Origin of the sequence: Kribbella pittospori (assembly GCF_004331465.1) — a bacterium.
In the GTDB taxonomy this organism is placed as follows: domain Bacteria; phylum Actinomycetota; class Actinomycetes; order Propionibacteriales; family Kribbellaceae; genus Kribbella; species Kribbella pittospori.
This window is the reverse complement of sequence record NZ_SJKB01000009.1, coordinates 168,578-397,397: the sequence shown is the minus strand read 5'-3', so window position 1 is coordinate 397,397 and position 228,820 is coordinate 168,578. Positions and strand designations below refer to the sequence as shown.

Below are 228,820 nucleotides of genomic sequence, written 5' to 3'. Positions count from 1 at the left end.
GCGGAAAGCCGGTCCGGCCGGCTGAACCGCCGCAGCCTTCGGATCCAGACCGCTGCCCAGCGGGATCCGCGCGACCAGCCCAGAAGGCATCCGGACCGGCTGGACACCGTCGTACCCGAGGGTCTTCTGGACCTCCGGGCCGGCAAGCGGGTACGCGATCCCCTGGTCGCTGATCAGCATCACGGTTCCGGCCGGCGCCTGGCTCGACGGCATGGCTTCGACCAGAGCCGCGTGTCCGGGAGGTACGACGACGCGGTGGGCCAGCGGCGTACCCCGTCCGGTCCGTGCGGCGGTCGTCCGCAGCGCGTCCCTCGGCGGCATGACGACGTCCACGGACAGCGACGGAACCGTGGCCCCCGGGGCGAACGTTGCGCACAGGGTCGATCCGTTCGTCCGCGGGCCGACGAACTCGGGCCGCTGTGCAGGCAGCTGATCCGGTGCCGTCGACGGCGCCGCGGCCTGCTTCGCCTGCCCCGCTGCGACGAGGCCGACCGGCAACGCGACCGGTTGCTTGCCGTTGTACGCCGTGGCTGTCGGCGCGTACGCACGCTGGATGTCGTACTGCAACGGGGTGATCGGGCGCAGCCGGTCCGCCTCGACGAGGTAGTACTGCCGCACACCGTCGGAGGTCTGGGCCACCAGCAGATGCCCGTTGCGCAGTGACCTGTTGCCGGGAACCGCCTTGGACGGCAGCCCGAGGCCCGTCACCTGGATCGGCCGCAGCGGCGCCCCGGCCGGCAGACCGTCGACGAGCTCGACCCCGACCGTTGCCCAGGGCTCCGATCTGAGCGCGAGCCCGACCGTGACGATGTCCGCCCCGCGGATCTGGTGCTTGTAGCCGTTCCACAGCAGGTACTGGTCGCCGGTCTCGCCGACCGCGACGAGGACTGCCTGATCGTCGGCCTCGTGGCCCGCGGCGGGTACCTGGTCCACGAGCAGCACCGACTCATCGACGGCCGTACCGCTGCTGTCCCGGCCCGGCTCCGAGCACAGCGACCACGGCCCACCGAGCAATCCTTTGGCCGACGGCAACGAGTCCGGCGCGTCCGGAATACCGATCCGCGGTCCACGCGGTACGCCGGCCAGCGACGCTGCCGACACGCTCATCAGCTTGGCGAAGGAGCCCTTGGCCAGCAGCGCGGACACATAGTTGGTGACCGGGTGCAGACGCCCGTCCACGTAGACGAAACGCGTGCCGGTCTCCTTCTCGACGATGATCGACTCGCCGCTGCGCCAGGCGTTCTTCCCGCCCGGCACGATCACTCCGAACACGGTGAACCCGGCCAGCACCAGCAGGGCCAGGCCGATGCTTGCAAACGCGGCACCGAGCGGCCGGCGGAACGGCGGCTGCTCCGGATCGGACTCCCGGAGAATGAGTGCGGAGACGACGCGCTGGACCAGGAACTGGTGCGACTGCAGTTGTTCGCGTCTGGTCGCCATCGTCAGCCTCCGATCCCGCGCACGACGGCGTACAGGTCGAGGACTGCGCAACAGGTCGGGATGACGGCCAGGATCACACCGATCTCGAGGAGTTCGCCGTACCGGCCGAGGTAGGGGCTGAGCGGCTTGACGCTGGCCAGCTTCCCGATCGTGACGAATGCCGCGGCCGCGGCGAGCAGGATCAGACCGGCACCGGCGACCTGTGTCAGTGGGCCGACAGTCAGCGCGGCCAGTCCGCCGCAGCCGGCCGCGAGCATCGCGATCCGATGCCGGAACGCCGGGTACAGCCGTGCCCTGAGGAGAAACCCGGCGCTGAGCAGCGCGACGTACACGATTGCCGCCGTGCCGCCGTGGCGGACCAGCAGGACCTGGCACCAGATCACGGTGATCGCGGTCGCCAGCAGCAAGCCGGTGAGGAAGGCGTCGGCGCGAATGACGGCCAAGTGGACCACGCGTCGCGGCGTCTGCGGATCGTCACGGACCAGGTCGGCCGTGCTCCTCGGCAACACCGGCATCGGCACCCGCCCCAGCCGGATCGACAGCACTCCGAAGACGGGTGAGAAGGCGAGGAGCCCTGCAGCCAGCAGGGCGGCGGCCTCGAAGGGATCGAGCGAGTCCCGCGTGGCGAGCCATCCGCCGACCAGGCCGAGGACACCCGCGACCACTGCCGCGGCGAAGACCGCCGGCCGATCCGCGATGCCCGCGAACCCCAGCAGACCGGCCAGCAGCAGTACGGCGGACGCCAGCAGCAGGTCTGGTGTACCGAGGGACGTGAGACCACGGTCGCCGGCCTGGAGCAGACCCGCACCTGCGACCGCGAACAGCAAGGCGACGTCGCCGAGCATGCTGCCGGCCGACGCGTCGCCGAACGCACGCGACAGTAGGGTTCCCGCAACCAACAGGACCGCTGCCACACCGAGGAACCAGCCGGACGCCGCCGAGACCGGTGACCACCGCAGTCCGTCGACGAGGATCAGCAGGAGTGCCGTCGCGCCGAGGACCAGGCCGGCCTGGCGGGTGTTGCGCGGTGACCACAGCCGACCGGTCCGGCCCGCACCGGCCGCGATCGCGTCGACCACGTCGTCGTACTCGAGCTCCGGCCAGTCGGCCGTCCGCTCTACCAGATGCAGGACCTCGCCGTCGCGGACCCGGTGGTGCCCGAGGGTTCGGCCGAGCTCCAGCGGCGTTCCGTCGGCCCGGCGCAGTACCCATCCGCCCGCCTCGACGCCGTCGTCGGCCAGCCGCTCGCCGGCACTGCGGAGCAGTCCGGGCACCAGCTCGGCGACCGCCGAGTGTTCGGGAAGAGCCACGTCGATGCGGCGGCCGGGTGCCGCGACGGTGACCCTGACCAAGCCGGTCATCATCATCTGCCAGCTCCTGTTCGCTGAGTCGTTGCGTCCAGCCTGGCGCCGCACCGGCGGTCCGGACGGGCGGCGGCAGCTACCGGACAACGCCCGGCGGCGCGGCGGCCGGCTCCTACGCTCGGACCACCTCGAGGGAAGGGAGGACCCCGGATGGGTGCCGACGACGCGCTGCTGATTCCGGTCGGGCACGACCTCGGAGCGCTGTACCTCGACAGCGGACCCGAGCACAGGCAGCAGGTCCGGATGGGCGTCGAGGTGATGGAGCTGGACGATCGGGAGTTCGCGGTCTGGCTGCTGGCGCACGGGATCGGCAACGACGACCGGCCCACCCGCGAGAGTCTGCTGGGACAGGCGGAGAAGCGGGGACTGGCCCGGGACGATGTCGGCGCCGCGGTCGAGCAGTTCCTCGGTGATGGGCTACTGGTGGCGGTCGAGCCAGAGGCGGACGCCGCGGTGGCCTTCGCGCTGGAGCATCAGTTGTTCCCGCTGCTGCAAGGGCTCGGTCCGGATCCGGAGCAGCCTTGGCTGCAGACCATCGGGATGCTGAACCAGCCAGTGGCCCAGGTCTCCAGTGCGTTGTACGACGTCTGGGCATGGGCGCAACTCGCGCCGGAACTGTGGACCGGATGCCAGGACGCGGCGATGGTGTCGCAGCAGGTCGGGGTGACGAATCCCGAGGAGACCGAGCCGCGTCAGGTGCTGGCCGGAGTGCTCGCCCAGGTGCACGGGCTGCTCTGCGTGCGAGCGGCGTATTTCGACCGGAGAAGGATCCGGTGAGCACCGTAGTCTTCCCGATCGGGCATTATGGCGGCGTCCGTCCGGTGGACGCCGAGGCGCCGGTCCAGGTCGTCAGGGTCGGGTGGAAACAGCATCGCCTCAGCGAGGACGCGTTCGGTGTCTGGGTGCTGGCCCACGGACTGCCGGACATCGGCAAGGGGTCCTGGACCGTCGACGACGTGATCGAGCAGGCGGAAGGAGCTGGGGTCGACGACGCGAAGCGACACGTCGACGAACTCGTCGCGGCCGGGCTGCTCGCGACGGTGGCGGATGATCCCGTCGCCGGACAGCGCTTCGCGCGGGACCACCGGATGGACGTGATGTACGTCGGCCTCGGCAACGCACCGGACCGGCTCGACGGGCACGCGGTCGGCATTCCCGGTCTGGGCACCGCCGCGGTGCTGGACGCGGATTGCTACGAGCTGTGGCAGTGGGGTTCGGTGGCGCCGACGATCTGGCACAGCTGCGAGGTGCGCGCGTCGGTCACCGCGCAACTCGGGCAGCCGTCGGATCCGGCCGGCGTACTGACGCAGATCCTCGGGGATCTGCGCTTCCTCGTCGCCCATGGATGTGCGTACCTGGACACCGCCGGGTGACAAAATGACCCTGATGGCTGAGATCTCACCCGAGACGCTGGTGCCGCGGGCCACTGGGCCGGTGGCATCGGTGTTCCTGGTGACGCCGCCGGCCGGTGGGCGTACGGCGGTGCTCAAGGTCTATCCGCGGCCGCTGGACCGGCGGACGTTCAACGGCGTCGAGGTCGAGCAGGCGAAGCTGGCCGGACTGCGATCGGCGGCGTCGATCGTGCGAGTCGAGTCGATGGATGAGCTGCCGGACGGGCGGACCGGGCTGCGGATGGAGTTCTGCCCGCAGTCGCTCCCGGACCTGGTCGCGAACGGGCCGTTGCCGATCGCGGACGTGATTGTCCTCGGGCAGATCCTGAGCTCGGTGCTGGCGGAGGCGCACGAGGTTGGTCTCGTACACGGCGGCGTGACTCCGGCCAATGTGCTGGAGCGGCCTAGCGGGCAGCCGGCACTCTCCGACTTCGGGCTGGCGCTGCGGCTGCGGTTCCCGCGCGATCTGATGGGCGACGCCGCTTACACGGCTCCCGAAGTACTGCGGGACGGTGAGCTGTCCGAGCAGGCCGACGTCTACGGACTGGGCGCCGTACTGTATCTGGCGCTGACCGGGCAGCCGCCGTTCCCGATGCGGACTGGAGAGTCGGTGGACGGCGTCGTACTGCGGGTCTTGCGGGAGCCACCGCCGGAGGTGTCGGGGCGGGATGTGCCACCGGCGTTGTCCGCGCTGCTGCAACGGATGATGGCGAAGGACCCGGATGCTCGACCGGATGCCACGACTGTGGTCCGCGAGTTCGAGTCGCTGCTGGCTGCCGGTACGACGTCGGCCGAGGACGACCTGGATTTCGACGACTTCCGCGACGAACTGGCCGCCGAGCGACGCATGCCGGTGGCAACGGTCTCGGCGGAGACCGCGACCACGAAGAGGAAGATCAAAGAACCGCGGAAGTCCCGCAAGGGACTGCTGATCGGTATCGGGGCCGTCCTCGCGCTGCTGGTCGTCGTACCGGTGGTGTTCCAGCCGGGACAGGACGACGAGGCAACGGATCCGCCGCCGACGGTCGGCCCTCCGGCCGCCACCGGGACGCCCACCACCCCGCCGCCCACCATCGAGCTGAAACCACCACAGGACAAGGGCACCTCGGTTGTCCTCGCCTGGTCGTACCCCAAACCGCTCACGTACGCCGTGATCGTGGCCGAGCAAGGCAGTAAAGATGCCCAAGCCACCTATCGCGGCACCGGCAACACCCTCACCGTGCAGGTCAGCCCCGGACTGAAGTACTGCTTCGAGGTACAAGGCACCGACGGCGCCCACGTGCTCGTGAGCGCACCGCAGGGCATCAGAGGCGCAACCTGTAACAGCTAGATGGAAACTGGACCGGCCCTGGACCTGCGTCGCTTAGGCTGGACGCCGTGAAGCCGATCACCTTCCGCCCCGGGCGGCTCACCAGGCTCGGCCAACGCCACAAGGCGAGGGCCGGTCTGGCTGCTGTGGTGGCGGGATGTGTGGCGGTGACGAGCGTGGTCGTGCTGACCGCCGCCGGCGATCCGGACTCCGGGCTCAAGTTCACCCAGTCCGGCCACTGGGTCTACAACAGCGCGATCGGCCGGATCTTCCACCTCGACGGCCCGACCCGCGAGGTCGATGCGCAGGTCGAGCTCGGCTCCGGCAAGCCCGGCGCGCAGGTGGTGCAGACCGACAAGAAGGGCTACGTCCTCTCGCAGTCCCGGATCGACCAGTTCGGCAAGTCCGACCTGACCGTCGAGGACCCGATCGAGGTACCGGTCGCCGAGCAGCCGGTCGGCCTGGAGGCGGGCGGCGCGGCGTTCGCGATCTATCGCGAGGCCGGCCGCGTGATGCGCTTCGGCGACAAAGAGGCGATCGCGTTCCCGGGCGGCCCGCTCGGTGATCCGGTGGTGACGTCGGACGGCACTCTGTGGGTGCACCGGGTGAACGAGGGCGACCTCTGCCAGTTGCCGCTCGACGCGGACAAGATGACCTGCCCGGCGGCGACGCCGAAGGGCCACAAGGGCGGGCTGACCGCGATCGGCGCCAAGGCGGTGTTCGTCGACCTCACCGCGCGGCAGGTGTACCGGCTCGGCGGCGACGGGATCGACAACCGCAGCGACCTGGGCGACGTCGGCGTACCGGACGATGCGCTGGTGGCCGGCAACGACGTCGACGGCAAACTCGCGCTGGTCGATCCGGCTCAGGGCAAGGTCCAGCTGGTCGACGTACCGGCCGGGCCTGGCACCAAGCCGGCCGCACCGATCTCGCGGTCGATCAAGCCCGGGAAGTACGACAAGGTCGCCTCCTCCGGTCGCGGCCTCGCGTTGCTGGACCGGAAGAACGACGAACTCGTCACCCTCGACCGGGACGGCAAGGCGGCGTACCAGAAGATCGTCTCCCACCAGACGCCGAGCGAGGTCAAGCGCGAGCCGAACCTGTTCCGCGGCGACGACTCCCGCGTGTACGTCGAGAGCTCGAAGGGCGACCGCGTCGTCGTCGTGGACCACGACGGGCACCCGGAAGCGGTGGAGGTCGGCACCGACGACAACGGCACCGGCAAGCCCGCCAAACCGACGACGCCGCCGAGTACGCCGGTCACGCCGCCGAAGACGCAGCAGCCACCACCGGAGACGCAGCGGCCGCCGGCGAAGACGACCCCGCCGCCCCACACGCCGGGCAAGGGCGGGACGACACCGCCGGACAACGACAAGCCGACTCCCGGCAAGACGAACACGCCGCCACCGAAGACGACCCCGCCGAAGAAGCCGACCAACCAACCGACCGCGAAGCCCGGTCTGCCCGGCGCACCGACCAGCATCCAGGCGCGCATCGTCGACAACTCCACCCAGGTGAACTGGAAGGCCGCGGCGCCACACGGTGCGGCCGTCACGTCGTACCGGCTGAGCTGGACCGGCGGTTCCAAGACGGTGTCCGGCAGCACGCTGGCGACGACCATCGCAGGACTGGCTTCGAAGACGGCGTACTACGTCTCCGTGCAAGCGGTGAACAAGGTCGGCGCCGGTCCGGCGGTCCGGTCGAACCGGGTGCAGAACAAGTGGCTCGGTGCGGAGTCACCGCGCGAACTGCTGGTGAAGACCGACGGCGTCAGCGGCACTCTCGGGCTGGCCTGGGATGCCCCGGAGATGCGGGACGGCACGTTCGTGCACTACGCCGTGTCGATGGGCTCGCAGACGAAGACGACGACCGCGCTGGGCATCACCTGGAGCGGACTGACCAACGGGAAGAAGTACACGTTCACGGTCCGGGCGATCACCCGGGCACCGGACGGCCAGATCCTCACCGGCTACCCGGACATCCTGACCGCGTCGCCGGTGGGCGTCGCGCAGCGCACCAAGCGCGTGGTGGCGTCTCGCGGCGCCGGCGCGGAGTACAACGAGTGCGATCCGCCGGACTGTGCGTTCCTCCAGGTCCGGATCGAGAACCTGCGGCCGAATACGAAGTACGAGATCAAGCCGTTCACCGAGGACTGGGGCAATTTCAACCCCGGTGCGACCCTGACGACCAGCAGCGAGGGTCACATGCTGGTCGACGACCGGTTCCCGTGCAGTGCGGTCGGCCAGAAGGTCTGGGTGACCGTCACCGGGCCCGAGGGCACCTACACCTCGAACATCTTCGTGTGGAAGTCGGGCTGATCAGTCCTTGACCGCTCAGTCCTTGACCGCGAGGACGGCGGCGATCAGCGGCTGGTAGTCGGTGAGCTCCTCGACGGGCTCGCGGTTGCGCCACTTGACCGCCGGGACCAGGCCGGGCTCGAGCACGGTGAAGCCGTCGCCGTACAGCGCGAGGATCTGCTCGTCGGTGCGCCAGCGGCCGCGGCCGAGCGAGCCCTGCAGGACCTGCTCCAACTCCTGGCTGCGCGGGTCGTTCTCGCTGCGGAAGTGGCTGATGAAGACGTGACTGCCGGAGGCGATCCGGTCGTACCAGAACCGGACCAGAGCGGCCGGGTCCTCGTCGTCGTTCACGTGGTGCAGCGTCGCGCTGAAGATGATCCCGACCGGCCGGCCGAAGTCGATCAGCGCCTTGGTGTCCGGGTGCTCGTAGATCGCCTTCGGCTCACGCAGGTCGGCCTGGATCACGGTGGTGTTCTCGTTCTCGGCCAGCAGAGCGCGGCCGTGGGCGAGCACGATCGGGTCGCTGTCGACGTACACGACCTTCGCGTCGGGCACGTACCGCTGCGCGACCTGGTGGACGTTGTCCGCCGTCGGCAGGCCGCTGCCCAGGTCGATGAACTGCCGGACCGGCGTGTGGGTGATGATCTGCTGGACCGCCCGGACCAGCGCCCCGCGGTTGTCGTGCGCGATCACCGCCGAACCGGGCAACTCCGTGATGAACCGGTCCCCGAAGGCGCGGTCGACGGCGAAGTTGTCCTTGCCGCCGAGCAGGTAGTCGTAGGTGCGGGCGATGCTCGGCCTGCTCACATCGAACTCCGCGTACGAGCGCTTTCCCTGCTTGTCTGCATCGGCCATCGCGGCGGGTCCTTCCGATCCGGTGGTGACCCCAGTCACTCTATGCGACCCCGGAACTACCCCGCTCCGGCCCCCGGCCAGTCTTATCCAGCTCTTGTCCTGCCGAACCGTTTCAGCTGCCGGCCGCGACCTGTACGTCGTCCGGCAGCAGCGAACGCAACTCGTCCGTCGTCGGCATCCGGCCCAATGCGCGCAACCGCTGGGACTGCGCCTTGCGCATCCCCTCGACCAGCCGGCGCGCCTCCCGGGCGTTGCCGAAGTTGGCTCCGTGCGCGATCCGGTCGAAGTACGACGTGAGCGGCGGACCGGCCGCGGGATCGAGCTGATAGTCGCCTCCGGCAACCATTCGGCCGGTGATCCGGAGCAGCTCGGACGGGCTGTAGTTCTCGAACTCGACGGTCTTGGAGAACCGGGACGCCAGCCCCGGGTTGGCGGCCAGGAAGTCGTCCATCTCCGCGGTGTACCCGGCCACGATGATCGCGATCTCGTCGCGGTGGTCCTCCATCAGCTTGACCAGCGCGTCGATGGCCTCTTGGCCGAAGTCGCCGCCGTTGCCGGCCGACCGGGACAGCGTGTAGGCCTCGTCGATGAACAGCACCCCGCCGAGCGACTTCTCGAACACCTGCGCCGTCTTCTCCGCGGTGTGCCCGATGTACTGCCCGACCAGGTCCCGCCGCGACACCTCGGTGAATCCACCCTTCGGCAGGACGCCGAGCGCCTTCAGCAACTTGCCGTAGAGCCGTGCGACCGTGGTCTTCCCGGTCCCCGGCGCACCCGCGAAGATCAGGTGGTGACTGACCGCGCCGACCGACAGTCCAGCGGTACGACGCCACTCGTCGACCTGGATCTCGTCCACCAGGCCACGGACCTCCGCCTTCACGCCGGGCAGCCCGACCATCTGGTCCAGTTCACCGAGCAACTCGTCGACCTGGCCACCGCCGGACGCCGCCGCCTGGCTCGCGTCGATCACCTCGACCGTGACACCGTCCGCCAGCAGCAACGCCGGCTCGGCCGTGTTCGACGGGCGCAATGCTTCGACCGTCCCACCGCAGCCCGGCGCGAAGGTGATCGCCGGCCCGCGGGTGTCGTGCACGGTGACCCGGCGGACAACCGGCGTACTGCCGTGGGCGACGCCGACTCCCTCGGTGCCGGTGTTGGCGATCTCGGTGTCGGTCAGCTCCGGGCGGCTGTACTGGTAGACGTACACGCCGCGGCCGCCGCAGGTGGTGATCGTGCAGCCGCGGATCAGCGGGTCCGCGCCCAGCCCGACGACGATGCCGTCACCTGAGATCTCCCGAACGGTGGTGTCCAGGATCTGCCCGCTCGCCCCTTCGACCACGATGCCGGTTTCGGCGCCGCTCACCGTGCAGCGATCGACGGTGAACGCCGTACTGGCGTGCACGCTGATCGCCGACCGGGTCCGACCGGTCACCGTGCACTGCTCCACGGTGAGCTCGGTCCGGTCGACGGAGATCGCGAAGTGGTCCAGCGCCCGTACGACGAGACCGCGCAGGGTCAGTGAGCCGTCGACAGCACGGACAGTCGGCCAGTCGGCACCGGAGCCGTCCAGGACGACCTCGGCGCCGTCCTCCGCCTGCAGCGTGACCGAGCGGCCGGTGAGTTCGAGCGTCTCCGCGTACGTCCCGGCGGCGATCGCGACCGTGGCTCCGTCGGGCGCCTCGAGCAGAGCGGAGCCGATGGTCGGATAGGCGCCGGGACGGTCCGCGGCGACCGTCAGCACGCGGGTCGGCACGGGCATCAGCTCGCCCGTTCCAGCAACCAGCCGCGGTCGGCGGCCTTCACGCCGGCCTGGAACCGGCTGCGAGCGCCGAGCCGGTGCATGATCTGCGCGACCATCCGCCGTACCGTCCGGACCGAGATGTCCAGCTGGGCCGCGGCCACCTCGTCGGTCGCGCCCAGCGACAGCAGGCGGAGCATCTCCTGCTCGCGCAGGGACAGGTCGGTGTCGCCGGGCAGATCACGGTCGGCCAGCGGTACGGCGTCCGGCCAGACGCGCTCGAACAGTTCAACGACCGTGGTGACCACGCTGGACAACCGGAGTACGGCGACACTGCCGTTCGCGGTGTCGGCGGGCAGTACGGCGATCGAGCCGTCGATGACCAGCGCGTTCATCGGCATCAGCGGCACGGTCCGGACGGCGACGCCGGCCAGCGACAACGCACCGAGGTGCCGGCAGGCGTTCGGCGCGGTCCGGGCGGTGTCGGGGTAGATCGCCCGGTAGCGCAGGCCGGGCCGGACGTCGCGCGGGCCGAAGGCGGGCCCGGCCGTGGTGAGGTCGCTCATCGCGATCACCTCGTCCTCGGCCGCGGCCAGCAACTCGGCGACACCGCCGAGGGCAGGGATCTGGTGGAAACCGGTCGGCCGGTTCAACATCGTGACAGTCATGAGAGGGGGACCCCCAGAGGTAGGGTGGCGGCGACGCCGGTGGCGTGCCGCCCGTCGAGGCGTTCAGGCTCGACCCCGAAGGACCGGGCGAGCGTGGTGAGGATGGAGTACGCCGTGTCGAGCGTGGCCGGATGCGAAGCGGCCAGTCGCAGGACGACGTCGTGGCGGATCGGGGTGGTGCGGCCGGCGCCCGTCGTCACCGTGACGGCGAGCGTTTGGGCGGCGCCGGTACCGGTGCCGAGCAGGGTGGCGGCCAGCGCCCGGACAGTCGCTGCGGGCAAGAATGCGGAACCGGTCAGCCGGACACACAGCTGCTGCACCGGGCCGCAGGCCCAGGTCGACCAGCGTTCGTGGATCCGGCCGCGGCCGGCGTTCGCGTGGGCGAGCGCGCCCAGCGACGCGAGTACGTCGGTCTCGTCGAGGGGCAGGGACTCCACCTGCTCGCGGTCGAACCGGCGGACCAGCCGGCGGACCGTGTTGGCGAGCACCTGCCGGAGTTGGTCGTCGGTGGCGATGTCCGGCGTGCGTTCGGCGGCGACCGCGATCCAGGCGCGTGGCGGCTGGTTCTGCTTGACGCCGGTGTGCAGGACGAGTTGCACGGCGACGTCGGTGGGGTGCTCGGCCTCCGCCAGTGACCCGAGGTTGTCGAGCACCTGATGCTGCGCGTCCGGTCCGAGCCGTAGAGCGACACTCGCGCCCGTCGGACGGCTGAGCATCCCGTACGGCTGGTCGCGGACGACCACCGCGTCGACGGTCGTCCGGCCGTGAAACGCGCTGACCAAGTTGATCGCAACGCCTTTACCGAGGTCGATCCGGCGCCGCCGGCCCAGGAAGACGAGCAGTACGGCGGCCCAGCGGTACAGCCAGACGCCGCGGATCCGGATCGCGGTCAGCAGCACCAGCGACACGGCGGCAAGAGAGGTGAGGATCAGTACGGTCCGCGTGCCCGCGGTCGCGGCGCCGATCGCGACGACCGCGAGCTGCCAGCAGACGATCTGGCCGACCCGGATCGCCCGGTCCGGCGGCTCGACCACGTCGGCGGCCGGTTCGACGGCCGGCGGTTGCGACACGAGCACCGGACGGCTCGCGGGAGCAGGTGCTGCGACCGTCACCGGAGCAGGTGCCTTGGGCAATGTGTAGCCGGGCTGAGCGAGCGGCACACCGATAGCGGTCGCCTGCGGGACCGCCGTACTGGCAGGCGCTCCGGAGGTGACGTGCTCACGCGCCACGGGCGCGGCGGTTGCGGCGGTGCTCTGCGGCCTCATGCGACCAGCTCGGCCTTGGGTTCGGTGGCGACCAGCAACTGCTGGGCGTGGTCGCGCACAACCGGGAGCAGCACGAACCTGCCGGGAGCCGGCTCCGCGACCAAGTTGAGGTCCATCAGCTGGTCGACCATCGGCTCGACCTCGTCCTGGCTGACTCCGGCGAGCCGAGCGGCCCGGCGCAGATCGAACTGCGGGGTCGTCCCGACGAGCCGGTAAAACCGCTGCACGGGACCCGGGAGGGAGTAGTACGCCGCATCGAAGTGAGCCAGTACGTCGGCCAGCGCGCGACACCGGGAGGTCGGGTCGTCGAGCTGCGCGGCCAGCCGGGCCGCGGTCCACGGCTGCCGGTTGCGCAGCCGCTCGACCAGGTGCCGGATCGCGGCGGGATGACCGTTGGCCGCACGGAGCACCTGCTCGACGTCCGTGAGCTGCTCGGCCTCCTCAGGCGCCAGGACGTCGAGGGTGATCGCGCCGGTCCGATCCAGGCCGGTGAGCCGATGGCGGCTGATCACCAACACCAGCGCACTCGGGTCGTTCGGCAGCAGGCGCCGTACCTGGTCGGCGTGCTCGACGTTGTCCAGGATCAGCAGCCCTGTTGCCTGCGGCAAGGACGTTGGTTCGGTGACGTCGACGTACACCTGGTTCTCCTGACCGGAGCCGGCGGCGGCCTCGAGCGCGAAGGCGGTCTTGCCGATGCCCGGCATACCGTCGATCGTGACGACCCCCGTGGCGCCACGCAGCGACAGCAGCTCGGCGGTCCGGCCTACGAAGCCCGGAATCCGGGGCGGCAGGTTCGAGCTCACCGGCGGCGTTACCAGCCGCGGCGCCTCCTCGCTCAGGATCTGCTGGTGCAGCGCCGTCAGCTCGGCGCCCGGCTCGATGCCGAGGTCGCGGACCAGTGCGGTCCGCGCTCGCTGGTACGCCGCCAGCGCGTCGTGCCGGCGTCCCGTCCGGCGGTACGCCGCCATCAGCCGCGCCCAGGCCAGCTCGCGCAGCGGCTCCTCCTCGGTGAGCGCCCGCAGTACGGCGATCGCCTCGGCAGGCCGGTCGAGCGCGAGCTGGGCGTCGGCCAGGTCCTCGCGCAGCGACCGGTGCAGCTCGGTGAGCCGGTCCACAGCGGAGGTGGCGTCGGCGTCCAGGCCGTCGTACGGGCAGCCGCGCCACAGGCTGAGGGCACGCTGGACCACCACGATCGCCTTGCCGGCGGCACCGGCGGTGAGAAGCTCTCGCGCCTCGTCGCAGAGTCCGGCGGCGACGTCGGCGTCCAGTTCGCCCGGGAGCACGCGGACCCGGTAGGCGCCCGGCCGGCTCTCGATCCGCTCCTCGGGAAGGGCGCGGCGGAGCTGCCAGACGTAGGTCTTGAGGTTGTTCTGGGCCGAGGCGGGGATGTCCCGTCCGGCCCAGACGGCGTCGATCAGCTGCTCGGTGCTGACCCAGGCGTTGCGGTGCAGCAGGAGCAGCGTCAGGACGGTGGCGGGCTTGCCGCCGCAGACGTCGAGCGGGCGTCCGTCCGGGCCGTCGGCCTCCAACGGACCCAGCACCCGGAAGGCGACCGGCATCTCGACCGGCGCCTGGTTCGGGGCCGGCCGGGATGGCACCGAGTGCGCTGAGTGACCGTTCATGACACATACGATCCGGGTTGACGATGACATTTCGATGACACGAGGAACCCCGTGCGCGTACTGGTGGTAGAGGACGACGTCGAACTGCAGGTGGCGGTGCCGGCCGCGCTGAAGTCGGCGAACCTGGCGGTCGATCTGGCCGGTGACCTCGCGACGGCCGACGAGGCGCTGTTCGTGAACTCCTACGACTGCGTCGTGTTCGACCGGATGCTGCCGGACGGCGACTCGATCGACTACGTCCGCCGCCGCCGCGAGGACGGCTGGGCGGTTCCGGTTCTGTTCCTGACCGCGATGGCCACGGTGGCCGACCGGGTGGACGGCTTCGAGTACGGCGGTGACGACTACCTGGTCAAGCCGTTCGCGGTGCAGGAGCTGATCGTGCGCGTGATCAGCCTGAGCCGCCGCGGTCCCACCATCCGGCCCTCGATCCTGCGGTACGCCAACGTGGAGCTGAACAGCGCCCGGGGAGAGGTCAGCCGGGCCGGCGTCCTGGTGACGCTACGACCGAAGGAGTTCGCCGTGCTGGAGTACCTGATGGCCCGGCCCGAGCAGCTGATCCGGTACGCCGAGTTGATCGAGCACTGCTGGGACGTCGGCGCGGAGTCGACGTCGTCGAACGTTCTCGCCGCGACGGTCACCCGGCTGCGCAAGCAGTTGCGTGGTGGGCCCGACCTGATCCAGGCGGTCCGCGGCCAGGGCTACCGGCTGCTCGACCCGGACCGCGCCCGGTGAAGCGCGGGATGAGGGGCCCCGCTGCCGACCGGCTGCGCCGGCTCCGCTGGTGGCTGACCGCGCTGTTCACCGTCGCGAACACGGTCGGCCTGCTCATCCTGGCGCCGATCGTGATCGGTCTGGACGCGCAACGCGGTACGGCGGAGATCGACAACAAGCTGACCGTCGTCACCGCACCGGCCCTGCGGCTGCTCGACGACAGCGGCGCTCTGGTCTTCGCCAGGGTCAGCAAGGATCCGCTGAACGCGCACTGCCCGCAGTTCGCGATCCTGCCGGGCGGCGCGCCGGCGTTCAAGGAGCACTTCAGCGCTCTCAACTGCACCCCGGTCGACCGCAAGGTGCTGGACGACCTCGCCACCCAGTCGGTATCCACCGGCTCCACCCTGTTCGCCGACCGGAAGGCCCAGAACGGCGACCCGATCCGGGTGAACGTCGCCCCGTTCACGAACACGAGTGGCCAGCCTGTCGGTGCTGTCGTCGCCTGGATGGACACCGACGACCAGCTGACCAGCCACCAGCGACTGGTGATCGTGATCCTGGCCGTCTGCGTCCTGCTGATCGTCGCGGCGGCACTCGTGAGCTACTGGCTGTCCGGCCGCGCGATCCGCCCGGCCATGGAGGCGCTCGAACAGCAGGAGTCGTTGCTGGCCGACACCGCGCACGACCTGCGCTCACCGATCGCAGGGCTCCGGGCCCTGGCCGAGACAGCGGCCCGGGATCCGGAGCAGCGCGCGGAGCTGCTGCCGCGGACCGTGCGGCTGGCCGGCCGGATGGGCGACATCATCGACGGACTGCTCGTCCGGGCCCGGCTGGCGTCCGGTGTGGAACAGCTGGCGATGCAGCCGGTCTGGCTCGACCAGCTGGTCGCCGGCGTGGTCGAGGATCTCCCCACCGACGGCGCCCGGATCTCACTTGTGTCGGCGCCGAGCATGGTGCGGGCCGATCCCACCCTGCTGCAGCGGGCCATCGGCAACCTTCTGGACAACGCGATGCGCCACGGCCGGACGCCGGGGGCGGACCAGGCGATCGTCACCGTCACGGTCGCCGACGGCCGGGTCACGGTCGCCGACCAGGGCCCGGGCATCGACCCCACAGCCGGCGAGGATCTGTTCGAGCGGTTCAACAGCGGCGGCGGCTCGACCGGCCTGGGCCTGCCCATCGTCCGCTGGGTCGCGCTGGCCCATGGCGGTGATCTGAAGGTCTACAACGCCGACGAGGGCGGGGCGATCTTCGAGTTCCATTTGCCTACCTCGCAGTAGTGAACCAGCCTGGACCAGTTCTGTACGGCGGCTGGACCACGACTAGGTAGTGTCACTCGGTGCAGTCTGGCGAACACCTGGGGAGAACTTGATGAGCGCAACGATTCCGCCTGGCGAGGCCTATCGGCTGGTGGCGGACAATCTGGCGAAGGTGATCCACGGCAAGCCTGAGGTGATCCGGCTGGCGCTGACCGCGCTGTTCGCCGAGGGGCATCTGTTGATCGAGGACGTGCCCGGGCTGGGCAAGACCACGCTGGCCCGCTGTATTGCCCGCAGCATCGACGCGAGCTGGAACCGGATCCAGTTCACGCCCGACCTGCTGCCCGGCGACATCACCGGCGTGATGGTCTACCACCAGGGCACCGAGACGTTCGAGTTCCACCCGGGCGGCATCTTCGCCAACGTGGTGGTCGCCGACGAGATCAACCGCGGTACGCCGAAGACGCAGTCCGCACTGCTCGAGGTGATGGCCGAGCGCCGGGTCACGGTCGACTCGAACACCCGCGCCGTGCCCGACCCGTTCCTGGTCATCGGCACCCAGAACCCGATCGAGATGGAGGGCACCTACCGGCTGCCCGAGGCGCAACTGGACCGGTTTCTGATGCGGATCGAGATCGGGTACCCCGACCACGACGCCGAGGTCCGGATCGTGCTCGGCGACACCGGGCGGATCGGGCCGGACTCGCTCAGCCCGGTGGTCGACGTACCTGCGCTGCGGAACGCGATCGCGGCGGTCCGCTCGGTCCACGTCGATCCCGCGATCAGCTCGTACGCCGTCAAGCTCGCGGCCGCCACCCGCGAGCACACCGCGGTCCGGTACGGCGCCAGTCCACGAGGGAGCATCGCCCTGGTCCGGGCCGCCCGCGCCTTCGCCGCGACGGACGGCCGTGCGTTCACCACGCCGGACGACGTGAAGCAGGTGGCGCAACCGGTCCTCGCGCACCGGCTCGTCCTCACTCCGGACGCCGAGCTGAGCCAGCGACCACCGTCGTCCGTCGTGGACGAAGTACTGGCCGCGACTCCGGCGCCGATGGCCGGAGCGAGCGCGGGCTGACGTGAACATCCAGGCGATCTTCCGGCGCGAGGCGCTGCGGTCGCGGGCTGCGCTGGCCGGGGTCGTGACGGTCTGCGTGGTGGCGACGACGCTGGCCGTGACCGGTGCGGGGGCGGAAACGGCCGGGATGAAGTTCGTCCAGTCCGGTCATCTGATCTACAACAGCCTGCTCGGGACCGTCTTCCACATCGACGGCGGCACCAAGAACATCGACGGGCAGGTCGCTGTCCCGGGTCTCGGCCCGGGTGTGCGCACGGTGCAGACCGACACGCAGGGCTTCATGCTGTCCCGCGGCGGCATCACCGAGTTCGGGAAGTCCGACCTGAAGGTGGCCGACCCGGTGCCGGCGCCGTCGGACGAGCAGCCCACTGCGCTCGAGGCTCCTGGTGCGGCGTTCGCCGTGTACCGGCAGGCCGGAGCGATCAGCCGGCTGAGCTCCAACCCGGTGACGATTCCGGGCGGAGGCTCCCTCGGACCACCTGTCGTCACCTCGAACGGGACGCTGTGGGTGCATCGACTGACCAGCCGCGAACTCTGCCAGCTGCCACTGCAGGCGGATCGGCTGTCCTGTCCGGCCGAGCTGACCAGCGGGCACACCGGCGCACTGACTGTCGTCGACGACCAAGTTGTCTTCGTGGACACCACCGCGCGCGAACTGCGGGTGGTGGGAGTCGACGGCTTCGGCCGTACCGTCCCGATCCCGAACGTCCCGCTCACCCCGGAGTCGATCGTCGCGCCGTACGACGTGAGCGGCCGGATCGCGATCGTCGACCCGGCCGCCGGAGAGCTGCACTTGATCGACGCCCGAGCGGTCGTCGGCGACCGTGAACCCGCCGCGCCGGTCGCGCGGAAGCTGCCGCCGGGCAAGTACTCGCAGGTCGCCTCGTCCGGCAACGGCGTGGCCCTGATCGACTCCAAGTCCGGCAAGCTGGTGACGCTGACCGCCGACGGCAAGGAGAAGTCCGTCCTGCAGATCCCGCCGCCTTCGGCAGGAGCCCCGCGGAGCAAGGACGAGGCCCCCGGCCTGTTCCGGGGCGCCGACAAGCGCCTGTACGTCGACAGCGTCGCGGGCGAACACGTGATGGTGGTGGACGACGACGGCGAGGTGACCGAGGTCGCCGCGACCGGTCCGGTGATGCCGGAGAAGACCGCACCGCCGGAGAGCAAGGAAAGTACGCCGCCACCTTCCACACCGCCGTCGACTCCACCCTCGACACCGCCTTCGACCGAGCCGACGCAGCCTGAGCCGCCGCAGAACACCGAGCCGACCCGCGGACCCGACGACGGCGACGAGCACAAGCCCGGCAAGCCGGAGCGCACGGATCCACCGCAACGGACCGAGCCGCCACCGAAGACAACACCACCGCCTAAGCCCACCCCGAAACCGACGCCGAAACCGACGACTCCGAAGCCGCCGCTGAAGGCGACGCCTGCCGCAGCGCCGACCGGGCTGCGGGCGACGCCGTCGGACGAGGCGGTGACGCTGACCTGGAAGCGGCCGAACCTGAACGGCGGCACGTTCGTCAGCTACAGCGTCGTCCAGGACAGCGATCCCGAGACGACCACCAGCACCAGCTACACCTGGAACGGGCTGACCAATGGCAAGTCGTACACCTTCCAGGTCAGGGTCGTCACCCGCGGGACCGACGGCGAACTGCTGATCGGTACGCCGGGGACGATCACGGCGACGGCCGGTGCCCCCAGCGGATCGGGCACGCTCCGGATCAGGCGTGGCGATGAGGTGTCGGAGTACGAGGACTCGAACTGCCCGGAGGGGACGCAGGACGACTGCGCCTACATCTATCTGATGGCGAGCGGGTTCGAGCCGGACACCACGTACCACTTCAGCGCCTACGCCAACGACATCGAGATGCACAAGGGTGGGTTCGACCTGCGCACCGACGACGACGGCAACTTCGAGCAGAACAAGTTCCACAACTCGAAGGTCGGCCAGAAGGTGTACGTGATCGCGACCGGCCCTGGTGGGCCCTACCGGTCCAACTCCGTCACCTGGACGAGCGGGTGACGGCGTGCGACTAACGGGGCGCGGGATTGCGGTACTGGTCGGCTCGATCGCCGTCTACCTGCTGGGTGAGTTCGCCGGGTACGCCGTGTTCCGGGCGCTGGCCGGGATCGGACTGGGAGCGTTGATCGCGGCAACCGTGCTGACCGTGCGGCAGCCGCAGGTGACGGTGCAGCGGGTGCTGTCGCCGGACCGGGTCGAGCGCGGCCGCCCGGCGCTGGCCACGCTGCGGGTGCGGAACGAGGGCACGCGCTGGCAGGCGTCGTTCGCCGCGCAGGACTCGGCCGGTGACGAACGCCAAGAGGTCCGGATCCGGCGCCTGGGTCCCGGCAGCGAGGCGACGTACCGGTATGAGTTGCCGACGTCGCGGCGCGGCAAGATCGCTGTCGGGCCGCTGACCCTGGAACGACGTGACCCGTTGGGTCTCGCCCGGAACAGCAAGGCCACGGGTGAGGTCGCGACGCTGTGGGTGCATCCGAAGCGGCATCCCACCAAGACCGTCGTGGCTGGTCGGCCGCGGCATCACCACATCGGCCGGACCGCGGACGACTCGCTGCGTGGATCGGCCGATCTGCGCGACGTACGCCCGTACGTGATCGGTGACGAGGTGCGGCACCTGCATTGGAAGGCGACGGCGCGGACCGGACAGCTGATGGTTCGCGACTACGCCGATCCGGACCAGCCGCGGCTCACGGTATTGCTCGACACCCGCCGCGAACCGTTGTCTTCAGCAACCTTTGAGGAAGCGACCGAGGTGGCCGCGTCGATCCTGTTCGCGGCGTCCACGGCCGGCCACCGCTGCCGACTGGTCACCACGGCGGGCGCCGATCATGCGGCGCCTGGTGGTGCGACCGCGTCCCGTCTGTTCCTCGACGAGCTGTGCGTGGTCGATCAGCACGACGACAAGGGCGGACTGTTGCCCCCGGCACTTACCACCGGGACGTCGGCCGGTGGTGCGATCGTCGTGGTCACCGGAGCCCGCGGCTCGGCGTCCGAGCTCGCACCGCTGCTCACCCGCTACTCGTCCGTCACCGTGCTCGGCCTCGGCCCGGCCCAGGGCGTCGCACCGATCTCCGGCGCCAAGGTCATCCTCGCGACCACGGCCTCGGAAGCCCTTCAGCAGTGGACAGGAGTGCTGCAGTGAACCGGCGACGGACCCTCGCCGTGCTGGCCGGCGTACTGATCGGTGGTCTGTGTTTCGGGCCGGTGTTCGGGCTCGGGCATGTGTGGCTGCCGGTGGTCGCGGTGTGCGTGGTCACCTTCCTGGTCGCAGAGGCTTGCCGGCAGTGGCCCGCCCTTGCGGCCTGGCGGCCGTTGCTTGTGGTCGTTGCCGGCTGCCTGGCCATCGTCGAAACGGTGCTTCGGGCAACTACCGTTGCCGGACTGCCGACCCTCGAGTCGATCCGCACGCTCGGACACGGGCTTACGTCGTGGCGCCTGACGTTGGAGTCGACATGGCCGGCCCGGCCCGATCCGGAGCTGGTCGTCTTCGTCCCGCTGCTCACGTTGGTGGCCTGCCTGCTCGCGGTGGAGTTGCTCGATCGAGCCCCACCACTGGTGGCGCTCCTCCCGGGTCTGGGCGTTGTCGGCGTCAGCCAGTTGTACATCGCCGCCGACGGATGGGCCGCCGTACTGATCGCCGTCGGCCACGGGCTGATCGTGATCGCCTTGCTGATCCCCGACGGGATGGAGTACCGGCGGATCGCGCCCTGGGCGGCGACCGCCGCGGTCACCGTCGTCGCGATCGTCTGCGGGCTGGTCGTGAGCACGCTCGATCCGGCCGGACGTACGCCGTACTCGCTGCAGAAGGTGCAGTCGGCGACCGTCTCGGGGACGCGGTGGCCGAGTCCGTTGGACGAGCTCGGCAGCCGGATGCTCCCGCAGCGACGGGACGACGTGGTGTTCCGGTACAAGGCCTCGCAGCCGGTCGACCGCTGGCGCCAGGTCGCGCTGGACGACTTCGACGGCGCGGGCTGGACCACCGACCACCCGTTCCTGCGGATGGGCTCCGAGCTCACGCCCGGTCCGGAGATCCAGGTGCCGACGACGACCGAGCGCGCGACCGTCGTCCTCGACGACCTGGACGGTCCGTGGCTGCCCGCACAGTTGCTCCCGGCAACTGTCAGCGGAGTGACCGATCCGCAGGTCGAGCCGATCGGCAGCTCGCTGATGGTGCCGGAGCAGCCGGGGCACTACGACCTGACCTGGTCCCGGCCGACGTCGATCGACGCGGCGTACCTGCTGTCGGCCGGTGTCGACGGGAGTGCTCCCGGTGGCCTCGACGGCCTCGGGCCGGTGCCGCCCGAGGTCGCGGACCTCAATCCGTTGCAGGGCCGGCGGGCGACGTTCTCGACCGCGATCGCGCTAGAGACGTACATGCGGACGAACTACAAGCAGGCGGTCGGGACCACGCTGCCGACCGGCTACGGCTGGCCGCAGTTGAAGAAGTTCCTGGTCGACCACGCGCCCGGCACGAGCGAGCAGTTCGCCGCCGGGTACGTCGCCCTGGCCCGGCTCGCCGGCATCCCGGCCCGGCTCGTGGTCGGCTTCCGCGCGCCGGCCACGCCCGACGCGGACAACTACTACACCGTCCGCAACCGGGATGCGTTCGCGTGGCCCGAGGTCGCCGTCGAGGGCATCGGTTGGTGGCCGCTCGACCCGGCCGAGAACGCCGCGACCGGCAACACCGCGGTGGCCGGGTCGATCGATGACATCACCAACCAGGCGCGAGCCGCCGTACCGCCGGTGAGCCAGATCAAGGATCCGGATGTGCCGCCGCCGACCGATGACGGTGGCTCCGGTCCGACCTGGAAGCCTCGCGTGTCCGCGCTCTGGATCTTCCTCGGATCCGCCTTGTTGCTGCTGGTCTGGCTGGCCGGCGTACCGCTGTGGAAGTCGGTGCGGGCGTTGCGGCGCAGGCGTCGTACTGGCAGCGCGGCGGTCGTTGGTGCCTGGGCCGAGGCGCGGGATCGGCTGCGAGCGCACGGCGTGCCGGTGACGGCCGGTATGACGGTCCGGGACCTTGCCAATGCGGCCCGGGAACTACCGGGGACCGAGCCGGCACTGAGTCGGGTCGCGCGGGCGGTCGACCATGCCTTGTGGTCGGGTGGGCCGACCGGTGGGGAACTCAGTCAGCAGGCTTGGGAGGGCGTGCGTGAGCTCCGCAAGGCTCTGCGTTCCCGGCCGTGGATGGATCGGCTCCAGGCCTCGCTCGAACTGCGGACGCTGTTCCGAAGTTGAGACGGCCCGGTTGACACAGCCCGCAGCGGCCGTCGGGTTCCGGCACGACGGCCGCTGTGGTGACTTCCGGCTGCTGTCGGTGACCTGATCTGGCGGGCCCTGTCACCGGTGTGTCAGCCCGGTTCCTCAGGCGAGGGCGGTCGTGGTCTTCTCGTGGTCGCGACCGGCCGGATGCCGCTCGCGGGGTGATTCGTGTACCGCGTGGTCAGCGGTTCGTGGGGCCGGGCACACCGGGCCACGGCGGATCGGTCCGCCTCCCAGCCGCCGGCTCTTCCACTGCTTCTCTTCGTAGTCGTAGTAAGTGTCGACGCCTCCGACTGTCATCCAGATCCTCCCGTCAACCCCCCGGCTACACCCCTGGCGGTTACACGGTCCGCCTCCAGGGCGCCGGAGGCAAGCGATCCCGGAAATCACCATCGACGAACAGGCTCGAACGCCCGGTTGTGTTGGATTGCGCCGGAAATAGGGGCGTTCGAAAGTCTCAGACGGTGACGATCGCGACGCCGTGACCCGCCAACCGGACGCCCTCGCCGACCGGTTCGGCCGGCAGGAACGCCATCAGCTGGTACGTCGGTACGCCGTCGACCGGGACCACCAACTCGGTTGCGGCCAGATTCACCACGACCCGCAACCGGCCCCGCGTGACCACGATCCAGCCCCCATCGGCGTCGTATGCGATGCCGACCGACCCAAGCCGGTCGTCGCGCAGGTCCGGGGTGCGGGCACGGAGGGCGAGCAGATCGCGGTACCAAGCCAGCAGCTCGCGGTGCGGCGGTTCGTCGACCTCCGTCCAGTCAAGGACCGAACCACGCCACGTCGCCGGATCCTGTGGGTCCGGGATCTCGTCGGCGTTCCAGCCGTGCTCCGCGAACTCCCGCCGCCGGCCGCTCCGGACCGCCTCGGCCAGCTTCGGCTCGTCGTGGTCGGTGAAGTAGCGCCACGGCGTCGACGCTCCCCACTCCTCGCCCATGAACAGCATCGGCGTGTACGGCGACGTGATCACCAGAGCCGCGCCGATCGCGAGCTGGCCCGGGGTCAGCGCGGGCCGGTCGCCCAGCGCACGGTTGCCGACCTGGTCGTGATTCGACGTGTACGCGAGGAACTCATGGCCGCGGTGCTTGGTCGGGTCGACCGGGTGACCCCAGTCCTTGCCACGGAACGTCGAGTACGACCCATCGTGCAGAAACACCTGGGTGAGCGTCTTGGCGAACACACCCGGCTCACCGAAGTCCACGTAGTACCCGGCTCGTTCGCCGGTCAGCAGCGTGTGCAGTGCATGGTGGAAGTCGTCGCTCCACTGCGCGGTCATCCCCAGACCGCCCTCGGCCACCGGCTCCACCATCCGCGGGTCGTTCAGGTCCGACTCCGCCACCAGACCGAGTGGCCGTCCGAGCTGCCGCGACAACTCCGCGGTCTCCGCCGACAGCTGCGCGAGCAGGTGCGTCGGACTCTCGTCAGCCAGCGCATGTACGGCGTCCAGCCGCAGAGCGTCGATGTGGAACGACCGGAACCACCGCAGGGCGTTGTCGCAGATCCACCGCCGTACCTCGGTGCTCCCGGTGTCGTCCAGGTTGACCGCCCGGCCCCACGGTGTGGAGTGCCGGTCGGTGAAGTACGGGCCGAACATGTCCAGGCGGTTCCCGCTCGGACCGAGGTGGTTGTAGACGACGTCGAGGCAGACAGCCAGACCGACCTCGTGACATCGGTTGACGAACCGCTGCAGGGCCTCAGGCCCGCCGTACGGCTCGTGAACGGCGTAGAGGTCCACACCGTCGTACCCCCAGCCGTGGCGGCCGGGGAAGGCGGCGACGGGCATCAGCGAGACGACCTCGACGCCCAGGGCCACCAGGTAGTCCAGATGGTCGGCGGCCGCGTCCAGGGTCCCTTCCAGAGTGAAGGTCCCGATGTGCAGCTCGTAGAACACCGAGCCGCGTACGTCCCGGCCGATCCAGTCGTCGTCGGTCCAGCGGAAGCCTTCCTCGTCGAAGACCCGGCTGAAACCGTGCACACCGTCGGGCTGCCACGGACTCCGCGGATCTGCGAGCGGCTCGCTGCCGTCGACGGCGAACGCATAGTCGGTCCCGTGATGTGCCTCGACCACGTCCCGCGTCCACCAGCCGTCTGCTGCCCAACGCAGGGGCAGTACGCCGTCGCGCAACACCAGGTCGACCGACGACGCACTCGGCGCCCAGACGCGGAAGGTGTGCATTCAGCTCCTTACGAGCAGGGCCACCGGGAGGTCCTCCAACAGCTCGTGGATCCGGGCTGCACCACTACCCACCTCGCGGCCGGTCAACACGTTCTTCCACTGGCCGCTCGGCAGGACCACTGTGCTGTCGCCCCAACCGCCCAGGCGATGCAGAGCGGCCGGCAGCCGGGTCGCCACCGTGATCACCGCGTCTCCTCTCGCGAAGGCAACGGCGTGACCGTTGGACGTCGGCAGTGGGGTGTAGCTGCCCGCGAAGGCCTCCGGGTACTGCCTGCGGATGCGGAGTGCTCGCGAGGTGACCAGCAGCTTCTCGTCGGACAGGTCGTCCGGCTTGCCGCCCTCGTCCAGCCGCAGCAACCGGGCGATCCGGTCCTCGTAGTCCACCGGCCGCCGGTTGTCCGGGTCCACCAGCGACAAGTCGACCACCTCGGTGCCCTGGTACACATCCGGTACGCCCGGCATCGTCAGCTGCACCAGCTTCTGGCCGAGTGTCGCCGCCCGGACGAATCCGGCTTGGTTGGCGGCAAAGCGTCGTACCGAGTCGAGCACTGTGGAGTCGGCCAGGATCGCGGTGGCGAAGGCGGCGACGGCCTGCTCGTACTCCTCGTCCGGTGAGGTCCAGGTGGTGTGGCGCTTCGCTTCGCGGATCGCCTTGAGCAGATAGGCCTGCACCCGATCCTCGGGCAGCGGTCCGTCGTCCCAGGTGCCGAAGAGGGTCTGCCAGAACAGGTACTCCGTGCTGCCGTCGAGCAGCGGGCTCCGGTGGTCCTCAGACAGCCGACGCCACTCGCGCACCGCCTCCGACCAGGCCGCAGGCTGCTCGGACAGCACACCGAGACGCGCACGCACGTCCTCGGACCGCTTGGTGTCGTGGGTGGACAGTGTGGTCATCGTCTTCGGCCAATGCTGGTTCAGCCGGGCCGCGAACGCGTGGAACTCCTCCGGTGTCACGCCGAAGTGCTCCGGATCCCCACCGACCTCGTTCAGCGATGTCAGCCGGAACCATCGGTAGAACGCGGTGTCCTCGACGCCCTTCGCCATCACCGGGCCACAGGTCTGCTGGAACCGGACGATCAGCTCGTGCCGCGCGTGCTCGTCGATCCGGCTCGTCTCTCGACCCAGCAGCAGATGCAGGACGACGTCCAGCGTCTCCCTCCGGTCGTCGTCGAGATTCTCCCTCGCCTTCTCAGCAGCCCGCTCCAGCGCCTGCACTGCCGTCGGCGACGCCGGCTCCCCCGGGATGACGTACGCCCGGTAGATGTCGAAGTGGACCAGCAGTTCGACGACCACTTCATGGAACGCGCGCCGCGTGTGGTCACGCAGCCGTACGTCGTCCTGGCAGATGCGAGCCAGCAACTCGACCAGCCGGTGCACTTCGGCGTACTGCCCGTGCTGGACGATCTCGCGCTTCGCCTGCTCCACGACGGGCGCGAAGTCGGCAGGCTCACCGGTCAGCTCGGAGTGGAGGGCAGACAGCGGCGCTGCACCCGCAGGGTCGACGAACAGACCGCCGACGCGGAGCAGCGCGTCGTACCCCGTGGTGCCTGCGCAGGGCCAGTCGCGTGGCAGCTCCTCATCGCCTTCGAGGATCTTCTCCACCACGACCCACGCGCCACCGGTCCGCTCGGCCAGCCGGCGCAGGTACCCGCGTGGATCGGCGAGTCCGTCCGGATGGTCGATGCGAAAGCCGTTGAGCTCGCCCTCGTGCAGCAACTCCAGCAGCAGCTCATGCGTCGCTTCGAAGACCTCCTGAGTCTCCACGCGTACGGCGGCCAGCGTGTCCACGTCGAAGAACCGCCGGTAGTTCAGCTCCTCGTCCGCCACCCGCCAGTGCGCGAGGCGGTACCACTGCTCGGTCACCAGCTCCTCGAGCGGCAGGTCCTCGGTGCCCGGCCGCAGTGGGTACTCATGCTCGTAGTACCGCAGTACGTCGCCGTCGATCGACAACTCGCCGTCCGCGAGCACCCTGCCGATCCGCTGACCCAGCACAGCCATCAGCAACGGCTGGTTCCCCGCACCCCAGTCGACGTCGAACCACTCGGCGTACGGCGACGCCGGTCCGTCCCGCAGCACCGACCACAGCGCCTTGTTGAGCCGGGCAGGCGTCGGCACCGCCACATGATTCGGTACGACGTCCGCCACCGCGCCCATGCGATGGTCGTGCAGCCGTGCCGCCAGCCGGTCGAAGGCGGGACGGCCACCGGCCGCGTCGGACAGCCGGCTGTGGTCCACCACGTCGTACCCGTGGGTGGAGCCGGGCGCGGCCTGGAGGATCGGGGAGAGGTACGCGTGGGAGATCCCGAGGCCCTGCAGGTACGGGACCACCGTGGCGGCGTCGTCGAACCCGAAACCGGCGTGCAACTGCAGTCGGTAGGTGGCCTGCGGGCCCTGACCGGGGCGGTAGGGTGGGGAAGGTATCAGCGCTGTCATCCCGCAGCCTGCCTCGGGCGCGTCAGGACGAGCGTGCTGCGCGCCTCCAGCCGCACTGTGCTGCCGGCGGCATGCGGCTCGTCGCTGGTACCACCCTGCGGTGTCGTCGTGTCCACGACCACCGTCCAGTTCTCGCCGTACTTCTTGGGCGGGAGCAGGAAGTCCTGCGGCTCGTAGTCGCTGTTCAGCAGGACCAGGAACGAGTCGTCCACCACCGGCTCACCGCGCTGGTCCGGCTCGGAGATCGCGTCGCCGTTCAGGAACACCGCGATCGCGCGGGCGTCGTCACGCTGCCAGTCGCCGTTCTGCATCTCGGTGCCCATCGGGGTGAACCAGACCAGGTCGCCGAGGCCGTCGACACCGGTGTCACCGTGGAAGAAGCGGCGGCGGCGCAGGACCGGGTGGTTGTTGCGCAGCTTGACCAGCAGGCTGGTGAACTCCAGCAGATCCTTCTGCGGATCGGCGAGCTCCCAGTCCACCCAGGCGATCTCGTTGTCCTGGCAGTAGACGTTGTTGTTGCCGCGCTGGGTCCGGCCGAGCTCGTCGCCGTGGGCGATCATCGGAACGCCCTGCGAGATCAGCAGCGTGGTGAGGAAGTTGCGCTGCTGTCTGCCCCTCAGCTCGAGTACTTCGGCATCGTCGGTCTCACCCTCGACACCGCAGTTCCAGGAGCGGTTGTGGCTCTCGCCGTCGTTGCCGCCCTCGCCGTTCGCCTCGTTGTGCTTGTCGTTGTACGAGACCAGGTCGCGCAGCGTGAAGCCGTCGTGCGCGGTGATGAAGTTGATGCTCGCCAGCGGCCGGCGGCTGTCGTCCTGGTACAGGTCCGACGACCCGGTCAGGCGGGACGCGAACTCGGCCAGCGTGTACTTCTCGCCACGCCAGAAGTCCCGCACGGTGTCGCGGAACTTCCCGTTCCACTCCGTCCACAGCGGCGGGAAGTTGCCGACCTGGTAGCCGCCGTCGCCGACGTCCCACGGCTCGGCGATCAGCTTCACCTGGCTCACCACCGGGTCCTGCTGGACCAGGTCGAAGAACGCCGACAGCCGGTCGACCTCGTGGAACTGGCGGGCCAGGGTGGCGGCCAGGTCGAAGCGGAAGCCGTCGACATGCATCTCGGTGACCCAGTAGCGCAGCGAGTCCATGATCAGCTGCAGCACGTGCGGATGCCGCATCAGCAGGCTGTTCCCAGTGCCGGTGGTGTCGTAGTAGTGCCGCTTGTCCGCGTCCACCAGCCGGTAGTACGCCGCGTTGTCGATGCCCTTGAACGACAGGGTCGGACCGAACTCGTTGCCCTCCGCGGTGTGGTTGTAGACCACGTCGAGGATGACCTCGATGTCCGCCTCGTGCAGCGCCTTCACCATCGTCTTGAACTCGGTCACCTGCTGACCGCGGGTGCCGCCGGCCGCGTAGTCGTTGTGCGGTGCGAAGAAGCCGATGGTGTTGTAACCCCAGTAGTTCGACAGGCCGAGCTCCTGCAGGTGGCCGTCCTGGGCGAACTGGTGGATCGGCATCAGCTCGATCGCCGACACCCCGAGCTCCTTGAGGTGCTCGACGATCGCCGGGTGCCCGATCCCGGCGTACGTGCCGCGGATGTCCTCCGGCAGCGCCGGGTGGGTCTTGGTCAGGCCCTTCACGTGCGCCTCGTAGATGACCGTCTGGTGGTAGGCGTGCTCCGGCGGCCGGTCGTTGCCCCAGTCGAAGAACGGGTTCGTCACCACCGACAGCATGGTGTGCTCGCGGTTGTCCATCGTGTTCAGCTCGTCCGGGTTGCCGAACCGGTAGCTGAACAGCGACTCGTCACCGTCGATCTGTCCGTCGATGGCCTTCGCGTACGGATCCAGCAGCAGCTTGGACGGGTTGCACCGGTCGCCCTCGGCCGGGTTGTACGGGCCGTGCACGCGGAACCCGTACCGCTGTCCAGGCTGGACCGCCGGCAGGAAGGCGTGCCAGACGAACCCGTCCACCTCGGTCAGCTGGACCAGCTGCTCGGTCCCGTCGTCGGCGACCAGGGCCAGGTCCACTCGTTCCGCTACCTCCGAGAACACAGCGAAGTTGGTCCCGGCGCCGTCGTAGGTGGCACCGAGAGGGTAAGGACGACCAGGCCATTTCTGCACCCGACGACAGTAGCCACCTCCACCCCCGGACACGCCAGGCCGGGGTACCTCGATCATCGGTAGCTCTCCGACACGCCTTTGCAACAAGCTGTAGCTTTCTCACCAGGTCTTGACAATTCCGGGATCCGGTCAGCGCGGAACGCCTTTTGATACAGGCGTTTGAACGTCACAACCTGGGGTGCTGGAAGTCATCCGAAGAGAGTAGGATCTCGCGCTTGTGAAACCGCCTTCCGCCCGGCGGCCAGTTTTCCTGGACGCGACAGGGCAACGCCGTCGGACTCTGCGCAGAGCCGGCGCGTTCCTCGCCGTACCGATCGTCGGTTACCTGATCCTGATGAGCAGCAGTCTGCTCGGGGGCCCGAGCCTCGACACCCCCCTGATTCCCCAACCCGATGCGGCCACTAAATCCAAGCACGGGCCGCAGATCACCCCGCCGCCGGCCGCCATCGAAGTTGGCGGGTCGACACCGGCTCCGGACCACGAGACCGAGCCGTCCGACGACCCGAGCACCGATCCTTCGGACACACCGTCGGCTGTGCCGACCGTCGCGCCCACGACTCCCGGCGTCGTACCCCCGACGGCACCGACGACGGCACCGACGACGGCACCGTCCGGCTCACCCACCGCACCGCCGGGTCAGCCGACAACTGGGCCGACCACGACACCCTCGCCGACGCCGGCCACCACGCACAACGGCAACAAGCCGACGACGCCGCCGCCCGGTCAGACGAAGACGCCCGGCAAGCCGTGAGCCGCCGCCCGGTCGCGCGGCGCGCCAAGCAGGTCCCGCTCCGGACCCACTGGATCGTGCTGACCATGCTGCTCGTCTGCCTGTCGAGCATGCTGCTGCTGAACGGCTACACACACCACATGTTCGGTGCGGAGCCCGACGGTGCGGTCAAGCCGGTCGGCCAGGTCGGAGCAGTACCACCGTCGATCCGCACGGGCGGACCGGTCATCGACGCCGGGCCGGGACAGCCGAGATCCGCCTCCCCGGCAGCCCGCACCATCGCGCTGACCTTCGATGACGGGCCGGATCCGGTCTGGACGCCGCGGGTGCTGGACCTGCTCAAGGCGCAGCACGTGCACGCGACCTTCTTCGTCGTCGGCACCGCGGTCGCCGCGCACCCCGAGCTGGCGCGCAGAATTGTTGCCGAAGGCCACCAAATCGCGGCGCACACCTTCACCCACGCGAACCTGTCCGAGGCGGCCGGCTGGCGCCGGTCGCTCGAGCTACGCCAGAGCCAGCTCATCCTCGCCGGCGCCACCGGAGTCAGTACCACGCTGCTCCGGCCGCCGTACTCGGCCGAAACGGGCGAACTCACCGACCGGGACTGGGCATCGATCCAGGCCACCCGTGAATCCGGCTACTTGACCGTACTGACCACCCAGGACAGCGAGGACTGGCGCCGGCCGGGAACCGCGAAGGTGATCGCGAACTCGACTCCGCGCGGCACCGCGGGCCAGGTGCTCCTGATGCACGACGCCGGTGGTGACCGCAGTCAGACCGTCGCAGCGCTCGCCAAGCTCATCCCGACGCTGAAGGCGCGTGGCTTCAAGTTCGCCACCGTGAGCGACGCGGTCGGACTCCCGTCGCCGACGCACAAGGTCGGTCTGCTGGAACGCGGCCGCGGGCTTGCGCTGATCGGGGCGATGCGAGTGAGCGACGCGGTGCTGAACGTGTTGACCTGGCTCCTGTACGCCGCGGGCGCGTTGTGCGTGTTGCGGGCGATCACGACCGTGGTGGCGGCTCGGCGGCATGCGCGGATGCGCGACTGGATCTGGGGTCCGCCGGTGACGGAACCGGTCAGCGTGATCGTGCCGGCGTACAACGAGAGTGCCGGGATCGAGGCCGCCATCCGGTCGCTGGTCGCGTCGGACCATCCGCTCGAGGTGATCGTGGTCGACGACGGTTCGACCGACGGTACGGCGGACGTCGTGGAGGCGATGCGCATCCCCGGCGTCCGGGTGATCCGCCAGGCCAACTCCGGCAAGCCGATCGCACTCAACACCGGACTACAGGCCGCCCACTTCAACCTGATCGTGATGGTCGACGGTGACACCGTGTTCGAGCCGGACGCCGTACGGATGCTCGTGCAGCCGTTCGCGCATCCGTCCGTCGGCGCGGTGTCGGGCAACGCGAAGGTCGGCAACCGTCGTGGGCTGCTCGGCCGCTGGCAGCACATCGAGTACGTGATCGGCTTCAACCTCGACCGGCGGTTGTTCGACCTGGCCGAGTGCATGCCGACCGTGCCCGGTGCGGTCGGCGGATTCCGTCGTACGGCGCTGGAACGCATCGGCGGTCTGAGTGACGTGACGCTGGCCGAGGACACCGACCTGACCATGGCGCTGTGCCGGGACGGGTGGCGGGTGGTCTACGAGGAGCGTGCGGTCGCCTGGACCGAGGCGCCGGCGTCGCTGGATGCGCTCTGGCGGCAGCGCTACCGCTGGTGCTACGGGACGTTGCAGGCGATGTGGAAGCACCGTGGCGCCTGGGTGCAGCGCGGTCAGTCCGGCAAGCTCGGCCGGCGCGGATTGACGTACCTGACCCTCTTCCAGGTCCTGCTGCCACTCCTCGCGCCAGTGGTCGACGTGTTCGCGATCTACGGGCTCGTCTTCCTCGATCCGCTCCGAGTAGGACTGGTCTGGCTGGGCTTCCTCGCAGTACAGATGGCGATGGGGGTGTACGCGTTCAGGCTGGACGGCGAACGAGCCGGACCGCTGTGGACCCTTCCGCTGCAGCAGTTCGTGTACCGCCAACTGATGTACCTCGTCGTGATCCAGTCCGTGTTCACCGCACTGGCCGGCTCGAGGCTGCGCTGGCAAAGGATGGAACGCTACGGAAGTCTGCGCGCCCCCGCGAGCACCGAAGGTTTTCCCTAGACCGCGGGAGATTCTCGGGCGATCGCTTCCGGAGAAGGGACCTTGTTGCGGAGGATGCCCGCAACCGGCCGCCCGCCCAGTGGCCCGACCCCGGAGGAACGCGCATGCGATCTTTCATCCCCAGTCCCCGCGCCGCCGCCGTCCTGCTGGCCGGCTCGGCGCTCCTGCTCAGTCCGCTCAGCGGCCAGGCGTCGGCCCGGCCTGTGGTGGATCAGGCCCCGGCATCCGACTGTTTCGTGCCGCCCGGGAATGCCGCGGCCAAGGGCGGCCATGGCCCGGACACCCGGGACATCTCCGCCGCCGAACAGAAGGCGATCGAGGCCAGGACAGCCCAGATCCTGAAGGCCAAGGCTGCCCGCGGCACCGGCGTACCGAAGGGTGCCCTGGCGGCGGCGACCGTACCGGTCTACGTGAACGTGATGCGCGACGCGGCCGGCAACGGTGACGTCACCGACACGCAGATCTCGCAGCAGATCGCCGTCCTGAACAAGACGTTCGGCGGCCAGGAGTCGTCACAGGCGGCCAACACCGGCTTCACCTTCACGCTGGCCGGGACGTTCCGTTACAACAACAACCAGTGGCACCAGGACAAGCAGAGCAGCAGTTACCGCAAGCAGACCCGCAAGGGCGGCGCCAACGCCCTGAACATCTGGCTGGTCGACTTCGCCTACCTCGGCATCGCGACCTTCCCGTGGGACTACGCACGCCAGCCCGGGATCGACGGCATCCGGGTGCAGTACACCTCGCTGCCGGGTGGCTCGGAGACGAACTACAACCTCGGCGAGACCGCGACCCACGAGGCCGGCCATTGGTTCGGGCTCTACCACACGTTCCAGGGCGGCTGTACCGCGACGAACGACGAGGTCGCGGACACCCCGGCGCAGAGCAGTCCCACGAACGGTTGTCCCGAAGGCCGGGACTCCTGCTCGCTGCCCGGTCTGGACCCGATCCACAACTACATGGATTACTCCTACGACTCCTGCTACAACCAGTTCACGCCGAACCAGAGCACCCGCATGAGCGACATGTGGACGGCCTATCGCGCCTGACCCACCGACGTGGCCACCCCGGCATGCGTGGTCGGGGTGGCCACCTTCCGCGGTCGATTGCTTACCTGGAGTAAGTTCGTCGGCATGTTGCGACGGGCTGCGGTGCTGGCGGTGCTTCTTGTGATGGTGTCCGCGGGCGCGGTGTCGGCGTCCACGGGGAAGAAGTTGATTGTGGGGGGCACGCTGGCGAGTGTCAGTGAGGCTCCGTGGGCGGTGGCGCTGACCAACACGGCGTCCGTGCGGCCGACCGGGCGGTATTGCAGTGGGGTGCTGGTGCGGCCGGACAAGGTGCTCACCGCTGCGCATTGCATGGGCCAGGCGGTCACGACGTACGCGGCGATCCAGGGTCGGGCCGATCTGCGGGACGACACGGTCGGCCGGGAGTCCGGGATCAGCAAGGTGTGGATCCATCCGGAGTACAGCGCGAAGACCAACCGCAACGACTTCGCCGTCCTGACCCTGGCCAAGCCGTTCACGGGTGTCCCGATCATGCGGCTGCAGACGAACCCGAAGGCCGATCGGCGGGGCGTCGTACCGACCGTCTACGGCTGGGGTGACACTGCCGGGACTGGGCCTGAAGACACGCTGCAGAAGCTGGCCGTGCCCGACCTGGGCGACGACGTCTGCCTGGCGAACAAGGAGTACGTCGCCGGAGGCTACGCGGCCGCGTCGAATGTCTGCGCGGGCTATCTCGATGGCACCGGCGACGCCTGCCAGGGCGACTCCGGCGGACCGTTGGTCCTCAACGGCCGCCTGCTCGCTCTCGTCTCCTGGGGCAACGGCTGCGCCGAGCCCAACTATCCCGGGGTGTACGCCGAGATCGCCCCTGCCGCCAAGGCCATCCGGGCTGCGACACTGAAGTCATGAGCGAGCCAGTTCGCGTCATCAAAGCAGGCGACCTGGTGGCCGCCGACCCGACCTCCGGCATGCTGCGGATGCGGGCGTTCGAGCTGCCGATCCTCTGGGCCGGGAAGGTGATCACCGACCCCGGAGCGATCTCCGGGTGGCATCACCACGACAAGAACGAGAGCAGCCTCTACATCGTCTCCGGCGTACTGCGGATGGAGTTCGAGGGCACGGACGAGTACCTCGACGCGGTCGCCGGCGACTTCGTCCACGTCCCGGCCTTCACCGTGCATCGCGAGAGCAACCCGAGCACCGAGCCGTCCCTGGCGATCATCGCCCGGGCGGGTGGCGGCATCCCGACTGTGAATGTCGACCCGCCCGAGCGATCCCGCTAGTCGAACCGCTCGTACGCCGGCAAACCCCTAACCCCTGCTTTTTGCTTTTTCTCTTTCACACCTCAGTCGAACCGTTCGTACGCCGGCAACGTCAGGAAGTCGACGTACTCCTCAGAGTTGGCAACCTCCAGGAACAGCGCCCGCGCGGACTGGTAGCGCAGGTACTGGTCGAGCTTGAGGATCTCCTCGTCGGCGATCCGCTCGACCAACTCGGTCGTGACCGTCTCCCCGGTGTCCAGTACGACGCCGTTGAGGCGCCACTGCCAGATCTGCGACCGGGAGATCTCGGCCGTCGCCGCGTCCTCCATCAGGTTGAAGATCCCGACCGCGCCGGTCCCTTCAAGCCACGCCGCCAGGTACTGAATCGCAACACTCACGTTGTTCCGCAGCCCGGCCTCAGTCACTTCACCCGGCGTCGACGCAACGTCGAGCAACTGCTCGGTCGTCACCTGGACATCCTCGCGGAGCTTGTCCAGCTGGTTGGGTTTGTCCCCGAGCACAGAGTCGAAGACGGTCCGGCAGGTCTCGACCATCCCGGGGTGCGCGACCCACGATCCGTCGAACCCGTCGCCGGCCTCGCGCGTCTTGTCCGCCTCGACCTTCGCGAACGCCTGCTCGTTCACCGCCGGGTCCTTGCTCGGGATGAACGCCGCCATCCCGCCGATCGCGTGCGCGCCGCGCTTGTGGCACGTCCGCACCAGCAGTTCGGTGTAGGCCCGCATGAACGGAACCGTCATCGTGACGCTGTTGCGGTCCGGCAGCTGGAAGTCGGCGCCCCGGGTCCGGTGCGTCTTGATCACGCTGAACATGTAGTCCCAGCGCCCCGCGTTCAGACCGGCCGAGTGCTCGCGCAGCTCGTAGAGGATCTCCTCCATCTCGAACGCGGCCGGGTAGGTCTCGATCAGCACGGTGGCCCGGATCGTCCCGCGCGGGATGCCGAGCTCCTCCTGCGCGGTCACGAACACGTCGTTCCAGAGCCGCGCCTCGAGGTGCGACTCCATCTTCGGCAGGTAGAAGTACGGCCCCTGCCCGCGATCGATCTGCAGCTGCCCGGAGGCGGCGAGGTAGAGCGCGAAGTCCACCAGCGCCCCCGACGTCCGCTCACCGTCGACCAGGAGGTGCTTCTCCGGCAGGTGCCAGCCCCGCGGCCGGACGACGATGGTGGCCAGTTCGTCGTCCGGCTTCAGGGCGTAGCTCTTGGCATCGGTGCTGAAGTCGATCTGCCGGGTGATCGCGTCGAGCAGGTTCAGCTGGCCGCCGACCACGTTGTCCCAGGTGGGCGTGTTCGCGTCCTCCTGGTCGGCCAGCCAGACCTTGGCGCCCGAGTTCAGGGCGTTGATCGTCATCTTCCGGTCGGTCGGCCCGGTGATCTCCACTCGCCGGTCGACCAGCCCCGGCGCAGCCGCGGCGACCCGCCAGTCCGGGTCGTCCCGGACGTCCTTGGTCTCCGCCAGGAATCCCAGCGATCCGCCGGCGGCGATCTCGGCGACCCGCTCGCGGCGACGGTCGAGCAGCTCGCGCCGCCGCCCGTCGTACTCGCGGTGCAACCGCTCGATCAGGCCGAGCGCCCGCTCGGTCAGGATCTCGTCGTACCGCGCGCGCCGTGCACCGATGACCTCGACTGCCACGAACTCACTCCCTCTCAGTCACAACCACGACCTCGTGATCGGCGATCCTCGCCACCTCGACCGTAATCCAGCCGTCGTCGGTCTTCACCTCCGCCTCCCCACCCGCGACGAGGAAGCGGGCCTGGTCGCCGGTCCCCCGGATCCGGACGGTGAGCGGCCCGGCCGGCGTCAGCTCCTCCAGCCGCCCGCGCCACGCACCGCCCTGATCGAGATTGACCAGGTGCAGCACGAGCGCACCGTCCTTCCGATAGACCTGGCAGTCCAGTACGCCGGCTCCCTCCACCTGCAACGGGATGTCGTCCCGGGCGGCCCACCGGACCAGGTTCGCCAGCAGCCGACCGTGATCCGGATGGTGGTACTGCGCGTACATCCGGTCGAGATCCGCCGCCAGGTACGCCGTCTGCTCGCCGAGCACCACCACGGGTACGTCGGTCCGCGGCTCGGACATCCACGACTTCTCCGGCGGATAGATCGGGAACGGCGGCACGTACGTCACCGCCGCTCCGGACGCTGCGACCACCTCCAGCTGCCCACCGAACGGCAGCACGTCGGTGTCGTCGAAGCCGTCCGCGATCACCCGGTCCTCGATCCGCAGGTACGTGTGCGCGGCGTAGGTCTCCCAGTCGACCTTGCCGGCCTCGAGCGACTTGCCCTGGTGATGCACGCCGAGCAGGTCGGCCAGCGCGAAGTCGTCGCGCCGATCGCCCCACTCGTCGTACAGGCTGGACTCACCGGTGACCACGAGCCGCCCACCACCGTCGACGTACTCGCGCAGCGCAACGCACTGCTCGTCGGTCAGGACCCCGACATTCGGTACGACGATCACCGCGAACCGCTGATCGACCTCGTGCACCGGCAGGTACGGGATCCGGGCCCGGACCAGGGCGTCGACCCAGCCGCGGTACGGCAACCAGCTCGTCGTCTCCGGATCGGCCTTGCCGTGGAAGTCCACGCTGCGCTGACTCCACAGCAGCCCGACCGTGGCGACCGGCTGCCGGTTCACCAGATACTTGTCGTTCTCCTCGTGCCACCGGAACAGCGGCTCGGCGGTCGCGTACTGCCGCCGGTCCTCGTGCACCGACCCGATGTGGTGCCACCACGGCTGGATGCCGCCGGCGAAGCCCTCGACCGCCCACATCCGGGCCTCCGGCGCGGACTTGCTCCCGAGCCGGAACGTCGGCGTGCCCGCGTCGTACATCGCGGTGCTCTCCGGGATCAGCGTGTCCCAGCCGAGCAGGCCGTGCAGCCGCTTGCCGCTGTCGGAGTTGGCCTGGAAGCCGGACTCGTCGTGGCGCCACTGCGAGTCGAGCATGAAGATCGAGGCGCGCTTGCAGATCTCCACGTCGTCGCGCAGCCGCTTGCTCTGGGCAACGACCTCGCCGCCGTTCATGCCGATCCACAGGCAGTCCGGACCGCCCGCGCGGCGGGTCACCTCGTTGTTCAGATCCCACACCGCCAGCCGCCGGTCGTAGCTCCACCGGATCCACTGCCGGTAGACCGGGTCGGCCCAGTCCACGCCGATGGGGAGGTCCTGGCCGAAGCTGTCCCGGCAGTTCGGGCAGTAGCAGATCGTGTCCCGGCCGAGACCGCTCCAGCTGTTGTCGGTGATCCCGTCCGGCGCGGTCCGTTCGATGATCTCCTCGAGGATCCCGGTGAGGAACTCCCGGTAGTACGGGCCTGTGACGCAGGCGACGTACAGCTCCCCGGCGCGGTGGGGGTTGCCTGCGGCATCGACCGCGAACCAGTCCGGATGCGCGTCGTACAAGGGCTGGTGGGCCCGGTTGGAGTCCATCCGGGCGAGCACGGTCAGCCCGTCCTCCTTGGCCAGCTCGACGATCTCGCCGTACAGGTCGCGATCGCCGAGGAACTCGGCGCGATGCTGCAGCTCGAACTTGCTCGGGTAGTACGCGACGATGCCGCCCGCGTTGACGATCACGCCCTGCACCCGGGTACGACGCCAGTGCTCGCGCCACCAGTCGGCGTCGTACCGGGCCGGGTCCTTCTCGGTCAGGTTGGTCTGCGCCCACCGGAGTGTGCGCTGATACCAAGGTTGTGTCACGGGTTGGGTCACTTGAGACTCCGGATCGCGTCTCCGGCGCCGGACAGGTTCTCCAGCAGCATCTCGGAGTACTTGCGACTCAGTACGACGCCCTCCGCGCCTCCCTCGAACGCGGCCAGGGTTGCGTCCCGCACCGACTCGCGGGTGCACGCGGTCAGCTCGCCCTCGTTGTCGTCCCAGTTGATCTTGGTGCCGACGTCACGCGGCTTCTCCAGCCCGCGCTGCTTGGCGACGCCGACCGGGATGTCGATGTCGATGCCGGGGTAGATCGCGCTCTGCCCGCCGACTCCGGCGACGGCCCGCTCGGTCTCGCGCCGTACGTAGTCCGCGGTGAAGCCCGTCTGTGGGAGCTTCTCGTACGCGCCCTCGTCGAGCTGGAGCAGCTTCATCATCAACGGGTAGACGTCTTCGGGGTCCGCGTCGGCGAACAGCGAGCCGCAGATGCTCTTCACCCAGGTGAAGAACCGCGGGCCGGCGCAGTTGTTGTAGATGACCACCTTGATGAAGTCGGAGAACTTCGCCATCTCGGTGTAGTCCTGGTCGGCCCGGTAGAACGGGCTGAACGAGATGTTGTGGTAGACGTGCCAGCCGACCTGCACCTCGGGCGAGATCGCCTTGGTGACGCCGTAGATGTCGCGATACAGCTGCCGCTGGCTCTCGGTCCACAGGTTCTGCCAGGACAAGACTTCGGGGAAGTTCAGCAGGATCCGCCAGAACGTGACGAACGCGCCGTCGACCGGACGCTCACCGGCACCGACGCGCTGGTTCCACTCGACCAGCTCGCGGTAGCCGCGCATCGCGCGGTCGACATCGATGCCGCGGTCGCGGGCGATTTGCTGGCAGTGCCGGCAGAAGCAGCCGATCTCGGCCACCTCGACGGTGCCCTGCATCAGCATGTTCAGCGGACCGGGCCGCTCCGAGCACCAGGCCAGACCGTCGAGCTCGTAGCTCTGCACGTAGTCCTCGACGAACCCGAGGTGCCAGTTGCGGTAGTCCGGGTTGTTGAAGCACGGCCGGCGGCCCGGACGGCCCCACGCGTCCACCTCGAGCACCTTGGCGAAGTTCGGGTAGGTCCGCAGTTCGCGGGCGCCACCACTCTCCTCCATCCAGGCGAACGACTTGATGCCGCGCTCACGCGCCTTCGGGATGACCTCGCCGAGCAGGTCGAGCTCGGGGTGCTCGGGTGCCCGGCCGACCGAGCCGAGCGCGGTGTTGGCGTAGTACTGCGGATGTGGCGTCGCGTAGTTGCCGCCGACCCAGCCGAGGTCGTACTCGGAGACGCCGTGGTCGGGAATCGGGTGCCCGGGGATCTGGCGTCCGCCGGTGCCCCGGGTCCAGGTCGGTGTGGCCAGGAACAGCGCGTTGACCGCGCCCCGGTCGGCCAGGATGTCGAGTGTCTGGTCGACGCCTTCGTCGACGAACGAAACCGCTCCGATCTGCATGGCAACGAGCCGCTCCGGCACGGTGCTCACCCCTTCATTCCTGTCATCGTGATGCCTTGGATGAAATAGCGCTGCGCAAAGAGGAAGACGACGATGACGGGGACCACCGAGACGGTCGCCCCGCACATCAGCAGACTGATCTGAGTGAAGTACTCGCCCTGGAACTGGGCCAGCGCCACCGGCAGCGTCTGCAGGTTCTCGGAATTGATGTAGATCAGCGGACCGAACAGGTCGTTCCACGACTCGAGGAAGGTGAACACCCCGATCGCGGCCAGCGCCGGCTTGGTCTGCGGCAGCATGATCCGCCAGTAGATGCCGAACGTGGACGCACCGTCGATCTTGCCCGCGTCCTCGAGTTCCTGCGGGATGGTCAGGAAGGACTGCCGCATCAGGAACGTCGCGAACACCGGTGTGAGCACCTTCGGCACCCACAGCGGGTACTGCGTGTCCACCCAGCCCATCTGGCGGAACACGATGTACTGCGGGATCAGGTAGGCGATGCCCGGGATGATCGAGGTGGCCAGCAGCACCATGAACGCCGCGTCCCGGCCGGCGAACCGCAACCGCGCGAACGCGTAGCCCGCCATCGAGGCGACGATCAGGATGCCGACCACGTTCAGCCCGGCCAGTTTCACGCTGTTCCACAGGAAGATCGGGATCAGCTCGAAGACCTGCCGGTAGTTGTCCCACTGCGCGTCGGTGGGCAGGAACTGCGGCGGCACCGACAGCACCTTCGCCTCCGGCCGCAGCGACGCGCTGATCATCCAGACCAACGGCGCCAGGAACACCACCGCGAACAGCGACATCACGATGTACTGCGAAGTCTTGCTCGCCAGTTTCATGAGTAGAACACCCACCTCTTCTGGAACTTCCACTGCAGGAACGTGACGGCCGCGATCACCGCGAAGAGGATCCACGCCATCGCCGAGGCGTAGCCGACCTTCCCGAAGCCGAACGCGTTCTGGTAGATGTTGAAGATGTAGACGCTGGTGGCGTGGCCCGGCCCGCCCTTGGTCATCACGTAGATCAGGCCGAACACCTGGAACGACGTGATGAACTGCGTGATCAGCAGGAACAGGAAGTGCGGCGTCAGCAGCGGCAGCGTGATGAACCGCAACCGCTGGAACGCGCCGGCGCCGTCGATCTTCGCGGATTCGAAGTACTCCGCCGGCAGCCCTTGCAGACCGGCGAGCAGGATGATCATCGGGTACCCGATGCCCTGCCAGACGCTGACCATGATCACCGCCGGCATCGCCCAGGTGGAACTCGACAACCACTGCGGCCCCGGGATGCCGATCTGGTCGAGCAGCCCGTTGACCACACCGTTGTCCGGCTGGAAGAACCAGAACCAGACGAACCCGATCGCGACCACGTTCGTCACGTACGGCGCGAAGTACGCCGTCCGGAAGAACGCCACGCCGCGGATCGGCCGGGCACACAGCAGTGCCAGCACCAGGCCGATCCCGATCGTCAGCGGAATGCTCGCCAGCGTGAAGTAGATCGTGTTCTTGAACGTCTGGATGAACAGCGGGTCGTTGCCGAACAGCTCGGTGAAGTTGCGGAGCCCGACGAACTTCGGCGCCGAGATGCCGTTCCAGTCGGTCAGCGAGGCCCCGATCGAGACCAGGATCGGGAAGAACTGGAAGGCCACCACTCCGACCACGATCGGACTGATGAACAACCACCCGACCAGGTTCGCCTTCCGGCGGGCCCGGCGGATCTCGGGCTGATGGTTCGGGATCGGGGCCTCGGCCACCGGGGACCTTGTTGGCGTTGTCGTTGCCATCGACATCAACCCTTCAAGGCGTTCTCCACCTGTGGTTTGATCTGACTCAGCACGTCGCCGACCGGCTTCTCACAGTTGTAGGCCTTGTCCAGCTCGGGCCGGTACAGCTCGCGGGCGCCGAGCGTGTTCTTGGTCTGGTTGGTCGCGGTCAGGTGCTTGGCCGCCTCGGCGAACAGCCCGATGTGCTCAGGCGCCTTCCCGTTCGGCGCCAACTGAGCCGCAGCCTTGTTGTTGATCGGCGTGAACGCCCCGCCTTGCAGCAGAGTCTTCCCGCCTTCCTCACTGGCCAGGTACTTGAGCAGCTCCCAGGCCTGGTCCGGATTCTTCGCCTTCTTCGGGATGCAGAACACGATCACGCTGGACTCGGTCTTCTGCTCCACATCGGCCGGCGGCGGTGCCACGTCCCACGTGAAGTCCTTGACCGTGGTCCGCAGGTACGGCACGGTGCCGAAGGTCGCGAACATCATCGCGAGCTTGCCCTGCGCGAACATCTGCGTCTCCGCGTTGTCCTGCTGCAGTGCGGACCACGGCGGCTGCACCTTGTCCTTGCAGGTCAGATCCGTTGCCCACTGCAACGCTTCGACCTCCTTGGCGTCCGGCAGGGTGAACTTCGTCCCGTCCTGGGAGAAGATGCCGGTCTGGCTGCCGTGGTTGACCGTGAAGGTCTGCTCGTAGCCGGTGTCCAGATAGACCAGAGCGCCGTACTGCTTCTTGCCCGGGTCGGTGAGTTTCTTCGCCCTGTCAGCGAAATCGGCCCAGGTCCAGCCGTCCGGCGACCACGTCGTCGGCGGCAGCGGAACGCCGGCCTGCTTGAAGAGATCGGCGTTGTAGAAGATCAGCCGGGGTTCGTACCCGAGCACCCAGGCGGTGTGTGAACCGTCCGGCTGCTTGGGGAACTCGTACGTCTCCTTGGCGAACGCCGAGGTGTCGAGTTTGTCCTTCTCGATGTACGGGTTCAGGTCCAGCAGCGCTCCCTGGGTGGAGAAGCCGCGGACGAAGTCGTCGTTGATCCGCATCACGTCCGGCGGGCTACCACCCGCGATCAGCGTGCGCATCTTGGTGTCGTACTCCTGTGTCACCGCGGGCTGGATGGTGACCTTCGTCCCCGACTCCTTCTCGAAGGCCTGGATGGCCTGCTCGAGCGGATTGCCCTTGACCTGCTCCCAGTTCAGGAAGGTCAGGCCGTTCTTGCCTCCACCACCACCTGCGTTGCCGTTGCCACCACAGCCGGCGAGTACCCCACCGGCAGCGAGTCCCGTCAGTCCGGCGAGAAACCTGCGGCGGCTCAGGTTGGAGAGTTGTGTCTGCACCGGAATCTCCCATCCGCGAGGGATGAATACGTATACAATGAATACGTATACACAGTGCTGAACCAGAGGTCAACGGCGAGTGGCGACACTCTTGAGTAGGGTTCAGCATTTGGACTACGAGGGGAGGCGGGGTCATGGCGCGACCACCGACGAGCAGGGATCTGGCCCGCCTGGCAGGGGTGTCCCAGGCGACGGTCTCACGGGTGCTGACCAACAATCCGAAGGTCAACCCGGAGACCAGGGCCCGGGTTCTGCAGGTGCTGAAGGACGCGAACTACACGCCGAACGCGTTGGCCCGCGCGATGAAGACCGGGCGGACCGACACGATCGGCGTCTTCATGACCCGGGTGACCAGCCCGTTCCACGCCGAGCTGCTGGACGAGATCGGCCGGGTGCTCAGCTCGGTCGGGCTGCACATGATCCTGTGGAACATCGAGCACGACCCCGAGGAGACGATCGCCGACGTCCTGCACCAGCGGCTGGTCGACGGCTTCCTGCTGACGTCGGCGACGTACGACTCGAAGTTGCACACGATGGCACTCGCCTCGGGGACGCCGACCGTGCTGCTGCACCGCGGGATCGACGACCTCGACTGTGATCAGGTGGTCGGCGACAACTGGCAGGGCGCGTACGACGCCGGCCGGTACCTGGTCGAGGCCGGCCACACCGACATCGGTCTGGTCACGCTGACCCACACCGGGAACACGTCACGGGATCGCGACCTCGGCTTCCGCGCCGCGCTCACCGACGCGGGTGTCAAGATCAAGCCGAGCAACGTCGTCTCCGTCGGGGTGCCACATGCCGACGGTCACGCGGCCGCGCGCAAGCTGCTGTCGAAGCGGAAGCCGCCCACCGCGATCTACACCGTCACCGACCTGCTCGCGTTCGGCATCCTGGACGGCGCGCGGGCGATCGGCGCCAAGGTGCCTGACGACGTCTGGCTGATCGGCTTCGACAACACCGAACTGGCCTCGTGGGAGTCGTTCGACCTGACCTCGGTCGAGCAGCCGGTGCATGCGATCGTCCAGACCGGCATCGACCTGCTCCGCAAGCGGATCGCCGAACCAGACCGGCCGACCGAGATCATCAGCCTGCCCTGCCCACTGGTGATCCGTGGCTCGACCGCGAACACGCCCTGGGCTAGCTGAGCTTCGGCAGGACGTCGCGGAGGACCTCGGCGTGGTCCTCCGGCTTGGACAGACCCATGTTCATCGTGTTGACGGTGAGGTGAGTCGCACCGAGCTCGCGCCAACTGTCGACGTACGTCCGCCAGTCCTGCTCGGGAACGTTGCCGAGCGTGAGTCTGGCCTCGAAGCCGATCTCCGCGGGATCGCGGCCTGCCTCCACGGCCGCTGCCCGGATCGTCTCCAGTTGCGCCCGCGCGTTGTCGTCCGGCGGCCCCTGCGGCATCCAGCCGTCACCGATCCGCCCGGTACGACGCAGTACGGCGTCCGCACTGCCGCCGAACCAGACCGGGATCTGCCGGCCCGGCAACGGGTTGAGGCCTGCTTCCACGATCTGGTGGAACTTCCCGTCGTACGAGATGACCGGCTCGGACCACAGCTTGCGCAGTACGTCGACCTGCTCCTCGAGCAAGGCACCGCGCTGCTTGAACGGCACGCCGAGGGCTTGGTACTCGACCGGGTTCCAGCCGATGCCGACGCCGAGCCGCAACCGGCCGCCGCTCAGGACGTCCACCTCGGCCGCCTGCTTCGCGGCCAGCGCGGTCTGCCGTTGTGGGAGGACCAGCACGCCGACGACGAGCTCGAGCTCCGTGGTGATCGCCGCGAAGTACCCGAACAGCACGAAAACCTCGTGGAACAAGGACTTGTGGGTGTACCCGGCCCAGCCCGGCCTGTTCGCCGGATCCGCGCCGAGCACGTGGTCGTAGGCGAGCACATGGCTGTACCCGGCCCGCTCCACCGTCGTCACCCAGTCGCGCACCACCGTCGGGTCCGCACCGATCTCGAGCTGGGGGAACACCGCACCGATCTTCACTTCGTAGCCTCCGGCAACAGGTTGATCAAACCCTTCACCGCCAGCTCGAACGGCTCCACGGAACCCGCCGCCCGGGCCAGCACATAACCACCCTGCAGTACGGCGGCGATCGTCGCAGCCGTCTGCTCGGGGTCCAGTGAGCCAGGGTACTCGCCGTTGCGCTTGCCCTCAGCAACAATCTCGGCGAGGCGGGCGCGCAGCCAGGTGAAGGTCTCGTCGATCGGTTGGCGCAACTCGGGGTCGGCCATCACATCCGGGTCCGAGGTCAACCGCCCGATCCGGCATCCCCGCAGTACCTCCCGATCCCGCTCGAGGTAGCCGCTGATCCGCTCGGTCGCCGTACCGCTGCCACTGAACTGGTCTTCGGCGGCTTCCCGCAACTCGGCCCCCGACCGCTCGATCGCGGCGCGGGCAAGCTGGGCCTTCCCGGTGAAGTGGTGATACATACTCCCCTGCCCCGCATCAGCAGCCCGCTGAATCGCCTTGGGACTGGTCCCGACGTACCCCCTCTCCCACAACAATTCCTGAGTACTACGAATCAACCGCTCCACCGTCTCCACGCCACAACTGTACTTCCAGGTACAGGTGGTGTTAGAACCCCACGCGTCCGCGGAGAGCCAACCCACCGACCTACGCGACCAGACACCGCGTGGTTGTCCGGGCCGGTCGGCTGTTCGGAAACCTTTCGCCTCCTGGCGGACTTTTGTTTCCGGAAACCCGCAGCACTACCCCTAAGGGCCGAGAACACGCAGCCCGCAACCAGACAGGTGGTGACGAGTCGAGGGGCGACGAATCGAGTCGTCAGACTGCACTCCCGACAGCACGGGTCCCCGTTTCGACGCACCCAGGACCGAGTCCGGCCGACGGCGACCGTTCGTCGTCCGGCACGCAAATCACATCCCACGCGCCTACCAGGTCGGCAGCTCTTTGCACTAGGTCAGACTGGCCGGCGGGCTGTTACGAAGAGTCTGTCGGGGGTTCGGCGGCCTACGCCCTGAACCGTGCCAATGTCGCTGAATCCTGCGGCCGTTAGGCGGGCAGTGAGCTCGTCTCGGGTCCAGGGGCGCATCTCGAAGACGTAGTCGTGTACCGACGACGACCCGTCTCGGCCGACTAGCTCGTATCGTTCCTCGACTACGAGCCGGTCTGCGCGCCACAGTGGTCGGCTGGCGAACTTCAGCGTCTCACCGCCGTCGAGCGCCGCCTCCGTGCGTCGCCACTGGCCATCGGCTCGCTGGCGGGTCTCCACTATCTCTCGGACGTCCAGGAACAGCAGTCCGTTGTCGCCCAGGAGCGCCGCGAACGAACCCAACGCGGCATCACGCTCCTCGTCCAGGACGAGGTCATTCAGCACGCCGCGGCACATGATCGCCTCGAATGTTTCGCGAAGCTTCGGTGCACAGATGTCGGTCTGATGGGCTGACGAGCCCGGGCAGCGGCTAGAAGCGATGGTGAGCAACCTCGGGGAAGCATCCAGCAACGAGACGCGGTGACCGCGCTCTAGCAGCGCCTGCGCGTGCCGGCCGGTGCCGCAGCCGGCGTCCAGGACCGAGGCCGAGCTGAGCCCGGCGGCGCGCAGGCGGTCGTCGACCGCATCGACCCAGGGTTGGACCGGGTCGGTGATCAACGCGTCATAGGCATCGGCATGCAGGTCGTAGAAGGGTCGCTCCGTGGTGATCTTGGCCGATCGAGACGTCACCAGAGCAGTGTTCATCGATCGACCGGGCAGGTCAGTCGTATGAATGCTCGTGATCGGGGGTCTGACCACTCGCTGTGTTCCGGTGATCACACTCTCTGTGAGCCCGGTCGGCGGCGGGCGGCGGGACAGGTACCGCGCAGCAGTGGCCTTACGTGTCCCACACGCCGGTTGGATGGTGGTGGGTTGGTGGGGAAGGATAGTCTCAGGCGCCATGAGCACCAGCGTCGCCATTGCGGTTATCACCTTCAGGCGACCCGCTCTGTTGCACGCGCTGCTGACCAGCCTGCAGGCCCAGGAACTTCCGGCGGAGTTCGATTACGGGATCCGGATCGTGGTGGTCGACAACGACGCGGACGGGTCGGCCGCTCGGGTGCTCGAGGAGTTCGGCGAAGGGACGCCGTACCCGATCGAATCGGTGGTCGAGGCCGAGCCGGGGATCCCGTTCGCGCGGGAGCGGTCGGTGGAGCTGTGCTGGAACGACGACGCGCTGATTTTCGTGGACGACGACGAAGTCGCGCCGCCGGGGTGGCTGGCGTCGCTCCTGCGCGCCTGGGAGGCCACTGGCGCCGATGTCGTCACCGGTCCGGTGAAGGGCAACCTCCCGGACGGCGCTCCGCCGTGGAACAAGTACAGCGACGTACACGACTCAACGGGCCGGCACGCGACCGGTGAGGACCTGCGCAAGGCGTACACGAACAACACGCTGGTCAGCCGGCGGGTCTACCACACGGTGACGCCCGGCTTCCATCCCGCGTTCCGCTACACCGGCTCCAGCGACCTGCACTTCTTCCTCCGGGTGCACCGGGCCGGCTTCCGCATCGTCTGGTGCGAGGAGGCGGTGATCTTCGAGGACGTGCCCGCTGGCCGGACCACTCTGAGCTGGCTGGTACGCCGTGCGTTCCGGTCCGGCAGCGGCGACACGATCAGCCGGTTGCTGATCCGCCGGGGCGCGATCAGCTACGTCCTGGTTCTGGCCTATGCTTCGGCCCGGGTGATCTCGGCGATCGGGTTCGCCCTGGCCGGGCTGCTGCTCGGCCGGAAGTCGCATCTGCTGAAGGCGGTCCGCCGGTTCTTCTCCGGTGTCGGCAGTCTCGCGGGCATAGTGGGGATCAACCATGACGAGTACCGGGAACGGCACGGCGCCGAGCGCGGGCCCGACGGTGGCGAGCCTGTGCCGGGCGATCTGGCAGGTGGAGCGGGAGCTGAATCTGCTCCAGTGGCGGATCAAGGGAGCGTACCCGTGGCCGATCCTCCGGATGCGCGTCTTCCATGAGCTGACCCGGCGCAGCGGCATCCACGGAGCACCTCATCCGGTACGGCGGTCGTCGTACGACAAGGCACGTCTCGTCGGCAGGCACGTGACCGGACTGGTCACCCGCAGCCCGTTCGTCGGTCACTACGACTCGCTCGTCGTACCGCACCCGCGGAAACCGAACGGTGTCGAGATCTACACCGACGAACTGCGAGCCGCGCTCGGCCCGTCGGCACTGATCCTCGACTCCGGTATCAACGGAACACCACTGCCCGGCAGCCGGAACCTCGACTTCTTCACCTCCGCGGCGGGAGCGCTGCACGGGCGATCCGCCGACGACCGCGGAGTCACCGAGGCGCTCCGCGACCTCACCGGCATCTCAGTTCCGATCGGCGCTCTCGTGGCCCGCGAGGTGCCCAAGCATCTGCGGCTGCGAGCGCTCTACCGCACCCTGCTGCGGCGGCAGCGGATCAAGACCGTGTACGTCGTGGTCGCGTACTTCCACCAGCACATCGTCGGCGCCGCGCGGGACCTCGGGATCCGGGTGGTCGAACTGCAGCACGGCGCGATCAGCCCGTTCCACCTCGGCTACAGCTACCCCGGCCGGCCGGTGGTCGCCGATCAGCCGGACGAGCTCTGGTGCTTCGGGTCGTACTGGACCACTGTCGCCGACCTCCCGGCCGGCATGAGGACTGAGGTCGTCGGAACGTCGTACCTGCCGCGCGCGACGGAGAAGAGCCCCAATCGGGTCGTGTTCCTGTCGCAGGGCACGGTCGGTGCGGAACTGCTGCACGTGGCCGAGTCGGTCGTGAAGGAGCACCCGGAGCTGGAGGTGATGTTCCGGCCGCACCCCAGTGAGCACGCGACCGACTACACCGTCCCGGCCGGGGTGCAGTTGTCGACCGGCGGCAGCACGTTGGACCTGCTGGCCTCCGCGACGTACCAGGTGGGCGTGTCGACGACGGCGCTGTTCGAGGGGATGGCGCTCGGCTGCCGGACTGCCGTGGCCGACCTGCCGGGACACGAGTACTTGGAGCCCGCCATCGCGCAAGGGCACGCAGTGCTGATGTCGCACCCCAGACAGCTCCTCAGCGCGCCGCTGTGCGCGACTCCGGAGGTCTACTACGCCCCGAGCGACCTGCTACGGCTGACGGCCGATCAGGCCGAGTAGGCGGTCCTGGAGCGGCGCGTCCACGGAGACCTCGACCTCCGGACCGAACACCTCGATCCCCTCCCCGAACGCGCCCGGCGTGCGGAACTGCTCCATCACCTCAGCCGGGATGGCCGCCGTACTGGCCCAGATCCGCTCCACGTCGACGGGATCCATCGTCTCGTCCTGACCGGTGGCGCGGGCCAGGTCCCAGCCGTGCAGGACCAGGTCGTCGGAGACCACCTCGTCGACGTGGCGCTCGGCGGTCATCCGTCCGCTCGGAGTCTCGGTCTCGGTGAGCGCCAGCACCGGGTCCTCCAGGACGTCCTCGATCGCCGCCCGCGCCTCCTGGAACGCCGTCAACGGGTCGTCCGACGGCTCGAGCTTGCGGGCGACCGGGATCAGCATCACCCCGTGCATCGTGACGATGTGGTCGACCACGTCCTTGGCCGTCCACAGCTCGCACGGCGACGGGTTGTCCCACTGTTCCGGTCGTACCGCCGCGACCTTCCGCTCGAACGCCTCGGCGCGCCGCCGGTACCGCTCCGCGATCTCACCCATCTCCGCATGGTGCCGTGCGGACCGGCCGCGGGGAAGACCCGGTTTCTGTCGGCGGTCGCTTCTAGGGTCTTCGGCATGCGGCGTGTGGAACTGGGGCGGACCGGGTTGACGGTGAGCAGGCTGGGGCTGGGGCTCGCCTCCATCGGCGGGATGTTCGCCGCGGTTCCGCAGGCGCAGGCGGTCGCGACCATCGACTGCGCCTGGGAGCTCGGCGTCCGGCTCTTCGACACGGCTCCGGTGTACGGGTACGGCGTCTCGGAGCAGCGGGCCGGGCTCGCGCTGCGCGGGCGACCGCGGGACGACTTCGTGCTCTGCAGCAAAGTGGGCCGGCTGATCGAGCCAGGCGGGCCGGACATCCAGCCGATCTGGGCGGACCCGCCACCTGGTCTAGGTCCACGGCTGGACTATTCGTACGGCGCGGTGATGCGGTCGTTCGAGGCGAGTCTGGAGCGGATGGGCATCGACCGGATCGACGTTCTGCACATCCACGACCCGGACCTCGACTACGTGGCTGCGTCGACCGAGGCGATGCGGGCGCTGGCCGAGCTCCGCGGGCGCGGCACGATCCGCGCGATCTCGCTCGGGGTGAACCACGCGGACGTCGCAGCACGGTTCCTCAGCGAGACGGGTGCGGACGGCCCCGACTGCATCCTGCTCGCCGGTCGGTACACGCTGCTCGACCAGTCCGGGGCCGACGAGCTACTACCGCTGTGCGAGAAGTACGGCGTGAGTGTGCTCGCGGCCGGCGTGTTCCAGGGCGGCGTACTGGCTGACACCGCGGACGGCGCACCGCATGGGTACGCCCGAGTGCCAGCTGCACTACTGGAGCGGATCGCGCGACTGCGGGAGCTGTGCCACGAGTACGACGTACCGCTGCTGGCTGCCGCGGTCCAGTTCCCGCTCACGCATCCCGCCGTGCCAGCGGTCGTGGTCGGGGCACGAAGCCCGCGGGAGATCATCGAGGTCGCGGGGTGGATGGAGCATGAGATCCCACCCGCGTTCTGGACAGCACTAAGGTCTGCCGTATGAGGTACATGCTGCTTCACAAGACCAACGACAACCTCGAGGCCGGGAACCCGCCGGACCCGGAGATGCTGGCCCGGGCGGACGCGGTTCTCGAGGAGATGCGCCAGGCCGGCGTACTGCTCGTCGCCGAGGGGCTGATGCCGAGCGCCCGCGGTGCCCGGGTGACGTTCCCTCGCCCCGGCGAGCCGCGCGTCATGGACGGGCCGTTCACCGAGACCAAGGAGCTCGTCGCCGGGGTCTCGATCATCCGCGTCGACTCCAAGCAGGAGGCGGTCCAATGGGCCCTCCGCTTCGCCGAGGCCGACCCGAACACGCCGATCGACATCCTCGAACTAGCCGGCTAGCGTCACGGGCGCCGTCAGGCGGATTACGTGAGGATGCCTTCCTCGGCGGTGACCAGGGAGTCGATTCCTTTCAGGACAGGTTGGTGGCGGCCCACGTGGTGATGTCTTCGTGGCGGATGGCAGCGGCCATCAGATCGGGGAAGCGGTCCGGGGTGCAGGCGAACGTCGGGATGCCGAGCGCGGTCAGCGCGGCCGCGTTCTCCGGGTCGTACGACGGCGTACCCGAGTCGGCCAACGCCAGCAGGGCGATCACCTGTACGCCGGACTCGGTCAGAGTGCGGGCGCGACGGAGCATCTCCTCGCGGACGCCGCCTTCGTACAGGTCCGAGATCAGCACCAGCACGGTCTCGGCCGGCTTGGTGACCAACTCCTCGCAATACGCGAGCGCGCGATTGATGTCCGTCCCGCCGCCGAGCTGAGTCCCGAACAGTACGTCGACCGGGTCCTCCAACTGATCGGTCAGGTCGACGACCGCGGTATCGAAGACAACCAGCGACGTCCGGAGCGTGCGGATCGACCCGAGCACCGCGCCGAACAGCGACGCGTACACCACAGACTCCGCCATCGACCCCGACTGGTCGATCGCCAGCACGATGTCGCGCTGGACACTGTGGTTGCGTCGCGCGTACCCGACCAGCCGGTCAGGCACGATCGTGCCGAGCGCCGGCGAGAAGTGCTTGAGGTTCGCGCGGATGGTCCGGTCCCAGTCGATGTCCGAGTGCCGCGGCCGACCGGTCCGCCCAGCCCGATCCAAGGCGCCGGTGACCGCGGCCCGGGTCCGCTCGGCCAGCCGCGCCTCCAACTCGGCGACGACCCGCCCGACCACCTCACGCGCGGTCTGCTTGGTCTCCTCCGGCATCACCTCGTTGAGCGCGAGCAACGTGCTGACCAGGTGCACGTCCGGCTCGACGGCGCCGAGCAGCTCGGGCTCCATCAGCATCCGCGTGATGCCGAGCCGCTCGACCGCGTCCCGCTGCATCACCTGTACGACGGTGCTCGGGAAGTACTGCCGAATATCCCCCAGCCACCGCGCCACCCGCGGCGCCGACGAACCGAGCCCGGCCGACCGCCCCGGCCCCTGCTCTCCCGGCTCCGCGTCGTACAGCGCGGCGAGCGCCGCGTCGACCGACCGGTCCTGCGTGGACAGCGTCGTACCCGTCTCCGGCTCGGCGTCGCTGCCCAGCACGAGCCGCCAGCGGCGCATCCTCTCGTCGTTCATGAGACCCCCAGCAACTGCGCGACGACGGGCAGCACGGACGCCGCCAGCTCGGTGTCCAGGTCGTTGTCGTCAGCAACAACCAGCGCGGCCGGGTCGGCGAGGGCGCGCGCCCGCGTCCCGATCGACCGCCGTTCTGGCGACGCGAAGGTGCCGAAGGTACGGCGGAGCAGCGGCAGCACCTCGACGAACGCGTCGTCCGGGATCGCACCCAACCACGCATCCACCAACGCCAGCAGCCGTTCGTCGTGCACCAGCAGCAGACCGCCACCCGCGAGGAATCCCTCGACATACCCGGCCGCATCGGCGGTCGGCGTACCCGGGGACAGCGAACGCCCCAGCCGCAACGCGACCTCGTGATCCGGCAGCCGCGACGTGTCCAGCATCAACCGGGTCAGCCGCCCGCGGATCAGCGGCGGCACCGAGGTCCGATCGCTCAAACCCTCCAAGGTGTTCAGCCACTCCGACCGCACATCCTCGGCCAGCAAGGCGGTCGCATCCTGCACACCGTCGATCAACTCCTGCACGGCCGCAGCCGCATCGGGATCAAGACCATGAACGGTCCGCCCGAGCCCGGCACAGATCCGCGACACCATCCGCCCCGCAACAGCACCCAACCCGGCTGTGTCAGTCCCGCGTACGTCGCCGTACCGCGAAGAGCGCGCCAGCGCGGGCAGCGCGGCCATCAGGTGACCGACATCGGCATCGGCCGCCGCACGAGTGTCGACGCCGCGTAGCAACTCCGGGAGAGCGTCCTCGAGGTCGGCCAGCAGAGACTTCTCCAGAGCCGCGGTGACATCGGCCAACGTCGATGCGTCGCCCGCAACGCGCAGCATCACGGTGGTCGCGGCACCGATCACCGTCGTACCGTGCGCGCCCGCAGCGACCAGCTCGACCTCAAGGCCTGGATCCCAGGTCATCCGCCACATCTCGCGGAACGTGCCCTGCGCGCGGCGCTCATCGGTCGCCGGAACACCCCAGTGCACCCCGAGAATCCGCAACCGGTGCAGCAATCGCGACTTGTCGAGGTCGTTCGGCTTCCGCAGATCGAGCTCGATCACGCGCTCGGTCGCGTCCCGCTTCATCCGCAGCCGCCGCGCCTGCGCCGCAAGGTCCGCCGCCACCGGCGCCTGCGGCGTCTCCACCGGCACCGACCCCAGCAGCTCACCGACCACCGCTTCCCGGGTGACCAGATCAAGCAGTACGTCGTTCCCGCCGCACAGCACTGCCCGCGTCGCCTCGGTGACCTCGCTCAACCCGGCCAGCGGACGTCCGCGCAAGGCCGCCAGAGTGTCGGCGAGCCGGACTGCCTCGATCACGTGGGCGCTGGAGACGGGGAGGTCCTCGGCCCGCAGTACGCGAGCGACCTTCGACAGCCAGCGGGTGGTGATCTGGTCCGGCGCGGTGAACAGGTGGTGGTACCAACCGGGTGACGTGATGCCGGCGCCGTACCCGCTCGCCGCCGCCAGCCGCCCGTGCGTCCACGGCACCCAGGTGCACGCAACCTTCCGCTTCGGCAGGCCCTTCAGGATCCGCTGATCGTGTGTTGCGGGAGGCAACGGAATCTCGAGCGCCGGCACGTGCCAGGCGCCGCAGATCACCGCGATCCGCTCGTACCCCTCACGCAAAGCCTTGCGCAGCACGGTCCGCATGTACGCCTCGCGCTGCGCCTCCCGACCGGTCGCCTCCTCGCCGTGCCGCAACTCACGCATCGCGTCGGCGATCACCGTGAACGGCTCGGCCCCCTCACGCCGCGACTCGATCACGTCGTCCCACCAGCGCTCGGGATCGTCGTAACCACCCGCGTTCGCCAACGTGGCCAGCGGATCGATCGACATCGCCCGCCGCCCGTCACCACCGGACGACGCGAACTGCTGCGCGGCGGGCAGGTCGCAGAACCGCACCGGAACACCGGCATCCAGCGCGTACTTGATCGCCTGCCACTCGGGACTGAACACGGCGAACGGCCAGAACGCCGCCCGGGTCGAGTCGTCGACCGCGTAGGCCAGCAGCGCGACCGGTGGCTCCATCTCGTCCGACGCGGCCAGCTCCACTACCTTGTCGGCCTCCGGCGGTCCCTCGATCAGCACCACATCCGGCTGGATCTCGCCGAGCGCGGTCGCCACCGCCCGCGCCGACCCCGGCCCGTGATGCCGAATCCCCAGCAGGTGAACAGTCATCCGTTGAGCTCTCGGCAGGCTCGGTAGAACGGTGCCCAGTCGTCCCGTTCGCGGACGACGGTCTCCAGGTACTCCGACCAAACCACGCGGTCCGCCGACGGATCCTTGATGACGGCTCCGAGGATTCCGCCGGCCACGTCGGTCGGACGCAGTACGCCGTCCCCGAAGTGCGCGGCGAGCGCGAGACCACCGGTGACGACGCTGATCGCCTCCGCGGTGGACAGCGTGGCCGACGGGGACTTGACCGCGGTCCGGCCGTCCTCGGTCCGGCCCGATCGCAGCTCGCGGAAGATCGTCACCACTCGGCGGATCTCGTCAAGCGCGTCGTCCGGCTGCGGCAACTCCAGCGCCGACCCGAGCTGCGCGACCCGGCGGGAGACGATCTCCACCTCATCCTCGGCGGAGTCGGGGAGCGGGAGTACGACGGTGTTGAACCGGCGCCGCAGCGCGCTGGACAGTTCATTGACGCCCTTGTCGCGATCGTTGGCGGTGGCGATCACGTTGAAACCCTTGCGGGCCTGGACTTCCGTGGCCAGCTCGGACACCGGCAGCGTCTTCTCGGACAGGATCGTGATCAGCGCGTCCTGGACGTCGGACGGCATCCGGGTCAGCTCCTCGATCCGGGCGATCTTCGCCTCGGTCATCGCCCGCTGCACCGGACTCGGCACCAGCGCCGCCTCACTGGGGCCCTGGGCAATCAACTGCGCGTAGTTCCAGCCGTAGCGGATCGACTCCTCCGCCGTACCCGCAGTCCCCTGCACGAGCAGGGTCGAGTCACCGCTGATCGCCGCGGCGAGGTGCTCGCTGACCCACGTCTTCGCCGTCCCCGGTACGCCGAGCAGCAACAGCGCGCGGTCCGTCGCGAGCGTCGCCACCGCGACCTCGATCAGCCGGCGCGGACCGACGTACTTCGGTGAGATCTCCGTGTCACCGGCCCGTCCACCGAGCAGGTAGGTCACCACCGCCGAGGGCGACAGCCGCCAGGCCGGCGGGCGGGCGCGATCGTCCGCCGCTGCCAGTGCGGCGAGCTCGTCGGCGTACTCCTCTTCCGCGTGCGGCCGCAGTACTTCAGTGGTCATGACAGCTCCTCGTACATCTCACGTCGGAAGATCAGGGTCTCCACCAGCCGCCGGCGCCAGGTGTCTTCCTCGCCGGTCGGCTCCCGGGTGATCGGATGATCCAGTACGTCGGCCGGCGCGGCGCGGGCCGTGATGCTCGCCAGCCGGGCCCAGGCACGGGCGGTGCCCACCTTGGCCAGTTGGTCCAGGATCATGGTCGCGAGCGACGACGGCCACGGCACCGGCAGTCCACCCACCAACTCGGCGACATCCACGGTGGTTCGGAGCGCCTCCACGGCCCGCGCCCACTCGTCCGGAGGCAGCAACCGCAGCAGCTCCGCCGGGCTCCGGCTGCCGGTCGATGCCTCGGACCGCAGCAAACTCCGAGCCCAGTCCGCCGAACCCTCCCGGATCGTGGCTTCCGTCCAAGCTGCCTGCAGTACGTCGGGCGAACAGCCCTCCACCGGTGTCTGCAACCAGCTGAGATCCATCACGGACAAGGGCGTGTTGGCAACGATCTGCAGGAACCACCACGCGCGCTTGCCGATTCCCTCGGGGTTCTCCGAGGTGATCCCGTCGCGCTCCATCGACGCACTCAGCCGCCGCGGCAGGTCAACCGCGATCACCCCCTGGCTGACTGTCAGATGCGACCACATCCGCTCGGCCATCCGTTCGCCAAACCGAGAACCCGGGACGCGCGCGAGCAGTCGGGCCGCGCCCCGGCGTACTTCCTTGGACCGGTCGTCGAGCGCGGCCTCGAGGAAGTCTTCGTCGTGCTTGGACAATCCATCCGTGAGCAGACCGAGGAAGTCCGCACGAGTCGCGGCAGACTCAGTCGGCCAGACCTCGCTCAGCGCCTCCCGGGCCGCGTCCGGATCATGCTGCCGCAGACCGCGCAACCAGCTCCGGCGCTGGATCGCGTTGCCATGCGTCCACAGCTCAGGATCGTTGCTCTCGACAACCGCTGCGTGGAGGAAGCGCCACTCCGGATTCAGATCGGCCAACCACGCGGCCCGCCGACCGGCAGCGGCGATCACGAGCGGCCGGTACTCCGCTCTGTTGCGGGCATAGTCGGCCAACGCCGGAAGGTGTTCCGGCGGCACGCCCCAACCGCGTGCGTCGGCGGTACGCAGCCACTCTCCGAGCGCCGTCGTCTGGAATCCACCAAGCATCGCGGCCAGCCGCCGGATCGCGACCGGTCTGGGCAACGGCCGGTCCTCACCTGATGCCACCGGCAACGGTTCGAGCTCCTGCAGCGGCTTGCGTCCGGCTCGCTTGTAGACGGTCGCGAGCGCGGCCGCGTCGAGCAGACCACCATCGCCCAGCCGTTCCTGGATGTGCTCCGGCAACTCCTCGAAGTGCACCGGCCGTCGGCCTGTACCCAGCAACGCCGAGCTGACCAGCCCGTCCCAGCCCTTCACAGGATCACCGGCCGATCGCGATGCCAGCAGGTCATCGGCCGAAAGCCTGCACGGTTCCACTCGCCGGCGACGGTGACCGGATCGCCTGCCGACACCGCCAGCAGCTTCCACGGATCCACGCCAGGCAGGATCTCCAGCCCATCCCCGGAGTCGTCCACCAGCGCCCATCCCTCGCCGTACTGGGCCGGACGCACGTCCTGCAGGACCAACGGCCAGCGCTCGTTCCAGGGGTCGGCGGCGACGGATTCGACGTACGACGCCAAGGCCTGACGGGCGGTGAGTCCGGTTGGTTTCGGTGCGGGCAGGCGCGGTGCGGTCTGGGTGAGCAGGGCACGCATCGGGAGAGCGCCGGGGTAGAAGGACAGTGCTCCGGGGACGTACTCGCCCGGTCGGGCCGGGAGCGGATCGAGCGGGCGTCCGGCGGCGGCGAAGGTGAGGATCAGGCCGAGTCGTCCGGTTGTTGCCCCACGCAACCAGACACGCCGGACCGTGAGGCGCTCGTCGGGCTCGATCACGCGACCGAGGGCGAGCCAGTCGTCCTCGACCTTCTCCCCTTCGACCAGCACGCGGGCCGTCTCGACAGTCCAGCCGATCCGCGACTGCACGGTGTCGGCCAGCGACGGCGGGAGGTCGGCGAGGCGGCCGTGTGCCGAGACGATCAGATGGATGAGGGACAGCTCCTCGAGCAGCTCACCCGGCCAGCCGTGACCACGGCCGACGACGCCGGCGGCACGACGTACCGCTCCTGCGACTCCTGGCGCTTGCGCGTCCACCATGCGCGCCGCGAGTCGGCTCAGCTCGGTGTACGCACGCTGGTCGAACCCACCCAGTCCCTGCCGGACCTGGTCGTCCAACCAACTCGACAGCTCGGCCATGCCGGCCGACACCCGGTCGGCGCGTCTCGAGGCACGCTGTTGCGCGGCCAGAGGATCGGCGACCTCACCCGGCTTGCGCTCCGGCCGCTCGGCCCGGGCCGCTCGCTGATCCACCCACGAGCTCACCCACTCCGGCTCCTCACCGCCCTGGACCTCGCCGGCCGCCCACAGCAACAGCAACCCGAGCGCATGCTTGCACGGAAACTTGCGGCTCGGACACGAGCACTTGTACGCCGGCCCAGTCGGATCAACCGTGGTCTGGTACGGCGCCTTGCCGCTCCCCTGGCACAGTCCCCACACCGCCCGATCGGACGCCCCGGTCCCGGACCACTTCTCCGGCCGGGCCTGCGACTGTCCAGCCTTCGCGGACGCAGAATCAGGCGCCAGTCCCAGCACCTGCTCCACGTCCCACGGCCCCACGGCACTCCTCGCTCCCGACGCTCTCCCTCGGAAGCATGCCACCCAGCCCCGACATCACCCCGGGCCGGTGGGGCATACGGACAGGAGGTGTCCAGCTCAGTTCCGCACCGAGCCACCTCGGCCACGCCTGGGAACAGCGCTGAGACCCCCACACCTCCTGTCGAGCTGTCCGCGCCGACCTCCTACCCGAAGGCCTGGCGCTCCTGCACCTCAGCGCTCGGATAGCCGTTCCCGGTCGGGCGCGGCGCAGGCGGAGCAGCTGGAGTGGTCGGGCGCGGTGCAGGCGGGGCAGCTGGGGTGGTGGGACCGGGGGTTGGCGGGGGTGGTGGGGTGTTGGAGAGCCCGTCGCGGATGGTGCCGAGGAGACGTTGCTCGACCGCCTCCAGCTCGGCGATCCGGGCCCGGACCTCCTGCTCCTCCGCGCGGGCCTCGGCCAGGACCTGGTCCGCTTCGGACTTCGCGGCCTCGCGGACGTGGTCGGCCTCGGTCTTGGCGGTTTCGCGGAGGTGATCCGCGGTGCGCTGGCTCGCGCTGAGGACGCTGAGTTCGTAGCGCCGCAGTTCGTCGACCAACTCGCCGGCGGGCCGCTGAGAGTCCAGGATGGCGGCAGCCGGTTGGGGAACCCCATCGGGAAGGGCGGACTCCAGGGCAGCGATCTGCTGGTCGACCCGGGTGAAGAGGTCGGCAACGTCGGTGCGCATCTGACGGATCACCGTGGAAGCGGCCTGGACCCGCTCGTTGGCCTCGCGTTCCCGCTCCCGGGCGGTCCGCTCGGCCGAGGTGATCACGTCCAGCGCCACCACAGCCGCCCGCTCCGCCGGATCATCCGGCACCTCAGGAGCGTGGCCGGCAGGCTGCTCCTCCTCCGAAGAGGTCATCCCGACCGTCCGCCGCAGCGGCACCTCGCGGATGAACAGTACGGCGAGCAGGCTGACCACCGCCGAGCACGCCGCGATCACAAAGATCCGCCCGGTCGCATCGCCGTACGCGTGCCGCACGATCTCGGCGACCGGCGCCGGCAACGAGTTGACGTCGAGCACACTCCCGCCACCCCCGCTCTGCGCCGCCGCGGCCGCCTCAGGCCCGAGGGCGCGCAGGTTCTCGGCGATCAGCTCGGTGACCCGGGTCGCCAGCACCGCACCGAGCACGGAGACACCGACAGCACCACCGAGGCTGCGGAAGAACGTGACCGTGGCGCTCGACGCACCGACCTGGCTGACGTCGACGGTGTTCTGTACGGCGAGCACCAGGTTCTGCATCATCATGCCCATGCCGATGCCCATCGACAGCATGCCGCAGCCGACGTACCAGTACGGCGACGTGTGGTCGATGGTCCCCAGCACCGCGAGCCCCGCGGTGAGGAACAGCCCACCGAGCACGAGGTACCGCTTCCACTTGCCGAACCGGGTGATCAACTGCCCGGACCCGACCGACCCGAGGAACGAGCCGAACATCATCGGGATCGTCAGCAACCCGGCCTCGGTGGGGCTGTAGCCGCGGGCGACCTGGAAGTACTGCCCGAGGAAGACCGCGCTGCCGAACATCGCGATGCCGACCGCAAGGCTGGCCAGGATCGCCAGCGCGGTGGTGCGTTCGCGGACCACCTGTACCGGGACGAGCGGCTCGCGCGCATGGGTCTCGACGATCACGGCCAGGATGGCCAGCAGCGCCGTACCGCCCAGGTAGGCGCCGGTCTGCCAGGACCACCACGGGAAGTGCTCGCCGGCGAACGACACCCAGATCAGCGGCAGGCTCGCCGCGCCCGCGATCAGGAAGGCGCCGAAGTAGTCGAGCTTCACCTTGCGCTTGACGAGTGGCAGGTGCAGGTACCGCTGCAGCACGATCAGCGAAAGTACGGCGAGCGGCACACAGACGTAGAAGCACCAGCGCCAGCCGAGCCACGAGGTGTCGACGATGACACCACCGACCAGCGGGCCGGACACGGTGGCGACCGCCATCACCGCACCCATGTAGCCGGAGTACCGGCCACGACTGCGGGGCGGGATCGCGGCACCGACGATCGCCTGCGCGAGCGCCATCAGGCCGCCCATCGCCAGGCCCTGCAGGACCCGGGCACCGATCAGGAACGGGACGTTGTGCGCCGCGCCGGCCAGCGCGGAGCCGACCACGAACATGATGATCGCAAGCTGGACGAGCAGCTTCTTGCTCATCAGGTCGGACAGCTTGCCCCAGACCGGCGTCGACACGGTCATCGCGAGCAGGCTGGCGGTGACGACCCAGGTGTACTGCGTCTGGGTGCCGTGCAGGTCGGCGATGATCGTCGGCAGGGCGTTGCTGACGATGGTCGAGCTGAGCACCGCGGTGAACAGCGCCGCGAGCAGACCGGCCAGGATCTCCAGGATCTCGCGGTGCGTCAGCGCCGGATCCGAGCTGACGGCGGGCGGCGCCGGGCGGTCCTCGGCGTACATCGAGCGGTAGCGGGCGGGAGGTTGCTCGGGGGCGGCGGGATGGGCCGTCGCCGAGTCGATGGCCTCGGTCCGGGTGGCAGACATCGGGTTCCGTTCGTACGCGGGGTCGCTTCGGGGCCGGGGCAGCGGTCAGCACTGCTCCGGGGCGGAAACGGCCGGCACGTGTCCCGGCGTACCTGCGCACGCCCGGACACCGGGTCCTCACCCAGGCCTGGTTATGGTTGCAAGAACCAACGATAAGCCCGCTCCGTCAGCGACCGATCACCGGGCGCCACCATCCGCCCGCGTCTTTTCCTGAGACAACCTCTCCTCGGGAGAGGGTTTTCCGCATACGATCCGGGCTGTTGAGAGATCAACAGCCACCCCGGCGGTGCTGTCAGGGCCCGCCGGGGTTCTCAGCCGAAGGCCCGTACCAGTACGTCGAGACAGACCTGCGCCTCGCCCGCCGCGACCACGAGATTGCCCGGCGCGGACAGCGCCGGCGCGAACGGCCCCATCCACAAGGCGCCCTCGGCTGGTTCACACGACGTTCCGTACACCACGGTCCAGGCCGGCGCACCGGTCGACATCTCGACGACCGTGTCCTCCAGGTTGTCCACCGGACGACCCACCATCGGTTCGAATCCGGCCTCCCGGCAGGCGCCGACCACGTGCTCGAGCAGCCACGGATCGGGCGGCAACCGCAACGGCAGACCCGCCAGATCGACGAGCTTCACGCCGTCGTCAGCCCGGTACGTCGATGGCACCAGGACGGACAGCGGATCGCGCCAGAGCTCGACCACCTGGAGATCGGCCGCAGCCACGTCGCCTCGGACGAACGCAACGTCGAGCTCACCCGCGCGCAGCGCCTCGAGGTGATCCGCGGCCGAGCCGGAGCTGAGCTTGATCTCGATGCCCGGACTGTCCGACCGCAGTACGGCCAGCCCACGCTCGAGCCGATCTCGCAGTCCCTGCGCGGTCCCGATCCGCAGTACGCCGCTCTGTCCGGAAACCAGCTCCGCAGCGACTTCGGTGGCGCGGTCGGCGGCCGCGAGGATCGTCCGTGCCTCGCGCAGCATCCGCTCGCCGTCACCGGTCAGCCGGACGTGGCGGGAGGACCGGTCGAGCAGTTTCAGGCCGAGCTCACGTTCCAGCCGGGCCACCTGCTGGCTGACCGCGGGCTGGACGATGTTGAGCCGCTCGGCGGCCTTGCCGAAGTGAAGTTCCTCGGCGACCGTGACGAAGTACCGCAGCTGCCGTAGCTCCATCGGGGGCCTCCAGCGATCACGAGTCGTTATCGCTGCCCAGCGTAATCGGGTCTTGGTCACCGGTCCCCGGACTCGTTGACTGATGGACATGAGACTCGGACTGTGGATCGACGAAGAGAACCTGCGCATCGACCAGGTGGGCGCGGCCGCGAAGGCCGCCGAGGAGCACGGCATCGACCGGATCTGGTTCAGCCAACGGCTCGGGTGGGACGCACTCACGCTGATCGCGGGCGCGGCGCCGTACACCTCGACCATCCAGTTCGCGGTCGGCATCGTGCCGGTGTACCCGCGGCACCCGCTCGCGCTGGCCGCGCAAGCGCTCAGCGTGCAGGCGGTGATCGGCAACCGGCTGACGCTCGGGATCGGGTCGAGTCACCCGCAGATCATCGAGGGCATGTTCGGGCTGTCGATGGAACAGCCGGCCCGCTTCATGCGCGAGTACGTCGAAGCCCTCGGTCCACTGCTGACCGGCGAGCCGGTCGCCTACGAAGGCGAGAAGCTCACCGCCCGCGGACACATCGAGATCCTCGGAACCGAGGCACCGGAACTCATTCTCGCCGCGCTAGGTCCGCGGATGCTGAAGATCGCAGGCGAGTTGACGGCCGGTACGACGACCAGCTGGGTCGGACCGGAGGTGATCGAGAGCTTCATCCGGCCGACGATCGATCAGGCCGCGTCGGCTGCCGGTCGCCCGCAACCACAGATCATCGCCGGCGCGTGCGTCGCGGTCACCGACGATCCGGATGCGACCCGCGAGTGGATCCGGGCCCACTACGGTCCGGCAGGCGACATGCCCTCGTACAGAGCAGTTCTGGATCGCGGCGGCAAGGCGGGGCCGGAGGACACCGCCGTACTGGGTGACGAGTCGGCCGTCGCGAAGGAGATCGAGCGGTTCGCGGACGCCGGAGCGACCGAGTTCCTGCTCTGCCCGGTCGGCACCGCTGAGGAGCGGGAGCGGACGATCAGGTTCGCGCACGACTATGCGAGCGGATTGAAATGAGTTCGGACGCATTGGCCTTCGCGTGCTCCCGCCAGCCGGGTACGGCGACGTCGAGCCTGGCGAGGTGGCGGGAGACCGCGTCCGGCGGAGTGAAGCAGTAGCCACTACCGAACACGAGACGATCGGCGCTGTCGGATGCGGATGCGCCGGCGGCGTCGTACCAGAGAGTCTGCAGTTGGGAGGCAACGCTGGGCAGACCGCCGGACGGGGGTGTGAACGTTGACTGGAAGAGATCCAGGCGGTCGGCGATCATCGGGAGAGCACCGTCGGGCGAGACGATGAAGCGGATGTCGGGGTAGCGGGCGAACACCCCGGTCAGTGCGAGGTCGGTGACCGCCCGCGCGCTGTCGAAGCCGAACTCGATCATCGGCCGCGGCCGGTCCAGGGCGACCTGTCGCCACTGCGGCGGCGAGGTCGGGTGCAGCAACACCACCGCCGACCTGTCGTTCAGCGCATGCCACAACGGCTCCCAGGACGGCTCACCCGGGTACTGACCGCCCGCGTTGCTCATCAGTACGACGCCATCCGCGTGCAGGACGTCGTACACGTAATCGAGCTCGACCAGGGCGCCCTCGACATCCGGCAGCGGCAGGCTGGCGAAGGAGCCGAACCGTCCCGGATGGTCCCGGCCCAGCTCGGCCGCGGCCTCGTTCATCCGCCGGGCCAGCACCTGCGCCCGGAAGTCGTCGCCGAAGTGCACCCCCGGCGACGACACGGACAGCAGGGCGGTCGCGATCTCGTTCCGGTCCATCAGATCGAGCTGCTTGCGGACGCTCCACTCCGGCCAGCCGGGCATCCCGTCTGGACGAAGATGCCCGGCGCGTTCCGCCGCTGCCACGTACTCCGGCAGCAGGAAGTGCGAGTGGAGGTCAACTAATCCGGTCATGCCGCCGGGTGGAGGAGGTCGTCCAGGCCGATCCGCCGGAGCAGTTCGGCGCGGACCCGGTCAGCCACCCCGTTCACCACTGCGGCACCGTCGTCGGACGGGTCGATGTGCACCCGGAACGGCCGCCGGCCCTTCTCGGTGCCGACCACGGTGACGATCTCCTTGGCGACCTCGGCGACATCGGCCCAGGACGGCTCGAGCTCGGCGAGCTTCTGGCTGACCTGCTCCATCAGACCGGCGTACTTCGTCTCGTACGCAGACACGATGTCCGTGTCGGCCGGCTTGCCGCTGTGGGCGAAGTGGTTGGTGCCGTGGGTGAAAGCGCCGGGTACGAGGATTGTCGTCTCGATCCCGAAGCGGGCGACCTCCAGCGCGTAGCTCTGCGCCAGCGCGTCCATCGCCGCCTTCGCCGCGAAGTACGGAGCCAGGTACGGCGGAGTCCCGCCGCGGGTGCTCGAGCTGCCGACCCACACCATCAGCCCGTCCTGCTGTCCACGCATCTGCGGGAGTGCGGCGCGATTGAGTCGCTGCGTGCCCACCACGTTGGTGTCGTACAGGTCGGCCAACTGCTCCGGCGTGAACGCTTCGGCCGGGCCGGTGACCATGTGGCCGGCGTTGTGCACGAGTACGTCGAGTCGACCGGTCTCACTGACCACCGTGTCGACGGCCTGGCGGCTCGACTCGTCCGAGCTGATGTCCAGCTCGACGGGTCGGAGGTCGACGTTGTGCTCGGCCGCGTACTGCTTGGCGTCGGAGGCGGCGGCCGTGTTCCGGCCGTTGAGGTCGCGCATTCCGGCGTACACGAGGTGGCCGGCGTCGGCGAGGGCGCGGGCGGTGAGGGCACCGAAGCCGCTCGACGCTCCACTGATCAGGACTGTCTTGCTCATGACGGTCTTCCTTTCGAAATCAGCGGGTTTACGCGGCCGAGCCGCCGTTGGCGTAGATGACCTGGCCGTTGATCCAGCGGGCCGGACCGGCCAGGAAGGCGATGATCTCGGCGATGTCGGACGGCTCGCCCAGGCGCTCCAGCGGCGGCTCGGCGGCGATCCGGTCGATCAGTTCCTGCGGCTTGCCCTCGAAGAACAGCCGGGTCGCGGTCGGACCGGGGGCGACGGTGTTGACGGTGATGTCACGGCCGCGCAGTTCGCGGGCCAGGATCAGGGTGATGGCCTCGACGCCGCCCTTGGTGGCGGAGTAGGCGGAGTAGCCGGGCCGGGCCAGCTTGGTCAGCGAGCTGGAGATGTTCACGATCGCGCCGCCGTTGCGTACCCGCCGGACGGCCTGCTGGTCGACCACGATGGTGCCGCGCAGGTTGGTCCGCACGACCCGGTCGAAGACCTCCAGGTCGAGATCGGCCAGCGGCGACAGCGGCATGATCCCGGCCGCGTGCACGACCACGTCGACCCCGCCGAACTCCTGCTCGGTCCGGTCGAACAGCGCGGCCACCGCGGTCTCGTCCGCGACGTCGGCCTGCACCGCGATCCCGCGGCCGCCGGCCTGCTCGACCTCCTTGACGGCCTCTTCCCCCGCCGCCTGGTTGCCGCCGTACACGATCACCACCGCGTAGCCGTCGCGGCCCAGCCGGGCCGCCGCCTCGCGGCCGATGCCACTGGATCCGCCGGTCACGATGGCGACCCGCTCGGTGGTGGTGTTCTCGGTCATCGTCCTGCTCCTCGATGTCGGTGCCTGGTCTTGCTGACACCTAAATCGTGCTCCGCAGGATGGATCAAGTCCAACGACTCAAGTCGATGGGTGAATCAATTCTGTTGATGTACGTCGGCACCTGGTTCGGTGCCGGACGGATGCCGGAGATGGGTGCTGACCAGACCGAGGAGGGCCCGCAGCGCGGCGGTCGGTTTCCGCTTCTTCAGCGTGGCCATGTACAGCGACCACTGGAACGATTCGCCGGTGATCGCCACGACCCGGATCGCCTTCTGATCCGCGACGGCGTACCCGGGCAGGATGCCGAGGCCGACGCCGTGCCGGACGAACTCGACGCCGTTCTCGATGCCGAGTGCCTCGACCACCACGTGCCGCCCGATCCCGGCCGCCTCGAAGGTCTGGTCGATCATCGTCCGCGTCCCGAACCCGGGTGGGAAGTCGACGAACGCCTCGTCCGCGAGGTCGGCGAGCGTGACCGACCGTCGGCGCGCGAGCCGATGGCCGACCGGGACCGCGAGCACCTGCGGAACGCGGAGCAGTTCCCAGGCGGTCAACTCGCGCGGCACGCTGCCGGCAGCGATGCCGAGGAAGCCCACGTCGATGTCGCCGTTGCGCAGCGCGACGATCACTCCGGCCGATCCTTCGGCGTCGACCCGCAACTGGAGCTCGACGTTCGGGTACCGCCGGCGGAACTCACCCGCCGCCGCGGGCAGGTCGATCAGCCCGAGACCCGGCAGCAGACCGACCCGCACGGATCCGCGCATACCTGAACCGAGCTCGTCGACGACGTCACGCGCGCCCTGGACCGCGTCCATCACCGCGAGCGCTTCCGGCAGGAACGCCGTACCCGCCTCGGTCAGGACCACCCGCTGGGCGCTCCGCTCGAACAGCGTGACCCTGAGATCGCGTTCCAGCGCGGCGATCGCGGCACTGACCGCGCTCTGCACCACATGCAACCGCCGAGCGGCCAGCGTGAAACTGCGCTCGTGCGCCACTGCCACGAAGTACTCCAGCTGCCGCAACTCCACAGCCGAAGTCTGCCGCACCGCACGTCAAGAACGCCGGGCCCGCTCCGACCTGCCAGTGACGGAACTCCGGAGCGGTAAGGATGGCAACGTGACGAATCTTCAGGAGCAGGTGCAGCTGCGGGTCGACGAGCTGGCCGAGACCGAGATCGGACTGCAGGTGGCGGCGTACCAGAGCGGCGAACTGGTCGTCGATGCCGTCGTGGGAGTCGCCGACCCCGAGGCTCGGCGCCCGGTCACCGCTGACACGCTGTTCTTCAGCGCCTCCACCGGCAAGGGCGCGTCCGCCACCGTCGCGAATGTGCTGGTCGATCGTGGCGTCCTCGCGTACGACGCTCCGATCGCGGACGTCTGGCCCGAGTTCGCAGCGCACGGTAAGAAGAAGGCGACCCTGCGGCACGTGCTGACCCACTCGATCGGCCTGCCCGCGCTGCCATCGGACGCCACATCCGCGGACCTGGCCGACTGGACGAAGATCACGTCGTACCTCGCCGCGGCCGAGCCGTGGTGGGAGCCGGGCACGAAGACGGCCTACCACTCCGAGACCTTCGGCTACCTGGTCGGCGAGATCGTCCGTCGCACCACCGGCCGCACGATCTCCGACGTGCTGCGGGAGATCGCCGCGCCGCTCGGGATCGCCGACGAGGTGTACTTCGCCGTACCGCGAGACCAGCGGCACCGGGTCGCCAAACTGGTCGAGCCGGCCGGCGCAGAGGACACCTTTGCACAGTTGGCCCACATGTTCGCCGAGGTCGAGCCGCCGGCCGTCATGCCCCGCGCGGCACACGTCAACACCCCTGAGTATCTCGCCGCCGAGCTGCCCGCTCGCGGCATCCTGACCGCCCGCGGCATCGCCAAGCTGTACGCCGCTTTGATCGGTAAGGTCGACGGTGTCCGGCTGGTCCGGCCGGGAGCGATCGCGGAGATCACCGGTCCGGCCCTGGTCGCGAAGGACGAACTGCTCGGGAATCCGGCGACGTGGGCGCTCGGCTACCCGGTCGGCCGGCTCGGATCGACAGCGGAGGAGAGCCCGACGTCGTTCGGGATGCCGGGCATGGGTGGCAGCGTCGCCTGGGCCGATACGCGCTCAGGCGTGGCGTTCGCGTTGACCAGGACCTTGTTCGACCCGGCGCAGTCGGCGTCGGCGATCGAGATCGGCAACCTGGTTGCGCAATCTCTCTGCTGAAAACCCCTGCTGGGACTGTAATCCCTGCTGGGTAAGGGCTTTCAGGACCCGCGGACCGACTGCTGGTCGACCCAGACCAAGTGGCCGTGGTGGCTGACGAGAACCTCGTCGGCCCCGGCCGCTCCGGTCCGGCGGCCCAGCTCCTGGCCGGCGATCCAGCGACCGCCCATGCGGACCTGGACTGCCACGGGCCGGGCCGGGGAAGTGGCTACTGGCATGGCACCTGACTTCTGGACAGGGGCGGAAGCGGTGGGGTGGCGTCGTACTGCTGTGGGGTGGTGCTGAAGTCCGGTCATCGTCGCCCTCGCAAGGACACACAACCATCATCTGGGGGGCTGGTTGCTCAGCCAAAGGCCACCCTACAACCGAGAGATGACCCACCGTTAGCGGTAATTCGGATTGATCCGGAACCCCGAACCACCAGTCGGCGCGAGCCCTGAAACTAGTCGGCGCGACCGACGATCTGCTGCAGCGCCCAAGTGTTTCCGTCCGGGTCACTGAAGAAGACGAAGCGGCCCCACGGCATCTCCTGGACGTCCGACACCTCCACGCCGCGACCCGCCAGCTCGGCCCGGGCCGCGTCGGCGTCGGACACCACGATCTGCAGGCCGCGGACCGAGCCGGGCTCGGCCTGACCCATGCCGCTGCCGATCGCGATCGAGCAGGCCGACCCGGGCGGAGTGAGCTGAACGAACCTCAGTTCCTCGCTGACCTGATGGTCGTGATCGGCGACGAAGCCGACCTTGTCCGTGTAGAACGCCTTGGCCCGGTCAACGTCCGAAACCGGGACCGACACCAGCTCGAGCTTCCAGTCCATGGCGGAAACCTACTGCCGGCAAGATGCATAACCCAGGGTCGGTGGGGTAGAACTGTCAGCAGAAGTTCCTGACCGCGGTCCAGACATGTGCCGCGCCGTGACTCAGAGTCGCGAGGTCAGACATCATGAACACCGTTGCCAGCACCACCGCCGAGCCGCGCACCGATCGGAAACAGCGCAGAGACGGCGAGACCAGGTCCCTGCTGAGCCGGCGAGCAGCCAGCACCGACGAGAATCTCCGGCAGGCCCTCCTCGATCAAGCGATCGAACTCCACCTCGGAATCGCGCACAGCATCGCGTCGCGGTTCCGCGGTCGCGGCGTGGAGGCCGACGATCTGGACCAGGTCGCGTACCTGGGCCTGGTCAAGGCGGCCCGCAGCTACAACCCGGACGCGGACACGCCGTTCCTGGCGTACGCCGTACCGACCATCCGGGGCGAGGTGAAACGGTACTTCCGGGACTGCTCCTGGACGGTCCGGATCCCGCGCCGCCTGCAGGAACTGCAAGGATCCATCGCCTCGGTCCGGCCGCGGCTGGTGCAGGAACTGCACCGCGAGCCGACCCAGCAGGAGCTGGCCGACGAAATAGGGGCCCAGGTCAACGAAATCGAGGACGCCATCGCCGCCGACGGCTGCTTCTCGGTGCTGTCCCTGGACCGCCCGGTCGACGACGACTCGGTCGCGAACCTGGCCGACACGATCGCCGACTCCGACGACGCGGCGTTCGAGCGGACCGAGGCGGTCGCCGTCCTCGAGCCGGTGCTGAGCGCGCTCGCGCCGCGCGAGCGTAGGATTTTGGAACTACGGTTCGTCGAGGGTCACACCCAGGCGGACATCGGTGCCGAGATCGGAGTGAGCCAGATGCAGGTGTCCCGGTTGCTCCGCGGCATCCTCGACCGGCTGCGCGACCGGATCGAGCCGCCTGCGGCAGCCGCCGCTTGACCAACAAGCCGATCTTCGTGGTGCAGCTGCACGACGCCCGGCGGCTGCACTACGACATCCGGCTCGAGGTGGACGGCGTACTCAAGTCATGGGCGGTCCCGCGTGGACCGTCACTGGATCCGGTGGTGAAGCGGCTTGCCGTCTTCACCACCGACCACGACCTGGAGTACGCCTCCTACGAAGGCGTGCACGCCGATGCTCAGTATGGCAGTGGTGCCGTGATCGTCTGGGACGCCGGGATCTACACCAACCTGACCCGGGACGACCGGCACCAGTTGGTGGACCCGGCAGAGGCGATCGAACGCGGTCATTTCAAGGTTCAACTGCACGGCGTGAAACTCAACGGCGCTTGGGCCTTCACCCGCACCGGTGGGGACTGGTTGCTGGTGAAGGTCCGCGACGCCGCGGCCGATCCCGCGGTCGATCTGACGGTCACCGAGCCGCGGTCGGTTCTCAGCGGTCTGACCATCGAGGAGATGGCCGCGTCCTGACCGTTGCTCTTAGCATCGTGCTACCAGGTGTCGATGTGCACGATGTCGTCGAGCGGCTGACGGGCCGCAGGCTTGAAGTTGGTGCCGATCGTGTACGCGGTCGGGATCAGTGCTGTCTGGCGGATGTCCTCCGGCAGACCGAGCAGTTCGCCGACTTCCTGCTCGTAGTTCAGGTGCAGGGTCGTCCACGCCGTACCGAGTCCGCGGGCGCGTGCGGCCAGGCAGTAGCTCCACGCAGAGGGCAGGATGGAGCCCCACAACCCGGCCTGGTTGCCCGCCGGCAGGTTCTTCGCCTCCAGACACGGGATCACGAGGACGGGGACCTGCCCCATCCGCTCACCCAGATAGGCCACTCCATCCCCGATCCTGCGCTGGATCGGCCCGCGGACCGGGTCGTCGGCGTACAACTTCCCGGCGGCCCCGGACCCGGCCAGATACTTCTCGACCGCGAGCCGGTAGTACTCCCCGATCGCCGCTCGCTTCTCGGCGTCCGTGATCACCAGCCAGTGCCAGGTCTGCCGATTACTCCCCGACGGCGCCTGCAACGCGACCTCGATGCACTCCCGGATCAGCTCGGCCGGAACCGGCTTCTCCAGGTCCAGCCGCTTGCGGACCGTGCGGGTCGTGGTGAGCAGTTCGTCGGGCGAGAGGTCCAGTGTCGTCACTCGTCCACTATGTCAGCAGGTGTAGAGAGAGTTGGGGTGGACCTTCTCGCAGAAGCGGACGTGGAGATGGTTGTCGTGGGCCGGCCACTCGGTGGTGAGGCCCTCGCTGATCAGGGTCGGGTCGTTGAAGAAGATGAGCCGGACGTGTCCCGGAGCGGCGGCGTGGATCGCCTGGATGAGTTGGCGGGTGGCGGCCCGGTCGTACGTCGTCGACTGCCAGGTGATGCGGCCCGCGGTGCACTGGGCGCTGTCGGTCCGGATCGGCCAGATGTCGATGTCCAGCCCGACGTCGTGACTGCCGTGGCCGGGGATGTCACCGCCGTGCTCGAAGCCGGCGTCGCCGTACGGGAGCTTGCCCTGGTTCGTGCTCGCGAACGAGCGGGCCGCCTGCTCGAGTTGCGCGACGGCCGCGGACGTCGCCCAGTTGGCCGCCGTACCGTTCCCGTCGGGGTCCTGGTCGCAGAGGTTGGCGGTGAAGTCCGGGTAGTCGTAGTGCCAGGCGAGGTTGCGCCAGGTGACCGGACCGACGATGCCGTCCGCGCCGATTCCCGCGTGCGACTGGAAGGCGATCACCGCGTCGCGGACCGCCGTACTGAACACGCCGTCGACCGGGAGACTCAACCGCCGCTTGGCGTTCAGCTCGACCTGCAACGCCTTCACCGCGGCGTTGTTGTCACCTGACCGGATCGTCGGCGCCAGCGCGGTCCACGTCTGCGGACCGACGATCCCGTCCATACCGAGACCCTTGGCCGTCTGGAACGCCTTCGCAGCCGCGACAGTCGTCGTACCGAACACTCCGTCGGCAGCCACCGACTGCCCGTTGTGCTGCAGCAAGTACTGGACCGCCAGTACGTCGGCCCCCCGATTCCCACTGCTCTGCGTCGGAAAGAACGCATTCGCATAAGCCTGAGCCGACCCGGGCAACAACCCAGCCACCAGCAGCACGACCAAGGCCAACAATCCAACTCGCTTCATGTTCCCTCCGGGGCGGAAGAGGTAACTAACCAACGTTTCCCCGCCACCATCCGGCATCCGTTTCCCACCCGCAAGACCGCGACGGTACTATGCTTGCAGATAATCCCGAACAGGATGATCTCCTACCGGAAGGGTCATGTCCTGATGTCACTGAACCTGTTCGCCGACGAGGTGTTGTCCACAACGCGTGCCGTGCGCAAACGCCTCGATCTCACCCGCCCGGTGCCGCGCGAGCTGATCGAGCAGTGCGTCGACCTCGCCACCCAGGCGCCGACTGGCCGCAACCGGCAGCGTTGGCACTTCCTGGTCGTCACCGACGAGGCTCAGCGGCAGGCCGTGGCCGACGTGTTCCGGCGTGCACTGCCATTGGCGACCGGGCACCCGCTGACTGACCGCGACGTGTCGCGGATGAGCTATCACGCGGCCTCGACTGAGCGGGTCTTCGACAGCCTGCGCTATCTGGTGGACAACATCCATCGAGTGCCGGCCTTTGTCATCCCGGCCGTCGAGGGGCGCACCGACCGAGCGTCGGTCGACGTGCAGTCAGGGGTCTGGGAATCGATCCTGCCTGCCGTGTGGAGCTTCATGCTCGCCGCCCGCGAGCGTGGTCTCGGGACGGTCTGGACAACCGCGCAGGCACCGCTCGAACGTGAGCTTGCCGAGATCCTCGGTGTCCCGTACGACGACGTGATGCTGGCGGCGTTCATCCCGCTCGCGTTCACGCTCGGCACCGACTTCCGCCCGGCCAAGCGGGTGCCACGCGACCAGGTCCTGCACTGGAACCAGTGGTAGGTCCTACTCGAACAGCTTGGGGTCTCCGGCGCCGACTCGGACTATTTCGGGGAAGTCTTCGGAGAAGTCGATGACCGTGGTGGGTTCGGTGCCGGCTTCGCCGTCGACGACGGCGTCCACCTGGTGGTCGAGTTCTTCCTTGATCTCCCAGCCTTGGGTCATCGGCTCCTCGTGGTCGGGGAGGAGGAGGGTGCTGGAGACCAGTGGCTCGCCGAGCTCGGCGACCAGGGCCTGAGCCACGACGTGGTCGGGGATGCGTACGCCGACCGTCTTCTTCTTCGGGTGCAGCAGCCGGCGCGGCACCTCTTTGGTGGCCGGGAGGATGAACGTGTAGCTGCCCGGGGTCGCCGCCTTGATCGACCGGAAGACCGCGTTGCTGATGTGCACGAACTGCCCGAGCTGGGCGAAGTCCTGGCAGACCAGCGTGAAGTGGTGCTTGTCGTCGAGGTGCCTGATGGCCCGGATCCGGTCGATCCCCTCCCGGTTGCCCAGCTGGCAGCCGAGCGCGAAGCAGGAGTCCGTCGGGTAGGCGATCAACCCGCCCTCACGGACGAGGTCCACCACCTGACCGACCGCCCGCCGCTGAGGATTCTCCGGATGTACGTCGAAATACCTGGCCATGACCGCCGAGCCTAGCGCGGGGCGCTAGCGCTGAAGAGCAAGCAGGTAACTGTCGACCGCAGCCGGCTGGAGAGCATGCTCGACGACCATCATGGCCGCGCCGTACAGACCGGCGTCCGGGCCCATCGTCGCCGGCTCGATCCGTACGTCGCCCGCCGGGCCGGACTGTGCCGACTTGGCGATGCTCTCACGAATGCCCGCGATCAGCTGCTCCTCGGCCTCAGCGAGGTATCCCCACAAGCTGATGACTCCGGGGTTGAGCAGATTGACCACACCGGCCAGGACTTCGCCGATGTCGCGACCGGCGATCCGCACCGCGTGCCCCGCCTCGACATGCGCGGACCGGGCCAGGGTTGCGACGGCGCGAGCGTTCGGCGCGTCCACACCCTCGGCCCGCAGACGACGAGCCAGTGCGCCACCACTCGCAACGGCGTTCAGGCAACCGAGATTGCCGCAGCTGCAGGGCACTTCGGACGCACCGACGCGGGTATGACCGATCTCCCCGGCCAAGCCGGAGACACCTTGGATTACCTTGCCGTTGACAACGACCCCGCACCCGATGACCGTGCCGACCTTCACGCAGACCAGCACCTCAGGCTCATCGGTGCGCGCGCAGTGCTCGCCGAACGCGAGCAGGTTGACGTCGTGATCGACGAAGATCGGCACGTCCATCCAGCGGTTCAGCACCTCGCACACCGACTCGGCCGTCCAGTCCGCGCCGCCACCCTGCGACGCCAGCTCCACCCGGGCCGGCATCCCGAAGCCGATGCCGTGCACCCGAGCCGGGTCCGCGTCCAGTCGCTCGAGCATCCCGTCGTACGTCCGGGTGACCTCGACCAGTACGGCGTCCGGGCCGTCGGCCAGGTCGATGTCGATCATCGTGCTGGTGAGGATCTCGCCGGCCAGGTCCGTCGCGGCCAGTCGGATACCCGAGATGCCCAACTGCGCGGCAAGGGTGAGACCGGCCCGCGGGCTGAAGCTGAGCGTCGCCGCCGGGCGTCCGCGGGATCCATCGGCGGACGGTCCGTCCAGGGACAGCAACCCCGCAGCCAGCAGTACGTCGACCCGGTCGTTCACCGTGGATCGGGCGATGCCGAGCTCGTCGGCCAGCTGACCGGTCGTGTTCGCCCGGCCGTGCCGGACCAACTCGAGGATCTCCCCGGACCGGGCGATCCGGGACTGGGACGCCGGACGGCGGCGGGAGCGTAGTGGCGCGGTGGTCATCCTGATCCCCCTCGTGGTCCGACGCTGCTCACACAGTATCAATTAGAACTTCGGTCGACATCTTTCTGTTGACGGTCGACATTAAAGACCATACGCTCGCCAAAAAGCCTCCCGGGACCAAGGAGTTCGCATGACCAGTTCAGGACTGACCCGGAGACAGCTGCTCCGGACCGGCGGGGTGGCCGTCGCCGCCGCCGGACTGGGGCCGGCCGCGCTGGCCGGGTGCGGCGGCTCGGACGACGCCGGCGGGACCGGCGGCCCGCTCAGCTTCATGTACTGGGGATCGGCCTTCGAGAAGAAGGCGATCGACGAGATGCTGAAGAAGTACGGCAAGGAGCACGACGGCGCCAAGGTCGATCCGATGTACGTGCCGGTGTCGAACTACCCGACCAAGGTGTCCAGCCTGGTCGCCGCGAACACCCCGCCCGACCTGGCCTACCTCGGCACCGGGCAGATGTACGACCTGGCCCAGAAGGACCTGATCCTCAACCTGTTCCCGTACCTGGACAAGTACCCCGAGCTGAAGGACCGGCTGCCGAGCAGCTACTTCTGGTACGGCAAGGACAAGCTCGCCGCGAACCAGTTGGCGATGGGCGTGCAGATCCTCTACTACAACACCGACGCCTTCAAGGCGGCCGGTCTCGACCCGGCGCCGTTCACCGCGGACACCGCGTGGAGCTGGGACGACTTCGTCCAGGCGGCCGACAAACTCACCGTCGACCAGAACGGCAAGCACCCGTCCGAGGACGGTTTCGACTCCGGCAAGGTGAAGCAGTTCGGCACCATCGCGCCGATCGGCGGTGCCCCGCTCTACAGCCTGCTGCGCTCCAACGGCGGCGACATGGTGAACGAGGACGGTACGAAGTTCGCGCTCGACTCGGCCGCGGCGATCGACGTACTGAAGAAGATCCAGGACCTGATCTACGTGCACCGGGTGGCGCCGAGTCCGGCCCAGCTGGGCAAGAACGCGCCGACGACGTCGGTGCAACTGCAGACCAAGCGGGTCGGGATGATCATCGACGGCAACTGGACGCTGCTCGACCTGATGGAGAGCAAGGTGCCGTTCGGCGTCGCCGTACTGCCGAAGTTCCAGGAGCCGCTGACGATGACCGGCGGTGCGGCCGGCGCGATCTTCGCCAAGACCAAGCACCCGGAGGAGGCGATCGAGCTCTACCTGTACTACAACGATCCCGAACACGTGGATCTGTTCAAGGACGGGCTCTGGGCGCCGCTGCAGAAGAAGTACTACACGGACCAGGCCGAGATCGACAAGTGGGTGCTGAAGGACAAGTACCCGGCCAACTTCCAGACCGCGGTGGTCGACACGACGCTGAAGAACGGCGTCACCGACTGGGGCCAGCAGATCAAGAACGCGGACCGGATCCACCAGGTGCTCGACCCGGCGCTCGAGCAGATCAGCCTGAACAAGGGCGCACCGGTCGACATCGTCAAGGCGCTGAAGCCGAAGATGCAGGCGCTGCTGCAGGGCAAGTGGCCCCTCCAGGAGCTGTGATGGCTTCGTCTCCGATGAAGCAGGAGGCACGCTGGGGCGTGCTGCTGGCGCTGCCCGCGATCATCGGCTTCGTCGCGTTCACGTTCCTGCCGATGATCGCCTCGGCGGTGATCAGCCTGACCGACTGGACCATCGGCGCGGCACCGAAGTTCGTCGGTTTCGCCAACTACAAAAGGATGTTCACGGCCGACGACAGCTTCTTCAAGTCGCTGTGGGCCACGCTGTACTACACCCTGGGCGCCGTACCGCTGTTGCTGATCGTCGCGTTCGCGGTCGCGCTGCTGCTCAACCAGCCGGTCCGCGGCCAGGGTGTGTTCCGGGTGATCTACTACCTGCCCGCGATCGTGCCGATCGTGGCCAACTCGATGCTGTGGATCTGGCTCTTCAACCCCGACTTCGGGCTGCTGAACACACTGACCGAGAAGGCCGGGCTGCCCCGGTCGCAGTGGATCTTCGACGAGAGTACGGCGATCCCGTCGCTGATCCTGATGTCGGTGTGGGGCTTCGGCAACGTCGCTGTCATCTTCCTGGCGGGACTGCAGGGCGTGCCACGGCAGCTCTACGAGGCGATCGCGGTCGACGGTGGCGGGGCGTGGCGGAAGTTCCGGCACATCACGCTGCCGATGATGACGCCGACGATCTTCTACAGCCTGGTGACGAGTGTGATCGGGGCGTTGCAGGTCTTCGTGCAGGCCGCGGTGATGACCGAGGGCGGTCCGAACGACTCGACGCTCTTCTACATCTACTACCTGTACCGGACCGCGTTCACGAACAACGAGATGGGATACGCCAGCGCGCTGGCCTGGGTGCTGTTCCTGGTGATCATGGCGATCACCGTGGTGCTGTTCCGCAACTCCAGCCGCTGGGTCTACTACGAGGCCGGGAGTACCCGATGACCGCCGTACTGGACAAACCCGAGGTGGTGTCGGCCGCGCCACCGGCGTCGCGGCCGCTGGCGCCGCGGGGTGTGGGGAAGAAGCTCCTCGTCTACCTGCTGCTGATCGCCGGTGCCATCCCGACGCTGCTGCCGCTGATCTGGCTGGTCCGCAGCGCGCTGATGGACTCGGGCCAGATCTTCGTCTCGCCACCGCAGTGGATCCCGAAACCCTTTGCCTGGGACAACTTCTCCGGCGCGCTCACCCAGGTGCCGTTCGCCCGGTACTTCCTGAACACGATGATCCTCGAGGCCGGCGTACTGATCGGGACGGTGCTGTCCTGCTCGCTGGCGGCGTTCTCGTTCGCCCGGCTGCGCTGGAAGCACAAGAACCTGGTGTTCGGCATCCTGATGTCCGGGGTGATGCTGCCGTACGCGGTGACGCTGATCCCGACGTTCCTGTTCTGGCAGAAGCTCGGTCTGGTGAACACCTACGTGCCGCTGATCCTGCCGCATTGGTTCGGTACGGGCGTGTTCAACATCTTCCTGCTCCGCCAGTTCTTCCTGTCCATCCCGTACGAGCTGGACGAGTCGGCGTACATCGATGGGGCGACGCCGCTGCAGGTGTACTGGCGGATCATCCTGCCGCTGTCGAAGCCGGCCCTGGCCGTGGTGAGCGTGTTCACGTTCCTCGGGGTCTGGAACGACTACCTCGGGCCCCTGATCTACTTGAACGACTCGGACAAGTACACGCTGGCAATGGGGCTGGCGTCGTTCCAGGGCACCTACACCGCACAGTGGGGGTACCTGATGGCCGCGGCCGCCGTGGTGCTGCTGCCGATCGTGCTGTTGTTCGCCTTCGCCCAGAAGTACTTCGTCGAGGGCATCGCGCTGACCGGACTGAAAGGCTGATATGTACAAGGTGACCGTGCTCTACGGACCGCCGGACTCGACCGAGGAGTTCGACCGGTACTACGACCAGACGCACATCCCGATCGCCCAGCAGATGACCGGGCTCAAGCGGTGGACCGTGTGCCGCTTCGAGCCGGCGCCGGACGGGACACCGCCGGAGTACCACTACCAGGCTGAGCTGTACACCGACAGCCGCGCGGACCTCGAGCTCGTGCTGGAGTCTCAAGCTGGCAAGGCGGCCAACGAGGACGTGGCGAACTTCGCCAGCGGTGGCGCGGTGTTCCTGTTCGGTGAGGAGCGGGAGGTGCCGGTCCGATGAGCATCGATGTGATCGTGGTCGGCCTCGGCTTCGGCGCCGACTTCGCCCCGATCTACCAGGCCCATCCCGACGTCGGCCGGGTCGCGGTCGTCGACGCGGACCCCGCCCGTACGACGGCTGTCGCGGACCGGCTCGGGATCGCCGTCAGGTTCCCAAGCCTGGACGAAGCGCTGGCCGCACCCGGCTGGGACGCGGTGCACCTGCTGACACCGGTGCGCTTCCACGCCGAGCAGGTCCAGCAGGTGCTGAGGTCCGGCCGGCACTGCGCCTCGGCGGTGCCGATGGCAACAACCTTGGAGGATCTGGACGCGTTGATCGCGGCCCAGGACGATGCCCAGCGCAACTACATGATGATGGAGACGGCGGTCTACTCCCGCGAGTTCTTCCACGCTCTGAGCCTGCTGGAGAGCGGCAAGCTCGGACGCCTGGCCTACTTCAAGGGCGACCATCTGCAGAACCTGGACGGGTTTCCGGACTACTGGCGCGGCTACCCACCGATGCACTACGTCACGCATGCCCTCTCGCCCGCCCTCGCGCTGGCCAACACTCGCGTCGAGTCGGTCCGCTGCCTCGGCTCCAGCAAGCTCACGCCGGACCATATCGGCGTCGCGGGCGAGGGGTTCGGCACCGAGGCGGCGCTGTTCAAGCTGGCCGGCGACGACCTGGTCGCGAACGTGACGATGTCGTTCTTCCAGCTGGGTCGCAGCTACCTCGAAGGCTTCTCGGTGTACGGCGACGAGGGCGGGCTCGAGTGGCCGCAGCTCGAAGGCGGTCCGATGAAGGAGTTCAAGCTCGAGCAACTCCCCGACGGGCGCCGAGGCAGGCCGGTGACCGAGGCCGACGTCCGGCCGCCCGGTGCACCCGAACTGTTGCCCGAGGCACTGAAGCGCTTCGCCGATGGTGGACACGGCGGCTCGCATCCGCATCTCGTCCATGAGTTCGTGTCCAGCATCGTCGAGAACCGCCGGCCCAGGGTTGACGCCCGGACCGCGGCGACCTGGACCGCACCCGGGATCTGCGCCCACCAGTCGGCCCTGCAGGGCGGGGCCGAGATCCAGGTGCCGGACTACGGAGCTCGCTGATGGCCGTCATCGCGCTCGTCGGTGCACTCGACACGAAGGGAGCGGAGTACGCCTTCCTGGCCGATCGGGTCGCAGCACTCGGTGCCACGCCGCTGCTGATCGATGTCGGGGTGCTCGGCGTACCGGCGCTGACTGCGCGGATCGGTCGTGACCTGATCGCGGAGCTCGGCGATGGTTCGCTCACCGAGCTGCGTGATCGCGGCGACCGGAATGCGGCGATGACGGTGATGGCGCGTGGTGCCGCGGCGGCCTTGGCGGATCTCGTTGCGACCGGCGATGTTCACGGCGTACTCGCAGTGGGCGGGTCCAATGCGGCGTACGTGATGGCGGAGATCTGCGCGCGGCTGCCGTTCGGCTTCCCGAAGGTGCTGGTCTCGACCATCGCGGCGGGCGACACCCGGTCGTACGTCCGCGAGACCGACCTGACGCTGATGTACCCGGTCGTCGACATCAACGGCCTGAACCGGCTCAGCCGGCCCGTCCTCGCCAACGCCGCGCAGGCCTGCGTCGGGATGGCAATGAGCCAGTACGCCGACCCCGTCCACGGCGCGCCGCTGGTCGGGGTGAGCATGTTCGGAGTGACGACGGCCTGCGGGTCGTCCGTTGTCCGTGGCATCGAGGACCGTGGTTTCGAGGCACTGACGTTCCACTGCACCGGCGTCGGTGGCCGCACCCTGGAGGCGCTGATCCGCGGCGGCACGATCCAAGGCGTCGCCGACCTGACCACCACCGAACTGGCCGACGACCTGGTCGGTGGGGTGTGCTCGGCCGGTCCCGACCGCCTCACTGCAGCGGCGGAGGCCGGCGTACCTCAGGTTGTCAGTGTTGGCGCGCTCGACATGGTCAACTTCTACGACACCGTGCCGCCAGAGTTCTCCGGACGGCTGCTCCACCCGCACAACCCAGCCGTGACGCTGATGCGGACCACGGCCGCCGAGTGCGCCGAGCTCGGCCGACGGATCGCGGCCCGGCTCAATCCCTCCATCGCACCCGTGGCCGTCCTGTTCCCGCACGGCGGATTGTCGCAGCTGTCCGCACCGGGCGGGGTCTTCCACGACCCGGCCGCGGACGACGCGCTGTACCGGGCCTTGAGGGACGGGCTGCGGCCCGGCATCGACCTGCACGACTTCGACACCGACATCAACGACCCGGCGGTGTCTGCCACCGCCGTGGATCTGCTGGCCACCTGGCTGGAGAAGGAGACACCGTGAACACTTTGACCCGCGCCGAACTGCTGGCCGGCTTGCGCCGCAAGGTCGCCGAGGGCCGCCCGATCATCGGCGGTGGCGCCGGCACCGGGCTGTCGGCCAAGTGCGCCGAGGCCGCCGGCCTCGACTTCGTGGTGATCTACAACTCCGGCCGGTACCGGATGGCCGGACGTTCCTCAATGGCCGGCCTGATGCCGTACGGCGACGCGAACGCGATCGTGATGGAGATGGGCACCGAGGTGCTGCCGGTGACCGACAAGCTCCCGGTGATGGCCGGCGTGTGCGGGACCGACCCGTTCCGCGACATCCCGCGGTTCCTCGACCAGGTCAAGGCGGCCGGGTTCGCGGGGATCCAGAACTACCCGACCGTGTGCCTGTTCGACGGGATCATCCGCGCCAACCTGGAAGAGACCGGGCTGGGTTTCTACCGCGAGGTCGACCTGGTCCGGGCCGCCCGGGAGCGGGACCTGGTGACGCTGGCCTACGTGCACAGCGAGGAAGAGGCGGCAGCGATGACCGAGGCCGGCGCGGACGTTCTGGTCCCGCACATGGGGCTGACCACGTCCGGGATGATCGGCGCGCAGACCAGCCTCAGCCTGGACGACTCGGTCGACCTGGTGTCCCGGCTGCGGGACGCGATCTTCGCCGTCAACCCCGATGCGCTGGTGATCTGCCACGGCGGACCGATCGCGACCCCCGAGGACGCCAAGCACATCCTGTCGAAGGTCGACGGCGTGGTCGGCTTCCTCGGTGCCTCCAGCATGGAACGGCTGCCGACCGAGGTCGCCATGGTCGATCACATGCGGAGCTTCCACGCGATCAGGTGACCGCCGAGGTGAGGGTGACGTCGACGGTCGCGCGGTTCAGGTAGTCGGTCCAGGCCTGAGCCAGCCGGGTGACACCTTGACTCATGGTGGCTGTGGGCAACGAATACGGCAGCCGGGTGTGGTCGTCGGTGCTGCCGTCGGCCGAGAAGACCGCACCCGGCAGCAGCGCGACGCCGTACCGCAAGGCGATCTGGGCGAAGTGGGTTGCATCGCCCTGCGGCAGCCGGACCCACAGCGAGGCACCGGCCTGCGGTTCGCGCCAGGTCCAGTCCGGCAGGTGCCGGTCGAGCAGCTCGGTCAACGTGCGCAGCCCGGTCGGCAGCGCCGTACGTCGCTCGGCCTCGGCGGCATCGCGGTGGTCCATCAACCGCAGTGCGACCTCCTGGGCGACGAGCGAGCTGCCGAGGTCGGTGATGCCACGGACCTGGGCGAGCCGCGAGACGACCTGCGGGACGGCCCGGATCCAGCCCAGTCGCAGGCCGCCCCAGAACAGCTTGCTCATCGAGCCGATCGTGACGAGCCGCTCGTGGGTGGTCAGCGCGGGCGCGGACGGTCGTCCGTCGAACGACGTACCGGCCAGCGAGGTGTCGTCGACGAGGACGACCTCGTGCTGATCAAGCAGCCGCGTGAGCCGCTGCCTGCGGTCGTCGGACAGGACGACGCCGGTCGGGTTGTGCGCGGCCGTCTGCACATAGACCAGCCGCGGCGACTCCGTTGCCAGCAGCTTCTCCAACGCGATGACGTCGAGTCCTTCGTCGTCGATCCGCACAGTCCGCAACCGATTGCCGGTCCGTCCGAACGCCTCCAACGCACCGCGGTACGTCGGTTGCTCGACGACCACACCGTCACCGGGCTGCAGGCAACCACGCGCGACCAACTCCAAGGCCTGCTGTGCTCCGGAGGTGATCAGGATGTCCTCGGGCGCGGTCGGCATCCCCGCATCGCTGTACCAGCGGGCGATCCGCTCGCGCAGCGCCGGCAAACCCCGCAAGTGGTAGCCGTGATGCGTGCCGGTCAGCCGGAGATAGTCGTCGCGCGTCAAGCCTGCCGCGACGTCAGCGACCAGGTCGAGACTGGGCAGCGCCGCGGTCGCGAAGTCGATTGTTGCCAACGGCCCGTTCAGGAACTGACTTGCTGCGTGGTCACCGGCCAATCCGGAAACGGTCTCCCGTGCCCGATCGGCACTGACCCTGGTCCCACTCCCCTGCCTGCGCTCCAGCAACCCCTGCTCCCGGAGTGCCTGATACGCCGCGACCACCGTCGTCCGACTGACGGTCAGGGCCTGCGCCAGTGCCCGCTCGGGTGGCAGCGCGGCTCCCTGCGGCAGCTCGCCACGCTCGATCAGCTCCGTGAGGCTCTCGCTCAACTGGCGGTAGAGCGGACCGGAACGGGCGCCGGTGCCGACGAGCATCCGGGCGAGATCATCGGCCGAGAACCTGAGGCCATTGGCGTCCTGAATCACAAACAGAGTCCAATTTCGTCGATGTGGCTCTAGAGAACAGCACGGCAGGAAGGCCAATCTAACGCCCATTGAGCTTCTTGGGAACGAATTGGTCTGTGAGGTGGAGCGCAATGGAGTGGAAGCTCGGGAGACACGCCCTAGGTGCTCTGCTGCTCGCCGCCACGACAGCGGTAGCGCTGCCGGGATGTGCCACGGTCGCCGCACCGGGCACCGGATCGCTGAACGCCGGCGGCCCGCAGGACACGTCCCGGTCGCTGCGCATCATGGGAGCCGACTTCCCCTACACCGATGCCACCGTCGCGGCGTTCGAGCAGCAGCATCCCGACATCACCGTCGAGTACGTGAAAGGCGCGATCTCGTTCGAGGCGGGCAGTGTGCAGACGCTGCTGCGATCCGGCAGCGGACCGGACCTGTTGCTGGTGAACTCAGGTCCGGGCCGGGTCGGGCTGCTCGCCGACGCCGGGCTGATCTGGCCGCTGGACGAGGTCTTCGCCACGAACGGCCTGGCCGGACGGTTCGACCCCGAGGTCGTCCGGCAGACGAAGGCCGGCACCGACGGCAAGGTCTACGAGATCGTCGAGGGCCTGGACGTGTTCCAGGTCTACTACAACAAGAAACTCTTCGCCGCCCACGGTCTGCAGGTCCCGACCGACTGGCAGGGGTTCCTGGACACCTGCCAGACGTTGCATGATGCCGGCGTGAAGCCGATGCTGGCCGGCGCGCGCGACAACTTCGCCGGCGGTTGGCTGCTCGGCTCACTGGTGCAGGCGTCGGCGGGCCGGAACAAGATGAGCGACATCATCAACGGCTCCGGCTCGTTCGACGATCCCGCGGTCGTCCAGGGCGGCCAGATGCTCGCCGACCTGATCCAGCGCGGCTGCCTCGACGGCGGCCAGGCGGCGGCTCTTGACGGTGGCCAGGCCGAGTCCGCGTTCTGGAAGGGTGGCGGCGGCATGATCGTCGTACCGCAGGGATCGATGGCGAACGCGCGGCAGGACGGCGTGGACGTGTCCGGGTTCGGCTCGTTCCCGATGCCGCCGCGGGAGCCAGGCGCCGAGGCACTGCCGACCGCTGGGCTGGCGCTGAGCTGGGTGGTCAACAACAGCACCAAGTCCCGCTCGGCAGTGATCGAGTGGCTGCGCTGGCTGGCGAGTCCGGAGTACCTGGCGTTGACTGCTGCGAAGGGCCGCACTCTCGTCCCGGCCCAGGTTGTGCCGGCCGGGACCAAGCTCGACCCTGCGGTCCAGGACGGTTTGGAGAAGGTTGCCAAGGGCACTGGATTCAATCCGAGCGTGTACCTGCCCGACGCTGCCAAGGAGGCGTGGTATCAAGCCGTGCAAGGGATCCTGACCCGGCGACTGTCACCGGAGCGCGCGATGCAGGGCGTGCAGGAGAAACTGGCGGCGGGCCGATGACCGGCACACGTCGTACGGCGCTGATTGCCGTCATGCTGCTGCCGTCGTTGCTGCTGCTCGCGGTGTTCCTGTTCCTGCCGCTGCTGCGTGGGATCGAGCTCAGCTTCTACACCTGGGACGGCGTCGCACCGGTCATGAATCGTGCTTGGCTGGACAACTACGCCCGGGTCTGGTCGGATCCCGCGTTCCTGAAGGCGTTGAGCCGGACGGTGATCTGGTGGGCCATGCACCTCGGCCTCGCCGTTGGCGGCGGTCTGGTGCTGGCCGCGCTGATCAGTGAGATCCGCTGGCGCCGTGCGCAGACACTCTTCCGCAGTCTGGTGTTCGTGCCGCACATCATGTCGCTGGCCGTCGTCGGTGTGATCTGGAGCCAGCTGTACCACCCGACCATCGGGCTGCTGAACGGCTTCCTCGATGCCGTCGGCCTGGACAAGCTCGCCGAACCGTGGCTGGGCAGTACGGGGCTCGCCCTGCCGGCCGTCGGGGTCGCGAGTGCATGGCAGGCGTACGGCTTCTACCTGGTGATCTTCCTGGCCGCGATCCAGGCGGTTGATCCCGCCTTGCACGAGGCGGCCGCGATCGACGGTGCCGGGCCGTGGCAGCGGTTCCGCAACATCACCGTGCCGTCGCTGCACAATGCGATCAGCCTGGTCGTCGTACTCGCGTTCATCAACGCTCTGAAGGGATTCGGCACGGTCTGGTCGATGACCGAGGGCGGTCCCGACCGATCGACGGAGCTAGTCGCGGTCTACGCGTACCGGCAGGCATTCAGCCTCGGCGACATCGGTGCGGCGAGTGCGGCCGGCCTGAGCATCGCCGTGATCGCCGTCGTCATCACCGTCGGCTTCAACCGCTGGCGCGACCGCGCCGCAGTGGGGAGGTGAGCACGATGCGTACCGTCACCCGTTGGCACCACGCTCTCGTCGTACTCGTCGCGGTCATCGCCGGAGCCACCATGGTCCCGGTGGTGTGGGCGGTGTTCAGCGCGTTCAAGAACGACACCGAGATCTTCGGCGAACCGCTCGGCCTGCCGGGTCAATGGCGGTGGGAGAACTTCCGCACCGTCTGGACCAGCGGCGACTTCAGCACGTACTTCGTCAACAGCGCGGTGATCGCGATCGCGGTCACCGCACTCACCGTCGCCGTCACCTGCCCGGCCGGCTACGTCTTCGGCAAGCTGGCGACCGGCCGGAGCAACGGCATCTTCTACGCCTACCTGCTGGTCATGACGCTGCCCGGCGAGGCGATCATGGTGCCGACCTTCTACCAACTGCGGGAGATGTCGCTGGTCGACAGCCGGGTCGGCCTCGGGCTGATCCTGGTCGCCGGCGGCGTACCGCTCGGTGTCTTCATCGCCCGGAACTTCTTCCGGGACCTGCCGAACGAGTTGATCGAGTCCGCCCGGGTCGACGGCGCCGGGGACTGGCGGATCTTCCGCAGCGTGATGCTGCCGCTGGCCAAACCGGCCGTGCTCGCGGTCGGCGTGTTCAGCTTCCTCGGCGCCTGGAACGAGTACCAGCTGGCCCTGTTGCTGCTGTTCAGCCAGGAGAAGCGGACGATCCCGCTCGGCCTGGTGCAGTTCCAGGGGCAGTACAGCGCCGACTCGGGCGCGTTGTTCGCCGGCATCGTGCTGGCGATGATCCCATCCATCCTGGTGTATGTCGTGTTGCAGCGATCCTTCACCCGTGGCCTCGTGGCTGGAGCCTTGCGATGACCGTGACCTATCAGTTCGAGTACCCCGAGCGACTGCGCTGCGCCTTCATCGGCGCGGGCGGGCACTCGTACCGCAACGTCTATCCCACCTTCCAGTACGCGCCGGTCGAGCTGGTCGCCGTTTGCGACGTCCAGCTCGAGCGCGCCCAGACGTACGCCCGTGGCTTCGGCGCACCCTCGGCGTACGACGATCACCGCGAGATGCTGGCGCGTGAGCGGCCCGACGCGGTGTTCATCGTGACCTCCTACACCGCGGAGGGCGACGTACAGGCGACTGCGCTCGCGGAGGACTGTCTGCGCGCCGGAGCGCATGTCTGGATGGAGAAGCCGACAGCTGCCGGGATCGCGCAGCTCGACCGTCTGCAGGCTGTGGCTGACGAGACCGGGCTGACGGTGATGACCGGGCTGAAGAAGATCTTCACGCCGGCGATGGAGAAGGTGAAGGCGATCCTGAGTACGCCGGAGTTCGGGACGGCGAGCTCGATCTCGGTGCGGTACCCGCAGTCGCTGCCCTCGCCTGACGCCCGGTCCGACGACGTCGCGATGATCGGGTTCCTGGACCACATCTTCCATCCGGGCGCGATCCTGACCTACCTGATGGGACCGGTACGCCGCCTCAGCTACGAATGGGAGCCGCGGACCGGGTCGAGCATGTCGAGTCTGCTGTTCGAGTCCGGAGCCATCGGGACCCTGCACCTGGCGGCCGGCTCCGCGACCGGTGCACCACTCGAACGTGTCGAGGTGATCGGCAGCGGGGCCAATGTGGTCGTCGACAACGGCGTACGGATGACGTACTACCGAGCCGGGGCCGAGTTGCCGTACGGGCGATCGGCCTCGTTCATCACTGGCGACGCTGTGGCGCCGCTGCACTGGGAGCCCGAGTTCTCCCTCGGCCAGCTCTACAACAAGAACCTTTTCTACCTCGGCTACGTACCCGAGGTGGTGCATTTCTGCGAGAGCGTGCTGGCCGGGAAGCCGCCGGAGAAAGGCACGCTCGCCGACGTCCGGGAGATTCTCAAGCTGTACGAGCTGTACCGCCGACTGCCGGCCGGCGAACCGGCAACGATCGAACCAAGGAGCTGACGGATGGGACAGATGACCCCGGCCGACAAGGTGCTGGTCGAGGACCAGCCGTGGGGACGACTGGAGTGGATGGTTTCCGGTGCCCTGGGCAACTCCACCACGATGACCATCGGCCGGTGCTACATCCGGCCCGGCGAGCAGAACCCACGGCACTACCACCCGAACTGCGACGAGGTGCTGCACATCCTGCAGGGCACCATCGAGCACAGCGTCGACGACGAGCGGGTGACGATGGGTCCTGGCGACACCATCAGCATTCCGTCGGGGGCGCTGCACAACGCCCGCAACATCGGCACCGACGAGGCGATCTTCGTCATCTCGTTCTCGGCTCCGGACCGGCAGACGGTGGGTGAGTGAGATGCCCTCCGTCGTTCTGCTCGGCACTCTGGACACCAAGGGCGACGAATACGCGTTCGTGCGCGACCGCCTGATCACCGCCGGCCTCAGGGTCGTCGTGGTCGACGCCGGCATCTTGGGTACGCCGGGACTGACCGCCGACGTCACCCGGGACGAGGTGGCCGCTGCGGCCGACGTCGACCTGACCGCGTTGCGTGATGCGGGCGATCGTGGTGCCGCCGTGACCGCGATGGCGGCCGGCGCGGCGGCCGTCGTACGGCGGTTGTACGACGAGGGCCGGTGTGATGGCGCACTGGCGCTTGGTGGGACCGGCGGTACGTCGATCGCGGCCGCGGCGTTCCGCGGTCTGCCGTTGGGTGTGCCGAAGGTGATCGTGTCGACCGCGGCGGCCGGCGACACCTCGGCGTACTTGCGAGAGACCGATCTGGTGCTGATGCCGAGCGTGGTCGACGTCGCTGGTGTGAACCGGCTGTCTGCGCGGATCCTTGCCAACGCGGCTGCGGCTGTCGCGGGGATGGTGACCGCCGAACCGGTAGGTGATGCAGCCGACCTTCCGTTGCTGGCAGCAAGTATGTTCGGCGTGACGACGCCGGCCGTGGACATGGCGCGCGGTCGGCTGGCAGAGCTGGGCTACGAGGTCCTGGTGTTCCACATGACCGGGACCGGTGGGCGGACGCTGGAGTCGCTGGCTGGATCGGGACAGTTGGCAGGGGTTCTCGATCTCACCACCACCGAACTGGCCGACGAGTTGGTCGGCGGGGTGTTCTCGGCCGGACCGGATCGGCTCACGGCAGCAGGTTGTGCCGGGATTCCGCAAGTGGTCTCGGTCGGGGCGCTGGACATGGTCAACTTTGGCCCGCTCGACACCGTGCCGCCGCAGTTCGCCGACCGGAACCTGTTCGTGCACAACCCGACCGTCACGCTGATGCGGACGACGCCCGCCGAGTGCTCGGAGCTCGGCCGCCGCCTCGCGACCCGGCTGAACGGATCGACCGGGCCGGTTGCGCTGCTCCTGCCGTTGCGCGGAATCTCGGCGATCGCGGTCGAAGGCGGTCCCTTCTACGACCCCGCGGCCGATGCCGCACTGTTCGACGCGATCCGTGACACTGTGGACCGCTCGGTCGTCGAGGTGGTGGAGCTCGACGGGGCCATCAACGACGAGAGCTTCGCGCACGCGGCCGCGGATGCACTGAATGCCTTTCTACGGAAGGAAAGTTGAGGATGGAGCGCGACACGATCCTGGACCGGCTGCGGGCCAAGCGTGCGGCCGGCGAGCTGATCGTCGGCGGTGGTGCGGGCACCGGGCTGTCCGCGAAGTGCGAAGAGGCCGGCGGCATCGACCTGATCGTCATTTACAACTCCGGCCGCTACCGGATGGCCGGCCGTGGCTCGCTCGCCGGATTGCTTGCCTACGGCAACGCGAACGACATCGTGCTGGACATGGGCCGCGAGGTGCTCCCGGTCGTCAAGCACACTCCGGTCCTCGCCGGGGTGAACGGCACCGACCCGTTCTACCAGCCGACCGAGTACCTGCGCCGGCTGATCGGCCTCGGCTTCTCCGGAGTGCAGAACTTCCCCACCGTCGGCCTGATCGACGGCACCTTCCGGGCGAACCTGGAGGAGACCGGGATGGGGTACGCCGAGGAGGTCGCGATGATCGCCACCGCGCACGAACTCGGCCTGCTCACCACGCCGTACGTCTTCTCCGCCGAGGACGCGACCGCGATGACCGAGGCCGGTGCCGACATCGTCGTGGCGCACCTCGGCCTGACCACCGGCGGCGCGATCGGCGCCGGGACCGCGCGGACGCTGGAGGAGTGCGCCGTACTGATCGACGAGTGGACGGCGGCGGCGCGGGCGGTCCGGCCGGACGTGTTCGTGCTGTGCCACGGTGGCCCGATCGCTGAGCCGGCCGACGTACAGCGGATCCTCGAGTTGTGCCCGACGATCGACGGGTTCTACGGCGCCTCGTCGATGGAGCGGTTGCCAACCGAGCAGGCGATCACGGCCACCACGAACACGTTCGTGAACCTGCGACGAGGGCACTAGCTACTTCGCCAGACCGATCGCGGTGGCTGTGACGACGAGGTTGTCGGCGTACCCGCCGCGGGAGGCGTTGTACGGACCGGTGCAGGTGATGAGGACCAGACGGTGGTCGACCTTCTGGTCGAACGCGCCGCTCTTGGTCGCGAGCGCGTTCTTCGGCACGGACACGATCGAGCTGACCCGGTACGACGCTGTGTGGCCGGCACCGTGGAGTACGACGGTCTCTCCCGGCTGGATGTGCCGCAGCCGGGAGAAGAAGCCGAGGCCCTCGGTCTTGGTGTCGACGTGGCCGGCCACGACCACCGAGCCAAAGGGGTCACCGGCCTCGGCACCACCGTCCCACCAGCCGACATTTCGTGCCCCTTCGGGCACCATCAACTGCCCGGAAACCGTGCTCGCGGACAGCACCGGAGCATGCGCACCACCCGGCAGCACAACCTGGGACGGGACGAACCGGATCCGTTGACCGGGTGCGGGCGTGCCGATCCGGGCCGGCGGTGCGGAGGCCGCGCCGTCCGGACCGGAAGGAGTCGGGATCGTCGGTGTGATCACCGTCGAGAACCCGGGAACGACCGAGCCGGACGACGGCGTTGACGCGCCGCCGTCCGACCCGGGGCCCGGCGATGCACCATCGGCCTGCGCGGAGCACCCCTCCAGGCCCACGCAGAACATCAACAGCAGCAGTCCGGGCAGGAGCCTCTTCAGCGGCGGACCACCTTCCGGACCGTCACCACGGCGGCCAGCAGACCGACCAGCAGTGCCACGACCCAGAGACCGGATTCGTCAGCGGCAGAGCTTTGCGCCTGGTCAAGCCCTGCTGCCTGTCCGCCGGTCCCGGTGTTCACCAGACCCGGCTTGCCGGATCCCGTGCTCGGGAGTTTGATCGTCCCGGCCGCCACCGTCATCGTCTTCTGCGACGGAGCACCCACCGCGAATACCCGGGTCAGATATCCGGCCTTGATCGGCAGATCCATCGGACCGAGAACAACAGGTGAAGTCGCCCCGGCCGGCACGATGTCGACCTTGTACGTCGCCGCCGGAACGACCGCTTCGAGCGATTCCCCGTTGGCCACGTTGGCGAATGCCACCTTGCCGTTCACCCGGATGTCGGCCGGGCCGACGGCCGCATCGTGCGCGACCCGCAGCCCACCCTTGTCCGCCGGCACCGCGTCCAGCTTGTTCGCGTACGTCGTGATCAGCGGCGCACCCGTCGGCGACACCGGCTGGTGGATGACGACGTCGATGCTGGCACCCGAGCCGACCGTCACCTCACGCTGGATGACCAGCTTTCCGCCTTGCTTGGCAGTAACCATCCGCTTGCCCGCGGCAACACCGAACGGGCCCACCAGTTTCGCGGTCGCCACCGCGCCGGCGACCGGCTTCCCGTCGATGCTGATGTCCAGCTTCTTCCCCGGCAGCCCCTGGACGACGTACAGATTCCCCCCGGCGGCGGCATCGGCGGGTGCGGTCAGTACTGCCGGTGCGGCCGCGACCGTCACCGCCAGCAGCAACAGAATCACCCTGCGAATTACCGGACCCCGAATTCTCGAAAATACCCCTTGGGATACTGCCCGGAATATTCCGGACACGCTCTGTTCCTGCATTCCGAACCCCCTCGAAGTGCGCCTGAAAAATACGGCAGTAATTGCCGCACCCCACTAATTCCGGCGTATCGTAGGCGCAAGTCCGATCCGGCGCCAGAGGAAGCGCCGGATCCGTTCTGGGGGCGGTGGCATGGCAGGACAGCGTTCTCCGAACACAGCACCGGCGGCGGGCCAGGAGTTCCTCCCGAGCGAGGCATCGGGGGTGGAGGACCTCCGCCGGCGGCACCCAGGGATACCGGGCCTGGTTGCGGTCGCGCTGACCCTCGGGCTCGGCGCGACCGCCGCATGTTCAGGCAACACCGGCACACCGGTCGCCCCCAGTCCCGGGCTGACCGGCTCCGTCAGCGTCAGCCCGGCCGAAGGCGTGCCGGTGACTCCCGGTCCTGGCGTGACCATGCCGGGTATCCGGCTGACCGCCGTACCGCGCAACGACGGGTCGTTCGACGTGACCGAGGACGTGATGTTGCCTGAGGCCACAGACATCGTCCAGCTGCAACTGCCGGACTCCGGTGAACACCTGCCCGGGATGATGGCCAAGACGGAACCGCGGGCGACGAACCTGCAGGTCGTCGCCGACGGCGAGCAGGTGCCGATCGAGCAGACCAGTCTCGCCGCACCTCTGGACCTTCCGCTCACCGTTGCCGCGTCCAAGCTCCAGCTGAGCTACCGGCTGTCCGGCTCGTTCGTGCAGCGCACGCCGTCCGTGTCCCGCCGGGCGGGCGCGGCGATCCGGCCTCTCACCGCGGGCGCCGACGGCACCCTGCCGACCACTCTCACCGTCACCCAGGGACTGCTGAACGCCGTGTGCCCGCTCCTGACCGAGACCCGATGTGCGGTCGGCAATCCGCCCAAACTCGGCATCCTGCCCGACATCCCGGCCAACAAGGCGCTCGTCGTACTGCAACTGGATCTGCCCAACTGAGCGCGGACCACGCCTGGCCTACGCTGAGCTCATGACGGATGAGCGGATCGCGTTCGGCACCGCCCGGGCTCGGTGGGTGCTGGCGGCCACGGCTCTCGGATCCGGGATGGCGTTCCTGGACGGAACGGTGGTGAACGTCGCGCTGCCGGCGATGGGCGAGGACCTGAACGCCGACATGGGTGGGCTGCAGTGGATCGTCAACGGCTACATGCTGCTGCTCGCGTCGCTGATTCTGCTCAGCGGTTCGCTCGGCGACCGACTAGGCCGGCGCCGGATGTTCGTCACCGGGGTGACCTGGTTCGCGGTCGCCTCGGTGATCTGTGCGGTCGCGCCGAACCTCGAGGTGATGATCGCCGGCCGCGTCCTGCAGGGCATCGGCGGCGCGCTGCTCACCCCGGGCAGCCTGGCGATCCTGCAGACCACGTTCCAGCACTCCGACCGCAGCAAGGCCGTCGGCACCTGGTCCGGCCTGACCTCGGTGGCCGCGGCGGTCGGCCCGTTCGTCGGCGGCGGCTTGGTCGACAGCGGGTCCTGGCGACTGATCTTCCTGATCAACGTGCCGATCGCGCTCGTCACCGTCCTGGTCACACTGCGGCACGTCCCCGAGACGCGCGACGAGACCGCGGCCGGGAAGCTCGACCTGGCCGGTGCGGGGGTGGCGACGATCGGCCTGGCCGGCCTGACCTTCGGCCTGATCCAGGCCGGCGAGGACGGCCTCGCCAGCCCGCTCGTCCTGAGCACGCTGGCGATCGGCGTGCTCGCCTTCGTCGCGTTCGTCGAGGTCGAGCGCCGAAGTTCGCACCCGATGCTGCCACCCGGCATCTTCAAGAACACCCAGTTCACCGGCGCCAACCTGGTCACGGTCGTCGTGTACGGCGGGTTCGGCACGGTGACGTTCCTGCTCGTCGTCTATCTCCAGACCGCGCTCGGGTACGACGCCATCTGGGCCGGGGCCGCGCTGTTGCCGATGACCATCCTGATGCTCGCCCTGTCGGGGTACTCCGGTGCGCTCTCGGAGCGGATCGGCGCCCGGCTCCCGATGACCATCGGGCCGGCACTGATGGCGGTGGGTTTGCTGCTGATGCTGCGGATCGAGCCGGGTTCGTCGTACGTCGAAGCGGTCCTGCCGGCCGTGATCGTGCTCGGGTTCGGCCTGGTCGCGACAGTCGCTCCGCTGACCGCGACGGTGTTGTCGTCGGTCGAGGACCACCACGCGGGGATCGCCTCCGGTGTGAACAACGCGGTCGCCCGGTCGGCGCAATTGATGGCGGTCGCCGCGATCCCGATGGCGGCCGGGATCACCGGTGACTCCTACCGCGACCCGGCCGCGTTCCAGGAGGGGTTCGACCGGGCGGTGTGGATCTCAGCGATCCTGACCGCCTCCGGCAGCGTGGTCGCCTGGTTCACGATCGGCGACCGGACCGCGCAGCGGGTCCATCTGCACCATCACCGGCACTGCGCGGTCGAAGCCCCGCCGTACGCGCAGACCCGCGAGGGCTGACAACTGTTGCCGGCCTGTCTGTTGCCGTCGGCAATCAGCAGGCGGGGATGTCGCGGCCGGAGTTGTCCTTGGCCTCGTCGTTGCCCCAGCGGGACAGGTAGTACGCCGACACCCACTGGTTCGCCGGGCCGACGTCCAGGTCGGTCTTCAGCCACCAGTGGTTGAACGCCGTACCCACTCGGACCTCCGGTCCCCAGACCCGGCAGAACACGTAGTTCGTGCCCTTGTTCAGCGTGCCGGTCTGCGTACCACCGGGGGTGCTGTAGCCAGGCGCGTTGGCGAAGGTGTCGACCCAGAACTTACCGTCGCCCGCACCACAGTTGGCGCTGGTCTCGTAATGCTGGTTGTACGACCAGGTGAGCGGCACCGCATGACCGTTGAACCACGCCTGCTGCACAACGCCGTTCAGCTTCTGCTCGAAGTGCAGGTGCGGTCCCGTGCTGTCGCCGGTACTGCCGACGATGCCGAGCTGCGTGCCCTGACCCACCGTGTTGCCGACGGCAACATCACGCCGATCCATGTGCAGGTAACGGGTCTGCCAGCCGCCGCCGTGGTCGATGACGACCATGTTGCCGCCGGTGGAGGACAGCAGTGACGCACTGACCGTCCCACCGGCCGACGCGAGGACCGGCGTACCGCGGGTGTGGCCGCCCGGGTCGACCATGTCGATCATCCACTGGCTGGCGTGACCGCTGTGGCTCGCAGTGGTCCAGCGCAGTCCGCAGGGGATCGGCATCTGGAAGCCGGGCGCCGCCATCGCGGTCGTCGGTACGGCGATCAGCCCGGTGGCGACGAGTGTTGTCAGAACCAACGACGTGAGGATGCGCTTGAGGTTCATCGGGGCGGCCCCTTCGCGAGCGGTTGGGCTCAGGGTAGGACCGCGCCCCCAGGTCCGGCACGCCTTTCGACCTGCACTGAAATGTCAGCGCAATGCTCGGTAGTGCCGGCGAACGTCGGCGGGGAAATGCTCGGTCGCGTAACTGAGCATGGTCCGCGGCATCGCCGCTGCGTACTCGTCCAGGAATGCGAGCAACTCGTCCTCCGAGACCCGTTTGCCGGCTTCGCGTAGCATCCAGCCAGAGGCCTTGTGGATCAGGTCCTGCGGATCGTCGAGCACCTGCGGCGCGAGCGCGTAGATGTCCGCGCTGTCCCCACGCCTGATGAACCATTGCGTCGCGACGAGCGCGATCCGCCGCTCCCACAACGACGACGACCGGACCAGGGTGTGCAGCTCGTCTCGCGGCTTGTCGGACAGGTAGCCGCCGACGATGTCCGCCGCACTGCAGTCGACCAGATCCCAGTTGTTGATGTACGCCGTACTGCGCACGTAGAGATCGTGGATCGCGGTGACTTCCGCCGGGTCCGCCGTACGCGGCTTGACAGCGCGGGCGGACCGATCGGCCAGCAGACAAAGGATTGCCAGCCGGTGCTCGTGGACCGGGCTGGTCAGCGCCTGCTCGAGCTCGGGCAGCGGGAGGTCGGCGCGGAGGTACGGCTTGAGCAGTCCGCGGATCGTGGACAGCTTCACCCCGATCATCTGGTCACCGTGGCCGTACCCGCCGGGCTGCAACTTGAAGTACCCCGACAGCACCTCCGCCACCGCGGGATCAGCCGCGGCGTCGATGTCGGCGAATAGGTCCTTGGTACTCAAATGAGGAGGCCGCCGGTGGCACGGAGGTTCTGGCCGGTCACCCAGCGGCTGTCGGGGCCGGCCAAGAATGCGACCACGTCGGCGACCTCGGCCGGTTCGCCGATCCGGCCGAGCGCGGTGATCCCGACCAGCCTCTCCTTGGCCTCTGGCGGATTCGCGCCGTGGAACATGTCGGTGTCGGTCGCACCCGGCGACACGGCGTTGACGGTGATCCGGCGGGCGCCGTACTCGCGAGCGGCGACCCTGACGAACAACTCCAGCGCTGCCTTGCTGCCGGCGTACAGGGAGATGCCCGGGCCGGGGACCGCGGTGTTCAGCGTGGACAGGGCAATGATCCGGCCGCCGTCGGGCAGCACCTGGCCGGCCCGCTGGATCGCGAAGAACGGGCCCTTGAGGTTGGCCCCGAAAACCTCGTCGTAGTCGGCCTCGGTCACGTCCGCGATCCGTTGCACCTTCGCCTGCGCCGCGTTGCACACGAAGATGTCGAGGGTGCCGGTCGGCTCGGCCGCCCGCTCGAAGAGCTCGTCCACACCAGTCAGGTCGGCCTGATCGGACTGGACCGCAATCGCCTCACCGCCGGCCGCCTTCACCTCCGCGACCACGTCCGCGGCCGCGGCCTCACTGCTCTTATAGGTGAACGTCACCACGGCACCGTCGGCGGCCAGCCGCCGGACGATCGCCGCTCCGATCCCGCGCGAGCCGCCGGTGACCAGAGCCGCCTTGCCGTCGAGTACGCCCATGTCCGCTCCTTCAACCGTGTGTTTTCGTCCTGTCTACCACCGGCCCGGGGGCGGTCGGCTTCGTCGGGCGGACTGTCAGGATCGCCGCGCGGCTTGACGCTTCGGATAGGCACACCTATGGCTGGCAGCGCTTACATCCGGTCAAGGTCACGCTCCGAGGTCATCCGCGTCAGACCCGTTGTGACGTTAAGCCGTTGGGGCATACGGTGAGAGCAGGGCAGTTCCATCCCGCCAGGACCTACCGGCGTTCGTGGCGCTGCCCGGGGGAGAGACCGGCGTGACAAGCCACCCAGAGCCGCGGGACGGCGAGATGATCAGAACGACTTTCGACGCTGTGACCGTGGAGCTGGAAGCCGGCGTACTGCTGGTCCGGATGTCGGGCGAGATCGACATCGCGACCACCGACTTCGCCTCCGAGTCGATCCGGGCCGCGGTCGCGCCGCCGGCCCGGCTGGTTCTCATCGACGTGTCCGCCGTCACGTTCTGCAGCTCGGCCGGCCTCGGCAACCTGGTCGAGGCCCGCAACCTGGCCGGTCAGCACAACATCACGCTGGCACTCGTCGGCGTCGGCCGTCCGGTCGACCGCCCGCTCGCCGTCACCGGCCTCGGCGGTCAGTTCCGGATCTACTCCACGGTCGAGGAAGCCCTGTCGGACCTTTGATCCGGTCGCCCTTCGGCGCGGGGTGGCCGACCACGCGGTGGAATCGATTCCAGTTCACCCTCTAAGGTGCTGCGTGTGATGCTCGGCGACGACCTCCACGCCATCGAGGACTCGTGCGTGGTCTACCTGCTGGTGGACTCCGCCACCCGGTCCGCGGTGGCGATCGACGCCGGCAGTGGGCGGTGGCTGGACCAGTTGGCGTCGTACGGCGCCGATCGGGTGACCGATGTCCTCGTCACGCACCATCACCGCGATCAAGTGGAGGGCCTGCCGCGGCTGGTGGACAGCGGCGCGCGGGTCTGGGTACCGGAGAACGAGGCGGACCTGATCGGGGACGTCGACCATCACTGGCAGCAACGACGAATAGTCAACAACTACGATCTGCGCACGGATCGGTTCTCGCTGCTGGAATCCGTGCGGGTCACCGGCGTGATGAAGGACTACAGCAGCCGCCGCATCGGTCATCTGGACGTGCGGACCCTGCCCACTCCCGGCCACACGCCCGGCAGCGTGACCTATCTGGTCGACGGCTACGCGTTCACCGGCGACCTGGTGCACAGCCCCGGCAAGGTCTGGTCGGCCGCGGCACTGCAGTGGTCGTACGTCGGTCTGCAGGGCGCTGCGATGTCCATGGCGTCGCTGATGCAACTGCTTGATCAACAGCCCCGGGCCTTGCTGCCCAGCCATGGTTCACCGATGACCGATCCGGTCGAGGCAGTACGGCGTACGTGCGATGCACTCGGCGAACTCATCACCGTGCGGCTCGGGGCACCGACCGGGCTGCTCGACAAGCTCGAGAACCCGTACGTCGAGCTCAGTCCGCACCTGCTGATGAACCGCACGAGTGAGTCACGCAGCTACGTCCTGATGAGCGACTCCGGGACAGCGTTACTCATCGACTACGGGTACGACCTGACCACGGACATCCCGATCGGTGGCCCCCGCCATGCCGTACGGCCCTGGCTGCCGAGCCTGCGGTCCCTGCAGCGCGACTACGGCATCGAGCGGGTCGAGGTCGCCATCCCGACGCACTACCACGACGACCACGTCGCCGCGTTCAACCTGATGCGTGAGGTCCACGGCACCGAGGTGTGGGCCTCGGCGCCGGTGGCCCACGTCCTGGAGAACCCGACCCACTACGACCTGCCGTGCCTCTGGTTCGAGCCGATCCCGTGCGCACAACACATCGCCGACGGCACCGGAGTCCGCTGGCGCGAGCACGAGATCGACCTGTATGCCCTGCCCGGTCACACGCTCTATGCCTCGGCGATCGGGTTCGAGGTCGACGGTCGGCGGGTGCTCGCGACCGGTGACCAGCAGACCGGTAGTTGGGTGCCCGGTGAGTCGGCGGAGATCCCGAACTTCCAGTACGCGAACGCGTTCGCCGCGGACGACTACGTCGCGTCGGCCGCGCTCTACCAGCGGCTCCGGCCCGAGCTGATGATCTCCGGTCATTGGGACCCGCGCACCGTCACGCAGGACTACCTCGACGAGCTGAGCCGGCTTGGTGACGAGGTCGCCCGAGTGCACCGCTCGGTCTTCCTTCGGGAGGATCCCGTGTTCACCGGCTCGGTGCGGATCACGCCGTACCAGGTCTTCGCAGTGGACGGGCAGCCGTTCGACCTGCGGGTCAGCTGCATGGGCACACGGCTCGTCGTACCGGCGGGGTGGGACTGCGAGCAGGCCGACGAGCACACGTTTGTCGTCGTACCGCACGTGGATCAGCCGGTACGACGTGCGCGCATCGCGGCCGCTGTCACCCGGGACGGCCGGTACCTGGGCCAGTTGGCCGAGGCGCTGGTCGACGTACGCCTGCCTTGAGAGGACCTCTGTGAAGATCGGCAACTACACCGTCGACGTGAACGATGCCAAGGTCTACGCCGCAGTTGGCGGAGTGGACGGACAGCGGTGGTTCGCACTCCGCCTGTTCGCCTCGGTCGACACGACCACTGGGTACGACGAGAGCTACGGCGCCATCTCGTTGGAGTCCGCTGAGCTGGACGGTGGGCTCGTGGTCACCGCGACTGCTCGCAGCAGCGTGTGGGACAGCCGCGTGACGACCACGCGGTTCCTGCCGGATCGGATCGAGACGCAGACGACGGTGAGCGGGCAGGGCCGGATCACCGAGGTCCATCTGCTCGGCGGGCGCCGTACACCGCGAGGCTTCCTGCCTAGCGGGTCGCACCTGCGGCAGGCGTACTCGCCGAACCCCGACCATCCGACCCGAGTGATCCGGGATGTGCTCGAGCCGGCCACCATCGGTGTGTGCGGTGAGGGCAGTGAGCCGGGGATCGAGCGCTGGCTGTTCACTCCGGCGCCGTGGTGTTTTGCCGCGTCGACGGCCGAGCAGTGGTTCGGGTTCAGTGTGGTGGCACCGATCGAAGAGCAGAACTTCACCAGTTACCACTACCTGCCGGTGACCGGTGGATTCAGTCTGCGGCTGGACTACGAGGGCCAGACCATCGTCGACGGGACGTTCCGGACGCCGCGGCTCGTCGTACAGCTGGGTGGTGACGGTCCGGAGGAGGTGCTGAGCCGTCACCGTGAGTTGCTCGACGCCGCGAGTGTCGTCCCGTCGCGGTCGGCCGTGAAGGCGGAGTGGTGGTCGGGGACGATCTTCTGCGGGTGGGGCGCCCAGTGTGCCCTGGGCGCCAGGAGGGACCAGGCTCCACAGCCGCTGGCGACTCAGGACAACTATGACCGGTTCCTGGAGACCTTGGCCACGCAGGGAATCGTGCCGGAGACGGTGGTGATCGACGACAAGTGGCAGGCTGAGTACGCGACCTGTCGGCCGGACCCGGCGAAGTGGACCGACCTCAAGGCCTGGATCGGCGGACGCCATGCAGCCGGTCAGCGCGTCCTGCTCTGGTGGAAGGCCTGGGACCACGAGGGTGCCCCGGTGGAGGCGTGCATCACCGATGCCGGAGGCAACCCGGTCGGACTGGATGCGGACTCACCAGCCTGCGTTTCACTGATCACGGACGCGGTCGAGTACATGCTGTCGGCCGGCGGACTGGACGCGGACGGGTTCAAGATCGACTTCACCGCGCGGACGCCGTCCGGATCGTCACTGCGGCACAGTGGGCCGCGGTGGGGTACGGCGCTGCTGCACGAGCAACTGCGCCTCGTCTACGACACCGCCAAACGGGTCAAGCCCGGCGCCCTGGTCGTCACGCACACGCCGAATCCGGCATTCCTCGACGTGACCGACATGATCCGGCTGAACGACGTACTACGTGACGACACCGCGGAACCCGGGTACGTCGCTCGCCACATGGCGTACCGGGCCGCAGTGGCGCGTTCGGTGGTTCCGGAGCTCGGCGTGGACACGGACGGCTGGATGATGCCCAACCACGCGGAGTGGCGTCGCTATCTGGCCATGCAGGACAGTCTGGGCGTACCCGCGCTGTACTACGTCGACGGAACCGACACGGACCGTCATGACTTCGGTCCTGCGGACTTCGACGCGGTCAAGGAGACGTGGAGCCGCTACCGGAGCCTTTAGACTGCGGGCCATGAGTCCCCGGGGGCAGCAGGCGGCGCAGGCGTCGGCACCGACACCTCGATCGGCGGTACGACGTCCCACCGTGCAGGACGTGGCCCGGGAGGCCGGTGTGTCACCGTCGACCGTGTCACGGGCTCTGCACACCCGTGGCTACGCCTCCCCCGCGGTCCGGGCGCGGGTGCGTGCTGCGGCTGAGCGGATCGGGTATGTGCTCGACCACAACGCGCGCAATCTGCGCAGCCGGACCTCGACGTCGATCGGTGTGCTCATCTCCGACCTGCGCAACCCGTTCTACGCCGACCTGGCGGCCGGGATCGAGGAGGAGTTGCGGGCGGCGGAGTACCAGATGGTACTCGTCAACGACAACGGCGATCCCGCCGAGGAGATGCAGGCCGCCGAAACGCTGCTGGCGATGCGGGTGCCCGGAGTGATCGTCACACCGGTGACGGCCAAGTGCCCGCAGGTCCTGCAGGACAACGGCGTCCACGTGGTGTGTGCGGACCGCGAGCTCGGCCGCTCCAACGGTGACGTCGTCCTCAGCGACAACAAGGCCGGAGCCCGCGAGCTGACCGACCACCTGATTGCCCTCGGCCACACCCGGATCGGCTTGCTGATCGACGAGACGAAGTGGTCGACCGGAGCGGGCCGGCTGGCCGGGTTCCGAGCGGCGCATCTGGACAACTCCGTGGACCTCGACGAGGACCTGGTCGCGTACACCAGCTTCGACGCCGACGCCGCCCGGCTGACAACACGCAAGCTGCTCAACGACCACGAGGTCACAGCGATCATCTCCGCGAACAACGTGCTGGCGCAGGGCGCGCTGGCCGAGTTGAAGGACCGGCGGGTGAAGCTCCCGCGCCAGCTCAGCCTGGCGGCGTACGACGACGTGCCATGGATGTCGCTGGTGCAGCCGGCGTTGACCACCGTCGACCAGCACACGGTCGAGATGGGCCGCAGCTGCGCCCGGTTGCTGCTGGCCAGGATCCGTGGCGAGTTGCCACCCAAGCGCCGGATCGTCCGAGTCCCGCCGCGGCTGATCGTCCGCGGCTCGACTGGGCCCGCCCCACGCTGATCTCCGCGCTGTCCTGCGGCTGCTTGTCCACAGGCTCGCCGTGACGCCTTGACGATCCCCGAACCTCACCCGTACGGTTCCTGCAATTCGGAAATGTGGCATCGATGCCACATTCCGGCGCTCGTCCCCTGTCGAGGTTAGGAGCAACCGCAATGAAGCACTTGCGCCTTCCCGTGGTGCTGGCGGCCGGCACGCTGGCGCTCACGGCCTGCGCCGGCGTCGGGAACAAGGATGCCGGCGGCGGGAGCAGCAGTCAGGGCTCCGCCGACTCGACCCCGTCCGGGACCCTCAACGTGATGGGTTTCAGCGGTGAGGACGAGGTGGCGCAGTCCCGGATCGCCGCATTCAAGGCGGCGTACCCGACCGTCACGGTGAAGAACAACAAGGGCGACTTCGACGCCCAGCAGTTCCTCACCGCGGTCTCCAGCGGCAATCCGCCGGACGTGGTCTACATGGCTCGCAGCCTGATCGGGACGTACGCGGCCAAGGGCGCGATCCAGCCGCTGGACGACTGCATCAAGAACAGTGGAATCGATACCACACAGTATCGCGAAGCCGCGATGAACGAGGTGCGCCTGAAGGACAAGACCTACGGCATCCCGGAGTTCTACACCGTCTCGGCCAACCTGATCAGCGGCAAGGCGCTGACGTCGGCCGGCGTCGCGGTCGGCGACATCCAGACCGCCGACTGGGACAAGCTCGAGCAGACCGCGAAGAAGCTGTACGTCGCGAAGAACGGCCGGCCGGCCCGGATCGGCTTCGACCCGAAGGTATCGGACCTCTTCCCACTCTGGGCTGCGGCCAACGGTGCCGAGCTGGTCAAGCCCGGCGGCGAGCCGAACCTGAACGACCCGAAGGCGGTCGAGGCGCTGGAGTACACGATCAAGCTGATCAACGACCAGGGCGGCTGGTCCAACTTCAAGACCTTCCGTGACACCTTCGACCTGTTCGGCGCGAAGAACCAGTTCACCAAGGACCAGCTGGCCGCGTTCCCGATCGAGAACTGGTACGTGAATGTCCTGCTCGACTCGCGGGCCAACGGTCTGCAACTGCAGTCCACGCCGTTCACCGACCGCCAGGGTCAGCCGATCAGCACGATCGGCGGTTCGGCCTGGGTGGTGCCGAAGGGCGCGAAGAACGCCGACGCCGCCTGCAAGTGGGCCAAGACGATGACCTCGCTGGAGACCTGGCACAAGGCGGCCGAGGCACGGATGCAGACCGTGGCCAAGGACAAGAGCTTCTTCACCGGACTGTTCACCGGCAACAAGAAGGCCGACGAGGAGATCAAGGCGCAGTACCTGAAGCCCAGTGGTGACGCCGGCTTCGACCAGGCGATCAACAACTACTACGACGTGCTGGACAAGGCGAAGTCGCTGAACCCGTCGGCGGCCGGTGCGGAGATCGACGCCGCCTGGAAGAGCGCGGTCGGCAAGGCGCTGGCCGGTTCGGCCGCACCGAAGGACGCGCTCGACCAGGCCCAGACCGAGGCCAAGGCGGCCTTCGACAAGGCTTCGCAGGGCTGACATGACGACCACCGTCGAGCGACCGGCGGCGAGCGAGCAGGCCGCGCCCGCGCGCCGCCGGCACCGGCCGAAGCGCAGTCCGCTGGCGAAGCGGGAGGACCGGGCCGGCCTGGCGTTCGTCGCGCCCTGGGTCATCGGGTTCCTGGTCTTCACCGCCGGTCCGATGATCGCCAGCCTGGCGCTGTCGTTCACCGACTACCAGATGATCCAGGCGCCGCACGCGGTCGGTCTGGACAACTACCGCGAACTGTTCGACGACCCTCGAGTGCTGAAGTCGCTCAGCAACACCTTCGTCTACGCGGCCATGTTCGTCCCGCTGGGCACGGTGTTCGCGCTGGCCCTGGCGATGATGCTGCAACGCGTCGGCCGAGCCGGTGGCTTCTTCCGGACCGCGTTCTACCTGCCGGAGATGACGCCGGCCGTCGCCGCGGCGGCGATGTTCCTGCTGCTGCTGAACGGTCAGCAGGGCCTGGTGAACAAGGTCCTCGGCTGGGTCGGCATCAACGGCCCGAACTGGACGACCGATCCGAACTGGCTGAAGCCGTCGCTCGCGATCGTGAGTCTGTGGACTCTCGGTGGGACGGTGGTGATCTACCTCGCCGCGCTGAACGGCGTACCGAAGCAGTTGTACGAGGCGGCCGAACTCGACGGGGCCGGGCCGGTGACGCGGTTCTTCCGGATCACCGTGCCGATGATCTCCGGTGCGCTGTTCTTCACCGTGATCACGAACACGATCGCGGCGATGCAGATGTTCGACCAGGCCTACACGATGTTCTACGGGCCACAGCAGAAGGCGGCGGCCTCGGAGGAGTCGCTGGTGTACATGGTCTACCTGTTCCAGAACGCCTTCCAGTTCTTCAAGATGGGCTTCGCCTCGGCGATGGCCTGGCTGCTGTTCGTGATCATCCTGCTGATCACCTTCATCCAGGTGCGGATCGGCAACCGGTACGTCTACTACCACGGGGAACGCTGATGACGATCCCTTGGCGGCGGTTGCCCTTCCTGTTCTTCCTGACACTGGCGACGTTCGCGTTCGTGTATCCGCTGGTCTGGCTGGTCTCGGCGTCACTGAAACCACGGTCGCAGGTGTTCGACAACCGGCTGATCCCGGAGGTGTTCCAGCCGTCGAACTACGTGCGCGTCTGGGACGCCGCGCCGGTGCTGCGCTGGCTGACGAACTCGCTCACGGTCGGGTTCATGGCGGCCGCGACGGTGACGTTGTCGAGTGCGCTGGTGGCGTTCGGCTTCGCGTATTTCCGCTTCCGTGGGCGGAACCTGCTGTTCGGCGTGCTGCTGTCGACGATGATGCTGCCGGGTGCGGTGACGATGATCCCGGTCTACCTGATCTGGAACCGGCTCGGCATGATCGACACCCAGATCCCGCTCTGGGCGCAGAACCTGTTCGGCTCCGCGTTCTACGTCTTCCTGCTGCGGCAGTTCTTCCTCGGCATCCCGCGCGAACTGTTCGAGGCGGCCCGGGTCGACGGGTGCGGGTACTTCGGCCTGTTCCGGCGGATCGCGTTCCCGTTGTGCAAGCCGGCCCTGGTGATCGTGTTCGTCTTCGAGTTCAAGGCGAGCTGGTCGGACCTGATGAGACCCCTGATCTATCTGCAGACTCCGGACTACTTCACGATGCCCCGCGGCCTCAAGCAGATCATCGACGCCTTCGCCCTGTCCGGCCACTACGAGTGGGAGATCGCGGTGGCCGCCAGCGTGATCGCCGTGGTGCCGATGATCCTGCTGTTCGCGATCGGCCAGCGATACATCCTCGACGGCGTGGCGACAACCGCGCAGAAAGGCTGAGCGTGAGCTCGCATCCCCCGTGGCAGCCGGTCCTGGCCCTCGACGTCGGCGGCACGAAGCTCGCCGCCGGCGTCGTCGCTCCCGACGGTGCGTTGCGTTCGCTGTGCCAGGTCGAGACTGTCGTCGGCGAAGGACCTGCCGCGGTCGTGAAACGCCTGCTGGACCTGGGTGAACAGGCGCTGGCCGAATCGGGTGCGCAGACCGGCCCGTCCGGCGAGCGGGTGGTGGCGGTCGGCGTGGGATGTGGTGGTCCGCTCGATCCGCGGACCGGGGTGATCCTCGGACCGCCCGGGTTGCCGGGATGGGACGAGGTGCCGCTCGGCCGGATGGTGGCCGAGCGCTTCGGCCTTCCGACCTACGTGGAGAACGACGCGACCGCCGCCGCGCTGGGTGAGTACCGCTGGGGTGGCTGGGATGTGCGGGACCTCGTCTACCTCACGGTCTCGACCGGCTTCGGCGGCGGCGTGGTCATGGATGGCAAGTTGTTTCGCGGCGCGGCGCGGCAAGGTGGCGAGCTCGGCCATGTCGTCGTCGACTGGCAGGGTCGAGCCTGTGGGTGCGGTGCCCGCGGCTGCGCCGAGGCCTACGTCTCGGGTACGTCGATCGCGCGCCGGGCGGCCGAGGCAGTCGCGGATCGACCGGACTCGAGTCTCGCGGGGCCGGCGGCCATCACCGCGAAGGATGTCGCCGACCATGCCCGGGCCGGGGACGCCGTGGCCCGGGCGATCTGGGACGAGACGACCGCGATGCTCGGCCGGATGGTCGCCGTACTGATCAACGTCTGCGAACCGCAGCTCGTCGTACTCGGCGGTGGAGTGACGCGAGCCGGCGGTGAACTGCTGGATCCGGTGCGGGAGGCGGCGCTGCGGCAGGCGATGCCGCCGGCCTCCAGGGCGTGTGACGTGGTGCTGACCCGCCATGGCGACGCAGTCGGAGTTCTCGGCGCCGCGGCAATCGCCTACGAGCGTCTGAGGGCACTGTGACCACGAGACTCGACGGACTGCTGGACGGGCAGTTGGAGCGGCATTCCGAGGTCACCGCCGGCATGCGCGAGCAACTCCCGCAGGTGCAGGCGATCGCCGACGAGCTGATCCGCCGGCTCGGGCTGGGCGGTGTGCTCTACACCTGCGGCAACGGTGGCTCGGCCGCCGACGCGCAGCATCTGGCCGGCGAGCTGATCGGACGCTACCTGCGCGAGCGCCGTCCCCTGCCCGCCGTCGCGCTGATCGGTGACGCCGCGGTCGTCAGCTGCATCGCCAACGACTACGGGTACGACGATGTGTTCGCGCGCCAGATCACAGCCTTGGTCCGGCCACAGGACATGGTGATCGGGTTCAGCACATCGGGTACGTCGCCCACGGTCGTCAACGGGCTCGCCGCCGCCCGGGCCAACGGCGCCTGCTCGGTGGCCTTCACCTCGACGCGCGGCAAGGACCTCGCGGCCGCGGCCGACCTGGCCGTCGTCGTACCGGCCGAGGAGACGGCCCGGATCCAGGAGATGCACGTCCTCGCCCTGCACCTGGTCAGCGAACTCGTCGACCGCTGGGCGTCCGACACCGGGGAGCAGCAGCGATGACACAGACTGGGGCCAGAGGCCCGCTGCACATGATCGGAAACGCCCACACCGACGCGGTGTGGCTCTGGCAGTGGCAGGAGGGATTCCAGGAGGTGCGGGCAACGTTCCGATCCGCGCTGGACCGGATGGACGAGTATCCGGACTACGTCTTCACTGCGGACTCGGTCGCCTACTTGAGCTGGATCGACGAGCACGACCCCGAGCTGTTCGAGCGGATCCGCAAGCGAGTGACCGAAGGCCGCTTCGAGATCGTCGGCGGCTGGTGGGTCGAGCCGGACTGCAATCTCCCCGGCGGCGAGGCGTTCGTCCGGCACGCGCTGTACTCGCAGCGGTGGCTCGCTGAGCACCTCGGCGTGATCGCGACGGTCGGGTGCAACGTCGACCCGTTCGGCCACAACGCCACCCTGCCACAGCTGCTCAGCAAGGCCCGGCTGGACTCCTATGCGTTCCTCCGGCCGCAGCGTCACGAACGCGAGCTGCCCGGCCAGAAGTTCTGGTGGGAGGCTGCGGACGGCTCCCGGGTGCTGGCCTACCGGATCCCGCACGAGTACTGCTCACCCGGCGGCGAGATCTCCGGCCACGTCACCAAGGCGGTCCAACAGTTGCCGGTGACAACGGAGCCACTGATGGTCTTCTACGGCGTCGGCAACCACGGTGGCGGTCCCACGATCGAGAACATCGAGTCGATCAAACAGCTGGCCGAGCGCGATCTGTTCCCAGAGATGTTCCCGTCCACGATGCGCCGCTTCTTCGACGAGGCCCGCACCTTCGACGGCATCCCGGTGCACGCGAGCGAACTGCAACCGCACGCCATCGGCTGCTACGCCGCGCACTCCGGCATCAAGCGACAGAACCGGCTGGCCGAGCAGGCGTTGCTCGCCGCGGAGAAGTGGGCGACCGTCGCGGCCGAGGTGAGCGGCATGCCGGACGCCACCGCGGAGCTCGGACACGCCTGGAAACAAGTGCTGTTCAACCAGTTCCACGACATCGCGGCCGGCACCGCGATCGAGCCGGCGTACGACGATGCGCGCGACCAACTCGGCGAGGCGAAGGCGATCGCGGCGCGGCTGGCGAACCGCTCGATCCAGTCGATCGCGCGGCAGATCGACATCCCGGCCGAGTCCGCGATGGTCCCGGTCGCCGTCTTCAACCCGCACGCGTGGCCCGTGACGGCGACGGTCGAGCTCGAGCTCGGGTACCCTGCGCCGCTGCGCGGTGCGATCGCGCTGTCGGAGGGCCTCGGCGGGCGGCCGATCGCCGTCCAGGAGGTGCGCTCGACCGCGACGGCCAACGGCCGGCGCCGGATCGCCTTCAAGGCAACGCTTCCGCCGCTCGGGTACCAGCTCTACACGATGCGTCCGGGCGACACGTCGTACCATCTGGGCCAGCCGTCGGATGACAGGCTGAGGCTCGACAACGGCGTCGTCCGGGCCGAGATCGATCCGGCCACCGGCTGGCTGAAGACGCTGGCGACGGCCACCGGGCCCAACCTGCTGGCCTCCGGAGTCGCGCACGCACAGGTGATCGACGACGACACCGACACCTGGAGCCACGGAGTCCGCTCGCTGTGGAAGACGGCCGGCGCCTTCGAGGTCACCCGGGTACGGCGGCTCGCGGACGGGCCGGTGCGTCAGCTGATCCGGGTGGAATCTGCGTACCAGGACTCCCGACTGGTGGAGGAGTTCGTGCTCGACGCGGAGTCGGACGCGGTCGAGGTACGGGTGACGGTCGACTGGCGGGAGCGGCTGAAGGCGCTGAAGCTGTGCTTCCCGTTCGCGCTGCGGCAGGCGGAGGCGACGCATGAGATTCCGTACGGGCACCTGGTCCGGGAGCAGAATCGCGAGGAGGTGCCGTCGCACGCGTGGGTCGACGTCTCCGGTGGCGAGGGTGGGGTCGCGGTCCTGAACGACGGGAAGTACTCGTTCGCGGTGGATGGATCGACCGCGGGGCGGTCCGTGCTGGCGATGACGGCGGTGCGATCGCCTGTCTATGCATGGCACGATCCGCGCCGGCTCGACGACGACGGCGTGTACGAGTACCTCGATCAAGGCCTCCAGCGCTTCACGTATCGCCTGCAACCGCACGACGGCGACTGGCGGGCGGCCGGCGTCGTCCGCCGGGCGGCCGAGCTCAATCAACCAGTCACCCCGCTGATCGAGTGCTTCCACGACGGTCCGCTCCCGGCCTCGCAGTCCTACCTGACCGTGAAGGGTGCCGACCACGTGGCCTTCGCCGTCGTCAAACGGGCTGAGGACAACAACGGCGCCCTCATCGTCCGCGCCCACGAAACAGCCGGCCGCCCCGCCGAGGCCACAGTCACCATCCTGGGTCGCACCTTCGACACGGCGTTCCGGCCGCACGAGGTGAAGACGCTGCAACTCCCGCGCGACGCGGATGCTCCCCCCGTCGACGTGGACCTCCTCGAGTGGGAGCCGGCCGAACCACCGCCGGTCCGGGGCGGGTGAATCTCAGTTGGTGACCTCGGTCCACGGACGGGCGTGTCGACGGACGATTCCGGCGATGAGTTCCAGGCGCCTGCGGCAGGTGGTGGCGAGGATCGGATTGGGGTCGTCGGAGGTCAAGGCGGGCGTCCAGAGGGCGCGGCCGGCGAGAGTGCCGGAGGCGCCGCCGCGGCAGGCCAGCTCAACCGCACGCGGGAAGTCGTCGCGGGCCACACCGTTGGACAGGACCACCCAGGGGACGTCGAGGGTTCTGGTGAGTTGCTCGCAGGTCTTGATGATGGCTTTCCCGTCGCCGAGGCCGCGGCTCGGGACCTGGGCCTTGTAGAGGTCGGGGCGGACAGGGCCGAGGGCCTCCGCGGCCGCGACGATCGCTGCGTCCAACTCCCAGTCGCCCTCACTCGGCGCGGGCTGTGTGACCGGCTCCAGCACCGACAGCAGCCCGGCGTTCGCACATCGTTCGACGAAGTCGGCGGCCAACTCGACCCGGCGATCTTCCCGACCGTCCCGCTTCCAGATCACGAGCAGTTTGAGCGCGACCGCTCCCGCGGCCCGGGCTGTCTGCGGATCGACGGTCTCGTCCAGGTGTGTGTCGGTGACTGGCCCGCCTCGCTCCTGCGTCAGTGCGTCGGCTGCGAGGATCCACCCGGGGCCAGGCGGTACGTCGTACCCCTGGTCGATCAGGAAGCCGGACGCGAGCGGCCCGAGGTGCCGGCCGACGGCCGCCTTGAACGCGGTGATCGCCTCGGGGCCGTCCGGCCGGCCGTGGTCGGCGAGCATCGTGCGCAGGCTCTCCCGCTGGTCCATCGCGACCATCGCGAAGGTGCGGTCCGGGTACGCGAGGGCGTCGAGCGTCGGTCTCATCGGGCCTCCTCAGGCGGTTCGCGCCACAACCTTATGGAATCGATGCCAGAAATGGCTATCCCACATCCGCGCCAGCTGTAGATCGATCTCGATCAGCCTTGCCTGCAAGGGTTCCATCGACCGGCCGGTGACGACCTCGGCCGCCATCAGGGCCGCGCCCTCGGCCCCAGTCGCCGCACCACGCAGTACGGAGAAGTCCCGCCCGCCGGACGCGTGGGCCTTGCGCAGCATCCAGCCGTGCAGCCGCGTCGGACCGCCGAACGCGATCGTGTTCCGCCACTCGATCCCCAGCAGCCGGGTCTGCTCCTCGGCCATCCACCGCGCATGCAAGCTGAGTGCGTCCACCAGCGCCCGCAACTCCCCTCCCGGATCGTCGGCCGGACCGCTGGCGTCGTACGTCGACGCCGGGTCGGGTGCGGGAGCCTGACGGCCTTGCGGATAAGGGGCGATATGGCGGTCGCTCGGCGGTCCGACCTGCGCCAACTGCTCCGACAGCCAGTCGTAGTCCCGCTCGAGCGCAGCCAGCCGTCTCTCGACCAGACCGCCCGCGGCGCCGTGCCCCGAGATCGCGCACCCCAGGCGGCCGTCAACGAACCAGCCGACGCTGATCCCCTGCTGCCGGAGTACGTCGTCCATCACCGGCGCGGCGCTCGGGGTGATGACTGCTTCCGACGTACCGAGGGAGTCGGCCACCTGACCGGGCTCACGTACGCCGGCCGCCCACGCACCGACCAGATGGTCGTGTCCGCAGAGCACCACGGGCACGCCGGCCGGAGTGTTGGCTGTGACGGTCATCGGCTCAGCGATCGGCGGCAGACGGTCCAGACCGCCGTACGCCAGCAACTCCGGGTCCAGCTGCCTGGCGCGGAGGTCCAGTACGCCGAGGCGCTGTGCGTGGGTGAGGTGAGTGGCGTACGTGCCGGTGAGGGCCGCCAGGGCAAGGTCCGGCGCCCCCGCCCAGATCCGGGTGCGGGCAACGGTCGCGGGTTGGGTGTCGCGGAGCCAGCGCCAGGTGACGACCGGAAGCTTCGGGCTCAGGCGAAGACCGGTCCGGGCGAACACGCCGCACTCACCAACCTCGGCCCGCAGCCGCGCGGCCTGCGTCAGGCCGGGCTGATCACGCCAGGTGATCAGCTTGGTGAGTGGCTGGAGTCCGCGGTCCAGCGGCACTCCGGTCTCGGCCATGCCGGTGATGCCGATGCCCTCGATCCGCCGGCCCGCGGAGAATTCGCCTACCAGCCGTCGTACGGCGTGCTGGAGGTCGATCGCGTCGTCCGGGGTGGGCACCGATCGCGTCGTGCCGCCGGGAACTCGGCACACCTTCAGGTTCGTCGTACCGACATCGACACCGAGCCAGGTCACGCTCGAACCCTAGACCGCCCGGTACGGTAGCGTCCGGTGTCTCCGAAGAAGGAATGTCATGGGTGAGCTTGCGAAGATCGTGGTCGTGGTGCCGACCTACAACGAGCGGGAGAACCTGCCCGTGCTGGCCGGGCTGCTGTCCGACCTGAACCTGCCCGGCCTGCAGATGCTGGTCGTCGACGACAACTCCCCGGACGGTACCGGCGACGTCGCCGACGAGTTGGCGAAGGCGTCGCCGGAGCAGGTCTCGGTGCTGCACCGGACCGAGAAGAACGGACTCGGTCGCGCCTACATCGCCGGCATCAGCCGCGCCCTGGACGACGGCGCCGACATCGTCATCCAGATGGACGCCGACCTGTCCCACCCGGCCTCGGTCGTCCCGATCATGGTCGAGACGCTGCGGACGACGGACGCCGGCGTGGTGATCGGATCGCGGTACGTCGAGGGTGGTTCGGCCGCCGCGGAGTGGGGCTGGCACCGCCGGGCGCTGTCGGCCTGGGCGAACTTCTACGTGAACGCGATCCTGCGGCTCGGGGTGAAGGATGCGACCGCCGGCTTCAAGGCCTGGAAGGCGGACACGCTCCGCTGGATCGACGTCACCACCATCCAGAGCAACGGGTACTCGTTCCAGGTGGAGATGAACTACCGCACGGTCCGTCGTGGGCTGCACATCGCCGAGGTCCCGATCCGGTTCGAGGAGCGGACCGCGGGTGCTTCGAAGATGAGCCTCAAGGTGCAGCTCGAGTCCGCGCTGATGCCGTGGAAGCTGTTGTTCAAGCGGTCTTCCTAGAACCTGTGGCTTAGCCGTAGCCGAGCTCGTGCAGCCGGGCGTCGTCGATGCCGAAGTGGTGCGCGATCTCGTGCACCACGGTGATGTTCACCTCGTCGACGACGTCGTCCACGGTCTCGCAGATCGCCAGCGTCGGGTTGCGGTAGATCGTGATCCGGTCCGGCAGTACGCCGCCGTAGTAGTGGCCGCGCTCGGTCAGCGGGATGCCCTCGTAGATCCCGAGCAGCGCCGGGTCCCCGGCCGGCGCGTCGTCCTCGACGAAGATCGCGACGTTGTCGATCAACGCCGCCAGTTCCGGCGGCACCTCGTCCAGCGCCTCGGACACCAGCACCTCGAAGTCCGCCCGGCTCATCTCGATCACGACGTTCAGCGTAGTTCCCAAGCCAACCCGTGACGGGTACCTAGAGCCAGCCCTGACGGCTGGCCTGGACGCCGAGCTGGAACCTGGTCTGCGCGCCGAGCGCCTCCTGCAGCCGCCCGATCCGGCGCGCCACGGTGCGCTCACTGACACCGAACTCCCGAGCGATCGACTCGTCCGTCAAGCCTGCGCTGAGATAGGTCAGCAGTCGCTTCGACTCCAGGTCCGGTCCGGCGGTCACGTCGTTCAGGTCGGTCGCGCTGGTGATCGGTACGGAGATCCGCCACAGCGCATCGAAGACCCGTGCGAGCCCGGCGAGCAACGGTGAGTCGTGGACCACCATCGCGACGAACTCCGGCCCACGCTCGACCTCCGACCGAGCACCGACCAGCGCCCACCGGTCGTCGACGATGGTGATGTTCAGCGGCACGCGGGGGAACACCCGAGCATGCTCCCCGGCTTCGATGCACGACCGCACCATGTGCAGGGCGTTGGCGTCCTGGAGGACGTGGGCTCCGTAGATGACCTCGTACCTGACGCCTCGCTCGAGTGCGTCGAACATGCCCTCGACGATCCGGATCTCGCGGGCCGCCAGATTGCCCATCGTCATGGCCCGGACCTGACTGTGCGCGTCCGACTGGACCGAGTTCAGGACGGCCTGGGCGGCGGCGTACGTCGGCAGGATCTCCAAGTAGTCCTGGCGGCCGGCAGCCGACTTCCAGAGCTCGGTGAGGAAATCGGCGCTCTCGTGGGCCAGGGCGGCCTGCTTGGTGTGCCGCTCCGCGAGCGCGTCCATGGCCAGCCGCGGCGGACGGACCACCAGGCCGTCGTCGGTCCGTTCGACCAGGCCGAGCCCGATCAGCTCGTCCAGGCACTCGTCCGGGTGAGCGCGCTGGATCGCCTCCGGATTCAGCAGCAGGTCGAGCAGCAGCACCTCGGCCGCGGCCGAGAGACCCAGTGCCTGCAGGGGCTCCATGTCTCTGTGTATCAGCAGGCGACAGGTTCTCGCCATGCCGGTTTCTGACAGCACGAGGTCTCGTAGTGGCCGCTACACGCTGCCAATACTGATGCCGCTCGTCCCCGTCCCCTAGGAGATCCCTGATGAGAAAGAGCATGGTCTGGTCGGCAGTCGCAGCTGTCGGCCTCTCGCTCGGGCTGGCGGCCACCCCCGCCGCCTCGGCGGCACCGGCCGGCGTTGCGGTCCAGAGCGCCGTACCGCAGCAACTGTCCCCGGAGATCCAGCAGATCGTCGACAATCTGCCGGCAATGCGGGCGCGGGCGGACGCCGTACGCGCGCAGCTCGGTCTGCCGGACGACCCGGTCCGGGACGCGCTGATCGCGGCCATCGACCCGACCCAGTACGAGTGCTCCACCGAGACCCCGGCCGTGGTGAGCGCGGTCATGCCCGACGTGTCGACCTGGACGTTCGAGCAGACCCTCGCCGTACTCCACGTCCTGCTGTTCCAGATGTCGCTCATCGATGCGGCGTACCTGCCGCAGACCGGTCCGTTCACCTACGGCGCCCATGGTGAGTTCACCAACCAGGTCAACCGCACGATCAAGGACCTGGGCCGCTTCTGGGACATCCCGTCCAGCGACATCGAGCTTGTGCCTGCCCACGGCCGCTCCATGCTCGACCCAGAGGTGAACTTCCGGGTCTTCACCGCCGTCTACGGCTTCAACGCGGAGCAGTCCCGGGTGTCTGCCGACCTGGTCGCCCATGAGCTCAACAGCGCGACCCTGGGGTACGGCGATCTGCCGATCTTCACGTTCAACGCGTACGCGGCTTCCGGTGGTGAGAACATCCCCGGGTACGGCATCGCTCCGAAGCGGATCGCGTTCGGCGACGGCGTGATGGAGGGCTTCGCCCGGGTCGGACTCGGCGATGTGGCACCGCAGGCGATCCTGGCGCATGAGTTCGGTCACCACGTCCAGTACGCCGACGGCCTGATGCGGGACGACCTGCCGGCGCCCGAGGCGTCGCGCTGGGCCGAGCTGATGGCGGACGCGTTCAGCGCGTACTTCCTCACCCATGCTCGCGGTGCCTCGATGAACTGGAAGCGGGTCCAGTCGTTCGGGCAGATGTTCTACCAGCTGGGCGACTGCGGCTTCACCGCCGCCGGCCACCACGGCACACCGAACCAGCGGATGCGCTCCGCCCTCTGGGCGTACGGCGTCGCCGACTCAGCCCGTCCACAGGGTCACATCCTGCCGTCCCGCAGCTTCTACGACCTGTTCGCAGCGCAGTACCCGACGCTGATCGCGCCTGACGCAACCAGCTAGTCCCTCCCCTCAGGGCGCCGTACGCCGACCCCCTGACCGGCGTACGGCGCCCGCCCCCGGAACTCGTTTTGGAGCGAGGCCACAACTCCTCTATGCTTACGGCTGTCCCTGGAGCTTCGGCTCCCGCGGGTCCGAGTCCCCATCGTCTAGTGGCCTAGGACGCTGCCCTTTCAAGGCGGTAACGCGGGTTCGAATCCCGTTGGGGATACGGCCGAAAGGCCGGTGTCAGAACCACCTCGGAGATGCTGTAGGATCGTCGAGTCAATCTGGCCCAGTGGCGCAGTTGGTTAGCGTGCCGCCCTGTCACGGCGGAGGTCGCGGGTTCGAGTCCCGTCTGGGTCGCCAGGAGAAGGCGGCGGTGTTCACACACCGCCGCTTACTTTCTCCCCGGTCAGGTAGCTCAGCTGGTAGAGCGTCCGCCTGAAAAGCGGAAGGTCGGCGGTTCGAGACCGCCCCTGACCACCACCACCCTCTCCGCTTCAGCCGGGGAGGGATTTTTCTTCCCCAGCGTGCTACGCAGCCGCGCTGTCGTCGCTCCGCTCCTCCTCCGCACCAGCTCCGCGCGCTCCCACCCACCCGACCTTTCCCTGCGGGCTTATCGCCCGCAAGCGACCCCTCACGCCGACCGCCATCCGCGAACGTCACCCACGAATGCCCGCAGGAGCGGACTGTCAGAGGTCGCCAGATCCAGCGGGTGCGAGAGTCGGCTAGTCGTTCCTTTCGTAGGGAGGGAACGGCCAGCGAGGGTCGTCGAAGCGGGCGAGGCGGGTGATCGCGAGGAGCCGCAGGACATTTCGAAGATGATCGGGATCACCGTGGTTGCCGAGTCGGCTGGGGGCATGGTTCAGCAGCCACGTGGTGAGGTCGCGGCGCTTCTCTTGCTCGTGGTCCACCGTGCACCAGGGAAGCATGTCCTGCAGCAGGTCGACGTCCCACTGGGTGACGGCTTCGGCGAGGCGCTGGTCGGCCAGCGGATGACGGATCGCCTCCCACGAGGCGAGCCAGGGGCCGACCCTGCCTGTTGCCTCAGCGCACAGAGCGAGCGCTTCGTGAACCGGTGCCGGCGGACCGGCGGCGGCGAGGCAGTGCGCCCACCACGCGTGCAGGAAGGCCCCGACAGCCTCGGCCTGCTCGGCCGACCACTGCTGCCAGTGGGCCCGAGCGAGCGACTCGCCGACGTCCACCAGGTCGTAGTCGCTGACGCCACCGGTGGCGAGAGCGCTCGCCAACTGGGGCAGAACGCGTCGCATCACCGACGCATGGTCACGCCAGTCCGGCGCCTGCCAGGTGCGGCGTAACAGATCCGGCTCGAGCTCGATGTCCGGAACCTTGAGACTCGCGAGTTCCTCTGCCGAGCCCCAGTGGCATTCGCAGTTCGTCTCGTCGGCGCGAGCGGTCATCCCGCGAAAGGTCTCGACAAGACGATCCAGTGCAACGTCAAGCGTTGGTGGAGGAGATCGATTCGTCACGGACGCTCGCTTTCAACTCCAGGCCTCGTGGCAGGAGGAGCGCCACCATACCCGGGGCGCTCCAGATCGCAGCCGGGATTTCCCATCCGGACTCCAGCGTGTAGGAGACGTCGAACAGCTGAGTCCAGCAACACACGGCTTCAGCAGCAGCCTCAGACGGACGGCAAGACCGGCGCCGCAACTGTGCTGTCGACGAGCCCGGACAGCTCTGCAGCAGGCGCTCGATGCCTGAATCGGCGCCTGGACCTCAGTGGTGCGTAAAGAACTTACCTGGTCTTGTAACGCGTGGGTGGTCTGTACCGATGTAGGCGTCGAACGGGTGGGGATCGACTGCTCACGCGCCGGCCTGGCCCGGACGTGAGGCGTGTGCGGAACCGCTGGCCCGGACTGTCGAGCAGGTCTGAAAGGGTCTAGATGTTCCGCAAGTTGATGACGTCTGCTGTCGTCGTTCTGGTGGTGGCGTCAGCCACGTTGTTCGTTTTGCGGTCCGCGGATGCGGCCGGCGCCAATGTGACCATCACGGCGACCACAGCCTCGAACGGTACGACGACCTTGACGTACCGGGCGAGCGTGCTCCGGGCCGGGTCCGTGCGGGACATCACCGTCTCGATTCCTTCCGGCTCGACCGGGCGGATCACCTCGATCAACGGGACAGTGAGCACGGCGTCCCCCGGCGTGCTGAGGTGGCGGCCCAGTAAGACCGTGACCGTTGCCGTCGGCGCTCGTTTCTCCATCCCGCTGTACGGGCTGCGGTTGCCCGCCGGTGGACCGTGGACGCTCAGCTTCAAGGCGACCGGAACGGCCGGGCAGATCCTGACCTCCGGCACCGGGGTCCTTCAGCCGCTCAAGACCTACACGGCCGATGTGCGCATCACCGCGACCAAACCGGTTCCTGGTCAGACCACGACGCTGAGCTACGCAGGTACTGTGACGCGGGCTGGGGTTCTGTCGTCCGTACGCATGCAGTTGCCGGCGGGATCGCGCGGTGCGATCACCAGCGTGAACGGGACGCTGAGGACATCGAGCGGCTATGTGATCTGGACGCCCAAGGCTCCTATCAGCGTTGCCGCCGGCGCGCGCCTGGGGATTCCGATCTACGGACTTGTGCTGTCCAAGTACGGCGGTGTCCTCACCCTTGGAATGTCTGCCCAGACGTCGACAGGAACGTTGCTGCTGTCCGGGACTGGCTCCATCGCGTTGATCGCTCCGCCGGCCGCGATGCCGGCGGTGTCGGCGGCGGGTTTCGTGGCCGTTCCGGAGGGATGCCCGGCCAGTTGGCCGACGACCGCCGCGGAGAACGCGAAGCCCGGTGACGACGAGTGGGTCATCCCGACGTCGATGAACGGCCCGTTGGCGGCGTACCTCACCGAAGTCTCGGCGACGTGTGGTGACACCGTTGACCTCAAGGTGACCTCCGGCAAACCGGTCAGTGTTGTGGCGTACCGGATGGGGTACTACCAGGGCCTCGGTGGGCGTGAGGTCTGGCGGCAGGACGACGTACCGACCGTCGCGCAGGCGGCACCGACCACGGGCGGCACCGCGAACGGCAAAGAGTTGCGGATGACGTCCGCGGCGACCTGGACCAAGACGCTCACCATCGCCGTGGACAAGGACTGGATCCCTGGCACGTATCTGATCAAGGTCAGTGATGGCCAGTATGCGTCGTACGCACCGCTGACCGTCAGGGACGACACCGGGACCAAGCACGACCTGATGATCCAGCAGGCGACCGCGACCTGGCAGGCCTACAACTCCTATGGTGGCTTGGGTTTCTACTCCGGGGGTGTGGCCGGAGGTTCCGGTCGGCTGACCTTCGATCGCCCGTACAACGACGGCCAGGGATCGGGGCAGTTCCTCTCGCTGGAGCAGGGGCTGGTGTTCTGGGCCGAGTCGAAGGGTCTCGACGTCACGTATTGGACCAACAACGATCTGGACGAATTCGGCGGTCAGCTGCCGGCGCGGGCCGGAACGATTTTCCTGCCGGGGCACGACGAGTACTACTCGCTGCGGATGCGTGCGGCGCTGAGTCAGGCGATCAATCGCGGCGTGAATGTGGCGAACCTCGGCGCGAACACGGCGTACCGGCTGATCACGTTCACCGACGGCAGTCGGCGGGCGTGGGACATCGACCGGTACACCGACGGCTACAACTCGACGACGTGGCGGTACCAGGGTGATGCCTATGCTTCGCAGCCGCTGCTCGGTGCGGAGTACATCTGCCCGGTGCTGGGGCAGACGCTGACCACGGGGACGAGCTGGATGTTCGACGGCATCCCGGCGGGCACTGCCCTACCAGGGTTCATCGCGGGCGAGGTCGACTATGTCTGGCCAGGGCTGTACAAGCATCCGGGGCTGACCACGATCGCGAGCGGTACCGGCAACTGCCACTCGAACAACCAGGCCGTGCCAATGCACACGACCGCGTACACCGCACCGTCCGGTGCCCGGGTGGTCAACGGCTCGACGTTCGCCTACGGCTGCTTCCTCGTCCGCCGCTGCCCCTCCAACTGGACAGTTCCCGCACCGTCCGTGGCCTCGCAGCAGGCCGTCGGCACGATCGTCGGCAACATCACCGAGTGGGTCAGCAAAGGCACCATCCAGGTGCCGGCCGACACCACAGCGGCCGCGATACGCGTCGCCCCACCGAAGCACACCCTCCAGACCAACACCCAACCCTGACCCATCCCACCCGACCTCGGGAACAGCCGGAGCGAGTGACGGAGAGCACGAGGCCGCCCGCGTGCGGCCTCGTCGTCACTGACGTCGCTGCACGCCGCGCCGGTCAAGCTCCGGAGCCGTCGGATTGTGGCCCCAATCAACCAGTCCTGCCGGCGCGCTGGCACAGTGCGGTGAGGGACGAACTCGGCGAACTCACCGCCGCGCTCAGCCACGACTTCCTCTACACGCAGCGACTGGCCCGCTGAGAACCCATCATGGATGACACAGGTCGAGAACAGGTCGCTGTCGGCGTACCGAGCCCGGCTTCAGGAGATCGAGATCAAGCGGGCAGAACTCGAAGGTCTGATGGAGGTTCGGGAGAATGCCCGCCGACAACGCGGCTGAACCGATAGACATTTGGTCACCCGTTCGAGCATCTGTCTCCGGCAGGAGTCGAACAGTGTCGGCTTACGCTTGTCGTACTGCGAGGAACTCGTCAAGCAGATCGAAGAGCGCCGCCGCTGCGAGTAGAAGCCGGCCAAGTGGGAACGAGCCCACACGTGTCAAAGCCAGTCTGACTCTCGCGGACCATTGCGCACCGCGTCAGCCAGGCGTAAGCCGGGAGATGGGGTCAGCTTCGAAGTGCCTCCCACTAAACACCTGGGAGGGACATCATGAGGCGATCTCATGGGATGACATTTGCTTTCGCAGTACTGGCCGGCTTGGCCTTGGCCACGGTTGGTACGCCGGGAGCCTCGGCCACGCCGACCGAGTGGCGGCCGTTCCACGACACGTTTGACGACGTCATCGAAGACTTCTGTGACGTGCCCGGTCTCACTGTCGAGCTCGAGGGCGTTTCGGAGGGTCGGGACAGGTTTGTCCCACGCGGTGCCGACGGTCTGCTGCACCTCCAGGTGCAGGCGCAAGATACGGAGGCGTACACCAACCGAGCGAACGGAAAGTCGACGACTTGGGTCGTCGAAAGGCACGGCCAGGAGCTCCACGTTACGGATAACGGCGACGGCACGCTGACGTACGTCGTGAATGGCGCCGGCAACGGCGTGCTGTACGCCGAAGACGGCACCAAGCTCGCCCGCCAAGCCGGTCTGTTCCGCTACCAGATCGTCTACGACTATGCCGGCACCCTCACGGACAGGTCCGACGACATCAAGATCGGGCGCCCGGTCATCCTCCTGCAGACCGGACGGCAGGACGACCTCTGCGCGGCGATGGTTCCGGCGCTCAGTTAGCCGGCGGCCAGCCGGTCAGGCCGGGGCAGGTGAGCGCATCGGTCGCAGTGTCGACGTGCTGCGCGGCGTACACCCACCGCGCAACACCTCGCCTTGTCTCGTCGCGCCCTTGATCCATACGAGGTCAGTCCGGCAGATCAACAGGACTTTGAGTTGTCCTCCGTTGGGTATGTGCGACGGTCGTCCGACTGGTGATCTGCGACAGCTGTTAGCGCGGATCGCGGCGGATCCGGACGTTGGCGATCACCGGCCGGGGGTGCCTTGCTTGAGGGCTGAAAGTGCGTCCGGCAAGGTGTAGATGGTGTTGACGAAGGAGAGTTGAAGGTCGAGGTCCGGTCGTACGGCGCTCTGCTCCAGCCCCCAGACCTTCGTGCCTTTGCGGCGAATCCAGGCCATGACTCTGTTCGCCCAGCGCTCGTAGTCCGCGGAGATCGTGCCCATTGCGTCTGCTTGCGAACCGATGTTGCTGACCCGGATGTTCGAGTCGGTCACCGGACCGGGTGCCCAGAAGAGGACGTGCGAGCTGTTGGAGACCACCAAGCCCTCCGAGGCAGCGGACTGTAAGCGGTCCCAGTTGAGTTGATTGACGAGGCCGGCCTTGGTGGGCTCGGTCCTCGCTGCGTCGCCCGGTCGTATGACCGACGGTGCGCCGCAATCATGATGGACGACCATCACTTGGGGCGTGGTCAACGCCTGGTCTCGGGTCAGTCGAGCAGTTTCGCATGATCGTCCGGAGTGGCGAAGTAGTAGACGGCGGCTACCATCCGGCCAGTCTGTCATCGGCAGTTCAGTTCCGTGGTGTGAGCCTGACGCCTGTGGCGGCGCTGATGACCGCACGGTCTCCGAGTGGCTTGGCGAGGGTGACGACCGCTGGTGAGCTGACGCCGACGTCCGCACAGCCGCCCTGTACCGGACCGTGGCTCCCACCGATGACCACAAGGTCCTCGAACTCGACAACGTGTGCTCGAAGGTCGGGCTCACACATGCCGTGGACGAGGATGAAGGAGAGCGCGCTGCCATCGATCCGGGTGAGCCGCTCGGCCCCGAGGAGGCCAGGTTCGAGCTTGGCGAGCGTGGAGAGTGGGACCGGCTCAACAAGAGGCCTGAGTGCCGCTGTGGAGACTGCCACGACGACGATAGGCCTCGACAAGCCCTTCGCGGTAAAGGACCACGCAGGCACGGTCGCGGGACCGTTGCTCGTGTCCACCTCGGCCGTTCTCAAGAACGCGCCGGTGATCGTGAGCTTGCACTTCGATGCCGGTATCGCTAGCTGGCCGCAGTTGTCGTACGGCGTCCCGATTGCTTCAGTCAGTGCCGGCCGGGGATCGAGGACGCTCACCGCGATACTCGATCCGTCGCCGAAATCGATGCGGGTGGTGCCACCTGATCCGAGTTGTACGTCCGGCGCGATGGTGACGTGCCCGGCCCCCCACGCAACCTTCTGCTCGGTCGTGTCGAAGGCCAGGTCGGGCGTCCGCGACGAGTACAGGAAGATCCCTTCCGGAGGCTTGGGGATCCCCGCAGCCCGCACGGCTTCCGCCACAACGCGCGCCCGGTCGAGGAACGCCGGAGTCGCAGGAGCCGACGGGATCTGCGTCGGAACCGCACCACGAGGCGCCGTCGGCCGGGCGACGGGCATTGCACTACTTGGCCCAGAGGATGGCGCTATCTCGCTCCCACATGCCGGCAATGCAAGGGCGATCAGAATGACGGCAGGCCACAAGTACGCACGACACCTCGCACCGCACCCAATGGACCTCATGCTTCTGAGACGCGCCAACTCTGGCGAATCGTTGCATCAGCCGACATAGGCCGAGTATCCGCCCGACCCCCTGCGAGACAACAGTCCCCGCCACGACCGGAACCAGTACCGCAATGCCCACCCAGCAAGCAGATGAAGCACATTCGCTGATAGTCCGGCTACGGCGCCCCAGACGACACTGGCGTGGGGCTGCGATCGCCGATCGGCGTTGTGTGGATTCAGGGGGACTAGCTCAGGGGGCGCTCCCAAGTTGGGTCGGATGAGTGGGGCTTGTCTTCGACGAAGGGGATTTTGCTGACGGACTGGTGGTATTGCTCGGCTGCTTCTTCGACGGAGAGGTGGCCGAACTGGAGGTTGGTCGCCACACCCTCGAGCTCCGTGCTGCAGACCTCGGCGGCGGTGACGCGTGCGGCGAGGTCCTGCGATTTGCTCAGGTTCGCGGAAATCACCGACACCAAAGAGACGATCAATGCCGCGATGCACAGAGGTCTCCAAACGCCTGCGGCGGTGGCGATCGACAGTTCGTCTTTTACGGTGTTGGTGAATGCAATACCACCGACGGCCGGACCTGCCACCAAAACCGCCGCCAGCGCACTGCTGACGATGCTGATGTTGGTGAGGCGGTTGCGGCGTGGGCGGACGTCGTGCAGAAAGGCGGTGATACCCGCCCGCCTTGTTTCGATTTGGGCACGCAACTCTGCGCGCACTGCAGGATCATCGGACATCCTGCGCCTGCCTTCCCCCGGGCCGGTCGGCCGCGCTCCGCGGCGACCGGCAGATGGTGCCAGGTCGCGCAACAGGCACAGGGCCTTCGCTGAGGCTCGGTGGCCCGAGGCACGGCCACTTCGTGTCCGCCGGCCAAAGACCGGGGATTAATGTTTCGCCTATCCAATAATACCGCTGCACCGGGACGGGCACACGGGTATTTAATGACCGTCACATCGGCGACCTGGATGCTGACTCAAATGCTTGCTGCATATCCTGAGATGCGGGCCCGGCGTCTCAAATCCGATGAACCGTGCGCCTGGCAAGGTGGGGCGCGTGGCTGATGATCGGGTGGTTGTTCGGGGCGCTGGGGCGGGCGATCGAGACGAGGTCTGGGGGCTGGCGCGGGAGTTTGCGACCTCGTTCGTACCCGAGCGTTCGGCGTTCGACGAGTCGTACGCGAGGCTTCTGACCGCGGCGCACACGCTGCTGCTCGTCGCCGAGGTGCCTGGGCAAGGTGTTGTCGGGTATCTGCTCGCCAACAGTCATACGACGTTTCTCGCCAACGGGCCTGTCGCCTGGGTTGAGGAAGTGATGGTCGACGAGGGTGTACGCCGGATGGGCGTCGGACGACGGCTGATGGAGCATGCCGAGGAGTGGGCACAGTCGGTTGGCGCTGCCTACCTGGCGCTCGCCAGCCGTCGCGCGGGCGACTTCTATGTTGCCCTGGGCTACGAAGACTCGGCCACCTTCTACAAGAAGACGTTCAGCTGAACGCGCGGGCTGCAGCGGCAACTACCTCTTCGTGAGGTACGTCGTGCAGGTGTTGGTCGATGTTCCAGACGTGACCGAAGGGGTCGGTCAGTTGGGCGTGGCGGGTGCCCCAGAAGGTTTCCTGGAGGGGATGCCGGATCTCGGCGCCGGCGGTCAGAGCTTGGGCCAGGGCTGCTTCGGCGTCTGCCACGTCGAGGGCCAGGACTACGGCGGTCCCGCCGATAGTGGGCGGGGCCAGCACGTTCATCTCGGGAAACTCGTCGGCGAGGTGGAGCAGGGAGTCCCTAAGGCGGAGCCGCACGGACATCAGGCGGCCGTCGGGGGTCGGGATTCGTTCCAGTTCTTCGGCGTTGAAGGCCTCGCGGTAGAACGTCGCAGCGCGGTCGGCGCCCTGGACGACGATGTGTGGGGTGATCGACATGTCCAGCAACCTAGGGCGCCACTGTCGAGGTGTCTTGAACGTTCTTGCGCGTGCCTAGCATGGCGGGGTGGAGCAGGTTCGGATGTGGCGGGCGCCTGGTGAGGGGCGGGTGCTGCTGATGGCGGGGCGGACCACCCGGTATGCGGTGGATCCGCGAGGTGAGTACGTGTTCGGCGTCGTCGGTGGCGAACCGATGCGGTCGTGGCGGGGGCGGGAGCAGCGGGTGGTGCGGCCGGGGCAGTTGGTTGCCTGGGATCCGTCGTACGCACACTCGGGGCGATCGGTCGACGAGAGTCGGCCGTGGGATGCGCGGTTGATGGTGATCGAGGTGGCTGATCTGGCGGCGCTGGCTGAGGATGCGGAGGCCGATCCGTTGGCCGACGTACTGTTCCCGGAGCCGGTGCTGAGTGATCCGGAACTGGCTGCGGGGTTCCTGCGGTTGCATGCCACGCTCGAGGCGCCGAACTCACTGCTCGAGCAGGACGAGCGGCTGGTCGAGTGGCTCCGGCTGCTCATCGACCGAACCTCAACGATCCGCTCGGCGCAGCCACCGATCACCGCGCAAGACGACCGTGCTCTCCGCAGTGCCTTCGAGTACCTCGCTGATCAGCCTGAGCGGAACGTCGGACTCGACGAGCTTTCCGGGGTCGCGGGGATCGGGAAGTTCCGGCTCATTCGGCTCTTCAGGCAACGCACTGGGCTTCCACCGCATGCGTTGCAGCTCGCCCACCGGATCCGCGCGGCCCGTCGTCTGCTCGAGGCTGGCCGACCCATCGCCGAAGCCGCCGAAGCTACCGGGTTCGCTGATCAGAGCCATCTGCATCGGCACTTCCAGAGGAGCCTCGGGATGACACCGGCTGAGTACCAGCACCGCTTCGGCTAGGGCTTCAGTGTGCGGTCGAGTAAGGCGAAGAGTTCGGTGAAGTGGCGTTCGGCGGCAGCCTCGTTGTACGCCGAGGTGTCGGCCATGGTGTAGCCGTGGGCGGCGCCCGGGTAGACCTCGGCGCGGTGCCGGACGTTGGCGTCGGTGAGGGCGCGGTCGAGTTCGGCGATCTGCTCAGGAGTGGCGCTGCGGTCGTTGTCCGCGAAGCCCAGGTAGACCTCGGCCGTGAGGTTGCCGGCGGTCAGGTGCGGGCTGTCGGCGCCGTCGGCGACCAGGCCGCCGACGTGGAATCCGGCGAGCGCGGCGACGCGGTCCGGGTACGCCGCGGCGATCCGCCAGCCGGCCCGCCCGCCCATGCAGTAGCCGGTGATCGCGAGCGGTCCGGGAGCGACGCCCGCCAAGGTGTCCAGGTAGACGCGGCCGTCACTGTCGATCCGCTCGGGCGTCAGTTCGTTCATCATCGGCCGGATGCGCGCGAACAGGCCCGGATCGCTGATCTCGTCGAGCGGGACCACGGGCGACCGGCCGGAGCGGTAGAAGACGTTCGGCGCGAGTACGACGTACCCCTGCTCGGCGATCCGATCCGCCATCCGCTCGATCTGCGGCCGCACGCCGTACGCATCCATCACGAACAGCACGCCGGGATGATCTCCGTCCCCGGACGGTCGAGCAAGGTAGGCGTCAGCGACGCCGTCGGCCATGGTGATGTCGATCGTCTCGGACGCCATATCCGCACCTTAGCCCTGCCGGACCACCTGACTGAGGCGGGTGGTCAAGGACGCCAGGTGAGTGGTGGCTGCGCCGGCTTGGACGACGTAAGGGATAGGCCCGCCGTACGCCGCGTCCAGGTGGGCGAGGACCCGAAGCATGGTTTCGGCGGTGGGGAGGTCGAAGCCTGGGCGTGACTCGGTGAGGTTGGTGATGGCGTAGTCGGTGGCGATGGCGGCGGGAGGTACGCCGGTCAGGGCAAGGGCGAGGGCGGTGACGAGGCCGGTGCGGTCTTTGCCGGCGTGGCAGGTGAGTACGACGCAGCCGGGTGGGGCCTCGGCGATGGCCGTGATCGCGGAGGCGAAGCGGTCGGGGTAGTCGTCGATGAGGATCCGGTATTGCTCGAACAGTTCCGACGTCGAGACGTCCGGGTCGGCGGGGTCGGTGAGGGGGACGTTGAGCCAGCGGTCGTCGTGGGTGAACGGCGATGGGAACTTCTCGCACTCCCAGCCACTGCGCAGGTCGACGATGCGACTCACACCTGCTGCACGCACGGCGGCGATGCCGGCGTCGGTGAGTTGATCGAGGTTGTCGCTGCGGACGAGCGCGCCGGCGCGGATCCGGCCGCCGTCGGTCAAGGGCAGCCCACCGAGGTCGCGTGCGTTGGTGCAGTTCGGCCAATTCAGCACGGGCGTCAGTCCAGGGTCCGGGGTAGGCCGAAGTACGGCGCGAGGGTCGTTTCGAAGTGGGTCAGTTCGTGGATGCGGGTGCCGGTGAAGCCGATGACGAGCACGCCAACGATGTGGAGAGTGCCGGTGACAGGGTCGCGGATGTATTCGCCCCAGGCGGGTTGACGATTCGCGCCGACCGGGACCATCCTTGCGATCTCGCGGCGGTGTCCGGCGAGGACGGTGAAGAAGCGGTGGACCGCTTCGGTGCCGCCGTACTCGAACGGAAGTGGTGGCATCCGCACCCAGACATCATCGGTCATCAGTGCAAGGAGTGCGTCGACGTCCTGCGCGGTGAAGGCCGCGACAAAGCGCTCGACCAGATCAGGATCCTCGGGACCGCGCGTCGGCCGGCCGGTTGACTGAGCGTCCATAGTCGTACGGGCTCGTTTGAGTGCACTGTTGACGGCGGGCTCAGTCAGGCCGAGGATCTCAGCGGCTTCACGAGCCCGATACCCGAGTACGTCGCGCAGCAGCAACACCGCGCGCTGGTTCGGCGGCAGCAGTTGTACGGCGGTCACGAACGCCAGCGAGATCGCTTCGCGGGACTCGTAGCGAGCCTCAGGTCCAGGGTCGTCGTCAGGCAGACCGTCGAGCAGCAGGTCGGGATACGGCTGCAGCCACGGAACCTCACCCAGCCGCGAGGGCTCCGGTGGTGGTGTGACCGGGAACGGGGTCGCGGCCACCGGTCGGCGTGACGACGATCGCAGTACGTTCAGGCAACGGTTGGTCGCGATCCGGTACAGCCAGGTCCGGATCGACGATCGCCCCTCGAATCCGTCCAGCCCGATCCATGCCGAGAGCAACGTTTCCTGCAGCGCGTCCTCGGCGTCCTGCAACGATCCGAGCATGCGGTAGCAATGCACCTGCAACTCCCGGCGATGCGGCTCGACCAGCTCCGCGAATGCGTCCCGGTCCCCTGCCCGCGCGCGCTGTAACAACACCTTGTCCACCTCCATGTCGATACTGACACCGGCCATGGACAGAACTGGTCGCTCCCCCAGCGCACAGTTTCCCGAGCCCGCCCTGTCTGTCTCCTCAGCAAGCCCATCCAAAGGAGACAGACACCATGTCGGAAGACCCCATCGCTAACCGGTCCGTCCTGATCACCGGCGCCAACCGAGGCATCGGACAGGCACTGGTCGAGGAGGCGCTGCGCCGTGGCGCATCCCGTGTGTACGCCGGCACGCGCCGGCCGCTCGATCACCCGGACGAACGCGTCACCACGCTGAGTCTGGACGTCACCGACGACGCCCAGATCGAGATCGCGGCCAAGAGCGTCGACACGCTCGATGTCCTGATCAACAACGCCGGCCTGCTGGAGTACGACGACCTCGGCGATCGCGCGACGCTCGAGCGGCACCTGGCGGTCAACCTCTTCGGCACGCACGCCACCACCCAGGCGTTCCTGCCTCAGCTGACGCGATCGCGTGGTGCTGTCGTGAACGTGTTGTCGGCGGCGGCCCTCGCGTCGGTGCCCGTCAGCCCGGCGTACTCGATCTCCAAGGCGGCGGCGTTCTCGCTCACCCAATCGCTGCGCGCACTGCTGTCCCCGAGCGGGATCCGCGTGTACGCCGTACTGGCCGGGCCGGTGGACACGGAGATGTCCCGCGACCTCGACATACCGAAGGCGACTCCGGAGTCGGTCGCACGAGCGATCTTCGACGGCGTGGCGGCCGGGGACGAGGAGATCTTCCCGGACCCGTTGTCAGCAGCCCTGAAGCCCGGCTGGACCGCCGGCTCGGTCAAGGCACTCGAACGCCAGAACGCAGCCCTGCTCGCAACCTGAGCCGGGCAACGAACAACCCCGGCCGCGCAAGCAGCCGGGGTTGTCGGGGTGTCAGGCGGCGGCGGTGGCTTCGGCCAGTTGTTCTGAGGTGGGCTGGAGCTGGGGGGATGCCAGAGTCAGCACGACGTTGGCTACGGCGAAGGCCGCGGCGACCAGGAGGCCGCGTTCAAAGCCGGCCTCCAGGGCCTGTTGCTGAGTGGCCCCGCGGGTCAGCTCGTTGGTGGTGTGGGTGATGGATAGGGTCGTGACGATCGCCAGACCCAGCGCACCGCCGACCTGGTACATCGCGTTGACCACGCCGGACGCCGCGCCGGCCTCGGCAGGCTGGACCTCGGAGACGGCGGTGATCTGACCAGGTACGCCGACCCCGATGATGCCGAAGCCGAAGATGATGAACCCAGGGAGCAGCTGGGATGCGTAGCTACCGGACGCGTCGGCCTGCGAGAGAAGCAGCAGACCGCCCACACTCAGGACGGCGCCGGAGAGCTGCACCGTACGCGTGCCAACGCGCTGCACGAGCTGCGACGCCAGGACCGCTCCGACGATCGCCGCACCCCCCATGGGCAGGAAGTGGATACCGGCGTCGAGCGCACTGTCTCCGCGGACCTGCTGCAGGTAGATAGCAGTCAGGAAGAACATCGACAGGAACCCAGCACCGTTCAGAGCAAGCGATGCGCTCGAAACACTCAACGCACGCGAGCGGAACAGCCGCAGCGGCACCAGCGGAGCAGCAGACCGGCGTTCCACCACGACGAAGGAGATCAGCAGCGCCACTCCGGCGACCAGTACGCCGACCACCTCAAAGGAGCCCCATCCGGCAGGCTCCGACCGCACCACGCCGTACACAACCGCCATCAGGCCCGCCGTACCGAGCACTGCGCCCAGCGTGTCGAACGTACGCCGTCCGGTGTGGTGCCGTACGTCGGGGACGAACACCGGAATGAGTGCGACCAGTGCGAGCACGATCGGCACGTTGACGAAGAACACCCACTGCCAGCTGAGCGAGTCGACCAGCAGACCGCCGGCCACGACGCCGAGCGTTCCACCGAGACCGGCAAGACCGCCCCACACGCCCATCGCGATGTTCCGCTCCCGCCCGTGCGCGAACGTCATGGTCAGGATCGCCAGTGCCGCCGGCGACAGCAGCGCGCCACCGAGGCCCTGTACGGCGCGCGCACCGATGAGGAACTCGGGTGAGTTGGACAACCCGGCCACCAGCGAGGTGACACCGAACAGCAGCAGGCCGCCGACGAACACCCGGCGCGGGCCGAGCAGGTCGGCCATCCGGCCGCCAAGCAGCAGGAAGCCGCCGAAGAGCAGGGTGTAGGCGTTGATCACCCACTGCAGGGAGTCGGCGGAGAAGTTCAGGTCCGCCTGGATGTGCGGCAGCGCGACGTTCACGATCGTCACGTCGAGCACCACGATGAACTGCGCTAGGGCCAGCACCGCCAGGGTGGCCCAGGGACTGCGTCGCATGCCTACCTCACTCAGAACGAGAGTCTACGTTGTATGTATACGCTGTATGCGTACTCTGTAGACGGTAGGTCTACGGTGTAAACTTGTCAACGTGATTGCCAAGGAACCCGTTCGCCGCCTGGATCCGGACAAGGTCGTCGACAGCGCACTGGCCCTCGCGGACGTGGAGGGACCGGCCTCGGTCACGCTCCGCCGTCTGGCGACCCAGCACAGCGTCACGCCGATGGCGCTGTACCGGCACTTCAAGGACAAGGACGATCTGCTGGCCGCGCTCGGCGACCGGCTGCTCGCGGACGTCGTACTGCCGGAGCCGACCGACGAGCGGTGGGACCTGCAGCTGACGAAGGTGCTGACGGCGTTCGTGACGGCGCTCCGCGCCCATCCGAAGCTGGCGGACCTCACACTGACCCGCATCCTGGCCTCCGAGGCGGGGCTGGCGATGTCCGAGCGGATCATGGAACTGCTCACCGAGGGCGGATTCTCGGTCGACGACGCGGCCGAGGTCGGCCGGCAGTCCGTCTGCTCGCTGATCTCTCTGGTGACCACGGACCCGATCACCCGCGAGGTGACTGACCCGGTCGCGCGCGAGGATTCCCTGCGGATGAAGCGTGCCGCCCTGGCTGCCCTGTCGCCGCGGAAGTACCCGCTGATCACGGCCGCCGCGGACACGCTGATCTGCCCGACCTCGACCGACCGTTACTACGCCCTGGGGATCGAACTGGTGGTCGCCGGCATCTGCGGCGTACTGAACAAGGAGCAGTAGTTGGCACTCAGCGTCATGACCTACCTGCAGCAGCACAGTCCGGACGAGTTGGTCCCGGCCCGGGAGCAGCCGGTGGAGATCAGGCGGGTCGAGGAGGTGTCACCGGAGTTCGCGCGGTACCTCTACACCGCGGTCGGCGGTCACTGGCACTGGATCGGCAAGCTCGGCTGGAACTGGGACCAGTGGGTCGACTGGCTGAGCCGCCCCGGCTTCGAGACCTACGTCCCGTGGGCTGGGGGCATTCCGGCCGGGTACGTCGCGATGCGCGGCGTCGGCAGCGAAATCGAGATCGAGAACTTCGGACTGCTGCGCGGATTCATCGGCCGCGGGCTCGGCGGCCACCTGCTGACGGTCGGTCTGCGGAACGCGTGGACCCTGCACGAGCGGCACGAGAGCGTCGACCCGATCACCCGCGTCTGGGTGAACACGAACACGCTCGACGGTCCGGCCGCACTGGCCAACTACCAGGCGCGCGGGCTGAAGCCGTACAAGACAGTGGAAGAGGAACGGCCCGACGGCGACGGTCCGTCGCCCGGTCCGTGGCCGGGCTGGTCCGGCCCGCCCGGCGTGGTGCGCGAGGTTCCGGCGGGTTGACGGCGCTACGCTCCCGACACGGACAGTGATCCAATCCTCACGGAGGTAGACCGATGGCGGGGAAGTTCGAGCTGTACAAGGACAAGTCGAGCGAGTTCCGGTTCCGGCTGAAGGCCGGCAACGGCGAGGTGATCGCGACCAGCAGCGAGAGCTACTCGAGCAAGGCCGCGGCGCTGAACGGCATCGAGTCGATCAAGAAGAACGCCGCCGAGGCGAACGTCGACGACCAGACGGACTGAAACCCACAGAAAACAAGGGGTTCTCCACAGCCTGTGGAGAACCCCTTGCTGTCGGCAAGAGTCAGAGACCGTCCGCGAACACGACCGGCCGGACCTCGACGCCCAGCCCCTCGATCGCGGCGTCCGGGATCATCGCGGCCAACTCGTACGCCCGCTCCGCCGACGCCACGTCGATCAGGTAGTAGCCGCCGAGGAACTCCTTCGCCTCGACGAACGGCCCGTCCGTCACCGCCGGTACGCCGCCGCGGACCGTGACCACCGCGGACTTGGGCGGCTCGGCCAGCGCGACCGTGCTGTGAAACTCACCCGACGCCTTCATGACGTCCATGACCTTCTGGTGCCCGGCGCCGATCGCCTGCTGCTCCTCTTCACTCAGCGCGGCGAGAACGTCGGGGTTGATGTTCATGATCAGCAGGTACTTCACAATCTCTCCTTCACCACAGCCCCCGGTGTGGGGACCTCTCGTCGATGAGTACGGAGCCGCCCGGGCGATCTTGACATCGCGATAGCGTCGCCCCATGGCCGAGCTGAGTCTCACAGATGTCCGGGCCGCCGCCGAGCGCATCGCCGGGGTCGCCCACCGTACGCCGGTCCTCACCTCGAGGACACTGGACGAACGGGTCGGAGCCCACGTCTTCCTCAAGGCGGAGAACTTCCAGCGGATCGGCGCGTTCAAGTTCCGCGGCGCCTACAACGCGGTCAGCCGGCTGTCCGCCGACCAGCTCCAGCACGGCGTGGCGGCGTACTCGTCGGGAAATCACGCGCAGGCCGTTGCGCTCGCGGCCCGGATCGCCGGGACTGCCGCGGTGATCCTGATGCCCGAGGACGCTCCCCCGACGAAGCTCGCGGCCACCCGTGGGTACGGCGCTGAGGTCGTCACGTACGACCGGTACACGCAGGACCGTGCTGCCCTGGCCAAGGAGTTGGCGACCGAACGCGGACTCACGCTGATTCCGCCGTACGACCACTACGACGTGATGGCCGGGCAGGGGACGGTCGCGCTGGAGCTGATCGAGGAGGTCGGCCGGCTCGGCGCGCTGCTGGTCCCGGTCGGTGGCGGTGGGCTGATGGCCGGCTGCGCGACCGCGGCGTCGCTGCTGTCGCCGGGGATCCGGATGATCGGTGTCGAGCCGGAGGCCGGCGATGACCACGCCCGGTCCCTGGCCGCGGGCGAGCGGGTGGAGATCGACGTACCGCGGACGATCGCGGACGGGCAGGCGATCTCGTCGCCCGGCGAGCTGACCTTCGCGGTGAACCGGCGACTGGTGGACAGCTTCGAGCTGGTCAGCGACGACGAGATCGTGGCCGCCATGGCGTTCGCGTTCGAGCGGTTGAAGATCGTCCTGGAGCCGAGCGGGGCCAGCGCACTGGCGGCTCTGCTCGCCGGGCGGATCCAGGGTCTGCCGGAGCGCGTCGGGGTGGTGCTGTCCGGCGGGAACGTGGGGCTGGACCGGTTCCGCGAGCTGCTCGGAGATAGCTGAATTCGCAAGCACCTTAGGCTGCCCTGAATACTCGCTGTGCCCGTTGCCACAGAGAGTCACAGTGAAATGTGACCGGTGTCACACTGAGCCCCTGATTTGGCCTCTGCGACCCGCTCAGACACGCTCAGGACACCTTGTGTTCACCCCAACTCCCTGATCCGTCAGAGAGCCACTGAGGGCCTTTCCAGAGGGTCTCTGTGGATCTGAGGGTTTGCGTCGTGATCGTTCTGTTATACAGTCGTCGGCGGTTCGGTAAACAACACGGACCGCACATGTGTCAGCGCCGAGCTCTGCCAGGCAGATGTGCTCCCCTCGAAGAACCATGGCAGAGGTGGGGGACCCAGGAGGTTGGGTCTCGACCGTGAGTGGTCGAAACCCTGGGGTGAAGTCCGCGGGAGCGGACCGGGCGATGAATCCCAGCCCGAACCCGACAGCTAACTTCACAGGCGTCGGGAGACCACCATGCCCGTCACTGCCCGGCGGACGTCGCTTTCGCGCGCCGTCAGCCAGCCCAGCGAGGCCAGTATCGTCCGGCCCAACGGCCGGACCCTCGCCAAACACCGCAAGACCACCAAGTCCGGCGCACCCCGGGCGGCCGCAGCAGTTCTGTCGGTCGGTCTTGCTGTCGGCGGTGGAGCCGCGATCAGCGTCACCACCAGCCCGGCGCCCGCTTCGGCGGCCACCACCACGTTGACCCCGGCTCAGATCCGCGGCAACGCGCCGATCAACAGCCACCCGTACCTCCGGTTCCGGGACAAGGGCAAGACGGTCTCGTACGTGCAGCGTGCGCTGCACCTCGGGCCCGACGGCTACTTCGGCACCAGCACCGTCCGGGTGCTGATCAAGTTCCAGCGCTCCTGGGGCATTCGTGCGACCGGCTACACGGACCCGAAGACCTGGGGCCGGCTCACCTGGGCCGCGAAGCACAAGGTCCTCTACGGTCCGTACGGCAAGAGCACCGCGACGACCTTCCGGGCCAGGGTGCTCAAGGAGGCCGCGAAGCTGAAGGGCAGGCCGTACCGCTACGGCGGCACGACCCCACGCGGCTTCGACTGCTCCGGCTACACCGGCTACGTCTACAAGAAGGCCGGCAAGAAGCTGCCGCGTACGTCGCGGGCGCAGTACCGCGCGACCAAGCACATCAGCCGCAAGGCCGCGAAGCCGGGCGACCTCGTGTTCTTCAAGAACAGCGGTGGCGGCGTGTACCACGTCGGCATCTACGCCGGCAGCAATCTGCTCTGGCATGCCTCGAGGCCGGGCCGCCCGGTCGCGAAGGCGAAGATCTGGACCAGCAAGGTGGCCTTCGGCCGCGTCTGAGTCCGACCAGTCAGCGTCTCCTCCCCCCACGGGCGCCGCTGACCCCGAAACCGGTCCGGGCCGTCGATCCCCCCACCCCTCCGACGGCCTGGGCCGGTTTCGCTATCCGTCCAGCAAACCGGCCTCGTACGCGAGGATCGCGACCTGGACCCGGTTGGTCGCGTCCAGCTTCACCAGCGCTCGCGACACGTGCGCCTTGACCGTCGCCTCGCTCATGAACAGCGTCCTGCCGATGTCGGAGTTCTGCAGGCCGCGGCCGACCTCGACCAGCACCTCACGCTCGCGATCGGTCAGCTTGGCAATCCGCTCCTTCGCCGCCCGCCGGCGGTCCGCTCGTGGGTCGGCCGCAAAGTGACCGATCAGCCGCCGGGTCACTGCCGGCGACAGCATCGCGTCCCCGGCCGCCACCACCTTGATCGCCTGCACCAGCTCACGCGGCGGTGTGTCCTTCAGCAGGAACCCGCTCGCCCCGGCCTGCAGCGCCCGGAACACATAATCGTCCAGGTCGAACGTCGTCAGGACGACGATCTTCGGCGGATCCGGCAACGCCTGGACCTCACGGGTGGCGGCCAGCCCGTCCAGCTTCGGCATCCGAATGTCCATCAGTACGACGTCCGGCCGGTACTCCTTCACCATCCGGGCGGCGTCGGCACCGTCCTCGGCCTCGGCGACCACCTCGAGTTCGTCGTCCGACTCCAGGATCATCTTCAGGCCGGCCCGGACCAGCGCCTCGTCGTCCACGATCAGCAGCCGCGTCATCGTTCCCCTTCGTCCACATGCACAGGCTCGGCACTCTCCCGGTTGTCCGGCCAGGGCAGCCAGCCCTCGACCCGCCAGCCGCCTTCCGGCGTCGGTCCCGTCGACAGCCGCCCGCCGGCCAGCTGGACCCGTTCACGCAGCCCGACCAGTCCGGCACCGGCGCCCGGGAGCAGTGAACCAGCAGCCACCGGGCGTACGTTCGTCACCCTGACCGTCACGCCGTCGCCACGGTCGCCGTACACGAGGACCTCGGTCGACGCGCCCCGCGCATGCTTGTGCACGTTGGTGAGCGACTCCTGCACCACGCGATAGACCGTCCGCCCGATCGATATCGGTACGTCGTCGGGCAGTGTGAACTCGCCCGCCACACTCACGCCCGCATCGCGCGATGCCATCACGAGGCGCTCCAGGTCTGCGGCTTGCGGCACGGGAGTCAGATCGGCCCCGTCGACGCTGACGTCAGACCGCAGTACGCCGAGAACCTCGCGGAGATCCTCCATCGCCTGTCGCGCGGTCTCCCGGATCAACCGGGCCGACCCCTCGACCTTGTCCGGACCGACGGCCGGGTTCACCTCGAGGCCGCCGGCGTGCAGGGCGATCAGCGACACCTTGTGCGCCAGTACGTCGTGCATCTCCTGGGCGATCCGGGCCCGCTCACCCAGCCGCGCCTGCTCACTGCGCAACTCGCGCTCCGCCTCGGCGCGCTCGGCACGATCCCGCAGCGACACCATCAGATCGCGGCGGGCGCCGATGTAGGCACCGGCCGCGATCCAGCTCCCGATCAGGAACGGTCCGCTGAAGACCGACACCCAGAACCCGCCGCCCTCACTCCAGATGTTGAGGACGTAGGCGGCGTACGCGGACAGTCCGAGGATCGCGAGGACGAGGTCGCGGCGGCGGATCGCCAGGGTCAGCAGGGCCAGACCCATCGGGACGACGAGCCCGGCCGTCAGCATCGCGAGTACGCCGATCGCGGTCACGACGACCGGGAACCGCCGGCGCCAGAACAGCGCGACCGACGCCACCACGCCGGCGCCCAGGACGTACCAGTCCTTCATGTCCCAGCCGCCGCCACCCGACGTCGTCTGCAGGACGATCGTGAGCAGGCTGAACCCGACATACAGGATGTCGCGCAGGCGCGGGGCATGCCTGACCCACCAGGCGTACCACCGGCGCAACCGTCCCATTGTGTCAGCGTAGTTGCCCGGATTACGCCGTCTCGTCCCCCATCAGGTGGGGGTCGGGGATGTCCCCGACAGACTTTCGTAGGGGGTTGGTCGAGCCTGTCGTCCGATGTGCCGAGGGGGTCGGTGCCGGTTGACTCGACGTCATGATCACCGTCGAGAACCTGACCAAGCGGTACGGCAGCACCACTGCCGTCCAGGACGTGTCCTTCACCGTCCAGCCGGGAAGCATCACCGGCTTCCTCGGCCCGAACGGCGCCGGCAAGTCCACCACGCTCCGGATGCTGACCGGCCTCACCCCGCCGTCGTCCGGCACCGCGACCATCATCGGCAAGAAGTACGCCGACCTGCCGAACCCGGGCCGGGTCGTCGGGGTCATGCTGGACGCCGCCGCGCAGCACGCGGGCCGGAGTGGACGGGAGACGCTCCTGCTCAACGCCAGCCTGCTCGGGGTGCCGAAGACTCGGGTGGACGAGATGCTCGAGGCCGTCGGCCTCAGCCACGCCGCCAAGCGCCGCGTCGGGCAGTACTCGCTGGGCATGCGGCAGCGGCTCGGCATCGCGAGTGCGCTGCTGGGCGATCCCGCCGTACTGATCCTGGACGAGCCTGCCAACGGGATGGACCCGGAGGGCATTCGGTGGATGCGCGGACTGCTCCAGGACTTCGCCTCCCGCGGCGGCACGGTGATCTTGTCCAGCCACCTGCTGGGTGAGGTCCAGGCGACCGTCGACCAGTTGGTCGTGATCGGTGGCGGGCGGATCGTCGCCAACGGCTCGCTGGAGGAACTGCTGGCCGGCAGCGGCACGCTCGTGCGCGGCCTCGACCCGATCGGCCTGAACGAGGCCCTGACCGCGGCCGGTCTTCGGCTGGAGCCGCTGCACGACGGCGCGCTGCGCGTCGACGCCACCGCCGAGCAGGTCGGCCGGGCCGCCGCGGCCGCCGGCCAGATCCTGCTCGAACTGCGCCAGAGCGACGGCGCCGGCCTGGAGGACCTGTTCTTCCAGCTCACCACTCCGACCGCCGAAGCGGCCTGACCACAACTACTTTCTGGAGCTCATAGCCATGACCACCGTGACCGACGTCGCGCCCACCACCCCGGCCAAGCACCGGGCCGAGGCGACGACCAGTCTTCCGCCCGTCCGCGGGCAGTCCTTCCTGAAACTCGTCGGCATCGAACTGCGCAAGTCCGTCAACACCCGCAGCGGGAAGTTGCTGATCGCCGCGATCCTGGCGCTGGCCCTGGTCGCGATCGGCTGGGAGCTGACCCACCTGCCGGACGGCCCCGCCACCGCCGACCGCTTCCTCGGTGCCGCCTCGACCGGCGTGATGCTGTTGCTGCCGGTGATCGGCGTGATGGCGATGACGAGCGAATGGACCCAGCGCACCGCGCTGACCACCTTCACGCTGTCGCCCCGGCGGGTCCGGGTGCAGATCGCCAAATTCGTCTCCGCGCTCATCATGAGCGTCGTCGTACTGACGGTGACCAACCTGCTGGCGCTGGGCGGCACCGCACTCGGTGGCGCGATCGGCGGCGACGGTACGTCGTACTCCGGGCTCGGCGGGGCACTGGCCGGGTCGTACCTGACCAACGCGCTCAACGTGGTGATGGCCGCCGCCTTCGGCGCGGTGATCGCCCAGACCGCGGTCGCGATTCTGGTCTACTTCATCGCCCCGACCGCCTGGTCGCTGGCCGGACCGGCGCTGTTCAAGGACAGCGCGAACTGGCTGGACGTGTTCGGTGCCTTCGGCCGGATCGCGGACCGCAACCTGAACGGCATGCTGCCCGAGACGCTGACCGCGATCGGCATCTGGATCGTTCTCCCGACCATCGTCGGACTGTGGGCAAGCTCACGTCGCGAGGTCAAGTAACGGGGTCCGACGCGGCGGGGTGGGCCGGTTTGAGGGGACCGGTCCACCCCGCCGACGGGGTGATCGGACCTCTTCGGCGGTTCAGCCAGGGGGCGGTGCGTGTGTCGATCCCCGGGTCCGGGTAACCTAGAAGCACGATTACTGACGACTGATCCGTGGGCGCCACGCTGCGTACCCGGTTGACTTGTGCGAGGGGGTCGACGCTATGGGGCGCGGCCGTGCAAAGGCCAAGCAGACGAAGGTCGCTCGCGACCTGAAGTACCGCACCTGGGACACCGACTTGGACCAGCTCAAGAAAGAGCTGTCCGGTGACCAGGGTGGCGACCGTTCTGCGAACGGCGACAACGACGGCGACGATTACGACGCCGACGAATACCACCCCCGTCGGTAAGCAACGACAGCTCGGCTGACCTGCTCAGTGCCCTCGGGTACTGAGCAGGCTGACCGTGCGCCCGACGTGTTCCACCACACCAGCACCACCTGTTGCGGTCCCGCCTGCCCAGAAATCGAAGTCCAGGCGGGACGGGCGGGTGGGGCTCAGCGCGCGTAGGTGCCTTCGAGGGCGACCGTGCCACCGGCGTCCGCGGTGACCTCGCCGCAGACCCAGGCCGGGATGTCCCGGGCGGCCAGCTCGGCGATTGCGGCGTCAGCGGACGACGGGTCGAGTACGGCGACCATGCCGGCACCCATGTTCAGCGTCTTCTCCAGCTCGGGCAGTGCGACGTCGCCTAGTAGCCCGACCAGGCCGAAGATCGGCGCCGGCGCCCAGGTCGACCGGTCGATCCGGACCGAGAGGTCCTCGGGGATGACCCGGGCCAGGTTCGCCGCGAAGCCACCGCCGGTGATGTGCGACATCGCGTGCAGCGGCTTCGCGTCACCCTCGACGTCGCCGTTCAACTCCGCGATCAGCTCGAGGCAGTGCTTGGCGTAGACCCGGGTCGGCGTCAGCAGCACCTCGCCCAGCGTCGTACCCAGCTCCGGTACGACCCGGTCCAGAGTCCAGCGGGCGCGGTTGAAGAAGACGTGGCGGACCAGCGAGTACCCGTTCGAGTGCAGGCCCGAGGACGCCATCGCCACCACCACGTCACCCACGCGGACCCGGTCCGCACCGAGCACCTCGTCGGCCTCGACAACACCGGTCGACGCACCGGCCACGTCGTACTCGTCCGGCTCCAGCAGGCCCGGGTGCTCCGCGGTCTCGCCGCCGACAAGCGCCGTACCGGCCTCCACGCACGCCTCGGCGATGCCCTTCACGATCTGCGCGATCGTCTCCGGGACCACCTTGCCGGTGCAGATGTAGTCGGTCATGAACAGCGGCTCGGCACCGCACACGACCAGGTCGTCGACGACCATCCCGACCAGGTCGAACCCGATCGTGTCGTGCTTGTCCAGCTTCTGCGCGATCGCGACCTTGGTCCCGATCCCGTCCGTCGAGGTCGCCAGCAGCGGCCGCCGGTACGACGTCAGCGCGGTCGCGTCGAACAGCCCGGCGAACCCACCGAGCCCACCGACCACCTCCGGGCGGGTCGCCTTCGCCACCCACTCCTTCATCAGCTCGACGGCCCGGTCACCGGCCTCGATGTCGACTCCGGCAGCGGCGTAGCTCGCGCCTTCGCTCACGTTCATCTCCTCGATACTCCGGCGGTACGACGTCTGCCGGGACGATCTGGCTACGGACGGCTCAGGGCGTCGGCGGCACCGGCGCCACCGGAGACCGTGGCCAGGCCGTCGACGTCGGTGGACACCGGCAGCTCCAGCAGGTGCTTGCCGAGCTGCTCCGGATCCGGCAGCGCGACCGGGTAGACCCCGTCGAAGCACGCGCGGCAGAGCTTGCCCTTCGGCACCGTGGTCGCCGCGATCAGGCCGTCCAGGCTGATGTAGCCGAGCGAGTCGGCGCCGAGCGAGCGGCAGATCTCCTCGGTGTTCAGCCCGTTCGCGATCAGTTCGGCGCGGCTGGCGAAGTCGATGCCGTAGAAGCACGGCCACTTCACCGGCGGCGCCGTGATCCGGACGTGGATCTCCTTGGCGCCGGCCTCGCGCAGCATCCGGATCACCGCGCGCTGGGTGTTGCCGCGCACGATCGTGTCGTCGACCACGACCAGCCGCTTGCCCTCGATCACCTCGCGCAGCGGGTTCAGCTTCAGCCGGATGCCCAGTTGGCGGATCGTCTGGCTGGGCTGGATGAACGTGCGGCCGACGTACGCGTTCTTGACCAGGCCCGATCCGTACGGGATGCCAGAGGCTTCGGCGTACCCGATCGCGCCGGGTGTCCCGGACTCGGGGGTGGCGATGACCAGGTCGGCGTCGGCCGGGTGCTCACCAGCCAGCCGGCGGCCGATCTCGACGCGGGTGGAGTAGATCCGGCGGCCGGAGATCTGGGTGTCCGGGCGGGCCAGGTAGACGAACTCGAACAGGCAGCCCTTGGGGTCCGGCTCGGCGAACCGGGTCGACCGCAGTCCGTCGGCGTCGACCGCGACAATCTCGCCGGGCTCCACCTCGCGGATGAAGGACGCACCGACGATGTCGAGGGCCGCGGTCTCGCTGGCGATCACCCAGCCGCGCTCCAGCCGGCCCAGCACCAGCGGGCGGATGCCCTGCGGGTCGCGAGCGGCGTACAGGGTGTTCTCGTCCATGAAGATCAGGCTGTAGGCGCCCTTGACCTTCGGCAGCACCTTCGCGGCCGCCTCCTCGATGGTCAGGTCCGGGTACCCGGCGAGCATCGAGGTGAGGATGTCGGTGTCGGAGGAGGCGCCGTGCTTCGCGTTCGCCTTGGCGTGCTCGACGTCGGCGTCCAGGCCGAGATCGAGGTCGCCGCCGCCGTTCAGGCTCTCGGCCAACTCACCGGTGTTGGTCAGGTTCCCGTTGTGACCGAGCGCGATCGACCCGGTCGCGGTCGACCGGAACGTCGGCTGCGCGTTGGCCCAGACACTGGAACCGGTCGTCGAGTAGCGACAGTGCCCGATCGCGATGTGTCCGCGCAGGGACGCGAGGGTCGCCTCGTCGAACGCCTGACTGACCAGACCCATGTCCTTGTAGACCAGAATCTGGCTTCCGTTGCTGACTGCGATGCCAGCCGACTCCTGCCCTCGATGCTGCAAGGCGTAGAGCCCGAAGTAGGTGAGTTTGGCAACCTCTTCCCCCGGTGCCCAGACTCCGAAGACGCCACATGCGTCCTGCGGTCCCAGGTCCTGCGGGTCAAGGTCATGGGTTAGCCGACCATCGCCACGAGCCACGGCGTCAGTCTACGGGACGTCACGGGGTGCCCTGGCCCGGTCCGATGGCCGGGCACAGGGAACCCGTCGTACGACTACTCAGTGGAAAGCTACGGTCACCAGCAGAGCACCGGGATACAGCCCGGTTCGCTGCCGCTGGCCGCCGACGCGGTCAGTGGGGCACCGCCGAAGATCAGTACCGCGGCGACACCAACTACAATGAGCAATTTCCTGATCACACATCTGTCCCTTCGAAAATGAGCCGGAACCGGCTGAGGAGTGCTCTGTGTCGACGCGCTCTGTATATGGTCGGTTCCGACAAGACTGAGAAGGAGGAGGACGTGCTCGAACCGCTGGGTGTTGATGAAGCCACCTTCGCGGTTTATCACGCCCTTCTCAGCCACCCAGACAGTACGCCCGAGAACATTGCCGCGCTAGTAAAAAGGCCCGTGACCGAGGTTCACGAGCTGATGGAGAAACTCCGCAAGCTCGAGTTGCTCGTCCCGACCTGGACGAACCCCGACGGTGAGCACGCGGTGCACCCGCGGGTCGGCCTGACCGGCCTGGCCGAGCGCCGGCGGACCGAGCTGAACAAGATGCTGGGCGAGCTCAAGGAAGCCGAAGCCTCGGCCGAGGTGCTGGCCGAGCAGTACAACGAGCTCCTGACCGCCCGCAGCAGTGGGGACGTCGAGGTGCTCAACGGCCGGGCGAATGCCTCCCGGCGGATCGAAGAGCTGGGCCTGAAGGCCAAGGACACGTTGTGGGGCCTGGTGCCCGCGCACATCGACGACGTCACCCATCCGTTCGACAAGTCGCCGGACGTTCCGTTGCTGGAGCGCGGGCTGCGGATGCGGACCGTCTATCTCCAGAGCATCACGTCGTCCAAGCAGGCGCTGGACTACGCCGCGGCGATGCACCAGCTCGGCGGCGAGATCCGGGCGACGCCCACACTGCCGCTGCGGCTGCTGATCTTCGACCAGGAGATCGCGGTCATGCCGATGGACCCGGAGAACCCGACCGTCGGCGCGGTCATCCACCGCAGCCCGGCCGTGGTATCGGTCGCGCTCGCGTTGTTCGACTCCTACTGGGCCCGCGCCACCGAGCTCTTCGACGCGGACGACCGGGAGGACAACGCGCCCCTCACGCCCCACGAGGCCGAGGTACTGCGGCTGCTCGCGGGCGGTGCGAAGGACGAGCAGGTCGCGCGTCTGCTGGGCATCTCGTTGCGGACGGCCCGGCGGATCACCGCGACCCTGTCGGAGCGCCTCAACGCCGCCAGCCGCTTCGAGCTGGGCGTGGCGGCAGCAAAGCGCGGCTGGGTCTAGCCGCTCCGGTCAGACGGTCTTCAGCGCGGCCAGCAGCTTGGTGAGGGACTCGCGGGCGTCGCCGAACAGCAGGGTGGTCCGGGGGTCGTAGAGGAGTTCGTTCTCGATGCCGGCGAATCCGGGCCGCATTGAGCGCTTGAGGAAGATCACCCGCTGCGCCTCGTCGGCGTTCAGGATCGGCATGCCGTAGATCGGGGCGCTGGGCGTGTTCCGGGCGGCCGGGTTGACGACGTCGTTGGCGCCTACCACCAGGACGACGTCCGTCGACTTGAAGTCGCCGTTGATGTCGTCCATCTCGCGCAACTGGTCGTACGGGACCTGGGCCTCGGCCAGCAGCACGTTCATGTGGCCAGGCATCCGGCCGGCCACCGGGTGGATCGCGTAGTCAACCTTCACGCCGCGGCTCTGCAGCTCGTCGACCAGGTCGCGAAGGGTGTGCTGGGCCTGCGCAACGGCCAGCCCGTACCCGGGCACGATGATGACCTTGTTCGCGTACCCGAGCAGGATCGCGACGTCCTCCGCGCCACCGGAGATGACCGGCCGCTCGGACGCCGTACCGCCGCCAAGAGTCGACCCGCCTCGCACGGCGCCGAAGAGGATGTTGAAGACGGACCGGCCCATGGCGTCGGCCATCAGCTTGGTCAGCAACGTACCGGCGGCGCCGACCAGCGTGCCGGCCACCAGCAGCAGGGTGTTGCCGAGCACGTAGCCGCCCGCGGCCACAGTGAGGCCGGTGAAGGCGTTCAGCAGCGAGATGACGATCGGTACGTCGGCACCGCCCACAGGCAGCACCAGCATCACGCCGACCGCAAGACCGACCAGGCAGAGCAGTACGCCGACCCACACGCGCGGATCGGAGACGAGCCAGCCGGCCAGCACGATCCCGCCGATGATCGAGGCGATGAAGAGCACCGGCAGACCGGGGAACGTCACCGGCCGGGTGGTCATCAGTTCCTGCAGTTTGGCGAACGTCACGATCGAGCCGGAGAAGCTGACCGCACCGACCAGGATGGTGAACGCTGTCGCGATGGCCGCCACCGTCGCGTCGTCGCTGACCTCGCCGAGCTCCATCAACGCGACCAGCGCGGCCGCGCCACCGCCGACACCGTTGAACAGGGCAACGAGCTGCGGCATGTGCGTCATCTGCACCCGGCGCGACCCGACCACACCGACGACCGTGCCGGCCGCCAGCGCGATCAGGATCGGCGTCAGGTGATCGGGCTTGTAGGCGACGAAGGTGATGATGACGGCGAGCACCGCCCCGGCGGCACCGAGCAGGTTGCCGGCCCGGGCGCTGCGCGGCGACGACAGCGCCTTCAGCGCGACGATGAAGCAGACCGCGGCGACCAGGTAACCGATCTGGGCCCAGGTGGGGATCACTTGCGCAGCTCCTTCTTGCGAGCCCCCGGGCCTTTGAACATCTGCAGCATCCGGTCGGTGACCACGAACCCGCCGACCATGTTGACGGTCGCGAGTACGACGGCCAGCAGTCCGACAACCACCACGATCGCGGAGTCGGCCTGCCCGGTGACGATGATGGCGCCGACCAGGATGACGCCGTGGATGGCGTTCGCGCCGGACATCAGCGGGGTGTGCAGGGTCGACGAGACCTTGCTGATCACCTCGACACCGACGAACGCCGCAAGGACGAAGATCGTCAGCAGCGCGATGGACTCGGTCACAGGCCCTGTCCTTTCAGGAGCTCGCGGGTCGGCTCGTGCAAGACGCTGCCGTCGTGGGTGACGCAGCAGCCGCGGACGATCTCGTCGTTGAAGTCCGGATCGAACGAGGCGTTCCGGGTCATCAGGCGGATCAGGTTCGCGATGTTCTGACCGTAGAGCCGGCTGGCCGGTCCGGCCATCTGGCTGGCGACGTTCGCGCCGCCCCAGACCAGCGCGCTGCCGATGGTGAGCTCGGTGCCGGCCACCGAGCCCTCGACGTTGCCGCCCTGCTCGGAGGCCAGGTCGACGACGACGGAGCCGGGCTTCATCTGCTCGACCATCGCCCGCGACACCAGGATCGGCGCGGTCCGCCCGGGCACGGCGGCCGTCGTGATCAGCGCGTCCGCGGCGGCGACGAACGGGGTCAGCAGCTCACGCTGGAGCTGGGCCCGCTCCGGCGTCATCTCGCGGGCGTACCCGCCGGGGCCGTCCAGCGTGCCGAGCTCGAGCTCGATCGGCTGCGCACCCATCGAGGCGATCTCCTCGGCGGCCGCGGTGCGGACGTCGTACGCCCTGACGACGGCGCCGAGCCGCTTGGCGGTCGCGATGGCCTGCAGGCCGGCGACGCCGGCGCCGAGGACCAGGACCTGGGCCGGCGGCACAGTGCCCGCCGCGGTCATGTTCAGCGGGAAGAACCGTGGCAGCCGCTCGGCCGCCACGATCGCGGCGCGGTACCCGGCGACCAGCGCCTGGGAGGACAGCGCGTCCATCGACTGGGCCCGAGAGATCCGCGGCACGAGCTCCATCGCGAACGCGGTGAGCTTCGCCGTGGTTGCGGTGCGGACCACATCCGGCGGATTCGTCGGCAGGAACGACATCAGCGCCGTACCGGCGTGCAGCCGCTGCAGGCGTTCCCGCTCCAACGGTTGCACCGACGTCACGATGGTGGCCGCGTGGTCGGCGCCCCAGGCGACCTCGGCACCGGCGTCGCGGTACTGGTCGTCGGAGTACAGGGCCCGTTCGCCGGCGGCCGGCTCGACCGCCACCTCGTAGCCGAGCTCGATGAGTTTCGCGACTTGTTCCGGCACCAGCGCGACCCGGCGCTCCGCCGGTCTGGTCTCCCGTACGACTGCGATCTTCACTCGCCGAAACCTATGCCAAACACTGGGTCGCCGGAAAGCCCGGTCATCGGGTCGTGGTCAGGTTGTGTCCCACGATTTCAGGCGTTCTCGGCCAGGTTCTGAAGGAGAAGCGCCTCGGCGAGACACACCTTGCTGAACTCGGCGAGGTGCAGGCCCTCGTCGATTCCGTGGGCGCGGGTGTCCGGATCCTCCACGCCGGTGACCAGGATCGAGGCCTCCGGGAAGGTCTGCTGGAACTCCGCGATGAACGGGATCGAACCGCCCATCCCCATGTCGATCGGCTCGACACCCCACGCCGTGTGGAAGGCGGACCGGGCCGCTTCGTACCCCGCGCCGCGCGCGTTCACGCTGCAGGGCTGGCCGGTCTGTCCCTCGGTGACGGTGACCTGCGCACCCCATGGCGCGTGGTTCTCGAGGTGCTCCTTCAGTGCCGCGCTCGCTTTGATCGCGTCGTCGCCCGGCGCGACCCGCAAGCTCACCTTGGCCCGCGCGACCGGCACCAGCGTGTTGCTGGCCTCCGCCACGGACGGCGCGTCGATACCCAGTACGGCGATCGACGGCCTGGTCCACAGACGATCGACAAGCGAACCCGAACCGGTCAGCCGGACGGAATCCAGCACACTCGACTCGGCCCGCAGCCGCGCTTCGGGATAGTCCACATCCGCCGCCCGCGAAGCGTGCAACCCGTCCACCGCGACGTCACCCTTGTCGTCGTGCAGGGTGGCCAGCAGCCGGCACAACGTCGACAACGCGTCCGGGATCGGTCCACCGAACAACCCCGAGTGGACCGCGTGATCGAGCGTCCGCACCTCGACGTACGCCTCGACCAAGCCGCGCAGCGACACGGTCAGCGCCGGCCGCCCGACGTCCCAGTTGCCCGAGTCGGCGATCACGATCGCGTCAGCGGCGAGCTCCTCGGAGTACTCGTCCAGCAACTGCAGCAGGGTCGGCGAGCCGATCTCCTCCTCGCCCTCGACGAACACGGTCAGGCCCACCGGCAGATCGTTGCCGAAGGCCCGTACGGCGGCCAGGTGTGCGGCGATGCCGGCCTTGTCGTCGGCGGCACCCCGGCCGTACAGCCGGTCGCCGCGCTCTGTCGGCACGAACGGGTCCGAGGTCCACTGGTCGACCGGTCCGGTCGGCTGGACGTCGTGGTGCGCGTACAGCAGCACGGTCGGCTTGCCGGCCGGCGCGGCCTTCTTCGCGATCACCGCGGGCGCGCCGTCGCCGGCCCGGACGATCTTCACCGTGAACCCCTCGGCCTCGAACAGGGCCGCGGTCGCCTCGGCGGAGCGCTGGACGTCGGCCGCGCGGGCGGGTTCGTAGCTGACCGACGGGATCCGGATGAGGTCCTCGAGGTCGGCACGGACACTGGGCAGAACGCGGTCGATCGCCGCGGACAGATCGGTCATGCGCCTACCGTACGGCGTCCGTTCGCGCACCCGCCGCCCGGAATGCTGTGGCCGTTGTCTGGTCATGTTACTGATTGTCGTCATACCCTGGACCCCTCGTAGGTTTCCGCCCGACCGAAGAGGATCTCACTCATGGCCCGTCGCCCCCTCGCCATCCTGACCGCCGTCGTCACGTCCGCGGCCGCACTCGCCGCCGCACTGCCCGCCAGTGCCGCAATCACCTGCGACACCGCCACCACCGGCGGCGCGACCTTCTACGACGGTCCGTCCGCGTCGAAGAAGTACGACGCCCGGTTCAGCAACAGCGCGAGCATCCCCAACCTGAGCACCTACACCCCACAGGGCGCGGGCACTTGGTACAACTGGGACGGCTCCGGCAAGAACCTGCTGCTGGTCGGTTCGTACCGCGCCGGTGCGGACTCACAGATCTACGGCATCGACCCGGGCACCGGATCGACCGTCGGGGTGGTCGCGATCGCCGAGTCGCATGTCGGCGGCATCACCGTCAGCAAGGGCTGGGCGTTCGTGTCCGGCGCGGGCAGCAGCATCCGCAAGTACAGCCTGACCTCGCTGCGCGACGCCATGAAGGCAGCGGGTACGCCGTACCTCGCGCAGGTCGGGACCGCGCGGGACGTGGCCGGCTCGTCGTTCATCGGCAGCTACGGCGACTCGCTGTTCTCCGGGACGTTCAACGACACCGGCCGCGGGACCATGTACGAGTACAAGATCGCCGACGACGGCACGCTGACCACAGTGGCCGGCGCGTGGGAGGTGCCGACCAAGACGCAGGGTCTGACCGTCACCGCCAACCACTTCATCTACAGCACGTCGTACGGGCGCGGGAACCGCAGCAACCTGTACGTCGTCAAGCGTGGCCAGAAGGATCTGGATGCGGCCGCACTCAGCTGCTTCCGGGCGCCGAGCATGACCGAGGGCATCACCGAATACAACGGAACGGCGTACCTGGTCTACGAGTCCGGCTCACACCTCTACGCCTCGGACCCGGCCACCCTCAACGTGATCCCGCGGCTGCACAAGGCCTCGATCTCGTCCCTGACGTCCCTGGTCCCCTAGTGTCCGACTCAGGACACTACGGCTTCTCGTAGCTCGCCGAGTCCAGCACTTCCTGACGCTTCTTCGGGTTGTCCTCACGGACCTGGACCCGGAGCAGGGTCGAGTCGTCCACCTTCCGGTACTGCTCCACAACGGTTGGCACGTTGTTGCAGCTGTATCGGAAGGTGGCGGTCGTGTCAGAGGTCTCCGGAGTCTGCGACGTACAGCCCTCAGGCGCCGTCGCGCTCGTGGGCAGTGTCGACGAGGCCACCAGACCGAGGTAGACACCCTCGACGCTCGTATCCGTCTGCCATCCGGCTGTCTCGGTGGCGACCAGCAACTGCGTGTCTGCCTGTGCCTTCTGGGACCACTCGCGCGGGACCTCGACAGACAGTCCGTTGGCCTCCACCTTCACCGGGCGGCTCAAGACGTACCGGTAGCCGCCGTACCCGCCGCCGGCTGCCAGTACGACGGCCAGCACGGTGGCGACCACCCAGGACCGGCCGGACCGCTTCGGGGGAACCGCGACAGTCGGCTCGTTGGCGGTGACCAGAGCCGTCTCCTGGTCGACGTCGCCCGCCTTGGGCACAGGCGTCGGCATCTCCGCCGCCGGCACCAGTCCGACCGGGACCTTGCCGGTGGTGTGGGCCTCCCGCAACGCGTTGAGGAAGCTGTCCAGGTCCGGCCACCGCTTGTCCCGGTCCGGCTCGAGTGCACGGCGTACGACGACGTCGATCGCGTCCGAGACGTCCTCGCGCAGCGTCGTCATCGACGGCGGCGGTGAGTCGATCTGCATCACCGCACCGAGGCTGGCCACACCATGGGGCGCTTGGCCGGTGAAGGCGGCGTACGCAACTGCTCCGAGCGAGTAGAGGTCCGCCCGGTGGTCCAGGCGCTCGCCGCGCACCTGCTCGGGAGCGACGTACGCCGGAGTACCGCCGGGCATGGTCAGCTGGGACACGTCCTGAACCGCTTTACCCAGACCGAGGTCGCCGAGCATCGCGCGGTCACCACCCGGCTCGGTGCGGAACAGCACGTTGGCCGGCTTCACATCGCGATGCAGAACTCCACGCGTGTGCAGGTGCTTGAGGCCCTTGCCGACCTCGGTGATGACTCGGACCGCTTCGCCGAGTTCCAGCGATCCGGCCTTGATCCGGTCCGCGAGCGTCCCGCCGTCGGCGTAGGTGAGAACCATGTACGGGCGTCCGTCCTCGGCCTCCCCGATGTCGTGCACCCCGACGACGTACAGCGAGTCGACCTTGCGCAGAAAGCGTCCCTCGGCCAGGAACCGGCGGCGGACGTCCTCGTCGTCGACCCACAGGTCGGACAGGATCTTGACCGCGACCTCGGCGTCCAGTTGTTCGTCCCGGGCCAGCCAAACCGTCGCGAAACCACCGGCACCGACCCGGCGGACCAGGGCGTACCGGCCGATCCGCGCTGGCTGGTCCATGCACGCATTATGCTCGATCGCTCCTGCGACGAGGGCATGCACCCCAAGATCGCCGGAGCGAACTAATGGGCGTATTGATGCGTCACAACGGGGTGGATACGGGACGGGTGATTGCGAAGTGGCCACACCCATATCCCCGGAACCCCTTGTCCTCGGATCATGAGGGCGGGGAGCGAGAGTGTTAGGAGTCCGCTGATGCCGAACAAGAACGGCCGGCTGGTGGCCCTGGTCGCATCGATCGCGGTCGCCGCGGTCGCCATCGGCGCCGCCCTCGCCTACCGCCAGGGGCCTCAAGCCGCCCAAGCCGACGCAGCCCCACTCAGCGGCAGCCCGTCCCCTGCCTCGCTCACTCCCACTCCAACAGCGACGCCCACACCGATTTCGTCGGCGACTCCGTCGACCACACCCGTCGTCTCCCCCAAGCCGCCGTCCAGCGCACCCGTGACGTCGTCCGGTCCGACCACGATCACGCTGAACGTCGCCAAGCTCCCCAAGGGCCGCGCTCCGCAGATGCCCTACCTGATCGACCGCACCGTCCTGGGCGGAGCTGGGTACGACGCCAAGATCCCCGGCAGTGGAGGTGTGGTCGGCATCGGTCGCCTCGATTCCGCCGTACTGGCAGTGGTTCTGGCCGACGACGGGACCGAGCTCGTGAAGCTGGGGCCTGGCGACGAGGTACGGCACACTCCGAACGTGTCCTCCCTGGTCACCGCACCGGACCAGTCCATGGCGGCGTACGCGGCCGCGAGCATCAGCTCACTGGGACGCGCGACCAAGGGCGGGACCTTGTACGCCGAGAACTTCGGCTCGGTGAAGTCGCTGAAGCTCCCGGACGCCTGGAACCTGCAGGTGCTCTCCTATGTGGGCGGCAAGGTCTACTACCGGGCCGGCGCCGCGGAGTCAGGTGGCTGGAAGCTCTACACCTGGGCACCAGGGACAGCGACGCCGGACCTGGTCACGACAGTCACCTCACCGACGGCGGTGTCGGACGACGGCAAGCTGGCCGCGTCGGCACAGTTGATCAACGACGGCGGCAGTTGCTCCTCGGTGGTCGAGGTCGCCAGCGGCAAGCAGTTGTTCCGGACCTGCGAGAACATGATCTCGGACTTCACTCCTGACGGTTCCGTCGCGGTCGGTGAGCCGGACTACGGCGACGGCTACTGCAGCCTGAAGCAGACGGCCCTGGATGCCCGCACCGGCAAGGTGATCCGGGAGTGGAAGGGCTGCTTCCACCGCACTGTGGCGGAGGACGACCAGCACTTCCTGCTCGTCGCGGTCGCGTCCGGCGGCGGTGGGGACCCCGGCACCAAGAGCGCCATCATCCGCTGCGCGATCAACACCGGTTCGTGCGAGCTGGCCACATCCATCTCCACGGACAAGGCCCTCGCGCTCGGACGCTGATCTGCCGAGAGCAGATACCCCTGTGGGACAAGGGGTTTGGCGGCAGACTGGCGGCATGGAACGCATAGCGGTGCTGGCTGACGTGCACGGGGTGTTGCCCGCTCTGGAGGCGGTGCTGGCGGAGGACGACGTACGGTCGGCCGATGCGATCGTGCTGGCCGGGGACATCGCCAGTGGGCCGCAGCCGGTCGAGACTCTGGACCTGCTGACGTCACTGGGCGACCGAGTGGTGTGGGTGCGGGGCAACGCCGACCGGGAACTGGTGGAGATGGCCCGGGCCGCGTTCACCGGCGAGCCGCCGGATGCGGTGAGTCCGTGGGCGGCGCAGCAGCTGCGGCCTGACCAGGTGGAGGTGCTGGCTTCCTTGCCGACCACCGTGACCATCGGGGACGCGCTCTTCTGCCACGCGACGCCGCGGGACGACGAGGAGATGGTGCTGGTCGACAGCCCGATCTCACGGTGGGCCGAGGTCTTCACCGGGCTGTCCGATGACGTCAGGACGGTGGTGTGCGGCCACACCCACATGCCGTTCGCCCGGCAGGTAGACCGGCGGCTGGTGGTCAACGCCGGCAGCGTCGGCATGCCGTACGGCGCTCCTGGCCCGAGCTGGGCGTTGCTGACCGCCGACGGCGTACAACTCCGCCGCGCACCACTGGACGCCGCCAAGGCCGCGGAGCGCATCACGACGGAGTCGACATACCCAGGCCGGCAGGAGTGGGTGGAGGAGTACCTGCTGACCAACTACTCCGACACCGAGGCGCTGGACGCGTTCAGACCCCGCGCGGAGGGCTGACCGGCTACCGTCGACAGGTGTTCGCACGGCGGCGGAAGCATTTCGGGACTCCGGCTGACAAGGCGACGTATGCGACCCTGCATACCGCCTCGCTGGCCTCTCCCCACCTGCGCGAGGGTCTGACCCCCGCCGCGGCCGGCAAGGCGAGCCGCCACCTCAGAGACCTCCTCGGTACGGCGGCCATCGCGATCTGCGACTCCTCCGGCGTACTGGCGTGGGACGGGGTCGGTGGACCGTACGAGAGCAACCACCGCGGCGATGCGAAGGCTCTTGCGGCTCCCACCCTCCGCTCCGGACGTACGGCGGTCCTCGGAGCGCATGACGTGGCCTGCAGCGACCCGCAATGCCCGGTCCGTACGGCGGTGGTCGCGCCGATCGTCACCGAGGAGCGCGTGGTCGCCGTACTGGTCGCCTACAGCATCCGCTCGTCGGCCGCACTGGTCCGGGCGACCGAGGAGGTCGCTCGCTGGGTGTCCGGCCAGGTGGAGCTGGCCGAGCTCAACAAGGAACGCACCCGGGCGATCGAGGCCGAGTTGCGCGCACTGCGGGCGCAGATCAGCCCGCACTTCATCTACAACGCGCTGGCCGCGATCGCGTCGTTCGTCCGGACCGACCCCGGGCGGGCGCGGGAGCTGCTGCTGGAGTTCGCGGACTTCTCCCGGTATGCGCTGCGGCGCGGCGGCGAGTTCACCACGCTGGCCGACGAGCTGCGCAACGTCGAGCGCTATCTGGTGCTGGAGCAAGCGCGGTTCGGCGACCGGCTCAAGGTGTCGCTGCAGATCGCGCCCGAAGTACTGCCGGTGGTCATCCCGTTCCTGGTCGTCCAGCCGCTGGTGGAGAACGCCGTACGCCATGGACTGGAGGGCACCACCGGCGTCGGGCACATCACGATCCGGGCCCGGGACCGGATCAACGAGGCCGAGATCAGCGTCGAGGACGACGGCTCGGGCAGCGACCCGGAAGTGATCCGCGCGGCCCTGTCCGGCGAGTCCGGCAGCGACTCGGTCGGCCTCGGCAACGTCGACGCCCGGCTCCGCCAGGTGTACGGCGACGCCTACGGCCTGGTCGTCGAAACCGCAGTCGACGCCGGCACCAAGGTCACCTTCCGGGTCCCCAAATACTCCTCAGGAGTACACGCCACGCCGTAGTCCACTGCGCCGTTGACGGTAGTAGTGGCGCGGACTAGCGTCGGCAGCAATCCCCTTACGGCGTTGGGATTGCGCATCTGCGCGAGCGTCGTGACGGAGTGGATTCACCTGTGCGGGGCAGGCGACGGCCGGATCGCCTTCGAAGCGATCGCGGCCCACGAAGAGTGCCGATGGGCTGGTCGAGCCCGGACGGAGAGGAGCACTACTCGTGCCAGGTAACAGGGCGGTGATTTACAAGGGTCCGGGCGATGTGGCGGTCGAGACGATCGACTACCCGGGTCTGGAGCTCAAGGACGGTCCAGGGGTCAACCCTGCCAACGTGGGGCGGCAGATTCCGCACGGGGCGATCCTCAAGGTGGTGGCCAGCAACATCTGCGGCAGCGACCAGCACATGGTGCGCGGCCGGACCACGGCGCCGCCGGGACTCGCTCTCGGCCATGAGATCACCGGCGAGGTGGCCGAGGTCGGCCGTGACGTCGAGTTCATCAAGGTCGGCGATCTGGTGTCCGTCCCGTTCAACATCGCCTGCGGGCGGTGCGTCAACTGCAAGGCGGGCAAGACCGGCGTCTGCCTGAACGTGAACCCGGATCGGCCCGGGTCCGCGTACGGGTACGTCGACATGGGCGGCTGGGTCGGCGGCCAGGCGGAGTACGCGCTGGTGCCGTACGCCGACTGGAACCTGCTGAAGTTCCCCGACAAGGACCGGGCGCTGGAGAAGATCCGCGACCTGGCGATGCTGTCGGACATCTTCCCGACCGGCTACCACGGCGCTGTCACGGCGGGTGTCGGGACCGGTTCGACCGTCTACGTCGCCGGCGCGGGGCCGGTCGGCCTGGCCGCGGCCACGTCGGCCTTCCTGCTCGGTGCGGCCGTTGTCATCGTCGCCGACCTGCAGAAGGAACGGCTGGAACAGGCGCGCAGTTTCGGCTGCGAGACGATCGATGTGTCCGAGGGCGATCCGAAGGACCAGATCGAGCGGATCCTCGGCGTACCGGAGGTCGAGTGCGCGATCGACGCCGTCGGGTTCGAGGCCCATGGCCACGGCACCGACGCCGGGTCCGAGCGTCCGGCCACCGTGCTCAACACGGTGATGGACGTGACCGCCGCCGGTGGTGCGGTCGGCATCCCCGGCCTGTACGTCACCGGTGATCCCGGTGCGGCCGACGAGGCCGCGAAGACCGGCTCGCTGTCGATCCGCCTGGGCCTGGGCTGGGCGAAGTCGCTGTCGTTCACGACCGGGCAGTGTCCGGTGATGCGGTACAACCGCCAGCTGATGCAGGCGATCCTGCACGACCGTACGCAGATCGCGAAGAACGTGAACGCCACGGTCATCCCGCTGGATCAGGCACCGCAGGGCTACGCCGATTTCGACAAGGGCGCGGCGCGCAAGTACGTGCTCGACCCGCACGGGTTGATCAAGTAAGGAGCGGGCGACGGGAGCTGGGCGCAGGGGTCCGGCTCTCGTCGTCGACACCCGGCCGAGGCATACTGCGGAGGAAGGCCAGGTACTACGAGAGCGACTTCATGAGCAGTGACGAGCGACTGGACCTCGAGTTCGCCTACACGGCGTACCAGGACTCGTGCCGCGACTTGTATTCGCCGCACTACTACTGCCGGCGGCCGAGCGGCCACGACGGCGTACACGCGGCGGGCTTCGGCTCGGGCCGACTCCGCTGGGAACACCAGCCCGACCACGCTCCCCACATGCTGTCCTGACCAGCTCACCTGTCTTCCGCGGTGGGCCGGCTGGTGGCTCCAATTCCGGATTGGCTGGCACTACTGTGAGGGCATGGCCGAGACTCCCTTGCGCGCGCTGGTCGCGGATGACGAGGAGCCTGCCCTTGCCGAGCTGGTGTATCTGCTCCAGCGGGACGACCGGATCGGGGAGATCCGGACCGCGTCGAACGGGCCGGACGCGCTGAAGATCCTGCAGGCGGCCGACCTGGACGTGGTGTTCTGCGACATCAAGATGCCCGGGCTGGACGGGATCGACCTGGCCAGCGTCATCTCCAAGTTCCGCCCGCCACGGCCGCAGATCGTCTTCGTCACGGCGTACGACGAACACGCGGTGGAGGCGTTCGAGCTCGAGGCCACCGACTACGTGATGAAACCGGTCCGGGCCGAGCGCCTGGCCGAGGCGGTCCGCCGGGTCGTCACCGCAGGTGCGCCGGCGGCGCTGCAGACGCCGGACGAAACCGACGACGAGGTCATTCCGGTCGAGCTGGCCGGTGTGACCCGGTTCGTCCAGCGCTCGACGGTCCGGTACGTCGAGGCGCAGGGCGACTACGCCCGCCTGCACACCGGCCAGAACTCGCACCTGGTCCGGATCCCGCTGAGCACGCTGGAAGAACGCTGGGGCGACGCCGGGTTCACCCGCATCCACCGCAGCACGCTGGTCGCCCTCGCCCACGTGGACGAGATGCGCGTCGACGGCGGCCGGTGCGCGGTCCGGGTCGGCGACGACTGGCTCCCCGTCAGCCGCCGCCACACTCGTGAACTCCGCGACCTCCTGGTCCGCTCGACCTCCCTGCGCGGCTGACATGAGTACGCCGGACAGTCCGCGACGAGTTCGGGTCACCAGCCCGCGCAGGACTGCTACCCGGCGACCCGTCATCCCCACCGGGACGCGCGAGATCGACGAGCAGACCCGGCTCGGCGAGATCTACATGCACTCGCTGATCCAGTCCCAGCTCCGCCTCACCCTCGCGGTGATCGCCGGCGCCGTGGTCATCCTCGGTGGCATCCCACTGCTGTTCGCTCTCGTCCCCGCGACTCGCACGCTGTCCGTCCTCGGCCTGCCGCTGCCCTGGGTGATCCTCGGCATCGTGGTCTACCCGGTCGTGTACGTCGCCGCCCGCTTGTACGTCCGCAACGCCGAACGGATCGAGGCCGAGTTCACCGAGTTCGTCGGACGGCAGTAGCAGTGCCTGCCGGTGGGGAGGGTCTGAATGTCGTCGGCGATGAGCTTGACCGCGATCGGATTGGTGGTCCTGGCAACGATCGGGATCGGCTTGTTCGGGCTGCGGATCTCCCGGACCACCAGCGACTTCTACGTCGCCAGCCGCGCAGTCTCGCCGCGCTGGAACGCATCCGCGATCAGCGGTGAGTACCTGTCGGCGGCGTCGTTCCTCGGTGTCGCCGGTCTCGTGCTGGTCAACGGCGCGGACATGCTGTGGTTCTCGGTCGGCTACACCGTCGGCTATCTGATGCTGCTGGTCCTGGTCGCGGCACCGCTGCGGCGAAGCGGTGCGTACACATTGCCCGACTTCGCCGAGACCCGGTTCGAATCGGCCGTGGTCCGCCGGATCTGCTCGGGTCTGGTCGTCGGCATCGGCACGCTGTACTTGCTGCCCCAACTGCACGGCGCCGGCCTCACCGTCCAGACCGTCACGGGCGCGCCACCGGACGTCGGTGCCGCGGTCGTCGCGGTGATCGTCGTCTTCAACGTCGCGGCCGGTGGCATGCGCTCGATCACCTTCGTCCAGGCCTTCCAGTACTGGCTGAAGCTCACCGCGCTGGCCACACCGATCTTCGTCATCCTGATCGCGTGGCGCTCCGGCGACCATCCGGCCGGCGTACTGCAGTCGCTGCAAGGCGCGGCCTCCGAGTGGTCCGAGCCACTGTCCCGCGCCGGTGGCCGGGACCACCCGCTGTACGCGACGTATTCGTTGCTTCTGGCCCTTTGTTTCGGAACGATGGGCCTTCCGCACGTGCTCGTTCGCTTCTACACGAACCCGGACGGCCGGGCGGCTCGCCGTACGACGGTCGTCGTCCTGGCGCTGCTCGGACTCTTCTACCTCTTCCCACCGATGTACGCCGTACTCGGCCGGACGTTCGCGCCCGACCTGGTGAGTGCGGGCGCGGACACCGTCGTACTCGAACTGCCGAACCGGATCCTCCCTGGTACCGCAGGGGATCTGCTCGGTGCACTGGTCGCGGCCGGGGCGTTCGCCGCGTTCCTTTCGACGTCGTCGGGGCTGACGGTCGCGATCGCTGGAGTGATCGACCAGGACCTGTTCCGGAGCCGGCTGCATCGGTGGACGGGTGGGGACTACGTGGCGGTGAACAGCTTCCGGATCGCTGCTGTGCTCTCGATGACCGTTCCCTACTTGGCGTTCTTGGTGACCGGCTCGCTCAGTCTGGCCGACACTGTGGGGCTCGCGTTCGCGGTGGCCGCGTCGACGTTCTGTCCCCTGCTGGTGCTGGGGATCTGGTGGCGCCGGATGTCCACGACCGGCGCCGCGGCCGGCCTGGTCGTCGGTGGGGTCGCCGCGAGCGCCGCCGCGTTGATCAACGTGCTCGGCGGCCCCGACGGCGGCTGGCCCAAGGCACTGGTCGGTCAGCCTGCCGCGTGGACGATGCCGCTCGCGTTCCTCACCGTGATCGTGGTGTCGAAGCTGACCCCCGACAAGATCCCCGCCGGCGCCGCCCGCAGCATGGTCCGCCTGCACACCCCCGAAGCGGTGGATGTCGATCGCGGACCCGGACCTGCGGCACTCACCAACCGCTCGCGGACCACACCACCGCCGCCTCGTCACGCGTGAAGGCCAGCGAATGACGGAGGTTGGTGAGTGGCGGGCGTCCGCGCCGTTCGTCGTGGGATTCCTACCGCTCGCCGCAGCGGAGTGATCCACCGGGCGACTGGTGTGGTCCGCTGAGCGCTCGATGCGTGTGGGTGCTGTCGGGTGACAGTGACCGAGGCCACAGTACGGACCAGCAGCAGCCCCTGCCTGGCCCATTCGCCCGGCCTGATCCCCGTCTGGAGGTCCCGCGATGTCCGATACGCGATCCGCGGGTGACCCGGACCTGACGACGTACCGGGAGGTCCAGCTTTCGCCGGACTTCTCCGAACTGCGTCGCCGGTTCCGGCGCTTCGTGTTCCCGATGACCGGCCTGTTCCTGGTCTGGTATTTCCTCTATGTCCTGCTCGCCGCCTATGCACCCGAGTTCATGTCGCACAAGGTCGGCGGCAACATCAACGTGGCCCTGCTGTTCGGGCTCGGCCAGTTCGTGTCGACGTTCGCGATCACGATGATCTACGTCCGCTGGGCCGACCGGCGGATCGACCCCGACGCCGAGCGGATGCGCGACCAGATCGAGGGAGAGCTGCAGTGACCGCCCCACTGATGTTGCCTATGGCAACCGACATCGGCAACCCGACCGTCAACATCATCATCTTCGCGCTGTTCGTGCTGGCCACCCTCGCGATCGTGCTGCGGGCGTCGAGGAACAACCGGACCGCGGCCGACTTCTACGCCGGCGGCCGGTCCTTCACCGGCCCGCAGAACGGCATCGCGATCGCCGGCGACTACCTGTCCGCCGCGTCGTTCCTCGGCATCGCGGGCGCGATCGCCCTGAACGGGTACGACGGCTTCCTCTACTCGATCGGCTTCCTGGTGGCGTGGCTGGTGGCCCTGCTGCTGGTCGCCGAACTGCTCCGGAACACCGGCCGGTTCACGATGGCCGACGTACTGTCCTTCCGGCTCAAGCAGCGGCCGGTCCGGATGGCCGCCGCGATCTCGACCCTCGGCGTCTGCTTCTTCTACCTGCTGGCGCAGATGGCCGGCGCCGGCGGTCTGGTCGCGCTGCTGCTCGGTGTCTCCGGCCGTACCGGCCAGAGCATCGTGATCGCCGTGGTCGGCGCGATCATGATCACCTACGTCCTGGTCGGCGGCATGAAGGGCACCACCTGGGTGCAGATCATCAAGGCCGTCCTGCTGGTGATCGGCGCGGGCATCATGACGATCTGGGTGCTCGCGAAGTACTCGTTCAATCTGTCCGGTCTGCTCGGTGCGGCCGTCGACAACAGCCCGGCGGCCGGCGAGAAGCTGCTCAACCCGGGTCTGCAGTACGGCGCAACGGGGATCAGCAAGCTGGACTTCATCTCGCTGGCACTGGCGCTGGTGCTCGGCACCGCCGGCCTGCCGCACGTCCTGATGCGGTTCTACACGGTGCCGAACTCCAAGGAGGCTCGGCGCAGTGTCAGCTGGGCGATCTGGATCATCGGCATCTTCTACCTGTTCACGCTGGTGCTCGGGTACGGCGCTGCCGCGATCGTCGGCCCGGACGCGATCAAGGCCGCGCCCGGCAAGGCGAACTCGGCCGCTCCACTGCTGGCGTTCGAGCTCGGCGGTGAGCTGCTCCTCGGCGTCATCTCCGCGGTCGCCTTCGCCACGATTCTGGCGGTCGTGGCCGGCCTGACGATCACCGCGAGTACGTCGTTCGCGCACGACGTCTACGGCCAGATCATCAAGAAGGGCCAGATCAGCGGCGACGGTGAGGTCCGGGTGGCCCGGTACACCGCGGTCGTGATCGGCCTCGTCGCGATCATCGGCGGCATCTTCGCCAACGGCCAGAACATCGCCTTCCTGGTGGCGCTGGCGTTCGCGGTCGCGGCCAGTGCGAACCTGCCGACGATCCTGTACTCGCTGTTCTGGCGGCGGTTCAACACCCGCGGCGCGCTGTGGAGCATCTACGGCGGCCTGGGCTCGGCGATCATCCTGATCGCGTTCAGCCCGGTCGTCTCCGGCAAGGTCGACGCGAAGACCGGTCAGAGCCTGTCGATGATCACCGACACCAGCATCGACTTCCACTGGTTCCCGCTGGACAACCCCGGCATCGTCTCGATCCCGCTGGCCTTCGTGCTCGGCTGGCTCGGCACGGTCACCAGCAAGGAGCCGGTCGACGTCGACAAGTTCGCCGAGATGGAGGTCCGCTCCCTCACCGGCGCGGGCGCCGAGAAGGCGGTCCAGCACTGAGGTGATTCCAGACCTGTCAGGCAGGCTCTGCGGACCGTACGCGATCCTGCCTGGCAGCCCCACCTCCGCCCCTCGAGACGGACCCGGTACCCCCTGGCCGGGTCCGTCTCGCGTTGTCAGGACAGCTTGAGGGTGGGCCAGAGGGTGAGGAAGGTGTCGCGGGAGCGGGTGCCGCGGAGTTCTTCGGCGGCGTGCAGGCGGCCGAAGGTGAAGGCGTTGCCGCCGTCGAGGTGGACCTGGATCGCGAGCTGACGCAGCAACTCCCGGGAGACGACGCTGTCCTGGTGCTCGCCGAGGATCTCCTGGACCTCTTCGGCCCGAGCCGCCAGGTCTGATGCTTCATCCCCGAGCACAGGTACGGCGGACTCCGCGGCGTACCGCAACCGCTTGGCCGCCTTGCGGACCTCGTGCAGCTCGTGGTCCTGCTCGGCCGAGCTCTCCGCGTCCTGGGCGCGGCCGACCGCCTTCCGCATCCGCTTCCAGTCGTGGTGCAGCAGATCACCGATCTGCTTGGCCGCCTTCCGGTCGTCACCGACCAGCGGCGGCTTGGCGATCAGCTCGTCGAGCGTGTCCAGCAACTGGAAGTACCGCTCACTCTCCAGCGCAGCCAAGGCGCCTGCCCGGCCCTCCTTGTACACGCCGCGCAGGTGGTCGTCGATCCGGCCGGCGACCCGGCCCATCACCAGCTCGACGGGCTGCTCCGCCACTTCCGCGGCGAAGTGCTCACGCTGGACTTCGGCGTCCCGGGCGACACCGAGCTCGCCGGCCAGCCACTTCAGCTCAGCCCGGATCTGGTCACCCACCTCGCGGTCCACCACCGGCCGGTACGTCGCCAGCGCGGACCGCAGCCGTCGCGTCGCCACCCGGAACTTGTGGATCGAGTCCGGGACATCACGACGTACCTGCGGATCGCGGTCCCGGATCGCCTGCACCTGTTCACCGGCGTACGCACGGAACAGGTCCGAGGTCCGCGGCTTCTTCGGCAGCTCCCAGTCGGCCAGGGTGGGTACGCGGTCGCCTAAGGCCCGCGCGAGCTTGCTCGGTCCCGCCGCGGGCTCGGCTCCGGCCGACCGCAGTACGGGGTCAACGGCTTCCAGGAGCTCACGCTCACCGGCGATGAGCTCGACCTCCCACTCCCGCCAGCTCTCCGGCTCGGCACCCTCGACCGTCGCGGTGACGCGGTCGTCGGCCACCTCCGCGAGCACATTGCCGTCGCCGTCCAGCAGCTTGTGGACGACCCGGTGGGTCTGCAGCGTGACGACCGGGATCAGCTGGTTGTCCCGGACGTGCACCCGCACAGTGCGGACCAGCGCGATCGGAACGTTGTCCACCGACCGTCCGAGCGGGTGGTGGATCTCCAGCCGTTCGCCAGCGGCCTTCGGGAACTTGATGTGCCAGCCGTCGTCCTCGCCACCGGTCCGCCGTCTCAGCGTCACCTTGTTGGCGGCGAGATCCAGCGCCTCGGTGTCGTAGTACACCGCCTCGAGGTCCAGCTCGACCGGCTGCGCCACACTCGCGACCCCAGGCAGCTCGTGCAGCGCGGGCAGACTCGCGCCATCATCGACGTCGTACTTGGTCTCGATCTCGAGCTGCTCAGTCGGCGCCATACCTCTTGTTTACCAGGCGTTCATGAATTGGTCAGCCCAATGCTCGCAGGTCAGCGACCAGCCGCTCCAGATCCCGGTCCGGTACGCCGTTGGCTGAGGTGGTCCGAAGCTGCCGCCGCTGGTTGCGGTTGAGCCCCCAGCAGATCAGTACAACGAGAACCAGCAGAGCGATCATGTTCCGCCCACCGCCTTGAAGAACGTGTAGTGGAAGGTCCCGCCGGACTCCGCGGACTTCTCCAGGTCGCGGATGCCCTGCGCCCACTCGGCCGGCGTTCGCATCCCGGCGGCGAGGGCGCGCTCCCGGACCGATTCGACCATCGCTATGAACGTCTTCCGGGTGAAGCCGTCGACCAGGTGCGGCAGAGTCTCGTCGGCGTACACCGTGCACGGGTGCGCCCGGACGTCGGCGTACCCGGCGTCCTTGAGGAGTGGCTGCAGCCGGCGGCCGATGAGGGAGTCGCCGCCGGCCTCGGCCTGCAGGTCGACGAGGCAGTCGATCACCGCTTGCGCCGCCGTACTGCGTGGGTGGAAGAACGCCGACTGGTGGTCGCCTTCGATCGCGGTGATCGTGCCGCCGGGTTTGATCAGGCGGCGCAGGGCGACCAGAGCGGCGTGCGGGTCCGCGAGGTGTTCGAGCACGAAGCACACGAAGACGTGGTCGAAGGTCTCGTCCGGAAGCTCTCGGAGGTCGGCGTGCCGGAAGTCGACTCGCGCGTCGGGGGCGACGGCGGCGACGCGGGCCTTGGCCCGGGCGAGGGACTCCTCGGAGATGTCGACCGAGACGAGGTCGATGCCCGGGCTCCGGGTGACCAGTTGGACGGTCTGCGCACCGACGCCGCAGCCCGCTTCGAGGACGCGGCTCCCGGGCGAGTATGTCGTACCGCCGTGCAGGAGGTCGGCGAGAGTCTGCGCCTGGTCGGTCAGCCGGCGGGTCTCGGCCGGGGTGTAGCCGTGCACGTAGTCAGTTCCCATACCTCCAAAGTGCCGCCACAATGGTCCAGTGAACAGGTCCAATCCGAGCCAAAGTGGCAGGTCCAAAGGACTGGTCAACGCGGGCGCGGACTTCCTGCAACTGAATCCCGCGGACGCGCCGCCGGGCGGGTTGTCGGACTGGCTCACCGAGAGCCTGCGCGCCGCGATCTCCGACGGCCGCCTCCCGATCGGCAGCCGCTTGCCCGCGACCCGCCTCCTCGCCGCCGAGCTCCGCATCTCCCGCGGGGTGGTCACCGAGGCCTATCAACGCCTCACCGAAGACGGCCACGTCGCCGGCCGGGGCCGCGCCGGCACTGTGGTCGTCGCAGTTCCGTTCGTCGCCGAGCCGGGCGTTGCAGCGGGCCGGATCACGCCACCGGTTGTACCTGAGCCCGGCCTGGATGTTTTCGACAGTTTGCGGGCAGCTCCGGCCCGGATCGACCTCACGCCCGGCGTGCCTGATCTCGCAGCCTTTCCGCGGGCCGCGTGGTTGCGGGCCGAGCGGGCGGTGCTGAGCGACCTCGACTCGTCCGAGTTCGGGTACGGCGATCCGTCCGGTACACCGGCGCTCCGTCGCGCAGTCGCGAACTGGCTGGCCCGCAATCGCGGGATCGCGGCGGATCCGGACGACCTGATCGTCGTCGCCGGAGTCTCGCAGGCGATCGGGCTGGCTGCGCAGGTGCTGAAGGACCGCGGGATCCGCGAGATTGCGGTGGAGGATCCTGGGTCGCTCGGATCCCGGCAGCATCTGCAGAACTGGGGGATGCGTACGCCGCCGATCCCGGTGGACGACGGTGGGCTGCGGGTCGAGCTGCTGCGCGAGTCGGGCGTCCGGGCGGTGATGGCGACTCCGGCGCACCATTTCCCGACAGGCGTCGTACTGGAAGGCGAGCGGCGGCGGGAGTTGGTTCAGTGGGCGGCTGACGGTGGGTTGATCATCGAGGACGACTACGACGCCGAGCATCGGTACGACCGTCCGCCGGTTCCGGCGCTGCGCGCGATGCTGGCCGATCAGGTGATCTATGCGGGCAGCGTGTCGAAGCTGCTCGCACCGTCGCTGCGGATCGGGTGGATGCTGCCGCCGCCGCAGTACAAGGCCGCGCTGATCGGCATGAAACGGCTGGCCGACCTCGGCAACGCCGCGCTCCCGCAGCTCACGCTCGCCCACCTGATGGAGTCCGGCGAGCTCGAACGCCAGCTCCGCTTCCTCCGCCGCCGCCACCGGACCCGCCGCGACGCGATGGTCGATGCCATCGGCAACTACCTGCCGTCCGCCACCGTCCACGGCGCCGCGGCCGGGCTACACCTGACCATCACCTTCGACGACACCTTGAACGACGTCGACCTGGCCGCCCGGGCGCTCCAGAAGGGCATCAAGACCCACCCGCTCTCCTGGCACTGCCAACTCCCCCACGCGCCCGGTCTGGTCCTCGGCTACGCCGCCCGCACCCCCACCGAGATCACCGAGGCCATCAGCACCATCGCCGAGGTCATCCGGAGCTGACGCTCAGCGGGTGTAGAGCGGGGACATGGCGAGGGCGACCTTCGTCATCAGGTCGGGGTCGACCGCTCGGGCCGGGAGTGGGACCAGGTCGACCAGTTTGTCGTCGCCGACCCGGATGGTGGTGCGGCCGGTGGCGGTGTCGACGTAGCCCTCGTCGCCGAGCGGGATCGACTGCGAGGTCGAAGCCTTGCGGAGCGGCGCGATCAACGCCTCCGCTTTCGGAGTACGCCGTACTGACGTCGAGAGCACGCTGGTCGGATTCACCCAGCCACAAACGAGGTCGCCGACGGCGGTCTCGCCGTCGCGCCGGATCATCGGAGGCGCACCTAGCACCTTCTCCGCGGCCGCCGTACCGCGGTCGCAGTCCGGGCGGGTGATGAACGCCGGCGCCTCAGGCAGTCCGGGCGCCTGCCGGGCCACTTCCTGGCCCAGGAGGACATACTTCGCCAGCGTCGCCGACGGACCGCTGACCTTGTACAGCCGTCCGTTGAGCAGGAACACCACGAACGTGCTGGTCCCGAACCCGCCCTCACCCACCGCGGCCGGTTTGGCCGGTTGCCGGTTGGTCGCGGCGTACGCGCGCTGGGTCGCGGTCAGCGTCGCCTTTGTTGCCGGGAGCACCGAAATCCCGACCCGCAGGACCGGGCCAATCGGGCCGGTGCTCAGACCCAACTGACAGACGTCGTACGTCGGAACGCCGAACTCGGCCGGGATCGCCTTGGGCTGGATCTGCACCACCGGGACCGCCAGCGTCGATTGCACGAGCGTTTGATCCATTCGCACGCACAGGGTGTCCGCAACCTTGGAGGTGACCGGACCACTCGGGGTCGTCGACGGCGTCTCGGAGGGCGTCTCGGTCGGGGGCGTGCTCACCGAGACCAGCGGAGGCACGTTGGGCGCCGTCTCCTGACCCGGTCCACCGCAACCCGCAAGAGCAGCCGCGGTCAGCCCGGCAATCACAACACGGCGGATACGCATGATCACTGACTCTAACTGGCTGTGCGCAATTCTCTTTCGCGGACCGCGTGTTCGTCGGTGCGGGAGTCGTACTGCCAGAACTCGCGCAGCCAGACCGCGGTTCCGATCACGCCGGCGACGCAGAGGATGCCGCCGCTGACGATCGCGGTCCTGACGCCGGTGAGGTCGGCGACGATGCCGGAGCGCGCCTGGCCGCCGAGTGGGCCGAGCGAGTAGCCGAGCATCTCGATCCCGGCCAGCCGGCCGCGCATCTCGTCCGGGATCGTCTGGTTCCAGATCACCGACCGGAACAGCACCGACACCATGTCCGCGGCGCCCGCCACGGCGAAGAAGGCGATCGCGAACCAGATGTTCGGCGCCAGGCCGGCGACCCCGACCGCGGCGCCCCAGGTCATGGTCGCGAGTACGACGGCCCGGCCCTGATGGTGGACGTGCTTCGCCCAGCCGCTGGTGAGGCTGGCGACCATCGCCCCGATCGCTTCAGCGCTGTAGAGGAGACCGAGCAGTTTCGGCTGCTGCAGGATCTCGGTGGCGAACGCCGGGAACAGCACGATCGGCATCGCCAGGAACATCCCGACCATGTCGACCAGGTACGTCGCGAGCAGGTCCTTGCGGCGGAACGCGTAGACGATCCCGCCGCCGATCGCCCGCAGACTCGGCGGCGTGCTGTGCTCACTCGTCTTGTACGAACCGAGGCGGAAGTAAAGCCCGGTGGCGACGACCAACCCGGTGAGCTCGACCGCGAACGCCCAGGTCACGCCGACCGACCCGACCAGTACGCCGCCCAGCGCCGGCCCGGCGAGCTGCCCGATCTGCATGGTCAAAGAGCTCAGCGCGACAGCGGCCGGGATCTCGGCATGCTTGACCACCCGCGGGAGCAAAGCCTCGCGGCTGGGGCGCTGCAGCGAGGAGGCGATCGCGTTCAGGCCACCGCAGACGTAGATGAGCCACACCCGCGGGCTGGCGAGCAGGGTGTTGCCGAGCAGGGTCGCGCAGATGAGGGCCTGTGCGACGCCGGTGCCGATCAGCAGTTTCCGGCGATCCACGTGGTCGGCGAGCGCACCGCCGTACAGGCCGAACACGACGAGTGGCGCGATCGTCACCAGACCCATCGCACCGACGGCGAAGTTGGAGCCGGTGATCTGGTAGAGCTGGTAGGGCAGGGCGACGTACCCGACCATGCCGCCGAGGAAGAAGACGGAGCCCGAGACCACCAGGATGCGGAAATCGCGAGAGCCTCGCCAGGGCGTCAGATCGACGCGCAGCCGGCCCAGTCGCTCACGGACACTTGACGCCACCGGCACATAGTGACATCGGACCGCGACTCCGGCGAAAAGCTTTATCCATCCCTCGGGACCGATTGGTTGCCGTTGGCGTCGATCACCCCAAGTCGCGGCTCAGGCCAGCGGGAGGTAGGCGGTCAGGTCGGTGCGTTCGCCGCTGGCGCGGAGTTTGCCGGTGGCGCGGGCGTCGAGCCAGGTGGTGCGGCCGAGGGCCAGCTCGATCCAGAGCTCCGGTGGGAGTTCGACCACCGCGCCGGGGGTGCCTCGCGTGTGCCGGGGGCCTTCGATGCACTGCACCGCGCCGTACGGCGGGACGCGGACCTCGACCGCGTGACCGGGAGCCTTCGCGACCAGGCGTTTCAGCAGTTGCTTGGTGAGCAGCTTCAGGTCGGCGCGCTCCGCCGTACCGGCGTCGTACCGTTGGAGTGCTTGCTGGAAGGCTTGGTCCAGCGCGGGGTCGAGCGTGTTCACGACGTGCCAGCGTACGCCGCGGATTGTGGAGTCGCCCCTTGTGTGGACGATAATCAGGCGGGAGAAACGGAAGCGAGGTCGGGATGCTCACGCCCAGGCACCAGGCGCTGCTGATGACGCTGGCGGGAATGACCGTCGGCGTAGCTGTGTTCGGCAGCGTGCTGGCGATCAACGGGAACCCGCTGGCGAGCGACAAGCCCGCCGACATCGTGAAGAGCCAACCCACTCCGGGCCCAACGACCCGTTCCGACGGGCTGCAGGCCGACTCCCTGCGCTACACCGAGCAGACGTTCGGCACCGAGAAGGCGCCCGTCTCGGCCGACGTCCCGGCCGCCTGGAAGAGCAGTCAGGCAGGCACCCGGCCGCGCTTCATGGATCCGGCCGGCGTCTGGCAGATCCGGTTCGACACCCGCGGCAGCAAGTCGTCGCCGGACAAGCTGGTGGACAACCGCGCGAAGAGCATCGACGAGCAGGACCTGGACGTGATCAGCCGCGCCGACGGCACGCTGATCTACACCTACGTCGACCAGAACCGCGGCCCGCGGATGGGGCTGTCGCGCTTCGTCTCCACCGACGGCGGCGAGAGCTCCGCGATCGAGATCACCGTCGGCGGCCGCCCGCAGGACGAGGCCGGACTGCGCGCCGTACTCGAGCGCGCCACCCAGTCCCTCGAGCTGCCGTCCTCAAGCGGCGACAACCGCCCGAACTGACCTCAGCACTTGATGTCGGCGGTCGGCGCCGTGCCCTGCAGCAGGTAGGTCTCCACCACGTTGTCGACGCACTCGTTCCCGGCCTTGTAACCGGTGTGCCCGTCGCCGTCCCGAGTGACCAGGACACCGCTTTCCAGCTGATGTGCCAGGCCGACGGCCCAGGCGTACGGCGTGGCCGGGTCGCGGGTCGTGCCGACGACCACGATCGGCTTCGCGCCAGCCGCCTTGATCGGGTGCGGCTTGTCCTCCGGCTTCACCGGCCAGTTCGCACACGCGACCGAGCCCCACAACAGGAACGACCCGAAGCGCGGTGAGGCGGCCTTGTACTCGGGCTCCTCGGCCTTGGCCTGCGCGACCGAGGTGATGTCCGGGCGGTCCAGGCAGTTGACCGCATAGATGACCTCGTTCTGGTTGTTCTCGTAGCCGGACGGCTTGCGGCCGGTGTACTCGTCGGCGAGCGCGAGCAGCCGCGCACCCTTGCCTTCAAGGCCGTCCAGGACCGCATCCTCGAGCCGCGGCCAGAAGTCCTTCAGGTACAGCGGGTAGATCACCCCGAGCACGACGAGGGCCTGCGTGACCTGGCGTTTTCCGTCACCTGGCAGCGGCGTCGCGTCGCTGTCGTTGATCAGCTTGTCGACCTTCGCGAGCACTTCCGCCTTGGTGCTGCCGAGCCGGCAGGACCGCTGCGCGCAGTCTTCCGCGAACGCGTCCAGCGCAGTGTCGAAGCCCTTCGCCTGGGCGATGTTGTTCTGCTCCGAGGTCTTCGACGGGTCGACCGCGCCGTCGAGCACGAGCCGGCCGACGTTCTTCGGGAACAATTCGGCGTACGTCGCGCCCAGGTAGGTGCCGTACGACATGCCGAGGTAGTACAGCTGGGGATCGCCGACGATGCCCCGCAGTACGTCGATGTCGCGGGCCGCGTCCTTGGTCGACACGTGCGGCAGGAGCTCGCCGGAGCGCTGCTCACAGCCGTCCGCGAGGATCTTCGCCTCGTTGTTCAGCTCGTTGATCTCGGCGTCGTCGTCCGGGCTGCCGTCGGCCGCGATGAACTTGTCCAACTGCTCGGTGTCCAGGCACTTCACCGGGGTCGACTCGCCGACACCGCGCGGATCCCAGCCGATCACGTCGAACTTCCGCAGCAACGGCTGCCCGAGCACGAACCCGGCCGAGGCGGCGAACTCCACCCCGGACCCACCTGGCCCGCCGGGGTTGATGAACAGCGTCCCGATCTTGCCGCCACGGTCCCGGGCGAGCACCTTCCGCGCTCGCAGCTCGATCGTCTGACCGGCCGGCTTCGAGTAGTCCAGCGGCACGGTGATGGTCGCGCACTCCTGGTTGGAACCGCAGCGCTCCCAGTCCGGCTGCTGCTGGTAGAACTTCTCGAGCCCCGCCGGGATCGGGCCGGCCGGGCCTTTCGGCTGGCCGGGACTCGAGCCGGCCGTCCCGCCGTCCGCGTCCTGGGCCCGGCTCGCCACCCCACATCCACTCGCCAATACCGCAACGGCTGCCAGCAACACGGTAGTCCTGCGGAATTTCACTGGGGGGCGTCTCCCTCGTCCTCGTGGTGCAGGCGCCGACGGCGCCGGGGCTTACGGCGGCGCCGCTGCTCCGTGGTCTCCTCCGCGGCGGTGTCCTCTGCGGCTGGGTCTTCCGCGGCTGGGTGCTCCGCCATGGTCTCCGGTGAGGGGGTCGGCGCGGTCTTCGGCGCGTCCTGTACTTCCGCCAGGTCCTCGGGCAGTGGTGCGTCGGGCGTCGTCGTACTGGAGGCTTCGTACTGCTGCCGCGGTGAACACACGTCCGCACGGCTGCACGCACAGCGCCGGCCCGATGCGGCCAGCCGGACGACCACGGTGTCGCTCGGCACGTTGTGTCCGACCACCACTCCATCACCCGCGGGGGTCTCGACCGGCGTACCGACCGACGGGGCTTTCGCGTTGAACTCCTGGTAGAGCGGGTGCTCGTACTTCAGGCAGCACATCAGCCTCCCGCAGGCGCCGGAGATCTTCAGCGGATTCAGCGGCAGGTCCTGGTCCTTCGCCATCCGCACACTGACCGGCTCGAAGTCCTTCAGGAACGTCGCGCAGCACAGGTCCCGCCCGCACGGCCCGATCCCGCCCTGCAGCCGGGCCTCATCGCGGGCTCCGACCTGCCGCAGTTCGATCCGCGCCCGGAGACCGCGGGCCAGATCCCGTACGAGCTCGCGGAAGTCGACCCGGTGCGGCGCGGAGAAGTACACGATGACCAGCTGGTCCACATCCGGCCGCCGGTCGACGAAGTCGATCCCGACCACCTTCATCGGCAGCCCGTGCTGCCGGATCAACCGCTTCGCGATCACGCGCGCGTCGGCCCGGCGTACTCGGTTCGCCTCGTCCCGGTCCAGGTCATCCGCCGTGGCGATCCCGTCACACAGCGGCAGCCCGCCGATCTCCTCCGTCACGTACTGCGGCGCCCAGACACACTCAGCCACCTCAGGCCCGTCATCGGTCGGCACCAGCACCTTGTCCCCGACACGCGGACGATGCGGGCCGGGGTCCAGGTAATAGAGCCGCCCGTACCGCTCGAACGACACCGCCATAACCATGCCCACGCCAGCCAGCGTACTGGCCAGGGCATGTAGTAGGTCATCCCACGCGTGGGGATGGCTGCTGGGGTTTAGCGGTGGGAGTTTTTGACTGTGCTTCTGAGGGTTTCGCCTTCGGGGGCGTAGGCGGCGCAGATCACCAGGCGGTCGTTGTCGTTCCAGAGGTCTTCGTCGGGGGTCCAGTAGGACAGGTCGAGCTCCGAGGTGGCCGCGCTCTTGCCGACATACTTCGCGAACTGCGTTGCGCAACTGCTCTTCGCGGCCTTCTCCACGCCTCTGTCGCCGGGGTACGGGCCGTCCGGGAGGGTGACGTCGGCGACGATCTCGCCGTCGTGCTCCTCGTTGCAGGGTTGGCGCAGCGCCTCGCCCTCCTCGGTCCCGTCGTCGAAACACTCGCCGACGGCCAGATCGTCCACGTAGGTGGTCGTTCCGGTGTACGACGTAGTGGGCTGGGGCGCGCCGTAGTAGTCGTCGTCGCTGTCCGAGCCGACCGCGATCATCACCACGATCAAGCCGACCCAGAAGATCGTGATCAGGCCGCCGACGACGATGCCGGTGATCGCCAGCCCGGTACCGCTCTGCCGGCGCTTCTTGATCTGTACGAGCGCCCCGATGCCGAGACCGACCGCCACCGGAGCCGCGATCGAGAACACGATGCTGCCCAGACCGGTCACCAGGGCCGCGGTCGCGAGCGAGTTGGTGGCGTTCGTCGCCGCCCCCGGATACCCATACCCGTAGGCCGCCGGAAACTGCCCATACCCCGGCTGTCCGTACGGCGGTTGCCCGTAGTGCGGTTGCCCATACCCCTGATGCGGTTGACCGTACGGCCCCGGCCCACCTTGCGGTTGACCATAAGACGGCTGACCGTACGGCGACTGACCACCGGCCGGCTGACCATAAGCCTGCTGGCCATAAGACTGCTGCCCGTACGCCGGTTGCCCCGGCGGCGACTGCGGTTGCCCCGGCGCCACCCAAGGTCCCGCGCCCGGCTGCTGAGCACCAGGCTGTTGGGCAGGCGGTAGTCCGGCACGGCCGTAGGTCGGGAACGACCTCGGCGTGTCCTGTGGCCGGTCCGGCTCCGGACCGTACGGTGGTTGACTCACGCTTCCCCCAGTAATCCGCCGCGACAGCTACCGCTGCGACCCGCGCATGCTACCGGTCAGCCGGGTCCCCGGCATCCCGACCAGGCACAGGACGTTGCCGTCAGCAACAGCGTGATCCTCCAGCACCACGTAGTACATGTCCAGCTCGGACTGCTCGTACGGCTTCCCGACGAACGTTTTGAACGCCGTCGCGCACTGCTGCGTCGCGACCGTCTGGGTCTCCTCGGCGGACAGTCCGGCCAGGTTCGCCCGGACCTTGGCGTACGCCTCACCGGTATGCGCGATCGCACAGTCCTGGATCCGCACCAGCCGCAGGGTCTCCGCCTCGAGGTCCGCGTCGAAGCACTGCTCCACGCGCACCTCCGCGATCCCCACCGTGCGGCCGATCCCGGCCTTCCGTTCGCCGTACAGGTTGAGGCCGACTGCCACGCTGGTAGCGATCACCCAGCAGAGCGTGATCGCGAGCGCGCCGTACGCAAGGCCCTTGCCCCGCGCGCCGGTCCGTTTGATCCGGCGCAGCGCGATCCCGGCGAGAACCAACGCCACTGGCACCAGGCCGGGCAGGCTGGTCACAAAGGCCGCGACGGCGTAACGGTCCTGCTTTTGCTGGGCCGGCGTCGGGACGCCCTCCAGCCAGGACTCTGCCGACGGCAGCGACGGCCGCGCAGGCTGGATCGGAGAGGGCGGCTGGGTCATGTTGGTCCGTTCAAGCAAAACTGCCGAGCGTTCTGTTTTGCCCGGACACCCAGTCATCGGACTCGCCGGTCTCGGTGTTACATCGGCCGCCCGCTAACCGGACGCCACGACCGCGCCCTAGTCGGACGCCAGTCTCACGAACGGGCTGGCCGAGCCCTCGAACAGCGCGATCATGACCGCTTCCAGCGCCATCAGCGGAGCGACGTTCGTCACGATCGCCTCCCGGCAGCCTGACAAGGCGTCGATCCGGTGCAGCGTCTGCTCAGGTGTGGTCCGGGCTGCCAGCTGCTCGATCGGGCGACTGAGTTCGGCGTTGATCAGCTCGGCGCCGGCGTGGGTCTGCACAACCAGCACGTCCCGGTAGAGCGCGATCAGGTCGACCAGTGACCGGTCCAGCACGTCGCGTTCCCAGCGCTTCGCCCGAGCCTTCTGCTGCTCCTCGAGCTCCTTGATCGCGGCGCCCGCCTCGCGGGGCCGAGCGCCCTTGGTGCCGACGCCGAGCGCCTGCTCGAGCTCGGTCCGTTCCTTCTCGTCGACCTTCTCGGCGCTCGCCTTGGACTCTTCCTTGGCCGCGTCGACCAACTGCTGCGCCGACTTCAGGCACGCTCCGATGTCACGCAGCGCGAACGGAACCTCGAGCACCTTCGTACGGCGCTCCCGCACCTGCTCGTCCCGCGCCAGCGCCCGGGCCCGGCCAATGTGCCCCTGCGCGGCCCGCGCCGCGAACCCGGCGAGCTCCGCATCCACCCCAAGCTTGCTCGTCAGCATCTCCGCCACCGCGGCCACCGGAGGCGTCCGTAGCACCAGCAACCGGCACCGCGACCGGATCGTCGGTACGACGTCCTCCACGGTCGGTGCGCACAGCACCCAGACCGTCCGTGGCGCCGGCTCCTCGATGCTCTTCAGCAACGCGTCTGCGGCCTGCTCGGTCAGCCGGTCCGCGTCCTCGACCACCATCACCTGCCAGCGGCCCTGGGTCGGACTCATCGCGGCCCGGCGGACCAGTTCGCGGATCTCGCTGACCCGGATCGACAGCAGCTCGGTGCGGATCAGCGACACATCCGGGTGCGCACCGCTGAGCGCCGTACGGCACTCGTTGCACTCGCCACAGCCCTGGTTCGCACACTGCAGGGCGGCCGCGAACGCACGCCCGGCGTTCGATCGGCCGGATCCGGGCGGCCCGGTGATCAGCCAGGCATGCGTCATCCCGGCCACCGCCGCGCCCGTCTCCCCGCGCATGCCGGCCTCGGCCCCGGCCACAGCCTTCTTGAGTACGGCGATCGCCGGCTCCTGCCCGACGAGGTCGTCCCACACACTCATAGGTCCACCTTCGGGAGCATTGGCTGGAGTCGGGCTCTAATCTGCTGGGCGATGTCCTCGCGGTCCAGGGTGGCGTCGAGGATCAGGTAGTGCTGCGGCTCCGCGGCCGCGAGCTCGAGGAACGCGTTGCGGACCCGCTCGTGGAAGTCGTGCGACTGCGCCTCGATCCGGTCCCGTTCGGCGAACCGGCCGAGGCCGCTCCGCGGTGGCAGGTCGAGCAGGATGGTCAGGTTCGGCCGCAGGTCGTCGGTCGCCCAGCGGTTGACGCGCTCCACCTCGGACAGGTCCAGATCGCGCCCGGATCCCTGGTAGGCCAGGGCGGAGTCGACGTACCGGTCGGTGATGACGACCGCGCCCGCCTTGAGTGCGGGTTTGATCACCGAGTCCACGTGCTCGGCCTTGTCGGCGGCGTAGATGAGCGCCTCGGCCCGGTGTGAGATGTCGCCGGTGGCCGGGTCCAGCACGATCTGCCGCAGCGTCTTGCCGAGGTAGGTCGCGCCGGGCTCGCGGGTGAGCAGGACCTGCTGGCCGTGCTCCTTCAGCCACTCCACCAGCAGCGCGGACTGGGTCGACTTCCCCGCGCCCTCGCCACCTTCGAGCGCGATGAACAGGCCGGTCGTCGGATACACACCTGGAGTCTTGCCGAAGCTGCGCCGGACGTCACGCCAGAACGGGACGCCCGGTCGGTCGTCCATCTGCCGCCACGCGATCAGGCCGATCACCCCGGCCACGATCGCGGCGATCAGCATCGTCATCGAGGCACCGTTGTAGGTGGCCGACTTGCCTCCGATCGAGTACGTGTGCCGGCCGATCGCACCGGCGGCGAACGGCGCGATCGCCAGTGTCACCGCAAGCACTGTGCGTACGGCGGATTGCACGAAGGCGAAGGTCCGCCCGCGAACTGCGTCCGGCACCTCGAGACCGAGCAGCGTGTACCCGGAGACCCAGGACGCACCGGCACAGAACCCGAGCAGGATCGCGATCATGGTGGCGATCTCGATCTGCTGGATCAAGGCCAGTCCGGTCAGGCAGATCCCGGACCCGACCAGCCCGGCCGCGAACAGCCGGCGCCGGGACAGTCCGGAGAACAGCCGCGGCCCGAACCCCATGCCGAGGGCGAGGCCGCCGAAGACAGCACCGAAGAGCACGCCGTACCCGGGATCGCCGGCGCCGAGGTCCTCGACGTACGTGCGGCCGAGGCCGATGACCACCGCACCAGCGGCGAACGCCCCGGAGATGCCGACCACCAGCCCGCGGACCACCGGCGTACCGGTGACGTAGGACCAGCCCTCGACCATGGTCCGCCACAGCGTCGGGTGGTCCTCGTGCTCGTGCACCGCGCGGCCGATCTCCGCGACCGAGACGATCGCGAGGGCCGAGATCACGAAGGTCGCGGCGTTCACGTACACGGCCAGGTCGACGGCGAAATCGCCGGCCCAGCGGAAGACGAGGGTGATCGCGGTGAAGATGATCGCGGCCGGCAGAGCGGTCCCGTACGTCGTGATCAGGCTGATCTGGTTGGCCGCCTCGAGCCGGTGCCGGGGCACCAGGTTGGGCACGCTGGCGTCCTTGGCCGGGCCCCAGATCAGACTCACGATCTCGATCAGCACCGTTGCCACCAGCACCCAGGTGAGGGTGCCGACGATCGGGATGCTGACGAAGAACGCGGCCCGGACCAGGTCGCCGATGATCATCGTCCAGCGCCGGTCCAGCCGGTCCGCGATCCAGCCGGCCACCGGTCCCATCACCAGTGCAGGCAGCACGCGCAGGAACAGCACACCGCCGATGGCGAAGTTCGCCGCCTGGTAGTCGTCACCGGCGAACGCCTTCGCCATCGCGGTCAGCGCCAGCAGGCCGATCCAGTCGCCGAGGCTGGACAACCCGAACGCGATCCACAGCCGCCGGAACGCCCGGATCCGCAACACCGCGCGCACATCATGCGCCGGTGCGGGATCGGTCAGCGGGTCATATACCTCCGGCACACCCAAAGCCTAGTGCCTGGTCGAGGGACGTCGGTGCGACTAGCGGTGGTCCAGTCGTTCGCTGGCAAGGCGGAGGAGGAGAGCAATGCGGAGCATTGCGCGACGACGACAACGCCGCCAGCGGGCGTCTGGGGCGCCGCTAGGCGTGCCGCCGTCCCTCGACCAGGCACTTTAGTCGGCGGCATCGACAGCCCTCTGCAGTGCGGTCGTCAAGGCGTCGAGTGCCGCCTTCAGTTCGACCGGCGGCGGGAATCCGAAGCCCAGGCGGAAGACGCGCGGGTCGTCGCCGAACCAGTCGCCGTCGGCGAGCCGTACGCCGAGCTCAGCGGTCGCGGCACGGAATCGATCGAGGTCGACCTGCGGCTTGAGCCGGATCGTGCACAGCGCTCCCGCGTCCGGCCGGACCCACTCGACCAGGTCGCTGTGCGCCCGCACCCAGTCCTCGGTGCTTGCGATTCCTTCAGCCAGCCATGGCCGTCGTACGGCGAGGATCTCGTCCTCGAGTTCGAAGACGCGGACGGCGAGCGCCTCGGTCACCGGGGATGCGGACACCACCGTGTTGAACTTCGCGGTCACGAGCCGATCGACGAGATCCGCGTCGGTGCTGACGACCCACCCGATCCGCAGCCCGGCCGCGCCGTGGCACTTCGACAGCGACGCCACAGTCACCACCTTCGGCCCAAGATGGACCGCGGTCTCCGCGACCGGATCATCGCCGTACGACGCGGTGCGGTAGGTCTCGTCGACCAGCAGATACGCGTCGGGGCAGATCTCGTGCATGGCGGCGACGATCTCGCGCAGGGTCTCCGGCGGTACGGCGACCCCGGACGGGTTCTGCGGAGTCGTCAGGCTGACCAGTTTCGTCTGTGGAGTAAGGCGTTCGCGGACTGCGTCAGCCGTCAGTCGGTAGCCGTCGTCGAAGGTCAGTGGGATCACGCGGACGTCGGAACCCACGGATTCGTAGGCGTTGCGGGTCAGCGGGAACAGCGGCGCGGTCGTGACGACCTCGCCACCGTGATCCGCGAGCAGATAGGCGAGCAGGAAGATCGCATGCATTCCGCCGACCGTGACGACGACCTGATCGGGCCGTACGCCGTGCGCGTCGGCGATCGCGGTCCGGAGCCGGAGGTCGCCGGCGGCGGTGCCGTAGCTCAGCTCCAGGTCGCCCAGCTCGGGGGTGAGCAGGTCGGAGAGCCGGAGGTCGGGTCCGTAGCTCTCGCCCAGCTCATGGCGGGACTCTTCGTCGGTCAGGGACACGATGTCGTTGCGCGGGAAGGTGGCCATGCCGCCATCGTCCGGGACCGGCCCTGGCGACCCCAGAGCCAATCCGGCACAATTGGTTTGCAGATGAGACCAATCGAGGTGAGCGAGCGATTGGGGCGGTGGTCGTCGGGCCGCGGCCCGCTCTACGTGCTGCTCGCGGCCCGGATGCGGCGACTCATCGACGACGGCGAGCTCCCTCCGGGCGCGCTGCTGCCACCGGACCGCGCGCTGGCTGGGGCGCTGGCGGTCGGGCGTACGACGGTGGTTGCCGCCTACGAACTGCTGCGCTCTGAGGGGCGGATCACTCGGCACCAGGGCAGTGGGACGCGGGTGGCTGGAGTCCCGTCTGGGGCCGCGGTCGAGGACGCGCCGGTGGACCCGATCTTCCTCGACTCGCTGGAGTCGCACGATGACGGCGTACTGCTCGCGATCTGCGCCGCGCCGGAGGACCCGCCGCCGCAGGTCGCGGAGGCGTACGCGCGGATCGTGCCGGAGCTCGGGAGGATCACCGGCGACATCGGCTACTACCCGTACGGCGTACCGGTCCTGCGGGAGGCGATCGCTCGGCGCTATGCGGAGTACGGCGTACCGACGGTGCCGGAGCAGATCCTGGTGTCGAACGGTGGTCAGCAGGCGCTGTCGTTGCTGGCGCACACGCTGCTGTCTCCTGGGGATCAAGTGCTGGTCGAGGCGCCGACGTACCCGGGTGCGCTAGAGGCGTTCCGGGAGGAGGCCGCGGTGTTGCGCGGGTTGCCGGTTGGTCTGGAGGGGTTCGAGGCGGCGGTGCGGGAACGGCGTCCGGCGTTGGCTTATGTGATTCCGACGTACCACAACCCGACTGGGTCGGTGCTGTCTCCGCTGGCTCGGCAGCGGTTGGCGCGGGCTGCTGCGGCGGCCGACGTACCGCTGATCGAGGACGAGGTGCCTGCGGATCTCGGCTTCCCTGGTGAGCCGCGGCTGAAGCCGCTGGCGGCGTACAGCGATGCGGTGATCTCGGTCGGTTCGCTGAGCAAGAGCATCTGGGGCGGACTCCGTATCGGCTGGATCCGCGGACCGGCTCCACTGATCACCCGCCTGGCCCGCGTCCGCGCCGTCCACGACCTGGGCGGCAACGTCCCGACCCAACTCGCCGCCGCACACCTGGTCACTCAGCTCGACGACCTCGGCCTGGCTCACGACCTCCAAGCCCGCCACGACCACCTGCATGCTCTCCTGGCCGAACACCTCCCGACCTGGTACGTCCCCACCGTCCGCGGCGGCCAGACCCTCTGGGCCCGCCTCCCCCACGGCGACGGCAACTCCTTCGCCCAGTCCGCCCTCCGCCAAGGCCTGGCCATCCTCCCCGGCGCCGGCCTGGACATCACCGGCGCCGCCGACCCCTACCTCCGCCTCCACTTCCGAGCCCGCCCAGCCGACCTCACCGAAGCAGTAACCCGCCTGACCACAGCCTGGTCCACGTACCACCCCCCAGCCGACCGCGTATACCCCCGACCAGCCATCGCCATCTGACGCACCTGCAGCACTCACCAACCAGGTGATTCGGCTGTCGCCGGCCCGCAGCTGAGCGTGAACCGCGCGAGGGGCACCAGCTTGCTGAGTGGCACAGGTCCGGGCTCCACGGCGGACGGCCAGGCCATCACAAGGCGCACCTGGCGGTACCCGAGCGCGGGAGCCGCTCGGATGCGTCCTTGTAATGGCCTGCCGGTCCGCGTCGAGGCGCTACGCGGTGGTGAAGCGGAGGGTGAGGGTGGCGGGGGCGGTTTTGAGTTTGTCCCGGTCTGGGAGGGCTGGGCCGCAGGCGGCTGTGCCTACGCCGGTTTGGGCGATGTCGAGGGTGACGTAGGTGGTGTCGCCGGGGGTGAGGTCTGCGGTGTGTTTGGCGGTCTCCAGTGCCTGGGTGGTCCAGTCGCGGACGGTGAGGCCGAAGAGGGCGCCGAGCGCTTCGATGCGGAGGCCGCCGAGGGTGGCCCAGCGGGTGTCGATGCGGTGGCCGTTCTCCTGGGGGCGGACGTACGGCGTCTGCAGTTCGGCGACCGTGGCCGAGTACTTGCCGACCGCGGCGGCCTCGCGGGTGTCGACGTACGCCTCGTTGGGGCCGGTGCCGAACCACTCGACCCGCTCCACCTTCGGCAGCTCGAACGTGATGCCGAGCCGCGGCAGCACCTCCGGGAACTGGCCTTCGGGTACGACGTTCAGCTCGAGAACGACCGCACCGTCGACAGCCGTCCAGCGCCAGGTGCTGACGAGACCCCACTGCAGTTGCGGCGGCGCGGTCCGGGTGACGATCTCCCAGGCACCATCACGTTCGCCCTGCGACACGATCCGGTGCTGCACCCGATGCAGCCCCTGCTCACGCCACGCGTCCGCAACCCCTGGATTCGCGTCGTTGTCGATCGGCGCCCGCCAAACATCCAGCCGAGCGTTCCGAACATCCCCAAAGCCGATCCCACCAACGCCGGCAGTCACATTGGTGGCAGGCACACCTGAAGGAAGATCAGACCGGAGAGCCGGCTCGTCCAGCCGGATCTGGCCCCAGGCGATCCGGTGACCGGCAGCCGCCCAGGAAGTCGCCTCGCTGAGCTCAGCAGTCACCGTCACCCAGATCTCGGACTCCCCCCCGTCGACCCGCTTGTGCACGCCCGGCGGCAGCACGACCGTGGCGGTCTCACCCGGCGCAAGCACCGGCACCGGCAAGGTGCCTTCCCCGACGCGCTCACCCGCGACCTCCATCACCATCCGGAACGTCAGGTGGCTGGTGTCCAGCACCTCGTACCGGCTGGTCACCGATACCCCGCCGTTGCCATCAGCAACAATCCGCAGCGGCTCGATCACCTTGATGTACTCGAGCATGCCCGGCGACGGCGTCCGGTCCGGGAACAGCAGCCCGTCGCAGACGAAGTTCCCGTCGTGGATCGTCTCGCCGAAGTCACCGCCGTACGCGTAGATCTCGCGTCCGTCGATCGTGGTCCGGATCCCGTGGTCGATCCACTCCCAGATGAAGCCGCCCTGGCAGCGCGGGTACTTGTCGAACACCTCGCGGTAGTCGAGCAACCCACCCGGCCCGTTCCCCATCGCGTGCCCGTACTCGCACAGGATGAACGGCAGATTCCGGTACAGCGACGTGTCCGCCCCGATCTCCGCACACCCCTCCGGCGAGGTGTACATCCGCGAGTAGATGTCGACGAACTCCGCCTCGGTGTCGCGCTCGTAGTGCACCGGCCGGGACGGGTCGAGTTCCTTCGCCAGGTCGTACATCGCGCGCAGGTTCTCGCCCATGCCGCACTCGTTCCCGAGTGACCAGATGATGATCGACGGGTGGTTCTTGTCCCGGTGTACGGTGCGCGCCATCCGCGCGACGAGATCGTCGCGGAACCGCGGGTCCATCACCGGGTTCGGCAGCTTCGGCGGCTCCGGCTCGTACCCGAACCCGTGCGTCTCCAGATCGCACTCGTCGATCACGTACAGGCCGTACTCGTCGCACAGCGACAGGAAGTGCGGGTGCGGCGGGTAGTGGCTGGTCCGGACCGCGTTGATGCCGGCCCGCTTCATCAGCAGTACGTCGTCCAGCATGTCCTGCTCGGTCAGCGCGCGACCGCGGTCGGGGTGGAACTCGTGCCGGTTGACGCCGTTGAACAGCACCCGGTTGCCGTTGACCTCGAGTACGCCGTCGACGATCGCGACCGTCCGGAACCCGATTCGCAGCCGCACCTCACCACCGTCGGTCCGCAGCACACCGTCGTACAACCGCGGCACCTCGGCACTCCACGGCTGCACACTCTCGATCCGGGTGTGCTGGCCGGTCGGCAACTCCAGTCCCAACTCAGGCACCGACACCGTGCCCGGTACGTCGGACTCGACCAGCAGCGTGCCTGCGCCGTCGATGTGATCCCAGGCAGCCTTCACGAAGACATCGGTGGGAGCACCGGTCTTGAACGCGAGCAGATTCACCTCGCGGAAGATCCCGGACAACCACCACATGTCCTGGTCCTCGACGTAGCTGCCGGCCGACCACTGGTGCACCCGGACGGCGATCCGCGCTTCCTTGCCCGGAGCAACCAATTCGGTCAGGTCGAACTCCGACGGCAGCCGCGACCCCGACGACCAGCCGACCATCGTGCCGTTCACGTGGACGGCGAACCGCGAGTCGACGCCCTCGAACCGCAGCACCACCCGCGAACCGGACCAGTCCGCCGGGATCGTCACGGTCCGGACGTAGTCACCGGTCGGGTTGTCCGTCGGCACGTACGGCGGCTCGAGCGGGAACGGATAGACCACGTTCGTGTACGCCGGGGCGCCGTACCCGCTGAGTTGCCAGTGCCCGGGGACCGCGATGGTGTCCCACCCAGTGGTGTCCGGGTCCTTCAGGTCGTCGGGGGCGTCGGCCACGCTCGGGGACAGCCGGAAGCTCCAGTCCCCGCTGAGCGGGATCCGCTCCGCGTCGTCGTCCAGCCAGGCCCGCGGGGGAAGTACGCCCGCACCGGGGGCAAAGTCCTCGACATAGCTCAGGTCATCCGTCACACCCACCGACCCTAAGCCAAGCTTGTTCATGAATCCACACCGATGAACAGATATGGACAGGGGGACTCAGCCCTGGCACTCCACGCACACGCCGACCAGGGCGACCTGCTCGGGTGCCAACTGGAAGCCGAGCTCGCGCTGGACCTTCTTCCGGGCGGCCTCGAGGATGTCGCCGGGAGCGTCGTACACCGTGCCGCACTCGGAGCAGCGCAGGTGCAGGTGGCGAGGCGCGAGATCCCCAGCCAAGTGGTACGTCGTCCCCGCGCGGCCGAGGTGGACGTGGGTGACGAGGCCGAACTCGCCGAGCGCGTCCAGCGCCCGGTAGACCGTGGCGCGGTGGATCCCCGGACGCAACTCCTCGGCGCGCTCGCCGATCTGCTCGGCGCTGAGGTGCTCCTCCGTGCCGGCGAGCACCTCGACGACCGCCAGCCGGGCCGGTGTGACCCGCTCGCCCCGGTCCCGCAGCCGTTGCGCGGTGACCTCGACAGCACTCGTCACATCGGCCTCCTCAAGCTACGACTTCTTCGCGGCCGTCTTCTTGGTCGCCGTCTTCTTGGTCGCCGTCTTCTTCGCGGCGGCCTTCTTGGTGGTGGTCTTCTTGGTCGCCGTCTTCTTGGCAGCCGTCTTCTTCGCCGCGGTCTTCTTCGCCGGCGACTTCCGGGCCGTCTTCTTCACCGGTCCACGGGCCCGCTTGTCGGCGAGCAGCTCGGCCGCGCGCAGCAGTGAGATCGAGTCGACCGAGTCGTCCTTGCGCAGGGTCGCGTTCGTCTCGCCGTCGGTCACGTACGGACCGAAGCGGCCCTCCTTGACCACGACCGGCTTGCCCGACTCCGGGTCCTCGCCCAGCTCCTTCAGCGGCGGAGCCGCGGCCCGACGGCCACGCTGCTTCGGCTCGGAGTAGATCTTGAGAGCCTCCTCGAGCGTGATGTCGAACATCTGCTCCTCGGTCGCCAGCGACCGCGAGTCCGTCCCCTTCTTCAGGTACGGCCCGTAGCGCCCGTTCTGCGCCGTGATCTCCTCGTCCGTGGATGGATCCTTCCCGACCACCCGCGGCAGCGACAGCAGCTTCATCGCGTCGCCGAGGTCGATGCTCTCCAGCGTCATCGACTTCAGCAGCGAACCGGTCCGCGGCTTGGCGCTCTTCGGCGCGTCCTCCGGCAGGACCTCGGTCACGTACGGCCCGAACCGCCCGGCCTTCGCGACCACCTTCAGCCCGGTGTCAGGCGCGTTACCCAGCTCGTGCTCGACCCCGGACGGCTGGCTGAGCAGCTCCTGGGCCTTGTCCACGGTCAGCTCGTCCGGCGGCAGGTCCTCCGGCACGTTGGCGCGCCGCTCGTCCTTGTCCTCGACGTACGGCCCGTAGCGACCGACCCGGAGCACGACCCCGGAGTCGTCGCCGCCGACCGGGAACGTCGACATCTCGCGGGCGTCGATGTCGCCCAGGTCGCTGACCATCGACTGCAGGCCCTCGACGCCGTCGTCACCGAAGTAGAACCGGCCGAGCACGCCCTCGCGCTGCAGGTTGCCGGCCGCGACCTCGTCGAGGATGTCCTCCATCGACGCGGTGAACGTGTAGTCGACGAGCCGGGTGAAGTGCTCCTCCAGCAGCCGAACCACCGCGAACGCCAGCCAGGCCGGCACCAGCGCCTGGCCCTTCTTGTAGATGTATCCGCGGGCCACGTTCGTCCCGAGGATGGTCGCGTACGTCGACGGGCGGCCGATCTCGCGCTCTTCCATCTCGCGGATCAGCGTGGCCTCGGTGTAGCGGGCCGGCGGCTTGGTCTCGTGCCCGGAGGCGAGCACCTCGACCGCGGGCAGTACGTCGCCCTCGGTCACGTCGGGCAGCCGGGTCTCCTGGTCGTCCGTCCCGGCGGACGGATCGTCCGCGCCCTCGACGTACGCCTTCAGGAAGCCGTGGAAGGTGATCACGCGGCCGGACGAGGTGAACTCGCACTTCTCGCCGGTCGACGCGGTCGCGTCGATCCGGATCGAGACGCTGCGGCCCTCGGCGTCCTTCATCTGGGACGCGATGGTGCGCATCCAGATCAGCTCGTAGAGCCGGTACTCCGCACCGGACAGACCGGTCTGCGCCGGGGTCTGGAAGACCTCACCGGCCGGCCGGATCGCCTCGTGCGCCTCCTGCGCGTTCTTCACCTTGGAGGTGTAGACGCGCGGCTTGTCCGGCAGGTACGACGCGCCGTACAGCTCCCGGACCTGGGCCCGGGCCGCGGTGATCGCGGTGTCGGACAGCGTGACGCTGTCCGTACGCATATAGGTGATGTTGCCGTTCTCGTACAGCCGCTGGGCGATCTGCATGGTCTGCGAGGCGGACATGCCGAGCTTGCGGCCGGCCTCCTGCTGCAGCGTGGTGGTCCGGAACGGCGCGTACGGCTTGCGGGTGTACGGCTTGGACTCGATCGACCGGACGGAGAACTGCGAGTCGCGCAGCGCACCGGCCAGTGCGGTCGCGGTCGCCTCGTTCAGATGGACCGTGTTCTGGCTCTTCAGCTCACCGATCGAGCTGAAGTCGCGCCCCTGAGCGACCCGCCGGCTGTCCACCGAGATCAGCCGGGTCGGGAACTGCCGGGGCGAGCGACCCTCACCCGCGTCGAGGGTGGCGTCCAGATCCCAGTACGACGCGCTGCGGAACGCGATCCGCTCCCGCTCCCGGTCGACCACCATCCGGATCGCGACGGACTGCACGCGGCCCGCCGACAGCTTCGGCATGACCTTCTTCCACAGCACCGGCGAGACCTCGTAGCCGTACAGCCGGTCGAGGATCCGGCGCGCCTCCTGCGCGTCGACCAGCGCCTCGTCGATGTCGCGGGCGTTGCCGACCGCGTCCTGGATCGCCTTCGGCGTGATCTCGTGGAAGACCATCCGCTTCACCGGGACCCGCGGCTTCAGCTCCTCCAGCAGGTGCCAGGCGATCGCCTCGCCCTCGCGGTCCTCGTCGGTGGCCAGGAAGAGTTCGTCGGCGCCCTTGAGCAGGTCCTTCAGCTTGCGGATCTGGGCCCGCTTGTCCGCCGGTACGACGTACAGCGGGTCGAAGTGGTCCTCGACGTTGACGCCGAGCCGCGCCCACGGCAGGCCCTTGTACTTCGCCGGGATCTCGTCCGCTCCGCTCGGCAGGTCGCGGATGTGGCCGAAGCTCGACTCCACCACGTACCCGGACCCCAGGAAGCCGGCGATCATCCGCGCCTTCTTCGGCGACTCGACGATCACCAGGCGGCTGCCCGCTGATGTCTTCGTCCCTGCTGCCCCTGCCACTGCGCTCCTTGCTCTCGCTCTCGTCCTGCCGGCAACGTCCATGACTGTACGTCTGTTCCCCCGGGCACAGATCGACCCCGTCCGAGGACAGGGTACGGCCGACGGCAACACATTTCTCAACGCACGGTAACCGCTGCCACCCCCGGTCCGCCTCCCAGGGTTTCAGAAAGTGGCGAACCACCCACAGTCGTCGCGCGTCGCGGCGCGGCCACCTCCCGGCCCCCGGTGCTGCCCCGAGGGTACGCCGTCTCAGCGGGCGAAACGGATCTCCGGGTATTTCGGGGAGTCGCCACGCAGCAGCAACCCGGGCCGCCGGCGCAGGGTCTGGTCGAAGAACGCCACGAGGTATTCGCGCTGCGCGAGCACGCTGCGCGCGGGGTCGGCTTTGCCGACGAGGGCCGTCATCACCGAGGTGATGATCGGGTCGTCGCCGTAGATCTCACGGAACAACTGGTCGAAGACGAACTGGTAATCGGTGAACGCCTTCTGCTTCGCGCCGGCCAGCCGCAGGTTCAGCTTCCAGCCGCGCTGGGCCTCCCAGAAGCTGGCCCAGGACTTGTCGTAGTTCTCCTGGTCCGGATCGGTCCGCTGGGTGGTGTCCGATCCGAACAGCAGGAACGGCTGGTCCAGACCCTTACGCGCGACCTCGCCGAGCGGACCCTTCGCGAGGTCGTCCTGCAGGGTGCCGTCCAGGTCCAGGCCGGCCGAGATCCGGCGGTCCTCGAGCAACGTGTTCGCGGTCGCATAGCCACCGAGCGAGAAGCCGAACATGCCGACACGGCGCAGGTCGAGCCCGGCCGCCATCCCCGGCGGGAGGTCGTTGCCCTCGGCACCGGGGTTCTGCCCGGCGGCGATCAGCTCCAGCTGGTCCAGCACGAACCGCGCGTCGGCTGTCCGGGTCTCGACTGCCTTCCGGGTGAAGACCGGATCCGGCAACTGGGAGGCCGGTACGCCAGGCAGGAACCGTCCACCCGGGAACTCGACCGGCGTCTCGTGCGTGTGGTCCATCGTCACCACGACGTACCCGCGGCTGGCCAGCTCCTCGACCTGGGCAGTGTTTACGAACCGGCTGTACTGATAGCCGGGAGAGAACAGTACGACGGGGTGCCGCATCGGCTGCATCGGCGCGTCCACGCGGGAGTGCGTCTCGGTACCGGCGAAGTCGAACGAGCCGGGTGGCAGCGCGAGGCCGTACTCACCGGTCCAGGTGTTGTCCACCTCCTTGGCGGTCCGGGCCGGCATGTACTTCGCGAACGGCGCCGAGCCGACCACAGAGGCCGGATACCAGATGCTGATCATCAGCTCCCGCCGGCCGCTCGGCATGCTCGGGTCCGGCCGGGACTGATCGATGAGATGGACGGCGGTCGTCCCGAGCGCCTTGCGCCCGGTCGGCGCCGGTACCTCAAAGGTCACCGGGTGGAAGTCGGGGTCGTCCTGCTCCGGGTCGAACCGGACGGCTCGAGCGACGCCGGGAGCGGCCATCGCCAGACCTGCGGCCAGCCCTGCCGTCAGCACACCGCGCCTTGTGTGACTGGTGGTGCGGATGGGACGCCTGTTCGCCATGCGACTCATCGTCACGGCCACATTTCACCCCGTGATAGCGACCTCGTCTCAACTTCATGACGGCGAGCTGATGACAACCGCCGACGGGTGAGCTTCAATGAGCGCACTCTTGTTCATAGATGCGTGAAGTGAGGCAGTCGTGAACATCTCCGCCCGCATGAAACGTTCATTAGTCGCCGTGGCTCTGATCGCCGGCGCTCTTGTGCACACGGCCGCTCCTGCGCGGGCCGACAGCACGGCGCTCGGTGACGTCACCGGCTTCGCGGCCGACAAGGCGACGTACACCCTGACGGCCGGTGCCGCGAAGGTCCGGGTCGTCTTCCTGAAGGACGACGTGTTCCGGCTCTGGCTGGCGCCCGACGGGAACTTCACCGACCCGGCCGGTACGCCGCCCACCGACCCGAACGAGCCCGCGTCGACGATCGTCACCAAGACCGACTACGGCACCCCGCACACGTCCTGGCGGGACCGTGGCTCGTACTACTCGCTCACGAGCGGCAAGGTCGAGGTCCGCGCGCAGAAGCACCCACTCAAGTTCAGCGTCTACCGCAGCAACGGCCAGCTGGTCTGGGCCGAGACGGCGCCGCTGTCCTGGGACGACACGTCCACCACCCAGTCGCTGGGCCGCGGACCGAGCGAGCAGTTCTTCGGCGGCGGCATGCAGAACGGCCGCTTCTCGCACCGCGACCAGACGATCACGATCTCCCGCGACTTCAACTGGGAGGACGGCGGCAACCCGAACGCGTCGCCGTACTACATGAGTACGGCCGGGTACGGCGTACTGCGGAACACGTTCAGCCCCGGTAGCTACAGCTTCACCGACCCCGTCGTCACCAAGCACGACGAGCAGCGGTTCGACGCGTACTACTTCATCGGCGACCTCAAGACCTCGCTGGACCGCTACACCGAGCTCACCGGCCGCCCGTTCATGCCGCCGATCTACGGACTCGAGTACGGCGACTCGGACTGCTACAACCGCGGTCACTACGGGACGGACCCCGATCCCAGCAACGACTGGAAGGTGCACCCGGACAAGGTGACGACGCTGGACGCGGTGAAGGTCGCACAGCGGTTCAAGGACGAGGACATGCCCGGTGGCTGGATGCTGGTCAACGACGACTACGGCTGCGGCTACTCCGACGACACCGACTCCGAGCAGGTCGACGGCACCTGGTGGGGCAAGCGTGAGATCCCCGCGCTCAAGCAGACCGGTGACGAGTTGCGCGACCGCGACATCCAGATGGGTCTGTGGACGCAGTCGTCGCTGGACCGGCAGCCGGACGAGGTCGGCGAGGCCGGAGTGCGGGTACGCAAGCTGGACGTCGCCTGGGTCGGTCCGGGCTACCGGCACGCGCTGAGCGCCTGCGACACCGCGCACGACGGCATCGAGCAGTACAGCAACGCCCGCGGCTTCGCCTGGATGGTGGAGGGCTGGGCCGGTGCGCAGCGGTGTGCGGTGCAGTGGACCGGGGACCACAGCGGTTCACTGGACGCCATCAAGTGGCAGATCCCGGCCATCACCGGCTCCGGCAACTCCGGCATCGCCTACAGCGCCGGCGACGTGGACGGCATCTTCGGCGGCTCGGCCACTTCGTATGTGCGGGACATGCAGTGGAAGGTGTTCAACCCGGCCTTCATGACCATGTCTGGCTGGGCCACCCCGGCGATCAAGCAGCCCTGGGCGTACGGCGAGCCGTACACCTCGATCAACCGCAAGTACCTCAAGCTCCGCGAGCGCCTGCTGCCGTACTTCTACACGTACGCCGCCGAGGCGCACCGGACCGGCGCACCGCTGAACCGGTCGCTGGTGCTGGAATACCCGAACGACCCGAAGACCTGGGACGACACCACGAAGTACGAGTTCCTGGCCGGTGAGGACTTCCTGGTCGCGCCGATGTGGGGCGCGGACGAGGTGAAGAGCGGGATCTACCTGCCGAAGGGTCAGTGGATCGACTACTGGACCGGCCGGGTCTACAACGGCCCGACGACCGTCAACGGCTACCACGCCGCGCTCGACACGCTGCCGCTGTTCGTGAAGGCGGGTGCCGTCGTACCGATGTGGAAGCAGGGCATCAACTCCGCGGCCGAGCAGGGCTTCGGTGACCGGCTCACGCTCGACATCTACCCGCAGGGCAAGTCGTCGTTCAGTCTCTACGAGGACGACCGCGTCACTCGTTCGCAGAAGTCCGCCACCCAGACCTTCACCGTGGACGCGCCGACGCAGGACCGCGGCGACGTGACGGTGAAGATCGGCGCGAGTGTCGGGACGTACGCCGGTAAGCCCGCAACCCGTCCGTACGAGCTGACGGTCCACACCGGCACCGCACCGCGCGAGGTCACCGTGGACGGCCGCAAGGCCAGTTGGACCTATGAGAACGGAGTGGTCCGGGTACAGACGGCAGCAATTTCCACCGCAAGCAACGCGGTGGTCCGACTCAGCGGGACATCTTCCGTCGGTGGTCCCGATGTGGCGAACACCTTCGGCACGCCTGAGCTCACCACGCCGTCGTTGTGGAACGCTCCGGGCCAGGCGACCGAGGTCACTGCCACGTTCCGCAACGGCAGCCCGACCACGATGCGCAACGTGAACCTCGCGCTCCAGCCGCCGGCTGGTTGGACCGTCGCCGGGCAGAAGGTGTTCGACACCGTCCGGCCTGGGCAGACCGTGACGACCAAGCTGCAGGTCACTCCCGGGGCGGACGTGAAACCGGCGAGCTTCACGTTGGAGCTCGCTGCGACTTATGTTGCGCAAGGTAACAGCTACACGAACAGCGCGGTCGCGACGGCTCAGTTGCCTTATGCCTCGTTGTCTCAGGCAGCGAACGTGGTCGGTGTCAGTGACGCGGCAACCTATGCCCAGGGCAACTTCGATGGATCCGGCAACAGCTACAACGGAGAGGCACTTGCGGCGGCCGGCTACACGCCGGGCGCGACGGTGACCGTCCAGGACGCCGAGTTCACCTGGCCGACCGGGGCACCAGGAACGCCGAACCTGGTGAAGAACCAGCCCGCTCCGATCCTTGTCTCGGGCACCGGTTCGCATCTGGCGCTCCTGGGCGCAGGCGCGAGTCTCAACGCCCGCGGCTCGGTGACGATCATCTACACCGACGGCACCGAGTCCCAAGGCACGTTCCAGCTCCCCAACTGGTGCTGTCAGGACCCGGCCACCGGTGGAGCCAAGCTGGCGGTGTCGGTGAAGGGCCGCTACACCCCTGCGGGTCTCGCCAACACCACGACGGACTACCGGGTCTTCTACACCGCCGTACCGCTCGATCCGGGCAAGACGGTCAAGGCGATCAAGCTGCCCGGCGGTGGGCTCGGGTTCTTCGCCGCCACGATCGCCGACAAGCCGTTGCCTCCGGCACCGACTGGTGAGCAGTGGGTGAGTGACCTGGAGTTCCTCGACTCGACGAACGGCTGGGGACCGGTCGAACGGGACCACAGCAACGGCGAGGACGGAGCCGGTGACGGCGGTCCGATCACCCTCGACGGCGTGCAGTACGCGAAGGGGCTCGGGACCCACGCGGCGTCGTCGGTGAGTGTCCGGATGGGCGGCAACTGCAAGACCTTCACCGCCAAGGCCGGGGTCGACGACGAGATGGAGGACCGCGGCAAGGTCAGCTTCAAGGTCCTCGTCGACGGGACCGCGAAGTACACCTCGGACCTGCTCACCGGTACGTCGCCGACCGCGAACGTCTCGGTGGACGTGACCGGAGGCCAGACGTTGACGCTGCAAGTCACCGACGGCGGCGACGGCGTCACCAGCGATCACGCCGACTGGGCGGAGGCCAAGCTGAGCTGCAACCCATAATGGCTGGATGAACGAACTGACGGGGACCGACGTGGACGCGCTGCGGGAGGCGTTCACACAAGCCGGGTACACGGTCGAGGGAGTGGCCGCCCGGCTGGGTCCTCAGGCGAACGGTGCGCTGGCCCGCAACGAGACCACTCTCGCGGGCCGGCGCACCTCGTCCGGTGACGCCCTGGACACGATCATCCGGTTGTTCCTGCTGCAGCACGACGTACCGGAATCCCTTGTCCTGCAGGCTTTTCCGGGCATCGATCTGGTTGCGCTCGGCATCATCGCGGTCGACGGCGGCTCTGCCCGAGCGCGCCTCGACATCCGGCCGTACTCCGAGGACGACCGGCAGTGGTGGGTGATCGCCGACCTGACGCCCGGCCTGGACGGGCGGCGCGAGCCGATGCGCAGCGACTATGCGCTCGGGATCTCGTCAGCCAGCCTCAGCCTGGTCAACCTGACCGTGCCGGTCAAGGCTGAGCGGGCTCTCGACATCGGCACCGGCAGCGGGATCCAGTCACTGCATCTGTCCAACCGGGTCAACCAGGTTGTCGCCACCGACGTGAACCCGCGCGCCCTCCGGCTGGCCCGGTGGACGGCCGCGCTGAACCGGATCGAGCTCGACGTCCGCGAAGGCAGTCTGTTCGAACCGGTCCGGGGTGAGCGCTTCGACCTGATCGTGAGCAACCCGCCGTACGTGATCTCACCGCCGGGCGACGATCAGCTGACGTACCGCGAGACGGGGTTCGCCGGCGACTCGCTCGTCGAGCAGTTGGTGCGGCAGGCGCCGGACCACCTGACCGACGGTGGCTGGTGCCAACTGCTCGCCAACTGGACGTACGTCCGCGGTGAGGACTGGCGTGACCGGATCGCTGCGTGGACAGGCGATCGGTCCGCCTGGGCGGTGCAGCGCGAGCAGCTCGACCCGTCCGAGTACGTCGAACTCTGGCTCCGCGACGCCGGAGTCCCCGGCACACCGTCGTACACCTCTCAGTACGACGCCTGGATGCGGTGGCTGGACGCGCAAGAGGTCGAAGCGATCGGCATGGGCTGGATCACCTTGCACAACGTGACAGGGACGCTCGTGGCCGAGGAGTGGCCGTACGAGATCGAGCAGCCGATCGGTCCGCACGTACTGCACCGGTTCGAGCGGGCCGAGGGAATGCCGGCCGACCTGACCGGGCTGCATCTGGTGGTCGCGGACGACGTGATCCAGGAGACGACCGGGCGACCGGGCGCGGAGGATCCGGCGACCATCGTGCTCCGGCGCCAGCGCGGGATGCGGCGGGCGGAGCAGGTCGACACCGTGCTGGCCGGCTTCGTCGGTGCGTGTGATGGGGACCTGAGCGCCGGACAGATCCTCGCTGCGCTGGCCGAGCTGTTGGATCGCCCGGCAGTGGAGGTCCTGCAGGACTACTTGCCGCAGATCCGGCGCCTGGTGGTGGAAGGGTTCTTGGACTACTAGAGCTGTCCGCGGCGGCGGCGTTTCTCGGCGTACATCCGCCGGTCCGCCTCGGTCAGCAGTTCGCCGACCGCGATGCCGTCGGTGCTGCTGGCCTGGCCGATGCTCAGCCGCAGCATCGTGAACCACGGTTCGACCGCGCTCGCCGCGACCCGGTCGGCCGTGGACTTGATCCGCTCGACCAACTCCTTCGCGCCGCGCTCGTCCGGGTTGTCCAGCACCACGACGAACTCGTCCCCGCCGGCCCGTGCGACCACGTCCTCGGCACGACATTGCTCGGTGAGGAGCTGGCCGACCCGGCGCAGCACCGCGTCGCCGCAGGCGTGCCCGTAGCTGTCGTTGATGACCTTCAGGTTGTCGACGTCGATGGCGATCACCGCGACCGACCGCGCCGCGGCGCGGGCCACCGACATGCGTTCGTCCAGCGCGCGCCGATTACCCACACCGGTCAGCGGATCCTCGCGCGCCGCACGCCACTCCGCGTCGTGCCTGATCGACAGCTCATGGTTGGCCAGTGCGGTCCGTACGGCGTACAGACCGCGTAGCCGCTCCGCCCACCAGCCCCTGGTGATCGCCCGCGCGTACTGCAGGCCGGTCACCGCTCCCGCGTCACCTGACTCGGCAACGATCCGCACCGCGGTGTGCCGGATCAACGCCTCCACCGGTGGATCCGAGGTCGGTGGAAGATCGGTGCCGGCCCGGTCCGCGGCCTCCATCGCATCGTCGAGTTGGCCCATGGCGGCGTACGCCTTGGCCAGATAGGCACCTGCGATCGCGGCCAGCTCCAGGTCGCCCAGCTTCGCCAGTTGGTCCCGGCAGTCCTTCAGGATCACCGTGGCTTCGGCGGCGTCAGTGTCGTCGTTGCTGGCGGCCAGCCACATCCGCCCGGCGATCGGCCAGTACCCGAGCAGGTCGGCGCCGACGATGACCTCGATCGCCTCACCGGCCCACCGGCGCGCCTCCCGCCGCCGTTCGGCGATCTCCTCGCCGTACGACGTGTCGCCGAGCCGCTCGAGCTCGTGCGCCCAGCGGAGGTTGGACTCGGCCAGGTTCAGTCGGTTGATCGCCGGAGCCTCGGCCAGGCCGAGTGGATCGTGGTCGCCCTCGGCGGCCAGTTCGAAGTGCGGGATGCACAGCTCGTACAGGCGGAGCAGATCGTAGGCGTAGCCGAGGCCGGTGTGCGCCCAGGCGGCCAGGCCGAGATCGCGGGTCCGGGAGAGCGCGTTCTCCGCCGCGACCAGGTCGGCGACCGAGTCACCGCCCTCGCCGGTGCGGATCAGGGTGACGATGCGGATGGCGATCGCGTTCGCCTCCCAGCCTGGCTCGTCGATCGCCCGCGCGACCCGGATACAGGCGTCGACCGCGTCCAGGGCCTCCATCGCGTCGGTGGCGTGGTGCGCCGCGACGGCTCGCACGTACTCGGCCGCGGCGCGCTCGTGCGTGGGCTCCGGCCCGAGTTCGTCCAGCAACCGGTTGATCTCGGTCGCCGCCTCGGCCGGATTCCCCGACTGGGCCCGGGTCATCGCCGCCGCGATCCGCGTCGTCACCCCCGACGTCTCGCGCAAGAAACCTCCCCTGAGTGCGTGCCTCACCGCTGACGACGTTTGTCGCCGTACAGCCGCCGATCCGCCGTCGCGATCAGCTGGTCCACCGCAACACCTTCCGCCGTAGCGGCGTACCCGATGCTCAAACCGAGCCGCCGCAGCCACGGTTTGTCCGTCGCCGCCGCGATCGCCCTGACCGCGGTCCGGATCCGCAGTGCCAGCAGCGCACCGCCCTTGGCGTCCGGCTGATCGAGCACCACGACGAACTCGTCGCCCCCCGATCGAACCACGGCATCAGTTGCTCGCGCCTGTTCTACCAGCAGGTTTGCCACAACCTGCAGCAATTCGTCCCCACAGGCGTGCCCGAAGGTGTCGTTGACCACCTTCAGGTTGTCCACGTCGATGGCGAGCACCGTGACTGCCCGCCCCGAATCGCGCGCCGCGGTCAGCCGCTCGTCGAGCGCGCGCCGATTCCCCACGCCGGTCAGGGGATCCTGCCGCGCCGCGTGCCACTCGGCATCGTGCCGCGCCGAAAGATCGTGCGCGGCAAGCGCATGCCGTACGGCGGTCAGCGCGCGCTGCCGTTCCTTCCACCAACCGCGAGCCTCGGAGCGCGCATATTCCAACCCTGCAACGGCTCCCGGCTCACTGGACGCGGCCGCGATCTCCGATCGGGTTTGCAGAACCAGCACATGCGTGGCCGGATCCGCCAATGGAATCAGGTCATCCGCGGCCCGATCGGCCGCTGCCTTCGCCTCGTCGGACTTGCCCTGCGCCTGCAAAGCTCTGGCCAGGTACGCGCCTGCGATCGCGAGCCGTTCGGTCTCACCCAACTTGCTGATCTCGTCGCGGCACTCTGTCAGTTCGGCCACCGCGGAGTCCGGGTCGTGGTCGGTCGCCGCGCCGGCCAGCCACAACCGCGCACTCAACCGCCAGAATTCCTGGCTCTCGTCGTCGACGATCACCCGCTCGCCCTCACGCGCCCAGTACGCCGCCGATGCGAGCCGCTCGCGGATCTCCCCGACGTACGAGGGATCGCCCAGCCGCTCGAGCTCATGCGCCCAGCGGAGATACGTCTCGGCGAGATTCAGCCGGTCGATCGCCTCCGACTCAGCCAGCTCGAACACATCCGCATCCGCCCGGGCCGCCTGCTCGTAGTGCGGGATGCACAGCTCGAAGAGGCGAAGTACGTCGTACGCATAGCCGAGGCCGGTGTGTGCCCAAGCGGTCAGGCCGGGATCCTGCGTCCGGATCAGCGCGTGCTCTGCCGCGACCAGGTCGTTGACTGTGTCACCACCGCGGCCGCTGCGGGCGAGGTTGATGATGCGGATCGCCAAGGCGTTGGCTTCCCAGCCCGGCTCGTCGATCGCCTTCGCGACCGCGATACACGCGTCGACGGCCTTGAGTGCCTCGTCGGCATCGCTGGCATGGTGCGCCGAGACACCACGCACGTACTCCGCCGCGGCCAGCTGGTAGCTCGGCACGCCACCCAGCTCGGCCCGGATCAGCTCGATCTCGGCGGCCGCGCTCGCATGCCCACCGGACTGAGCCGATGTCATCGCGGCGGCGATCCGGGCGGTCAGTACGTCGCCCGTCGCCATCTCGCCACTCGCCATACCCGCCGGCGGCCTCCCCTGATCCTCACCCGCACCTCGGGCCGGACCGCCCATTGTGACCACCCACCCCCACCTCTGTCACGACCCGATCCGGCCAACGACCACCTAGTGCCACCCCAAAACTACCCACCGCCATTCCGGACCCCAAAGTTCACGAAACTCAGGTGGTTCCCCCACGCACCGCTACGCGCGCTCCTACCGCCGCGTGCTCGCCGCTGCTCCCACCCGCCCCCTTCCTCGCTCGCACCGCGCTCCTGCGTCACCCGGCTTCCGACCGCACTGGGATCCCGTCGACTTGCGCATGCTTTGCACACTGTGGACAACCCATGCGAGCAGTGGTCGGGGCAGCAGGACTTGGGCTGGTAGCCGGGCTGCGCGCGGGACCCTTCCCGACTCCCGACCAAGCAGCCTTTCTAGCTGAGCTCAGATGGCCAGCAACTGCAGAGATCAACAGGGCGACACCCACCATCCCGGCGGACGGCACCCTCCACAGCCTCCGCGACGACCGCGTCCTGAATCTCTGGGTCACACGAGCCGGACGGGCGGCACGGCGGATTTCGCGGGCTCCACGCAATCCCGGCCATGCCGCGTGCATGAGAGCTGATCCCGGATCGTCGAAGCATCACCGACCACAACGGTGGGTGATGCGATGCAGCGATTGGTCTGGTTATCACCTCTGTGCCGCTGAGGTCGAACCTCTGCACAGAACAGGTTCAGCGACGAGCAGGAGGGCGGCGGATGCTCAGGTAGCACGGGGCGGAACCACAGCCTGTGAGAAGACATGAGCAGACGGCAGTACGGTGCGGTCGGAAGCCGGGCGACGCAGGAGCACGGCGCAAGCAAGGAAGGGGCGGGTGGGAAGCGGCTGCGGAGCACGCGACGTAGGAGCGGGCGTAGCTGACGCGCCGGGGAACCACTGTCACCTCACAGATCCGGGTGGCGGTTCGTCGGACCGCGAGTAAGTTGCCTTGACCCTGGGGGCAACGTTCTAGGGTGCTGACCCCACGGTGGAAGGAACGGGATGAAGTTCGCGGTCAGTTACAGCACGCCTGTGTTCGGGGTGGATCCGGATCACCTGGCGGCGTTTGCGCAGCATGCGGAGGCTTGTGGGTTCGAAGGGATCTACGTGCCGGAGCGGGTGGCGCTGACCACCGGTGACACATTCGGTGGTGCTCAGCTGCCGATGACACTGCCGTACGGCGCTCCGCTCGACCTGCTGACGTACGTCGCTGCGGCGACCGATCGGATCCTGCTGGGGACCGGGGTGTTGCTGCTGCCGTACTACCACCCGGTGATGCTGGCCAAGCGGCTGGCGACGATCGACGTGCTCTCGAAGGGCCGGATGCGACTGCTCACCGTCGGGGTTGGTGCTCTGCCGAGTGAGGCTGTCGCGGCGGGCGTGGACTTCAGCACCCGCGGGCGCCGCGCCGACGAGGCGATCGACGTACTGCGGCTGCTCTGGTCCGACGACGCGGATGGGGCCAGCTACTCCGGTCAGTTCTTCGAGTTCAAGAACGTCTACAGCTTCCCGAAACCCCTGTCCCCACTGCCGATCCACGTCGGCGGGTCGAGCCGCGCAGCGGCCCGGCGGGCGGGACTGCGCGGTGACGGGTACTTCGCCGGCGGCGCGCTGATGGGCGACGAACGCGCGGCCCAGTGGGACTTGGCTCAGACCACGGCAGGCGACCGCGCCCTCGACTACACCCGCTGGGGTTCGATCGAGCTGACCCCTGCCTCACTCGAGGCGTACGCCGCCCAGGGAGTCACCCGCCTGGTCGTTGGCACCTCGAGCCCGGACCCCTCCGAGCAACGAGACCAACTCTCCGCCTTCGCCGACCGCTTCAACCTGAGCCCGAGCAGCCCGAGCTGACACATGCCACCCCGCACCGTGAACCTCGGCAGAACCGGCCTACGCGCGGTCGATCCAGCGATCCGTGCGTACGCCGGACTCCGGGAGCTGTACCTGCACGAGAACCAGCTGACGGAGCTCCCGGACTGGCTAGGAGACTTCACCGGGCTCCGCATCCTGGACCTCAGCCATCAACCACTCAAGGCACTGCCGACCTCGCTAGGACGGCTGCAGCAGCTCGAGTTCCTCTACGTCAGCGATCTGCAGATCGCGGAGCTGCCCGAGTCCCTCGGTGACCTGTCGTCGCTCACGTACCTCGGCGCGACCGGCAACGCCCTGACATCCGTGCCCGCGTCACTGGGCCGCCTCAGCCGGCTGATCGAGCTCCGCCTCTACGGCAACCGCCTCACCGACCTGCCCGAGACGTACGGCGAACTGGCAGCACTGCGCGAGCTCCACCTCGACCGCAACGCGATCGAACGCCTCCCCGCCACCTTCGACCAGCTCACTGAGCTTCGGGTCCTCAGTCTCCGGGCCAACGCCGTGATCGAGTTCCCCGTCCAACTCAGCCGCCTTCCACGACTGCGCCACCTGGACCTTCGCGCCAACCGGCTGACCCAGCTGCCGGATCTGCCGCCGGACACCTTCCCCGAGTTGGAGAAACTCGACCTCCGCTGGCTCAACCTCCCCGACGTGCCGGAATGGGTGCACGACCTCGAGCGCCGAGGGTGCGCGGTCTACCGCACCGCGGCCTGACAGCACGGCTCAGGCCACGCGCACACCGTGCTCGCAGAGGGCCGTTGTGCCCTCGCGAACAGCCGAAAGGGCGGCGGTCAGTCGATCGGCCAACAGCGGCTTGACCCGCGCACGTACGTCGGCCAGGGAGTAGAGGCCGACGGACAGAATCTCGCCGTCGGGGAACGTGAACGCGGCCAGGTCGTCCTCCGTCACCACACCGCCGTCGAAGACGAAGATCATGCCTTCGAGCCGGCCGTCGTACGCGTGCACGTGGTCCACCACCAGCAACCGCCCGATCGGCCGCTCCGCCCCGAGTTCCTCCCTCAGCTCCCGGGCCGCCGCGACCCACGGCGCCTCGTTCGCCTCGACCACACCCCCGGGCAGCTCCCAGTTCGGCTTGTACGACGGCTCTACCAGCAGAACGCGATCGTCCGCACCCCGGAACAACACCCCCGCCGCCATCCGCTTCCGCGGCAACCCAGCGGCGTACTGCTCGGTCGACTGCACGTCAGCCGGCAACCTGCTCGGGCTCTGCGGCGTGGAGCTGGACGGGCAGGGTCTCGACGCCGTACACGATCGAGAAGTCGCGGAACCGGAGCTGCTCCTCGGGGATGGCGAGCGACAGGTCGGGAAAGCGGTGGGCCAGCGCGGAGAACGCGGCCCGCAGTTCCATCCGAGCGAGCTCGGCGCCGACGCAGCGGTGCATGCCGTGGCCGAAGGCGAGGTGCGCGGCCGGTGCGCGACGCGGCCAGAACTCCTCCGCGTCCGGACCGAACACCTCCTTGTCGCGGTCGGCCCCCGACAGCGACACCGCGACCAGGTCGCCCTTCTTCACCTGCTGGCCGAACAGCTCCTGGTCGTGCCGCGCGAACCGCGGGAATGCGACCTGGACGACGGTCAAATACCGCAGCAACTCCTCAACGATCGCGTCGACCGCACCCGGCTCGTTGCGGATCCGCTCGAAGTTCTCCGGGTTGCGCATCAGCACCAGCGTGCCGAGCGCGAGCATGCTCGCGGACGTCTCGTACCCACCCAGGAACACGCCGTCGGCGAGCCCACCGAGCTCGACGTCGTCGATGTCGTCACCCTGCTCGCGGATGATCGACCCGATCAGGCCGTCACCCGGGTTCTTGCGCTGTTTGCGGACGATCTCGAACAGGAAGTCGCGGGACTCACTGGCCGAACCGAACACCCCGATGCCCCCACCGGACAGGTCGAACCGCGCCGGCCCGAGCGCCCGGAAGCGGTCGCGATCGGACTCCTCCACGCCAAGGAGGTCGGCGATCAGCAGGAACGGCACGTTGAAGGCGAAGTCCGAGACGATGTCGGCGACCGGGCCCTTGGCCTCCATGAGGTCCAGCTGGTCCTGGACGATCTTCTCGATCGCCGGCTCCAGCCGCGCCAGCCGCCGCTTGGTGAACTCCGGTGTCAGCAGCTTCCGCAGCCGGGTGTGGTCCGGCGGGTCCGTGAACCCGAGCCCCCCGATCCCCTCCGACGGCTTGTTCGGATCCGAGCCGACCAGCGGCCGGATGTCGTTGCTGAAGTTCGTCGAGTCGGCGAGCACGGCCTTGGCCTCCGCGTGCCCGCTCACCACCCAGACGTTGAGCCCGAACAGATGCGCCAGCTTGTGCACGGGCTCGGCCTCGCGCACCTTGGCCAGCTCCGGCACCGGGTCCACGCCGTGACGGCGCAGCGGCATCGAGACCTGGCTGGGAAACATCCGCATCTTCGACAGGTCGAGACCACCCTTGCGAGTGGTCCTGTTCAAGATCCGGCTGCCGACCCATCTCTTCAGGTATGTCGCAACCATGACTTCCACGCGCCCTCTCTGAACTGCTTGCCCCCGACGGCTTTCGTCACCTAAAAAGTAGCGTTGCCAAGGAGCAGATCTGATGGTGTTGGCACTACTGCGATAGTGGCGTTGGCACCACCATGGGAGGGGACCACGGCAATACCAGCACAGACCTTGTCACGAACGAGATCTCTGCTTCTACCGGAAACCACCTGTACATCGCCCTGGACCGCGGCACGCCGTACCTCGGGGACACTTCAGGGAAATCTCAGCCGAAAGTTGGATGCGGGTCTCATCCTTGGTCAACTGTGTTGCGGATGTGACCAAGTCAACACCCGTGCGCCGCAAGCTCACAGATAGTACGGCGTCACCATCCGGACGACCTCGGTGATCTTCGCCTTCACGAGGTCGCGGTGCGGGATCTGCGCGACCGGGCCGGAGCTCGGCACGCGAACGCCGTGGTCCACCATCAGGTAGAGGACCCGCAGCGTGCGGATGGTGTTGGTGACCTCCGCAGTGATGCCCTCGCTCGGCGGAGTGGCGAGGATCCGGACAGCGGGGTCGAGCCACTCGGTGGCGTCGGTCTCGGTGAGGTCTGAGCGGGTCAGAGTGGCCGCCAGGGCGTAGCCGAGGCGGTCGTCCTCCATGTCCCGCAGAACGTACTGAGTCGGCGTCAGAATGCGGCCTATGCCCAACCGGAGCATCTGCACCGGCTCGACGGCCGGATGCAGCCCGAGGGCGCCCAGGAGATCGGAGCCGTGCGCGATCGCGTGCAGCCAGCCGAGCTTGGCGTCGTACCCGCGCAGGTCCTCCTCGGCGACGTACCAGCGCTCGAACGGCGGCACCCAGTGCGGCTCGAAGACACCTGCGGTGACGATGCAGTCCAGGATCAGCGGCGCGAACGTGCGGGCCTGCGTCTCGGGGTCCGCGAACCGCACGACCATCTCGTCGCCGAGGGCGCGCAACTGATCGGTGGGCAGTACGCCGCGGCCGATCCAGGTGGCGAGGATCGAGTACGCCTGGGTGTCGCGCAACACCGGATCCGGTGAGCGCAGCAGCGCGGACAACTCGGCGACGAGCTCGGTGAGCGGACGATCGGTCGGGACGGAGAAGTCATCGGCGCGCACCTGCGCCCAGTCGGTCATGCGCGGCAGGCTAGACGCTTTCCGCCCGCCCCCGCCACCCCTACGCCGGTACGGCGACCACCCCCGAACAAGGGTCGGCCCGTGGAACGTGATGTCCCACGGGCCTCAGCGCGGCCAGGACCCCTCAGCCCGGCCGGGCTTCACGATCCCGGCCAGGGCCCCTCAACCACGGCCGGGATCGTCGTCATCGCGATCAGGCGTCGCGCTTGCTCGCCGTGAACAGGGCGATCACCATCAGCGCCACCGCCCAGCCGGCGAAGTACAGCAGGGCCCACCAGGGACCGAGGGCGAAGTCGCTGCCACCGGCACCCGCGCCGGCCAGCCCGAAGTCCTGGCCCTGGTTCAGGAACGAACTGCCGTTCGCGAACGGCGCCCACTTGGCCAGGTCGTCGCCGACCTTGGGGATCAGGGTGACCAGGTTCTCGACCAGCAGCGGCCAGAGGATCAGGATCGCGATCGCACCGGCGCTCTGCCGGATCAGGATGCCGACCGCTACCGCGATCACCGCGGAGATCGAGAAGACCAGGCCCTGCCCGGCCAGCAGCCGCCACTCGGCGCCGGTGTTGATGGACAGGTCCGCGTTGCTCGCGAACAGGCTGCCGATGCCCCAGGCGCCGAACGACGCGATCAGGCCGATGACGCCGGCCAGGAACGCCACGACGGCGGTCTTGCCGAGCAGCAGCGCGGCCCGCTGCGGCACCGCCTGGAAGCTGGTCCGGATGGTGCCGAACCGGTACTCCGTGGTGACCGCGAGGGCCGCCATCACCATCATCACCATCTGGCTGAGCTGCGCGCCCGGCTGGGTGATGAAGATCGTCGCCTGCTGCTCGTCGGCCCCCTTGAGGAACGCGGTCGTCAGTGCGGCGAACCCGACGGTCAGGAAGGCCGCGACGACCATGCACCACCACGGTGAGCGGGTGGAGAAGAGCTTGATCCGCTCGACTGTGATCACCGACATGTCAGTTGTCCTCCTTCGGACCCGCGGCCACCTCGGCGGCGGTCGGCGCATCCAGCTGGGTCACCGCGGCGACCTCGTCGTGCGCGTGGTACTCGACCGAATCCCCGGTCATCTGCATGAACGCCTGCTCCAGCGAGCCCCGCTGCAGGGTCAGCTCGTGCAGCACGATGCCGTGCGCGGCGGCCGCCTCACCGACCTGGTCGGTGGTCAGGTCACCCTCGACGAACAGCACCTTGCCCTGGTCCTCGACGTCCTCGATCCGGGTGACCAGCTGCTGCTGGTGCAGTACGCCGGCCAGCTGGTCGAGCTGCGGGGTCCGGACCTTCACTGTCGTACCGCTGGCTCGGTCGACGAACTCCTGGGTGGTGCTCTGGGCGATCAGCCGGCCACGGCCGATCACGATCAGTTCCTCGGCGGTGAGCGCCATCTCGGACAGCAGGTGGCTGGACACCAGCACGGTCCGGCCTTCGTTGGCCAGCCGGTGCATGAAGGTGCGGATCCAGACGATGCCCTCCGGGTCGAGGCCGTTGACCGGCTCGTCGAACAGCAGCACCTCCGGGTCGCCGAGCAGCGCACCGGCGATGCCGAGCCGCTGCGACATACCCAGCGAGTAGGCGCCGGCCCGCTTGTTCGCGACCGCGGTCAGGCCGACCATCTCCAGCGCCTTGTCGACGCTGTCCTTCGGCAGCTTGTTGGACGCGGCCATCCAGGCCAGGTGCGACCGGGCGGACCGGTTCGGGTGCACCCACTTGGCGTCCAGCAGCGCGCCGACCTTGGTCAGCGGCTGGTGCAGGTCGCGGTAGCGCTGGCCGTCGATCGTCACCTCCCCGGACGTCGGGGTGTCCAGGCCGAGGATCATCCGCATCGTGGTCGACTTGCCGGCCCCGTTCGGGCCGAGGAAGCCGGTCACCTTGCCGGGTTTCACCTCGAAAGACAGGTTGTCAACGGCAACAGTTGCGCCGTATCGCTTGGTGAGGCCCCTTGCCTCGATCATCGCCTACTCCTCGTTCGGTGGCGCCAGTGTTCCCGGTCGGTCGGGTGGTGTCGCATTGAGTTCAGTATCGAGGTCGGACCGGTGCAGAACATCGGACCCGGGGCGGATCCGGTGTGTCCACCCGTGGGTTGATTCTGCCGTCCGCCCGGGCCAGGCGACCATCGGTTAAAGCCCTGACCACGACCCCGACGATCCCCCATCCGGCCACCCGCCCGCATCAGCCGAAAGTCGACGACCGGCCGTACTTCGGTTGCGAGTAGATGGAAGTGACTACCAAAAGGACGCCTGCAGCTCAGTCCACCGGAACACCGTAGAGCACGAGATTGCTGCTGTAGCGGTGCGTTTTGTGGTTGTACGAGCCGGTGCAGGTCACCAGCGCCAGCCGGGGCTTCACAGCACCGTGGAACAGGTCGGCGGGCAACGCTTCCTGCCGGTACGTCCGGCGCGCCACGATCCGGTACCAATGCACGTCTCCGCCCCCGGCCGTCACCGCAACCCTGGTGCCCACCCGCACCCCTGAGAGCGCGGCGAACACTCCGCGACCGCGAGCCGTGTCCACGTGGCCGGCCAGCAGCACCGTACCGCCGGCCGAGCCAGGCGCCGCACCCGCCGCCCACCAGCCCACGTCGGCCGCCGACGCCGGCATCTGCAGCCGCCCGTCGCCGGCGGTCGCCACTGGCTGCACAGATGCCTCCAGGACGCCTGGCAGCTTCAGCCGCACCGGCGGAATGGCAGCCTCGCGGTCCACGGCCGACGCACTCGCGTCCGGGACCCCCCCGCTGTCACCGGGCCTGCCGAACACCATGACCAGCGCGGCACCGACCGCTACGACGCCGAGCAGACGTCGCCGGACCGGGACCGGCCTGCCGACCAGAAGGAGCAGTACGCCGACGCCGAGCAGCAGCATCGCGGCCCGAGACCGAATCCGCTCGGCATCGGCAACCTGGCCGCCGTCGCCGGTCGACACGACCGGGGGCTTGACCTCGTCCTTGCAGGGGTCTGACAGCGTGCGCTGGTGCATCTCGATGATCGGCTTGGCGCCGTTGGCAACCGACTCGACAGCAGGCGAGGCGCTCTTCGGCAGCTCGCCCTCGACCAGTGCCAGGTACTGCTGGTGCAGCTGGCGCTGCAACTCCAGCCAGGCGGCGTCGTACCCCGAGGTGCCGGCTTTGGCCGCGAGCGCGGCGAGCTGCTCACGCTGCGCCGCCGTAGGCAGCGTCACCAGCCCGATGCTGAACTGATTGGCGACCTCGAGCTGCTGTGCGGACAGCTTGCGATGATCGCGTTCCTCCTGGGCGGCGACGTTCTTCAGGCACGTGCTCTGACCGTGGATCGTGCCCGAGTGGGCGGCCTGGATGATAGCCAGATCGAGCTGGTGGGCTGCGTTGAGATAGTCGGCATCCGGCTGCTGCGCCGTCGCGCTGGCAGGCTGCGCTGTTGCGAGCGCTCCCGCCACGATGACAAGCAGCAGCGCCGAGAGACGGGCGAGCGTCACCCGTCGGGGGGAGGCAGAGCCCGTGGCCGGTCGTCGAGGCACCGCTACCTCCCTACGCTCGGCGTAGCGCAGTTCGTCGTACAACGACAGTAAAAGGGCGGACGGTCTTGGTCCAGACATACGAAACGGCCCGCCGGAAAACCGGCGGGCCGTTTCTGCGAGTTACCGCGTTCAGGCGGCGGCGTTCACCTCGGCCGGGGTGTCGGAAATGACCGACTCACGGCGCTTGGAGACGAACACGGCGGCCGCCAGGATGATCACCGCGACCACGGCGATACCGATCCGCAGCGGCTTGTTGGTGTCGTCGCCGATCGCCGACAGTCCGACGACAGCCGGAGCGATCAGCACGGAGACCAGGTTCATCACCTTGATCAGCGGGTTGATGGCCGGGCCGGCGGTGTCCTTGAACGGGTCACCGACGGTGTCACCGATGACGGTGGCCTCGTGCGCGGGCGAACCCTTGCCGCCGTGGTTGCCGTCCTCAACCAGCTTCTTGGCGTTGTCCCAGGCACCACCGGAGTTGGCCAGGAAGACCGCCATCAGGGTGCCGGCACCGATCGCACCGGCCAGGTAACCGGCCAGCGACGCGGCACCGAGGCCGAAGCCGACGGCGATCGGCGCGGTCAGCGCGAGCAGACCCGGCGTGGCCAGCTCCCGCAGCGAGTCGCGGGTGCAGATGTCGACGACCTTGCCGTACTCCGGCTTGCCCGTGCCCTCCATGATCCCGGGGATGTCGCGGAACTGGCGACGTACCTCGTACACGACCGCACCGGCGGCGCGGCCGACGGCGTTGATCGCGAGGCCGGAGAACATGAACACCACGGCCGCACCGAGGATCAGGCCGACCAGGGTGCCCGGGTTGAAGACGAGTGCCTCCGCCTCGAACTTGGCGTAGTTGGCCCCCAGCGAGGCCCGGATCGAGTCGGTGTAGGAGCCGAACAGCGCGGTCGCGGCCAGTACGGCGGTGGCGATCGCGATGCCCTTGGTGATGGCCTTGGTGGTGTTGCCGACGGCGTCCAGCTCGGTCAGGATCTGGGCCGCCTCGCCGTCCACCTCGCCGGACATCTCGGCGATGCCCTGCGCGTTGTCGGAGACCGGGCCGAAGGTGTCCATCGCGACGATGACGCCGACGGTGGTGAGCAGACCACAACCGGCCAGCGCGATCGCGAACAGCGCGACCACACCGGAACCGCCGACCAGGAAGGCGCCGTACACGGCCGCCGCGATCACCACGGCGGTGTAGACGGCGGACTCGAAGCCGACCGAGATACCGGACAGGATCACGGTCGCGGCGCCGGTCAGCGAGGTCTTGCCGACGTCCTTGACCGGCTTGTCCTCGGTACCGGTGTAGTAGCCGGTCAGGGCCAGGATGACGGCCGCCAGCACGATGCCGATGATCACCGAGACGGTGGCGATCAGCCGCGGGTCGCCGTCGGTCGCGGCGATCGCGTCGGTGGCGCCGGTGAGGTCCTTGAAGCTGCTCGGCAGGTAGACGAACGCTGCCACCGCACAGAGCACGCCGGAGATGATCGCCGAGATGTAGAACGCCCGGTTGATCGTGCGCAGGCCGTTCTCGCCGGTGCGCGGGCGGGTCAGGAAGACGCCGATGACCGCGGTGACGGCGCCGATGGCCGGCACGATCAGCGGGAAGATCAGGCCCTGCTCGCCGAACGCGGCCTTGCCCAGGATCAGCGAGGCCACCAGCATCACGGCGTACGACTCGAACAGGTCGGCCGCCATACCGGCGCAGTCACCGACGTTGTCGCCCACGTTGTCGGCGATGGTCGCCGCGTTGCGGGGGTCGTCCTCGGGGATGTTCTGCTCGACCTTGCCGACCAGGTCGGCGCCGACGTCGGCGGCCTTGGTGAAGATACCGCCGCCGACACGCATGAACATGGCGAGCATGGCGGCGCCGAAACCGAAGCCCTCGAGCACGGTCGGGGCGTCACCCTTGAACAGCAGCACCACCAGCGAGGCGCCGAACAGGCCGAAGCCGACGGTCGCCATGCCGACGGTTCCACCGGTGCGGAACGCGACGCGCATCGCGGGGTCGCGGCCTTCGTCGCGGGCCGCGGCGGCGACCCGGACGTTGGCGCGCGTCGCGAGCCACATGCCCAGGTAGCCGATCAGCGCGGAGAAGCCCGCACCGATCAGGAAGAAGACGGAGCGGAAGATCTTCAGCGTGGTCTCGTTGTCGCCGTCACTGTGGGCGGGCAGCAGGAACAGCAGCAGGAACGCGACGATGGCGAAGACGCCCAGCGTTCGGAACTGCCGGTTCAGGTAGGCGGATGCGCCTTCCTGGACCGCCGCGGCGATCGTCTTCATGTTCTCGGTGCCATCGTTCGCGGCAAGCACCTGGCCCCGGAAGACCATCGCAATGGCGACCGCGAGGATCGCGATCACTCCGACGACGATCACCAGTGTGGTGTTGCTCGACGAAAGATCCACCGCTTGTGCAAGCAGCGCGGACATCCGTCCTCCTTGTAGGCAACCCCTCAGGGCTTGACGGCCCCCGTCTGCCGCAACCGAAGGGTTGGGAAAATACGGCACAGCACCAAAAAGACTTGGCGCGGTGGGTCACTCTAACGGGTATCCGACCAGACCTGACGACAGGGTGGTCTACGCCATACCCGAGTGCGCTAGCTGGTACCTCACTCTTCGTGTTGAAGGGGACACGTTTTCACTTCGTCGTCACGTCGTCAGATCGCCGAGGCGACGTCCGGATGGATGTCGAACACCTTGGTCAGGCCGGTGATCCGGAAGATCTTCAGCAGCCGTTCCTGGGTACAGACCAGGGACAGGGATCCGTCGTGGGTGCGCACCCGTTTCAGTCCACCGACGAGGACACCGAGACCCGTGGAGTCCAGGAAGTCCACGCGTTCCAGGTCCACCACCAGGTGGTAGACGCCTTCGTCGACGAGCGCTGCGATCTTCTCGCGGAGCTTCGGTGCGGTGTAGACGTCGATCTCCCCCGCCACCTCGATGACGGTGCGCCCGCCCTCGGCGCGCGCGGTCAGCGACAGATCCACTTCGGCCTCCGATCCCGTGAACTGCTGCATTCAACCATGTACGGACCGTGAGAAGGACCGTTGCCGAAAACTCTTTCATCTCGTCTCACCGAAGTCGATCTTCCTCCCCAAAATGAGGCGTGCATCCGGCGCGTGCACACGCCTCGTGCACTGCCCGGCGCGTGCTGTCCGTGGCCGGCACTACGCTCGCGGTATGCGCGGAGGTGGTGAGGCGGCGGTTGTGCTGAAGCGTCTGGCAGCAGGCCGGGACGACCGGCTCACGCACGTCGAGACCGTGCCACCCAGACTGGGGCAAACGTGTGACTGGCCGCGCTGGGCACCGGCCGAGGTTCTCACGCAACTCGCGGACGCCGGCATCACAGCGCCTTGGACTCATCAGGTCGCGACCGCCGAAGCGGCGTACTCGGGCCGGCATGTGGTGGTCGCGACCGGGACGGCGTCGGGCAAATCTCTCGGGTACTTGCTGCCTGCCTTTGCCACGTTGAGCATCGCCCAGGCCGCGTCACCGCATCGACGGGTGGCGTCTGTTCTGTACTTGTCCCCGACCAAGGCCTTGGCGCACGACCAGCTTCGCGCGGTGTCGTCGTACACGGTGCCCGGTCTGCGGCCGACAACGTTGGACGGCGACTCCGAACGGTCCGAGCGCGACTGGGCTCGTGACCATGCGACGTACGTGCTGAGCAATCCGGACATGCTGCACCGCTCGGTCCTGCCGAACCATCAGCGCTGGGCCCGCTTCCTGGGCTGCCTGCAGTACGTCGTGGTGGACGAGTGTCATCACTATCGCGGTGTCTTCGGTGCGCATGTGGCCGGCGTACTGCGTCGGCTGCGACGGGTGTGTGCGCAGTACGGCGCTCATCCGATCTTCATCTGCGCATCGGCGACGGTGGCGGAGCCGGCGGTGTCCGGTGAGCGGCTGACCGGTCTGCCGATGGTGGAGGTGGTGGACGACGGATCACCTCGCGGCGGCATCTCCTTCGGTCTGTGGGAGCCGCCGCTGACCTCGGTGCGCGGTGAGAACGGTGCGCCGGTACGACGTTCCGCGACGGCCGAGGTGGCCGACATCCTGACCGATCTGGTCGTGTCCGGTGTGCGGACCGTTGCTTTCGTGCGGTCGAGGCGTGGTGCCGAGACCGTCGCGATGACGGCCCGCGAGAACCTCGCGGAGGTTCACCCCTCACTGATGGACCAGGTGTCTGCGTACCGGGCGGGGTATCTGCCGGAGGAGCGGCGACGGCTCGAAGGCATGCTGCAGAGTGGCGAGCTCACCGGTGTCGCGGCAACCAATGCTCTGGAGCTCGGCATCGACATCGCGGGACTGGACGCCGTACTGCTGTCCGGTTGGCCTGGCACGCGCGCATCGCTGTGGCAGCAGGCCGGACGGGCAGGACGAGCCGGTGGGGATGCCTTGGCTCTGCTGGTGGCGCGTGACGACCCGCTGGACACCTATCTGGTCCGGCACCCGAACGCGATCTTCGGCCGACCGGTGGAAGCAACTGTCTTCAACCCGGAGAACCCGTATGTCCTCGGACCACAGCTGTGCGCGGCCGCACAGGAGTTGCCACTGACCGACGCGGACTACGACATCTTCGGCAGTACGACGCCAACCGTGATCCAGCAGTTGGTCCGCCAAGGGCTGTTGCGTGAGCGACCGCATGGATGGTTCTGGACCCGGCGGGAGCGCGCCGTGGACGCCATCGACATCCGGTCGGCCGGCGGCAAGACCGTGCAGATCGTCGAGGACCAGACCGGGCGGCTGCTCGGCACAGTCGACGGCGGCTCGGCGCACGCCTCGGTCCACGAGGGTGCTGTCTACGTGCATGCAGGCGAGTCGTACCTGGTCCGGACGCTGGACCTCGAGGGTCACGCTGCCGTGGTCGAGCCGGCCTCGCCGGACTACACCACCTTCGCCCGGGACGTGACCGAGATCAGCATCCTGGCGACCGAGGAGACCTGCACCTGGGGTACGGCGGAGCTGTCGCGCGGCTGGGTCCAGGTGACCAGCCAAGTGGTCTCCTACCAGCGCAAGCTGATCGCGACCGGCGACGTGCTCGACGAGCAACCCCTCGACCTGCCGGAGCGCACACTGCGGACCAAGGCCGTCTGGTGGACCATGCCCGACTCCGCGGTCGAGGCGCTTGGCCTGTACGACGTCCCTGGTGCGGCTCATGCGGCCGAGCACGCGTCGATCGGACTGCTCCCACTGTTCGCCACCTGCGACCGCTGGGACATCGGTGGCGTCTCCACCGCGAGGCACGCCGACACCGGTCGCCTCACCGTCTTCGTGTACGACGGCCACCCGGGCGGCGCCGGATTCGCGGAACACGGCTACGCCGCCGCGCGCGAGTGGTTGACGGCGACCCGTGAGGCGATTGCACACTGTGAATGCATGGATGGCTGTCCGTCGTGCGTACAGTCGCCCAAATGTGGGAACCAGAACAACCCACTCGACAAGAGCGGCGCGGTGGCGCTGCTCACCGCACTACTCAGCAGTGAGGCCTGAAGAGCCAGCCCGGGGCTGGCGGAGAGGCAGCTTGCCATGGCCGTCCTCGGAATCGTCCTGATCGTCCTGGCCGTGCTGTTCGGTCTGGGTGTCTCGGTGACCTCGACCGCCTCCACCACGATGGAGGTGTTCGGCATCGACTTCGGCGTCTCGGTGCCGACCGTGTTCCTGATCGGCGCACTGACCGGGGTGGCGCTTGCCCTCGGGCTGTGGCTGACGAAGAAGGGACTTGCCCGCGGCTACCGGCGGCGCAAGGAGATGCGCGAGCTCCGCGCACAAGCTGCGACCACCGAACCGGCGGCAGCGGCCACGAGTGACACCACACCCGAGGTCACCACGGGGCCGGATCGCACCGAGCCTGAGTCCACCGAGCCCGAGCGCGCTGAGCCTGAGCGTGCTGAGCCTGTCGCGGAGGAGCGGCTCGCCACCGAACGGCATGTCGCCGAGGATCCCACTGACACCAAACAGCCCCAGTAGACACTCTGTTGCCCACGGCATCAACTAACGCGTTGCGCCACCGGAGTTGCGCCGGCGTACGCTAATGTCTCGATCGGCGCACAGCCTCCGCTCAGCGGTGGCACGACGGCTCTGCGACCGGATTTCGGTGCCTTGCGCAACGACTTTGGCCTGGCAGTTAGTTGCCATTGGCATCAAGTTTCGCGGCTTCGCCATAACCACCGCCGACCCACCTGTGCATTACTGGTTGTGGCGTCAACGTCGCGTTGAGTCACAGTCGGCCTTCCGGGCCACACCGCCTCCTCACGGGGGATCGACCCGCAGCTCGCCCTCCGCGCAAAAGGGTGTTCGTCGCGGTTCCCGGAACCGGACCCGCTCGCGCCACGGGGTCCCGACGACCTGACGCCGCGAGATGGCACGACCTCTGGAGGTTGTCTTGATCATCCGTAAGTTGTTGAGCCGTACCGGCGTGGCCGTGCTCGCGGTCAGCGTCGCACTGGCCACCGCGGTCCCGGCCCAGGCGGCGAACCCGTCGACGGGCGGATCGGCCGCGGCCCCGGGCGTCGAGGTCGGGGTGGCCAAACAGATCGCCACCCGCGCCGACACGCGGTACTGCCTCACCTTCGTCGCGGCCGCCAAGGTCCCGATGGCGGTCATGATGGCGTGTGCACCGGGCAAGGAGGGCAAGACCCAGGAGTGGATCTACACCGAGTCCGGCCAGTTGCAGGTCGCGATGAGCAAGAGCGTCGGTGGCGCCCTTGCCAAGACCGGCGCCTGCCTGGACAGCGGTGCGGACCTGGCCAAGGTGCCTGCCTCGGCACCACTGCTGGTGCTGCCCTGCCGTGACGGCGACGGACAGAAATGGACCTACGACGAGAGTGCCGGCACGTTTGTGAACACCGCCAGCGGTCTCGCCCTGACATCCCTGCTCGGCAAGGGGAAGGCCAAGCAGGCACAACCGACCGGCAGCATGTCCACGGCCGGCACACCGGTCCAGGGCTGGAGCGCGTTGCCGCTGCCGGGCCTGGACATCCTGGGTGCGGTGCTGGCACTCGTGAACGCGCTGCTGGCGTCCCTGGGCCTGGCCCTGCCGCTGCCGATCGCGAAGGCCGCGTCCAGTCTGCTAGAGCTGGTTCGGCCGGCGACGCCGATCCCGGCCCAGATGACGGTGCTGCCGAAACAGATGATGCAGCTGGCGCAGCGCTGATCCACAAGGAGGATCCTCAGCCAGACAGAGGACAACCGGCCCCGACGATGTCGGGGCCGGTTGTTTTTCTCACTCCTTCGTGATCGACACCATTCGGTTGTTCGGTCGTGCAGTGTCTGGTGAACCTCGTCGGTCGTGGGGTCCGGTGCTCGGGGAGTGACCCCGGGTTGCCCGCTGCTTGCGCGTCAGCGGGAACCCTGCGTCGTCGTCACCGTCGACCCACCTCCTCCGCGGCCGTCACCAGCCGGCCGGCGTCACCACCAGCAGTGGTGATGGCACCAGTGGTGGCAATGACTGAGCAGGTCGTCCAGAAGGCAAGAAAGCAGCCCCATGTCTTTCACCTCCGATCCGCTGAACCGATCGGCAAGACCGTACCGCCCACTGTCACGTTCTGTATCTAGTCCACTACTGGTTGCCATACAACCTTGAGCATCCTTTAACCCTTCCGCAACGCTTCCCGGGGGAACCCGACTTGACAGGTCGCAACTGGTTGCCTACAGCACCTGTCAACGTTCTCCTCAGGGTTGGGAAAAAGTCTTCACAAAGTCGCCGACGAGTGCCAATGTTTGACCGGCACTCCGCAGTACCGATCTCGCTAGGAGCTTTGATGCGATCTCTCCCGCGGTTCTCCGCCCCTGCCCTCCTCGGCGTCGCCGCAACCCTGCTGCTGACCGGCTGCCTCGGCTCGTCCGCATCCGACAGCGGTGACCAGGACACGAACCGCAACGCCGATGCCAAGAAGGTCGAGCTCACCATCGGGTCGAACTCGATCAAGGGCGGCAAGAGCAGCGCCGGGGCAACGTTCATCCAGGACGTGCTGATCCCGAAGTTCGTCGCCGACCAGAAGGGCAAGGGCGTCGACGTCACCGTCAAGTTCCAGGGTGACGGCTCCGACGACGAGGTCTACAAGCAGAAGCTGTCGCTCGACCTGTCGAACAAGTCCGGTCCGGACCTGTTCCAGATCGACGGCATCTGGGTCGGCGAGTTCGCCCAGGCCGGCTACATCAAGCCGCTGACCGACACCGTCGGCGAGGCGAGCAAGGTGGACGACTGGGACGGCTGGAAGCAGATCCCCGAGACCGTGCAGCAGCTCGGCAGCTACAACGGCAAGCGGTACGGCGTCCCCGGCGGGACCGACGGCCGGGTGCTGTTCTTCAACAAGAAGCTGTTCGAGCAGGCCGGGCTGCCGGCCGACTGGCAGCCGAAGTCGTGGGACGACGTCATCTCCGCCGGCCAGGCGCTGAAGAAGCTGTCCGGCGTCACGCCGATCCAGATCAACGGCGGTACGGCGATGGGCGAGGCGACCACCATGCAGGGCGTACTGCCGCTGCTGGTCGGCACCGGCACCACCGTCAACACCGACGGCAAGTGGCTGGGCGACACCCCGAAGCTGCGTCAGGTGCTGGACTTCTATCACCAGATCTACAGCACGGGTCTCGGTGACCCGGTACTGCAGCGCGAGGCCAAGGGCCGGGACAAGTCGTTCGCCGAGTTCGCCGCGAACAAGGTCGGCATCCTGCTGGAGAGCGACTACTTCTGGCGCAGCGTGGTGGAGCCCAAGGAGGGCGTGGCCAAGATGGCCGACCGCGACTCCGCCGTCGGCTACGCGCTGATCCCGGCCGCCCTGCCGGGCGCGGGCGTGAAGGGCCAGGACTTCGTCTCGATGTCGGGCGGCGGCGCGACCGTGATCAACCCGAACACCAAGTTCCCGCAGCAGGCCTGGGAGCTCATGCAGTTCTGGAACTCCGCCGAGATGGTGAAGGCATCGCTGGACGGCGCCGCCAAGATCACCCAGCGCAGCGACGTCAACGCCGAGGTGCTGGCGGGCGACCCGATGCTGAACTTCGTCGCCACCAAGGTGCTGCCGATCACGCAGTTCCGCCCGGGTCTGGCGGAGTACCCGAAGATCTCGGCCGCACTGCAGCAGGCGACCGCGGACGTTGTCGGCGGCAAGAGCACCGATGCCGCGGCGCAGGCCTACCAGAAGGCCGTCGAGGCTGCGGCCGGCGGCAAGGACAAGGTCGCCGGCAACTGATGACCTCTGCTCCCGCACCCGCGCCGGCTCAGGCACCTGAGCCGGCGCGGCAGGCCGGTGGGCCGGCGCGGCCGGCTCGTGGGCCGGCGCAGGACGTCGCCGGGCTCGGCATCGGGCGGGCGTTCGGCTTCGTCTCGCCGGCCATGCTGCTGATCGGCGCGTTCCTGGTCTTCCCGGCGATCTGGACCATCTACATCGGCCTGACCAACTACCGGCTGACCGGTATCGAGGCGGTCTCGCCGTCGATGGTCGGGCTGTCCAACTACACCAAGGCGCTCAACGACGCCCTCTTCCACAACGCATTGTGGCTGACGCTGCTCTTCGTCCTCGGCTCCGCGATCATCGGCCAGAACATCCTCGGCTTCACCCTCGCCTGGGTGATGCGGCGGACCCGTCCGGCGGTCCGTCGTACCGTCGAGGCGTTCGTGCTGCTGGCCTGGATCCTGCCGTCGACAGTGGTCGCGTACCTGTGGGTCGCGTTCTTCGACCGCGACGGCGGCACGCTCAACAACATCCTCGGTACGCCGGGGACCGCGTGGCTGATCGACTACCCGATGGCCTGCCTGGTGTTCTTCAACACCTGGCGCGGTACGGCGTTCTCGATGATGCTCTACTCCTCCGCACTACAGGCCGTGCCGCCGTCGCAACTGGAGTCGGCCCGGATGGTCGGCGCGTCGGGCTGGCAGACGCTGCGGGACGTGGTGTTCCCACACATCCGCGGGCACGTGCTGACGAACACGCTGCTGATCTCGCTCTGGACGGCGAACGACTTCTCGCCGTTCCTGCTCACCAAGGGCGGCCCGAACCACGAGTCCGAGACGGTGCCGGTGTACATCTACAACGTCGCGCTACAGGGCGGTGAGCTCGGGTACTCCTCGGCCATCTCGTTCCTGCTGCTGATCGCGAACCTGCTGGTGTCGCTCATCTACCTGCGGCTGCTTCGGAGGCGCTCGTGACTGCGGGTTTTGTGGTACGCCGGATCGGGTTCTACGTCCTCATCTGCGCGATCACACTGTTCTTCGCCGTACCGATGCTGTGGATCGCGTCGGCGCCGTTCGACAAGAACCCCGGCCTCGGCGTGCACTGGCCGGACTGGACGCTGGAGAACGTCCGCAAGACGCTCGAGCACCCGTACGCGATGCACTCCATGGTCAACTCGCTGCTGATCTGCGTGACCACCGCGGTCGCCGTGACCGCGTTCGCCGCACTGGCGTCGTACGCCCTGTCACGCGTCCGTATCCCCGGCCGGGACGCCTTGCTTTACGGGTTGTTGCTGCTGTCGTCGGTGGTCACCGGGACGGCCGCGATGGTGCCGATCTTCGTGATGATGTTCCAGCTCGGGCTGATCGACTCGCGGTTCGGGGTCGCGCTGGTGATGACCGGCGGTCTGTTGCCGGCGGCAATTTTCATCCTGAAGGACTTCGTCGACGCGGTGCCGAAGTCGTACGAGGAGTCGGCCCGGGTCTTCGGCGCGTCCACCGGCCAGATCCTGCGTGACGTCGTACTCCCGGTGGCGCGGCCCGGTCTGGCCACCATCATGGTCTGGGCATTCGTGAACTCCTGGGGCAACTTCCTGGTGCCCTTCCTGCTCATCCGGTCGATCGAGAAGCAGCCTGGTGCGGTGCTGATGCAGACCCTCACCGACGAAGGCGGCAGCGTGAACCTGCAGGTGCTGCCGGTCTTCTCGCTGCTGTTCTCGATCCCGGTCGTCGTGTTGTACCTGCTGGTGAACTCGCGGTACGGGTTCCGCTTCCACGGAGGGATCAAGAGCTGATGGCGGGCATCGACATCGAAGGCCTCGCAACCGTCTACCCCAACGGCGTACGCGCCGTCGACGGGCTGGACCTGCACGTGGCCGACGGCGAGTTCTTCGCCCTGCTGGGTCCGTCCGGGTGCGGCAAGACCACGCTGCTGCGCACGATCGCCGGTCTGGAGTCCGCGACCGAGGGCAAGGTCCGGATCGACGCGGTGGACGTGACCCGGACCGAACCCGGCAAGCGCGGCGTCGCGATGGTGTTCCAGGACTACGCCCTGTTCCCGCACATGAGTGTGTCGGAGAACATCACCTATCCGCTGAAGGTACGACGGGTCTCGGCTGCGACTCGCGCGGAGACGGCAGAGCGGACTGCGGGCGAGCTCTCGTTGGACGGACTGCTGGAACGCAAGCCGGCGCAGCTGTCGGGTGGACAGCAACAGCGCGTCGCTCTGGCGCGCGCGATCGCGTCCCGGGGCAAGGTCCTGCTGCTGGACGAGCCGTTGTCCAACCTGGACGCTCGGCTGCGGCTGGAGGCTCGGACGTTCCTGAAGAAGCTGCAGCGCGACCTTGGCATCACCACGGTCTTCGTCACTCACGACCAGGCCGAAGCTTTGGCGTTGGCTGATCGGATCGCCGTGATGGAGGCCGGCAAGCTCCGTCAGCTGGGCAGCCCGCGGGAGGTCTTCGCGCGGCCGGCGAACACGTTCGTGGCGAACTTCATCGGCTCGACGCCGATGAACCTCCTGCCCGGCACGGTCTCGTCGACCTCAGGGTCGGAGACCTATGTCGATGAGGTCGGCGTGGTGTCGGTGGCCGGTGGATCGTTGTCTGCGGCCACTTTTTCGGCTCCCGCCGGCGCCGAGGTGACAGTCGGCGTACGGCCGGAGTACCTGACACTCGCCAGCGGCGACGTCACCGGGCCGGCGTTGCGCGGCCAGGTCGTGGTGGCGGAGAACCTCGGCACTCAGTCGCTGGTCAGCGTCGACTGCGACGGCACCCTGATCGGTGTCACTGTGCCGGAGGAGAACGAGCCGGAGCCCGGTACGACGGTCGTCCTCACGGCACCGGCGTCGCGGGTCCTGCTGTACGACCGGGAGTCCGGTGACCTGCTCGCCCGTCAACCGGCCACGGTTGCCTGATGGCGGTCACGACGTACCGCCGTACCTGGACTCTCGATGATCGGGCGGAGTCGGTCTGGCATTCGCTGCCGGTCGACATCCCGGCGGACTGTCCTGGGCTGCTGGTCACGCTCACGATCCCGCCGGTCGATGGCGCGGTCATCGACATCGGGTGCGAGGGTGCCGGCGGATGGCGCGGGTGGTCCGGCGGTGCGCGTCATACCTTTGCGATCACGCCGGACGCGGCGACGCCTGGGTACGTTGCCGGTGAGCTCGAGCCGGGGACGTGGTGGGTTGTTCTTGGTTTGCATCGCGTACCGGTCGAGGGTGTCGAGCTTGTTGTCGAAGCCGTGACTGGTCCGGTGTCGTCGGTGCCTGGTCTGACGGAGTACGCCGACGCGACGGCCGCTATCGCCGTACCGGCTCGACCGCCGCGCCGGACGTTGCCCGCGTCTGCTGGGTTGAAGTGGATCGCTGGGGACTTCCATGCGCATTCGCTGCACTCGGACGGGTCCACTCCGATCGCGAACCTCGCTGCACTGGGTGTCGCGGCCGGGCTGGATGTGTTGGCGGTGACCGATCACAACACTGTGGCTCATCATCTCGAGCTGCCTGGGCTGAGTGATCGGTTCGGCATCGGGCTGATCCCTGGGCAGGAGGTGACGACCGACACCGGTCATGCCAACGCCTTCGGTGAGATCGGGGCGATCGACTTCCGCCAAGCGGCCGCGACGTGGGTGACCGAGGTCGCCCGGCGCGGTGGGTTGCTGTCGATCAATCACCCGCTCGGCGGCGACTGCTCGTGGCGTCACCCGCTCCCGGAGCACCCACGGCTCGCCGAGGTCTGGCACTCCTCCTGGCTCGACCACCACTGGGGCGGACCGATCGCGTGGTGGCAGGCGTGGGGCCTCGACACCATCCCCATCGGCGGCAGCGACTGGCACAACCCGACGTCCCTCACCCCTCCCGGCACCCCCACCACCTGGCTAGCCGTAGACGCCTCCGCCGAAACCCCCGCCGAACTCCGCGCCGCCACCCTAGAAGCCCTCTCCGCCGGCCGCACCGCCATCTCCACCTCCTACACAGCCCCCATCCTGGTCCGAGCCGACGACGAGCTAATCGCCCTGAACGCCCCCAACACCCTCGTAATAACCCCCGACGGCACCCGCCACCCCATCCCCTCCCCCCACCACCGCCTCCCCGCCACCCCCGGCCCCCACACCGTCATAACCCACACCGGCCAATTCCTCTCCACCTGCACCTAACCCACCCCAGCCACCTCCGGCGCAGCCTCCACCCCACGCAGGCACCGGCCAGCTCCCCACCACCTGCACCCGACCCACCCCGGCCACCTCCGGCGACACCTCCGCCCGCACGGGCACAGGCCTCGCCAGCACTGGCCACCCACCTGCACCCGACTCACCCCGGCCGACTCCTCTCCACCTGCACCTGACCCGCCCGGCAGGTCTGGCAAACACTCCCACCCCGCGCAGGCTGCGGCGTCGCCTGCACCGACCGGGCGGCTCGTGCCTCCGACCGACCTGCGCAATCTGATCCGACGGCGGCTGGATTCGGCTTGTCGACCGGTGCGTGGACTGCGGGCGGAGCAGACTGAGGTGGTGACTGGTGTGCATCAGGTGATCGTGGTGGATGCGGCGAATGTGGTGGGCTCGCGTCCTGACGGGTGGTGGCGCGATCGGCCGGGTGCCGCGCGACGTCTGCTGCGTCAACTCACCGCCCTTCAGGAACGACTCGAAGACACCGAGATCGTCGTCATCCTCGAAGGCGCCGCACGCGCCGCCACCTCCGGTCCCGACGCCCCCGACACCGCGGACCTCCGCGTGGTCCTCGCTCCCGGCTCCGGCGACGACACCATCGTCACCACCACCGCCGCGATCACCAACGCCCACGTCACCGTGGTCACCGCCGACCGCGGCCTCCGCGACCGCCTCGAACCCACCGGCGCCACCACCACCGGCCCCCGCTGGCTCCTGGACCAACTCGATCAGCTCTGACCTACCGCTCCCCGGGGAGGGATCGCCCATGACGAACCCCGTGACCATCGAGCTCCAGAACGTCGTCTTCGCCTGTCCCGGCAACACCGAAGAGTCCTACGAACGCGGCGCTCGCCCACTGGCAGAGTTCTACGCGAACCTCCTCGGCATGCGGATCATCCGCGAGGACTGGTTCCTGATCGCCGACGAGGACGACCCTGACGGTCTCCACCTCGGATTCGGCGACAGCCCGATCGACTACCAGCCACCCCGCTGGCCCGACCCGGCCTACCCCCAACAAATGCACCTCGACATCACCGTCAACAACCTTGACGCCGCCGAGCAACGCGTACTACAACTCGGTGCCTCCAAACTCCAGCACACAGAAGATTTCCGCACGTACGCCGACCCCGCCAGCCACCCGTTCTGCCTCTACCCCAACACCGAAACACCAACCAACCCCAGCGCTCAGATCGCGCGCGTGGTTATCGACTGCTTCAGTCCGCGGGCGCTTGCCGACTTCTACGCCGACCTCCTCGACATGCCGAACCGCGAGCTGGACACCCCCGAACGAGTTGTCATCACGCGAACCGACCGACGCCTACCAGCTCTCGCGTTCCAGCACGCGCAGTTCCCCGCACCCCGCTGGCCCGACCCGGCGTACCCGCAGCAGGTCCACCTGGACCTCCGCGTCCCGGCCGCCGACGAGCCCAGCCTGCCCGCCGCCCGCTCCCTCGCCAACGGCCTCGGCGCCATCGAACTCAGACCCGGCCCACACCACCACGTGTACGCCGACCCGGCAGCCCACCCCTTCTGCCTCTAACCCGCCGGCCCGCGCGAACAACCTCGTCCGCCCATTGCCCGTACGCCGACTCGGCAGCCCACCCGCTCCGCCTCTGATCAGCCAACCGGCGGGAACAACTGCGCCCAGCCCAGTACGTGTACGTCGCCCCGGGTAGCCCACCCGTTCTGCCTCTAACCCGTCGACCGCCGGGAACAACTGCGCCCGACCCGCACCACCCGACTCCGGCCCGCACCACCCGACTCCGGCCCGCACCACCCGACTCCGGCCCGCACCACCCGACTCCGGCCCGCACCACCCGACTCCGGCCCGCACCACCCGGCTTCGGCCCGCACGACCCGACTCCGGTCCGCACCACCTGACGCCGGCCCGCGCCATCCGACTTCGGTCCACACGACCCGACCCCGGTCCGCACCTCCTAACTCCGGTTCGCACTACCAGCTCCGGGCCGCGCGTCGACGTACTCTCGGCTGGCGCAGCGCGGACCACGCTTCTGGCCTCGCCGCGCTCGCGCGCGGGTCGCCCGATACCGGGCGAGGGTTAGTCGAGGAGCCAGCCGTTGCGGTCGGCTATGTGGATGGCGTCGGAGCGGGTGCGGGCGCCGGTCTTGCCGATCGCGGACCAGAGGCGGGTACGGACGACTCGTTCCGAGACCTCGAGCTTGCGTGCCATCAGTGCGATCGAGCCGCCGTCGCGGGCAGCCCGCAAGGTGTCGGTCTCGTCGTCGTTCAGTGGGGTCTCGGAGTACATGAGTGTTTCGGCCGCCAGGTTGGCGTCGACCACGCGGAGGCCCAGATGCACACGTCGTACTGCGTCGGCCAACTGCGGCGCCGGGCTTCCTTTCAGAGCGAACCCCTTGGCTCCCGCGTCGAGACCACGCCGGAGGTGGATCGGCCGGCCGTACGTCGTGAGCATCACGACACGGCACTCCGGGATCGACGTACGCAGTCTGGTGGTGACGGTGATGCTGTCGTGGCCCGGGCCGGCGGCGTCGAGCAGAGCGACGTTCGCGCGGTGACGTTTCGCGGCGCCCACGACGTCGTCCGATCTGTTGAGCTCGGCAACGATCTCAAGATCGCGCTCGCGCTCCAGACCGTTTCTGAGGACGCCTCGGCTGAGGATCTGGTCGTCGACCAGCAACAGCCGGATGCGGTCGGGCAAACGGGCCTCCGGGGTAACCGTCCGGGCGCCGGGGAAGTGCGTCCGGGAGGATGGGCAGGTCTTCGGTCCAGATCATGGAGTCCGCTCCCACGCCTCGTCCACATCAACGCGGCATCTCTACCAGATTGCGACCAGATCGCGACCGCTTCAGAACCCCGCACGCGCGCTACGTCGTGAAGGCTGCTGGGTCAGTCGACTCGGGTGAGAGTTACTTGCATGGACGGGGTCCAGGAGATGCCGTCGTCGGTGCGTTCGTTGGGTGGCGGACTGAGTGCGATCGGTGAAGGTTGCGGTGCAACTGTGGTCTCTCCTCCTCGCCAGGTCCAGAGCCCGCCGTCGTAGGTGATGGTGTGTTGCGTGGCGTTGCCGGAACTGTCGGCGCGCTGGGGGCTGGGGCGTCCGGGATCACAGGGGGCCCGCTCGGGAGGTGGTGGTGAGGGTGGGGTGGGCGAAGGGTGCGAGGTGGAGTTGGAGGGTGACGGTGATGGTGACCGTGGTGGGGGTGGGGTGGCAGGACTCGAGGTGGACTTTGTGGAGGGTTGCTATTCGGGCGGCGATCTCGCATGGGGTGGCGCTGGCTGGATGCGGGGGTGTGTCGGTGTCGGCGGTCGGCGGGGTGGGCGCGGATTGGGTGGTGGCAGCTAGGGCTTGGGCGGCGCTTAGGGCTGTTAGGTCGGCTGCGGCTGAGAGTTTGTGGCGGGCTGTGGAGATTGACGACCAGAGGGTGGCGACGGTCAGGGCTGTGAGGAGGAGCAGGGCGGCCAGGAGGGACAGGACTGTGGCAGAGCCTCGCTCGTTGGGCGACATGAGGTGACGACCCGGCTGCTTGGTCGTGGGCTGACGGCCTGGCTGGTTCGTCGTGGGGTGACGGCTTGGCTGGCTGGTCCTCGGGTGGCGGCCGGTGCGGGTCGTCCTGGGGTGAGGGCAGGCGCGGCTCATGGGATGACGGCGGACCGGGTTCGTCATGGGGTGGTTGGTTCGGATTGGAGGGTGGCTTCGGCTGTTAGGGCGGTGGGGAGTAGGTGGGTTAGGAGTGGGGGTTTGTGGCTGGGGGTGGCGGTGACTTTTACGTGGATGTCTTTGCCGGTGCGGGTGATGGTGATGGTGGCGCCGGGGGCGGTGCGGCGGCCGATCGCTTGGGCCTGGTCGAAGGGGTCGCCTCGGGCGGCGGAGCGGGCTGCGTCTCGGGCGGCGTCGATGCATTGGATGTTGAGGATGACGAGGCCGATGGCCCAGATGCCGAGCAGGAGCAGGGTGAGGAGGACCGGGAGGGCGATGGCCAGTTCGGCGGTGATCGCGCCGCGTTGGGTTCTGCGAGATGGCATCCAGGGCTCCTTCGATGGGTGGCGGTGGCCGGTTTCGTGGGTGGCGGTGCCCATTCCGTGGGTGGCGGTGGCCGGTCCGTGGGTGGCGGTGGCCGGTCGCGGTGAAGGGGGTGACCGCGACCGGCCGCCGGATGGTGGGTCCTTCAGGTCAGAGCTGGACGCCCTCGACGCCGGCGAGCTTGAGTGCGTAGTTGATGAGGGCCTTGAGGGCGTTCATCATCACGTCGGACTTCAGCAGCGCGACGAGGATGCCGCCGAACCCGCAGGCCGCGACGACACTGACCGCGTACTCCGCGGTTGCGGCGCCGCGTTCGGAGCGGGTGCGGAGACGGTGGCGAACGGCCACCAGTGCCTTGGACATGTGATACCTCCCAGGTCTGCGATTCGGCTCGTCCGGATCGCTCACTGACAACATGCAGTCGTCGAATGCCCTTTTTTCACAGGAGTTTCAGGCTGTGGATGACGGTCAGGGCTGGAGCAGATATGGGATCAGGGCGTCGGCGATTGTGGGGACGATCGACAACAGGATGAAGGCCGGTAGGAAACAGAGTCCGAGCGGCAGAGCGGAGCGTGACTCGGCGGCACGGGCTCGTTGGTCGGCGGCGTGCTGATGGGACTGACGGGCGTCGTCGGCTAGATGCTCGAGTGTCTTCGAGAGAGGTGCGCCGGAGCGGATGGAGCGGTCGATGGCTCGGGCGACGGGGGCACAGGCTGGTTCGGTGCGTAGGTGTGCCCAGGCGTCGGCTGGGTCGGCTCCTAGCGCTAGGTGGTGTGCCACGTTGGTGAGGAGCTCGGCGAGAGGGCCGCGGACGGCGGTGGCGACGACACCGAGCGCCTGTTGAGGTGGGCGGCCGGCCCGGAGGCAGGCGGCTAGGAGGTCGACGGCTAGTGGTAGGTCGCGGGTGATCTGGGCTGTTCGTTGTTTCGATTCGGCTGGTTCGAGGCGGCATAGTGCCCGAGGGATGCCGTAGTACGCGAGGGCTGCAAGTAGCACGCCCCAAGGCAAGCCGATCAGGACGATGGCTCCGATCGCAGCGACGATGGCAGCTAGTCGGTGGGTGCGTGGGGTTGGGGCGCGGGTACGTCGGGAGCGTGGGGTCAGGCGGCGGAGATTCGATCGGGGTGGGATGAGGAGGTAGGCCGCGAAGGCGCTAGCAAATGCAGACAGGGCGGGGGTCATGTTGGGACCTTTGCTAGGTGGGTGGTCCAGTTGAGGCCGAGAGTGGTGAGGGCTAGGCCTCCGGCTAGGCAGACCCAGCCGGCGGGGGTGGCGGTGAGGAAGGTCAGGGGTCTCGCGCCCAGTGAGTAGGCCAAGGCGATGCCGAACACGGGGAGTGCGGCGAGGATGCGGGCGGTTGAGTGGGCGCCTGCGAGGCTGGCTGCTGTTTGCCGGTGGATGGTCTCGTCGGCGCGTAGGGAGTCGGACAATCGCTCGGTGAGTGAGGCGAAGGCGGCGCCGGACTCCTCCGCCACACGCCAGGCTGCGGCTAGGGCGCGGAGGCCGCCGGCGCCTGGGGCTTCGGCGGCTAGCTCGAGTGCGCCCGGAACATCGCCGCCAAGTCGGGCTGCGGCGTGGGCGATGTGGAAGTCGGGGCTGATGGTTGTGGCGCCCTCGAGTGCGTCGATGGGAGGGCGGCCTGCTGTCAGTTCGGCGGCTAGTACGTCGAGTGCCTCGATGATCTGAGCACGTCGGGCGGCGGTCGCGAGGCGGCGTTGGTGTTGTGCGCGTTGTACGACGATCAGTGCGGCGACTGTGCCGATGGCGATGACCGATACGAAGATCTGTGCTCCGAAGACGAGCGCGATGGTGACGGCGATGGGAACAGCCAGCCAGCGGCGGGTGAGGGGACCGGAACGGCTGGGGATTCGTGCGGTCAGGCGATGCAGGCCGCGGCCTCGGATAGGTAAGGCGAGCACAACTGCCGAGAACGCCAGGAGGCCTGCGACGAAAGCCGGGTTCATGCTGCACCGGCGAGGAGGTTGGTGAAGTGGTGGGCGGGTGGGAGGACGTTGATGGTGCCGGTGGGGTGGAATTCGACGGCTGGGCGGGTGACTACGTGGCCGTTGGGGAGGCGGTCGAAGGTTCGGATCTCGGCGATGCGGCGTACCCCGTCGGTTGCTCGGGTCAGGTGGATGACGGCGTGCAGGGCCGAGGCGACCTGGCTGTGTACGGCGTCCCGGGTCAGGCCGGCCAGCGCACCGAGCGCCTCGAGACGAGCCGGGACGTCGGACGCCGAGTTGGCGTGGATCGTGCCGCATCCACCTTCGTGGCCAGTGTTCAAGGCAGTCAGCAGGTCCACGACCTCGGAGCCTCGGACTTCACCGACGACCAAGCGATCGGGCCGCATCCGCAGGGCCTGCCGCACCAGGTCACGCAGCGAGATCTCGCCCGACCCCTCGACGTTCGGCGGGCGGGCCTCCAACCGCACGACGTGTGGATGATCCGGTCGCAGTTCGCTCGCGTCCTCGACCAGCACCAATCGTTCGGATGGATTCACCAAGGACAACAGCGAATTGAGCAGCGTCGTCTTCCCCGTCCCGGTGCCGCCGCTGATCAGGAACGCCACCCGCGCTTTGAGCAGATCGCGCAGGATCGCCATACCGGCGGGAGGTAGAGCGCCCGCGGTGACCAGGTCGTCGAGGGTGAAGACGTTGCGGGCTGGGACGCGGAGGGACAGACACGTGCCTGGAGCTGCAACCGGGGACAGCACAGCGTGGAAGCGGGTGCCGTCGGCGAGGCGCACATCGACGTACGGCGTGGCGTCGTCGAGCCGGCGTCCTGCGGCAGCCGCCAGGCGGGTGGCGAGGCGGCGGACAGCGGGCTCGTCCCCGGTCCGCATCAGGATGCGCTCGAGGCCGGAGCCGCGATCGATGTAGACCTCGTCGGGGCCGTTCACGAGGATGTCGGTGATGCCTGGCTCGGACAGCAGAGTGTCGAGTGGACCGGCTCCCAACGCGTCGCGGCGGAGTGCCTCGACGACCGCAAGGACCATGGAATCGCCACAGACCCGGCCGTCCGCGCGGAGCGCAGCCGCCACCTGGGACGGAGTCGGCTCGGCACCGGTGATCGCCAGGCTGCCGCGGACCCGGTCGAGAACCTCTCGGGACACGTTCATGCCGCGACCGCTTCGAGGAGTCCGAACACGTCGAGGAGCGTGCTGGCCGCGCGGGCCAGTGGACCTCGGGGCCGAGGTTCGAAGCGGCCCTGGTCCATGGCATCCGGGAGGTCGCGCTCCCACCCGACATTTGTTGCTAACGGCAAAGACAAGTGCGAGGCGACGTCAGTGGCGGCGAGGCCGCTCACACGTGATTCGCGGGTGACGACGCGAAGATCGCCGGCGACAGCGCGCAGCGGACCCACCAGGCGCTTGGCCGCAGCCACCGACCGGACGTCGCGGGGCACGACCAGCAACGTGGCAGCGGCACGGATGAAGCCCTCCTCAACCGCCGGATCCGCACGTCGCGGCAGATCGACAACCACCAGATCACTACTACGTTGGGCAGCACCCAGCACCGAACTCATCGTTTCCGGCGACAGCACCGCCACATCAGACTGATCCCAGGACAGCACTGCCAGCCCGTCGACCGTCGGCAGGGCAGAACGCAGAGCGGCCGCACTAATCCGGCCCGACGCATTGAGCAACTTCGGCCAACGATCTCCGTCGTCACGCTCGATACCGAGGGCCAACTCGATCCCACCACCGAGCGGATCGCCGTCGATCAACATCGTGCGGAACCCACGCCGATTCCCGAACACCGCGACCGCCGACGCGAGCGTCGTCGCCCCAGCCCCACCACACCCACCGACGAACGCGAGCGTGAGAGCCGTCCGCACGCCACCGTCCAAGGTGTCGGCAAGCTTGCCGGCCAAACCGGGCTCCTCGGCCGGCAGGCGAAACACGGCATCCGCACCGATCTCAAAGGCGCATCGATACAGCTCGTCGCCGTCGAGCGCCGAACCCACGACAACTACACCTGGTCGATGATCCGCCTGCTTGTGAGCCAGCAACTCGGCCAGGTCCCGGCCGACGACGACCAGTGGGCAGGACTGCCAGCTGCGGCGCAGCCCGTGCAGGTCGTGCTCGACCAGCGGCGTGATCGACGCGGCCGCCGCCAGCCGGAGCAGGTCGTCGAGGAGCACCTCGTTGGTAGTTGCCATGAGCACCGATGCGGGAACCGAAGTTGTGTCCATGCCTAGAACATGCCGTTCCCGGGCCCGCTCCGGACAACCAACCGGATCCCTGTGGACAAAGGCTTGTCGGCTTCCCGCCAGCAGCGGGAATCCGCCACGACGAGGCGGCGACCAACGCGTCGCGACCGGTTACCGTTCCTTTCGAAGCGTCTTTAACTAAATTTCACCGGACCGCTTCCGTCCCAGCTCCGGAGGACCCGCCCATGAGTCGACTACGCTTGCTCGCCGCCACGGCCACTGTCGCCGCCACCGCCCTGATCGCCGCCGCCGGCGTCTCTCTGGCGAGCGCCGAAACGCCCCACGCCGCGCCGCTCGCCCCCGCCGCCACCAGCGGCGGCGTGAAGACGGCGTACTTCACCCAGTGGGGTATCTACGCCAACGCGTTCTACCCGAAGAACCTCATCACCACCGGCGTGGCCGGCAAGCTGGACTTCCTGAACTACGCGTTCGCGAACGTCCACCCGACCGACCACACCTGCTTCATGGCCAACAAGGCCGCCTCGCAGGACGAGAACAACCCGAACGCCGGTGACGGCGCCGGGGACGCGTTCGCCGACTACGGCAAGTCGTACGGCGCGGACATCAGCGTCGACGGTGTCGGCGATGTCTGGAATCAGCCGATCCAGGGCAACTTCAACCAGTTGAAGAAGCTCAAGACGCAGTTCCCCAACCTCAAGATCCTGATCTCCATCGGCGGCTGGACGTACTCGAAGTACTTCTCCGACGCGGCCTCCACCGACGCCAAGCGCAAGGCGTTCGTGAGCTCTTGTGTGAACATGTTCCTCAAGGGCGACCTCCCCATGATCGACGGCTTCGGCGGTCCCGGTACGGCGGCCGGGATCTTCGACGGCATCGACATCGACTGGGAGTACCCGGGCTCGCCGAACGGCCACGTCGGCAACCACTTCAGCGCCGCGGACAAGCAGAACTTCACCCTGCTGCTGGCCGAGCTGCGCGCCCAGCTCGATGCCTACGGCAACCAGACCGGCAAGCGCTATTACCTGACCGCGGCCACCCCGGCCGGGCAGGACAAGATCGCCACGATCGAGACGAACAAGATCGGGCAGTACCTCGACTACAACAACGTGATGTCGTACGACATGCACGGCGGCTGGGAGGCCACCGGGCCGACGAACTTCCAGGACCCGCTCTACCAGGCGCCGGACGACCCGAGCAACCCGATCCCGCCGGGCTCGAGCAAATACTCCGTGGACGGAGCCGTCAAGGCGTGGACCACCGGCGATCCGGCGTACGGCATCCCCGGCGGGTTCCCTGCGAACAAGCTGACGATCGGATACCCCTTCTACTACAGGGGATGGAAGGGTGTACCGAGCACAGCCAACGGCAAGTACCAGACCGCGACCGCACCGGCCGACGGACACGCGCTGAGCGGCAACGTGCCGGGCGTCTCGTTCTACAAGGAGCTCACCGGCTTCGTCGACGACTCCTCGGCCACGTACTTCGACGACGCAACCAAGTCGTCGTGGTTCTACCGCAACGGCACGTTCTGGACCGGCGACAACGCCCAGTCGATCAAGGCCAAGGCGGACTACCAGCACTGCAACGGTCTGGCCGGCGCAATGATGTATTCCCTCGAGGCCCTGGACCCGAACGTCACCCTCTTCAACAACGTGGTCAACGCGGTCAACGCCGACACCCCCAGCTGCAGCGGCCCGCCCACGACACCGCCCACGACACCGCCCATCACGCCCCCGACGACACCTCCCACGACCCCACCGACCACGCCTCCCACCACACCGCCGACGACGCCTCCCACGGCCACCCCGTGGGCGCCGAACACGACGTACGCGACCGGTGCACTGGTGTCCTACAACGGCGTCACCTACAAGTGCATCCAGGGCCACACCTCCCTGACCGGCTGGGAGCCGCCGAACGTCCCCGCACTCTGGGGCCGGGTCTGATCACGTACCGCCCACTGATCGGAGCATCATGAAACGCATCACTCTGGCGATAGCAGCCATCACCGCAGTGGTCATCGCACTGCTGACAGCACAGGCGGCGAACGCCGCAGGAGTCACTGCAGCCTTCACCAAGGTGTCCGACTGGGGCAGCGGGTTCGAAGGCAAGGTGACTGTCACCAACGGCACCACCAGTTCACTGAGCACCTGGTCGGTCGCACTCGACTTCCCGTCCGGCTACACGATCTCGAGCTCGTGGGACGCGACCAGGAGCAGCAGCGGCCAGACGCATACCTTCACCCCTCCCAGCTGGGCCGGACCGCTCGCCCCCGGAGCAACAGTCACGTTCGGCTTCAACGGCAGCCCGGGCAACTTCCCCGGTCTGGCGGCCTGCCGGCTGAACGGTGGCTCCTGCACTGGAGGCGGTGGCGGCACCGCCCCCGGTGCACCAACCGGCCTCTCCGGTACGGCGTCCGCCTCGTCCGTCAGCCTGACCTGGTCAGCACCCAGCGGTGCAACGAGCTACAGCGTCTACCGCAACGGCGCGAAGGTCGGCAGCCCGACCGGTACGTCGTACACGGACTCCGGTCTGGCGGCCAACACGACGTACAGCTATCAGGTCAGCGCTTCCAACAGTGCAGGTGAAGGCCCGAAGAGTACGACGATCTCCGTGAAGACCTCCACCGGTGGCGGCAACACCGGCACCCGCCGGGCCGCGCCGTACCTCTACATGGGCTGGGGTGACCCGCCCAACCCGGCGACCGTGATGAACGCGACCGGCATCAAGTGGTTCACGATGGCCTTCATCCTCTCGTCCGGCGGCTGCAACCCGGCCTGGGACGGCAACCGGCCGCTGCAGGGCGGCGCCGACGCCAACGCGATCGCCCAGATCCGGGCAGCCGGTGGCGACATCGTGCCGTCGATCGGCGGCTGGAGCGGCAACAAGCTCGGCCCGAACTGCAGCACCCCGGAGGCACTGGCCGGCGCGTACCAGCAGGTGATCAGCGCCTACAACCTGAAGGCGATCGACATCGACATCGAGAACTCCGACGAGTTCGAGAACGAGGCCGTCCAGGACCGGATCCTGACCGCGCTGAAGATCGTCAAGCAGAACAACCCCGGGATCCAGACGATCCTGACCTTCGGTACCTCGACCACCGGCCCGAACTACTACGGCAACCGGCTGATCGAGCGGTCCGCGGCGCTCGGCGCGAACATCGACATCTTCACGCTGATGCCGTTCGACTTCGGCAGCGCCAACATCTACAACGACACGGTGGCCGCGTCCCAGGGCCTGAACAACAAGCTGAAGGCGACCTTCGGCTGGAGTACTGCGGACGCCTACGCCCACCAGGGCATCTCCGGCATGAACGGTCTGTCCGACCAGCAGGAGATGACCACCACGGCGACCTGGCAGAACATCACCAACTGGGCCAAGAGTAACGGGCTCGGCCGGCTGGCGTTCTGGTCGGTGAACCGTGACCGCGGCTGCGCCGGTGGCGGCGTGGTCTCGAACTGCAGCGGCATCGCACAGCCCGACTGGGAGTTCACCCGGATCACAGCGGGCTTCTGACCGGTACGGCGGCGTGCGGGGCAATCACCCCGTACGCCGCTCAGCCGGACTTGAGCGCCTTGACGATGAGGGCGTTGCGGGCGTTCTGGCCACGCGGGATCGAGGGATGCAGGCCGTCGCGCAGGTACAGCTGCAGGCGCTCCGGCTTGGCGGCCAGGTGCTCGGCCCACTGGATGATGCGGAGGTTGTCGTGCCGGCGCTGCGCCTCGGCCAGCTGCAGGTTGATCCAGGCGCTGTTGCGCTGGTCGGCGACCTGGACAGCCGGACCGTACAGCGTGCGGGCGGCCTGGATGTTCACCCAGAAGACCGTCCGGTCCTCGCCGACGATCTGCATCGTCCGCTCGATCTGCGCAGCCACCGCGGGCGGCGTGAAGATGTCGTTGGAGCCGACCGACATCAGGATGCGGTGCGGCAGGCCGTAGTCCTGGGCCCAGGTGTTCAGAGCGTCGACGGCAGGCGTGGACGGCCGGCCGGCCCAGTTGTTGGCGGCGATGTTGATGCCGACCAGAGTCAGCTGTTTCGCCAGTGACCGGGCGTCCTGGAGGGCGATGCTGTCGCCGAACATGAAGACGCCGTCGGTCTCCTGGGCCTTGCGGATCTGCGCCGCGGTGGAGATCGCGAACGCCTGCCGCTCCCAGGTGCCCAGCACTCCCGAACCGTAGACACCGGCCACGCTGGCCTCGACGCTCGTGGCAGTGGCCGTCGCGGCCGACGCGACAGTCGACGCCGCGGCCGCCGTACCCGCCGCGAACAGCAGCCGCCGGCTCGGCCTGAACGAACTGAGACGCTTCCTCACGGAGAAACTGTGCGGGGGAAAGCCCTCTCTCTGCAAGTCGACACCGCAGAAATGGGACGGACGCTACGAAAGTCAGGTGGACGTCGCGGGCCGGGACCGGACGAACGTACGGAACCGCTCAGCGGCCGGTGTGAGCTGTGTCCGCAGCCGCCACGCCATACCGACCTCCCGTCGGGCCTGAACACCGGCGAGTGGCACCGACACGGCCCCGCTGTCGCTGCCACGGACCGCACCGGCCGGCAGAACGGCCACTCCGAGGCCCGCACCCACCAGGCCGTCGATGGTGGCCAGGTCGGTCGCCTCGAAGGCCAGCTGCGGCGTGAACCCGGCCGCCCGGCACAGCTCCTCGCTGATCCGCCGGAAGCCGAACCCCGGTCGCAGCCCGATGAACGGCTCGTCAGCCGCCGCCGCGAGCTCCACCCGGCGCCGTGACGCGAACGGGTGCCCGGGTGGGACCTGCAGGCACAGCCGCTGCTGCTCCATCAGGTGCCAGCCGAACGCCTCCGGGTCCGGCCGTGGCGCAATGATGCCGATCTCGGCCTCACCGCTGACGAGGTCCTGGACGATGTCGTGGGACGGCTCCTGTCGCAGTGCGAACCGAACGCTCGGCGCCACCTCACGGAACGCCTTCAGCAGGTCGGGCACCAGGCTGGTCGCGACCGAGTGCAGGAATCCGAGCCGGACCATCCCCGATTCCGGATCGATCAGTGCGTCGATCCGCCGCCGGGCCGAGTCGACCGCCGCCGTACCGGCCTGGGCTGCCTCGAGGACGAGCCGGCCGTAGGGATTCAGCCGTACGCCGCGATGCTCGCGCTCGAACAGCTGGACCCCGAACGCACTCTCGACCCGCCGCAGCGACCGGGACAGATTCGGCTGGCTGGTGCCCAGCGCCGCGGCCGCCTCGGTCAGATGCTCAGTCTCTGCGAGTACGGCGAACCACCGCAGGTCCTCGATGTTCATACCAAAAGCGTATCGGTAACTGCTGAGATCGACATTTTACGTATGGCACAAGCTGTGCGACCGTCGAAGACATGCACGTCGCCCCGAAACTGACCGAGCCCGGCTACCGCCCCGGAGACCGCGAGTACCGCAAACTCTCGATCGCACTCTTCGCAGCCGGACTGGCGACGTTCGCACTGCTCTACAGCACCCAGCCGCTGCTGCCCGAACTGGTCGACGCGTTCCACGTCTCCCCCAGCCAGAGCGCCTTCACCGTCTCCCTCGCCACTCTCGGACTCGGTATCGCTCTGCTGATCGCAGGCCCGGCCTCCGAGGTGGTCGGACGGACCACTCTGATGCGCTGGTCGGTCGCAGCCACCTCCGGCTTCGCCGTACTCACCGCAGTCGCGCCGACCTGGCACACCCTGCTCGCCCTCCGCGGTCTCCAGGGCGTCGCCATGGCCGGACTGCCCGCCGTCGCGATGGCCTACCTCAGAGAAGAGGTGCACTCGTCCAGTCACGCCCGCGCCAGCGGCCTCTACATCGCGGGTACGGCGGTCGGCGGCATGACGGGTCGTCTGATCGCGGGAGGACTCGACGACCTCGGCGGCTGGCGCGTCGCGACCGCCGGCATCGCACTGGTCGGCGTCCTGTGTGCTGCGCTGGTCTGGCTTCTACTCCCGTCGTCGCAGAACTTCCACCCAAGCCCAGCCAGTCCGCGACAGCTCCTCCAGCAGACCGGTCGAGTACTACGTGATCCCGCGCTGCTGGCCCTCTACGGAATCGCGGCCACCGCGGTGGGCGCGTTCGTCGCCGTCTACAACGGAGCTGTCTTCCGGCTGTCCGAAGCGCCGTACCTGCTGAGCTCCGGGGCGGCCGGGCTGGTCTTTTGCGTCTATCTGCTCGGCTCCGTCGGGTCGGCGACGGCAGGGTCACTGGCAGACCGGTACGGGCGTCGCGTCGTCGTACCTGTCGGCTGCCTCATCACGCTGGCCGGAGTCGCGATCACGCTGGCCGCGCCGCTCCCGCTGATCATCCTGGGGCTCGCAGTCATGACCGCAGGCTTCTTCGCGGTCCACGGTGTCGCCGGTGGATGGGTCGCAGTCCGGGCGCACGCCGGTGGCGGCGGCACCGGACAGGCAGCCAGCCTGTACCTCTTCTCCTTCTACCTGGGCTCGTCCGTCTTCGGCGGTCTGGCAGGTACGGCGTGGAGCAGCGCGGGCTGGAGTGGAGTCGCATTGGAGGCCGGTGCACTGTTCCTGGTCGCGCTGGTGCTGTCGATCGTCCTCAAGGGCGTTCCGAGCAAGGTGCCAAACTAGCCGGGTGACCAAAGCGACCGATGCAGCCGACCAGTTGGGTCTCAGCTACGAGGTGACCCGGCACGGACGAGTCAACTCGCTCGAGGAGGCCGCGGCCGCACGCGGCATCGAGCCGGCCCGGCTGATCAAGACGATCGTGGTGCGGCTGGCCGACGACGACTACCGGTTCGTGCTCGTCCCCGGCGACCGGGAGATCGCCTGGCCCAAGCTCCGGTCGCTCCTCGGCGTCAATCGCATCTCGATGC

At 68.5% G+C, this 228,820-nt stretch carries 204 protein-coding genes, 3 tRNA genes and 1 riboswitch (2 of these 208 cut by a window edge); of the genes, 103 read left to right on the top strand and 104 right to left on the bottom strand.

Going from position 1 to position 228,820, the window contains the following annotated elements; translation table 11 throughout:
• Together eccB and eccD are read right to left on the bottom strand one after the other, a co-directional pair.
• Positions 1-1,440, bottom strand: partial view of a type VII secretion protein EccB gene (gene eccB / locus E0H73_RS28600; RefSeq protein WP_131361667.1) — the 5' portion only. It extends 3 nt beyond the left edge of the window; the window shows 1,440 of its 1,443 coding nt (coding positions 1-1,440); the start codon lies at positions 1,438-1,440; its stop codon lies beyond the left edge, outside the window.
• Positions 1,441-1,442: 2 nt separating this feature from the next.
• Positions 1,443-2,807, bottom strand: a complete 1,365-nt coding sequence (eccD, locus tag E0H73_RS28595; protein WP_131361666.1) for a type VII secretion integral membrane protein EccD — start codon at positions 2,805-2,807, stop codon at positions 1,443-1,445.
• A 147-nt stretch (positions 2,808-2,954) separates the two neighbouring features.
• Between eccD and E0H73_RS28590 the strand changes: the two genes are divergently transcribed.
• From E0H73_RS28590 to E0H73_RS28575, 4 genes are read left to right on the top strand one after another with little or no spacing between them, the layout of a single operon-like run.
• A complete protein-coding gene (locus E0H73_RS28590; protein WP_131361665.1) occupies positions 2,955-3,581 on the top strand; it encodes a hypothetical protein in 627 nt (208 codons plus the stop codon).
• Positions 3,578-4,177: a hypothetical protein gene (locus E0H73_RS28585; protein ID WP_131361664.1), complete on the top strand. Its 600-nt coding sequence runs from the start codon at positions 3,578-3,580 to the stop codon at positions 4,175-4,177. The genes E0H73_RS28590 and E0H73_RS28585 overlap by 4 nt, the downstream gene beginning before the upstream one ends.
• A gap of 13 nt (positions 4,178-4,190) precedes the next feature.
• The gene (locus tag E0H73_RS28580; RefSeq protein ID WP_165555852.1) at positions 4,191-5,525 is read left to right on the top strand and encodes a serine/threonine protein kinase; all 1,335 of its coding nucleotides are present in this window, start codon (positions 4,191-4,193) and stop codon (positions 5,523-5,525) included.
• A gap of 47 nt (positions 5,526-5,572) precedes the next feature.
• On the top strand, positions 5,573-7,822 hold the full coding sequence (locus tag E0H73_RS28575) for a fibronectin type III domain-containing protein (protein ID WP_131361662.1): 2,250 nt from the start codon (positions 5,573-5,575) through the stop codon (positions 7,820-7,822).
• Between the two features lie 15 nt (positions 7,823-7,837).
• Here E0H73_RS28575 and E0H73_RS28570 read toward each other — a convergent pair whose 3' ends face one another.
• The 5 genes from E0H73_RS28570 to E0H73_RS28550 all read right to left on the bottom strand — a co-directional run bounded on the left by E0H73_RS28570 (position 7,838) and on the right by E0H73_RS28550 (position 13,949).
• Positions 7,838-8,656: an SAM-dependent methyltransferase gene (locus E0H73_RS28570; RefSeq protein ID WP_131361661.1), complete on the bottom strand. Its 819-nt coding sequence runs from the start codon at positions 8,654-8,656 to the stop codon at positions 7,838-7,840.
• 112 nt (positions 8,657-8,768) lie between these two features.
• The gene (locus tag E0H73_RS28565) at positions 8,769-10,409 is read right to left on the bottom strand and encodes a right-handed parallel beta-helix repeat-containing protein (protein ID WP_238164339.1); all 1,641 of its coding nucleotides are present in this window, start codon (positions 10,407-10,409) and stop codon (positions 8,769-8,771) included.
• A 5-nt stretch (positions 10,410-10,414) separates the two neighbouring features.
• Positions 10,415-11,062 (bottom strand): helix-turn-helix transcriptional regulator, encoded by a 648-nt coding sequence (locus tag E0H73_RS28560; protein WP_131361659.1) that lies wholly within the window; start codon positions 11,060-11,062, stop codon positions 10,415-10,417.
• Positions 11,059-12,327, bottom strand: coding sequence for a hypothetical protein (locus E0H73_RS28555; protein WP_131361658.1), 1,269 nt, complete (start codon positions 12,325-12,327; stop codon positions 11,059-11,061). Before E0H73_RS28555 ends, E0H73_RS28560 begins: the two co-directional genes overlap by 4 nt.
• On the bottom strand, positions 12,324-13,949 hold the full coding sequence (locus tag E0H73_RS28550) for an AfsR/SARP family transcriptional regulator (protein WP_165555851.1): 1,626 nt from the start codon (positions 13,947-13,949) through the stop codon (positions 12,324-12,326). Before E0H73_RS28550 ends, E0H73_RS28555 begins: the two co-directional genes overlap by 4 nt.
• Before the next feature lie 51 nt (positions 13,950-14,000).
• Between E0H73_RS28550 and E0H73_RS28545 the strand changes: the two genes are divergently transcribed.
• From E0H73_RS28545 to E0H73_RS28520, 6 genes are all read left to right on the top strand, one after another.
• Entirely contained in the window at positions 14,001-14,681 is a 681-nt protein-coding gene (locus tag E0H73_RS28545; RefSeq protein ID WP_131361656.1) for a response regulator transcription factor, read from the top strand.
• Between the two features lie 8 nt (positions 14,682-14,689).
• Positions 14,690-15,940: a sensor histidine kinase gene (locus E0H73_RS28540; protein ID WP_131361655.1), complete on the top strand. Its 1,251-nt coding sequence runs from the start codon at positions 14,690-14,692 to the stop codon at positions 15,938-15,940.
• 91 nt (positions 15,941-16,031) lie between these two features.
• Entirely contained in the window at positions 16,032-16,994 is a 963-nt protein-coding gene (locus tag E0H73_RS28535; RefSeq protein WP_131361654.1) for an AAA family ATPase, read from the top strand.
• A gap of 1 nt (position 16,995) precedes the next feature.
• Positions 16,996-19,020 (top strand): fibronectin type III domain-containing protein, encoded by a 2,025-nt coding sequence (locus E0H73_RS28530; protein ID WP_131361653.1) that lies wholly within the window; start codon positions 16,996-16,998, stop codon positions 19,018-19,020.
• A gap of 4 nt (positions 19,021-19,024) precedes the next feature.
• Entirely contained in the window at positions 19,025-20,161 is a 1,137-nt protein-coding gene (locus E0H73_RS28525) for a DUF58 domain-containing protein (RefSeq protein ID WP_131361652.1), read from the top strand.
• The gene (locus E0H73_RS28520) at positions 20,158-22,257 is read left to right on the top strand and encodes a transglutaminase TgpA family protein (protein ID WP_131361651.1); all 2,100 of its coding nucleotides are present in this window, start codon (positions 20,158-20,160) and stop codon (positions 22,255-22,257) included. The genes E0H73_RS28525 and E0H73_RS28520 overlap by 4 nt, the downstream gene beginning before the upstream one ends.
• A 126-nt stretch (positions 22,258-22,383) precedes the next feature.
• On the opposite strand, the gene E0H73_RS28515 is transcribed toward E0H73_RS28520, so the two are convergent.
• From E0H73_RS28515 to glgX, 4 genes are all read right to left on the bottom strand, one after another.
• The gene (locus E0H73_RS28515) at positions 22,384-22,581 is read right to left on the bottom strand and encodes a hypothetical protein (protein ID WP_131361650.1); all 198 of its coding nucleotides are present in this window, start codon (positions 22,579-22,581) and stop codon (positions 22,384-22,386) included.
• Between the two features lie 157 nt (positions 22,582-22,738).
• Positions 22,739-24,466 (bottom strand): malto-oligosyltrehalose trehalohydrolase, encoded by a 1,728-nt coding sequence (gene treZ / locus E0H73_RS28510; RefSeq protein WP_131361649.1) that lies wholly within the window; start codon positions 24,464-24,466, stop codon positions 22,739-22,741.
• The gene (gene treY / locus E0H73_RS28505; RefSeq protein ID WP_131361648.1) at positions 24,467-26,896 is read right to left on the bottom strand and encodes a malto-oligosyltrehalose synthase; all 2,430 of its coding nucleotides are present in this window, start codon (positions 26,894-26,896) and stop codon (positions 24,467-24,469) included.
• Positions 26,893-29,010, bottom strand: coding sequence for a glycogen debranching protein GlgX (glgX, locus tag E0H73_RS28500; RefSeq protein WP_131361647.1), 2,118 nt, complete (start codon positions 29,008-29,010; stop codon positions 26,893-26,895). The genes treY and glgX overlap by 4 nt, the downstream gene beginning before the upstream one ends.
• Positions 29,011-29,227: 217 nt before the next feature.
• On the opposite strand from glgX, the gene E0H73_RS28495 reads away from it, so the two are divergent.
• The 5 genes from E0H73_RS28495 to E0H73_RS28475 all read left to right on the top strand — a co-directional run bounded on the left by E0H73_RS28495 (position 29,228) and on the right by E0H73_RS28475 (position 34,183).
• Positions 29,228-29,761 (top strand): hypothetical protein, encoded by a 534-nt coding sequence (locus tag E0H73_RS28495; protein ID WP_131361646.1) that lies wholly within the window; start codon positions 29,228-29,230, stop codon positions 29,759-29,761.
• Entirely contained in the window at positions 29,758-31,893 is a 2,136-nt protein-coding gene (locus E0H73_RS28490) for a bifunctional polysaccharide deacetylase/glycosyltransferase family 2 protein (RefSeq protein ID WP_238164338.1), read from the top strand. The genes E0H73_RS28495 and E0H73_RS28490 overlap by 4 nt, the downstream gene beginning before the upstream one ends.
• Positions 31,894-31,997: 104 nt before the next feature.
• A complete protein-coding gene (locus E0H73_RS28485) occupies positions 31,998-32,942 on the top strand; it encodes a zinc metalloprotease (protein WP_131361645.1) in 945 nt (314 codons plus the stop codon).
• An 84-nt stretch (positions 32,943-33,026) separates the two neighbouring features.
• Positions 33,027-33,809: a S1 family peptidase gene (locus E0H73_RS28480; RefSeq protein ID WP_131361644.1), complete on the top strand. Its 783-nt coding sequence runs from the start codon at positions 33,027-33,029 to the stop codon at positions 33,807-33,809.
• Positions 33,806-34,183, top strand: a complete 378-nt coding sequence (locus E0H73_RS28475; RefSeq protein ID WP_131361643.1) for a cupin domain-containing protein — start codon at positions 33,806-33,808, stop codon at positions 34,181-34,183. The genes E0H73_RS28480 and E0H73_RS28475 overlap by 4 nt, the downstream gene beginning before the upstream one ends.
• A gap of 62 nt (positions 34,184-34,245) precedes the next feature.
• On the opposite strand, the gene aceB is transcribed toward E0H73_RS28475, so the two are convergent.
• The 6 genes from aceB to E0H73_RS28445 are packed head-to-tail and all read right to left on the bottom strand — an operon-like array spanning position 34,246 to position 42,408.
• On the bottom strand, positions 34,246-35,811 hold the full coding sequence (gene aceB / locus E0H73_RS28470; RefSeq protein WP_131361642.1) for a malate synthase A: 1,566 nt from the start codon (positions 35,809-35,811) through the stop codon (positions 34,246-34,248).
• Positions 35,812-35,815: 4 nt separating this feature from the next.
• On the bottom strand, positions 35,816-37,882 hold the full coding sequence (locus E0H73_RS28465; RefSeq protein WP_131361641.1) for an alpha-amylase family protein: 2,067 nt from the start codon (positions 37,880-37,882) through the stop codon (positions 35,816-35,818).
• Positions 37,879-39,342 (bottom strand): alpha-amylase family protein, encoded by a 1,464-nt coding sequence (locus E0H73_RS28460; RefSeq protein ID WP_131361640.1) that lies wholly within the window; start codon positions 39,340-39,342, stop codon positions 37,879-37,881. The genes E0H73_RS28465 and E0H73_RS28460 overlap by 4 nt, the downstream gene beginning before the upstream one ends.
• Complete coding sequence (locus tag E0H73_RS28455) at positions 39,339-40,154, bottom strand: carbohydrate ABC transporter permease (protein WP_131361639.1); 816 nt, start codon at positions 40,152-40,154, stop codon at positions 39,339-39,341. Before E0H73_RS28455 ends, E0H73_RS28460 begins: the two co-directional genes overlap by 4 nt.
• A complete protein-coding gene (locus E0H73_RS28450) occupies positions 40,151-41,068 on the bottom strand; it encodes a carbohydrate ABC transporter permease (protein ID WP_238164337.1) in 918 nt (305 codons plus the stop codon). The genes E0H73_RS28455 and E0H73_RS28450 overlap by 4 nt, the downstream gene beginning before the upstream one ends.
• 35 nt (positions 41,069-41,103) lie before the next feature.
• Positions 41,104-42,408 (bottom strand): ABC transporter substrate-binding protein, encoded by a 1,305-nt coding sequence (locus E0H73_RS28445; RefSeq protein ID WP_131361637.1) that lies wholly within the window; start codon positions 42,406-42,408, stop codon positions 41,104-41,106.
• Positions 42,409-42,542: 134 nt separating this feature from the next.
• Here E0H73_RS28445 and E0H73_RS28440 point away from each other — a divergent pair, with 134 nt between their 5' ends.
• Positions 42,543-43,556 (top strand): LacI family DNA-binding transcriptional regulator, encoded by a 1,014-nt coding sequence (locus E0H73_RS28440; RefSeq protein WP_131361636.1) that lies wholly within the window; start codon positions 42,543-42,545, stop codon positions 43,554-43,556.
• On the opposite strand, the gene E0H73_RS28435 is transcribed toward E0H73_RS28440, so the two are convergent.
• The 3 genes from E0H73_RS28435 to E0H73_RS28425 all read right to left on the bottom strand — a co-directional run bounded on the left by E0H73_RS28435 (position 43,549) and on the right by E0H73_RS28425 (position 46,105).
• Positions 43,549-44,406 carry an LLM class F420-dependent oxidoreductase gene (locus E0H73_RS28435; RefSeq protein WP_131361635.1) on the bottom strand — a complete coding sequence of 286 codons (858 nt, stop codon included), beginning with the start codon at positions 44,404-44,406 and terminating at the stop codon, positions 43,549-43,551. The genes E0H73_RS28440 and E0H73_RS28435 overlap by 8 nt on opposite strands.
• Positions 44,403-44,966: a TetR/AcrR family transcriptional regulator gene (locus E0H73_RS28430; protein WP_131361634.1), complete on the bottom strand. Its 564-nt coding sequence runs from the start codon at positions 44,964-44,966 to the stop codon at positions 44,403-44,405. Before E0H73_RS28430 ends, E0H73_RS28435 begins: the two co-directional genes overlap by 4 nt.
• 377 nt (positions 44,967-45,343) lie before the next feature.
• Positions 45,344-46,105, bottom strand: coding sequence for a class I SAM-dependent methyltransferase (locus tag E0H73_RS28425; protein WP_165555849.1), 762 nt, complete (start codon positions 46,103-46,105; stop codon positions 45,344-45,346).
• Between the two features lie 211 nt (positions 46,106-46,316).
• On the opposite strand from E0H73_RS28425, the gene E0H73_RS28420 reads away from it, so the two are divergent.
• Together E0H73_RS28420 and E0H73_RS28415 are read left to right on the top strand one after the other, a co-directional pair.
• Complete coding sequence (locus tag E0H73_RS28420) at positions 46,317-47,378, top strand: glycosyltransferase family 2 protein (RefSeq protein ID WP_131361632.1); 1,062 nt, start codon at positions 46,317-46,319, stop codon at positions 47,376-47,378.
• Positions 47,362-48,528 carry a hypothetical protein gene (locus tag E0H73_RS28415; RefSeq protein WP_131361631.1) on the top strand — a complete coding sequence of 389 codons (1,167 nt, stop codon included), beginning with the start codon at positions 47,362-47,364 and terminating at the stop codon, positions 48,526-48,528. Before E0H73_RS28420 ends, E0H73_RS28415 begins: the two co-directional genes overlap by 17 nt.
• Here the strand turns inward: E0H73_RS28415 and E0H73_RS28410 are convergent.
• A complete protein-coding gene (locus tag E0H73_RS28410; protein ID WP_131361630.1) occupies positions 48,499-49,068 on the bottom strand; it encodes a TIGR03086 family metal-binding protein in 570 nt (189 codons plus the stop codon). The two genes, E0H73_RS28415 and E0H73_RS28410, sit on opposite strands and share 30 nt — an antisense overlap.
• A 75-nt stretch (positions 49,069-49,143) precedes the next feature.
• On the opposite strand from E0H73_RS28410, the gene E0H73_RS28405 reads away from it, so the two are divergent.
• Both E0H73_RS28405 and E0H73_RS28400 read left to right on the top strand, forming a co-directional pair.
• The gene (locus E0H73_RS28405; protein WP_131361629.1) at positions 49,144-50,097 is read left to right on the top strand and encodes an aldo/keto reductase; all 954 of its coding nucleotides are present in this window, start codon (positions 49,144-49,146) and stop codon (positions 50,095-50,097) included.
• Positions 50,094-50,438 (top strand): YciI family protein, encoded by a 345-nt coding sequence (locus E0H73_RS28400; protein WP_131361628.1) that lies wholly within the window; start codon positions 50,094-50,096, stop codon positions 50,436-50,438. Before E0H73_RS28405 ends, E0H73_RS28400 begins: the two co-directional genes overlap by 4 nt.
• Positions 50,439-50,508: 70 nt before the next feature.
• Here the strand turns inward: E0H73_RS28400 and E0H73_RS28395 are convergent, their stop codons facing one another.
• From E0H73_RS28395 to E0H73_RS28365, 7 genes are all read right to left on the bottom strand, one after another.
• Positions 50,509-51,657 (bottom strand): VWA domain-containing protein, encoded by a 1,149-nt coding sequence (locus E0H73_RS28395; protein WP_131361627.1) that lies wholly within the window; start codon positions 51,655-51,657, stop codon positions 50,509-50,511.
• Complete coding sequence (locus E0H73_RS28390; RefSeq protein ID WP_131361626.1) at positions 51,654-53,834, bottom strand: DUF5682 family protein; 2,181 nt, start codon at positions 53,832-53,834, stop codon at positions 51,654-51,656. The genes E0H73_RS28395 and E0H73_RS28390 overlap by 4 nt, the downstream gene beginning before the upstream one ends.
• Positions 53,831-54,913, bottom strand: a complete 1,083-nt coding sequence (locus tag E0H73_RS28385) for an ATP-binding protein (RefSeq protein WP_131361625.1) — start codon at positions 54,911-54,913, stop codon at positions 53,831-53,833. Before E0H73_RS28385 ends, E0H73_RS28390 begins: the two co-directional genes overlap by 4 nt.
• Positions 54,910-56,313 (bottom strand): DUF5691 domain-containing protein, encoded by a 1,404-nt coding sequence (locus tag E0H73_RS28380; RefSeq protein ID WP_131361624.1) that lies wholly within the window; start codon positions 56,311-56,313, stop codon positions 54,910-54,912. Before E0H73_RS28380 ends, E0H73_RS28385 begins: the two co-directional genes overlap by 4 nt.
• A complete protein-coding gene (locus E0H73_RS28375) occupies positions 56,310-57,608 on the bottom strand; it encodes an SWIM zinc finger family protein (protein ID WP_131361623.1) in 1,299 nt (432 codons plus the stop codon). The genes E0H73_RS28380 and E0H73_RS28375 overlap by 4 nt, the downstream gene beginning before the upstream one ends.
• A gap of 182 nt (positions 57,609-57,790) precedes the next feature.
• Entirely contained in the window at positions 57,791-60,121 is a 2,331-nt protein-coding gene (locus E0H73_RS28370) for an MFS transporter (protein WP_238164336.1), read from the bottom strand.
• Positions 60,122-60,432: 311 nt separating this feature from the next.
• Positions 60,433-61,284, bottom strand: a complete 852-nt coding sequence (locus E0H73_RS28365) for a LysR family transcriptional regulator (RefSeq protein WP_165555848.1) — start codon at positions 61,282-61,284, stop codon at positions 60,433-60,435.
• An 88-nt stretch (positions 61,285-61,372) separates the two neighbouring features.
• On the opposite strand from E0H73_RS28365, the gene E0H73_RS28360 reads away from it, so the two are divergent.
• On the top strand, positions 61,373-62,284 hold the full coding sequence (locus E0H73_RS28360) for a TIGR03564 family F420-dependent LLM class oxidoreductase (protein ID WP_131361621.1): 912 nt from the start codon (positions 61,373-61,375) through the stop codon (positions 62,282-62,284).
• On the opposite strand, the gene E0H73_RS28355 is transcribed toward E0H73_RS28360, so the two are convergent.
• The 4 genes from E0H73_RS28355 to E0H73_RS28340 form a co-directional block, all read right to left on the bottom strand.
• Entirely contained in the window at positions 62,247-63,170 is a 924-nt protein-coding gene (locus tag E0H73_RS28355; RefSeq protein WP_131361620.1) for an amidohydrolase family protein, read from the bottom strand. The two genes, E0H73_RS28360 and E0H73_RS28355, sit on opposite strands and share 38 nt — an antisense overlap.
• Complete coding sequence (locus tag E0H73_RS28350) at positions 63,167-64,057, bottom strand: SDR family oxidoreductase (RefSeq protein ID WP_131361619.1); 891 nt, start codon at positions 64,055-64,057, stop codon at positions 63,167-63,169. Before E0H73_RS28350 ends, E0H73_RS28355 begins: the two co-directional genes overlap by 4 nt.
• Positions 64,058-64,085: 28 nt before the next feature.
• Positions 64,086-64,832 carry an SDR family oxidoreductase gene (locus E0H73_RS28345; RefSeq protein WP_131361618.1) on the bottom strand — a complete coding sequence of 249 codons (747 nt, stop codon included), beginning with the start codon at positions 64,830-64,832 and terminating at the stop codon, positions 64,086-64,088.
• Positions 64,833-64,927: 95 nt separating this feature from the next.
• On the bottom strand, positions 64,928-65,860 hold the full coding sequence (locus E0H73_RS28340; RefSeq protein WP_131361617.1) for a LysR family transcriptional regulator: 933 nt from the start codon (positions 65,858-65,860) through the stop codon (positions 64,928-64,930).
• 88 nt (positions 65,861-65,948) lie between these two features.
• Between E0H73_RS28340 and E0H73_RS28335 the strand changes: the two genes are divergently transcribed.
• Entirely contained in the window at positions 65,949-67,043 is a 1,095-nt protein-coding gene (locus E0H73_RS28335) for a serine hydrolase domain-containing protein (protein ID WP_131361616.1), read from the top strand.
• A gap of 41 nt (positions 67,044-67,084) precedes the next feature.
• On the opposite strand, the gene E0H73_RS28330 is transcribed toward E0H73_RS28335, so the two are convergent.
• Together E0H73_RS28330 and E0H73_RS28325 are read right to left on the bottom strand one after the other, a co-directional pair.
• The gene (locus E0H73_RS28330) at positions 67,085-67,261 is read right to left on the bottom strand and encodes a hypothetical protein (protein ID WP_238164335.1); all 177 of its coding nucleotides are present in this window, start codon (positions 67,259-67,261) and stop codon (positions 67,085-67,087) included.
• 224 nt (positions 67,262-67,485) lie between these two features.
• Positions 67,486-67,860, bottom strand: coding sequence for a glyoxalase superfamily protein (locus E0H73_RS28325; protein ID WP_131361614.1), 375 nt, complete (start codon positions 67,858-67,860; stop codon positions 67,486-67,488).
• A 125-nt stretch (positions 67,861-67,985) separates the two neighbouring features.
• Here E0H73_RS28325 and E0H73_RS28320 point away from each other — a divergent pair, with 125 nt between their 5' ends.
• Positions 67,986-68,801 carry a sigma-70 family RNA polymerase sigma factor gene (locus E0H73_RS28320; protein ID WP_131361613.1) on the top strand — a complete coding sequence of 272 codons (816 nt, stop codon included), beginning with the start codon at positions 67,986-67,988 and terminating at the stop codon, positions 68,799-68,801.
• Positions 68,798-69,292 (top strand): DNA polymerase ligase N-terminal domain-containing protein, encoded by a 495-nt coding sequence (locus E0H73_RS28315; protein WP_131361612.1) that lies wholly within the window; start codon positions 68,798-68,800, stop codon positions 69,290-69,292. The genes E0H73_RS28320 and E0H73_RS28315 overlap by 4 nt, the downstream gene beginning before the upstream one ends.
• A 20-nt stretch (positions 69,293-69,312) precedes the next feature.
• On the opposite strand, the gene E0H73_RS28310 is transcribed toward E0H73_RS28315, so the two are convergent.
• Both E0H73_RS28310 and E0H73_RS28305 read right to left on the bottom strand, forming a co-directional pair.
• Positions 69,313-69,957, bottom strand: coding sequence for a nitroreductase family protein (locus E0H73_RS28310; protein WP_131361611.1), 645 nt, complete (start codon positions 69,955-69,957; stop codon positions 69,313-69,315).
• A 12-nt stretch (positions 69,958-69,969) separates the two neighbouring features.
• Positions 69,970-70,932 carry a penicillin-insensitive murein endopeptidase gene (locus E0H73_RS28305; protein ID WP_202867594.1) on the bottom strand — a complete coding sequence of 321 codons (963 nt, stop codon included), beginning with the start codon at positions 70,930-70,932 and terminating at the stop codon, positions 69,970-69,972.
• A 144-nt stretch (positions 70,933-71,076) separates the two neighbouring features.
• On the opposite strand from E0H73_RS28305, the gene E0H73_RS28300 reads away from it, so the two are divergent.
• The gene (locus E0H73_RS28300) at positions 71,077-71,724 is read left to right on the top strand and encodes a nitroreductase family protein (protein ID WP_131361609.1); all 648 of its coding nucleotides are present in this window, start codon (positions 71,077-71,079) and stop codon (positions 71,722-71,724) included.
• A gap of 3 nt (positions 71,725-71,727) precedes the next feature.
• Here E0H73_RS28300 and E0H73_RS28295 read toward each other — a convergent pair whose 3' ends face one another.
• The gene (locus tag E0H73_RS28295) at positions 71,728-72,345 is read right to left on the bottom strand and encodes an L-threonylcarbamoyladenylate synthase (RefSeq protein ID WP_131361608.1); all 618 of its coding nucleotides are present in this window, start codon (positions 72,343-72,345) and stop codon (positions 71,728-71,730) included.
• A gap of 24 nt (positions 72,346-72,369) precedes the next feature.
• Positions 72,370-73,569 carry an ROK family transcriptional regulator gene (locus E0H73_RS28290; protein WP_131361607.1) on the bottom strand — a complete coding sequence of 400 codons (1,200 nt, stop codon included), beginning with the start codon at positions 73,567-73,569 and terminating at the stop codon, positions 72,370-72,372.
• A 130-nt stretch (positions 73,570-73,699) separates the two neighbouring features.
• Here E0H73_RS28290 and E0H73_RS28285 point away from each other — a divergent pair, with 130 nt between their 5' ends.
• Genes E0H73_RS28285 through E0H73_RS28255 form a run of 7 tightly spaced genes read left to right on the top strand, consistent with a single transcriptional unit; the run spans position 73,700 to position 80,304 of the window.
• Positions 73,700-75,082 carry an ABC transporter substrate-binding protein gene (locus tag E0H73_RS28285; RefSeq protein WP_131361606.1) on the top strand — a complete coding sequence of 461 codons (1,383 nt, stop codon included), beginning with the start codon at positions 73,700-73,702 and terminating at the stop codon, positions 75,080-75,082.
• Positions 75,082-75,978, top strand: coding sequence for a carbohydrate ABC transporter permease (locus E0H73_RS28280; protein ID WP_202867592.1), 897 nt, complete (start codon positions 75,082-75,084; stop codon positions 75,976-75,978). The genes E0H73_RS28285 and E0H73_RS28280 overlap by 1 nt, the downstream gene beginning before the upstream one ends.
• On the top strand, positions 75,975-76,868 hold the full coding sequence (locus tag E0H73_RS28275) for a carbohydrate ABC transporter permease (RefSeq protein ID WP_131361605.1): 894 nt from the start codon (positions 75,975-75,977) through the stop codon (positions 76,866-76,868). Before E0H73_RS28280 ends, E0H73_RS28275 begins: the two co-directional genes overlap by 4 nt.
• A 1-nt stretch (position 76,869) precedes the next feature.
• Positions 76,870-77,187, top strand: a complete 318-nt coding sequence (locus E0H73_RS28270) for an EthD family reductase (protein WP_131361604.1) — start codon at positions 76,870-76,872, stop codon at positions 77,185-77,187.
• The gene (locus tag E0H73_RS28265) at positions 77,184-78,269 is read left to right on the top strand and encodes a Gfo/Idh/MocA family protein (RefSeq protein WP_131361603.1); all 1,086 of its coding nucleotides are present in this window, start codon (positions 77,184-77,186) and stop codon (positions 78,267-78,269) included. The genes E0H73_RS28270 and E0H73_RS28265 overlap by 4 nt, the downstream gene beginning before the upstream one ends.
• Positions 78,269-79,480 (top strand): Tm-1-like ATP-binding domain-containing protein, encoded by a 1,212-nt coding sequence (locus E0H73_RS28260; RefSeq protein WP_131361602.1) that lies wholly within the window; start codon positions 78,269-78,271, stop codon positions 79,478-79,480. Before E0H73_RS28265 ends, E0H73_RS28260 begins: the two co-directional genes overlap by 1 nt.
• A complete protein-coding gene (locus tag E0H73_RS28255; RefSeq protein ID WP_238164334.1) occupies positions 79,477-80,304 on the top strand; it encodes a phosphoenolpyruvate hydrolase family protein in 828 nt (275 codons plus the stop codon). Before E0H73_RS28260 ends, E0H73_RS28255 begins: the two co-directional genes overlap by 4 nt.
• Here E0H73_RS28255 and E0H73_RS28250 read toward each other — a convergent pair.
• Positions 80,297-81,766, bottom strand: coding sequence for an aminotransferase-like domain-containing protein (locus E0H73_RS28250; protein ID WP_165555847.1), 1,470 nt, complete (start codon positions 81,764-81,766; stop codon positions 80,297-80,299). The genes E0H73_RS28255 and E0H73_RS28250 overlap by 8 nt on opposite strands.
• 110 nt (positions 81,767-81,876) lie before the next feature.
• On the opposite strand from E0H73_RS28250, the gene E0H73_RS28245 reads away from it, so the two are divergent.
• The 7 genes from E0H73_RS28245 to E0H73_RS28215 are packed head-to-tail and all read left to right on the top strand — an operon-like array spanning position 81,877 to position 88,383.
• Positions 81,877-83,181, top strand: a complete 1,305-nt coding sequence (locus tag E0H73_RS28245; RefSeq protein WP_131361600.1) for an ABC transporter substrate-binding protein — start codon at positions 81,877-81,879, stop codon at positions 83,179-83,181.
• A complete protein-coding gene (locus E0H73_RS28240) occupies positions 83,178-84,065 on the top strand; it encodes a carbohydrate ABC transporter permease (protein ID WP_131361599.1) in 888 nt (295 codons plus the stop codon). The genes E0H73_RS28245 and E0H73_RS28240 overlap by 4 nt, the downstream gene beginning before the upstream one ends.
• Positions 84,066-84,070: 5 nt before the next feature.
• Positions 84,071-84,895 (top strand): carbohydrate ABC transporter permease, encoded by an 825-nt coding sequence (locus tag E0H73_RS28235; RefSeq protein WP_131361598.1) that lies wholly within the window; start codon positions 84,071-84,073, stop codon positions 84,893-84,895.
• Entirely contained in the window at positions 84,892-85,977 is a 1,086-nt protein-coding gene (locus E0H73_RS28230; RefSeq protein ID WP_131361597.1) for a Gfo/Idh/MocA family protein, read from the top strand. Before E0H73_RS28235 ends, E0H73_RS28230 begins: the two co-directional genes overlap by 4 nt.
• A 3-nt stretch (positions 85,978-85,980) precedes the next feature.
• Positions 85,981-86,334: a cupin domain-containing protein gene (locus tag E0H73_RS28225; protein WP_131361596.1), complete on the top strand. Its 354-nt coding sequence runs from the start codon at positions 85,981-85,983 to the stop codon at positions 86,332-86,334.
• 1 nt (position 86,335) lies between these two features.
• Entirely contained in the window at positions 86,336-87,553 is a 1,218-nt protein-coding gene (locus tag E0H73_RS28220) for a Tm-1-like ATP-binding domain-containing protein (protein WP_131361595.1), read from the top strand.
• Between the two features lie 2 nt (positions 87,554-87,555).
• Complete coding sequence (locus tag E0H73_RS28215) at positions 87,556-88,383, top strand: phosphoenolpyruvate hydrolase family protein (RefSeq protein ID WP_131361594.1); 828 nt, start codon at positions 87,556-87,558, stop codon at positions 88,381-88,383.
• On the opposite strand, the gene E0H73_RS28210 is transcribed toward E0H73_RS28215, so the two are convergent.
• Together E0H73_RS28210 and E0H73_RS28205 are read right to left on the bottom strand one after the other, a co-directional pair.
• Positions 88,384-88,932 (bottom strand): class F sortase, encoded by a 549-nt coding sequence (locus E0H73_RS28210; RefSeq protein ID WP_238164333.1) that lies wholly within the window; start codon positions 88,930-88,932, stop codon positions 88,384-88,386.
• A gap of 149 nt (positions 88,933-89,081) precedes the next feature.
• Positions 89,082-89,900 carry a DUF4397 domain-containing protein gene (locus tag E0H73_RS28205; protein WP_238164332.1) on the bottom strand — a complete coding sequence of 273 codons (819 nt, stop codon included), beginning with the start codon at positions 89,898-89,900 and terminating at the stop codon, positions 89,082-89,084.
• 214 nt (positions 89,901-90,114) lie between these two features.
• Between E0H73_RS28205 and E0H73_RS28200 the strand changes: the two genes are divergently transcribed.
• Positions 90,115-90,906: a hypothetical protein gene (locus tag E0H73_RS28200; protein WP_238164330.1), complete on the top strand. Its 792-nt coding sequence runs from the start codon at positions 90,115-90,117 to the stop codon at positions 90,904-90,906.
• Positions 90,907-90,937: 31 nt separating this feature from the next.
• Positions 90,938-92,407, top strand: coding sequence for an MFS transporter (locus tag E0H73_RS28195; protein WP_131361592.1), 1,470 nt, complete (start codon positions 90,938-90,940; stop codon positions 92,405-92,407).
• A 34-nt stretch (positions 92,408-92,441) separates the two neighbouring features.
• Here the strand turns inward: E0H73_RS28195 and E0H73_RS28190 are convergent, their stop codons facing one another.
• The 3 genes from E0H73_RS28190 to E0H73_RS28180 form a co-directional block, all read right to left on the bottom strand.
• Positions 92,442-93,245 (bottom strand): M23 family metallopeptidase, encoded by an 804-nt coding sequence (locus E0H73_RS28190; protein ID WP_131361591.1) that lies wholly within the window; start codon positions 93,243-93,245, stop codon positions 92,442-92,444.
• A gap of 84 nt (positions 93,246-93,329) precedes the next feature.
• Positions 93,330-94,058 (bottom strand): DNA alkylation repair protein, encoded by a 729-nt coding sequence (locus tag E0H73_RS28185; RefSeq protein WP_131361590.1) that lies wholly within the window; start codon positions 94,056-94,058, stop codon positions 93,330-93,332.
• Positions 94,055-94,798 (bottom strand): SDR family oxidoreductase, encoded by a 744-nt coding sequence (locus tag E0H73_RS28180; RefSeq protein ID WP_131361589.1) that lies wholly within the window; start codon positions 94,796-94,798, stop codon positions 94,055-94,057. The genes E0H73_RS28185 and E0H73_RS28180 overlap by 4 nt, the downstream gene beginning before the upstream one ends.
• Before the next feature lie 310 nt (positions 94,799-95,108).
• Here E0H73_RS28180 and E0H73_RS28175 point away from each other — a divergent pair, with 310 nt between their 5' ends.
• The 10 genes from E0H73_RS28175 to E0H73_RS28130 all read left to right on the top strand — a co-directional run bounded on the left by E0H73_RS28175 (position 95,109) and on the right by E0H73_RS28130 (position 107,403).
• Complete coding sequence (locus tag E0H73_RS28175; protein WP_131361588.1) at positions 95,109-95,459, top strand: STAS domain-containing protein; 351 nt, start codon at positions 95,109-95,111, stop codon at positions 95,457-95,459.
• A gap of 78 nt (positions 95,460-95,537) precedes the next feature.
• Positions 95,538-97,280 carry an MBL fold metallo-hydrolase gene (locus tag E0H73_RS28170; protein ID WP_131361587.1) on the top strand — a complete coding sequence of 581 codons (1,743 nt, stop codon included), beginning with the start codon at positions 95,538-95,540 and terminating at the stop codon, positions 97,278-97,280.
• Positions 97,281-97,290: 10 nt separating this feature from the next.
• Positions 97,291-98,964 (top strand): alpha-amylase family protein, encoded by a 1,674-nt coding sequence (locus E0H73_RS28165; RefSeq protein WP_131361586.1) that lies wholly within the window; start codon positions 97,291-97,293, stop codon positions 98,962-98,964.
• Positions 98,965-98,974: 10 nt separating this feature from the next.
• Positions 98,975-100,036, top strand: coding sequence for a LacI family DNA-binding transcriptional regulator (locus tag E0H73_RS28160; protein WP_131361585.1), 1,062 nt, complete (start codon positions 98,975-98,977; stop codon positions 100,034-100,036).
• Between the two features lie 152 nt (positions 100,037-100,188).
• A complete protein-coding gene (locus E0H73_RS28155; RefSeq protein WP_131361584.1) occupies positions 100,189-101,559 on the top strand; it encodes an ABC transporter substrate-binding protein in 1,371 nt (456 codons plus the stop codon).
• 1 nt (position 101,560) lies between these two features.
• Positions 101,561-102,532 (top strand): carbohydrate ABC transporter permease, encoded by a 972-nt coding sequence (locus E0H73_RS28150; protein WP_165555846.1) that lies wholly within the window; start codon positions 101,561-101,563, stop codon positions 102,530-102,532.
• Complete coding sequence (locus E0H73_RS28145) at positions 102,532-103,362, top strand: carbohydrate ABC transporter permease (RefSeq protein WP_131361583.1); 831 nt, start codon at positions 102,532-102,534, stop codon at positions 103,360-103,362. Before E0H73_RS28150 ends, E0H73_RS28145 begins: the two co-directional genes overlap by 1 nt.
• Positions 103,363-103,364: 2 nt before the next feature.
• The gene (locus E0H73_RS28140; protein WP_131361582.1) at positions 103,365-104,345 is read left to right on the top strand and encodes an ROK family protein; all 981 of its coding nucleotides are present in this window, start codon (positions 103,365-103,367) and stop codon (positions 104,343-104,345) included.
• Positions 104,342-104,938 (top strand): D-sedoheptulose-7-phosphate isomerase, encoded by a 597-nt coding sequence (locus tag E0H73_RS28135; protein WP_238164328.1) that lies wholly within the window; start codon positions 104,342-104,344, stop codon positions 104,936-104,938. The genes E0H73_RS28140 and E0H73_RS28135 overlap by 4 nt, the downstream gene beginning before the upstream one ends.
• Positions 104,935-107,403, top strand: coding sequence for an alpha-mannosidase (locus E0H73_RS28130; protein WP_131361581.1), 2,469 nt, complete (start codon positions 104,935-104,937; stop codon positions 107,401-107,403). The genes E0H73_RS28135 and E0H73_RS28130 overlap by 4 nt, the downstream gene beginning before the upstream one ends.
• A 3-nt stretch (positions 107,404-107,406) precedes the next feature.
• Here E0H73_RS28130 and E0H73_RS28125 read toward each other — a convergent pair whose 3' ends face one another.
• Both E0H73_RS28125 and E0H73_RS28120 read right to left on the bottom strand, forming a co-directional pair.
• Positions 107,407-108,261 (bottom strand): hypothetical protein, encoded by an 855-nt coding sequence (locus E0H73_RS28125; protein ID WP_131361580.1) that lies wholly within the window; start codon positions 108,259-108,261, stop codon positions 107,407-107,409.
• 9 nt (positions 108,262-108,270) lie between these two features.
• On the bottom strand, positions 108,271-109,623 hold the full coding sequence (locus E0H73_RS28120; RefSeq protein ID WP_131361579.1) for an FGGY-family carbohydrate kinase: 1,353 nt from the start codon (positions 109,621-109,623) through the stop codon (positions 108,271-108,273).
• A 58-nt stretch (positions 109,624-109,681) separates the two neighbouring features.
• Between E0H73_RS28120 and E0H73_RS28115 the strand changes: the two genes are divergently transcribed.
• Positions 109,682-110,413, top strand: a complete 732-nt coding sequence (locus E0H73_RS28115; protein ID WP_131361578.1) for a polyprenol monophosphomannose synthase — start codon at positions 109,682-109,684, stop codon at positions 110,411-110,413.
• A 10-nt stretch (positions 110,414-110,423) separates the two neighbouring features.
• On the opposite strand, the gene E0H73_RS28110 is transcribed toward E0H73_RS28115, so the two are convergent.
• Together E0H73_RS28110 and E0H73_RS28105 are read right to left on the bottom strand one after the other, a co-directional pair.
• Positions 110,424-110,774, bottom strand: coding sequence for a metallopeptidase family protein (locus tag E0H73_RS28110; protein WP_131361577.1), 351 nt, complete (start codon positions 110,772-110,774; stop codon positions 110,424-110,426).
• A gap of 40 nt (positions 110,775-110,814) precedes the next feature.
• Positions 110,815-111,747 (bottom strand): LuxR C-terminal-related transcriptional regulator, encoded by a 933-nt coding sequence (locus E0H73_RS28105; RefSeq protein ID WP_165555845.1) that lies wholly within the window; start codon positions 111,745-111,747, stop codon positions 110,815-110,817.
• 125 nt (positions 111,748-111,872) lie between these two features.
• Between E0H73_RS28105 and E0H73_RS28100 the strand changes: the two genes are divergently transcribed.
• The 4 genes from E0H73_RS28100 (at position 111,873) to E0H73_RS28085 (ending at position 113,519) form a co-directional block, all read left to right on the top strand.
• Complete coding sequence (locus tag E0H73_RS28100) at positions 111,873-113,054, top strand: hypothetical protein (RefSeq protein WP_131361575.1); 1,182 nt, start codon at positions 111,873-111,875, stop codon at positions 113,052-113,054.
• Between the two features lie 135 nt (positions 113,055-113,189).
• A tRNA-Glu gene (locus E0H73_RS28095) sits at positions 113,190-113,262 on the top strand.
• 60 nt (positions 113,263-113,322) lie between these two features.
• Positions 113,323-113,399 (top strand) — tRNA-Asp (locus E0H73_RS28090).
• A gap of 44 nt (positions 113,400-113,443) precedes the next feature.
• Positions 113,444-113,519: transfer RNA gene (locus tag E0H73_RS28085), tRNA-Phe, on the top strand.
• Positions 113,520-113,761: 242 nt separating this feature from the next.
• On the opposite strand, the gene E0H73_RS28080 is transcribed toward E0H73_RS28085, so the two are convergent.
• Positions 113,762-114,454 carry a hypothetical protein gene (locus E0H73_RS28080; protein WP_202867591.1) on the bottom strand — a complete coding sequence of 231 codons (693 nt, stop codon included), beginning with the start codon at positions 114,452-114,454 and terminating at the stop codon, positions 113,762-113,764.
• Between the two features lie 483 nt (positions 114,455-114,937).
• On the opposite strand from E0H73_RS28080, the gene E0H73_RS28075 reads away from it, so the two are divergent.
• The 3 genes from E0H73_RS28075 (at position 114,938) to E0H73_RS28070 (ending at position 118,431) form a co-directional block, all read left to right on the top strand.
• Positions 114,938-117,202 (top strand): N,N-dimethylformamidase beta subunit family domain-containing protein, encoded by a 2,265-nt coding sequence (locus tag E0H73_RS28075; protein ID WP_131361573.1) that lies wholly within the window; start codon positions 114,938-114,940, stop codon positions 117,200-117,202.
• A gap of 258 nt (positions 117,203-117,460) precedes the next feature.
• Complete coding sequence (locus tag E0H73_RS48045; RefSeq protein ID WP_272949155.1) at positions 117,461-117,586, top strand: hypothetical protein; 126 nt, start codon at positions 117,461-117,463, stop codon at positions 117,584-117,586.
• A gap of 287 nt (positions 117,587-117,873) precedes the next feature.
• On the top strand, positions 117,874-118,431 hold the full coding sequence (locus tag E0H73_RS28070) for a hypothetical protein (protein WP_131361572.1): 558 nt from the start codon (positions 117,874-117,876) through the stop codon (positions 118,429-118,431).
• 243 nt (positions 118,432-118,674) lie between these two features.
• Here E0H73_RS28070 and E0H73_RS28065 read toward each other — a convergent pair whose 3' ends face one another.
• The 3 genes from E0H73_RS28065 to E0H73_RS28055 all read right to left on the bottom strand — a co-directional run bounded on the left by E0H73_RS28065 (position 118,675) and on the right by E0H73_RS28055 (position 120,918).
• On the bottom strand, positions 118,675-118,968 hold the full coding sequence (locus E0H73_RS28065; RefSeq protein ID WP_131361571.1) for a hypothetical protein: 294 nt from the start codon (positions 118,966-118,968) through the stop codon (positions 118,675-118,677).
• A 250-nt stretch (positions 118,969-119,218) separates the two neighbouring features.
• Positions 119,219-120,070 carry a hypothetical protein gene (locus E0H73_RS28060; RefSeq protein WP_238164326.1) on the bottom strand — a complete coding sequence of 284 codons (852 nt, stop codon included), beginning with the start codon at positions 120,068-120,070 and terminating at the stop codon, positions 119,219-119,221.
• Positions 120,071-120,420: 350 nt separating this feature from the next.
• Positions 120,421-120,918 (bottom strand): hypothetical protein, encoded by a 498-nt coding sequence (locus E0H73_RS28055; RefSeq protein ID WP_131361569.1) that lies wholly within the window; start codon positions 120,916-120,918, stop codon positions 120,421-120,423.
• A gap of 316 nt (positions 120,919-121,234) precedes the next feature.
• On the opposite strand from E0H73_RS28055, the gene E0H73_RS28050 reads away from it, so the two are divergent.
• Entirely contained in the window at positions 121,235-121,672 is a 438-nt protein-coding gene (locus tag E0H73_RS28050; RefSeq protein WP_238164324.1) for a GNAT family N-acetyltransferase, read from the top strand.
• Here E0H73_RS28050 and E0H73_RS28045 read toward each other — a convergent pair.
• On the bottom strand, positions 121,665-122,093 hold the full coding sequence (locus E0H73_RS28045) for a VOC family protein (RefSeq protein ID WP_131361567.1): 429 nt from the start codon (positions 122,091-122,093) through the stop codon (positions 121,665-121,667). The two genes, E0H73_RS28050 and E0H73_RS28045, sit on opposite strands and share 8 nt — an antisense overlap.
• Before the next feature lie 67 nt (positions 122,094-122,160).
• Between E0H73_RS28045 and E0H73_RS28040 the strand changes: the two genes are divergently transcribed.
• Positions 122,161-122,976: a helix-turn-helix domain-containing protein gene (locus E0H73_RS28040; RefSeq protein ID WP_131361566.1), complete on the top strand. Its 816-nt coding sequence runs from the start codon at positions 122,161-122,163 to the stop codon at positions 122,974-122,976.
• On the opposite strand, the gene E0H73_RS28035 is transcribed toward E0H73_RS28040, so the two are convergent.
• From E0H73_RS28035 to E0H73_RS28025, 3 genes are read right to left on the bottom strand one after another with little or no spacing between them, the layout of a single operon-like run.
• Positions 122,973-123,704, bottom strand: a complete 732-nt coding sequence (locus tag E0H73_RS28035) for a dienelactone hydrolase family protein (RefSeq protein WP_131361565.1) — start codon at positions 123,702-123,704, stop codon at positions 122,973-122,975. The two genes, E0H73_RS28040 and E0H73_RS28035, sit on opposite strands and share 4 nt — an antisense overlap.
• Positions 123,705-123,713: 9 nt before the next feature.
• A complete protein-coding gene (locus E0H73_RS28030; RefSeq protein ID WP_238164323.1) occupies positions 123,714-124,373 on the bottom strand; it encodes a tyrosine-protein phosphatase in 660 nt (219 codons plus the stop codon).
• Positions 124,374-124,378: 5 nt separating this feature from the next.
• Positions 124,379-125,392 carry an RNA polymerase subunit sigma-70 gene (locus E0H73_RS28025; RefSeq protein WP_238164321.1) on the bottom strand — a complete coding sequence of 338 codons (1,014 nt, stop codon included), beginning with the start codon at positions 125,390-125,392 and terminating at the stop codon, positions 124,379-124,381.
• Positions 125,393-125,481: 89 nt separating this feature from the next.
• Between E0H73_RS28025 and E0H73_RS28020 the strand changes: the two genes are divergently transcribed.
• Positions 125,482-126,201, top strand: coding sequence for an SDR family NAD(P)-dependent oxidoreductase (locus tag E0H73_RS28020; protein WP_131361563.1), 720 nt, complete (start codon positions 125,482-125,484; stop codon positions 126,199-126,201).
• Positions 126,202-126,252: 51 nt separating this feature from the next.
• On the opposite strand, the gene E0H73_RS28015 is transcribed toward E0H73_RS28020, so the two are convergent.
• A complete protein-coding gene (locus E0H73_RS28015) occupies positions 126,253-127,677 on the bottom strand; it encodes an MFS transporter (protein WP_131361562.1) in 1,425 nt (474 codons plus the stop codon).
• Positions 127,678-127,768: 91 nt separating this feature from the next.
• Here E0H73_RS28015 and E0H73_RS28010 point away from each other — a divergent pair, with 91 nt between their 5' ends.
• The 3 genes from E0H73_RS28010 to E0H73_RS28000 are packed head-to-tail and all read left to right on the top strand — an operon-like array spanning position 127,769 to position 129,273.
• A complete protein-coding gene (locus E0H73_RS28010; RefSeq protein WP_131361561.1) occupies positions 127,769-128,440 on the top strand; it encodes a TetR/AcrR family transcriptional regulator in 672 nt (223 codons plus the stop codon).
• The gene (locus E0H73_RS28005) at positions 128,441-129,034 is read left to right on the top strand and encodes an N-acetyltransferase (RefSeq protein ID WP_202867590.1); all 594 of its coding nucleotides are present in this window, start codon (positions 128,441-128,443) and stop codon (positions 129,032-129,034) included.
• Positions 129,035-129,087: 53 nt separating this feature from the next.
• Entirely contained in the window at positions 129,088-129,273 is a 186-nt protein-coding gene (locus E0H73_RS28000; protein WP_131361560.1) for a YegP family protein, read from the top strand.
• A gap of 61 nt (positions 129,274-129,334) precedes the next feature.
• Here the strand turns inward: E0H73_RS28000 and E0H73_RS27995 are convergent, their stop codons facing one another.
• Positions 129,335-129,697: a YciI family protein gene (locus E0H73_RS27995; protein WP_131361559.1), complete on the bottom strand. Its 363-nt coding sequence runs from the start codon at positions 129,695-129,697 to the stop codon at positions 129,335-129,337.
• A 94-nt stretch (positions 129,698-129,791) separates the two neighbouring features.
• Here E0H73_RS27995 and E0H73_RS27990 point away from each other — a divergent pair, with 94 nt between their 5' ends.
• Both E0H73_RS27990 and E0H73_RS27985 read left to right on the top strand, forming a co-directional pair.
• Positions 129,792-130,754, top strand: coding sequence for a threo-3-hydroxy-L-aspartate ammonia-lyase (locus E0H73_RS27990; protein ID WP_131361558.1), 963 nt, complete (start codon positions 129,792-129,794; stop codon positions 130,752-130,754).
• A 294-nt stretch (positions 130,755-131,048) separates the two neighbouring features.
• A riboswitch (cyclic di-AMP (ydaO/yuaA leader) is annotated at positions 131,049-131,217 on the top strand.
• Positions 131,217-132,071, top strand: a complete 855-nt coding sequence (locus E0H73_RS27985; protein WP_131361557.1) for a C40 family peptidase — start codon at positions 131,217-131,219, stop codon at positions 132,069-132,071. Its footprint overlaps the riboswitch before it by 1 nt.
• Positions 132,072-132,173: 102 nt before the next feature.
• Here E0H73_RS27985 and E0H73_RS27980 read toward each other — a convergent pair whose 3' ends face one another.
• Together E0H73_RS27980 and E0H73_RS27975 are read right to left on the bottom strand one after the other, a co-directional pair.
• On the bottom strand, positions 132,174-132,830 hold the full coding sequence (locus E0H73_RS27980; protein ID WP_131361556.1) for a response regulator: 657 nt from the start codon (positions 132,828-132,830) through the stop codon (positions 132,174-132,176).
• Positions 132,827-134,017 (bottom strand): sensor histidine kinase, encoded by a 1,191-nt coding sequence (locus E0H73_RS27975; protein ID WP_131361555.1) that lies wholly within the window; start codon positions 134,015-134,017, stop codon positions 132,827-132,829. The genes E0H73_RS27980 and E0H73_RS27975 overlap by 4 nt, the downstream gene beginning before the upstream one ends.
• 143 nt (positions 134,018-134,160) lie before the next feature.
• On the opposite strand from E0H73_RS27975, the gene E0H73_RS27970 reads away from it, so the two are divergent.
• From E0H73_RS27970 to E0H73_RS27960, 3 genes are all read left to right on the top strand, one after another.
• Positions 134,161-135,048, top strand: a complete 888-nt coding sequence (locus tag E0H73_RS27970; RefSeq protein WP_131361554.1) for an ABC transporter ATP-binding protein — start codon at positions 134,161-134,163, stop codon at positions 135,046-135,048.
• 28 nt (positions 135,049-135,076) lie between these two features.
• Entirely contained in the window at positions 135,077-135,883 is an 807-nt protein-coding gene (locus E0H73_RS27965; RefSeq protein ID WP_131361553.1) for an ABC transporter permease, read from the top strand.
• 205 nt (positions 135,884-136,088) lie between these two features.
• A complete protein-coding gene (locus tag E0H73_RS27960; protein WP_131361552.1) occupies positions 136,089-136,274 on the top strand; it encodes a DUF3073 domain-containing protein in 186 nt (61 codons plus the stop codon).
• Positions 136,275-136,420: 146 nt separating this feature from the next.
• Here the strand turns inward: E0H73_RS27960 and purM are convergent, their stop codons facing one another.
• Together purM and purF are read right to left on the bottom strand one after the other, a co-directional pair.
• Complete coding sequence (gene purM / locus E0H73_RS27955) at positions 136,421-137,509, bottom strand: phosphoribosylformylglycinamidine cyclo-ligase (protein ID WP_131361551.1); 1,089 nt, start codon at positions 137,507-137,509, stop codon at positions 136,421-136,423.
• A 44-nt stretch (positions 137,510-137,553) separates the two neighbouring features.
• Positions 137,554-139,116: an amidophosphoribosyltransferase gene (gene purF, locus E0H73_RS27950; RefSeq protein WP_131361550.1), complete on the bottom strand. Its 1,563-nt coding sequence runs from the start codon at positions 139,114-139,116 to the stop codon at positions 137,554-137,556.
• 428 nt (positions 139,117-139,544) lie between these two features.
• On the opposite strand from purF, the gene E0H73_RS27945 reads away from it, so the two are divergent.
• Positions 139,545-140,420, top strand: a complete 876-nt coding sequence (locus E0H73_RS27945; protein ID WP_238164316.1) for a helix-turn-helix transcriptional regulator — start codon at positions 139,545-139,547, stop codon at positions 140,418-140,420.
• A gap of 9 nt (positions 140,421-140,429) precedes the next feature.
• On the opposite strand, the gene E0H73_RS27940 is transcribed toward E0H73_RS27945, so the two are convergent.
• The 4 genes from E0H73_RS27940 to E0H73_RS27925 form a co-directional block, all read right to left on the bottom strand.
• A complete protein-coding gene (locus E0H73_RS27940) occupies positions 140,430-141,800 on the bottom strand; it encodes an NAD(P)(+) transhydrogenase (Re/Si-specific) subunit beta (RefSeq protein ID WP_131361548.1) in 1,371 nt (456 codons plus the stop codon).
• Entirely contained in the window at positions 141,797-142,102 is a 306-nt protein-coding gene (locus E0H73_RS27935) for an NAD(P) transhydrogenase subunit alpha part 2 (RefSeq protein ID WP_131361547.1), read from the bottom strand. The genes E0H73_RS27940 and E0H73_RS27935 overlap by 4 nt, the downstream gene beginning before the upstream one ends.
• Entirely contained in the window at positions 142,099-143,223 is a 1,125-nt protein-coding gene (locus E0H73_RS27930) for an NAD(P) transhydrogenase subunit alpha (RefSeq protein WP_131361546.1), read from the bottom strand. The genes E0H73_RS27935 and E0H73_RS27930 overlap by 4 nt, the downstream gene beginning before the upstream one ends.
• Before the next feature lie 77 nt (positions 143,224-143,300).
• On the bottom strand, positions 143,301-144,635 hold the full coding sequence (locus tag E0H73_RS27925; RefSeq protein ID WP_131361545.1) for a dipeptidase: 1,335 nt from the start codon (positions 144,633-144,635) through the stop codon (positions 143,301-143,303).
• Between the two features lie 132 nt (positions 144,636-144,767).
• On the opposite strand from E0H73_RS27925, the gene E0H73_RS27920 reads away from it, so the two are divergent.
• Positions 144,768-145,709 (top strand): hypothetical protein, encoded by a 942-nt coding sequence (locus E0H73_RS27920; protein WP_131361544.1) that lies wholly within the window; start codon positions 144,768-144,770, stop codon positions 145,707-145,709.
• A gap of 16 nt (positions 145,710-145,725) precedes the next feature.
• Here the strand turns inward: E0H73_RS27920 and E0H73_RS27915 are convergent, their stop codons facing one another.
• Positions 145,726-147,138: a serine/threonine-protein kinase gene (locus tag E0H73_RS27915; protein WP_131361543.1), complete on the bottom strand. Its 1,413-nt coding sequence runs from the start codon at positions 147,136-147,138 to the stop codon at positions 145,726-145,728.
• 195 nt (positions 147,139-147,333) lie between these two features.
• Between E0H73_RS27915 and E0H73_RS27910 the strand changes: the two genes are divergently transcribed.
• The 10 genes from E0H73_RS27910 (at position 147,334) to E0H73_RS27865 (ending at position 157,238) form a co-directional block, all read left to right on the top strand.
• Positions 147,334-148,539 (top strand): hypothetical protein, encoded by a 1,206-nt coding sequence (locus E0H73_RS27910; RefSeq protein ID WP_131361542.1) that lies wholly within the window; start codon positions 147,334-147,336, stop codon positions 148,537-148,539.
• Between the two features lie 55 nt (positions 148,540-148,594).
• Entirely contained in the window at positions 148,595-149,332 is a 738-nt protein-coding gene (locus E0H73_RS27905; protein WP_131361541.1) for a metallophosphoesterase family protein, read from the top strand.
• Positions 149,333-149,349: 17 nt separating this feature from the next.
• Entirely contained in the window at positions 149,350-150,480 is a 1,131-nt protein-coding gene (locus E0H73_RS27900; protein WP_131361540.1) for a histidine kinase, read from the top strand.
• 208 nt (positions 150,481-150,688) lie between these two features.
• Complete coding sequence (fdhA, locus tag E0H73_RS27895; protein WP_131361539.1) at positions 150,689-151,903, top strand: formaldehyde dehydrogenase, glutathione-independent; 1,215 nt, start codon at positions 150,689-150,691, stop codon at positions 151,901-151,903.
• Between the two features lie 101 nt (positions 151,904-152,004).
• Positions 152,005-152,196, top strand: a complete 192-nt coding sequence (locus E0H73_RS27890) for a hypothetical protein (protein ID WP_131361538.1) — start codon at positions 152,005-152,007, stop codon at positions 152,194-152,196.
• Positions 152,197-152,269: 73 nt separating this feature from the next.
• The gene (locus E0H73_RS27885) at positions 152,270-153,019 is read left to right on the top strand and encodes a LytR/AlgR family response regulator transcription factor (protein ID WP_131361537.1); all 750 of its coding nucleotides are present in this window, start codon (positions 152,270-152,272) and stop codon (positions 153,017-153,019) included.
• Between the two features lies 1 nt (position 153,020).
• Complete coding sequence (locus tag E0H73_RS27880; RefSeq protein WP_131361536.1) at positions 153,021-153,401, top strand: hypothetical protein; 381 nt, start codon at positions 153,021-153,023, stop codon at positions 153,399-153,401.
• A gap of 39 nt (positions 153,402-153,440) precedes the next feature.
• Positions 153,441-155,024 carry a sodium/solute symporter gene (locus E0H73_RS27875; RefSeq protein WP_238164315.1) on the top strand — a complete coding sequence of 528 codons (1,584 nt, stop codon included), beginning with the start codon at positions 153,441-153,443 and terminating at the stop codon, positions 155,022-155,024.
• Between the two features lie 229 nt (positions 155,025-155,253).
• Positions 155,254-155,595, top strand: coding sequence for a DUF485 domain-containing protein (locus tag E0H73_RS27870; RefSeq protein WP_131361534.1), 342 nt, complete (start codon positions 155,254-155,256; stop codon positions 155,593-155,595).
• A gap of 11 nt (positions 155,596-155,606) precedes the next feature.
• On the top strand, positions 155,607-157,238 hold the full coding sequence (locus E0H73_RS27865; RefSeq protein WP_131361732.1) for a solute symporter family protein: 1,632 nt from the start codon (positions 155,607-155,609) through the stop codon (positions 157,236-157,238).
• Between the two features lie 116 nt (positions 157,239-157,354).
• On the opposite strand, the gene E0H73_RS27860 is transcribed toward E0H73_RS27865, so the two are convergent.
• The 3 genes from E0H73_RS27860 to E0H73_RS27855 are packed head-to-tail and all read right to left on the bottom strand — an operon-like array spanning position 157,355 to position 159,817.
• A complete protein-coding gene (locus E0H73_RS27860) occupies positions 157,355-158,845 on the bottom strand; it encodes a CYTH and CHAD domain-containing protein (protein WP_131361533.1) in 1,491 nt (496 codons plus the stop codon).
• 31 nt (positions 158,846-158,876) lie between these two features.
• Positions 158,877-159,020: a hypothetical protein gene (locus E0H73_RS46045; protein WP_165555844.1), complete on the bottom strand. Its 144-nt coding sequence runs from the start codon at positions 159,018-159,020 to the stop codon at positions 158,877-158,879.
• Positions 159,017-159,817, bottom strand: coding sequence for a methyltransferase domain-containing protein (locus E0H73_RS27855; RefSeq protein WP_131361532.1), 801 nt, complete (start codon positions 159,815-159,817; stop codon positions 159,017-159,019). Before E0H73_RS27855 ends, E0H73_RS46045 begins: the two co-directional genes overlap by 4 nt.
• Positions 159,818-159,845: 28 nt before the next feature.
• Between E0H73_RS27855 and pdxR the strand changes: the two genes are divergently transcribed.
• A complete protein-coding gene (gene pdxR, locus E0H73_RS27850; protein WP_202867589.1) occupies positions 159,846-161,321 on the top strand; it encodes a MocR-like pyridoxine biosynthesis transcription factor PdxR in 1,476 nt (491 codons plus the stop codon).
• 3 nt (positions 161,322-161,324) lie between these two features.
• On the opposite strand, the gene E0H73_RS27845 is transcribed toward pdxR, so the two are convergent.
• From E0H73_RS27845 to E0H73_RS27835, 3 genes are all read right to left on the bottom strand, one after another.
• Positions 161,325-162,299 (bottom strand): hypothetical protein, encoded by a 975-nt coding sequence (locus tag E0H73_RS27845; protein ID WP_238164312.1) that lies wholly within the window; start codon positions 162,297-162,299, stop codon positions 161,325-161,327.
• 11 nt (positions 162,300-162,310) lie between these two features.
• The gene (locus tag E0H73_RS27840) at positions 162,311-163,597 is read right to left on the bottom strand and encodes an MFS transporter (RefSeq protein ID WP_131361531.1); all 1,287 of its coding nucleotides are present in this window, start codon (positions 163,595-163,597) and stop codon (positions 162,311-162,313) included.
• A gap of 99 nt (positions 163,598-163,696) precedes the next feature.
• The gene (locus tag E0H73_RS27835; protein ID WP_238164311.1) at positions 163,697-164,053 is read right to left on the bottom strand and encodes a sterol carrier family protein; all 357 of its coding nucleotides are present in this window, start codon (positions 164,051-164,053) and stop codon (positions 163,697-163,699) included.
• Positions 164,054-164,136: 83 nt separating this feature from the next.
• On the opposite strand from E0H73_RS27835, the gene E0H73_RS27830 reads away from it, so the two are divergent.
• Positions 164,137-164,763, top strand: a complete 627-nt coding sequence (locus E0H73_RS27830) for a hypothetical protein (protein ID WP_131361530.1) — start codon at positions 164,137-164,139, stop codon at positions 164,761-164,763.
• Positions 164,764-164,765: 2 nt separating this feature from the next.
• Here E0H73_RS27830 and E0H73_RS27825 read toward each other — a convergent pair whose 3' ends face one another.
• The 7 genes from E0H73_RS27825 to E0H73_RS27795 all read right to left on the bottom strand — a co-directional run bounded on the left by E0H73_RS27825 (position 164,766) and on the right by E0H73_RS27795 (position 173,729).
• The gene (locus E0H73_RS27825) at positions 164,766-166,238 is read right to left on the bottom strand and encodes an alpha/beta hydrolase (protein WP_238164310.1); all 1,473 of its coding nucleotides are present in this window, start codon (positions 166,236-166,238) and stop codon (positions 164,766-164,768) included.
• 59 nt (positions 166,239-166,297) lie between these two features.
• Positions 166,298-167,344 carry a PSP1 domain-containing protein gene (locus E0H73_RS27820; RefSeq protein ID WP_131361728.1) on the bottom strand — a complete coding sequence of 349 codons (1,047 nt, stop codon included), beginning with the start codon at positions 167,342-167,344 and terminating at the stop codon, positions 166,298-166,300.
• A 71-nt stretch (positions 167,345-167,415) separates the two neighbouring features.
• Complete coding sequence (locus tag E0H73_RS27815; protein ID WP_131361528.1) at positions 167,416-168,315, bottom strand: DUF4190 domain-containing protein; 900 nt, start codon at positions 168,313-168,315, stop codon at positions 167,416-167,418.
• A 159-nt stretch (positions 168,316-168,474) separates the two neighbouring features.
• The gene (locus E0H73_RS27810; protein WP_131361527.1) at positions 168,475-169,143 is read right to left on the bottom strand and encodes a DUF4190 domain-containing protein; all 669 of its coding nucleotides are present in this window, start codon (positions 169,141-169,143) and stop codon (positions 168,475-168,477) included.
• Between the two features lie 117 nt (positions 169,144-169,260).
• Positions 169,261-170,463, bottom strand: coding sequence for a DNA polymerase III subunit delta' (locus tag E0H73_RS27805; RefSeq protein ID WP_131361526.1), 1,203 nt, complete (start codon positions 170,461-170,463; stop codon positions 169,261-169,263).
• Entirely contained in the window at positions 170,460-172,445 is a 1,986-nt protein-coding gene (gene tmk / locus E0H73_RS27800; protein ID WP_131361525.1) for a dTMP kinase, read from the bottom strand. Before tmk ends, E0H73_RS27805 begins: the two co-directional genes overlap by 4 nt.
• Before the next feature lie 171 nt (positions 172,446-172,616).
• Positions 172,617-173,729, bottom strand: a complete 1,113-nt coding sequence (locus tag E0H73_RS27795) for a pyridoxal phosphate-dependent aminotransferase (protein WP_131361524.1) — start codon at positions 173,727-173,729, stop codon at positions 172,617-172,619.
• Positions 173,730-173,792: 63 nt separating this feature from the next.
• Between E0H73_RS27795 and E0H73_RS27790 the strand changes: the two genes are divergently transcribed.
• Positions 173,793-175,217 carry an aminotransferase-like domain-containing protein gene (locus E0H73_RS27790; RefSeq protein ID WP_131361523.1) on the top strand — a complete coding sequence of 475 codons (1,425 nt, stop codon included), beginning with the start codon at positions 173,793-173,795 and terminating at the stop codon, positions 175,215-175,217.
• 210 nt (positions 175,218-175,427) lie between these two features.
• On the opposite strand, the gene E0H73_RS27785 is transcribed toward E0H73_RS27790, so the two are convergent.
• From E0H73_RS27785 to E0H73_RS27770, 4 genes are all read right to left on the bottom strand, one after another.
• Positions 175,428-178,226: a glycoside hydrolase family 2 TIM barrel-domain containing protein gene (locus E0H73_RS27785; RefSeq protein WP_238164309.1), complete on the bottom strand. Its 2,799-nt coding sequence runs from the start codon at positions 178,224-178,226 to the stop codon at positions 175,428-175,430.
• A gap of 66 nt (positions 178,227-178,292) precedes the next feature.
• Positions 178,293-178,724 (bottom strand): Fur family transcriptional regulator, encoded by a 432-nt coding sequence (locus tag E0H73_RS27780; protein ID WP_131361521.1) that lies wholly within the window; start codon positions 178,722-178,724, stop codon positions 178,293-178,295.
• Positions 178,725-178,739: 15 nt separating this feature from the next.
• Positions 178,740-181,496, bottom strand: a complete 2,757-nt coding sequence (topA, locus tag E0H73_RS27775; protein ID WP_272949154.1) for a type I DNA topoisomerase — start codon at positions 181,494-181,496, stop codon at positions 178,740-178,742.
• Between the two features lie 249 nt (positions 181,497-181,745).
• On the bottom strand, positions 181,746-183,059 hold the full coding sequence (locus E0H73_RS27770) for an alpha/beta hydrolase (RefSeq protein WP_165555843.1): 1,314 nt from the start codon (positions 183,057-183,059) through the stop codon (positions 181,746-181,748).
• Between the two features lie 157 nt (positions 183,060-183,216).
• Here E0H73_RS27770 and E0H73_RS27765 point away from each other — a divergent pair, with 157 nt between their 5' ends.
• Positions 183,217-186,870: an NPCBM/NEW2 domain-containing protein gene (locus tag E0H73_RS27765; RefSeq protein ID WP_131361518.1), complete on the top strand. Its 3,654-nt coding sequence runs from the start codon at positions 183,217-183,219 to the stop codon at positions 186,868-186,870.
• Between the two features lie 7 nt (positions 186,871-186,877).
• A complete protein-coding gene (locus E0H73_RS27760; protein ID WP_131361517.1) occupies positions 186,878-188,323 on the top strand; it encodes a DUF7059 domain-containing protein in 1,446 nt (481 codons plus the stop codon).
• Here the strand turns inward: E0H73_RS27760 and E0H73_RS27755 are convergent.
• Both E0H73_RS27755 and E0H73_RS27750 read right to left on the bottom strand, forming a co-directional pair.
• The gene (locus E0H73_RS27755) at positions 188,320-189,885 is read right to left on the bottom strand and encodes a GGDEF domain-containing protein (protein WP_131361516.1); all 1,566 of its coding nucleotides are present in this window, start codon (positions 189,883-189,885) and stop codon (positions 188,320-188,322) included. The genes E0H73_RS27760 and E0H73_RS27755 overlap by 4 nt on opposite strands.
• A 23-nt stretch (positions 189,886-189,908) precedes the next feature.
• Positions 189,909-191,480: a GGDEF domain-containing protein gene (locus E0H73_RS27750; RefSeq protein ID WP_238164308.1), complete on the bottom strand. Its 1,572-nt coding sequence runs from the start codon at positions 191,478-191,480 to the stop codon at positions 189,909-189,911.
• A 1,021-nt stretch (positions 191,481-192,501) separates the two neighbouring features.
• Here E0H73_RS27750 and E0H73_RS27745 point away from each other — a divergent pair.
• Both E0H73_RS27745 and E0H73_RS27740 read left to right on the top strand, forming a co-directional pair.
• Positions 192,502-193,350 (top strand): TIGR03619 family F420-dependent LLM class oxidoreductase, encoded by an 849-nt coding sequence (locus E0H73_RS27745; RefSeq protein ID WP_131361515.1) that lies wholly within the window; start codon positions 192,502-192,504, stop codon positions 193,348-193,350.
• Between the two features lie 3 nt (positions 193,351-193,353).
• Complete coding sequence (locus tag E0H73_RS27740; protein WP_131361514.1) at positions 193,354-194,085, top strand: leucine-rich repeat domain-containing protein; 732 nt, start codon at positions 193,354-193,356, stop codon at positions 194,083-194,085.
• Positions 194,086-194,094: 9 nt separating this feature from the next.
• On the opposite strand, the gene E0H73_RS27735 is transcribed toward E0H73_RS27740, so the two are convergent.
• The 8 genes from E0H73_RS27735 to E0H73_RS27700 form a co-directional block, all read right to left on the bottom strand.
• A complete protein-coding gene (locus E0H73_RS27735; protein WP_202867588.1) occupies positions 194,095-194,574 on the bottom strand; it encodes an NUDIX domain-containing protein in 480 nt (159 codons plus the stop codon).
• A 1-nt stretch (position 194,575) separates the two neighbouring features.
• Positions 194,576-195,835, bottom strand: a complete 1,260-nt coding sequence (locus E0H73_RS27730; protein ID WP_238164307.1) for a cytochrome P450 — start codon at positions 195,833-195,835, stop codon at positions 194,576-194,578.
• Positions 195,836-196,209: 374 nt separating this feature from the next.
• Positions 196,210-197,004 carry a DUF2785 domain-containing protein gene (locus E0H73_RS27725; RefSeq protein ID WP_131361513.1) on the bottom strand — a complete coding sequence of 265 codons (795 nt, stop codon included), beginning with the start codon at positions 197,002-197,004 and terminating at the stop codon, positions 196,210-196,212.
• A gap of 193 nt (positions 197,005-197,197) precedes the next feature.
• On the bottom strand, positions 197,198-197,962 hold the full coding sequence (locus E0H73_RS27720; protein ID WP_131361512.1) for a hypothetical protein: 765 nt from the start codon (positions 197,960-197,962) through the stop codon (positions 197,198-197,200).
• Position 197,963: 1 nt separating this feature from the next.
• Positions 197,964-198,956: an ABC transporter ATP-binding protein gene (locus E0H73_RS27715; RefSeq protein ID WP_131361511.1), complete on the bottom strand. Its 993-nt coding sequence runs from the start codon at positions 198,954-198,956 to the stop codon at positions 197,964-197,966.
• Between the two features lie 292 nt (positions 198,957-199,248).
• On the bottom strand, positions 199,249-200,451 hold the full coding sequence (locus E0H73_RS27710; protein WP_165555842.1) for a DUF4142 domain-containing protein: 1,203 nt from the start codon (positions 200,449-200,451) through the stop codon (positions 199,249-199,251).
• A 171-nt stretch (positions 200,452-200,622) separates the two neighbouring features.
• Positions 200,623-202,923 (bottom strand): sodium-translocating pyrophosphatase, encoded by a 2,301-nt coding sequence (locus E0H73_RS27705; protein WP_131361509.1) that lies wholly within the window; start codon positions 202,921-202,923, stop codon positions 200,623-200,625.
• A 227-nt stretch (positions 202,924-203,150) separates the two neighbouring features.
• Positions 203,151-203,510, bottom strand: coding sequence for an STAS domain-containing protein (locus E0H73_RS27700; RefSeq protein ID WP_272948868.1), 360 nt, complete (start codon positions 203,508-203,510; stop codon positions 203,151-203,153).
• 163 nt (positions 203,511-203,673) lie between these two features.
• Between E0H73_RS27700 and E0H73_RS27695 the strand changes: the two genes are divergently transcribed.
• The 10 genes from E0H73_RS27695 to E0H73_RS46035 all read left to right on the top strand — a co-directional run bounded on the left by E0H73_RS27695 (position 203,674) and on the right by E0H73_RS46035 (position 215,372).
• Entirely contained in the window at positions 203,674-205,983 is a 2,310-nt protein-coding gene (locus E0H73_RS27695; protein WP_131361508.1) for a DEAD/DEAH box helicase, read from the top strand.
• 36 nt (positions 205,984-206,019) lie between these two features.
• Positions 206,020-206,460 (top strand): hypothetical protein, encoded by a 441-nt coding sequence (locus E0H73_RS27690; protein WP_131361507.1) that lies wholly within the window; start codon positions 206,020-206,022, stop codon positions 206,458-206,460.
• Positions 206,461-206,875: 415 nt separating this feature from the next.
• A complete protein-coding gene (locus E0H73_RS27685) occupies positions 206,876-207,646 on the top strand; it encodes an RICIN domain-containing protein (protein WP_131361506.1) in 771 nt (256 codons plus the stop codon).
• A 607-nt stretch (positions 207,647-208,253) separates the two neighbouring features.
• Positions 208,254-209,681, top strand: a complete 1,428-nt coding sequence (locus tag E0H73_RS27680) for an extracellular solute-binding protein (RefSeq protein WP_131361505.1) — start codon at positions 208,254-208,256, stop codon at positions 209,679-209,681.
• Positions 209,681-210,637 (top strand): carbohydrate ABC transporter permease, encoded by a 957-nt coding sequence (locus E0H73_RS27675; protein WP_238164305.1) that lies wholly within the window; start codon positions 209,681-209,683, stop codon positions 210,635-210,637. The genes E0H73_RS27680 and E0H73_RS27675 overlap by 1 nt, the downstream gene beginning before the upstream one ends.
• Positions 210,634-211,455 carry a carbohydrate ABC transporter permease gene (locus E0H73_RS27670; protein WP_131361504.1) on the top strand — a complete coding sequence of 274 codons (822 nt, stop codon included), beginning with the start codon at positions 210,634-210,636 and terminating at the stop codon, positions 211,453-211,455. The genes E0H73_RS27675 and E0H73_RS27670 overlap by 4 nt, the downstream gene beginning before the upstream one ends.
• Positions 211,455-212,576 (top strand): ABC transporter ATP-binding protein, encoded by a 1,122-nt coding sequence (locus E0H73_RS27665; protein WP_131361503.1) that lies wholly within the window; start codon positions 211,455-211,457, stop codon positions 212,574-212,576. Before E0H73_RS27670 ends, E0H73_RS27665 begins: the two co-directional genes overlap by 1 nt.
• Positions 212,576-213,820: a CehA/McbA family metallohydrolase gene (locus E0H73_RS46040; protein ID WP_165555841.1), complete on the top strand. Its 1,245-nt coding sequence runs from the start codon at positions 212,576-212,578 to the stop codon at positions 213,818-213,820. The genes E0H73_RS27665 and E0H73_RS46040 overlap by 1 nt, the downstream gene beginning before the upstream one ends.
• 354 nt (positions 213,821-214,174) lie before the next feature.
• Positions 214,175-214,570 carry a hypothetical protein gene (locus tag E0H73_RS27655; protein ID WP_131361502.1) on the top strand — a complete coding sequence of 132 codons (396 nt, stop codon included), beginning with the start codon at positions 214,175-214,177 and terminating at the stop codon, positions 214,568-214,570.
• Positions 214,571-214,598: 28 nt separating this feature from the next.
• Positions 214,599-215,372 carry a VOC family protein gene (locus E0H73_RS46035; RefSeq protein ID WP_165555840.1) on the top strand — a complete coding sequence of 258 codons (774 nt, stop codon included), beginning with the start codon at positions 214,599-214,601 and terminating at the stop codon, positions 215,370-215,372.
• A gap of 519 nt (positions 215,373-215,891) precedes the next feature.
• Here E0H73_RS46035 and E0H73_RS27645 read toward each other — a convergent pair.
• From E0H73_RS27645 to ssd, 8 genes are all read right to left on the bottom strand, one after another.
• Positions 215,892-216,512 carry a response regulator transcription factor gene (locus E0H73_RS27645; RefSeq protein WP_131361501.1) on the bottom strand — a complete coding sequence of 207 codons (621 nt, stop codon included), beginning with the start codon at positions 216,510-216,512 and terminating at the stop codon, positions 215,892-215,894.
• 405 nt (positions 216,513-216,917) lie between these two features.
• Entirely contained in the window at positions 216,918-217,319 is a 402-nt protein-coding gene (locus E0H73_RS48440) for a pilus assembly protein TadG-related protein (protein WP_165555839.1), read from the bottom strand.
• Positions 217,320-217,474: 155 nt separating this feature from the next.
• Positions 217,475-217,837, bottom strand: coding sequence for a TadE family type IV pilus minor pilin (locus tag E0H73_RS27635; RefSeq protein WP_165555838.1), 363 nt, complete (start codon positions 217,835-217,837; stop codon positions 217,475-217,477).
• A gap of 148 nt (positions 217,838-217,985) precedes the next feature.
• Positions 217,986-218,198 carry a DUF4244 domain-containing protein gene (locus E0H73_RS27630; RefSeq protein ID WP_131361499.1) on the bottom strand — a complete coding sequence of 71 codons (213 nt, stop codon included), beginning with the start codon at positions 218,196-218,198 and terminating at the stop codon, positions 217,986-217,988.
• 105 nt (positions 218,199-218,303) lie between these two features.
• Positions 218,304-218,831 carry a type II secretion system F family protein gene (locus E0H73_RS27625; RefSeq protein WP_238164302.1) on the bottom strand — a complete coding sequence of 176 codons (528 nt, stop codon included), beginning with the start codon at positions 218,829-218,831 and terminating at the stop codon, positions 218,304-218,306.
• Positions 218,832-219,013: 182 nt separating this feature from the next.
• Positions 219,014-219,799, bottom strand: a complete 786-nt coding sequence (locus E0H73_RS27620) for a type II secretion system F family protein (protein WP_131361497.1) — start codon at positions 219,797-219,799, stop codon at positions 219,014-219,016.
• Entirely contained in the window at positions 219,796-220,953 is a 1,158-nt protein-coding gene (locus tag E0H73_RS27615) for a TadA family conjugal transfer-associated ATPase (protein WP_131361496.1), read from the bottom strand. Before E0H73_RS27615 ends, E0H73_RS27620 begins: the two co-directional genes overlap by 4 nt.
• A complete protein-coding gene (ssd, locus tag E0H73_RS27610; RefSeq protein ID WP_131361495.1) occupies positions 220,950-222,029 on the bottom strand; it encodes a septum site-determining protein Ssd in 1,080 nt (359 codons plus the stop codon). Before ssd ends, E0H73_RS27615 begins: the two co-directional genes overlap by 4 nt.
• 203 nt (positions 222,030-222,232) lie before the next feature.
• Between ssd and E0H73_RS27605 the strand changes: the two genes are divergently transcribed.
• Both E0H73_RS27605 and E0H73_RS48040 read left to right on the top strand, forming a co-directional pair.
• Complete coding sequence (locus tag E0H73_RS27605) at positions 222,233-223,951, top strand: glycosyl hydrolase family 18 protein (protein WP_131361494.1); 1,719 nt, start codon at positions 222,233-222,235, stop codon at positions 223,949-223,951.
• A 28-nt stretch (positions 223,952-223,979) separates the two neighbouring features.
• The gene (locus E0H73_RS48040) at positions 223,980-225,521 is read left to right on the top strand and encodes a cellulose binding domain-containing protein (RefSeq protein WP_131361493.1); all 1,542 of its coding nucleotides are present in this window, start codon (positions 223,980-223,982) and stop codon (positions 225,519-225,521) included.
• 40 nt (positions 225,522-225,561) lie between these two features.
• Here the strand turns inward: E0H73_RS48040 and E0H73_RS27595 are convergent, their stop codons facing one another.
• Positions 225,562-226,317, bottom strand: coding sequence for an SGNH/GDSL hydrolase family protein (locus E0H73_RS27595; RefSeq protein ID WP_238164301.1), 756 nt, complete (start codon positions 226,315-226,317; stop codon positions 225,562-225,564).
• Positions 226,318-226,389: 72 nt separating this feature from the next.
• Positions 226,390-227,277, bottom strand: a complete 888-nt coding sequence (locus E0H73_RS27590) for a LysR family transcriptional regulator (RefSeq protein ID WP_131361492.1) — start codon at positions 227,275-227,277, stop codon at positions 226,390-226,392.
• A gap of 71 nt (positions 227,278-227,348) precedes the next feature.
• On the opposite strand from E0H73_RS27590, the gene E0H73_RS27585 reads away from it, so the two are divergent.
• A complete protein-coding gene (locus E0H73_RS27585) occupies positions 227,349-228,575 on the top strand; it encodes an MFS transporter (protein ID WP_165555837.1) in 1,227 nt (408 codons plus the stop codon).
• A gap of 4 nt (positions 228,576-228,579) precedes the next feature.
• A protein-coding gene (locus E0H73_RS27580; RefSeq protein WP_131361491.1) for an aminoacyl-tRNA deacylase crosses the window boundary here: on the top strand, positions 228,580-228,820 show its 5' portion. 209 nt of this gene lie beyond the right edge of the window; the window shows 241 of its 450 coding nt (coding positions 1-241); it begins with the start codon at positions 228,580-228,582; the stop codon falls past the right edge of the window.

What these genes read in the sequence shown, in the direction of transcription:
- eccD (WP_131361666.1), bottom strand. Translation starts at nt 2,807, where the DNA reads ATGATGATGACCGGCTTGGTCAGGGTCACCGTCGCGGCACCCGGCCGC.
- E0H73_RS28590 (WP_131361665.1), top strand. Translation starts at nt 2,955, where the DNA reads ATGGGTGCCGACGACGCGCTGCTGATTCCGGTCGGGCACGACCTCGGA.
- E0H73_RS28580 (WP_165555852.1), top strand. Translation starts at nt 4,191, where the DNA reads ATGGCTGAGATCTCACCCGAGACGCTGGTGCCGCGGGCCACTGGGCCG.
- E0H73_RS28570 (WP_131361661.1), bottom strand. Translation starts at nt 8,656, where the DNA reads ATGGCCGATGCAGACAAGCAGGGAAAGCGCTCGTACGCGGAGTTCGAT.
- E0H73_RS28560 (WP_131361659.1), bottom strand. Translation starts at nt 11,062, where the DNA reads ATGACTGTCACGATGTTGAACCGGCCGACCGGTTTCCACCAGATCCCT.
- E0H73_RS28555 (WP_131361658.1), bottom strand. Translation starts at nt 12,327, where the DNA reads ATGAGGCCGCAGAGCACCGCCGCAACCGCCGCGCCCGTGGCGCGTGAG.
- E0H73_RS28550 (WP_165555851.1), bottom strand. Translation starts at nt 13,949, where the DNA reads ATGAACGGTCACTCAGCGCACTCGGTGCCATCCCGGCCGGCCCCGAAC.
- E0H73_RS28540 (WP_131361655.1), top strand. Translation starts at nt 14,690, where the DNA reads ATGAGGGGCCCCGCTGCCGACCGGCTGCGCCGGCTCCGCTGGTGGCTG.
- E0H73_RS28535 (WP_131361654.1), top strand. Translation starts at nt 16,032, where the DNA reads ATGAGCGCAACGATTCCGCCTGGCGAGGCCTATCGGCTGGTGGCGGAC.
- E0H73_RS28515 (WP_131361650.1), bottom strand. Translation starts at nt 22,581, where the DNA reads ATGACAGTCGGAGGCGTCGACACTTACTACGACTACGAAGAGAAGCAG.
- treZ (WP_131361649.1), bottom strand. Translation starts at nt 24,466, where the DNA reads ATGCACACCTTCCGCGTCTGGGCGCCGAGTGCGTCGTCGGTCGACCTG.
- treY (WP_131361648.1), bottom strand. Translation starts at nt 26,896, where the DNA reads ATGACAGCGCTGATACCTTCCCCACCCTACCGCCCCGGTCAGGGCCCG.
- E0H73_RS28485 (WP_131361645.1), top strand. Translation starts at nt 31,998, where the DNA reads ATGCGATCTTTCATCCCCAGTCCCCGCGCCGCCGCCGTCCTGCTGGCC.
- E0H73_RS28480 (WP_131361644.1), top strand. Translation starts at nt 33,027, where the DNA reads ATGTTGCGACGGGCTGCGGTGCTGGCGGTGCTTCTTGTGATGGTGTCC.
- E0H73_RS28475 (WP_131361643.1), top strand. Translation starts at nt 33,806, where the DNA reads ATGAGCGAGCCAGTTCGCGTCATCAAAGCAGGCGACCTGGTGGCCGCC.
- E0H73_RS28455 (WP_131361639.1), bottom strand. Translation starts at nt 40,154, where the DNA reads ATGAAACTGGCGAGCAAGACTTCGCAGTACATCGTGATGTCGCTGTTC.
- E0H73_RS28440 (WP_131361636.1), top strand. Translation starts at nt 42,543, where the DNA reads ATGGCGCGACCACCGACGAGCAGGGATCTGGCCCGCCTGGCAGGGGTG.
- E0H73_RS28420 (WP_131361632.1), top strand. Translation starts at nt 46,317, where the DNA reads ATGAGCACCAGCGTCGCCATTGCGGTTATCACCTTCAGGCGACCCGCT.
- E0H73_RS28415 (WP_131361631.1), top strand. Translation starts at nt 47,362, where the DNA reads ATGCGCGTCTTCCATGAGCTGACCCGGCGCAGCGGCATCCACGGAGCA.
- E0H73_RS28410 (WP_131361630.1), bottom strand. Translation starts at nt 49,068, where the DNA reads ATGGGTGAGATCGCGGAGCGGTACCGGCGGCGCGCCGAGGCGTTCGAG.
- E0H73_RS28405 (WP_131361629.1), top strand. Translation starts at nt 49,144, where the DNA reads ATGCGGCGTGTGGAACTGGGGCGGACCGGGTTGACGGTGAGCAGGCTG.
- E0H73_RS28400 (WP_131361628.1), top strand. Translation starts at nt 50,094, where the DNA reads ATGAGGTACATGCTGCTTCACAAGACCAACGACAACCTCGAGGCCGGG.
- E0H73_RS28395 (WP_131361627.1), bottom strand. Translation starts at nt 51,657, where the DNA reads ATGAACGACGAGAGGATGCGCCGCTGGCGGCTCGTGCTGGGCAGCGAC.
- E0H73_RS28390 (WP_131361626.1), bottom strand. Translation starts at nt 53,834, where the DNA reads ATGACTGTTCACCTGCTGGGGATTCGGCATCACGGGCCGGGGTCGGCG.
- E0H73_RS28385 (WP_131361625.1), bottom strand. Translation starts at nt 54,913, where the DNA reads ATGACCACTGAAGTACTGCGGCCGCACGCGGAAGAGGAGTACGCCGAC.
- E0H73_RS28370 (WP_238164336.1), bottom strand. Translation starts at nt 60,121, where the DNA reads ATGTCTGCCACCCGGACCGAGGCCATCGACTCGGCGACGGCCCATCCC.
- E0H73_RS28365 (WP_165555848.1), bottom strand. Translation starts at nt 61,284, where the DNA reads ATGGAGCTACGGCAGCTGCGGTACTTCGTCACGGTCGCCGAGGAACTT.
- E0H73_RS28360 (WP_131361621.1), top strand. Translation starts at nt 61,373, where the DNA reads ATGAGACTCGGACTGTGGATCGACGAAGAGAACCTGCGCATCGACCAG.
- E0H73_RS28355 (WP_131361620.1), bottom strand. Translation starts at nt 63,170, where the DNA reads ATGACCGGATTAGTTGACCTCCACTCGCACTTCCTGCTGCCGGAGTAC.
- E0H73_RS28350 (WP_131361619.1), bottom strand. Translation starts at nt 64,057, where the DNA reads ATGAGCAAGACAGTCCTGATCAGTGGAGCGTCGAGCGGCTTCGGTGCC.
- E0H73_RS28345 (WP_131361618.1), bottom strand. Translation starts at nt 64,832, where the DNA reads ATGACCGAGAACACCACCACCGAGCGGGTCGCCATCGTGACCGGCGGA.
- E0H73_RS28330 (WP_238164335.1), bottom strand. Translation starts at nt 67,261, where the DNA reads ATGCCAGTAGCCACTTCCCCGGCCCGGCCCGTGGCAGTCCAGGTCCGC.
- E0H73_RS28325 (WP_131361614.1), bottom strand. Translation starts at nt 67,860, where the DNA reads ATGGACTGGAAGCTCGAGCTGGTGTCGGTCCCGGTTTCGGACGTTGAC.
- E0H73_RS28320 (WP_131361613.1), top strand. Translation starts at nt 67,986, where the DNA reads ATGAACACCGTTGCCAGCACCACCGCCGAGCCGCGCACCGATCGGAAA.
- E0H73_RS28305 (WP_202867594.1), bottom strand. Translation starts at nt 70,932, where the DNA reads ATGAAGCGAGTTGGATTGTTGGCCTTGGTCGTGCTGCTGGTGGCTGGG.
- E0H73_RS28300 (WP_131361609.1), top strand. Translation starts at nt 71,077, where the DNA reads ATGTCACTGAACCTGTTCGCCGACGAGGTGTTGTCCACAACGCGTGCC.
- E0H73_RS28295 (WP_131361608.1), bottom strand. Translation starts at nt 72,345, where the DNA reads ATGGCCAGGTATTTCGACGTACATCCGGAGAATCCTCAGCGGCGGGCG.
- E0H73_RS28290 (WP_131361607.1), bottom strand. Translation starts at nt 73,569, where the DNA reads ATGACCACCGCGCCACTACGCTCCCGCCGCCGTCCGGCGTCCCAGTCC.
- E0H73_RS28285 (WP_131361606.1), top strand. Translation starts at nt 73,700, where the DNA reads ATGACCAGTTCAGGACTGACCCGGAGACAGCTGCTCCGGACCGGCGGG.
- E0H73_RS28280 (WP_202867592.1), top strand. Translation starts at nt 75,082, where the DNA reads ATGGCTTCGTCTCCGATGAAGCAGGAGGCACGCTGGGGCGTGCTGCTG.
- E0H73_RS28275 (WP_131361605.1), top strand. Translation starts at nt 75,975, where the DNA reads ATGACCGCCGTACTGGACAAACCCGAGGTGGTGTCGGCCGCGCCACCG.
- E0H73_RS28270 (WP_131361604.1), top strand. Translation starts at nt 76,870, where the DNA reads ATGTACAAGGTGACCGTGCTCTACGGACCGCCGGACTCGACCGAGGAG.
- E0H73_RS28265 (WP_131361603.1), top strand. Translation starts at nt 77,184, where the DNA reads ATGAGCATCGATGTGATCGTGGTCGGCCTCGGCTTCGGCGCCGACTTC.
- E0H73_RS28260 (WP_131361602.1), top strand. Translation starts at nt 78,269, where the DNA reads ATGGCCGTCATCGCGCTCGTCGGTGCACTCGACACGAAGGGAGCGGAG.
- E0H73_RS28245 (WP_131361600.1), top strand. Translation starts at nt 81,877, where the DNA reads ATGGAGTGGAAGCTCGGGAGACACGCCCTAGGTGCTCTGCTGCTCGCC.
- E0H73_RS28240 (WP_131361599.1), top strand. Translation starts at nt 83,178, where the DNA reads ATGACCGGCACACGTCGTACGGCGCTGATTGCCGTCATGCTGCTGCCG.
- E0H73_RS28235 (WP_131361598.1), top strand. Translation starts at nt 84,071, where the DNA reads ATGCGTACCGTCACCCGTTGGCACCACGCTCTCGTCGTACTCGTCGCG.
- E0H73_RS28230 (WP_131361597.1), top strand. Translation starts at nt 84,892, where the DNA reads ATGACCGTGACCTATCAGTTCGAGTACCCCGAGCGACTGCGCTGCGCC.
- E0H73_RS28225 (WP_131361596.1), top strand. Translation starts at nt 85,981, where the DNA reads ATGGGACAGATGACCCCGGCCGACAAGGTGCTGGTCGAGGACCAGCCG.
- E0H73_RS28220 (WP_131361595.1), top strand. Translation starts at nt 86,336, where the DNA reads ATGCCCTCCGTCGTTCTGCTCGGCACTCTGGACACCAAGGGCGACGAA.
- E0H73_RS28215 (WP_131361594.1), top strand. Translation starts at nt 87,556, where the DNA reads ATGGAGCGCGACACGATCCTGGACCGGCTGCGGGCCAAGCGTGCGGCC.
- E0H73_RS28200 (WP_238164330.1), top strand. Translation starts at nt 90,115, where the DNA reads ATGGCAGGACAGCGTTCTCCGAACACAGCACCGGCGGCGGGCCAGGAG.
- E0H73_RS28195 (WP_131361592.1), top strand. Translation starts at nt 90,938, where the DNA reads ATGACGGATGAGCGGATCGCGTTCGGCACCGCCCGGGCTCGGTGGGTG.
- E0H73_RS28190 (WP_131361591.1), bottom strand. Translation starts at nt 93,245, where the DNA reads ATGAACCTCAAGCGCATCCTCACGTCGTTGGTTCTGACAACACTCGTC.
- E0H73_RS28180 (WP_131361589.1), bottom strand. Translation starts at nt 94,798, where the DNA reads ATGGGCGTACTCGACGGCAAGGCGGCTCTGGTCACCGGCGGCTCGCGC.
- E0H73_RS28175 (WP_131361588.1), top strand. Translation starts at nt 95,109, where the DNA reads ATGATCAGAACGACTTTCGACGCTGTGACCGTGGAGCTGGAAGCCGGC.
- E0H73_RS28170 (WP_131361587.1), top strand. Translation starts at nt 95,538, where the DNA reads ATGCTCGGCGACGACCTCCACGCCATCGAGGACTCGTGCGTGGTCTAC.
- E0H73_RS28160 (WP_131361585.1), top strand. Translation starts at nt 98,975, where the DNA reads ATGAGTCCCCGGGGGCAGCAGGCGGCGCAGGCGTCGGCACCGACACCT.
- E0H73_RS28155 (WP_131361584.1), top strand. Translation starts at nt 100,189, where the DNA reads ATGAAGCACTTGCGCCTTCCCGTGGTGCTGGCGGCCGGCACGCTGGCG.
- E0H73_RS28150 (WP_165555846.1), top strand. Translation starts at nt 101,561, where the DNA reads ATGACGACCACCGTCGAGCGACCGGCGGCGAGCGAGCAGGCCGCGCCC.
- E0H73_RS28145 (WP_131361583.1), top strand. Translation starts at nt 102,532, where the DNA reads ATGACGATCCCTTGGCGGCGGTTGCCCTTCCTGTTCTTCCTGACACTG.
- E0H73_RS28130 (WP_131361581.1), top strand. Translation starts at nt 104,935, where the DNA reads ATGACACAGACTGGGGCCAGAGGCCCGCTGCACATGATCGGAAACGCC.
- E0H73_RS28125 (WP_131361580.1), bottom strand. Translation starts at nt 108,261, where the DNA reads ATGAGACCGACGCTCGACGCCCTCGCGTACCCGGACCGCACCTTCGCG.
- E0H73_RS28115 (WP_131361578.1), top strand. Translation starts at nt 109,682, where the DNA reads ATGGGTGAGCTTGCGAAGATCGTGGTCGTGGTGCCGACCTACAACGAG.
- E0H73_RS28105 (WP_165555845.1), bottom strand. Translation starts at nt 111,747, where the DNA reads ATGGAGCCCCTGCAGGCACTGGGTCTCTCGGCCGCGGCCGAGGTGCTG.
- E0H73_RS28100 (WP_131361575.1), top strand. Translation starts at nt 111,873, where the DNA reads ATGAGAAAGAGCATGGTCTGGTCGGCAGTCGCAGCTGTCGGCCTCTCG.
- E0H73_RS28080 (WP_202867591.1), bottom strand. Translation starts at nt 114,454, where the DNA reads ATGACCGCTCGCGCCGACGAGACGAACTGCGAATGCCACTGGGGCTCG.
- E0H73_RS28075 (WP_131361573.1), top strand. Translation starts at nt 114,938, where the DNA reads ATGTTCCGCAAGTTGATGACGTCTGCTGTCGTCGTTCTGGTGGTGGCG.
- E0H73_RS48045 (WP_272949155.1), top strand. Translation starts at nt 117,461, where the DNA reads ATGACACAGGTCGAGAACAGGTCGCTGTCGGCGTACCGAGCCCGGCTT.
- E0H73_RS28070 (WP_131361572.1), top strand. Translation starts at nt 117,874, where the DNA reads ATGACATTTGCTTTCGCAGTACTGGCCGGCTTGGCCTTGGCCACGGTT.
- E0H73_RS28060 (WP_238164326.1), bottom strand. Translation starts at nt 120,070, where the DNA reads ATGCCCGTCGCCCGGCCGACGGCGCCTCGTGGTGCGGTTCCGACGCAG.
- E0H73_RS28055 (WP_131361569.1), bottom strand. Translation starts at nt 120,918, where the DNA reads ATGTCCGATGATCCTGCAGTGCGCGCAGAGTTGCGTGCCCAAATCGAA.
- E0H73_RS28045 (WP_131361567.1), bottom strand. Translation starts at nt 122,093, where the DNA reads ATGTCGATCACCCCACACATCGTCGTCCAGGGCGCCGACCGCGCTGCG.
- E0H73_RS28035 (WP_131361565.1), bottom strand. Translation starts at nt 123,704, where the DNA reads ATGGCGTCCGAGACGATCGACATCACCATGGCCGACGGCGTCGCTGAC.
- E0H73_RS28025 (WP_238164321.1), bottom strand. Translation starts at nt 125,392, where the DNA reads ATGGCCGGTGTCAGTATCGACATGGAGGTGGACAAGGTGTTGTTACAG.
- E0H73_RS28020 (WP_131361563.1), top strand. Translation starts at nt 125,482, where the DNA reads ATGTCGGAAGACCCCATCGCTAACCGGTCCGTCCTGATCACCGGCGCC.
- E0H73_RS28015 (WP_131361562.1), bottom strand. Translation starts at nt 127,677, where the DNA reads ATGCGACGCAGTCCCTGGGCCACCCTGGCGGTGCTGGCCCTAGCGCAG.
- E0H73_RS28000 (WP_131361560.1), top strand. Translation starts at nt 129,088, where the DNA reads ATGGCGGGGAAGTTCGAGCTGTACAAGGACAAGTCGAGCGAGTTCCGG.
- E0H73_RS27990 (WP_131361558.1), top strand. Translation starts at nt 129,792, where the DNA reads ATGGCCGAGCTGAGTCTCACAGATGTCCGGGCCGCCGCCGAGCGCATC.
- E0H73_RS27985 (WP_131361557.1), top strand. Translation starts at nt 131,217, where the DNA reads ATGCCCGTCACTGCCCGGCGGACGTCGCTTTCGCGCGCCGTCAGCCAG.
- E0H73_RS27980 (WP_131361556.1), bottom strand. Translation starts at nt 132,830, where the DNA reads ATGACGCGGCTGCTGATCGTGGACGACGAGGCGCTGGTCCGGGCCGGC.
- E0H73_RS27975 (WP_131361555.1), bottom strand. Translation starts at nt 134,017, where the DNA reads ATGGGACGGTTGCGCCGGTGGTACGCCTGGTGGGTCAGGCATGCCCCG.
- E0H73_RS27970 (WP_131361554.1), top strand. Translation starts at nt 134,161, where the DNA reads ATGATCACCGTCGAGAACCTGACCAAGCGGTACGGCAGCACCACTGCC.
- E0H73_RS27965 (WP_131361553.1), top strand. Translation starts at nt 135,077, where the DNA reads ATGACCACCGTGACCGACGTCGCGCCCACCACCCCGGCCAAGCACCGG.
- E0H73_RS27960 (WP_131361552.1), top strand. Translation starts at nt 136,089, where the DNA reads ATGGGGCGCGGCCGTGCAAAGGCCAAGCAGACGAAGGTCGCTCGCGAC.
- purM (WP_131361551.1), bottom strand. Translation starts at nt 137,509, where the DNA reads ATGAACGTGAGCGAAGGCGCGAGCTACGCCGCTGCCGGAGTCGACATC.
- E0H73_RS27925 (WP_131361545.1), bottom strand. Translation starts at nt 144,635, where the DNA reads ATGACCGATCTGTCCGCGGCGATCGACCGCGTTCTGCCCAGTGTCCGT.
- E0H73_RS27920 (WP_131361544.1), top strand. Translation starts at nt 144,768, where the DNA reads ATGGCCCGTCGCCCCCTCGCCATCCTGACCGCCGTCGTCACGTCCGCG.
- E0H73_RS27915 (WP_131361543.1), bottom strand. Translation starts at nt 147,138, where the DNA reads ATGGACCAGCCAGCGCGGATCGGCCGGTACGCCCTGGTCCGCCGGGTC.
- E0H73_RS27910 (WP_131361542.1), top strand. Translation starts at nt 147,334, where the DNA reads ATGCCGAACAAGAACGGCCGGCTGGTGGCCCTGGTCGCATCGATCGCG.
- E0H73_RS27905 (WP_131361541.1), top strand. Translation starts at nt 148,595, where the DNA reads ATGGAACGCATAGCGGTGCTGGCTGACGTGCACGGGGTGTTGCCCGCT.
- E0H73_RS27890 (WP_131361538.1), top strand. Translation starts at nt 152,005, where the DNA reads ATGAGCAGTGACGAGCGACTGGACCTCGAGTTCGCCTACACGGCGTAC.
- E0H73_RS27885 (WP_131361537.1), top strand. Translation starts at nt 152,270, where the DNA reads ATGGCCGAGACTCCCTTGCGCGCGCTGGTCGCGGATGACGAGGAGCCT.
- E0H73_RS27880 (WP_131361536.1), top strand. Translation starts at nt 153,021, where the DNA reads ATGAGTACGCCGGACAGTCCGCGACGAGTTCGGGTCACCAGCCCGCGC.
- E0H73_RS27875 (WP_238164315.1), top strand. Translation starts at nt 153,441, where the DNA reads ATGAGCTTGACCGCGATCGGATTGGTGGTCCTGGCAACGATCGGGATC.
- E0H73_RS27870 (WP_131361534.1), top strand. Translation starts at nt 155,254, where the DNA reads ATGTCCGATACGCGATCCGCGGGTGACCCGGACCTGACGACGTACCGG.
- E0H73_RS27865 (WP_131361732.1), top strand. Translation starts at nt 155,607, where the DNA reads ATGTTGCCTATGGCAACCGACATCGGCAACCCGACCGTCAACATCATC.
- E0H73_RS27860 (WP_131361533.1), bottom strand. Translation starts at nt 158,845, where the DNA reads ATGGCGCCGACTGAGCAGCTCGAGATCGAGACCAAGTACGACGTCGAT.
- E0H73_RS46045 (WP_165555844.1), bottom strand. Translation starts at nt 159,020, where the DNA reads ATGATCGCTCTGCTGGTTCTCGTTGTACTGATCTGCTGGGGGCTCAAC.
- E0H73_RS27855 (WP_131361532.1), bottom strand. Translation starts at nt 159,817, where the DNA reads ATGGGAACTGACTACGTGCACGGCTACACCCCGGCCGAGACCCGCCGG.
- E0H73_RS27845 (WP_238164312.1), bottom strand. Translation starts at nt 162,299, where the DNA reads ATGCGTATCCGCCGTGTTGTGATTGCCGGGCTGACCGCGGCTGCTCTT.
- E0H73_RS27830 (WP_131361530.1), top strand. Translation starts at nt 164,137, where the DNA reads ATGCTCACGCCCAGGCACCAGGCGCTGCTGATGACGCTGGCGGGAATG.
- E0H73_RS27820 (WP_131361728.1), bottom strand. Translation starts at nt 167,344, where the DNA reads ATGGTTATGGCGGTGTCGTTCGAGCGGTACGGGCGGCTCTATTACCTG.
- E0H73_RS27810 (WP_131361527.1), bottom strand. Translation starts at nt 169,143, where the DNA reads ATGACCCAGCCGCCCTCTCCGATCCAGCCTGCGCGGCCGTCGCTGCCG.
- E0H73_RS27805 (WP_131361526.1), bottom strand. Translation starts at nt 170,463, where the DNA reads ATGAGTGTGTGGGACGACCTCGTCGGGCAGGAGCCGGCGATCGCCGTA.
- E0H73_RS27795 (WP_131361524.1), bottom strand. Translation starts at nt 173,729, where the DNA reads ATGGCCACCTTCCCGCGCAACGACATCGTGTCCCTGACCGACGAAGAG.
- E0H73_RS27790 (WP_131361523.1), top strand. Translation starts at nt 173,793, where the DNA reads ATGAGACCAATCGAGGTGAGCGAGCGATTGGGGCGGTGGTCGTCGGGC.
- E0H73_RS27770 (WP_165555843.1), bottom strand. Translation starts at nt 183,059, where the DNA reads ATGGCGAACAGGCGTCCCATCCGCACCACCAGTCACACAAGGCGCGGT.
- E0H73_RS27765 (WP_131361518.1), top strand. Translation starts at nt 183,217, where the DNA reads ATGAAACGTTCATTAGTCGCCGTGGCTCTGATCGCCGGCGCTCTTGTG.
- E0H73_RS27760 (WP_131361517.1), top strand. Translation starts at nt 186,878, where the DNA reads ATGAACGAACTGACGGGGACCGACGTGGACGCGCTGCGGGAGGCGTTC.
- E0H73_RS27750 (WP_238164308.1), bottom strand. Translation starts at nt 191,480, where the DNA reads ATGGCGAGTGGCGAGATGGCGACGGGCGACGTACTGACCGCCCGGATC.
- E0H73_RS27745 (WP_131361515.1), top strand. Translation starts at nt 192,502, where the DNA reads ATGAAGTTCGCGGTCAGTTACAGCACGCCTGTGTTCGGGGTGGATCCG.
- E0H73_RS27740 (WP_131361514.1), top strand. Translation starts at nt 193,354, where the DNA reads ATGCCACCCCGCACCGTGAACCTCGGCAGAACCGGCCTACGCGCGGTC.
- E0H73_RS27725 (WP_131361513.1), bottom strand. Translation starts at nt 197,004, where the DNA reads ATGACCGACTGGGCGCAGGTGCGCGCCGATGACTTCTCCGTCCCGACC.
- E0H73_RS27720 (WP_131361512.1), bottom strand. Translation starts at nt 197,962, where the DNA reads ATGTCGGTGATCACAGTCGAGCGGATCAAGCTCTTCTCCACCCGCTCA.
- E0H73_RS27715 (WP_131361511.1), bottom strand. Translation starts at nt 198,956, where the DNA reads ATGATCGAGGCAAGGGGCCTCACCAAGCGATACGGCGCAACTGTTGCC.
- E0H73_RS27705 (WP_131361509.1), bottom strand. Translation starts at nt 202,923, where the DNA reads ATGTCCGCGCTGCTTGCACAAGCGGTGGATCTTTCGTCGAGCAACACC.
- E0H73_RS27700 (WP_272948868.1), bottom strand. Translation starts at nt 203,510, where the DNA reads ATGCAGCAGTTCACGGGATCGGAGGCCGAAGTGGATCTGTCGCTGACC.
- E0H73_RS27695 (WP_131361508.1), top strand. Translation starts at nt 203,674, where the DNA reads ATGCGCGGAGGTGGTGAGGCGGCGGTTGTGCTGAAGCGTCTGGCAGCA.
- E0H73_RS27690 (WP_131361507.1), top strand. Translation starts at nt 206,020, where the DNA reads ATGGCCGTCCTCGGAATCGTCCTGATCGTCCTGGCCGTGCTGTTCGGT.
- E0H73_RS27680 (WP_131361505.1), top strand. Translation starts at nt 208,254, where the DNA reads ATGCGATCTCTCCCGCGGTTCTCCGCCCCTGCCCTCCTCGGCGTCGCC.
- E0H73_RS27675 (WP_238164305.1), top strand. Translation starts at nt 209,681, where the DNA reads ATGACCTCTGCTCCCGCACCCGCGCCGGCTCAGGCACCTGAGCCGGCG.
- E0H73_RS27665 (WP_131361503.1), top strand. Translation starts at nt 211,455, where the DNA reads ATGGCGGGCATCGACATCGAAGGCCTCGCAACCGTCTACCCCAACGGC.
- E0H73_RS46040 (WP_165555841.1), top strand. Translation starts at nt 212,576, where the DNA reads ATGGCGGTCACGACGTACCGCCGTACCTGGACTCTCGATGATCGGGCG.
- E0H73_RS46035 (WP_165555840.1), top strand. Translation starts at nt 214,599, where the DNA reads ATGACGAACCCCGTGACCATCGAGCTCCAGAACGTCGTCTTCGCCTGT.
- E0H73_RS48440 (WP_165555839.1), bottom strand. Translation starts at nt 217,319, where the DNA reads ATGTCGCCCAACGAGCGAGGCTCTGCCACAGTCCTGTCCCTCCTGGCC.
- E0H73_RS27635 (WP_165555838.1), bottom strand. Translation starts at nt 217,837, where the DNA reads ATGCCATCTCGCAGAACCCAACGCGGCGCGATCACCGCCGAACTGGCC.
- E0H73_RS27630 (WP_131361499.1), bottom strand. Translation starts at nt 218,198, where the DNA reads ATGTCCAAGGCACTGGTGGCCGTTCGCCACCGTCTCCGCACCCGCTCC.
- E0H73_RS27620 (WP_131361497.1), bottom strand. Translation starts at nt 219,799, where the DNA reads ATGAACCCGGCTTTCGTCGCAGGCCTCCTGGCGTTCTCGGCAGTTGTG.
- E0H73_RS27615 (WP_131361496.1), bottom strand. Translation starts at nt 220,953, where the DNA reads ATGAACGTGTCCCGAGAGGTTCTCGACCGGGTCCGCGGCAGCCTGGCG.
- ssd (WP_131361495.1), bottom strand. Translation starts at nt 222,029, where the DNA reads ATGGACACAACTTCGGTTCCCGCATCGGTGCTCATGGCAACTACCAAC.
- E0H73_RS27605 (WP_131361494.1), top strand. Translation starts at nt 222,233, where the DNA reads ATGAGTCGACTACGCTTGCTCGCCGCCACGGCCACTGTCGCCGCCACC.
- E0H73_RS48040 (WP_131361493.1), top strand. Translation starts at nt 223,980, where the DNA reads ATGAAACGCATCACTCTGGCGATAGCAGCCATCACCGCAGTGGTCATC.
- E0H73_RS27590 (WP_131361492.1), bottom strand. Translation starts at nt 227,277, where the DNA reads ATGAACATCGAGGACCTGCGGTGGTTCGCCGTACTCGCAGAGACTGAG.
- E0H73_RS27585 (WP_165555837.1), top strand. Translation starts at nt 227,349, where the DNA reads ATGCACGTCGCCCCGAAACTGACCGAGCCCGGCTACCGCCCCGGAGAC.